Below are 226,056 nucleotides of genomic sequence, written 5' to 3' on the forward strand. Positions count from 1 at the left end.
TTGTGGAGCTAAGGGGAATTGAACCCCTGACCTCATCATTGCGAACGATGCGCTCTACCAACTGAGCTATAGCCCCCGACGCCCCATAAACCGCATGATTACGCGGGATATGGGGCGTCTCGCATTAAGTGCTTGACAAGCAAGCAACCACATGCAGGTACATCAAAACACTATACACCCAGCTACACGTGGACATTATTTGGACACCCTAATAGGTGCGTCTACGCTGCCGGAGCCAGTTCAAAACATCCGCTTCGTCATAGCGAACAGTACGATCACCAAGCTGGTAGTACGGTGGGCCATCGGCACGATTCTCTTCGAGCCAACGCACACTCACACCTAACATTTCGGCGACCTGTTTCCGCGTCAACAGACTAGTCATGACATGTCACTGCTAGTCGGCAAGAACGACTGCAAGCAGCTTATCGAAGCGATCCTTCGACATGTTGTAGGTGCGTTCGTTCTCGTCGTGCTTCCAAGAGTACGAGACGTTCGAGGGGGAGTACTCCTTGATGATGCCGGTTGCATCGGTGGAGTGGAACTGGAACTTAGTGCCCTTGGTGATCTTAGCCAAAGTGTATGGTTTCCTTTCGGGAAATGAATGGGGTTGTGGGTTGGTGTGGCCTTAGACGGCCACGGGAGCCTTGATGGCTGGGTGAGACTCGTAGCCGGTGAGCTTGAAGTGCTCAGGCTTGTAGTCGTCGATGGATTCTTGAGGGGTTATCTCAAGGCGTGGGGCGCAGTCAACGAACAGGCGACCCATTAGCTCGTCCACCTGATCCATGTGGTTCTGGTAGATGTGCGCGTCACCAATCTGAATGTGAAGCCATCCAGGTTTGTAGCCGGTCTGCTGCGCGATGATGCGCTGAAGTACTGCGTACTGGGTGATGTTGAACGGCAGGCCCAAGAACATGTCAGAACTACGCTGGTAGAGCTGAAGGTCAAGGTAGCCGTGCTTGGTCACATAGCACTGGAAGAACGTGTGGCACGGCGGGAGGGCCATTTGGTCGATCTGTCCGACGTTCCACGAGTTGACGATGTGTCGTCGTGAGAACGGGTCGGCCCTGATGCCGTCGATGAGGTTCTGCATCTGGTCGATCTTTCGAACACTCACTGGCGAATAAGGGTTGACCGGCGCTTCAGTCCACCATGCGCGTCGCCACTGTGCGCCATAGCCGGGGCCGATGGTTCCGTCCCAGCCCTGCCATTCATCCCAGATCGTGACGCCGTACTTGTCGCGCAGATCGCCCACGTGCGTCGAGCCACTGAGCATCCATAGGAGCTCTCCAATGACGCTCTTGAAGTGAACGTTCTTCGTGGTGATGATTGGCAGCGTGTCGGTGTTGTCGAACTCTAGGTTCACTCCAAAAGCCGACTTGGTTCCAACACCTGTGCGGTCTTCGCGCTCTTCACCGATGCTCAGCACGAGGCTTAGGGCTTTATGGTATGCGAAGTCAGCCTCCACTAATTACCTCCGCGCATGTGGATGAGGTCTTCGCCGACAAGGCAGAAGTCTCGGGTGTCCAGGTTGCGTACCGCGTCGGCTGACGGGTAACCCTGAGGGCCGACCAGCCCCGCCTTGAACACGTTGTCGAGGGCGTTGCCGTACTCTGCCTGAATCTTGCGGAACGTGGCCTTGTAAGCCATCGCAGGGTCTTCAACGATGGTTGACGAGCGGTCGTTCTTTGCGGTGGTGATTGCGTTGCAGGCGTTGTTTGCTGCTGCGATCATCGAGTTGTAGTGGTCAATGACGACCTCGTACTGCTCGGTGACGTGCGGGGCGCTGACAACCTTTTTGCCTTCACCAACCCATGAGCTGACGACACTGCATCCGCTCAAAAGAAAAGCACCCGCTGTTGCGAGTGCTGCGTACTTCAAGGCTGGTTTAGTCTTCATCGTCCTCTTCTTCTGGTTCTGCCGGCCATTCGACTGGCGGCATCCCTTCGTTCTTTGCGTGCCGGTCAATCGACTGACGAAGCCAATCATTCTCAATGCTGGCCGGGTCTTGGATGGCCTCAAGGTATTTCTTGCGAGCCTCATCCCATGACTTCTGTTCAGCCTCTAGCATTCGCGTGAGCTCTAGTGGTGACTTGGCGCGGGTTGCCTTTAGGCCTGCCCCGGACATTTCGACTTTGAGCCCGCACGCTTCGAGCAGTTCGCCAAGCTCTGCAACCTTGACGTAGACGAGCGCGGTCTTTGCGCTCAGTTCAACGCTGGTGAGGTCGATGCTTGCAATGTTGTCGTCTGATCGACGCCAAGCATCTACGTCGCTAAAGCTGGATGGGCGCGCCACTACTTGCCCCCAAGAATCTTGGTGGCCTTGGCGTTGTCGCCGTCCTTCAAAGCCTGCTCAGCTTCAGCCTGAAGCTTGGAGACGTCCTTGTCGGTGTCGACACCTTCAACGAAAGTCTTCTGGCGCTGGAACTCGGTGAGCGCGGTGGTGCACATGAGTTCGAGGCTGTTGGAGAAGTCGACATACTGGCCACCTGGCGTGAAGCCGTAACGGTAGAAGCTGTCGCCGTGGTACAGGCCGTCAACGGAACGCTTAGGCAGCGTCACCATGCCCTGACCCTGAAACTCGCCACCAAATGGTTCTTGTGGGTTGAAGAACGTGGTCGACGAAGTGGTCAGCTTGCCAGCAATCGGAGTCGTCACGATTGGGGCACTGTTGCTGGACGGGAAAGCGGTGCAGAACTGGATTGCCGCAGGGTCGTCGTAGAGCTCCTGCGCCTTGTTGTAGTTGTCCAGCTCGGTGTCGTTCTTCGGGATGTAGGCGGTCTTCGATGCCGCCTTCTGTTCAACCTGCTTGTACTGCCCGGTGGGTTCCTGTGCTGGCCCACATGCGGCCAAGCTGAGGGCGGTGAGGCCCGCAACGGATGCAAGGGCGATAGTCTTCTTCAATCGCATAACGATTCCTTTCAAGGATGGGTTAGTTGTTTGGGGTTTTCTGCCCACAAGTGGGGCACTTGGGTGCGCTCTCGGCCATGAGCTCGTAGGCACGCATGGCGTCCTTCCATGGGCCACCAGACGCAATCTCTTCGCCGGGTTCCTTCGCCCACACGGGAATCCACTCGCCGTTAGGTTCCTGGGCGAACAGTTCGATGCGACCGAAGCGCGTGTACCGCGAGTGGTAGAAGAGCGCGTTGGATGCGTGAGAGGCGTTCAGGTGAACCTTCTCCATCGGCATCCTGCCAGGGATGACAGTCTTGTAGTTGATCGCCATTAGTCCTCCAAGTCGATTCGAGCCCAGTTGCCGTTGCGGAGTTCGTAAACACCGTCGACTAGCTTTGATGTGTCCGCTTGATGCTGGCCAGAATTGCCGCCACCTTGCGATACGCCAGCCTTCTCGGCGATATGCCACGCTGCTGGCCAACCATTGTGCCTGTCGTCGAGTGGCGTGAATATCGAGCCGCTAGCGCCGAACGGGAAATCACCTGTTGAGTCGATGGCGGGATGCTTCTTGCCGATGCTGATCACAGTTACGCCAACAGATTCCGCGATAGCTAGAAGCTTTTCGGTCTTGGTCTGCGCCTCAACGAGGTCAGCCTTGATGCTTTCAAGCTTGTCCAGCGCGTCCTTGGCTTCGTGTTCGATCCATTTGATCTTGCGCTCGAAGTCCATTAGGCGTTCACCAACTCGTAGGTCTTGTGGAAAATGTCTGGGTTGCAAGGGTAGAACTCGCCAGCCACGCCCCTGATGATGTAGTCACCTTCGGTAGCTGCCATCGTTCCCTCAAGGGTTTCGAGGTAGATTTGGGCTGGGCATCCTGGAATAGTGAAGCCGTCAGATTCGCCTTCCGGCTGAGCCGCCATGTAGGTCGCCATAGCGTCATTCAGCGCCATCCATTGAACAACTTCGAGGCCTCCAAGGGCCGTTCCGTCCCACTGCATCGCCTCGACCTCGACAGGCATCTTGCGGTACTTGATTGGCACTGCCACTAGTCCATGTCCTCCTCTTGGAGAAAGCTATCTTCGATGAGCTCCGAAATGTCGACACCTGCACCACCGGCCAGTTTCGTGACCGCGTACTGAAGGCGTTTGATCTTCCCTGCAACCTTCGGGTCAAGCGTGGTTCGAGCGCCGCTGACAGCGCTAAGAATCCACTTGGCCTCTTCTTCGGTCAGTTCAAGCTCGTACTCTTCTTGAATCTCGAAGATGGTCATGAAATCAAGGCCTTCGAGCAGTTCACTTGCAATGCCTTGAGCCATGTTTCGCACTTCTTGGCGCATTACTTGACCTCCAACTTCTTAGGCGGGTAGGCGCCCAGTAGCTTCTTGTTCTCCTCGTAGCGGAGGATCGTGGCATCACGTTTACGCCATTCGTTCAGTAGCAACTTGGCACTGTAGAAGATCGCTTCAGGCGTGAAGTCTTCATCGCTAACCCCGTCGACGGCGGTGCTGAGGTAGAACTCTTCACCATCGTCACGAATGCGTCGAACGACACCGCTGATGATCACTTTGGATCCGAACCGTTTGCGATGCTTGCGGATTTCCAGGCCAACGTTGTAGTGGCCTTCAAGTACATTCCAGAAGTGGCCTTCTGGCAGCTCTGGCAAGCCTGTAGTTTCGTCGATCTTGATTGCCTCGCTCAAGCTTTGGCACCCTTTCTGTGTTGGTTGATGGCGTCCATTTCGCGGCAGATTCTGCGGACTTTCTGTCGACTCATTGCAAACTTGATCCAGCGACGAAGTTCCTGAAGATCATCCCCGAAGGCACTGTTCTTTGAGTGGATAACCCACCAGCCGACCTTCTTTGAACCGATAAGCCTCTTTCGGCGAAGCTGAAGTTCCCGCCACTGCATCATGTGTGACTCACGCACGTCCCAGAACAAGCCATCAGGCAGCGGTGGGAACTCTTCGGGCGGGTAGTCGTAATCGCTCAGTGCCATTAGGCCACCACCAGGCTCTTCGGAGGGTAAGCGCCGACAAGCTTGTCAATGCGCTCCCGGTCGGCCTTTTCCTTGGCTTCGCGCTCCTGGTCTTCGATGAACTCGGCGTACACTTCCTTGGCTGTGCGCAGGATCGACTCTTCGGTGAGACTAAAGTCCATGAGCTCAATGGCGCGAGCTGGCGTGGTTGCGTAGTCGTTCCAGGAATCCTTGCTGGCATCTAGCTCATCAATGGTCAGATTGAGACGTGCGCGAAGTTCGACTTCTTCCCGCTCAGTAAGTTCGCTCAAGTCTTTGATGCGGACGACGCGCTTTCTGGCAACTCGAATTTCACGCTCAACCTCTTTAGCCTCGGTCGTGTAGAGGTATTCAGGCTCGCTGTTCCACCAATGCCAAGATGGATTCTTCGACTTCACCTCCTTGGTTTCGGTGCGAGTGGCGCGTTCCTTGATGGTGACGAGGTACGCTTCACCTTCATATTCGTAGAAACCTGCGCCGTAGTACCCACCACTTACCCAGCCGTAGTGGTGGTCGCTTCGCTCAACTTCCCAGAAGTGGTTCTCGGGAAGTTCCGGCAATCCGGTTGCTGGGTCGATAACAATCTCGGTCAATCTGATTCCTTTCTAAAAGAGTGCTCCGGGCTCTCCGGGGCCATCTGAGTATTTGCCGCCGCTCTCGTAGCCTTTACGTTCGATGGCTTCGAGCAGCATGGTGAGGTGTGCGCCAAATTTGACGCCTATCGTGTTGCCTCCAAGCTGTGCGAAGTCGAAGACGTCTTGGGCCTGGTTGGGCTTGCCCGCACGGCACTTGGTCACACGCGCGATGAGGTCGCGGGTGAACGCAATGGCCGGTACGGGCGTTGGCGTGCGTTGAAGCACGTCGTCAATCTCTTCCCACAAACCCACCTCGTCGTCCGTTGATTCGGTGAGGCGTTGCGGGTCGGCGTCGGTGAGGACTGCCAGGTCTTCAGCGCCGGAACGAATCACAAGCTCACCATTGATGAGCTGCATGGTTACGACTGTTCCGGCGCGACCAGCGCCCTCAACCTTTTTGAGGACTGAAGCGACGTCTTTCACGTCTTGGATATGGGCATGAAAAAAGCCCTCCGAATTGGAAGGCTCTATGAGAACTTCGCGGTTCTCTTTAGACGCTGTGTATCGTCCGCGACCGTAAACTGTGAGGCGCTTACTGCCCCAACAGATTTTTACGACCTCATTGAAAACAGCTTGTTTATCCAAACACAAGGCTTGAACATTGTCGAAGACTTCTGCCAAGTCTTTAGGGTGGATTGAAACCGTCAAATATGATCCTTTCTTTTATCGAGAAAAATCAGAAGCATGGGATAATTCAAAAAAACACAAGGAGATGAATTGAACCAGCGAACAGCACTAGATACCATCGCAGACTGCTTTGAGGCAATTGACGAAACGCGCATCACGGGAGAGAATCCACTAAAAGCTTTTAGGAGAGCTGCCGGAGCCGGAGCGTCACGGGATGACGTGATAGCAAAGCGACTATGCTCTAGCGCTGATATGGAACTGGGGATTTACTTCTCTCTTCCCTCTAGCCAAAGAATCATCAACAACCAACCAGATATAGAGCAGGTCATCTGGTCACTGCTGGACGTAATAAACTCGTTCCGAGGAAGTGGCGGATACGCAACTCCATCGAAAGTTGAAGTGAGCATGCTTCGCATGATTTCTCAGAGCATCACATCTGCGAGCAATGCCAGCCACACGTTGACAGACGAGTCCTTCTCCACCCTTCGAGCAGAGCTTCAACAGATAGAGCAAGAGCTCGGCGACCCAGCTAATGACTCGGACTACATAAAGGCTATTCGCGTTCAAGTCCGACACCTAAGGGCTGAACTGGATCGAATGCCCGTAGACAGTGATGCCATAATCTCCAAGGCTGCTGCACTAATTGGGATGTTGGCCATCTGTGCGAAAAACTCTCAGGGCCCAGAGCAAAAGAAGTTTATTAAGTTCCTAAAACGTACACTTGGTGCAATAGGATTCGGCGCCTTCACCGGAGCTGGTGGCGATATCCTCGGCGACGCCGTAATGGGCGCAATCGAGGGCGCGTTTACAACGGATGTTGTTGCCCCAGATGTCAATAATGTTGACGATCACGACCTACCTGTCGCCTAGCTTTCCCACCTAGTCCTCCTTGAGCGCATGCAGCTATGGTGCTCAAGGAGGACTAGAAGTTTATGCACCCATTCATGACCAGATCGTTTTCCTTTCTAGTTCTTCATGGATAGCTTCGGGCGCTATCCACTGTTCGTGAATCTTTCGCGTCTTGGCATCGTCGGCCAAACGCTTTACACGCTTGACTTGCTCCTCGGCGTGCTTGCGCTGGTCGCGCTCCATCAGGAATGAACTGTCAAGCTTTTCCAGCTCGGCAAGCAGCGCCAGGACCCGTTGAGGGTGGAACGTTTCAAGGAACTTGGCGTCGGCTTCGCTGATTTCAAGGCCGACGTCGCAGCAACCACAGCCAAGCTGGCCGATGACCTCGATGCCTTCGCTGGATTTCACTCGGTCAACGGCATACTCATCGGCTGATGCGTATTCGTGCTTCGGCGCTTTCCATTCGCCTTGAGTGGCCTCGCTGGCGATACGGCGCAGGTTCTCCATTACGGCGGTCATGCTGCTACCAGCCCCATCGCTTCGCCGTCGTCCTTTTCCTCGGTTGCCGGCAGGATTGGCGCACCATTCAGCAACGGCCATCCCGGCACCTGGTAGTGCGGAATCTCGTTGCGTTCGTACATGGCGATCACGCGTGGATCGTCGTCGTAGGCGTACACAATCTCGTAGTGCTCCTGAAGCTCAAGCAGCACCTCCTCCTTCACCACATACGCTGGGCGCTTGTCGCCGTCCATGCGGTGAATGTGATGGTCGGCGTAGAAGCCATTACGCATCAGCCACCATGTGGTTTCCCGACGCCACTTCTCCGGGCGTCCGGTCAGCACAATGCATTTGACGCCATCATTCTTCGCCTTGAGCCATTCCTCGGTAAGGAACTGGTTGGGCGGGCAGTCCATCGAGCCGCGATGAAATGCATCCAAGTCTTTCCTGGTGAAGTCCTTGTGTGTTTTGTCAACGAAGTGGACAACGCTTGAGGTGTCGCACAAAGCGCCGTCCAAGTCGTGAATCACGGCCTTAGGCTTCGACATTGATTTCCTCCAATCGGTTAGGGTTGTACGCCTCAACGAAGGCGTCTTCGAGCTCCAACGGCTCCGGGTAGTCCTCGCTAGTCAGCGAATCATCACAGCCACATGAGCCATCGGAAGGGCATACGCCATAGTTCGCATCTCCCATGTACGCCATTTAGAAGTCCCAATCTTCGTCGCGGGTGGCCTCGGCGTCACCGATCACGTACGAGCTGCCGGAGCCACTGAAGAAGTCATGGTTCTCTGAGTCGTTGGTGAGCGCTGCCATCACTGAGGGGGAGAAGTTGGTTATGGACGCGGGGAACATTGGGTCGTAGCCCAGGTTCATGAGTGCCTTGTTGGCGTTGTAGTGCAGGAACTTGATGACGTCTTCAGACCAGCCGATTTCGTCATACAAGTCGTGGGTGTACTTGACCTCGTTCTCGTACAGCTCCATGAGCAGGTCGTACGTCCACGCCTTGAGCTCTTCACGAGTCCGGTCAGGGCGTGGATCGGGGCCGAAGTCCAAGTCCTTGAGCTGCTGTTGCTGATACTTGTAGCCGATGTAATAGCCGTGAACAGCTTCATCACGCATGATCAGACGAATCATGTCAGCGGTGTTGGTCAGCTTGGACATGGTTGCCCAGCGCAGGGGAGCGTAGAAGCCCGAGTAGAACAAGAATGATTCAAGCAGCGTTGACGCCACCTTCTTCTTCAGCGGATCATAGCCCTTGTAGTAGGACTGAATGATGCTGGCCTTGTTCTGCAACTGCTGATTCTCTTCAGACCAGCGGAAGGCATCGTCAATCTCTTTCGTTGACGACAACGTGGAGAAGATGGAGCTGTAGGACTTGGCGTGCACCGACTCCATGAATGCGATGTTGGTGTACACGGCCTCTTCGTGAGGGGTCATCGCGTCGGGGATCAAAGATACTGCACCGACAGTGCCTTGCAAGGTGTCCAGCATCGTAAGGCCAGTCAACACTCGCATGGTCATAAGGCGTTCGGGGGCGGTCAGAGTTCCCCACGACTGAATGTCGTTAGATACTGGCACCTTTTCTGGCAGCCAGAAGTTGGACGTGAGGCGGTTCCAAATCTCCAGGTCCTTCTTGTCTTCGATGCGGTTCCAATTGGTGGCTCGGAAGGTCATGCCGCCACCTCGGCTTCAGAAACCTCGCGGTAGTTCTCAGTGAACATCCACTGGTTGGTCACGTGAGTGAGCGCCAGATTGCCATCGCCGTCGTCTAGGCTGGCAAGAATCCAGTCACCTTCGCGCATTTTGGGGTCGCTTGACCAGGAGCCTAGCGGTACATCAAAGATGGTGAGCTCGCCCTTGGAGCTAATGTGTGCGGTGATGTTGGGGCGGTCGAGTGCGCGCAGCTTGTTTAGCTGTTCCGCGATCCACTCGCCGCCGCCCTTGGTGCCGTCCCATTGGAAGGCCTTGTAGCTTTTAGGGATTTCTTCGACATGCTTGGTATGTTCGCGTGGCAATTCGTCCATTGGGTTCCTTTCGCTTTTTGGGTATGAAAAAACGACCACGAATAATTCATGGTCGTTTCTGGTTGAAGGCTTGTTAGTCTTCTGGGTCGGCTTCGCCGTCCTGCTGCTTGAGGTATTCGCACTCGATGAAATACAGCTTCGACAAGACGGTGGAGCGAATCATGTCGACCTGCTCTTCAGGGGTCAAAGGGAACTCTTCGCCAGCGACTACCAGGACCACTTCGTCCCCACGTTTCTTGACGCCTTCAAGAACTCCCATGACCTCAACCAGGTCTGGGTCGTCGGCTCCTTCGCCGTTCGGGTCGTAGGTGAAGCTCACGGTCTGGCCAATGTTCTTTGGCTTGAGGTTGTTGACGCTCAACTGCATTAGGTTGTTCGGTTCTTTCTAAGCGTTTCTGTTCTGATGAGGTTGCGGAGCGGTTTTCCGCTGTGAAGTGAGAGCATGGCGAGGTTCGTTGCGGATTGTAGTTCTTCGAACGTCCATTCGAATCCTCCATCGGTCATGTCCACTTGCGGTAGGTGTAGTCGTTTCACCCAGTCATCTAACGGCACGTCAAATGTGGGTTCGGGCAGCGAGTCGGCTTGGCGCTTCAACTCTAGAGGGTCAGTGTTCGAACCGTCGTGAGCGTATGTTCGAACATGGCTTCGAGTATATCCTATGCCGTTGACGGTTTGAACGACCTCAAAATACTTGCGATGCAACACCACACCAGGGCGCAATGCGCCAGATGGTTTCGAGTTGCCCATGGCAGCACGAACGAGTATCCAGCGCCCCGGATGACGCGCCGTCACAGTGTTGATGTGCTCAGCAAAAGGCACGCCGTCGCGGCCCGGCTGTCGAAGCGCGGTAATGTACGGCGTGCCTTTTTCGTGCGGTGAAAACTCGTGATTATTCCAAGATTTCATGCAAGGCCATTTCAGCTACCGGCAACCACTCGGCGATTAGCGTCTCCTTGTGGGCTGGTGCAACGTCAGACTCATTGACTTGCAGGTGTGTCAATGCAAGCTTCAGGGCAAGGTTTTCACGGCGCATCATGCCGTAGTCAGCTCCGTGGCTCATGACAGCTCCATCCTGGATAGAAGGCCTGCGCCGACTGCTAAGCCTGCAAGTACGCAAACGATTAGTAGGATCATCAGTGACCACCCCACGACGCCATAAAGCCGATGGCGACTCCAACTAGAACGCCGAGCAGTATGTAATACACCAAGTCGGGGCTCATTAGCGTTCCTCCTTGCTTCCTCTAGTCACTTTGATTTCGACCTTGTAGTCGATGTTCGGCCATTCGAACTCCACCGAACCCTCATAGTTCTGTTCGACGAACTCAGCGACCGCGCCGATGCACTGGTCAGTGACGTCCTGCTTGTTGCCGACGAACAATGTTCCGGCGTCATTCAAGAATCCGGCTTCGATGTTCTGCGCGAAGCGCTGGGCCTGGATGCCAATCTTTCTAGCCATCTTCCAGCTCCTTCTCGGCGCTCAGCAGTTCGCTTAGTCGCTCACTCATTGCATCCGCGAGTGGCTTGTCCACCTGGTAGCACGGCCTAAATGCCGGGTGCCGGCAAAGCCAATCCCATGCGGCAATCCGTTCGTCGCTGGATTCAAGGTGGTGCGCAAGCTGTTCTAGCGCCCACTTAGCACCTTCTTCAAAGCCGTAGTCCTGTGCGTCCGACTCGCTAGAGAATCCCCAGAACGCTGGCATCTCGCGGTCGTACAAGGCGTGCCGATTGTCGCGCGCTGCCTGCTCGATAACCTTTTCGTCTACCTGTAGTGCAGGCATTTCAGAACCCCATCTCTTCTGCGATTTCACAGGCTTCGGCGTAGCTAATGTCGCCATTCATCCAAGCTTCTTCTACCTCTTCGTAGGCACTCACGCTGTCACCTCTCTCGATAGGGCGTTGATACGCGTCAATAGTTCGCACACCTCTTCGTCCTCCAAGTACCCGATCACGTCGTCAGTGATGGGCGTGGAGTAAGTCAAGTCACCTAGTTCGTCGAGAACGCCGAGTTCCCACAAGCCATTTGGGCCTCCACGGCTATACATGGTGCAGATCACGGACGCGCCAAAGCCGTTAGGGAACTTGTAGATATGCTGAGCGCCCCTATGCAGGGGCTTGGACTGTACCGGGATGAAATGGGACGGTGGCGGGAACAGTGCGCCGCTCATGCTGGCACCTCTTCCAGGACCAGTCCAGCGTCCAAGCCGATCACGTCACACAGGAGCGTCAGAGCGCCCCTAGGGTCGCCAGTACGGAGCTTGTGTTTGAGTGCGTCAACATAGGTTGGCGCGATCCATCCGGCGCGCATCAGCTTGGTGAGCAGCTGGTTCCGCTGATCCAGTCCGGCCTCGTCGCTGTCGACAGACGCGGAGGTGTTCAAGTGCGCGTTGCGGTTGGTGCGCACCATGATTTGCAAGTCTTGGACGTCAGTGTCCAATGCGGCATGTACGCCCATGATTAGTTGCCCTCCAATGCTGGGGGCTTCGAGAGGTAAGCCTCGTCGCCCCTAGCCACCGCTTCAGCCCAACTGCGCCCCTCGTCCTGCTCGGACTGCACAACAGACAACCAACCCGGCTCATAGGTTAGTGGCATGGAGTTGCCGACCATCACGTATTTGGCCGACTCTCCTTCGACTTCAACTAGGTCATCGCGACTCACACCGAGTCGCGCCAGCGCCTGGCCAACGATGCACCCTTCACCTTCGTAAGACGCAAAGGTCGGGTCAATTTCCGAAGGGACATAAGCGCCAAGGTAGGAGCATTCCTTCATTCCTGGGTGCGCTTCGCGGAATGCTACGCGCTCCGGCTGGTCAGCGTACACAAAATCGGGGCGCTCTTCAGCAAGCTTGCGCACGGCTTCAACGACCTGAGCAGCTCTCAAGTCTTCAATCTTGGTAGTCATTTCTTAGGATTCCTTTCGGTTGAAAATTCGTGCCCACCATGCAGGCCATTCGGCTACTGGTGTGCATAGGATGATTGCGAAATAGCCGGCCCCAAACAGTGCTATGAGGTCGGCAGCGTTGACGTCTGGGCTGAACAGCCACGCCAGAAACTCAGGCATCGGGAACCTCAGCCCATTCGGTGACGTACTCAAGCTGCTCTCCAGGATCAAGGATTGCTATGAACGGGATCGGGGTTAGCTGGATTTCCGTGAAGCCTTCACCCGGCTTGCCCTCCATCTCGGCGTATCCCACGCGATACGGAAGGCCATTCAACAGAACGACTCGGCCCGGAGCCCACTGCTCTTTGCCGTCAACATCCGGCGGGAACGGTGCGCTCATTTCAGTTTTCGCTACGATCTTCATGGCTTAGAACTCCTCGACGGTGATCACGCAGACCGTGTTACCGGCTGCCACAACCTCAGCGAACCTGTCAGCGTCAGCCTTGCAGGCGTACCGGGTCGCATGGTTGCGGTTGCTCATGCGCACACTGCCGTAAAGGTATTGGGGGAGCGTGCCAACGATGCGCGAGTCTTGCTTGATAATCCAGGGCACGACTACAGCTTTACTTTGCCGAGGATCATCGCCTCAATTGGGTCGTACCAGACTTGCGTGTCAAGTCCCATGAGGTACATGATCAGCTCGACTTGCCCGCGAAGGTACTCGCCATTCACGTCTTCATCATTCGCGTACTCATTTAGCCCAGCGGCAACAGTGATCAGCTCTCCGAGTTCCATGCTGCTCAGTCCTTTCGATTGTGTTTGGTCTTAGAGACACATAACGCGCCATGAGTCGCGGGAATCATGGCGCATCAAGCGTTGCTATAGAGGGTTATTCGGCGTACATTTCATGGGCGGCAATCGTGCCATTCACACAATCCGACAGCGCGTCCCCTTCTGGGTAGTCGTCATAGGTTGGATCGTCAACGTCGACCGGGACCTGGTGCAACAACTCGCACACCAGAATGTCCCGCTCAAACTCGAAGGACGTTTCGAACGTTGCGGACGCGTCCAACAATTCAGTCATGGTGTCGCGGACAATCACCCGCATGTCGTACTCGGTCAGAGCTTCACGGACTTCCGGCAGCGACTCGGAAACGTCACCGACAGCAACGCTTTCGAACGGCTCAGAGGTCACGTCGCGCACCGTGTCAGCCTGCGCAGGGGCACAGCCGACCAACAATAAGGCGACTGCAGCAGACGTTGCTAGAACTTTCTTCATGGTTGTTTCTCTCTTTCAAATTGGGTTGGCTCTAGGGAGACACGGCAGGCGCTCACGCCTTGGAAGGTTTAGGAAACGTGAGCACCACCGAACCGCACTAGGTCAGTGGGTTAGATCAGGGGGAGAGGTTAGGCGGCATGGTCGACTGGCGCGCCATAGCGGAATCCTTGATGGACTTCCTTCACTGGCATCAACAACCCGGTGAACCAATCGCCGTACTGAATCGTCATCGGCTTGCGACGATCCTCGGCACCAATGACAGCCATTGGAATGTTCGACTTGCCAGGCGTCAGGTCAGTGACCTTCATGAACGTAGCCATCAGAGCGGGATTGAATACCAACAACCCAAACGCGTCATTACCGGCCGGAATGTCAGTAATCAGTTGCTTGATACGGGGGAAGTCGACGGCGCTGTTTAGCTCATTGCTAACCTGTGAGCTGCCACCATGCCATTCGAGTTTCCACGCGCTCACGTAGCGCCGATCCAGCGCCACAGCGATTGTTGCCGTGAGCGTCGCCAGCTGATGAGCGCTAACTCCCAAGTCCACCACGTCGCCAAGGTCGGAACGCTTAGCAAGCTCACGCTTCAGAGGCTTCAGCGCCTTAGTGAACTGTTCAGCAGCGGTGCGATGCAACAACAATCGCACGCCGTCCAGATCGCCAGTGACGTTCAACAATGGCAGTTCAGCGCGCGCAATCCGGTATTGATCCGTCGCCAGCGCTTCAATGGTGGCGTTACCGGGCATCAGGTTCACGAACTCAAGCGCGTGATGCGGTGAGTTCTTTGCCGTGAACGGGAACGAGTTTCCCAACAAGTTCAGCATGTCACCGCTTGCCATCGTCAGACTTACGGTGTTCAGGGTTTCGACGTTCTCAGTCATTTCGTGCAGTCCTTCCAGACTCATTCAGAATTGTGTTTAGCCATTAGCACGGCATCACCACACCCACACCATGACTTGTCAGCGACTAGTCACGTTTGGGCGTGATGAAACCCTTCTAATCGTTGTTACAGTTGCCCGTTCTTCACGTACCGGCGCACCAGCATCGAGCGGATATAAGCGGACTCGTCGCCCTTCACATCAGCCGGGAACGGTTCGCCCAGCAGATGCTCAAACGCGCCCTTGTCGAGCTCAGTAGCAGCGTGCCAGCCCATGAAACCTGGCTCAGGTGGAATCGGCTTCACAATCTCCCGCAAACGCTTACGCGCTTCAGGAATCGTCTTAGCCTTCAGCAGCACATGGTCAATCAAGCTAGCGCGCTCAATGACTTCAGCAGTTGCCATTAGAGCGACACCCCGTTCTCAGCCATGTAGGCGACGAACCCGGCGACCATTGCCTCGCGCACCTCAATGTCATTGACATATCCGGCGTGTTCACGATTCCGATAGGTCGACGACCTCGCATCACGCAACAACTCAGACGCAAGCGAGCCACCCTTCGAGCGGTACTCGTCAAGAATCGCATCAGCCATCTCCTCGTGCGAAGGGATGACAATGTTAGGGAACACCTCAGACTTGAACGCGTCCACCAGCTTCACACGGGCAGCGTCAGTCATGCCGACGATTCCACCCATAACGCCCTTGCGGTTCATACCTGCCAGGTCCAGCGTCAGAGCATCACCATTGTGACGCTTCTCAATGCGGAAGTAACCGCCGTACTCGATGCCATTGATCGTCAAGGACTCGCAAGTCACGAACTCGATTTGCACCCAGTGATCAACGTGCACCGAGCGCTTCATGGTCATTTCAGCGCCCAACAATTCCAGCGTGATCGGCTCACGCTCAAACTTTGCAGACATTTCTACACCTTCCAAGTGTTATTGATTGTGTTTGTACTTAGGCGTACACATGACGCGTCACGACTAGTCACCGTGAAGCACCATGAACGCGCCTAACCGCGTCACTAAAGATTTATTGCTTATCGCATTTGGCATATGCGCACTTGTCGCCATCAGCCCAAGCTACCGGCCCGATGATCACCACACGGCCAAGGGGCATGGAGGCAACAACCAAATCGGCGCATTCCGAGTGAGCCAAGTAATCATCCCCGTCATAGCGGAATATCGCGCCCTCAAGCTTCAATCCCAAAGACTGCATTTATGCCACCTCAAATTCTTCGATAGCGTAAGACGTGAACCGGGATACGACGTCAAGTTCGCCAACGTACCCACATAGGGCACACTTCTCAACGCCACGATTACCGCGCAAACCCTCCGCGACAACAACGCGATCATCCGGCAGCAGGGACAATGCGTCACCATTCAACATGCCAGACTCAAGAGCTTCATAGCAGAGCTCACAGCACAGACCAGTTTCCTGAGCCTGCAAATACTTTTTAGACATCACAAACACCTTCCAAGTGTTCCCAATTTGCGCATTTGTCAACGCATATCGGCCCATGACACGACAATGACTAGTCACGTCATGAGTCGACAAACGACTAACAACTACTTAGAGCTATGTCGCGGTTCAACAATGCAGTCGCCCCGCCGACCGGATACCTAAACGCCTTGAGAGTCATAACTGACTCACCAGCTCTTCAGCCTCAAGGAAGTTCCCCGTATGGTGCGAACCGCAAGCGCCACAATCCGAGCGCTTGAACTCAGGTTCAACATCCTTGACCACGATCAAACCAACCTCGCCCATCGAAGGGTTTTCGGGTATGGCCTCACCGTTTGCAAGCAATTCGGCGCAATCTTGGCATAGGTCAAGCATGACCCAGCTATCATTTTTCTCCGACAAGTCGGACACCTACCTTCATTTTTTGAATTGTTATTAGTCATTAGTATGACTAAGCAAGACACGTCGTGACGTGCCACACTTGGCTACACTAATACCCATCAATTGAGTAGATATTTTAGGTTTTTGGAAACTGACTAGAGACTCTACAAAGTGCCTAGTCAGTAACCAAAACTCTAAAAATCACACTTGAACTGTTTTTACTAGCAACAACGTTTACCGTGTACAGATAAACGGCCATTCACCTATTGGATCTGACTAGCCGGACTTTGCCTTTAGCCTACTGTTACCGTGTAGCAATAACTTGCACTTCTAGAGTGTTTGTTATCCCCGTATTTCTACGTTCAGTGTGTATTAAGTTCTCAAACAACAAGCGCCAAATCTAGTTCCCGTACCGCCCAAACCCAAGACCAAATCCTTGAATCGAAACAGTAGATCTATTTATTTAGCTACCCCCGCGAACTTTGAAACTCTGTCACCGTTTCGTTTGCGTCCTTGGCGATGAATCAATCATGGCATGAGTGGCTGGACATGTCTAGCCACTTTCTCGCAGAAACGGAGTTTTTGCATGACTGGACATGTCTAGTAGCCAGTATTTAAGCGGAAAAAACTTTTTCAAATAATCTGAATGTAGAAACTATTGGCGACCATATGCGCCCATATTAGCCACCGAATGCACATGGTCTATATGGCCACCTAAGCCACTAACGCGCCCATGATGCACCCCTAAAGACTCCATGCACCTTAGAAGCGCTCACGGTGCCCACCGAGCGCCTAAGGATGGCTACGCGCTAAAACATGGTAATCCGCAGCAGAACATTGTACCAATGATTGTATTAGCCGGCCAAACCAGAAACTGCCGCCCCGCGGATTATCCACGCGATAAGCGAACCGTCAAGTCATTGGACCTGACAAAGAATGTGACAATACGCACGCCTGCTAGGTGTTGACACGCGCCCACAGCCACCACTAACGTTCACGCGCGCCACACGTCACGCACGCAACGCGCATAGGCTTGGCCACTCAGAGGGCACAGAACGCGCTCTAAGAGCCTCGCACAGCCCATGATGCATAAACACTCACACGCGCACCGCAAGGCGCTTAGAAGTGCCATAGAAGCCCGCAGAGAGCACCTAGAAGGGTGGGGGGAGTCCCCGAAGGCCGAAACCGACTTGACCGCACGTAGTCAGCGTTCTTATTTTTGTACGGGTTTCCAAAGCCTTCAGAACGCTCTCTAAGCGACGATCAACGCACTGGACGCCCAATCACCCGCGAGAACCCTGCGGGGCTGTCAGAATGGCGCACAAGGCTTGCGGAGCTACCAACCTTCAGGCAGCCTCGCGTCCTTGAACTTGCCGGCAATGGGTTGAAACTCGGTGCAAAGATTCTGGAACGTCGCATGCATGACGAGCGTTCGGTCAACCGTGCCAAAGCCCATGTCGCGCAACAGCTGCTCGTACTCAGCCAGCCTGGACGCTGGATCATCTGAAGACCTGAGGTCGCCACAAACCCTTTGACCGAACTCAAGAGCACCCATGACGTCCTTATTCTTCTTGTACCCAAAGCCTTGGAGACGATTCACGAACGCCACATCGGCCTCAGACATGCGAGGCTCGATTGAGCAGGCCGAGACGCCCGAAAGGATGCCCAGACCAAGACCAATGGCGAGAAGCTTCTTCAAAGATTTTCCTAACGAGTGAAGCGCTGAGACGGATGCACACCCTTATCCCAATGGAGGGGGTTTGGGGGTGGCGTATAGACGTTAAAGCCTTTAACGATCTAAACGTCCTTTACAAGAATCTCTTAAGAGATTCTACTTAAACGCTTAAACGTGTTAACGACTTATAAGTACCTTAACGACTTTAACGTTCCTATACGAATCCTATAAGTAATCCTTACCTTTCCTAAAGGGTTACTTAACAACGTAAACGACCTATACGCCTTTAAGGCTGTATACGTCGCTTCTTGGTGTTTTGGATTTGGTCTAGGAATTTTTTGGTACTTGGATTTGGCCTATGTGCTCCTGAGAAGCATTCACACACTCATACCAATGGAAAAGCAAATAAGCCTTTAAAGCTTTTAGGGTTTCCTCCACATGACCTTCAGAAGGTATGGGTTGACCTGAGCTCCTTTAAGACTCCCAGTATTTCTTTTGTTCCTTTCTGGTACTGGTTGAGGCTTTGGTTGAGCGTCTAGGTCATGTGGAGGGATTGATTTGGTCGAGGGGTTGTTACGGCAGTGTGGCCGCGCAATCGTTCCTGCGGGTTCCCGGTGCGCAATCCCTTGACTGCAACTTTGTTATTCGTCATTAAAGGTCGCCGTACTTTCGGACATAAGCGTCGACTTTTTTGAGTAGCTGCTTGTTCTCGTATTTGAGCTCTTCGTAGCGTCGAAGTCGCTCCATGACTTCCATTCCGAGGTCAACGCCGTGGGCGTCGTGGAGGTCATTTCGCTTGATGGTTGGCGCTTCGCCCGACACAGCTGCCTTGAGTCGCTTGATGATCCCGTCTGGTGGCGTTGTCACCCCTGTTTCCCAGCGACTGTAGGTGCGGTACGAAACCCCCATTCGTTCGGCCATGTCTACTTGCCTGAGCTTGGCGTCGGTTCGAATCCTTTTGATTTCGTCGGCAAGGCCGTAAACATCTTTCTGCATGTCACTTATGGTGTCATGACTTGTCATCTGTTGCAAAGGAACACTTTGAATACATCTCTGCGTGTCGCGGAATTTCATGAGGCCTTCGGGCATCCGGTTCGTTTAAAACCTCAGGTCATCCCCACTTCTCAAGAGGCGTGGTTGGCTTTTCTGTTAATTGCGGAAGAGCTTCAGGAGCTGGCTGATGCGTTGTTTGATGGATCGGTCAATGTCGCGCCGCGTGTCGACTCTGACGGATTGAAGTACAACCCGGACCTGGTGGCTGTGGCTGACGCTGTTGGCGATCTTGATGTGGTCGTGAATGGTGCTGGCATCCGTCACGGTTTCCCGATGGACACGTTGGGCGCTGAGATTCATCGAAGCAACATGTCGAAGTTGGGCGCTGATGGTAAGCCGGTTTACTCGCGCGGCATGGAGCTTGATGGCAAGCCTGAGGGCAAGATCTTGAAGTCTGAGCTGTTCGTGGAGCCGGACATTGTGAAGGCGCTGGCACTTTGATCGAACACTTCCGAGTGTCGCACAGGGATGAGGGTGTGCGCCGTGAGGTGATCGTTCACATCTATGAGTCGGTCGAAGCTCTTCGCAAGGCTGCGTTGCGCCATACGGGCGAGGATCACAGTGAGGCTGACGGGCTCATGAACTCGTACGGGTATCGCTTCAGTGAGGACAAGGTTGAGGAAACTCCCGGCCCTCTGGGGCTTGTGATGCTTCATGTTGATCGTCTGACTGTTGAGGTCATTGCTCATGAGATGACTCATGCTGCGATGCACCAGTACTTCTCGGTGAATCCTTGTGACCCGCTGACGCCTGTGCTTGACCACATGGATGGTGGCAATGAGTCTGTTGCGTACTTCGTTGGCGCGTGGACGGCCAAGACGATCACTGAGTTACATAGGCGCGGTTATTCGGTGGCCACTAGTTGATTGGGATTTACATGATTTACCCGTGGTACGTCTACAAGGCGTGGCTGAACGTGAAGTGGTTCGAGGTTAGGCGCTGGTTGTGTGGCTTGGTCGACAAGTAATCGCAAAGAGTCTTTGCCGGCGAATTGGCCTGAGCTTCGCGCTGCTGTTCTTGGGCGAGCCGGTGGGCGTTGTGAAGCCCGTAAGCGTGATGGCCGTCGATGCTGGGACTCCGGCAATCAAGTAGACCACATCATTCCTCACGCTGAGGGCGGGGGAGACGAGCTCTCCAACCTGCAACTACTTTGCCAATGGCATCACAATCGCAAGTCTTCTGCCGAGGGTGGCCGTGGCTATCAGCGGAACATGGCGAAGCTTCGAGCTTCGATTAGGCGTGAGCCTGAAATGCACAAACTAATCCCTAAGTGCGAGGCTGTTCCGCGCGCTCATAAGGGTTTCTGACACCTGTTAGGAGGGTGGAACATGGGAGTTCGTGGCCCAATGCCGAAGCGTTCTGAAGAGCGTACTCGGCGTAACGCGACCGGCGAAGATGGTGTCGCCCTCAAGAAGGGTGTCGCCCTTGACTATGAGTGGCGTGCCCCTAATCCAAATTGGGACGATGCGGTTCGTAATTTGTATGAGTCGCTGAGCCAGTCGGGCATGGCGGCTTATTACCAGCAGACGGACGCTGATTATGCGTGGTTGATCTGCGATGAGTTCGATGGTTATCGGAAGAGTGATCGCAAGAGTGCGGTCATGTTCAGTGGCCTGATTAGCTCATTGGCTGGTCTTGGCATCACTGAGGGTGAGCGTCGACGGATTCATATCGAGCTTGACGCGCCTGTGGCTGAGGTCAAGTCTGCTGGCGTTGTGGCTATTGAGGATTATCGAAAGCAGCTAGGGGTCGCCTGATTGGGGTGGCTCCTTTTGCGTATCAGGGGAGGGGGTGATGATTTATTCCATCCCTAGACCTGACGAAGATTGAGCCGAGTGTTGAGAACGCTCGCAAGTATTTTCCCCCTAGTTACATTGGCCCATCGTGGGCGCGTAACGATGATGGCTCTTGGGTTCTTCCCGAGTACACGCTTGGCTGGCAGATTGCCGCTTGGTGTTCTGACTGGCTGAAGCATCCTACTGAGACTGACGAGAACGGCAATGAGCTGCCTTGGCGGTTTACGCCGGAACAGCTTCGACTCCTGTTGCACATCTACGCTGTCACGGAGACTGGTGAGTTCAAGTATCGAAAGATATTTCTCCAGCGCCTCAAGGGTTGGGGTAAGTGAATGACCCCTTAGCGGCGGTCATTACTTTGGTCGAGCTTATCGGCCCGTCGCAGTTTTCCCATTGGGACGACAACGGCTTGCCTGTTGGTAAGAATCATCCGATTGCTTATGTGCAGTTGGCTGCTGTTTCGTTGTCTCAGACTGAGAACACGCGCGACATGTACCCGGCGATTTTGCCGAAGAGTACGATCCAGCATTTCAAGTTGGACGTGCAGAAGGAAATTATTTACGCGCCTGGTGGTCGTAAGATTCGTGCCGTTGCTGCCAACCCTAAATCCAATGAGGGTGGCCGTGTGACCATGCTGGTTGCTAATGAGCCTCATCACTGGACGCCGACTAATGGTGGCCGAAAGTTCTATCAGACGGCTTCTCGTAACCTTGCCAAGACGCAAGGTCGGTTGCTGGTTATCACTAACGCTTTCGAGCCTGGTGAAGAGTCTGTTGCTGAAGTTATTCGTAACGACCAGGAGAAGTATTGGGCTGGGCAGACGCTAACGTCTGACTGGCTTTACGACTCTATTGAAGCTCCTGATAACGCCCCGTGCACGATTGATTGGGCTCCGTTCATTGTTGACCAGATCAAGGGCGATGCTCATTGGTTGGACACGAAGACGGTTGTGTCGGAGATGCAGGATTCGTCGATCCCTCTTTCTGAGCATCGGCGCTTCTGGTACAACGCGATTGTCACCGCCGAGGATTCCTTCTTCAGTGTTTCCGAGTGGGACGGCGCTAAGGCTGAGTCGACTCTTGGAACTGTTGAAGACCTGCGCAAGGGCGATGAGATTGTTCTCGGCTTCGACGGCGGTAAGACGGATGATGCTACCGCGCTGGTGGCTATTCGCATCAAGGATCGTCTGATGGTTCCGCTGCTGGTTGAGCAGAAGCCTGACGGGCCTCTCGGGGAGAACTGGGAAGTTGACCGCATCCTTGTTGACGAAGCTGTTAGGCGCGCGTTTGCGGACTACACGGTTCGGGCGTTCTTCGCGGACGTGAACTTGTGGGAGTCCTACATCATGGAATGGTCTGAAACCTACCGTGAGGTTCTGGCGGTTCGCGCCACTGATAAGTCTTCTGTCGGCTGGGATATGCGTGGTTCTCGTGAGGTTATCTCACGGGGCTGGGAGGCATTCTACGGGGCTATCAAGGATGGCTCCATCAAACATAACGGCGACAAGATTCTGAGGGTTCACGCGCTGAATGCGAAGCGTGGCCATAACGGTAAAGGTCTTATCGCTCGTAAAGAGAACCCTGAGTCGCCTCGAAAGATCGACGTGATGGTTGCTGGGTATGTCGCCTTCATGGCGCTCTCTCGCTATTTGGAGAAGGGCAAGCGCCCTCAGAAGCAATACAAGCGTCGAATGATGCAGGGCTGAGGATTCTATTTTGTTTGAAGGCAGTAACATCGTTGCGCCGAATATGACCAATACGGTTGAGAAGCGTATTGAGGAAATGACGTGGGCGATTCGCAATGATCGTGAAGCGTACAACAAGTTCAAGGATTACTTGGATGGCAATCACGCGTTGCCCCACGTTCCAGCGAGTGCTCGTGCTGAAGTTCGAGAGATTCGTGATCGTTCCACTCTGAATCTGATTCCGCTGCTTGTGGGTATTCCGTCGCAGATTAGTTTTGTCGACGGTCTTCGCCGTTCCAAGCAGTTGTTCCCCGAAGAGTGGACGTGCTGGAAACGCTCTCGTATGCAGTCGAAGCAGACAACGATCTTCCGTACCGCTCTGATTTACGGCGTCTCTTACGTGGCGTATGAAGAAGAGTCGAAGACGGATAAGAAGCGGTTCAATCTGCTGTCGACTCGTGACACTGTGGCGTTCTATGAAGACCCGGTGAATGATCGCTTTCCGGTGTATGCGTACACGATCAAGTCGCATCCTCGTGACGAGGACACTCCTGGTCGGGCCGTTTACTACGACGAAGACGTGACCATTCATTATGACTTGGACACTGAAGGAAACCTCACCAATGCTGTTGAGGTCTTTCATGGTCTGGGCGTGTGTCCGGTGGTCAGGTTCGTGTGCCAGCCTGATGATGCGGGCAATACGCGTGGCGTGATTGAGTCGATGATTCCGGTGCAGGATCGCGTGAATCAGACAAGCTTTGATTTGCTCATGACGCAGAGCTTCAGCTCTTGGAAGTTGCGTTGGGCGTCGGGCATGATGGGCGATCCAGTCTTTGACGAGAATGGCGACCCGAAGATTGATGCTGATGGCAATCAGGTCTATAAGCCAATTCCAATTTCGCAATCGACCTGGATCACTGTTGATGATCCAGCCGCCAAGGTGGGCACGCTGGACGAGACGCCACTGAATGGCTTCATTGAAGCGTTCGAGCTGGCCGTCAAGCACTTCGCTGTGGTGGGTCAGCTGCCACCTCATTCGCTGTTGGGTAACATGTCGAACCTTTCGGCAGAGACGCTGCAGGCGGCAATGTCTCAGACGCTGCGCTTCGGCCATGTGCTGAAGACTTCGTGGGGTGACGCGATGTGCGACCTGTTCGCTCTGGTGGCGAAAGATCAGGGCGTTGTTGCTGACGTTGAGGACTATGAGGCTGAGGTTCGCTGGCGTGACATGTCGGACAATACGCTTGCTGCCGTCGTGGATGCGTTGGGTAAGGCTGTGCAGATGCTTGGCGTTCCGGGTCGTGGCTTGTGGGGCAAGATTCCTGGCATGACTACGGGTGACGTTGAGATGCTGGAAGAGCTTGCTGATGAGCAGGGCTTGAACGCGATGGTCGATGATCCGTCGTTAGAGGCGGCAACGAATCGTGAAGCGTCTGGGCCGTTGGAGCTGAGAGGCTTGGATGGCGCGCAATGAGCTTGAGGCTACTGAAGAAGCTGTAAGAGCTGCGCAGGCAAGGTTGGGGCTCATTGGTGCTTACCTTGCCTTGATGCAGTTTACGTCCAGTGTGGGCGTGCTGAATCCTGCTGCTACTGGTGTGGCGTGGACGACGTTTGTTGTGAAGCTTGTTGCCGGGATGCGTATTCGCTCCCGCAAGCTTGCAAAGAGTTATTACCAGTTGGCTCGCGCTTTGGATACTGGCGCGACGTTGGGGGTTCCTGAGGGGCTTGAGCCTGGCGCTGAAGTTTCTTTGAACCGTCTTCGTCAACAGTTCCTTGATGAGCTGCTGGAAGTAAACAGTCTTGGTCGTGAGGTTGCAGACGACGCCGACGAGTTGGCGCGTTTCCTCCACGACGAGGCGTTGAAAGCTTCACCTGACGATGACATTGAGTCCAAGCGTGGACTGCCGTTGTCGCAGGTGGAGCTTGATAAATACATTCAGGCTTTCCTTGATCATGAGGGCGTGGATGGGCGTGTACGTGTTGAGCCTTTTGAGTGGCCAACCGACACGGATTTTAAGGTAATTGAATCCAGTCTGGGGGATTACCTGCGCCGAAACTTGGCAGACCTTGAGGGGTCATTGAAGGCCAAAGTTTCTGAAGAGCGCGAAGACCCTGAGCGACGCGAAGAAGAGTTGCGACAAGTGCATGAAGATGCTGGCAATAAGTTGGCCGGCATGGTACACAAGCAGGGTATCTCGGCTGGCACTGACGCTATTCGAAAAGTGTCTGGTGTTGATCAGCGTGTTCAAGCGTGGGCGAGGCAGACCGGCCCGAGGCCTTGTTCGTTCTGTGCGATGCTCGCGTCTCGCGGGTTCGTTTATAAGAACGCCAAGGTTGCAACGAAGGCCTATAAAGACCGTATCCGGTCTGATGGGACTGTTGGTTTCTCGGTGAGCGCCTACCACCCTAACTGTGCGTGCACTGCGATTCCTCGTTGGGAGTCTACGGGTAAGGCTGACCTGCCTGAGCTGAACGCGTTTCTGGAAGAAATGTGGCCGAAGGTTACTGAGGGTTATCACGGTGTTGACGCGTTGAACGCGTGGCGTCGGTGGTTGAACGCGCGGTACAAGATGCCGGATGGCCAGCAAAGTTTTGACGTGTGACGTCCCAGGAGGACAAAACAATGGCTGAAGAAGCAAACAAGGTAGAGGGCCAGGAGCCTGCACCGACTAATGATCCAACCCCGACCGAACCTGAGAAGGCGAAGGGTGATGACCTTTTCGAAGGCATCCCTGCTGATCATCCTGTTCGTAAGGTTGTGTCTGATCTGCGTGGCGAGAACGCGTCAAAGCGTCAGGCGATCCATGAGCGTGACGCTTCGCTGGCTGAGATGACTTCGAGGCTTGAAGCGGCTAAGACTCCTGAAGAGTTCAACAAGCTCGTCGAGGATCACGCGAAGGCTATCGCTGAGAAGGACCTGGAGATTACTCGTAAGGATGTTGCGCGAGAGTTTGGCCTCCCTGCGAAGGTAGAGTCCGCTCTTTCTGGCAAAGACCTTGAGTCTCTACGAACCGAGGCGCAGGAATGGCAGGAGCTTTTTGGAAAGCGTAAGCCTGCCCCTCTAGCTCCGTCTGGTGGCCGCACCCCGGCTGAGCCCGTTGGTGATGCGCAGGCGATGGCTGATGACATTCGGGCTCGACGCCGCTAACAAACACTTTTTCTTTAGACACCTTTCGGGGTGTCTTTTGTTTTTAACGAACGAAGGAGAGCCTTTTGGCTTACGTTCCACATGAGCCCCTAAAGGATCAGCTCATTGTTGACACTGGTCTGAACATTCTTGGTGAGAAGGTTGAAGTCCTCAACACCATGACCAAGTTCTCGCCTGAGCAGTATCTCGGCGCTCAGGGCGACACCATCAGTGTTCGCGTGAAGGGCACTCTGCCTGTACGCCATTACGGCATTCGTAATGATCGCAGTCAGCCGATTCAGACTGATGTGTACAAGGAAACTAAGGTCGACATGACCGTCCAGATTGAGGATGCCTACAGCTCGGTCGCACTGACTGAAGAGCAGAAGGCGTTCGATCTGAAGGGCGGCTTTGGTGATCTGACCGACGCTCAGACTGACACCATTGCTGAGGATACTCAGCGTCAGGCGCTTGAGCATCTGCTAGGTGCGACCTTTGAAGCGCAGGTCAACATTGACCCGTCGGATGCAAATATCAAGGCGGCAATGGATGTTGGTCGTGACTACATCTACAACCGTCTTGATACTGCGCGCATGGTACTGAATAAGCTTCGCGCCCCGGCTGACGAGCGTTATGTTCGCGCCGGTTCCGAGGTTGCTTCGATTCTGCGTCAGAATCAGCGGCTGACTCGCACCTATGGTGACGCTGGTGCTCAGGCGCTGTCGATGTACGACGTTGGCAATATTGCTGGTTTCCAGATCACTGAAGACCCATACATGCCTGCCGATGAAGCCATCGTCTACGTGAAGTCGGCGTACCAGTTCTGGAACTATGCGCCGGGCGTGCCTCAGGGTGCTGCTCATGGTGCTATCGGTAACAAGAACGGTATCGCTATGACCTGGATCGTGGACTACGATTCCAGCTACCAGGTTGACCGTTCGACTTGGAAGACTTGGCGTGCATGGGGTTACGCCCAGGACATGCTCAAGCAGATCAACACTGATAAGACTCAGACTCTTATTGGTACTGAGCAGTACTTCTTGCGTGGCTTGAAGATCAAGATTGGTGCTGAGGCTGACGGCTTCTTGCCGGGTGATGGCAAGGCTGGCGTGGGCGGTGCGCGCAAGGGCGCTTCTGCTACTTCCGAGCTTGGTCTCGTGTTCACCGGCAAGCCGTTCGCTGGTACTCTGCCTGCCGGCAATTCGCACGACTACTCTCGCGTGGCTGACGCTACCCCTCCTGTCACTCCGTAGTTTGGTGGCGCGTCATGATTAACGAACTGTTAGTTGAGGTGGCGCGCCTAGCCGCTCGTGTGCAAGAACCTATTGAGACGCCGGAGGATATTAGCGCTGCTGAAGAGCTGATTCTTTCGGCGTCCGATGAGGCCCGTTTTCATGGGTCGGATTCTTGGACTGCGGATACCGTGCCACCTATCGTGAAGAACGTCATCCTTGGTGCTTGCCAGAGGGCGTTCCAGAATCCTGGTTTCTTGGAGTCGGAGCGTGCTGACGCTGTGAACCTCAAGCGTAGCGACGAGGGGATGCTCACCGTTGACTTCACTCCTGAAGAGGTGAAGCGTATTGAGGCTGCTGCGGGTAAGCGTCGTGGCTTTGGGGCGATGCCTGTCGCTCGCGCTGACCGTTTCGTGCCTCGTTCTGCTGGGCATTGCGACAAAACTGTTTACGTTCCCATTATCGCTTATGCGCCGGGTGCTAAACCGTTTCCTTGGGAGTGACTTTGGTTCGCTCAAAACTTTTGGATCGCGGCGCACAGTGGATGGACATTTACCCTGAAGTGGTTGTGATCAACAAGCGTGGCGCGAAGGTGCGCCAGCCTGCTGATAAGCCCGTAAGGGTGCGCGTGACGACCGCCGTTGACCGCTCGCAGACCGCTGACGTTCAGGGTCAGTTGGACATGGACATTATGCGGGTGATCGCCCGTAACGCTCCTGTAGGGCCGTGGGCGCGCGTTGTGATGAACGGCATCGAGTACGACGTTACAGCGCCTCCACGGCATTCTCCGGGCGTCTCCAAGGCGTCTAGGCATACCGAGTTCACTATCCGTGATCGCTCATCGTTGGGGGCGAAGAAGACTGGCTAGGTGGATTCAATGGTACGGGCATGGACGCGAGGGTCAGCCGGATATCAAGTCTGGGTCTGGCTCGGTTGAAGACATTGTGTCGCACCATGCTGACGTTCATGCCGCCTTAAGTCGGCATCAGGCGATCATCGCTGCTAGGGCTCGGGCTGAGCTTTCCATGTACCGCAAGACTGGCTCCATGTCGATTGGGACTAAGGGGCCGCCTGCCACGAAGCTTGACCGCTACGTCTATCTGACGGACGCGAACGAGGGTAACTGGTGGAACTCTGCGGTTGGTTTCGAGTTTGGGCACATGGCAAAGATTCCTAAGACCGACAAAGAAGTGTGGGTTCCTGGCAAATGGATCATTCATAAGGCTGCTGGGTTGCCACATGGCTAATGAAGGGTTTCCTTGGCTGATCCTATAACGATCTCAAACTTTGGTGACCCGGTTGATTTGCTCCTGCACATTCTTGAGCCGTTGAAGGCTAAGGGCGTGCACGTGTATCCGGGGTTCGAGGATGACATGGAGCTGCCTGCGGTTGTTCCGCTTATCTCGCGTCGTAGCGGTGAGGCGGCGTTTCTTGGTCACGACATTGGTGAGATGCGTGTTGCTTTGTTGGAGCTGAACACGATCACTGAGGGGCCGGATGCTGACTCTGATTGTCACGACCTTCAGGAGGCTTGTCGAAAGCTGATTGTTGAGGCGTGGCTGAACCAGACTGAGGTTCCCGGCGTTGGTGTCATCAATCGCATCACGAACACAATCATCGGTTCTGCTGTCTCTGACTGGCAGACGTCCACTGGTGTTGTCCAGTACGCGAACCTGCCTGCTGGCGCTCAACGTTTTGAAGCGGTTTATCGTCTGCTGATTCGCCCACCGCGTTCTTCTAAACCGGTCAACCGGTTCATCTAATTCTTTTCTGGCTCACACGCCATGTGTGGGCCTTTCCTATTTAAGGGAGTTTCCTTTGGCTCGTAATGACGAAGCAACTCTGAAGCTTGGTACTGGCCGGTTCTATACTGCGCCGGTCGGCACTGCGCTTCCAGCTAACCTCCTGGCTCCTGAGCCTGCATGGACTGAGATGGGCCACTCGTCCATTGACGACATTCTTTCTGCCGCTTCTGAGGGTGGCGAGCGCCAGGTCCTTTCGACCCTTCAGGTGAAGAACCATCGTGTCTTCACTACCGCCCGCACCGATTCGTTTGGTATCAAGCTTCACCAGTTCGATACTGACACTCTGAAGCTTTACTACGGCTCCAATGCGATTGTGACCGCTAAGGGTGTTGTTCAGGTTCCGAACGACCCGAAGCCTACTGAGGTCGCGTGGCTGTTCATCTTTGAGGATGGCGATGCTGTGGGTGGCGTGTACGCGGAGAAGGCGTCGATCTTCCGCTCGGATGACATTGCCATTTCTGATACTGAATCGCTGGCTGTTCTGCCTCTGAGCGTGACCCCGCTTCAGCTTGATAACAACAAGCATTCGCTGTCGTGGATTCCACCGAAGGTTCCTACTACTACTCCGTAAGGCTGGCTGAATGTCGAACGTACCTACTTTCGTATCTGGTGAACCTGGTTTCACCGTGAAGCTCAATGATCTTGGTGACGTGGTTCGCCAGCTTGTTGAGGACAAGAAGGCCTTGGAAATGCTAGTCGAAGTTCTTCGAACTGAGCTTGCTCAACTCAAGTCTGAAGCGCCTGCCGAGAAGGCTAAGGCTCCTGCGCGTTCTGCGCGAAAGACTGCCGCCACTTCCTAGTGTGCGTGCGCCCCGCCATCAATCTTTACCGGGCATTGGTGGCGGGGCTTTTCTTTACCCATTGCCCGGTTCCAAAGGTTTTAGGAGTGCCCGGTAATGGCTAAGTTCACTGTTGCTCAGATCGCTGAGTCCGCTAACAAGAAGTTTGAAACCGTCGAAGTCGACGTGCCTGTTGACGGCGAGGTCGAAACCATTGTTCTTCAGAACGCGCTGATCGTTCCGCGTGCGAAGCGTAAGGCTTTCGGTGAGGCGTTGGAGCTTGAGAAGCGTGTCGAAGAAATCGCCAAGATGGACGACGACGAGCGTCCTGACTCTGATCTGATTTCGGTGCTTGTGGCCGCGATCAAGGAGGCGTTGTCTTCGGTGACTGTTGGTGGTGCTGAGCGATTCAAGCTGCTTGATGATGCGTTCACCAGTTTTGATCCTGAGGATTCTGAGGCTGTTGGCTTGTGGCGTGATCTGTTCGCTACTTACCAGGAGCAGATTGACGTGGAAAAAGCTTAGCCCTCGCGGAGCTTCTGGATGAGTACGGCTCAGAGATTATTGCTGACCTCTTAGAGCTGTACTCGTTCGATTTGTTGGCTTGGATTCGCGGTGATGCGTTCGGCTCTGTCGGGTATGTGTTGTCGCTGATTAGCAAGCTCCCCGAGGGTTCACGTTTCACTGTGCGCGTCCATTTCGACCGTCGCGAAAAAGGCGTCAAGGGCGACCCTGACCCTGAGACTGAGGCGTTCATGGATGCCCAGTACTGGGATGGCGACCGCCTGCTGTTCGCACAGTTTATCAATGCCATACGCGAGCTCACGATGGTCACTGGTGCCGGCAAGTGGAAGAAGGGCAAAGAGCCCAAGTATTCGATTGTTGGCCCCCGTGAATGGCGTGAAGACTCCGAAAAGCCTGAGTCCAAAGCAAGCGTTTCTGAACGTTTGCACGCATTCTTTTTTGGTGGGTGAGTAATTGGCTGAGACACGCATCATTGGTGCTGTCGCTGTAAAGGTTCGCCCTGAGGTTGGTGGCTTCAGGCGCAAAACAAAGGCTGGGATTCTTCGCCAGCTTAAAGATGTTGACGCGAAGGTTGAGGTCGACGTTGATGTTGATCTGGACAAGTTTCGACGTCAGCTTGGTCGGCTTGAGGATGAAGCAAAAAATTCCAAGGTTCATATTGGTGTTGAGCTTGACGGGCTGAAAGAAGCTTTCCGAGAGCTTCGTAACGAGGTGGCACGTAACAGTGATGCGACTGTTGAGCTGACTGCGAAGCTGGGCGAGAAGGGCAAGCGTCATGTCCGCAAACAGATCGACGACATTATTGATGACAACAGTGGCAAGGAAATAGACCTTGACGCTGTTGCTCAGACGGCTGGTGCTGCCACTCATTTGAAGTGGTTGACGCGTGACCGGTTCGTCAATGTTTTCGCTCGGGTCAACAAGCGTTCGGTTGCTATCGCTGAGGGCGTCCTACAGTCTCTGGCTGGTTGGGGCGTCCTTTCGTCTGCTGGGCGCGGCGTCGAATCATTGATCACCAACTTTGACACGTTGACCGTGAAGGCTGGCGCGTGGGGGACGGCGCTGGGTGGCCTCACTGACTCGCTGTCGTACATGTTGACGTCGGCGCTGAGCGTGGCCGACGGGCTGGTTGAGCTAATGGGCTTGACTGCTATGGCTCCGGCTCTGATTGCTGCTCTTGGTGCGACTGTTGCGATCAACATTGCTGCTTGGAAGAACTTTGGTGACGCAGTAAACGGTGACGCTGAAGCGTTGGCGAAGCTGCCGCCGAATGCGCAGGCTGCTGCGAAGTCTTTGCAGGGCGCGTGGACTGCTATTCAGAAGCCGGTGCAGAAGCGCTTCTGGGAGGGCATGGGCACTGAGCTTGCTGACCTGGCAAAGGTTATCGTCCCGCAGTTCGCTAAGGGTCTTGCCGATTCGGCTGAAGGCGTTGGCGAGTTTGGTGCAGGTGTCGCTAAGGCGATGAAGACGATTGCCTTGAACGGTGATCTGAAGAAGATGTTCAAGGGTCTTGACGGGTTCTTTGAGAATCTTGCCAAGGGTGCTGAGCCTCTGATTGATGCGCTCAACACTTTGGGTCTGCGTGGCTCCGAGTATCTTCCAAAGTTTGGTACTTGGCTGGCTGATGCTGCCAAGAAGTTCGACAAGTTCATCACTGCTGCCGACGAGGCAGGTGACATCAACCGTTGGATTGAAGACGGCGTTACCGCCTTGCAGGATCTAGGGCGTGTCACCCTTGGCGTCAAAGACATGTTTATGGGCCTTGTTGAGGCCGCTCAGATGGCGACTGGCTATGACGGTCTGACCAAGTTCGCTGACACGCTTCAGCGTATTGGCGGCATGATGCGGTCTGAGCCTTTCCGCTCCCGCATGGCTGAGATTTTCTCCGGCGCTAACGAGGGCGCTACGGCCTTGAATGAGGGCGTGAAGCAACTCGGTCGAACCCTTGGCGAATCGTCTGGGTTCCTGTCTGAGCTGTTGACTGGCCTTGGTGAGCTGGGCGGTAACGTCCTCAAGAACGTGTCGCGTGCTATCGCGCAGGCTGACTTCCAGTCTGGCTTGTTGGATGCCGTGGATGGTTTGAACAAGGGCGTGAAAGACCTTGAACCGACGTTCGAGAATCTTGGCAAGCTGATTGGCTCGCTAGGTTCAATCGCTGGTTCAGTCTTCCAGAATGTTGCGCCATTGTTGAACGACTTGTCGTCGCTTCTGGTGGATGTGGTTCAGAAGATTGGCCCCGGCCTTTCTGGGCTGGCTGGCACTGTTGCTGATGTGCTTGGTGGCGCGCTAAGCGCTGTGACGCCCCTGATTAGTGGTATCGCTACGGGACTTGGTTTCCTGCTGGATAAATTCAACGCTCTTCCTGCTCCTATCAAGAATGTTGCTACTGCTCTTGCCGTGATTGCTTCGTTGAAGTTCACTGGCGTGTTCTCATCTCTGACGTCTGGCGTGACCAGTGCGGTCGACAAGGCGAAAGCGAAGCTTGATCAGCTCCCTAAGGGCGCGTCCAAGGCTACTGCTGGCGTGAAGGCTGCCTTTGGTGGCTTGTCTGGCGCTTTGGGTGGCCCGTGGGGTATCGCTATTGGTGCTCTTGTGGGCGTGATTTCTGCTGTGGGTGCCGAGTCCGCTAAGCAGGCGGCTCATGTGGATGCGCTCGCCGACTCGCTAGATGGGCTGAAGGCTTCTGCTGAGACGGCGAAGATCATTGGCGAGGCGTTCAGTGGTGACAAGTGGAACTTCTCGAAGTCTGCTGGTTCGACCGCTGATGCTGCTAGTCGCCTTGGTGTTTCCCTTGAGGATTTGCAGGACGCTGCGCTGGGCTCTGACGATGCTATGGGTCGAATCAATGACAAGCTGGGTGGTGGTCTTTCGTGGGCTGGCCGGGTTGTCAAGGATGCTCGTGACACTGCTGAGGGCATGAAGAAGATCGACATTGCCGGTCAAGAGGTTGACGCCACGTACGGTGGCACGTCGCCTTTTGCTGGCTGGTTGGCTGGCTTCGCCCAGACTGATAGTGATCGTGTGTTGAACTCGATTGAGGCTCAGCGTGACGCTATGGAGGCAGCGCGCGAGAAGGCTGTACAGCTTGCCGAGATGAAGGGTATCGACGCCTCATGGGCGTTGGAGTACTCGGATGCTGTGGACAAGCTGGGCGATTCTGCGTCGAACAGTCTTGAACGTTTGAAGGCTCTCATGGATGCTTCGCGCATAAAGGCTGGCGTTGAGGTTGACCTTGGCGATTACGAGCAGGCATTCAATGATACGAAGCGGACGATCACTTCGAAACTGAATGAGATTCGTAATGAGCTGAAGGAGTCCGGCAAAGAGCTGGATATCTCGAAGTACCTGAACAAGGACGGCACGGTCGACACGGCTTCGCGGATTGGTTCGGAGATTCGTTCCATGATGAAGTCGTTCAGCACTGACGGCGTTACTGCTGCTGCATTGTTTGCGGATTCTATGAACAGTCCAGCCGAGAAGGTTGAAGACTTCAAGAAGCGCATGGCTACCCTGCGTGAAGAGTTCAACAAGAAGTTCGACCTGGACTTGAACACGGACGAGTTCAACGCGGTACTCAAGGGGCTTGGCATTGACCCTGTGGAGATTGAGACTCAGCTCAATGAGGGCAACCTCAAGGGCGAAGTGAAGTCTGCTGCTGACGGCGCTAAGTCTGAGACGACCGTGACGATCAAGGCGAAGGTTCAAGACGCCCTCGGGGAAATTCGTGTTCTCAAGGGTGAGATGGAGAGGGTTTCCTTCCATCAGTACTTGGCGAGCATTGGTATCGACTCCACACAGTTTGACGCCCAGACGCTTGATGTTCTGGCTCAGTTGATGGGCTTCGATGTTATGAGCGTTGCACCGACCATTGATGCTGACGATGCTGGCTTCGAGTACACGGAGCAGGGTGTTCGTGATGCGCTAAGGATCATTGACGAGACTCGCGCTGAAGCTCAAGTGGATGCTAAGGATGATGCGTCAGGCAAGGTTGATTCCGCGTCTGGCAAGATCAAGTCCTTTGGCGACCTGAGTAGCACCGCGCACGTGAAGGCTAAAGACTCCGCGACTGCTGTCGTAGTTGCCGCTAAGGCTGTCGTGAAGTCGTTCGTTGGTAAAACGGTTACTGTGCTGGCCAAGTTCGTTGAGACGGCTTACACGGCCATTCGCACCAAGATCAACGATATTAAAGCCAAGACGGTTCAGGTTTTGGCGAGGTTTATTGAGAGCGCTTACAGCTCAGTTCGCAGCAAGATCAACGACATTAAAGCCAAGACTGTTCGAATTCTCGGCAACTTCATCGCAAGTGGGTACACCGGCCTGAGAAGTGCCATCTCGAACATCAAGGGCAAGACTGTCACGGTTACGGCGGTCTTCAAATCTATCGGCAAGGCTGTTGGCGCTGCTACTGGCCTATGGGCGAATGGTGGCCTTGTCGGGGCTAACGGCCTGGGCATGTCCGGGCCGGGGTTCAACGCTTTCAAGGCTCCGCGCATCAAGGCGTTCGCTGACGGTGGCGTTGAGTCTCATGTGGCGCAGATTAGCCGCTCGACCGCTTCGACTCCAATCCGTATTTGGGCTGAGCCCGAGACTGGTGGCGAGGCGTACATTCCTTTGTCGCCGTCTAAGCGTCAGCGTTCGTTGGCGATCTGGAAGGAGACTGGCCGTCGGCTTGGTGCTGACTTCTATGAGGATGGCGGCGTGAGTGGTGGCGGGGCCGGCAAGGCTGGGCCTACGTTCAACATCACCAACCATTACCCGGTCGCGGAGAAGACTTCGACGACCGTGAATCGGGCTTTGCAGTACGCGAGCATTCCCGGACTTTCAAACGACTAACACTTTCTAGGAGCGTGCGTGGCGGTTTATCCAACCTATAAGGTTGCCGGGGTTGATATGGATGACCCTTCAGGGCGTTGGGAGCTGGTGGATGGCACTCGGGTGCTCCCCAGTTTTCCGGGACGCAAGGTGGTCAACTGGGATCTACCCGGCATGGTTGGCAATCAGTCTGCTGCGTACGCTCCTGGCGAGTCGGCCACTGTGGCGATCAAGTTACGCATCAACGCTGTTGGTGCTGTAGCGAACACGATCGTGAGCGGTGGCTCATACGAGCGCTTGAAGGCGTTACGCGACAACATTGACTTGTTGTTCTATTCGATTGGGTTGGCGCGTCAAGGCTATGAGGGCTTGGTGGCGATACGCCATTACGCGTCTGGTCTTGATTATCGTCAGGCGAATGGGCGCATGGTGTCGTCGACTGAGCCCGAGTTTGATGCGTTCAGCGACCATGCCTATTTGACGCTCATGTTTGATATCCCTGCCGGCGTGTGGGGTTCGCCGTCCTTTGACGTGACCAAGGCGACCCTGCCGGTGGCTAATAAGGGTTACAAGATCAAGATTCCCACTGGCACTGCGCCATCGGTTGAGAACTGGGTGTCGTTCACTGGCGGCCCTAACGCCCTTGACTCTAAGTGGGGTCAGCGCATGGGCGTTAAGAACCAGGCTGGTGTCGGCTTCAAGCTGGGCGTGCAAGGCAAGTCGGCGGTTGTTCCCGCTGGCAAGTGGGCGATGGTGAACACGTTGCAATGGAAGTACGGCATAGGAACGAACGGCACAGCGTGGGGGACACCTAAACCTTTCACCGGGCTGATCGAACCTGAGGGTCGCCCTACTGGTTCAGCGCTCACGATCCTTCCCGGCACTGAACGCGGTTACGGCTATGTGTGGGCGTGGGCTCCAACAGCGAACGCCCAGATCATTATTCGTTCTCGAAAGATGTGGTACTAAATGGCGCTTGGCGTCTTGCAGGACTATGACATTGGCCTTGTGGCATACGATGCCGCTGGTGGCCCCATTGGCTGGCTACCGCATCCTCAGAGCTTGCAGGTAGCCTTCCCGCTTTCTGACATGCCGTCGCTGGTGTTCGAGTACCACAAGGATTCTCCGGGCGCTCAGTGGCTTGTGACGAAGACTCGTGGCATTGAGATTGGCGTGAAGATTTGGATCAAATCTAAAGACCAGTGGATCGAGCCGCCTAATGGTCGCTTCTTGCTTTTGCAGTGGGAAGACGACGTGACGGATGCAGGCAACATTATCCGCTTCACCTGCCCTGGCATAGCGTGGCTGCTGTCGAAGCAGGTCATCATGAAGGGCAAGCGGGATGATGCGCTGAATCATGCTGAAGAAGCAGCAAAGGACGCGTATGAATCTCTGAAGAATACGCACCGTACCCGGCAGTCGAATATGAACTCGGTCATGTCGAACGTGAAATCGGCCATGAGGTATAAGGGCGGCACGTACGTGCTCCCTTACTTCCCTAAGACGGTGAAGTCTGGTGGGAAGAATGTGAAGCCGAAGAACAAGTCGATTCTCTACCATGTGAACCGTCAAAAGTTCTACTGGTACAAGTCGTCTACTTCAAAGTGGTATCGCATCTCAAAGAATGAAGCGAACAACTACCTCGGCTCTGCGCGTACCGCATACTTGGCCATGCAAACCGCTGAGGCGAATATGATCCAAGCGAAGCTGAAGATGGATCGTGCGATCTTCAACGCGCGCGAAGCCACTAAGGGCGGTAAGCGCCCCATGCTTAAGACCACTGCTGGCTGGGCTATGAAGCGCCACTGGGACGAAGCTAAGGCTCGTGGCGGTGAACGCCTCAAAGGCTTGTACCGTGGCTTCAACGGCACGTACAGCACTGGCCGCGATGGCGTGATGGGCAAGAAGAAGTGGGGCACCACGTTCGACATTGACTTGACCATCGGCATGAGCCTACTGGATTTGCTTCAACAGCTCACCGAGATGGGCGTGTGCGAGTGGCAGTTTCGAGGACGCAAGCTGGACTTGATGAAGCCGGGTGTCTACAACCACGACTCGTCTAGCCGTGTGGGCTTGCACCTTGGCAAGGACTTGACTGAAGCGCCTGACAAGGCGACCCGCTTCGACTACGCCGACTACCTTGTGGTTCGTGGCGAAGACAACCTGTCTTTTGGCATGCGCCCTAGCAATCCTGATCGCAGGACTGGGTGGGGGACCTGGGAGAAGTCGGTGTCCGCGTCTGGCGCAAAGAAGGTTGCCGACGCTAAAAAGATTGTTCTGCGTGAAGCGAAGGATTCTTTACGTGCAATCCGGTTGGAGTCGACTCGTGGTCTGATGGTTCGTCAGGATGGCCCACGCCCAATGTACGACTACCTTCCCGGCCATTACATTCGCGTATACGGCACGGACGGGGCCATGCAGAAGGTTCGCGTCATGCAGGTGACGTTGACCCGTGAGCAGGGCGGTCACGTCTCCGGCAACCTCGTACTGGGCGACCGGTTCTTGAAGGCCGCGTTGGACTTCCGTAAAAGCATGTCGACGACTGTTGGCGGGTACGAGAAGACCATTGGCGGCGGCACTGTTCCCGCGTTGCCTGCACCGACTCCTGGTGTTCCTGAGCGCGCCAAGTGGGCTCCACCATCGTTGAGTATCAGCGCTCGTGTCGGCATCAACGAGGCAAACGGCAGGTCTGAAACGATCCTATCGCTGGGCTGGACGCCACCGGGCGAGGACGTCTTTGAACCAATGGCTCCTGATGATGAGCCGGGGGACGAGACAGACCCGGACGAAAACAACCCCGAATATTAGGGGCAAACAACTTAATCGAATCTCAAGCAACCACCACGACGGGGGTTGCTTTTCTGTTTAAAGAGGGGCGTCACTTTGGCGATTGATCTGTTACCTGATGAAGAGTCCACGTACGTCCCAGACCCGAACGAAGAGATGGGAGGTGAAGTAGATGGTGCAGTTGACGAAGAAAGCAAACCTGATTCGTCGCCAGACATTGCGCTCCCTGATGAAGGGGTCGTTGACGAAGTTCCTGTTGAAGGTGAACCGGAAGAACTAGAAGGACTGCAACCGACTGACTCGTCCATTGAGGATAGTCAGTCGGTTGACCCTCTGTTCGCGGAAGACAACCCAAACTATATTCCGCTTGAGCAGGACGAAGCGACCGCTGAGGTCGACGACGATGAAGGCGACGTTTACAGTGCGTCCACTGGCGCACCAACCGACGACGCTTGGGACGCGGTGGAGGATGGTGACGCTGTTGTCGCCCCGGCAGCGTTTGCGCTCGCCGTCGCTGAGGACGTTACTGACGACACTCTCGATCCTGGGTCTTTGACTGAAGCTGACTTTGCTCTTGACGACGTGTCTTCGGATGAGCTTATTGACCCCGACCTTGTGGTTCCTGTCCAGTACGAGATTCAGGGTAAGCCTCCGCAGGGGGAGTGGACGACTCTTGCAACTTGTCCAGCTTCGCAGGTTGATGCTGAGGTGGCTGGTCTGCCGACAGAGCAGGCGTGGTTGTTCCGTGTGCGTGCACTGTTTTCGAACGGTGAGGTGACTGAGTGGTCTGCTGAGACTTCGGTTGATCTGCCTCGGGACATGCTTGCTCCACCAACCCCGTCGACCCCTACGGCTTCCGCGAAGCGTGGCGTGTACACGATCAAGTGGGATGGTCTGGGTGTTGGCGGCGTGGCTCAGCCGTCTGATTACAAGTTCTCGATCATTTGGGTTTCGACGTCCGGCAATGCTGGTACGTGGAATGCGATTGGCACGGTGAATGATGCGTGCGAGTTCATGTGGTCTGGTGGCGAGTACTACACAAACATGTACTTCTCGTTGTCCTCGTTGGATCGCGCGGGTAACTCGTCGGCAAGGTCTGCTGCTGCTGTTGCGATGATGAAGCCTCTGGTTGAAGAGCCGGATATTCAGGCTGAGTTGGATCGTATTGATGCCGAGTATGGTGGTGTGATCACTGAGGCTGGTCAGCTTGGTACACGGTTGACTGAAGCTGAGGCTGAGCTTGAGGCAGCTAAGGACAGCATTGACAATTTGGTGACTGTTGAGTTGCCGGGGTTGGATCAGCGTCTTGCGGATGCTTCTGCGAAGGTCAACACGATTGAGACGGTGACGATCCCTGACGTCCGCTCATTGGCTGCTAGCGCCCTGTCTGAGGCTCAATCGTTAGGCCCGCGACTGTCTCAGGCCGAGTCGGATTTGGCAGCTTCTAAGGGCCGCCTGGACACTGCTGAAGGCTCCATCCGTGACCTGAATGACGTGAAACTCCCGGCCCTCGCAAACGATCTGAGCACCGCCAAGTCAGACCTAGGGACTTTGAAGAACACCACCCTCCCTGCCATGCAGGCTGAAGTGGATCAGGCCCAGTCCGACCTTACAACTGCTTTCGGTCAGATCAGCGCAGCGGACGGTAAGGCTTCGTCGGCTGTTACTGCTGCTGCGACCGCACAGTCCAAGGCTGATCAGGCGTTCACTGACGCTGCTACCGCTGCTGGCATTGCCAATGGCAAAGGCAAGGTTCTAGTCCAGTCGACGGCTCCCGGCGCTGCTGATCGCAACGCACAGACCCTGTGGATTGATACGACCGGCGGGGCGAACACTCCGAAGCGTTGGACTAGTGGCACAACTTGGCAGGCTGTCACTGACAAGACGGCTACGGACGCTGCTGCTGCTGCGGTTGCTGCCGACACTAAGGCTCAGCAAGCTTTGACCGCTGCGGGCTCCGCGCAGTCGACGGCTGATGGTGCAATGACCATGGCCGGTAGCAAGTCGAAGGTTTTCTATTCGACCTCTGCGCCGTCTGGCACTGGCACTGCTGTTGGCGATTTGTGGCGTCGGCAGGATGCGTCAAAGAACATCATTGGTGAATGGTATTGGACTGGTACTGCTTGGCAGGCCACCCAGATCACTACCGACGTCATCTCGAATCTTGATGTTGGAAAGCTTACTGCTGGTTCGGCGATTATCAACACGGCTGTGATCAATAAGATTTCCGCTCAGGCGGCAACGATCATCGAGTTGAACGCTGATCGAATTGTGGCTGGAACGATTTCGGCAGACCGGCTAAACGTCAACGACCTTTCGGCCCGCATCGCAACGGTAATTCAGTTGAACGCTGACAAGATTGTTGCCGGCACGATTGCTACCGCACGCTTGGACGTGAACGACATTGCCGCTAAGACGGCAGCATTCCAGCGCGTCGACGTGAAGAATCTTTTCGCCACCAACGCGACTATGGACTCTGCTGTGATCGACAAGCTGTGGACGGACGTTGTTCACTCCCGGCGCATCACCGCAGAAATGCTGGCTATCGGTTCCTCTGACAACTTCATCGTTGACAGCGAGTTCCTTGACCCTATCTTGAATGCTCAGCGTGTTAGCGCTGGCACGAATGTGTCTGGCCCGTTCACTTCGTCGGTGGATGGTCGCAGGTATTTCCAGCTTGCCGCTTCGGACACGATTGGCCGTCTGCGTTTGTTCGCTGAAGCGTCTGACCGTTCCATGATTGTCATTCCTGGCATGACGTATCGGATGCGCTACCAGGCGTCGACGAACGTGAGCGCCACTGAGCGTGCATCGACTCGCGTCTACATGGCGTGCACGAACGCTGCTGGCACTGTCACGAACATCCTGGTTCCAGATTCTACATTCACGGTCGGCACTCAGTGGACTTGGTGCGAATCGACGTTCACTGTTCCGAACGACATTATCGGCGTCTCTCCGTACATTCAGCGTCTTGCTGGCGGCACTGCCATCTTGAATGTGAAGGCTCCTGAGCTGACACGCATGTATGGTGGCGAGCTGATTGTTGACGGTTCGATCACTGGCAATGAGATTGCTGCGAACACTATTGGCGCGGACAAGATCAAGGTCAATGAGTTGTCGGCGTCCGTGGCGAACGTGATCGAGCTGAACGCTGATCGCATCACTACTGGCACGGTGAACACTGATCGTCTCAACACTAATGAGATTGCTGCTAAGAATGCGACGATCCAGAAGGTTCAGGTCGAGAACCTGACTGCGACTGGTACTGGAACGTTCAGTAACGCGGTGATTGACAAGCTGTGGGCTGACGTCTTGCACGCGAAGAAGATCACCGCAGACATGGTGGCAGTTGGCAGTTTCGACAACATGGTGGCTGACCAGAACTTTGAGGATGCGACGATCAATGCTGCTCGCATTGCCATTAGTACCAACGCTCGTGGCCCGTACACTAGCGCGTACAACGGCTTCAAGTACTTTATCGTTGATCCGTCGACGGCCACCGGCCGTCTGCGTTTGGTGGCTTCGGCTGAGAACGCCCGCCTGCCGGTGGTGTCTGGCGCGAAGTACCGAGTCCGCTACCTGACCAGCTCGTCGAGCGCTGGCGACGCGAACACTTATGCACTCGCGTCGGTGCTGCTGTCGGATGGCACCGTCCAGAATATCTTCGATGACAGGGGTGCGTCGGGTTCGTCCATTGTGTCGACGTCGGCTTGGTCTTGGTATGACGGTGTGATCACCATGCCGGCGAATGCTAAGTCGGCTTACATTTACATTGTGCGCTCAGCCGATGGTGCGACTGCTGGTGGCGCACTGTATGTCCAGCAGCCAATCGTGACCCGCATGAGCGGTGGCGAGCTGATCGTTGATGGGGCTGTCACCGCCGATAAGATTGCTGCGAAGGCTGTTGAGGCGGGCAAGATTGCTGCTAACGCTGTCACGGCTGACACGATTGCTGCCGGCGCTATTACGGCTGTCAAGCTGGACGCTGACGCTATCACTGGTAAGACGATTACTGGTGGTGCCATCAATGGCGCGACGATTACTGGTGGTACGTTCCGCACTGAGGCAAGTAGTAGCACTGGTGTGAACATCACGTCGGCTAATGGATTCCAGTCCATGACAAGCGCGGGTGTTTCTACGCAGATCAACAACGGCGAAGTGATCATGAGGAACACTCCCGAGAACTACTCGGTGCGCGTTGGTGTTGGTAGTAGCGATTCGCCGTCCAACATTCAGTTCCAAGTGCCAGGCGCATCCGGCGCAAACAATGGTTATATTGGGCCGTCAAAGTCGCTGGCCACCCTACTTCCGAGTGGTGGTTATGACGGAACAATGATGGTCGCCGCGCCGTCCGTTGGTAGTGCTAAGCGCGCTGGGCTTGGCCTTGCTAGTCGCCCCAATGGTGCGTTCGCGTACGTCTACGCGTCGCAGGTCAACTTCAATCCGTCTACCACCGAATCGTCGGGTGACGTGCTGTTCAACGGCAGCAATGGGATGAATTTCAGGGCTGACAGTTTCGAGCTGTCCAACGGCCCTTTGAAGCCTGTTAAAACGGACTTCAGCATCAACACTGATGGTTCGGGCGGTTACCTGCGCTCGTTGCACACTTACAACCGAACCTATTCGTCTCAGCCAACCATGTGCATCACCGACCTTGGCACGATGGGTAGGCTCACCTCAGCGCTCAAGTACAAGCAGGACGTTGAAACCGTCGACACCGCCTCGTACGAGGATGCCCTTCTGGGTATCGAACATAAGTCGTGGGTTGATAAGGCTGAGGCGCAAAGCTATCAGGACTACCTTGCATGGCAGGCTGAGCGCCCGCTTCAGCCTTTACCGCAGGACATGGCTGAGACTCCGACTAAGGAGCCTAAGCGCCATTACGGCGCTATTGCTGACGAGTTTGAAGAAGCTGGTCTGAGCCAGTTCGTCTACTACGACGCTAATGGCGAAGTGGATGGTCTGGCCTATGACCGTGTTGGTGTTGCGTTGCTACCGATTGTGCGTAAACAGCGTGACAAGATTGCGTCGCTTGAGGCGAAGCTCGAAGCTCTCATGGCTCGTGTTGACGCTCTTGAGGCGGCCTAAACAAACCGGAAGGTTGAAAAGGTTGGAAGAAGATTTCAACTGGGAACAGCTCGCATGGACGTCGCCAATTATTGTGGCAGTCATGACCGGGCTATTCCTTCTTTTGAAGGCGTTCGCTGACAAGCGCGTCGACCCCCTTGACCGCATGGAGAAGGTGCTGAACACGTATGAGTCCTCGTTGGAGGATGCGTTGGCTAGCCTTGGCCGTTCGCGTGAGCGTGAGAAGAAAGCGTTCAAGGGGTACTTGGAGCATCGGGACTGGGGGCTGGCGTGGGAGGACTATGAGGCTTCTGGCTTTGCTGATCCACCGGGTCGGCCTAAGCGTCCTGAGAGTGTGGAGCTAAATACTGGGCCTGTGGAGGTCGTCTAGACTCCACGCTCTTACTGGCGCGCACACGGTCGCAAATGGCTGTGTGCGCGCCGTAAACAATCATTACTGCCCTGACATTGTTGGGGCTTTTCTTATGCCCTCAGATGGGCTTACAACGATTCTTGGGGGTTGCTGGTGAGCGTTGAGAACACGCTACAGACTGGACTTGTGACAGGCCGTTTCGGTGTCGGGGTCGCTGACGGGCCTGACGTGGGAGATGACCCTGACGTCATTCCGGCGCAGGGGCGCATCATCTTCACCCAAACTATTGGGCATCAACCGAACGCTAACGCCTCACCGCCGGTCACTGTCCTGCGCGTACCTATCACTGGCATCCTTGATGATGAGGGGTACTTGTGCACGCCTGACCCGTCCGATCCGTTGAAAGCTGGCCAGCGTGGAATGCGACTGTTCGCCACTGACGACCCTAACGGTGGTGTGACGAACTGGACGTATAAGGTTTCGTATGCGTTCAAGCCGACTAACTATGGCCAGCCAGCACTCAACGAGCATGATATGTTCCTGCCTGCGGGGAGTACGCAGGACTTGACGAAGGTTGCGCCCGTGCCATCCTCGCCGGGTTACGGGCTCCCACAAGCTGAAGCGGCAGCTAATCGCGCTGAAGCATCCGCTCAGGCGTCAGCAGAGTCCTCGGCCCAGTCGGCGCAGTCTGCCGCTGACGCTGAAGCGCTTGCCCAGTCCGTCCGTGATGACGCGGCCGCCGGAGCGTTCGATGGGCTGTCGGCCTACCAAATTTGGCTGCGGCTGGGGAATACGGGCACCGAGGCGGACTTCATCACTTGGCTCAAGGGAGCGAAGGGTGACCCTGGTGGGTGGACTACGGGAACTGCTCTTGGTAGTACACACCTGGACACCGTCATCGCGCCAGGTCTGTACTACCAAAACACGTCAGCCAACATCACCCCAGCTAACGGGTATCCACCGATTGCCGCAGCACAGGTAACTGCTTCTGGTGCACGGTGCGAGATTGAGGTGGCGAACTGGGGCGGTTCCTCCTCGGTGATGCAGACAATGAAGATCCTCGGCCGGTCGATCACCGGGCAGATTCCGAAGATGATTCTTATTCGACATCGAGAAGGAACAACTTTTACTCAGTGGGAGCAATTTAGCTCAACGAGGTTCAATAACGCTGTCGGCTGGGCCGCATACCAATATGACGCATTCGCTGGCGCTGAGCGTCTTATTGCTGGCTCAACTGGTGATATCAGCCTTGCCGGGCTTTTGCTTCCGGGGGTAACTGCCACGACGATTACCGTCAGCCGACAGAGTGACCTGGTAACGCTGAGTGTTCGGGGGCTCACCGTTGCCACTTCAGGATCGCAGAACATCTTCACCTCGTTCCCGGTCGGGTTTCGCCCGGCGGCCACGCAGGAGCTACGTGTGCCAGTCGGAGTTGGGGCTGGACCGATTGTGCGATTGATTCAGGTGAATGGCCCGAACACGTGGTATTCAGGAGCGAACACAGCCGATTTGCTGAGCTTCCAAGTGACGTATCGAACCAATGATGCATGGCCGTCTGCCACCCCCCCCCCAATAGCCTGACCTTCCGTACCGGTTGGACAGGCGAGGCTACGGTGACGAAGCTCAGCGATAACTTCGTGATCCTTGAAATTACTGCACTCGATACGACTGGCGGTGACGCGGGCGGTTCTCCATTTGCTGTACCGGTGGGATGGCGGCCGCAGGCCAATGCTCCGATCACCTACGAGTGGACAGACGGAACGAGCGAGAGCAGGACTATTTCGGCATCGACGGGGCAGACGTACCCAGCCATTGGCAAGGTGCTGAAAACGCCGATACGCATCATGTATCAATCAACGCCTTAATTATTCGCATAGCCCTTGACCATCTGGTCGGGGCTTTTCTTATGCCCGAAAGGGGTTCAAATGCAAATGTCTTTTCATCTAGCAAAGTCTCTTGACGACCTGCGCTCTGAAACCAACACCAAATGGCCTGCGCGCGACAAGGGTTCTGACGGCTGGGTCGGGGATACTTCCCATGTGTAGGGCATAGAAAAAGCCGAGCGTCACGGGGATTTAGTGACGCTCGGCGGGATGGTTAGTGGCGAGTCTGAGCTTTGCGCTCCCGGTTGCGCTTGCGAATGCATGACCTGCACTCTCGGCTTCGTGAACCGTTAGGCCTCACTCGAACGTAAGTGTTGTCTTCACTGTATTCGTGACCAGCGGGGCAATGGCTTTCAGTGCCATGTCGGGTTCCGGTGCGCCGCTTGGCTTGCCAGTCAGACAAGCATTTGGCGCATGTGAACGAGTTGGCCCCGTTTCGCACCTTGCCAACAATTGCGAACAAGTGGCCATTCCGACATTCGATAGTTCTGTCGCGTTTTGCTGGCGGTTCTGGCTTTGACGGAATCTCCGGCAGTGGTCGAATCGTTCGGTCGCATTCAAGCGGATGCCCCAGGTCGCGCCTACGTCTATTCTCAGCAACCGTCACGGCCTCTAAGTGATCAGGTCGGACGCAACTTCGAACCTTGCATAGGTGGTCAACCTCCCAGCCGGAGGGAATTTCGTTACCGCATGATGCGTACGCCCAGCGGTGCGAGGTGGTTTGAGTCCATCTACCTTCACTGGTCTTGATGGCGAACTGCCCGTAGCCGTTGCCACGCTTGCCGCCCACCCATATCCAGCATCCGTTCGGGCCTTGCTCTACGCGAGTCCAGAAGCGGCGTTTCTCGTCGTCTCCAAAAGAAAACATTAGGTTAATCATACCACGAAAGGTGGGATTCATTGTGCCCAACTGGTACACTGCCCCCTCGCTAGTCGATCTTCGCAACGAAACAAACGCTAAATGGCCAAACAGGGACAAGGCATCCGATGGTTCCGTGGGCGATGTATCCCATGCCGCCAGGGTGTCTGACCACAACCCCGATTGGAAGTCCGGTGGTGTGGTTCGCGCGATTGACGTCGACAAGGACGGCATCAACGTTGACACTTTCCTGAACGCGGTCATCTATGACCCGCGCGTTTCGTATGTGATTTGGAATCGTCGCATCTGGGGTGGCACTCGATGGCGCCCCTATGAGGGTGCTAACGCCCACACCAAGCACATTCACGTGTCCATCAAGCACACTGATGCTGCTGAGCGTGGAGGCTCGTGGGGGCTGGGCAAGGTCGCACCGTCTGGCAAGCCTTCTGACGCCAAGGTGAAGCCAGTCAAAGATCAGTCGCCTTCCAACACCCCGAACGGCTCCACCGTCTTCCCGACCGACTACGTGGACTTGAAGATCAATGGCAACTTCAAGGCGTGGGAGCAGGGTGCAATCCAGATTCTCATGCACCAGTTGGGCTACCGCGAGAACAAGCAGTGGGACGGCAAGATCGGCCGTCTCGGCTACACCGACCTCATGAACTGGTTGCAGGACGTCGGCTACTACAAGCAGACCCCAAAGGGCTTGAAGCTCTACGTGGACGGCAAGCCTGGCTACTGGTTCTGGTACGAGTTCCAGCGCTACCTCAAGGATCGCAAGCACTACAAGGGCATCTTGGACGGCAAGCCAGACGTCATGACTTACGAAGCGATTCAGCGCTGGTTGAACGCTAACAACGGACAGTAGGAGGAAACAGTATGGAGAAGTTCATCAAGAGCGAGAAGGGTCGCAAGTACCTTTACCGCGTCATCTTGGCAGGCATCGCACTTGCGGCAGCGTACGGCTGGATCGACGGCGAAACCACCCAGTTGTGGATTGCCCTCGCGGGCGCAGGGCTTGGCCTTGTGGTTGCTGAAGGTAACGTAACCAATGCTGGCGCTGAGCATGGCGCGCATGTAGCCGAATAGTACTTAAACACGAAAAGACCCCCTCGGTCGCAAAGACATTTACGTCAATGCGACCGAGGGGGTCTTTTCTACATTAAAGGGTGTTTACTTCTTGTCGCTGAACTGGGCTTCAATCATGTCAGCAAACGCCTCAGTAAACTCTTCAAACTTCTTACGACGATTCGCACGCTTCTGCTTCAAGTGAGCCGTGTACAAGTCGTTCACGAACTTGCGCTTGCCAACAGTCGGCAGCATGGTCACAATCGTGAAAGCCCAGAAGCAGATGCCAACCGCAAAGTACACCGAGTACCCTACGCCAGCGAACCAACCGAACCATCCAGCAACAATGAAGGCGAACCACGCCCCACCAGCAATGATGAGTGCCTGCACCGCAAGGAATCCTGCGATGGCCAGCAATGCCAGGACGGTTACTGCAAGGATGGTGAGGGTCGTCTTGAGAATCTTCAAGGGGTTGTTAGTCCTTTCCGTTGAGGAAGTTGGTTGCTTGGTTGGCGCGACGTTCGCGCCTAATCTCGGGAGTGTCAGACTCGACTCCAAGCTCATCCGACAGGGAGTTCTCGTAGCTGTACGAGTAGAACTTGGCTGCCATGTTCAGCCTGTCCGTGATCTGGTCGATGCCACGATAGAAAGCCATCTGCTCACTCCGCGTTAGTTCGAAGCTGTCAAAGCCGTGACCGTACCGCTTGTAGATGGCCAGCCGTCTCGCTTCAACGAGCTTGTCAAACTCTCGTCGGACGTCGACGCGCCCTTCAATGTCTGGGGCTTTCTCGGCTTCGCACCAGACGGACTCGGACAAGATTCGACGCACATCTTTCGGCGTGTACATGTAAGAGCCGCTGAAGTGCATGTAGTCGACACGCTCTTTAGTGGCTAGACGTTCGGCTTGCTTCTTCAGGACACCGGGGATGCTCTTCTCATAGTCGAGAATCTTCTTCCAGTGATCCTTCTCCTGCATGGAAACCCAGACGTCTTGCTCAAGGTCTTCCGCTTCGACGGTTGCGCTAGTGCGTCCGATCTTCTTGCAGACGTTGTGAACGACTTCCCAGTATTTGTGCTGGAACTCTTCGAAGGTTGTCGGCTTGTCGTCTACTGGTTCAAGGTAGGAGGCCATGCGTTCTTCGAAGGTGGTTCGTCGTGGGGTTTCGCTCATACGAAGTTAATGTCTCCAATGCTGCCGTCGATGAGGGTGAAGGTGAGGCCTGACGGGTTGCCCGTCTCGCCGGTAGTTTGCCGCCACCATGCCGACTCGGACTCCAAGGCTGGGAGGCCAATCATGAGCCGGTCGCCCTTAGCCTCTGAGTGCCAGTGGTGGTAGTGGCCGTGGATAAGAATGTCCGCGTCACCCGATGCGTGCTTGCCGAACGTCTGCCCCTTCCACCAGTCCCAGAGCTTCGCTTGTGAGCGGGTCTGGTGGCCGTGAATGTGGGTTAGGGTGCGACCGCCAACACTGAGGGTTACGGCCTCTTCGTCAACGCCTGGCACGTAGCACTCAACGTGGTTGTAGTTGCCTGACAGTTCAAGTGCATCGCGCACCGCTTCAAGGGCTTCGATGGCCCATGAGTCGTCTGAACGTGTCTTGTGAGTATCAGGCATGGCTCGGTCATGGTTGCCTGGAACGCTGACGACTGTGAGTCGATCAGCGTGCGGAGCCAATTGAGTGACTGCATGAAGCATGAGTCGGCGTAGTACACGCACCTGCTCGGTGATGGTAAGTTCAGTCCTCCAAGCGTTTGTGCCCTTCTGACTGTTGAAACCTTCCACGCAGTCACCGGCAAACACGAGGTGTACATGGCCCAGCTTGCCAACACGCATGTCCGCGATTGCCGCTCTCGCCCGTTCGACAGACTGATTGAAACGGCGCAGGGTTCCCTCAGTTCCATCACCATCCACCTTTCCCAACTGAAGGTCGCCGAACGCTACAACGTAGGAGCGGTCACTACCGTCTCGATGGGCATACTGGCGCACTGGGAGCTCCACTACGCGGTCAAGGACTTCCAGCAGTTCGTCAACGTTTACGCGTCCCTGAGGGCGTTCTACGGCGTTGAAGCGGAAAGCATAGAACTTGTCCTTCCACTCGCCGTCCTCGCCCTGTGCGCCTTTAGGAATGTAGACGTCCCACGAGGTGGAGCGGACGCCACCAGTGATCATCCACAGTTCTGGATCGAACCCGTGCGCGGTCAGCAGTTCCCGCTCGTCAGGGGTAACGCCAGACTCGTAAGGCTTCGATACAACTGTTGCTGTCCCGTCGTCTGTGCGGACGCTTGGACGCCACCCAGCAGGTGTGGCCTTCTCGATGGCACGCTCTTCAGCAACCTGCCGTGTCTTCGTCAGTTCCTCCAACAGGCTCAAAGGGACACCTTTCCTTCACGAAGCTTTCTACGAAAATGAACGACCTGCGCAGACGACAACTCATGCCCAGCACTGTTCAACGAACGAGCAATGTCTGTCGCCGTGAACATGGGGGAGTGGAGTGCTTCAGCTAGCGCCTTCTGCTCTTCGGGGGTGCAGGCCTTGTAGGCTGCTTCAACCTTGTCGACGCGTGCGCCGGAAGGGTTTAGATTCGCCAGAATGGCTGACAAGCTAGTTGGACTCCTTGAAGTCGACAGTGATCGTAAACTTGCGTAAGTTGGTACGCCCATGAACCTTTGTCCACTGGATGCTGACGAGGCCGTCTTCGGGGAACGCGTCACGGTCAACGCCTGCCGCTTCTTTCGCGTAGTGGAGAGTGTCACCGATGGGGTCAACAGCGTCCATGACTTCTACCTGCGTAACGAGTGTGGTGCGTGGCTCAGCCTTGGGCTCTTCAGGGAGCTTTAGACCACCACCGGCAATGGCTCGGTTGATGCTCTCCTGCACCTTCTCGGGATTAACCTTGCCGCCAAGGGCGAGTCGGGCACCTGGGATGCCATAGGCGTCCTCAGTCTGAGCGCGTCGACCCGCCTCGGTCGATGCCAACCCAACGGCCGGAACTGCGAGAATGTTGCCACAAGGTGAAGAGCAATCAGCAGGATCGTCCGCTACTTCCTTGAGCCAATCATTCGCGTCAGGTGTTGAGTAAGTGCTGATGCGACCAGTGCCATTCTCTCGGATTGCCTTGGCAGCTTCCGTCCTGCCCCTCACGACCCATACGATGTTGGCACTTCCTGAATCACCGCATCGCCTAACCGCATAGTTGGGCGAGCACCAAGTCGCACCAGGTGGCAGGCTAACGCCATCGAGACGAGGCGTCGTGTTGTCGCTTTCGACTACGTAAATAACTCGCAAATTGCTCAAGCTAGTTCCCTTCATTCAAGTATGGTGCGACCACGGCGTCCACCAGGTCGTGAAGTTCTTCGATGGTTCCCGCATTCTTCAAGTGGCGTTCTTCGCCAAGCCTGCCCACGTAGGCTTCGGAGGCGTGGGTGTCGTCGGGGATGCCAGCGCCGGGGCGCGTCACCTGCCAGAGGGACGCATTGATTCCCTCGTCCTTGCCGGCGTGGAAGTACTCGCCCTCGTTAGGGAATCGAGCATCGTCAATGACGACACGACTTACGCCAGCCTTGTAGAGCGATCCAAGTTCCGCGTCCAGCAATTTGATCCAGAACAGATCATCAATCTCGCGCAACCCCTCAGTGCCGAGACGCTGCAGGAACAGCCGGTAAAGCGGGTAAGCCTCTTTCAGCTCGCCCTCATTCGGGTGGAGCTCGCGCGCCACGTCCAAGTGGATTGGCTCAGCCACAAACTCGTCACCATCCTGGTAGGCGTGAATGCCCACCACTGGGTTGATGCGGTCAGCCATCGCCTTCAATGGGCCAGCGAAGCTAAGGCGAGTGAAGCTGTGCTTCTTGACTAGATGGTCTGCAACGCTTGATTTGCCGTGCTGCTTGTAGCCGGTCAGGCCGATTAGGGTTAGTTTTCCTGCCATACGATTGTTCCTTTCTCAACAGCGAACAAGCCGCTGATTTCGTTCGGGTTGGGTCTATGGGCGCGAATGCCCTCAAGCACTGTTAGCGCGTGCTCAGCGCTCTCAAGGTTCCGGTAGGGGCCATGCGTTCGCTCACGCGCCACAACTTGCATGACCCCTCCACGGTTGCGGTGCACGCCGTAGGTTTCTACGACGCGCCACCACGCCTCTGACTCGGGTACGTCTTCGCTCAAACTGTTGCGGGGAGCGCCAAACTCATTGGGACTTTCACCGGCAGCTGACGAACCTTCAGCTCAGAATGGTTGAACACTAGGTAGGGGAATCCGGGGAACTTCACCCACACGTTGAAGTCGTCGTCTTCCGGGTCAACCTCAGTGACTTCGCCCATGAGCTTCTGGCCACCGAAGTAGTTGGTGTCTCGAACCTCCACGAGCGATCCAACAGTCATGCCGTAGGCTTCGAAGTTGCGGTGATCAAACGCCTTCAACGCCCACTGCTCAACATGAAGGCGCAACTGTTCGAAACCGCGTGTGCCCTTCTTATGGCCGGCATTCTTACCGCCTGCGAGGATTTCAATCACGGACGCTTCGACCAGATGATGCTTGTCGGTCGACCAGTACTCTGTGATGTGCACGCCGTCGCACTCAATCGAATGCAACCAGTACGGCTTGCCAGTCAAGTAACGTGCCAGACGGAACTTACGGGACTGCACAATGCTCTTGGGCTTGAGCCAGCCTGAACGCACGTCGTCCATGGCAAGCTTCGATGCTGCTCGTCGAATGTCAGTAGTCATTAGTCCTTTCAAGGAACGGGTTAGGGGTTTACGAGTGGGTTGAAAGTGCCCGACGCATCAGGTCATTCACGGCGTCAGCACTCTCCGCGACGAAGAGGCTGTTGATGTCGTGACCTTCAGGGGCTTTCACGTGGATAACTTCGTGGTCTTCCATCTCAGCGGACACATGGTTGGCGAACTCCACACCAGCGCCACCATCGTCGTTGTCCACGGTCACAACGATTCGGCTGTAACCGTCCAACATGCGCTTGAAGTGTGGCTGCCATGCTTGCGTTCCTGCGATGCCAACAGCCGGGTATCCGAGCTGTGTCAGCGTGATCGCTTCAACTTCGCCCTCAGTGATGTAGATGGTTCGCCCACCACGCGTGAGCGCTTGAGTGTTGAACATGCGTGGCGACCCGCCAGCAACGTCCAGGTACTTGGCGTTACCCTCATAGGGTGGAACGGCCCTGAACCGTAGCTTCATGACGTCGCCGTTGGGCACTAGGTAGGGGATGCAGATGCGCCCCCGGTAGTTACTGTGCCCCGATGCGGGGTCGGCGACGACGCCCAGTTTGAACGCTCGTATGGTTGCTTCGGACAACCCTCGGTCTTCCGTTAGGTAACGGTGAGCTGATTGTCCGCTCTCGCTGAAGAGCTGCTGATGATACGACTCCACCGCTGAACCATTCATGTTCCTGCGCGAATCGCTGAGCGTCGCCAAAGTCGATATTCTCTTCCTCCATGATCAGTTGGTACGAGTCGCCACGCCTTGGGCAGGCGAAGCAGTGGAAAGTGTTTTTGTCAGTGTTGTAAACGGCGCTGGGATTCTTGTCCTCGCCGTGGAAGGGGCACCGAACCTTTTGGCCCGATGCCCTTCCCGGTTCGATGACCGCGCCGTAGTATTCGAGAACTAACTCAATGGACGGCTTAGGTGCATCTGACAACGGTTACTCGCAGTCGTTCTCCGGCTGCCATGACTCGTAGAGGTCCTGGGCTTCGCCGTACCATTCCCAGTTGTCTACACCGGCCTGCTCTAGAGCGCGCAACCAATCGCTGTCGCGCTGAAGCTGGTCGTATTCAGCCCGGCTGATCGTTATGTTCTCGGTTTCTACAGCTGCCATGTGATTCCTTCAGGCTCCTTCACCTTGTTGAGGGTTGATGTGTCTGCGAGGTGATGCTCTTGCCCGGTCAGCGCTAAGCCGACCTGACGTAGCCAGAAGGCGTCTACCTGGTTGTCGTCCTTGTTCACGAGGCTGGTGGCCTGCGTGTAATGGGCGAGCATCTTCTTCTTGTCGGCCCTGCCGTCGCCCGTTGCCGCCTTCTTCAAGGTGGACGGGACGACGAGGGCGTAGGGGATGCAATGCCGTTGAAGCTTTTCCCTAATGACGCCCTGAACCATGCCGGTGATTCCTGCGTGCATGGCGTTCCTTGGCAAGTCCTCCATGACCACCAGGTCTGGGCTCTGGTGGATGAATCCGTTGTCGGAGGTGTCGGCAATCTCAACTAGCCGCCAGTCTTTATCGGCTGGCTTGGTCTTGATCGTCTCCAACGAACCGTCTGGCCATGCCATGCCTGTTGCGCTCAAGGACGGGTCAATCCCCGCCACGGCGAGAGTGCTACTTATACTCGCCTCAAGTCTGCTAGCGAGCGAGTCAAGTCCATTGAGGCTCTGCGCACCGCGCCAGTGTCTTTAGGCGACACGTCCGTCCACTCCGACCAATGAAGGTCGTCGTTCGCCACGTCCTTCTCGTGCTGCTTCTGCTTGGCGCAAAGATGCTGCGCCTTGGCCACGAAGCGTTGAGCTTCAGCAATGGTCTCTTCTAGTTGGTTTGCGCTCATGCTCATAGCGACCGCACCTCTTCCGCAATGGTCGTCATGCCGTGAAAGAACTCTTTGATCGAAACAAGCTGGTCGGGATCATGTGGCTCATGCTCTAACGCGTTCACCAATAGATGGAGGCCGTGCGCAACAAGAATCATCTGATTAGCCTCAAGCCCAACGAGCGCAAGCTTCTTCTCGCCGTCCAGCTCGTAGGGGACGCGTACGGCGTCTTCGATGATTTCGCCTTCGAGAACTTCCGGCATTTAGCCCACCAATCGCAGGTCGGGGCGCATCGCTTCGGCAACACTCTTCGGAATGTCATCGTGTTCAGCAAGCACCTTGTAGACCTGCTTCGAGGCCGAGTGGAAGACGATCACACCCTCGGGTGCGGTCTTGCCTCCGTCTACGTGCGAGCCGGTGTCCAGGAGATGCTGAAGAGTGTCTTCAATGAAGCACGAGTCGAAGCGACCATAGACGCCCAACTGGGGGATGACCTCAAGACGATCCACCTCTTTGACCTCTTCAGTCCAACGCGGGTTGAACAAGAAGAACGTGCGTTCTTCCAGGTCGTAGCCACGCTGGATTCCCTTGCCAGCCCATTCACCAAAGTGGCGTCCGACGCCGAGAACGTCGCGCAGGACGCCAGCGTTCTGATGAACCCAGGAGGCGAAGCCGTAGTTGTCGGTCGCCTTGCCGGGAGTGATGAGGCGGTTGCGCGACTGCGCTGCTACCCGGCCATCTGGGGTGATGATGATTGCGCCGTTAGTGCCGTCAACCTTCTCCGAGATGTGGATGGTCTTGTTCAGTCGTGGAGTCTTTGGCCACGCTTCGAAGGTTGGTGCGTACTTGTCCTCGTGGACAATGCTGATTACTTCTGCGGTCAAAATGTTCCTTTCTAACCTTCGAACTTGCCCCGTTCAAGGTCGGCATGAATTGGTAGCCACCACTTACCGGACTGGTCTGCGCGACCGTTGCGGTTTTTGACGACGCTGGCTTTCATGTCCGACCCTGAGCGGGCGAGAGTGAGTATCACTGCTGGCGTCTTCGAGACTTTGCCTCGCACACCAGACAGCGGGATGATCGCCGTGCCATCCTCAAAAGCACCTCCAGCGTGATGGAGCGCGAGGACTGCGCTGCCTGTCAGCTTGGCTAGGTTCTTCAGGAAGATGCACGCTTCTTCGAGCGAGCGGAACTCGTCAGCCTCCATACCTTCGATGTAAAGGTCTTTGAGGTTGTCCATGACGATCACTTCAGGGAAGTGGCCGTAGGTTCCCTCGTAGGCTTTGAGCTCGTCGATGACGTACTGTTCGCTCGGGTTGGGTGTGAAGTTCCATGTGATGTGGGATTCGGTTTGGTGAATCGCCTGATCAATGGACTCCGTATTATGGTTGGCCATCATGTCTTCTACAGCCGACGACGTGTAGCCGGTAGCTAGGCACGCTGCTCGTTTGTAGATGACGTCTGGGCCGGTGTCGGCGCTGAAGTAGAGGCAGGAGTTGACTGCTCTTCCTCGGTCGCCGTGGTGGAGGATTGCTTGGATGAGGTACGACTTGCCACTGCCAGGTCCGGCGACGATCATGCTGAGCTGGCCTTTGCGGAAGTGGACGCCGTTCTCGTTGAACGCTTGCACGGGCGACATGATTGGTTCACCGCTGGCAGCGTTCCTTCGTAACGCCTGAGTAAGCGACTGCAACTAGGCGACCCCTACTGCGCCCACTTGGGCAACGGTGGGAGGCTACTGTCGCCACCCTGAGGGGCTGGCGGGGCGCTTGACGCTGGCAGGTTCGGCGCGGACTGTTCGTCGCTCCAAGGGTTGCTTGACGGCTTCTCGGCGGGTGAGGCTGACTCAGCCTGACTGGTCGGTGGCGTGTCCATTGGCGCGTCGTCTGGTCGACCCTCCAACCGTTCGCCAATGGTTCGCTGAGCTTCAGCTTCGTCACGCATGGCCGAAACAGCAGCGCCAATCAACGAGAAGCTAGCGGCATCTACGGTGGCAACAAGACGATCATGTAGCGCCTGAACCGTGTCAGCCTTCACGACCAGCTTCGCCTTGATCAACGGGTCATGAGACTCGATAGTGACCTCAAAAGCGTCACTCATAGGCTTGTCCTTTCAAAAGCTTGAGGGGGTTGGAACGCTTGGCCGTGACATGTCAGTGACGCGTCACGGCCAAGCAAATGAAGGGTTGGGTTAGGGGCTAGTTGTCGCCACCCCATGCACCAGCTGCCGCCTGAGCTGGCCAGTACTCAGCGGTGAAGTCCTTCGGAGGGTTCGACGGGTTCTTGCCAACACCGTAGCCACTGAAGGTGACTTTGATGGTGCCGTTGACCTGAGGCTCCCCAACGTTCTTCTCGATCAGAGCCTTGCCGATTGCTGCGCGCATGGTCTTCTTGTCCACGCACAGGACGGTTGGGGCTTCTTCTTCCGAAGGGGCGTTCAAGTCAAGACCTGGAATCAACTGCTCCATGATCGGATCACCCGACGGGAAGGTCTTTGGCTCGTTGGTGCCGTACTCGCGCTGCTGACGCTCAGTGACCTTGCCGGTAATCTTGAGGGTGATGCTGTCGCCAACAGTCTTGAACTTGGCGTACTTGCCAGAAGGGGTTGCTGCTGCGACAAATGCGTTGGTCAAAGTTATTTGACTCTCTTTCGTGTGTAACGGTGGTTTCGTTCTTGGACGGCTTTGGCGGGGCGTCCGGCCCGTAAAACTGTGTGTGGCTACTTGGCCGGGTAGTCGATGCCGTGGGCTTCGACGTACTTGACTGCGGTGACACCCAGAGCGTCGAGAAGCTTCTTGGACTTGTCCAGCTCTTGTGGGAATGACCAGTCATACCGGCGCTTCACTTCATTTAGATCCCCGCCGACAAATGACCAGCCCTTGTCATCAGCGAGGGACTTGTAGGCAATGGCGTCCAGTGCGTAATCTTCAACATCCTTGGCGACCTCTTCGGCCTTCAAAACTTCGAGGCGAATAGTGGCGGTGGTGCCAGCATCGTTCAACTCACTCAGGATGACAGCTCGATAGTTCGCATATACGCCTGAGTAGCGACTTTCTAGAACGCCCGCTGACTCAGCCTCGCCAATCTTTGCGGTGTCGTTTTCGTAGACTTCAAGCATTCGGCGGTAAACGAGCTCATGCAGCGCCTTGGCCTCATCCGTGTCCTGCTGGCGAGCCTTCCACGCCTCATGCTCCTTCTCCCACTCGGCAACTTCGGCCTCATGCTTGCGCTGCTCAAGCACTGAGTGGAGCTGGAAGATTGCAGAGCCGATAGCCTTTCCTCCTGAGCGATCGGCATCGTCTTCTGCCTTGAACCGGACGCCAGTCTCATCAGGGAGACGAATGCTATAAGGCTCAACGGAAAGAAGTCGGATTGCCAGCTTGAGGCGTTCATCTTCGCTCAAATGCAAGCGACCATCGCCAATAAGGCTGAAGATCGTTACGCCCGAGTTGATGTTCTCAATCTCGTAGCCATCAGCACCACCAGGGACGTCATCCTCAATGTCGAAGCCCTGCCCGATGTAGACCTCGTTGGCGTCGACGTAAGGATTGACGCCTGCTTTTAGGGGCACACGCTGGCGCACCGGCTCCACCGGCTCTGGATCGTCGTCCACGGCTACCTCAGCGCTCACGTTCCCTTCGCCCTCCAAGCGCTGCTTGAGGTCGTCAGAGTTGCGCAGGAACAAGGTCTGGTTCGGCTGGCCAACGACCTCAACGGTCTTCGCGGTGCCCTCAGTCACCAAGACCTGGCCGTTGTCCTTGTCGACCTCGATACGGTAACGGGCGTCAACACCGTTGTCGTTCAAAATAACTGGCATGTTTCTATGCTTTCCTTTCGTACTGTTCAGCGGACGGGACATGGCCTTTGACCATGCAATACTGGGCCAAGCCACAAGTGCGTTCGCAGTCCGCTGTCGGGTTAGGGAGGTACAGACCTAGACGTTCTGCCGTGTCCATCTGGGCGTATAAAGCGCCGAGACGTTCAGGCGTCCAGTGGGTTAGGTCGTACGAGTGATCCTTTGAAGGCTTCTCTTTGCCATGTGCGGTGGCTGGCCTTCCAAGGTGAAGGATGATTCCTTCGGTTGGGCGGGGGATGCCCATAAGCTGCTCGACCGCTAGAGCGTAAGTGCCTAGCTGGATCTGAGCGTTACCCGGTAGCTTCGAGCCGGACTTCAAGTCGACCGGAATGACTCGGCCATCACGGTACTTTCTTAGCTGGTCGATGAAGCCGTAGACTTCAACACCGCCAAGGGTGATGGTGAACTCAAGCTCGGTAGCGATTACACGCCACTCGTCTTCGTGCTCTTTGGCTAGTCGCTGGTAGTCATTGACTTGCCAGATGGCTTGTCCGAGTCGGTCTTCGATATCTTTCCAGCCGGACTTCCGACCTCCGACCATCCAAGCCGCCTCGTCGGGCCACTGCTCTCGGGTTTTACCAATCTCTTCCGTGTAGTAGGACTCCACGATGGACTGGATTTCTTTACTGCTTTGGGTTCGTCGGTTCTTTTCGAACTCTTCAATCCCGTGGTGAGCTGCCTTTCCGTGTGTGAACCAGGCAGCTGGTCTTTGTGGCGCTCTCGCCACTCTCTGTAGCCGGTAAGCTTCACCGCACGAGGCGTAGGAGCTTAGCTGGCTAACACTGCGCCGTTTTGGCGTCGTCAATTCAAGGGCTATTTTGTTCCTTTCCTCTTGAACAATCTCAACAATACGTGACTAGTCATGACATGTCAAATGACCTACCATTTAGGTTATGGCAGTAACAAAGACATCATCAAAGTCCAAGCCGTGGCGGGTCGATTACCGTGTCAACGGCGTACGCAAACGCCAGTCCTTTGCGACTAAGCGGCAGGCTGAAGCTTTCCAGCGCGACCAGCTTACTAAGCGTGACGCTGGCACGTGGGTTGACCCTAAGACGGCTGAGCGCACAACAGTTTCGGACGTGTGGAAAGACTTCCAGATGCTCATGCGTACGTCTGGGCCGAATGGTCGTGGCCCTACGGCTGACCGTGCGCGCATCCGATACGAACGCCACTGGCGCGCCTACATCGAACCCGTTTGGGGTTCAACACCTGTCGGGTTCATCAAGCATGAAGACGTGTCCGCATGGGTTGCAGGGATGAAGCGTCGGAGTGGTGGCAGCAAGGCTGACGGGTTCGTTGACGCTGGCGCACACCTGATCGCTGGCAACAAGCTCAAGCACGGGCTCGCTGAAGACGACGAGCGAACCATCCCACTAGGGGAGTCGGGTCGCAAGAGTGTTGCTGTCACGTTCAAGACGCTGATGAAGCACGCAACTCGCATGGGCGTAGTAGTGAACAACCCTGCACTCAACTCGGCTGGCGAATCAACCTACACGCCTGTCGCCAAGGTGAAGAAGCCACACATCTACCTGACAGCCGACCAACTGTTCACACTTCATGACGCAATGCCAGAACCTTACCGGCTCGGCATTCTCCTGAGCGGACTGTGCGGTCTGCGTTGGGGTGAGATGAACGGGCTTCGGGCCTCCGACGTAAACCTGAGCGAGCGAATCATCACTGTCCAACGATCACTATCAGAGCTTGATGGCTACCACATCGAGACGCCGCCTAAGAGTGGTGCGACTCGGCGCGTGCCAATCCCCGCTGTGATCGTTGAAGACCTGCGAGCGGTCATGAAGGAACGCCCGAGTGGCCTACTGTTCTCGTTCAAGAAGGGTGGGCCACCACTGCGAAACAACAATTACAACACCAGGACGCTGCGCCCAACCATCCAACGCCTACGCGCCAATGGCGTAGACATACCAGTCATGACGTTCCACGACCTCAGGCATACAGCGGTGTCGCTGATGATCAAGTCTGGTGCGAACATCAAGGTGGTTCAGGCGATTGCTGGGCACGCTACGGCAACCATGACACTGGATACCTATGCTGGCCTGTTCATGGATGACCTGATGGACAGTGTGGGAAGGCTCGATAACGTGCTTGAAAGTGGTGGACACTTTAAGGTCACTAGTAAGGCTTGATGCCTTGTGTTGACGCGGAAAGAACTATTCTTGCGAACGATGCGCTCTACCAACTGAGCTATAGCCCCTCCATGAATCACAGTACTCCGATCCGCGAGAATCGCAATTCGAGTACTTAAAGAGCAATGCTCCAGTCCCGAGGGGGCTGGAGCATTGCCGGGTGAAGAACTAGGAAACTTCCTGGAACTCCACGACCTCAGGCACGTTGCGCAGTGCAATCTTGGAGACGATCCAAATGACTGCGGTCAGGCTTGCGGTCAGCAGCAGCTGGGTGCGGGCCGCGGTGTCGGTCATGGAGACCGCCACGATGCCTGCCAAGACCACCAGAGTGGCGATCGACAGGTACGGGAAGCCCCACAGGCGGACCGGAAGGTGCTCGCCGTTCTTGTCTGCGCGGCGGCGCAGGATCAGCTGGGTCACCGCAATGAAGGTCCAGATCACGATGATGGTCGAGCCCACCACGTTCAGCAGGATCGGCATGACCTGGTCAGGCCAGATCCAGTTCAGGCCCACTGCCAGGAAGGAGAAGGCTACCGAGCTGAGCACGGCCTTGGCCGGTACGCCCTTTCCGGTCACGTGGGTGACTGCCACCGGGGCCAGCTTGCGCTTGCCCAGCGAGAAGAGCATGCGCGAGGAGCCGTAGATGTTGGCGTTCATTGCCGAAAGCAGTGCGATGACCACGACGGCGTTCATGACGGTGCCGACGCCTGGGACGTTCAGGACGTCCAGGGCTGCGGCGAACGGGCCGACGAGGATGGATGGATCGTTCCAAGGAACGATGGCAACGATCACCAGGATGGAGCCCAGGTAGAACACCAGGATACGTGCCATCACGGAGCGGACCACGCGCTTGATGTTGCCGGCCGGATCGTCGGATTCTGCAGCGGCGATGGCCACCACTTCGGTGCCGCCAAAGGAGAAGATCACGATGAGCACAGCCGCCGCGATGCCGGACATGCCGCCCGGTGCGAAGCCGCCGTGGGCAGCGAGGTTGCCCAGGCCCACCGGTGCATCGGTGGGAACGATGTAGCTGAGCACCAGGGCGCCGAAGACCAGGAAGATGATGATGGCCGCGACCTTGATGACAGCGAACCAGTATTCAAAGCGTCCGTAGTTGCGCACGCCAAGCAGGTTGGCGCCGGTCAGGGCGACCACGAAGAGCAGAACCCAGCCCCACTGCGGGACGTTCGGGAACCATTCGGCGACGATCGCCGCCGCGCCGGTGGCTTCTGCTGCCACCACGACAACCAGCTGGATCCAGTACAGCCAGCCCAGGGTGCTGCCAGCGCTGCGTCCCATGGCCTTGTGGGCAAAGGTGCTGAACGCGCCCGAGGACGGGTTCGCCGCGACCATTTCCGCCAGCATCGCCATGACCACGATGATCACGGTGCCCGCCAGCAGGTAGGAGATCAGCACCGCAGGACCTGCAATGGAGATCGCCTGGCCGGAGCCGACGAACAGGCCGGCGCCGATCGCGCCGCCCAGGCCCATCATGGAAATCTGGCGCTGGGTCAGCCCGGCATGCAGCTGGGTATCGGTGGACTCGCTCATGCCTGGGCTCCTTCGCGGACGGAGGCAAGGGCTGCGATGACGCGGTCCACGTCCAGCTCCGAGCCGGAGGAGATGCGCAGGCCGTCGCCCGGGAAGGCGCGGACTACGACGCCGCCGTCTGCCAGCTTGGCTTCGATGTCTAGGGTGTCATCGCCTGCGTTGATCCACACGAAGTTCGCCTGGGACTTCACTACCGGGTAGCCGGCGACTTCCAATGCTTCGTACATGCGCTCGCGCTGGGCGACGACCTCGTTGATGCGTACAGACAGTTCGTCGGCTGCGTGCAGCGATGCCACCGCTGCGCGCTGGGCCAGATCGGAGACGCCGAACGGGATCGCCACCTTGCGCAGGTTCTCTGCCACTTCCAGCGGGCTGATGGCGTAGCCGATGCGCAGGCCTGCCAGGCCGTAGGCCTTGGAGAAGGTGTGCAGCACAGCCACGTTCGGGTTGTTCTTGAAAAGCTCCACTCCGTCGGCGCGCACTGCCGAGCGGTCGAAGTGCACGTAGGCCTCGTCGATGACGATCAGCACGTCGCGCGGAACGGCGGCGATGAAGTCTTCCAGGGCCTTGGCCTCGACCACGGTGCCGGTCGGGTTGTTCGGGTTGCAGATGAAGATCAGGCGGGTCTTCTCGGTGACTGCCGCGAGCATTGCCGGCAGGTCGTGCTTGGAGTCGGCATCCAGCGGCACCTCGACAGGGGTTGCCCCGGCAATGCGCACCAGCGATGGGTACGCCTCGAAGGAGCGCCATGCGTACATGACCTCGTCGCCTTCGGCTGCTACCGCGTGGATCAGCTGTGCTGCGACCTCTACGGAACCTGCGCCCAGGGTGATGTGCTGCGGGTCCACCTGGTGCAGGGCTGCCAGCTCAGCGGTCAGCTGCGGGGCGGCGATGCTCGGGTAGCGGTGGATGGTGCCTAGGCCTTCGCTGATGGCGTCGAGAACCGATGGCAGTGGGCTGTGTGGAGACTCGTTCGATGAGAGTTTCGAGGCTCCAGCGGCCGCAGGCTTTCCCTGCTTGTATGCGGGAACAGACTGCAAAGATGGGCGCTGGTGAAGGGTCATGGGTTCCTCTCTGAAGACCATGGGCGCAAAATCGGGGTGCGGGTAACCCCGCTCATATGCTCGCGTGGCGCGACTCACAGACTATGACTTTAGATGGCGTTAATCTGTGGTTTCAATCGCTTTCGCCAGTACTGTGCAGGCTGTATAGCGATTGCGGGTCAGGCGGCCGATTTACTGGTCATTCTGTATAGCTGTTGTTGATTCTTTGGCGCAGGCTGCCACCAGGGGCAGCGTCCGGCCTTGGAAGTGCTCATGCAGCGCGAAGGCTGAGGACGTGCGGGCGACACCGGGAACCGTATTGATGCGGTTGAAGATGTCCTGGAGATCTTCCGGGGTGCGGGCCACCACGCGCAGCTGCAGATCCGAGCTGCCGGTGACCGTATACATGTCGATGATCTCCGGGATCGCCGCTTCCAACGCGTTGGCCACCGGGTCGTGCCCGTATTTCTGCACGATCTCCACCGCGCAGAAGGCGACCAGCGTGTAGCCGAAGCCTGCCGGCTGGATGCGAGGGACGATTCCCTGGATGACTCCCGCATCATGGAGCCTTGCCAGCCGACTGGTGACGGTTCCGCGGGCTACGCCCAGGCGGCGGGCGCACTCCATCACCGGCAGCATGGGGGACTCGGTCAGCAGATCAATCAGGTCTGCGTCCAATTGGTCGATGCGCATGGCCTTGCTCCTTAGCCTCTGCCGCTACTTGTTGCAGGACACACGCCATTGTGCGCCCTGTCTCTAAGGCTAACTCGCGTTAAAGGCGGTGGTGGCCCATGTCATGGAGAAAGATGGGATAGCTCACAGCAAACTGGTCTCGGCGGAGCGCAGACAACAAGGATTTAACTGCGGCTGAAAAGTTGATGAAGCCTATTCCGCGCCGGGCAATGCTGACGTAGCGTAGTGCTCGGCAAGCCGTGCAGCATACACATCAAGGGGATAAGGCCATGCAGCAGCTCACAGTTAATCTTTGGATGAATGGCACCGCCGAGGAAGCCGGGCAGTTCTATGCGTCAGCGCTTCCGCAGACCACCATGGAAGTTGAATCGCGCTACCCGGAAGAAGGGCTTGCCGATTTCCAGCAACCGCTGGCAGGCCAGGCATTGACCGTCTCGGTGTGGGTGGGCGGCACCAAGCTGACCTTGATCAATGCGGGTCCCGAATTTTCGCCGAATCCTTCCATCTCGCTGATCTTGAATTTTGATCCTTCTGCCATGGAAGACGCCGCCGTGCAGCTAGATGCCGCGTGGGAGGCCCTGCTGGACGGCGGGACGGTGCTGATGCCGCTGGGCGAGTATCCTTTCAGCCCGCGCTACGGCTGGGTGTCCGACCGCTACGGGGTCAGCTGGCAGCTGATGCTCACCAACCCTGCAGGAGAACCTGCACCGCTGATGATTCCGAACCTGATGTTTGCCGGGGCAGCGCAGAACAAGGCGGCTGAAGCCATCGACTTCTACACGGGGCTGCTGGGCGGCGAGATCAAGGCGAAGTTCAACTACGAGCAGGCTAATGACGTGGTGAACACGCAATCGGTCATGTTCAGCGATTTCACCTTAGGCCCGGACATTGTTTCTGCGATGGACTCGGGCGTGGCCCAGGACCTGAACTTCACCCCTGGCGTCTCCCTGCAGTGGGACTGCGACGGGCAGGAGGAAATCGACAGGGTGTGGGACGCGCTTTCGGCGGTGCCCGAGGCGGAGCAGTGCGGCTGGCTGACCGATAAATTCGGCGTCAGCTGGCAAATTGTCCCTTCCAATATGGGGGAACTGATGAGTCGCCCCAACGCGTTCGAGCACATGATGGGAATGAAGAAGCTCGTCATCGACGAATTCTAGGCGGCGGGTTGCGCACCGGCGCTGTCGGGGGCACTGGGTAGGCTGGCTGGTAGTTGATCGCCAGCATTTTCAGAACTGCACACGGGAGCGCCATGCCTGCACCAAAAATCCGCCATTTCGTCCTGCCGGAGCTTGCCGCTGGCCTGCCCGGGGACCTGCTGGATGCCGGCTATATCGACGCCTTGGAGTTCAGCTCCCTGAGCCAGGAATTCGAGGCCGATGGTGCCCGCTTCGAGGACTGCGCCTTCACGTCCTTGAACGCCCTGACCCTCTCGCTGCGCGCTGCGCGCTTGATCCAGTGCGAGCTCAACCAGGTCAATGCACCGGTGTTCCAGGGCACCGGGGTGCACCTGAACGATGTGCGCATCAGCCACAGCCGCTTTGGTTCGGCCGACGCTGCGGATTCGACCTGGGATTCGGTCATTGTGCAGAACTGCAAGTTCGGCTGGCTGAACCTGCGCGGTGCCAAGCTGCGAGATGTCGAATTCCGCAACTGCCAGTTCGACGAGCTGGATTTAGGCGAAGCGACGCGCGTGCGGTTCACCGACTGCCGCACCGCGGTGCTGGCCGCGCATCAGGCAAAGCTCAATTCCGTTGAGCTGCAGGGGCTGGACTTTGCATCGGTGGACGGGATTCCAGGGCTGCGCGGTGCCAGCATCAATTCTTTGCAGCTTTCGGGGCTGGCCGAGCAGCTAGCGGTCCACGTCGGGCTCAAGATAACGTACTGATCTGCGCAAACCGCCCTGCCAGCTCGCTGGCGGTGGAAATGATCATTGCCTGCATTTCCGCTGCGGCCCGAGTGAGCGTGACATCGCGGCGGTGCGCCAAGCCGATGGTGCGCTGCAGCTGAGGATCTTCCAGCTGCACCGCACGCAACGCCGTGCTCTGGGTCAACACGGTGGCTGGGACAACAGCCACGCCCAACCCTGCCTGGACGAAGCGCAGGACCGCGTCCATCTCTCCGCCGTCGATCACCACGTTCGGCGCCAGGCCGCGTTCGCGGTAGGCGGCCATGGTGGCGGCGCGCAGGTCATAGCCGTGGGAGAAGGCGATCTGCGGGATCGCGGAGAGCGATTTGAGGTCTATTGCCTGCCTTGGCCCAAGTACGCCGTCCGGCGAGTCGGCCACCACCAGGCGTTCGCGCAGCAGCGGGGTGTGCTCCAAGGTGGCCTCGTTCACCGCATGTTCGCTGGTGACGATCAGCGCCAAGTCAAGCTGTCCGCCAGACAGCTGTTCGAGCAGCACCCGGGAGCCTGCCTCGGCGATGTGAAGCTCAATACCGGGATACCTGCCGCGGAACTCGGAGAGGACTTCAGCAACCAGCGAGACGCACAGCGTCGGGGGAGCGCCGAGCCTGACGCGTCCGCGGCGAAGCCCTGCCAGCTCCGCCATTTCCACCCTGATCGACTCCTCGTCGGCCAGCATCCTTGACGCCAGCGGCAGCAATGCCTGGCCGGCGGCGGTCAGGGTGATGTTGCCGCGAGCACGGTGGAAGAGCTCCGATCCCAGATCGTGTTCAAGGGTGGCGATCTGGCGGCTGAGCGAAGGCTGCGTGAGGTGCAATTCTTCGGCTGCGCGTGTGAAGTGGCCCACGCGGGCGATCGTGGCAAAGCCCCGCAATTGCTCTAGATTCATACTGCATAGCATATCGCTATGGAAATCATGATGATTATTCATTGGACGTATTGTTCTTGCGGCGTGAAGCTGGACAACATGAGAAAACAACGTCAGATTTCCACATCAGTCCTCGTCATCGGCACCGGCGGATCCGGCCTGCGCGCAGCCATCGAACTGGCCGAAGCCGGCGTCGACGTCCTGGCAGTAGGCAAGCGCCCGCGCAGCGACGCCCATACCTCGCTGGCTGCCGGCGGCATCAATGCGGCGCTGGGCACCATGGATGAAGAAGACTCCTGGCAGCAGCATGCCGCCGACACCCTGAAGGAAAGCTACCTGCTGGCGGATCCGCGCACCGTCCAAGTGGTGGCCCAGGGCGCGCAGCGCGGCATCGAGGACCTCGAACGCTACGGCATGAACTTCGCCCGCGAAGAAGACGGCCGCATTTCGCAGCGGTTCTTCGGCGCGCACAAGTTCCGCCGCACTGCCTTCGCCGGCGACTATACCGGGCTTGAAATCCAGCGGACCCTGATTCGCAGGGCCGAGCAGCTGGACGTACGGATCCTGGACACCATGTATGTGACCCGGCTACTGGTCGAGGACGGGAAGATCTTCGGCGCCTACGGATTCGACGTCAACGACGGCACCGGCTACCTGATCTACGCCGACGCCGTGATCCTCGCGGCTGGCGGCCATACGCGCATCTGGCGCCGCACCTCTTCGCGGCGCGACGAGAACACCGGCGACTCATGGCGCCTGGCCGTCGAGGCAGGAGCCCGGCTGCGCGACCCGGAGCTGGTGCAGTTCCATCCATCAGGCATTATCGAACCGGAGAATGCTGCGGGAACGCTGATCTCCGAGGCGGCCCGCGGCGAGGGGGGCATCCTGACCAACGCGGCCGGTGAACGCTTCATGCAGCGCTATGATCCGCAGCGCATGGAGCTGTCCACCAGGGACCGCGTCGCACTGGCTGCCTACACTGAAATCCAGCAGGGGCGCGGCACCGAAAAGGGTGGAGTCTGGCTGGATGTTTCGCACCTGCCGCGCAAGGTGATCATGGAGCGCCTGCCGCGCGTCTACCAGACGGTGATGGAATTGCAGATGCGGGACATTACCGAGCAGAAGATCGAAATTGCGCCCACCGCTCACTATTCAATGGGCGGCGTCTGGGTGGACCCGCTGACCCATGCCACCGAGGTGCCGGGCTTGTTTGCCATTGGCGAGGCTTCCTCCGGTCTGCACGGAGCCAACAGGCTGGGCGGCAATTCACTGATCGAGCTGCTGGTCTTCGGCCGGATTGTCGGTCAGGAAGCGGCGGCCTACTCCCGTTCGCTGGTCAGCCAGCCTCGTTCGGCCGCCGCGGTCGCGGCCGCCCGCGATGAGGTCGACGGGCTGCAGGCAGCCCAGGGGCACGAAAACGTCCGTGCCCTGCAGCGCGCCATCCGCGACGTGATGACCGAACACGCCGGGGTGCTGCGCGATGAAGCAGGGCTGTTGGCGGGGCTGGCCAAGCTGGAGCAGATCGAGGAGCGGATCAAGAATATCGGCATCCATCCTGACATTGCAGGTTTCCAAGACCTCAGCCACGCCTTCGACCTGAAGTCCTCGGCACTGGCAGCGCGGGCCACCTTGGAAGCCGCGCTGGAGCGCCGCGAAACCCGCGGCTGCCACAACCGCAGCGACTACCCGCTGACCGATCCGCAGCTGCAGGTGAACCTGGTGTGGTCAGCGCAGGGCGGCGTCGTGCGCGAAGCGATCCCTCAGATCCCTGAAGAGATTGCACAATTGATGACCGAAGTATCCCAGGAGGGCAAGCTGGTGGAGTAGCCGCCACCAGCGAGCGTGCTGAAAAATCTTGAGATCAAGGAGGGCCGAGCCCCGCCAACTGTGGCGGGGCTCGGCTCTCCTTATACTCCGGGTTGTTACGCCGACCGATTTTCTGTATGACCCGAACGAAAATCTGCACGGGCATCCTGAAAAATCCGCGTGATTCCGGGGCAGAAAGAGCTTTTGGTGCGGGAGCAATTCGCCACTTGACTGAAGAACTGGATTGGAGGTTGACATCTTAGACCACCCCTGGGCTGTTTGGGCAAATATCAGCTGTGACGTCTGCTATTCTTGCCTTAGCCACAGGCTTCCCGGCACCTTCTGGCCGGTTGTAAAGATCGATGTGGACACCCAAAAAGCTCTGTTAATCAAGGGGACTCTCGATGTATTTAACTCCGCGTGAGCATGAAAAACTCATGATCGTTGTGGCCGCCGATCTAGCGCGCCGCCGCCAAGAACGTGGACTAAAGCTGAACTTTCCTGAATCGGTAGCCATCATCACCTACGAAATCATCGAAGGCGCCCGCGACGGACGAACCGTTGCCGAAATGATGAGCTACGGAACCACCATTCTCAAGCGCGAAGATGTCATGGACGGCATCCCGGAAATGATTGACCAGGTTCAGGTAGAAGCAACCTTCCGTGATGGCACGAAGCTCGTGACCATCCACAATCCGATCCGTTAAAACGTCTGAATCAAGCACCCAGGAGACCCGATGATTCCCGGTGAATACATCCTTCGCGATGAACCGATTCTGTGCAACGAACAACAGCAGACTCGCATCTTGAACCTCGTCAACCGCGGCGACCGCCCCATCCAGGTCGGTTCGCACTACCACTTCGCAGAAGTGAACAACGACCTGGAGTTCGACCGCGTCGCCGCCCGCGGCTTCCGGCTGGACATTCCCGCCGGCACCGCCGTGCGCTTCGAGCCGGGCGATGCACGCACCGTGCACCTGGTCGAATACGCCGGCTCCCGCGAGGTCTACGGCTTCCAGAACCGCGTCAACGGCCCGCTGGGCAAGCCGGTTCCCGTCGTGGAAACCGAAGCCATTGGCGGCACCGCAGGCATCGACTTGGACCGCGAACCAGAAGTCGTGCAGGACTACGACATCGACCTGCCCAACGAGGCGGAAGACGATTCGATCGGCTTCAGTACCAGCTTCGGCGTGGACCCGGTGGACGAGACGCTGCCGCCGCAGCCCCACGAGGCACGCCTGGCCGCAGAGGCAGAAGAAGCAGCCGAGGCGCAGGCCGACGGCGGCCAGAAGAATGAGCAGGAGCACTAAGCATGGGTTTTGAACTCACCCGCAAGCAGTATGCCGAGCTGTACGGCCCGACCACCGGAGATGCGATCCGCCTCGCTGACACCGAGCTGCTGCTTGAAATCGAGAAGGACTACACGCTCTACGGCGAAGAAGTAGTCTTCGGCGGCGGCAAGGTCACCCGCGAGGGCATGGGGCAGAACGGCCGGCTCACCCGCGACCAGGACGTCCCGGACACTGTCATCACCAACGTGGTGGTGCTCGACCATTCGGGCATTTTCAAGGCCGATGTGGCGCTGCGCGATGGGCACATCTTCAAGATCGGCAAGGCCGGCAACCCGGACATCTCCGACGGCGTGGACATCGTCATCGGCGCGGCCACCGACATCATCGCCGGCGAGCACAAGATCCTCACCGCAGGGGCCATCGACACCCACATCCACTTCGTCTCCCCGGACCAGGTGCCGGTGGCGCTGGCCAACGGCACCACCACGCTGATCGGCGGCGGCTCGGGCCCCTCGGAGTCTTCCAAGGCGACCAGCCTCACCCCGGGCCCATGGCACATCAGCCGCATGCTGCAGGCAGTGGAAGGCCTGCCGATCAACATCGGCTTCCTGGGCAAGGGCCATGCCAGCGACCGTGCGCCGCTGGCCGAGCAGATCCGCGCCGGCGCCATCGGCTTGAAGATCCACGAAGACTGGGGATCCACCCACTCGTCGATCGACAATTCGCTGAAGGTCGCCGACGAGTTCGACGTGCAGATCGCCATCCACTCCGACACCCTGAACGAGTGCGGCTTCGTGGAGGACACCATCGAGGCCATTGCGGGCCGCGTCATCCACACCTTCCACACCGAAGGTGCCGGCGGCGGGCACGCACCGGACATCATCCGCATGGCCGCGCTGCCGAATGTGATGCCGGCCTCCACCAACCCCACCCTGCCGTACACCACGAACACCATCGAGGAACACCTCGACATGCTTATGGTGGCCCACCACCTGAATGCCGACATCCCGGAGGACGTCGCCTTCGCCGACTCGCGCATCCGCGCGGAAACCATCGCCGCCGAAGACGTGCTGCACGATATGGGCGTCTTCTCCATCACCTCCTCCGATTCCCAGGCCATGGGCCGCGTGGGCGAGGTAGTGCTGCGCACCTGGCAGGTGGCCGACGCGATGAAGCGCCAGCGCGGCAAGCTGGCCGGGGACGAGCACTCGGTGGGGGACAACGCCCGGTTGAAGCGCTATGTCGCCAAGTACACCATCAACCCGGCCATCGCCCACGGCATCGCGGACTCGATCGGCAGCGTGGAAGAGGGCAAGTTCGCCGACCTGGTCCTGTGGGACCCTGCGTTCTTCGGCGTCAAGCCGGAGATGGTGATCAAGGGCGGACTGATCGTGCAGTCGCTGATGGGCGATTCCAACGGGTCGATCCCCACCCCGCAGCCGCAGACCCTGCGCTACAACTTCGGCGCGCTGGGCACCGCGGTGCACAACTCCTCGATCACCTTCCTGTCCCAGGCGGCCATCGACGAGGGAGTACCCGAGCGCCTGCGCCTGCGCAAGGTCATCCGCGCCTGCCACGGCATCCGCACCTTGACCAAGGCGGACTTGAAGCACAACGGGGAAACACCCGACATTCAGGTAGACCCGCAGACCTACCAGGTCATGGTCGACGGCGAGCTCGCCACCTGCGAGCCTTCGGAAGAGCTTCCGATGGCGCAGCGCTATTTCCTGTTCTAAACCTGTAATTCAAAGGAAGACAATGATCATCGAAGAGCTCGTGGGCAACCTCCACGAGATGCCAGAAGAAGCCTACGCCGGAAGGCACCACGAAAAAGTGGTGCTTCCCAGCTCTGCCTTGGTCAAGCGCATCCAGCGGCTGACCAGCGACCACGACCGCGAGCTGGGCCTGCGCCTGGCTCCGGGCCCGGACCTGCGCGACGGGGACATCCTGTACCTGTCGGACACCGAATTGATCACCGTCGCGGTGCTGCCCACCGATGTGCTGGTCATTGCCCCGCGCAGCATCTACGAGATGGGCACGGTGGCCCATGCGCTGGGCAACCGCCACCTGCAGGCCCAGTTCTTCGACGCCGATTCCGAATACCAGGCCGAAGTGATGGTGGTGCAATACGACCACACCGTCGAGGACTTCCTGATCCACCACCAGGCGCCGTACAACCGCCAAGAGCGCGTCATGCCGGTGCCGTTCCGCCATGCCGAACACACCCACTAGTTCGGCCCACCTGCTCACGCTGTTGCAGCTTGCCGATTCGGCGCTGCCCACGGGAGCTTTCAGCCATTCCTTCGGGCTTGAAAGCTACCTGGAAGCGGGGCAGGTGAGCGACGAGGAGAGCTTTCAGCAGTGGCTGAAGCATTTCCTGGCCCAATCGCTGGTATTCACCGACGGGCTGGTGGTCCGCCTGGCCTATGAAGCCGTAGAGATGGAAGAGGTCTTCTATCTGGACCAGCTGTCCAACGCGTCGGCGCTGCCGCGGGAACTGCGCGAGGCAGCGGTGAAGATCGGCGCCCGGATGCTTTCGGTGGCGCAGATGGTCTTTTCCAATCCTGAACTGGAACAGTACAGCCAGGCCGTTGCCTCGGGGCGCTGCTTCGGCCACCCGGGCATCGGCTTTGCACTGGCTGCCAAGTCCGCCGGGGCGACGCTGGCCGATGTGCTTGGCAGCTACCTGTTCTCCACGCTGACCAGCCTGACCCAGAACGCCATCCGCGCCATCCCGCTGGGGCAGAACGCCGGACAGCGGGTGCTCGCTGCCATGCATGGGCCGGTGGCACAGGCGGTGGAGACGATCTTCACCCTGGACCTCAAGGATGTCGGGGCCGCGGCGCCGGGGCTTGAAATCGCCCAGATGCGCCACGAACACCAGCGCGCCCGCATGTTCATGTCCTAGAACCGGACGGACGCGCACACTTTCAAGAATTTTAGGGAGTAAAACATGGAACCAATTCGCATTGGCATCGGCGGACCAGTAGGCGCCGGCAAGACCCAGCTCGTGGAGCGCATCACCCGCGCTCTGGACGGCGAAATCTCGATGGCCGCGATTACCAACGACATCTACACCATCGAGGACGCCAAGATCCTTGCAGCCAACGGCGTGCTGCCGCTGGACCGCATCGTCGGCATCGAGACCGGCGGCTGCCCGCACACCGCCATCCGCGAGGACACCTCGATGAACTCGGCAGCCATTGAAGAGCTGAAAGCCAAGCACCCGGACCTGCAGATCATCTTCGTCGAATCCGGCGGAGATAACCTCTCTGCCACCTTCTCGCCTGAACTCGTCGACTTCTCCATCTACATTATCGACGTGGCCCAGGGCGAGAAGATCCCGCGCAAGGCAGGCCAGGGCATGATCAAGTCTGACCTGTTCATCATCAACAAGACCGACCTTGCACCCTATGTTGGCGCCAACTTGTCGATCATGGAGTCGGATTCCAAGGAATTCCGCGGGGACAAGCCGTTCTGCTTCACCAACCTGAAGACCGATGAAGGCCTGGAGAAGGTCATCGAGTGGCTCAAGCACGACGTGCTGATGACGGACCTGGGCTAGTGGCAGCCCAATCCACCTACATTGAACCGGCCGGCAGCGCCTTCACCAGCGAGCTGGTGGGGGAGCTGCGGCTGGATATCGGCCGGCGGGCCGGCAGGGACATCGCGGTGTCGCAGTACAGCCGCGGCGCCCTGCGGGTCTTCCGCCCGCATTACCTGGATGCCAGCGGGCAGGTCTGCTACACCGTCATCAACCCGGGCGGCGCCTACCTCGGGGCTGACCGCTATGGGATTCAGATCACCGTGCGCTCGGGCAGCAGCCTGCTGCTGACCACGCAGTCCGCGACGAAGATCTACAAGACCCCGCAGGGCCCTGCCGAGCAGCATATGGTGATCGACCTGGAAGACGATGCGGTCTTGGAATACATCCCGGACCAGCTCATCGCCTACCGCGATGCCACCTATGAGCAGGACACCGTGGTCAGGATGGGTAAGCGCGCATCATTTGTCATGTGCGAAGTGCTCACCCCCGGGTGGAGTCCCGACGGCCGGCAGTTCAGCTACGACAAGCTGCGCCTGCGCACCGAAGTGCTGGTTGACGGCAAGCTGGCGGCTCTGGACAACCTTTGGATCGAACCTGCCGAACAGGCCATCGACTCTTCGCTGTACTTCAACGAGGCCACCCACGTGGGCATGCTCCTGGCGGTGGATGCGCGCATCGACGCCGCCATGGTCGCCGAGCTGCGCGAGCTGAGCTACCAGGCGGCTGCCGAGCAGCGCGACCCGGTGCAGGTGGGCATTTCGCTCACCGCCCTGCACGGGGTGGCGGTGCGCACCCTGGGCACCTCGACCGAGTCGGCCAATGCAGTGCTGATGTCGGTGGTGGACTACCTGCGCGCCCGGCTGCGCGGCCAGGAGCCGATGAACCTGCGCAAGAACTAGGGTTTTTCGCCGCGAAGCATACTTGGCCCGGCCGCGTTCAACGCGGCCGGGCCAGTGCCTTAACTGGCCGGCGCCTTAGCTGCCGCCCAGCTGGTCCAAGCCCACCACGCTGGTGCAGTATTCCTGCAGGGTGTCCACATCATGCGAGGCAACCAGCACCGCAGCCCCCTGCTCGGCGCGGCGACAGAGGGTGGAGAAGATCATCTTGGTGGTTTCGTAGTCCAACTGGGCGGTGGGCTCGTCGGCGATGACCACCAGCGGATCGGTGATCAGCGTCCGTGCCATCAGCGCACGCTGCAGCTGGCCGTCGGACACCTCGTCCGGTTTTCGGCCCAGCAGCCGCGGATCCAGCTCGGCCTGTGCGCAGGCGGTCGCCAGCTGGCGGCTGAAGCGCTTCGGCCGCGGACGCAGGCTGCCCTGGGCGAAGGACAGCGGCGCGGTGATGGTCGCAGCCAAGGTCAACCGGGGATCCGCGTAGGCCCTGGGGCTCTGGGGCAGGTAGCCGATGGTCAAGGCGCCGCGCTCAGCGGCCGCATCAACCTGCACCTCGCCGCTCACTGGGATGGTCAATCCTGCGGCAATGGACAGCAGGGTTGATTTGCCTGCTCCCGAGGGGGCGGCCAGTCCCAGCATCTGGCCCGAGAGGACTTCCAGGCTGACGTTGTGCAGGACGTTGCCTGCAGCATCGCCATAGTTGTGGGTGATATTCCGCAGTGCTAGGCCCATGACTCAGCCTCCTGGAACAGTTCTTTCTCCACCGCTGGGACTTCCATGCCGCCGCCTGCAACGAGTTTGCCGTCCTTGAGGCAAACCGCCTCGGCGGCAAACCGGGCGCCGAGCTGCGGATCATGGGTGGTCATCACGATGGTGCGGCCGTCCGCTGCCAGATCCTGAAGTATTCCGATCACCAGGTCCCTGGTCTCATGGTCCAGGGCGCTGGTCGGTTCATCAAGCAGAATCGCCGGCGCCTGCGAGATGAGCGCCAGGGCCAGTACCACGCGTTGGGCCTGACCACCGGAGAGCTCATGCGGGTAGCTTCCGAGCAGCTGCGCATCCAGGCCGACCTGGTTCAAGGCCTCGGCCAAGACCTGGAAGCTGCGCTCCCGGCGATTCCGGCGCAGCTCCTGCTTGAGCATGCTGTTCACCGTCTTCACCGGGTTCAGCGCGGTAGCGGCCGAGCTGGGCACGAACACCAGGTTGCGGCCGCGCAGTCGGGCAAGCTGTCGTGGGGGCACCGGCTTGCCGTCTACAAATATATTGCCGTTACTGTGCAGGGTGTCGGGAAGCAGGCCCGCCAGCGATTTGAGCAGCAGGCTCTTGCCTGCCCCTGATTCGCCCATGACCACGGTGATCTTCCCCGGGGCCGCGCTGAAATGCAGGTCGTGCAGCAGCTGCACTGTATTTCCTGAGGCGTCGAGCTTGCAGACGTTCAGCCCTTGGGCTGCCAACGCGGCCTCGGGGTGATCTTTGGTGATCGAGTCAGGGCCTGCCATAGTGCTGGATTTCGAACGCCCAAGCTTCCCGGCCCTTCGGGACTTTGGCGGCTGGCTGTGAGCGAAGACCGCCACCGACCAGCTGACCAACACCAGTAGCGCCGCCGGGAAGACCAGCAGCCACCAAGCGCCCAGCAGGATTCCTGCGCGGGCATCTTCCAGCAGCAGCCCCAGGGAAGCCGACTGTGGAGGCAGGCCCACGCCCAGGAAGGACAGCGCCGATTCATGCCAGATGGCATGCGGCAGCTGCAGGACCAGGGCGATGCCAGCCTGCGGGATGACCGCTGGAATCAAATGAGTAAACCAGATCGAGGGGGCCGAGGCGCCGGAGGCCTTGGCGAGCTTGACGTAGCCGCCTTCACGTTCGGCGACCAGCCGGGAGCGGATGATGCGGGCCACCTGCGTCCAGTGCGTGAGCGCGATCGAAAGCACGATGGCCCAGCCCATGCCCGGCCACAGCGCCAGCACCACCACACCGAGCAGCAGGTGCGGCACCGCGTTCAGGGCGTCCACCGAGCGCATGATGATCCTGTCCACCAGACCGCCGAAGCTTGCCGCCAGCATGCCGCCTGCCACGCCGAGCACGGTGGAGAAGAACGTGGCTGCAGCCGCCAGCAGCAGCGACATCCGCAGCGCCTGGGCGCCGCGGGTGAACACGTCGCGGCCCAGCTGGTCGGTGCCGAAGAAATGCTCGGCCGAGGGCGGCTGGTAGACGGAGCCCAGGTCCACCTGGTGCACCCCGGCAGGGTTCAGCGCCGGGACGAACAGCGCGTAGGCGGCGGCCAGCAGCAGAAGCAGCACCGGCAGGGTGCGGCGCGAATCGAGTTTCTTAAACATCTTTCACCCGGGGATCGATCAGCAGGTAGCAGGCATCGGCCAGCGCATTGCCGGCGAACACGGCCAGGCAGGAGGCCATGGTGACAGCCGCCAGCAGCGGGAAATCTCCCGCCTTGGCGGCCTCTACCGTGGCGGAGGCAATCCCGGGCCAGGAGAACACCGACTCGATCAGCAGCGCACCGGTCACCAGCTCGCCCAGGCGGGAGCCGATGACCGTGACAAAGGGAAGCAGAGCCAGCGGCAGCACCTCGCGGACCATGATCTGTGCCTCGCCGGCGCCGCGGCCGCGGGCTGCCAGCACCGCGTCGGATTCCAAGGCCTCGAAGATCGATGCCCGCAGGTTCAGCACCAGCCAGGGGATCAGGGTGAATGCCAGCACGCAGGCAGGCAGCACCAGATGCCAGGCGATGGAGGCGGCGGTGGGGCTGTGCCCGGGCGCGGCAACACCGGAGGCCGGCATGCCAAGGCGCAGGGCGAACACCGCCACGGCAACCAGTGCCAGCACAAAGGGCGGCAGTGACTGGGCCAGTTGGGCCAGCAGCGTGGTCGCCTTGTCCGCCAGGCCGCCGGGCCTCCTGCCGGAGGCGATGGCCAGGGCGATGGACAGGAGAATGGCGATGGCCAGCCCGCACCCTGCCAGCAGCAGGGTGTAGGGAAGCCGTTCGGCCATCACCTGCGTGACGGGCCGCGCGTAGAGGATAGAGGTGCCCCAGTCGCCCTGCAGCGCCCCGGTCAGCCAGTGCGTCCAGGTGGCGAACCAGCCCTGGTCCAGCCCCAGCTGGCCTGCGAGCTCGGCCCGCTGCTCCAGGCTCAGCTGCTGGTAGCGCGAGCCGACGTAGGCGGCCAGCGGGTTGAAGGGAGCAATGGAGGCCAGCGCGAAGACCACCGCGGTGATGGCGAGGGTGACAGGCACGCCCAGCAGCATGCGCCGCCCGAGCAGCCTGCCGGCGGCCTTCCAGCGCGGTGCCCTGCGCACGGCGTCCGGGGCGGTCAGGCTCACTGGACCTTGGTCCAGTCGCCGATCTTGACCCATGGGCCCCAGGCAGTGCCGTGGTCATGCGGTTCAAGCAGCATGCCGCTGGTGTTCCAGTGCTCGTGCACGCTGCTTGACTGGACATAGGTATGGTCGATGAACGCGATCAGCAGCATCGAGGGCTGCTGGATGTACAGGTCCTGGACCTTTTGGTAGGCCTTGTTGCGTTCTGCCTGATCGGTGCTGACCCGTCCGGCGTGCAGCGCCTGGTCCATCTGGGTGCTGGCGTACTGGCTCGGGTTGTCCCAGTAGGAACCGGCCCCCGGGTAAGAGGAGTGCAGCATCTTGTACAGCTGGGTGTCCACATCGTACGGGGTGTCACCGCCGCCGAGCATGATCGCATCAGTGTCGACGCGCGGCTCAGCCTGGTCGAAGGTCGCCGCCTCCACCGTGGTTTTCACGCCCAGGGCTTCAAGCTGGGCCGAGAGCGCCACCGACAGGTCGCGGCGCAGCGTGTCCCCGGGGTTGTACATGATCGCGAAGCTTGCGCTCTTGCCGTCCTTGGTCCGCTGGCCGCTGCCATCCAGCTTCCAGCCGGCCTCGTCCAGCAGCGCCTTGGCCTGCTCGACGTCGTAGTCGAACGCCGCCGCCGGCTGGTACGCATCGCCGTACTGCGGCGGCACAAAGCTATAGGCGGGGCGTCCGGAACCTGCCAGCACGGCGTCGATCATCGCCTGCCGGTCGATACCCAGGTTCAGCGCCAGCCGCACCTTCGGGTCGCTGGTGAAGGGGTTGTCCGCCGGCAGGGAGATGCCGCGCCAGTCGGCCGAGGTGGCTTTCAGCACCTCAAAGCCCGGCTTGTCGCCAAAGCTGTCGGCCAGCTTGGGCGGCAGCACGGTGCCGGTGTAGCCGCCGCCTGCCAGGGCCTGGGCGCGGGCGTTGTCATCGGCCGACTGCTCGTAGACCACCCGGGCGACATCGGGGGCGCCGCCGGCGTAGTGTTCATTGGCTGCCAGCACCAGCTGCGTCGGTTCGTAGCTCTGGACGGTGTACGGCCCGGTGCCCACCGGATGCTGGTTGAGCACCGAGTCACTGACCTTTTGGCCGGGCACAATCAGTTCGGAGGGAGCGATGCCGATCAGCAGCAGGGTTTTGAAGGATGTCTGCGGCTCCGTAAGCTCGAACTTCACCGTGTGCTCATCAATCTGGGATACCGACTTCAGATTTTCCAGGGTCGCGGCGATGGGGGAGACGGTCTTTGGATCCATGATTGCCCGGTAGCTGGCCACCACGTCCGCGGCGTCGAAGCTGCTGCCGTCGGTGAAGGTAATGTCCTTGCGTAGCGAGACCGTCCAGGTGCGCCCGTCCTTCGAAATCTGCGGTTCGGCGGCGGCCAGCAGCGGCGTAATTTCAGGCAGGTCCTGCGCGTCGCCGGAAAGGGTGAACAGCGACTCGTTGATCTTTCCTGTGCCGTTCATATCGAAACCAGCCAGAGGGTTTAGGGTTTCCGGCAATGCCGGGGTTAATAGCACCACATCGTCTTGTGCTTGGCCGTTCACATTTGCTTGGCAGGCCGAGGTTGCAAGTACGATGGGAAGCACGACGAATGTTGCAGTGCGTCGTACTATTTTGTTCATTAATGGTCCTTCAATTGGGGTTTGAGCTGTGAGAGGCGTCATCCCAACAGTACATCTGTCTGACCAGACAGATGAAATTGATGAAGAGCTGTTGACAAGAGTGACCGTGCCCTGATTCTGGAGGCTGACATGGCGGAGGCTGAACGCCAAGAGATCGCTGCCAATGCGGTTTCTGCTGTGCGCAAGAAGATTCCCGAGTGGATCGACGTGTTCTCGTTGTGCGCCGATGAAACACGGATGAAGATCCTTGTGGCCCTCCACGCCGCGCCGAATTCTTCGGTGAGCCAGATCGCGCAGGCCACCGGCCTCGCGCCAAATACCGTCTCCCAGGCATTGGCCACGCTGCACAAGTCCGACGTGGTCCAGGTGGAACAAGACGGGCGGTTCCGCCGCTGGCGCTTGGAGCACCCGGAAGTGCACCGCTTATTGCATCAAGTTGATGCGCCTCACTCTGCACTGCACCCGGACCACCACTAGCATTCAATTTCGTCGAGATGAAGCTCGGCGGGCCGGATGGGATAACTGTCCGAAGCAGGGGATATATTCTCCAGCATGAGCAACAACCAGTCATCGCGGCCGGTCGAAGCAGCAAATTTTGAGGACCGATACACACCAACTTTGTGGGACTACCTCAAAGCGAACTACAAGCTGGTGCTAATAGGGCTCGGCCTGCTGATTGCCGGGGCTGTTATTGGACGCATGTTTCCTCCATTTGTGCTCGATTCTGACTTCTGGCGAGACTTTTTCACCGGGCCACCCATCGCGGGTCTTTTTGCGGTCATCGCGGCTTTCGTTGCTTTTTCCACCGCACGGTCAGGTAATAGGACAGCGCGAAAACATGCCGAAGAGGAAGAATGGTGGAATCGAGCCGAATGGGGCATCGGCCTAGCCTTATCGAAAGAAGAACAAGAAAAATTGGTCGGGCTCAAAGCGATTTCAGTGTTGCTGGATGGCGCTGATAAGCGCGAGGATGCATTGATTCGTGAAGTCGCCGAGGAAATTCTCCTGCACAACACGGCCGTGGACAACTCGACGCAAAAAGACGAGAATTTACTTAATCGACCACAGGACGGTGAAGACCATGGCCAAGAGCACTGAGAACGCATCGGGTGCCTCCCCGTTTGCCGTCAAGTCCGTCAAGGTTCAACGCGCTGCTGAAAGCGTACTGCGTAAATACGAAGCAAAGTACGATCGGCCCAAAAGCTTCAAGGACAAAAACCTCAGCTGGGTAAAGACACCAAGAGCTGGCAGAAAGTCTGCATAGGATCACGAAAGCCCTCCTCACAATGGGAAGAGGGCTTTCTTTCATTCGAACTATGGATCAGCACACGAGCAGTGCACTTTATTGCTTGCAGGCACCCAAAGCGGCGTTTTCCTCTCGAAGAGAATCTGGCACCAATCAGGGAAGTGTGCGGGCCTGCTCGACGAGTTATTCAAAGATGCCTTGTCGTCTTGCCGGATCCAGTTGCTACAGCGCTCCGCCACTCTGCTTTAACCTCGTGCACCATTCGGCATAGCCACTAGTATGCCTGCCGTTGGCATAATCGACTATTGCTTTTAGCGTTCGCGCACCACGCGGCTTTCATCCCAGACTGGTTCGGCCGACTCGTAGACCTTGCCATCCGAGCCGAAGACTAGGAAGCGGTCAAAGCCGCGGGCAAACCAGCGGTCGTGCGTGACAGCCAGGACGGTTCCTTCGAATGCATCGATGGCACGCTCCAGCGCCTCGCCCGAATGCAGATCGAGGTTATCGGTCGGCTCGTCAAGCAGCAGTAGTGTGGCGCCGGAGAGCTGCAGCAGCAGGATCTGGAAGCGCGCCTGCTGGCCGCCGGAGAGCGAGTCAAATTTCTGCTCGGATTGTGCCGCCAGTCCGTAGCTGTCCAGCGCACCGGCCGCGGCCTCGCGGGGAAGGCCCGAACGGTGTTCGTCGCCTCGGTGCAGGATGTCAAGCAGCGTACGGCCAAACAGATCCGGGCGCGAATGAGTCTGCGCAAAGTAGCCTGGGCGGATGCGTGCGCCGAGCTTGACGCTGCCTTCATGTGGCACCGGCTCTATCACTACATCGGAAACCGGCAGATGCTCCTTGTCCGGGTCGCTGCCGCCGGAAGCGAGCAGGCGCAGGAAGTGCGACTTGCCCGAGCCGTTGGAACCCAGCACGCCGACGCGGTCGCCGAACCATACTTCTGTTGAGAACGGCTTCATGAGACCGGTGAGCTCAAGCTTTTCAGCAACGATGGCTCGCTTGGCGGTGCGCCCGCCTTTCAGGCGCATGGTCACGTTCTGCTCCAGCGGGATGGCCTGGGGAGGGCCGGCTTCCAGGAACTTTTCAAGGCGCGTCGTCGCCGCCTGGTAGCGGTTGGCCATATCGGAGCGGAACGCCGCCTTGGTCTTGTACATGTTCACCAGCTCTTTGAGCTTTGCATGTTCTTCGTCCCAGCGCTTGCGCAGCTCTTCGAAGCGCTCATTGCGCTCCTTGCGCGCCTCGACATAGGAACCGAATGCGCCGCCGTGCACCCAAGCGGTAGCTCCGCCGTGGCCCGGTTCAAGCGTCACGATGCGGGTTGCGGCATTGTTCAGCAACTCGCGGTCGTGGCTGATGAACAGCACGGTCTTGGACGAGCGCGTCATGGTTTCCTCAAGCCAGCGCTTGCCCGGAACATCCAAGTAGTTATCCGGCTCGTCGAGCAGCAGCAGTTCGTCGTTGCCCTCGAACAATGCCTCCAGCACCAGGCGCTTCTGCTCGCCGCCGGAGAGCGTGCGGGCCAGGCGGTCGCCAGCCTTGTCGAACTCCACGCCAAGAGCCGCCATGCAGACCTTGTCCCAGGTGGTTTCCAGCTCGTAGCCTCCTGCGTCGCCCCATTCGATGATGGCTTCCGCATAGCGCATGTGGACCTTCTCATCCTCGCTGGTCAGCATCTGCGCTTCGTACTTCGCCACCTTGGCCGCGGCGGCCGCAAGCTGGGGCGCGGCGGTGGACAGCAAGAGATCCTTCACCGTCGAATCATCGCGCACCTGGCCGACGAACTGGCGCATGATGCCCATGGTGCCGGTGCGGTTGATCGAGCCTTCGTCGGCCTTCAGATCTCCGGCGATGATCTTGAACAGGGTTGTCTTGCCAGTGCCGTTTGGTCCGATCAATGCAGTCTTGGACCCGGCGGTGACCTTGAAGGTCACTCCGCCAAGCAGCTGCGTGCCGTCGGAAAGGAAATATTGGATGTCGGTAACGTCAATGTGTGCCACCACGTCATCCTATCGGTGCGGTGCAAATCCGCGCAGTTCTCTGCTGGCTGGCAACGGTGCCCGACGAAGAACTGCTCATCTCCTTGTTGCTTCAAGTTCACCAGCCGGCAGGAATAGTTTGTGACAGTTGCTAGGTCGTCTCAAGCACATTGCACGCTACTTCTAGGGGACCAATATCGTGTTACACACCGCGAAGAAATCAGCGGGAATCCTGGCCGCGGCCATCATGGCAGGCTCGGCCGGGTTGATTCCGGCGGCCGCTGCGCCGCCGGCGAGCACCGAGTCCGGCCAGTACTTCGAACGCACCGCAACCTATCCGGTGTATCAAAACCATCCGCAGGGCGAGTCTGCGGTGAGCGCCGCCGAAATCTCCACCGTCTCCGCCGACGGCAAGACCTTGGTTTATACCGATGCGCTGGCCCGCCAGGTCGGGTTTGTGGATATTTCCGATGCTGCGCACCCAAAAGGTCTTGGCAGCCTGCCGCTGCACCAGCTGGGCAGCGCCGAGGATGAGCCGACCAGCGTGGTCGCCTTCGGCGAGTATGTTTTCGTGGTGGTCAATACCTCGGAAAGCTATTCCAATCCTTCGGGGCGCGTGGATGTGGTGCGCATTGCCGACCGCAGCCTGGTGCGCAGCATCAAGCTGTCGGGACAGCCCGATTCCATTGCGCTGTCGCCGGATGGAAAGTACGCGGCGATAGCCATCGAAAACGAACGCGACGAGGATGCAGGAGACGGCGGCCTGCCGCAGGCTCCTGCCGGTGCGGTGGCAATTCTGGATCTGATCGGCAAGACCCCCGCCGATTGGTCCCTGCGCGAGGTGCCGCTGACCGGCGGCACGGCGGCCAAGCCTGTGGCGCTTGATGTATTGAAGAAGGCTGGACTCGACACCCCCGAAGATCCAGAGCCTGAGTATGTTGCGATCAACGCAAAAAACCAAGTGGCGGTAACCCTCCAGGAGAATAATGGCGTCGTGGTCATCGACCTGCCTTCGGGCAGGATCAAGAAGGCCTTCAGCACCGGCAGCGTCGACCTTGACGGCGTTGATACGAAGGACGACGGGAAGCTGAACCCCACAGGGTCGCTGCGCGGCGTGCCGCGCGAGCCGGATGCCATCGCATGGATCCAGGACAAGTACCTTGCCACCGCCAATGAGGGGGACTGGAAGGGCGGCAGCCGCGGCTTCACGGTCTTCAACGCCAACTCCGGCAAGCCGGTATGGGATGCGGGAAGCAGCCTGGAGCAGATGGCGCTGTCCCAGGGGTTGTTCCCTGAAAAGCGCGCCGGCAAGAAGGGTATTGAGCCTGAAGGCCTGGCGGTGGCGAAGTTCAACGGGGTCGACTATGCGTTTGTCGCCGCCGAACGCGGCAACTTCGTCGCGGTGTACGACATGGGCAACCCCAAGCAGCCCAAGTATCTCCAGACGCTGCCGACCACCAATGGGCCGGAGGGTGTGCTCCCGATCCCGCAGCGCAACCTGCTGGCGGTCTCCTCGGAGACCGACGAGGCGGAGAACGGCGTGCGCTCCTCGATCAACCTGTTCGCCTTCGGTGCGGACAATCCGCAGTTCCCTACGCTGTCCGCGCGTGGCGACAAGCTGGTTCCGTTTGGGGCCTTGAGCGGGCTGAGCCCGGATCTGGATCATCCGGAGAAGCTCTTCGCCGTCAGCGACAGCGCCTATGAGCCAATGATCTACTCCATCGATGCGGCCAGCGGAACTGTTGAGCAGTCCATGCCCGTCACCGACCAGGGCAAGGCCGCAGAGCTTGACCTTGAGGGGATCTCGCATCGCGAGGACGGCGGCTTCTGGGCTGTGAGCGAAGGCAAGAAGGGCCCGGAGAACAAGTTGGTACGGATCGACGGCGCTGGCGCCGTGCAGCAGGAAGTAGCGCTGCCTGCTGAGATCGCCGGCAAGCTGGGCAAGCAGGGGCTTGAAGGAGTGGCCAGCTACGGCAGCTGCGCGTCGGAAGAAGTGGTGTTCACCCTGCAGCGCGAAGCCGAGTGCGAGGACTTCGTGCGCATCGGCAAATACCTGCCGGCCAGCGGTGAATTCAACTGGTACGGCTACCGGCTTGAAGCTCCTGCCAATGAGCAGACATGGAATGGGCTGTCGGAGATCACCAGGTTGTCGGACGGCTCCTTCGCGGTGATTGAACGCGACAATGCGGTGGGCGAGCACGCGCAGCTCAAGGCGGTCTACCAGTTCCGGCTTCCCGAGGCGTCCTCGAAGCGGGTGCAGATGCTTGAGAAGACGCTGGCCGCAGATGTGCTGCCGGTGCTTGAGCAGGGCCATGGCCGCACGCAGGAGAAGCTGGAGGGGCTTGCCGTGGCCGGCAACTCGCAGGTCTATGTGGTCACCGACAATGACGGCGTCGACGATGCCACCGGAGAGACGGTCTTCTCCGCGCTCGGTGCAGAGTCCGAGGTCTTCACCCTCGGCGGCCAGAACGCCGTGCCCACCGATGAAGCTGAGGAATCCAGCGCATCGGCGTCGCCGAAGGCTGAGGCGTCCTTCTCTGCCGAGCCGGCCGCCCAGATACGGCCGCAGCGGTCGGGCGAGTCGGATCCAGCTGCCCAGGCAGAAAGCGCAACCGAGGCTGTCGGCCTTGCCGATACCGGCGTGAACAGCCTGTGGCTGCTGCCGGTGGGTCTGCTGGTCGCGGCGCTTGGCGCAGCCGCCGCGGTCAAATCCAAGCGCGCCAGCAAGGGCTGACCCGAAGAGGCAGATTCAACTCAACTTCAACTCAACGGCGGCAGCTGGTCTTTGGACTGGCTGCCGCCAGCTCTTGCTAGGATCGCGACTATGAAGATCAACGTGCACATTGCTGCGTGGGAATACGGCTGCTGCGGCGAAGACCTATGGCTCGGAAAACGGGTTTCTTGGCCGATAGCGCTGGTGCGCGAAGATGAATCCCAGATACTCATCCAAGACAATCATGACCAGTGTTCCGAGCACGGGGCAGACGTCGTTGCGATGACGGGAACGGTGGAAAAGATCCGTGTGCTGCACAAGCAGCACGGAGCCGAAGTGTGGACTGAGCTGGATCAGCTGAAGCAGAGCATGGACTTTGACGGCGACGAATTGGACGTTGAGTTGCAGGTGCCCGACGGGCAGCGGATTCCCGCGTCGTTCAGCTGGTCTGAGGTTGACTATGAGGCCCGCGCTCAAGAGTCCCAACGAATTGACGATGCCTACCGCAAGGCTGAGGAAGCATTCATCGGCACCGAGCTGCACGGACGGCTCATGGCGCTGGGACGAGATGCCTCCGACCTTCTAGGTCCCCAGATGCAGGCCCGCGCAGATCATCTGGGAGGGCTGTCCATTTCCGGGCCGGGAAGCAATGGAACCTGTTGGCGGATCGGGGTTGCCGGCGGAATCGACCAAGATGTTGAAGACATTGTGCTGTTGGAGGTCGGCAGCCAGGAGTGGGAGCTGAAGCTCAGTGGCGCAGCCGTTGACCAGCTGGCGGGAGTGGTGGACGCCCTGGCCGCGCAGCGAACCCGCCGCCGAACGCAGGACACTCCGCCGGATCAAATTCTTGATGACGACGGAGTGCTCTGGGTCTAGGTAATAGCTAGTTGTACTTGTAGAAGCCCTCGCCGGTGGCCTGTCCCAGTTTGCCCTTGTCGATGTATTCGGTCTTCAGCAGCTGCGCGAACTTCTTGTTCGTCTCGTCTCCCATGGAAGAGATGTTGTAGGCGGTGTTCAGGCCCACGATGTCATAGATTTCGAAGGGGCCCTTCGGTGCGCCGGTGGCGATTTTCCAGGTCTTGTCGATGGTCGGGGCATCTGCCACGCCGTTGACCAGCAAGCCGCTGGCCGCCTGCAGGAAGGGCACCAGCAGGGAATTCAGCACGTAGCCGGGCTGTTCCTTGAGCACGCGGATTGCCACCAGTCCGGTGCGCTCGGCGAAATCCACCACCGCTTCATAAGCTTCCTCGCCGGTCTGGGCGGTGCCCATGACTTCGCCGGTGTTGTTCTTCCACACCTCGTTGGCATAGTGCAGGGCCAAGAACTTGTCCGGACGTCCGGTATGCGGGGCGATCATCGAAGGCAGTAGCGTCGAAGAATTCGTCGCAAACACCGAGTGTGCAGGTGCCACCTTGGCCAGCCGCTCGTAGGTGTCCTGCTTGATGGCCAGCGCTTCGGGAACTGCTTCGATGACCAGATCGGCGTCTTTGACAGCGTCGGCCAAATCGGAGGAGAGGCGGATGGAATCGCGGGCCGCCTGTGCCTTGGTGCGGTCCCCGCCGTCGAAGAAGTCTGCATAGCGTTGGACCAGCAGGTCAAGGCGCTGCGCGGCCGCGGCCAGCGCTTCGTCGCTGATGTCATAGCCGACCACTGGCAGCCCGTGATACGCGGTTTGGAAGATGATCTGCGAGCCCAGGATGCCGGTGCCGAGGACTGTGGTGTTGTTCAAGTTCATGATGTCGCTCTTTCCTGCCGGCACATGTCGGCATATCCCGAAGGCCGCGGCCGCGCCGCGGACCATGCTTGTTACTATCTAGTAATAAGAGTCTGCTCCTGGTTGCTCGCGGATGCAATGAACTGTGAGCAGGGGAACTTTGTCCTCCGCTTTTGCCCGACCCGTTAAGCAGGAGGAGGGAACACCATGGCGGTGTTCCCTCCTCGAGCTGATTCAGCTGCCGCTGTAGAACTTAGGCGCTCTTCTTCTTGGCTACCGCTGCGGCGACTGCGGCAGCGATCAGGGAGAAGATCACGAAGTTGCGGAACTTGTGCGACTTCTTAGGCGCCAGGGACTTCTGCGCATTCTTCACTGCGCTCTGCACCGATGAACGGGTGCGCTTGGCCGCCTTGGACTTGCCGGTGACGCCCTCGATCAGGCTGGCTCCAGCGTTGCCGATGGCCTCGGCATTCACGCCGGAAATTGCGGAGTTCCAACCTTCGCGAAGCTCTGCAGGCAGCTCTTCCTTGGCAGACTTGGCCAGCTTGGCTAGTGACTTCTCAACTTCTTTGAAGCTCTTGCTAGTCTTCGACATTTCTTCCTCTCGGTTTCCCGCATCCATGATTAGAACGCTGTGGGGTCACAATTCCACCCTATCCACCATGATGACCGCGCTCAAGCACGACTCGGGAGGCTCGGAGCGAACTTTCAGCACTTGCTGGGCAGGAGCTTAGCCCTCAGCGTCCGGCTAGCCAGCGCAGCCGGGTGCGCAGCGCGCTGACCAGGCACAGCAGCAACAGCAGGGTGGCGATCGTGGCGACCGAGGCGAACAGGGGAGAAGCAACCTGCCAGGTGATGCGGTCAATGGTGATCCAGAAAACCACCCACAGTGCGCCGGCGTTGATATAGATCCCCATTGCCTGCTTGAACGTGGCCACGCACAGCACCAGGCAGGCGATCAGCAGAATGAATGCGGTGACGCCCTTGAACATGAGCCGGTGCGGGTCAAAGCCCAGCACGGCAATCCAGGTCACCGCCTCGGCCAGCACAATGATCCCCAGCCAGCCGGTGAACAGCCCGAAGCTGGCCCGGGTAATCCAGCGGTCCATGTTGTTGTGCAGCGTGGCCCTGCCGATCATCACGTCGATCAGGACCAGCACCGCAAGGAGCAGCAGAGCACACACGAGGCTCGGGCCGATGCGGTCGCGCTGCAGCAGCTGCAGCCAGAGGGCATTGAGCACCACGACGAGCAGCACCCAAGGCCGCAGCCTGCCGTGCACGTCGGTATGCCTTGCGGTGGGCGTGCATTGCCACAGCGCATAGAGCGCCAGGCCCAGCATGAGCCCGAACCACGGCAGCTGGCCGGCCACCGGGATGGACATGACCGTCGCATCGCGTTCCAGCAGCCCCTGGGCGGTGGGGCCCAGATGCGAACCGCGCATGATTCCAGTGCCGAAAACAGCCCATCCGAGGCCCGCGAAAACCACCAAGGCATAGAGAATCGACACTAGTGGCGTCACATTTTGATGCGCCTTGGCCATGAGATCCCTTTACGTGAGCGGTGCTGACGATTCTGAACCTACCACGCGCTGTGAGCTAAAGCTTGTCGGCGCGTCGCAGGCGATAAGCTGGATGGATGAAGCAAACAGCACATTGGGTCCGCAACGCCATCTCTCTACTGGACGCGGATGCCAACCGCAGCGCCGACACCCACCTGCACCGCTTCGAACTGCCCAAGAGCTGGGGGATCGAACTGTACCTGAAGGACGAGTCGGTGCATCCCACCGGTTCGCTCAAGCACCGGCTGGCGCGTTCGCTGATTCTCTACGGCCTGGTCAATGGAAAGATCGTCGAGGGCACCACGCTGGTCGAGGCGTCCAGCGGCTCCACCGCGGTGTCGGAAGCCTACTTTGCCCGCATGCTGGGACTTGAATTCATTGCCGTCGTTCCAAAGTCGACCAGCACCGAGAAGATCGAGCTCATCGAGTTCTATGGCGGACACTGCCACCTGGTCGACGAGGCCGGACAGGTCAACCAGGCGGCGCGAAACCTGGCCGCGGAGCGCAACGGCTACTACCTCGACCAGTTCACCTTTGCCGAACGCGCCACCGACTGGCGCGGGAACAACAACATCGCCGAATCCGTGTTCGCCCAGATGAGCGCCGAACGCTACCCGATCCCCAGCTGGATCGTCGTGGGCGCCGGTACCGGCGGCACCAGCGCCACCTTCGGACGCTTCGTGCGCTACAAGCAGCACGACACCCAGGTAGCAATCGCCGATCCGGAAGGATCCTCCTTCTATGAAGGATGGCGCACCGGCAACATGGACTACGCCACCGGCAAGGGTTCGCGCATCGAGGGCATCGGCCGCCCCACGGTGGAGCCCTCCTTCGTGCCTGGCGTGATCGACCACATGATCCAGGTCCCGGACGCCGGATCGCTGGCGGCCATGAGGCTGCTGCGCGCCAAGACCCGCTACTATGCCGGCGGCTCCACCGGCACCAACCTCTATGCGGCCTTTGAAATCATCGCCGGCATGCTGGCCCGCGGCGAGAAGGGCAGCATCGTCACTCTGATCTGCGACTCCGGCGAGCGCTACGCCAACACCTATTACAACGACGCGTGGCTTGAGGCCCAAGGTCTGGATCTCGCCCCGCATACCGCGGCGCTGGAAAAGTTCCTGGCCGAGGGCGTCTGGGTGCCCGCTGCCAAGTAGGGGCCCGGATTTCCCAAGCAGGGACTTTGACGGCTGGTTGCAGTGCCGTGCCGAGGCTGGATGACAGCCCGGCGCGGCACATGCATTTAATCGGACCGCTAGGATCTGTGCAGCGTGGGCATCAGGCCTGTGGTCTTCTTGCGCTGGTGGACCGAGAAGTAGGAGAGCCCCTGTTCCCCAGCGGTGAAGCGGCGGCGCGAGCGCGCCGGCAGGTAGATGATGTCGCCCGGTTCCAGAAGGATCTGCCCTTCTTCGGTGTGCAGGGTGCCTGCGCCGGCGAAGACGTGCAGCAGCACGTCGAGGTCTGCTCCGACGTGTTCGCCAATCTCACTGCCGGCCGCCAAATGGATCACATTGGCGTCCAGGTCCCGCTGCTCGGGTTCAAGGCGCCACTGCGCGCCGTTGCCGGTGGCGGCGGCCAGCACTCCGGTGTTCGCCATTTTTGCTGGATACTGCTGCGGCTGGTTCAATGTTCCTCCTGGAATCGGAATGCTGCCTGATCATCTACGAATTTATCCCAGTGCCGGGCGCCGGGCCGCGTCGTAGGATGGATTTATGACCGATCAGCATCCTTCCGCAGCACTGCACGCCCAAACCCAGGCGGACTTCGCCGCCAACCTTGCCTCCGTCCGCGCCCGCATCGCCGCGGCGGAAGCCGCCGCCGGCCGCGAGCCGGGAAGCGTGCGCCTGCTGCCGGTAACCAAGACGGTGCCTTCGGAAAGACTGCGCCTTGCCATTGCCGCCGGCGTGGACTGGCTGGGGGAGAACAAGGTCCAGGAGGCCGCACAGAAGTCCGAGGAGCTGGCTGACATTCCGGGGCTGAAATATTCGGTGATCGGCCACCTGCAGACCAACAAGGCCAAGTACGTGGCCCGCTTCGCCGACGAGTTCCAGGCGCTGGATAATCTGCGCCAGGCCGAGGCGCTGCAGCGCCGGCTGGAGATCGAGGACCGCACGCTGGATGTCTTCGTGCAGGTCAACACCTCGGGGGAAGAATCGAAGTTCGGCATGCCGCCGGAAGCCGCCGCCCAGTTCGCAGCCCAGCTGCCCGCCTACGACCGGCTGAACGTGAAGGGGCTGATGACCCTTGCGATCTTCTCCAGCGACCACGATGCGGTGCGCCGCTGCTTCCGCAAGCTGCGCATGGTGCGCGATGCGGTGCGCGAACAGGACGAACGCATCGCAGAATTGTCCATGGGCATGAGCGGGGACTTCGAGCTGGCCATTGCAGAAGGCGCCACCGTGGTGCGCGTGGGCCAGGGGATCTTCGGCGCCCGCGCCCTGCCGGACTCGCACTACTGGCCCGGGTTCGCGCAGTGAGCCAAGCGGTGCAAAGTGAGAATTCCGCCACGCTGGTTGATCTGATAGAACACGTAGCCAGCGGAGAATAAGCCAAGTAGTCTGACAAGTGTTACAGCCACCGTTATTTCAGGAGACGCCTTGCCTAACGTTGCAGAACACATTATTGACCAGCTCGATGTCCAAGGAGTCCGCCGCATCTACGGCGTCCCGGGCGACTCGCTCAACGGCTTGACCGACGCGCTGCGTGAAAACGGAAACATCGAATGGGTGCACCACCGGCATGAGGAGGGCGCGGCCTTCGCGGCCGCGGCCGAGGCGGAGATCACCGGAGAGCTTGCCGTGTGCGTGGGCTCCTGCGGCCCGGGCAACCTGCACCTGATCAACGGGCTCTACGACGCCAACCGCTCGCGCGTCCCAGTCCTTGCCATCGCCGCGCACATCCCCACCGAGGAAATCGGCTCGAACTACTTCCAGGAGACCCACCCGGTAGAGGTCTTCCGCGGCTGCTCGGTCTACGCCGAGCAGGTCTCGGACCCCAAGCAGATGCCGCGCCTGCTGCGCATTGCGATGCGCGAAGCCATTGAGAAGCGCGGCGTCGCGGTGCTGGTCATCTCCGGCGACGTGGCCCTGGCGGACATGGCGCGGACGCAGGCTCAGGCCATCGTCAAGGCAAACCCGCGGATCCTGCCCAGCGAGGCGGAGCTGGACCGGGTCGCCGAGGTCCTCGAAGGCTCCAGCAAGGTCACCATCCTCGCTGGCGCCGGCGTGGCAGGGGCCCACGACGAGGTCGTTGCGCTGGCCGACAAGCTGGCGGCCCCGATCGTGCACGCCCTGCGCGGCAAGGAGCACATCGAGTACGACAACCCCTTCGACGTGGGCATGACCGGCCTGCTGGGCTTCGCCTCCGGCGCCAAGGCCATCGACGAATGCGAAGTCCTGCTGATGCTGGGCACTGACTTCCCCTACCAGCAGTTCTACCCGCAGCAGGCGACCATCATCCAGGTGGACATCCGCGGCGAGCAGATCGGCAAGCGCACCAGGGTGGACATCCCGCTGGTGGGCACCGTCAAGGACACCGCCGCCGCGCTGGTCGAGATGCTGCCCACCCAGACCAAGCGCAAGCACCTTGAGAACGCGCTGGAGCACTACCGCAAGACCCGCACCAAGCTCGACGAGCTGGCCACACCGTCCCGCGACGGTGCAGCCATCCACCCGCAGTACCTGGCGCGGCTGATCGACGAGGCCGCCGATGAGGACACCATCTTCACCGCAGATGTGGGCTCCCCGGTGATCTGGGCCGCCCGCTATCTGACCATGACCGGCAAGCGGCGGGTGCTGGGGTCCTTCAACCACGGCTCCATGGCCAACGCCCTGTGCCACGCGCTGGGCGCCCAGGCTGTCGACCGCAAGCGCCAGGTCGTGGCCTTCGCCGGCGACGGCGGGTTGACCATGATGCTCGGCGAGCTGCTGACCGCCACCCAGAACAAGCTGCCGGTCAAGGTGGTGGTCTTCAACAACTCCTCGCTGAACTTCGTTGAGCTGGAAATGAAGGCCGCCGGCTTCGTCACCTACGCCACGGACCTGCAGAACCCTGACTTCGGCGCGGTGGCCACCGCCTCCGGGCTCAAGGGCTACCGTGTGACCAATGCATCACAGCTGCCGGACACCATCAAGGAGTTCCTGGCCCACGACGGACCAGCGGTCCTGGACGTCGTCACCGACCGCCAGGAGCTGTCCATGCCGCCGGCCATCAAGCTGGAGCAGGCCAAGGGCTTTGCGCTCTACGCCATCCGCACCGTACTCTCCGGGCGCGGCGACGAGCTGCTGGATCTGGCCAAAACCAACTGGCGCCAGATGTTCTAGGGATAAATTGCCTATGCTTAATGCTGGCGCCGTGCCAACGGCGCCAGCATTGGCTTTTAACTTTCAGAAAGAGGCGTAGAGGCTTTGACTTCGCAAGCTGCCGCGGCACACGCGGCGACCACCGAAGATTTCTCCCATAATCTGGCTGCTGTGCGTCAGCGAATCAATGCTGCCGCGGCTTCGGTGGGCCGCGATCCGTCGACCGTGCGCCTGCTTCCGGTGACCAAGACCATTCCTGCAGAACGCCTGCGCCTGGCGATTGCCGCGGGAGTCGACACGCTGGGGGAGAACAAGGTCCAAGAAGCCCTGGCCAAGCACGAAGAGTTCAAGGCCGACTACCCGCACCTTCGCTACGCCGTGATCGGCCCGCTGCAGACCAACAAGGCCAAGTTCGTTGCCCAGTTCGCCGACGAGTTCCACGCGCTGGACTCGCTGAAGCTGGCCGAAACCCTGCAGCGCCGACTCGAAGCAGAAGACCGCCGATTGGAAGTCTTCATCCAGGTCAATACCTCGGGGGAGGAATCCAAATCGGGCATCCAGGCCTCAGAAGCCGCCGCGCTGCTTGAAGCCATTGAGCCGCTGGACCGGCTGATTCCGGTCGGGCTGATGACCATGGCTGCCAACACCACCGACGAGGCGAGCATCCGCGCAAGCTTCCGCCTGCTGCGCGGCACACTGGAGGAGCTGCAGGCCGCGGGAGCGCCGGCGCAGTTCACCCAGCTGTCGATGGGCATGAGCGGCGACTTCGAGCTTGCCATTCAGGAAGGCGCCACGGTGGTGCGTGTGGGCCAGGGTATCTTCGGCGCGCGGCAATACCCAACTACCGCCTAGAAGCCGCTCGGCGGGGCTCTCCGTGCCCTGGGCGCGCCTTCGCAGCTCAGAGGGACCGGTACCAGATAGGCGCCAAGCCCCAAGTTCCGCTTGTACACAGTTTGCGCAGGACGAGCCCTAAATGTCGGTTGCTCGGCGGACACTACCTGTAGGCACAGGTAGTGTCCGCGGCACAAGTTGAAGGGCGCAAAACACACCGACGAACATCTCACAAAACTATTTTTAAACCCGGTGCACAATCGGCAAAGCTGTGGACAAACACGGCTCCTCCGCGAGAAATCGCGGTTTAAACGAGGTCGAATATCCACAGTTCCTGTGGACTGGCCGGTGCATGAATGAGATACTGGTAATACATCATGTAGTGGTTGCTTGACCGGGCAAGCACAAGATGTAGTATTGAACCCGACGGCGCGACCAACGCCGAAAACACCTCAAGAAGCATTTTTGAGGCATCCGAAAGGACGGTTCTCCCCGCGGCGAAAGCTGCGGGTCGATGAACTGAAACAAGGACTTTTTAAAGGGGATCAGGGACTATGTCCATCACGGTTTACACGAAGCCTTCCTGCGTACAGTGCAACGCAACCTACCGCGCGTTGGACAAGAAGGGTGTCGAGTACAACAAGGTCGACATCTCGCAGGATGCAGCTGCGCTGGAGCACGTGCGTGGCCTGGGCTACATGCAGGCACCCGTTGTGGTCACCGACAATGATCACTGGTCGGGATTCCGCCCAGACAAGATCGCACTGCTGGCCCCAGCCAACTAATCAAGCGTTAAAAAATAGATTCAATTCCCTCGCTTTGTAGTGGAGGCGAAGACAATGCCACCAACAGCTCTTGCCGACAGGCAATATGCTGAGGCACATGAACCGCTGGTGTTCACCGATTCGAAGTTGGTTTTCTTCTCATCGGTATCGGAGAACACCGCGCGGTTCGTAGAAAAACTTCAGATGGACTCGGCTCGAATCCCGCTTCACGCGCACGAGCCGAAGCTCATCACTACTGCTCCGTACATCCTGCTGATTCCGACCTACGGGGGAGAACGCGGGAAGCGTTCGATCCTGCCCCAGATTATGAAATTTCTGGGGTATGAAGAAAACCGCAAGAACCTACGCGGCGTCATCGGAGCGGGCAACACCAACTTCGGCGAGTTCTACTGCATCGCGGCCAAGCGCATTGCAGAGAAATGTAATGTGCCGGTACTTTATACATTCGAACTTATGGGGACGCCTGAAGATGTCCTCCGAGTTAGGGAAGGGCTAGAAACCTTTTGGACACCAGCGTCGCAGAAGCAGCAGAAACCATGACGGACTCAAAAGAGCTCCCAGCCCAGTTCCAGGGCCTGAGCTATAACGACCTGAACGCCATGCTGAACCTGTATGGCCCAGACGGCAAGATCCAGTTCGAGGTGGACCGCTACGCGGCTCGCCAGTACTTCCTGGATCACGTGAACAATAACACCGTCTTCTTCCATGATCTCGATGAGAAGCTGGAATACCTGGTCAAGCACGACTACTACGAGCGTGAAACCCTCGACCAGTACTCCATGAACTTCATTCGCGATCTGTTCAAGCATGCCTTCTCGAAGAAGTTCCGCTTTGAGACCTTCCTTGGCGCCTTCAAGTTCTACACCTCGTACACGCTGAAGACCTTCGACGGCAAGCGTTACCTGGAGCGCTACGAAGACCGCGTCTGCATGGTTGCCCTGCACCTAGCCCGCGGCGACGAGAACCTGGCCAAGAACCTTGTTGACGAGATCATCGAAGGACGCTTCCAGCCGGCAACTCCAACCTTCCTCAACGCCGGCAAGGCCCAGCGCGGCGAATTGGTTTCCTGCTTCCTGCTTCGCATCGAAGACAACATGGAATCCATCGCCCGTGCAGTGAACTCCTCTCTGCAGCTGTCCAAGCGCGGTGGCGGCGTGGCATTGGCCTTGACCAACCTGCGTGAGCACGGCGCTCCGATCAAGCAGATCGAGAACCAGTCCTCCGGCGTCATCCCAGTCATGAAGTTGCTGGAAGATTCCTTCTCCTACGCCAACCAGCTGGGTGCACGCCAGGGCGCCGGTGCTGTGTACCTGAACGCACACCACCCGGACATCTACCGCTTCTTGGACACCAAGCGCGAGAACGCCGACGAGAAGATCCGCATCAAGACCCTCTCGCTGGGCGTTGTCATTCCAGACATCACCTTCGAACTGGCTCGCAAGAATGAGGACATGTACCTCTTCAGCCCGTACGACGTGCAGCGCGTCTACGGCAAGCCATTCAGCGACATCTCGGTCACCGAGAAGTACTACGAGATGGTCGACGACTCGCGCATCAAGAAGTCGAAGATCAACGCCCGCGAGTTCTTCCAAACTCTGGCAGAGATCCAGTTCGAGTCCGGCTACCCGTACATCATGTTCGAAGACACCGTGAACAAGGCCAACCCAATTGAAGGCCGCGTCACCATGTCGAACCTGTGCTCGGAAATCCTCCAGGTTTCCTCGGCCTCCGAATACAACGACGACCTGACCTACAAGACCGTGGGCAAGGACATCTCCTGCAACCTCGGTTCGATGAACATTGCCAAGGCAATGGACGGCAAGAACCTCGCCCAGTCGGTGGAGATCGCTATCCGCTCGCTCAGCGCAGTGTCGGACATGTCCTACATCGCTTCGGTTCCATCGATCGCTGATGGCAACCGTAAGTCCCACGCCATTGGCCTGGGCCAGATGAACTTGCACGGATACCTCGCCCGCGAGCACGTCCGCTACGGTTCTGAAGAAGGCATCGACTTCACGAACATCTACTTCTACACGATCCTGTTCCATGCATTGACCGCATCGAACAAGATTGCCATCGAACGCAACGAAACCTTCGTGAACTTCGAGAACTCGAAGTACGCATCCGGCGAGTTCTTCGACAAGTACACCGAACAGGAATGGGCTCCAGCTACCGAGCGCGTCCGCGAGCTGTTCGACGGCATCGAGATCCCTACCCAGGCTGACTGGCTGGCTCTGAAGGCTTCGGTCATGGAGCACGGCCTGTACAACCAGAACCTGCAGGCAATTCCGCCAACCGGTTCGATCTCGTACATCAACAACTCCACTTCGTCGATCCACCCAGTGGCCGCCAAGATCGAAATCCGCAAGGAAGGCAAGATCGGCCGCGTCTACTACCCGGCTCCATACATGAACAATGAGAACATCGAGTTCTACGAGGATGCCTACGAGATCGGCTACGAGAAGATCATCGACACCTACGCAGCTGCTACTCAGCACGTTGACCAGGGCCTGTCGCTGACCCTCTTCTTCAAGGACACCGTCACTACCCGTGACATCAACAAGGCTCAGATCTACGCATGGAAGAAGGGCATCAAGACCCTTTACTACATCCGACTGCGCCAGTTGGCTCTTGAAGGCACCGAGGTTGAGGGTTGCGTTTCCTGCATGCTTTAATGCCAAAGAAATGGAGCTGACTAGAACCTTAGTCAGCCTGAGCAACTAGCCGCCGAACCCCTCGTGGGATTGGCGGCTAGTTGTATTTAAATGCCTAGTCAGATATGGTTTGTGATCTTCCTCTTTGTGGTGTTCCGACACGTCTTGACGGTAGGTTAAGCACGTTTTTAGGGGTAGAGTTGATTGCGAAGATAGGGCTGCAGGCGGTGTTGCTATGCGGCTGAGTAAGTTGCTAAATAAGGGAACGCATGTCGGAGAAGATTCAGCTGACCAACAAGGTTGAAGCTATCAACTGGAACCGCATCCAGGATGAAAAAGACGTTGAGGTGTGGAACCGCCTCGTCAACAACTTCTGGCTTCCGGAAAAGGTGCCGCTGTCTAACGACATCCAGTCATGGGCTACCCTAACCGAAGACGAGAAGCTGCTGACTATGCGCGTCTTCACCGGGCTGACCCTGCTTGACACCCTGCAGGGCACTGTCGGCGCAGTTTCTCTGATCCCGGATGCGATCACCCCCCATGAAGAAGCCGTGTACACCAACATTGCTTTCATGGAGTCGGTGCACGCCAAGAGCTACTCCTCGATCTTCTCCACCCTGGCTTCGACCAAGGAAATTGACGAGGCATTCCGCTGGTCGACCGAGAACGTGAACCTTCAGAAGAAGGCTCAGATCATCGAGAGCTACTACCACGGTGAAGATCCGCTCAAGCGCAAGATCGCTTCGACCTTGCTTGAGTCTTTCCTGTTCTACTCAGGCTTCTACCTGCCGATGCACTGGTCCTCGCACGCAAAGCTGACCAACACCGCCGACTTGATCCGCCTGATCATCCGTGATGAAGCCGTCCACGGCTACTACATTGGCTACAAGTTCCAGAAGGGCTTGGAAGGCCTGAGCGAAGAACGCAAGCAGGAGCTCAAGGACTACACCTTCGAGCTCATGTTCGAGCTGTACGAAAACGAAGTTCAGTACACCCACGATCTTTATGATCCGGTAGGCCTGAGCGAGGACGTCAAGAAGTTCTTGCACTACAACGCCAACAAGGCGCTGATGAATCTCGGCTATGAAGCCATGTTCCCAGCAACTGTGACCGACGTGTCGCCGGCAATCCTCTCGGCTCTGAGCCCGAACGCCGACGAGAACCATGACTTCTTCTCCGGCTCCGGCTCGTCTTACGTTATCGGCAAGGCAGTAAACACCGAAGACGAGGATTGGGACTTCTAATCCGGTTGTCTAGATAGAGGCTTTGGCCCGGTTCTGCGAAATTTCGCAGAACCGGGCCATTGTTTTCATATGAGTGCGAGCCGCAGCAGTCTGCTAGGCATTCACGTTCGACAGAGGGCGCTTAGCCTCAGGGGCCGGAACAATCTCCCGCAGATCCTCAATTGGCAGATTGGCACCGAACGCAGGGGTTCCAGGCTGGAGGCTGGATCCAGCCGACAAATTTCCGATCACCAGCGGATCAAAACCTAAGGCATCGACAAAAGCGGAAACCTGGGCAACGTCGTCCCTGCTGTCACCAGCAATGGCAATGGCTTTGCGCCCGGTAGTTCCTGCAGGACGTGCTTCATCTTCAAGGTCGTGATAGCCCATGTGGTTCAATGCTTTGACGAGGCGTGGGTTGCCTATGAAGTCTTGCACTAGTTCACTGGTGGATGTTGGCGGGTCGCTTAGATCCTCGCGGAAGCCATCGGTTTCCCACCAGTAGTTCATGGTGTCGATGACGAGCTTATCTTTCAAAAGTGCAGCGGGAATTGTCTGGTATTTGCCGAGGGGCAACGCGAGAATGACTAAATCTGCTTCTCGGGCTGCTTCGTCCGGGTGTACGGCAATGGCGCCCGGGGTGAGGATTTCAATGGTGAGCGCGATCTTTTCAGGGTCGCCTGAACCTGCAATAAGCACACGGAAGCCAGCTGAAACTGCCAGGCGAGCAAGTGCTGTACCGACTTTTCCTGCTCCCAAGATTCCAATGGTGCGGATGCTCTGGTTCATTTTTCGGCTCTCATTTCAATAGATACCCAGTTGACGCAGCCTCGTGGCTGAGCCTTCAGTGCTGGTCAGCAGTGCGGCTTTGCTCTATATTCCTGCTAGGAGCCACGCCGCACTAATTGACGTGTCATCTACTGCAACAACTTCAATGGGATTTCAATTCCCTGAGCGGTTTTCGGGAAAAGGGGAGTCGTGAGCAACGAGCAGAACATGCCAACGGGTGCGAATGAAAACAAGAGCAAAATTCGCGAATATGCGGCGTCGGAGGTCGTCATTACCTGGGAAGCTTCACGCTGTCAGCATGCTAAAGAATGCGTCAATGGACTTCCTAGAGTCTTCAAGTTTGGAGAACGGCCGTGGATTGATCCGGCCGCCGCCTCTGTGGATGAAATTGTTGAGGTAATTGACCGATGCCCGAGTTTTGCCTTGGGCTACCGTACCGAAGACGGCCTGAATCGCGTCGCGCCAGCCGACTAGAGCTATGAGATAGAGGCGGCGCAATCTGCGCCTCTCTAAAAGTTATGCGGCCTCTCGGGACGGCTGTTAGACCTAAGCGGCCTGCCTGCTGCTTGTTTGCAACAGGCAGGCTTGCATGACCCCAAACGCCGCGCCCAAGGTATGAGTTGCGACATTGGGCCAGCTGCAAGCCTAGAGGTTTTGAAGCCTGTCGAAACGGTAACCCAACTCTGAACTAATCTCTCCATTGAGTACTTGATCCACATCCTCGCGGCTCGGCGGAAGCGAGATGGAATCGTCGTTGGCAATGGCCCACAAGGAGGTGAAAAGCGTCGATTCACCAATTGCGTCCTTCAGCTCGCGGGCAACTTCTCTCGTGCGATCTAGTACAGCTTCATTGGCGGCACGCGAAGCGCTGGGAAACCCGTCACTGTCGTAGGGGTCGATGCCGTTGCGCTCGACATACCTGCCAAGTGCAAATTCAGACAGCTGGACTTTCGGCATCAAGATATCGCATGAAGCTTCGAAATCTGACAGGTCGTCGTCGTAGTCAAACCATTCGGCAAGCGTTGACAGTGCAGCCATGGTGATGATGTGGTCGACGTAGTCGTCTTCGTCCGGGTCATACAGGTCTGTCGGAACCTTGCCTGCGGCTGCCAGAGCGAACCACGCGTATTCGCCCCACTTTTTGGACTGCCCGCTGAAAAGGTGGCTGATGAGTTCTTGGGTCTCGGGGTGCTCGCTTAATGTCATGGCTCTTGTCTAGCAGTGGGCCCCGACACTTTGCTGATGCATCATCCTTGGGTGGATTCAAAATCCAGAAAATTTCCTTCGAGAAAATAGTGTACGAACCGTACACTATTGCGCTACTGTGAACTTATGATTCTTCCAGATGTGGTTGCACTTTCTTCTGCAGAGGCGGGCAGCCTCGCGGCAGTCGGCGGCAAAGCCTTCGGGCTGAACAAGCTCATCAAGCTTGGGGAGAACGTGCCCCAAGGGTTCGTTGTCACCACCCAGGCCTACAGATCTGCCCTGCAGCAGGGAGCGCATCGTGCAGTGGTGGGGGAAGAACTGGGCCGCGAATTGCGCGAAGCCTACCGAAAGTTGGAGAGCTCATTGGTCGCGGTGCGTTCCAGTGCGACGGCTGAAGACTTGCCAGGCGCTGCTTTTGCAGGGCAGCAGGAAACTTACCTCGGTATCTCCAGCGAAGATGAGCTGATCCAAGCCGTCGAAGATTGCTGGGCCTCCCTGTATAGTGAACGAGCTCAAAGCTACCGGCAGGAACGCCGCATTGACGAGGCTGATGTCTCCATTGCCGTAGTCGTCCAAACCATGGTGGACGCCGAGTTTGCAGGGGTGATGTTCACCGCTGACCCGATAGCCGGGTATCGGGACCGCTCAGTGGTTGAATCAAACCTTGGACTCGGCGAAGCTGTCGTCTCCGGCATGGTCACCACCGATCGTGCGGTGATCGGTGAGGACGGGCGCATCATTGAGCGGCGTACAGGGCAGGCAGGTGCAGTAATTCGGCTGAAGTCCGATGGCGGGACCGTGACGGAGCAGGGGGACGGCACGCTGCAGCTGCCAGAATCCATGCTGTTGGAAATTGCGCGTGCCGGCAGGAGAATTCAAGACGGATTCGGCGTGCCTATGGACATTGAATGGGCAGTGTGCGGGGAGCAGCTGTCAATACTGCAGGCCCGCCCCATGACTGCGCTGCCTCCAGCCCCGCGCAAGCTCAATGTATTGGAACGCAAAACTGCTCCGATGCTCTTTGAGCTGATGCCGCTACGCCCCACGATCCTGGAGGCCGAAGCATGGATCGATTCTGGCATCAATCCTCTGGTCCGCGGAATGCTTGCGGGAATCACCGGTGTCCAGGTGGACTATTCGGCATCATTGCAACGAGTCGACGGAGTGATCACCGAATTCATTCCGGCAAGCCCCCGCCCGAGCCTCCAAACTCCGGGCAGACTGCTGTCAACTTTGATCTGGAAGGCACCGGAAGGAACGTGGAATGAAGACCCGCTCTACAAGCAGTACCTTCAGCAATGCGCAGAGCTGGATAACGAAGACCTGCGACAGCTGCCCTTCGCCCGCTTGGTGAGCATTCCGGCTCGGGCCTGCGAAGCAATGCAGCTGGTGACGCAGCTGCGGGTCAAGTACCTGAGGCCAATGATTCCCGCTGCGGCTAAGATGCTGGCGGCTTTGGCCTTGAGTGGGCAGCTTTCGAAATTCTCCGCGCTGAGCATTACCAATGACACCGTCACCCATCGAATCAATCGAGAACTGCAGTCAATAGCCTCGGCGTTCAACCTCGTCCCGGGTGCTGTTGATTTGATTGGGAATAGTTCAGGGCAACAAGCTCTCGAACTTCTGCATGCCACGGAGGGCATGGAAGAGCTCGCCCGACTAGTCGATGAATTTCTATCCGAATATGGCCACAGGGAAACTGCCAGCCTGCTGCTTCCCAAGGCGCCAACATGGCGGGCGGACCCGACCCCGGTCTTTGACGTCATCAAGCTTTTGGCGGCGGGCCATGCGCCCGGCGAGCAGGAAAACCACGTGCTGGAGCAGATCCTCGAATCTCCAGTGCTCCGGCTGCCATTCATTGCCCCGAGGGTGCGCCGCTGGGCGCAGTTGGTTCAGAAGTTCACCTCTGTCAGGGAAGATACGCACTTCGAAATCACCCGCACCATGCCTGTGTTCCGTTCGGCAATCGTTGAAATCGGCCGAAGGCTGCATGAGGCCGGAGGGTTAGAAGATCCGGAAGACGTTTGGTTCCTGAACTACCGGCAGCTATTGGACGCCACAAGTCTTGAATCATTGAGCACAGCAGTGGTGGCAGCGACGGCCGCTGGACGCCGGCGGCGCAATCAGGAACTGGCTGCGGCTCCGATGATCTCTCCGGCCACGCTGTACGACCTTTCTCCGGTACCCGGCGCCTTGCTTCACGGAACCGGATCAGGCGGAGGCCAAGCGGTTGGCACAGTAAGAATCATCAACAGCCCGGCAGAATTCGACAAGCTTCTGCCAGGTGAAATTCTCGTGTGCCCGGCGACCAACCCTTCGTGGACGCCCCTGTTCGCCCGGGCCAGTGCAGTGGTGGTAGATCACGGGTCTGCTGCCTCGCACGCCGCCATCGTTGCCCGCGAGTACCGCATTCCAGCGGTGATGGGCTGCGCGAACGCCACAACCACTTTGCGCGACGGACAGAAAATCCGCGTTGACGGCGACCGCGGCCTAGTCTTCGAGGCATCCGATGCCAGCGACGCCTGAACACAAGCCCGCCACCCGCCGACGAGGACAGGAACTTGTTGATGCTATTCTTCAAGCCGCCAGTGTCGAACTGCTGGAATCCGGGTACACAGGATTGAGCGTTGAAGCTGTTGCCCGGCGTTCGGGCGCTTCCAAGGTATCGATCTACCGGCGGTGGCCTACCAAAGAAGACTTGGTTCGCGCCGCGGCAGCACAGAAAGCAGACATCCCTGAGCTGCCAGCCGAGCCTTCGTCATTGCGTGAAGATTTCTTGGTGATCTTCCAATCGATGGCGGCGCAGATTCACCAGCCGCCCGGACAGCTGGTCCGCAGCCTGCTGGCTGCCTCCCTGGCCCAGCAGGCACCCAGCATGGCTGAACTGTCGTGGGGGATGGGGTCAAACATGATGCAGGCTGTCGCCTCCCGGGCCGTATCCCGCGGAGAACTACAAGCCGCACCCGCACCGCTGGCCCTGCGTGCGCCGGTGGACCTTTTCAAGCAGCGGTTTATCAGCCATGGGCAGGTGGAGGACGAATTCATCAGGCAGCTGGTTGATCAAATTGCGGTGCCCTTGTGGACGGCTGCCACGAGGAAGGAATGACACAGAGCATCCAGGAATCTGTTTAGTTGAAGTTCTGCAATAACCTTGGGCGTAGTAGTTTTGCCTCGAGGAAGCGAGCTTGTCATGGCTGAAGTACCAGCAAGTCCCTATACCGATGAGCAGGTGCAGTCGTTTCGGCGGCGCTCCATTTCGGTGCTGGCACTGGGGCAGATTCTCGGAGGGCTCGGCGGTGGCGCGACCCTGACGCTGGGTTCGCTGCTGATCGTCAAGCTGTCAGGACTTGATTCCCTGGCAGGCATGCCAGCGACCATGAATACGCTCGGCGCCGCGGCCATGGCCATTCCGCTGGCAATGCTTGCCCACAAATACGGGCGTAGGGTGTCCTTGTCGACCGGTGCGCTGATCGCGGCCCTTGGCTCGGCGGTCATCGTGACCGCGGCGGTCGTGGAATCTGTTCCCCTGCTCTTTGTGGGCATGCTCGTGCTCGGCACCGCCTCTGCCATGAACCTGCAATCGCGCTTTGCCGCCACCGACCTGTCAAGCGATGCCACCCGGGGCAGGGATCTTTCCCTCGTTGTTTGGACAACCACCATAGGTGCTGTGATTGGCCCTAATCTCTTTGCCCCTGGCGAAGTGATTTCGCGGGCATTCGGCCTCCCTGAATACACCGGCGGGTTCCTGATCGCGATGACCGCTCAATGCGCAGGCATGATCATCTACTTCACTGGATTGCGTCCGGATCCAATGAAGGTTGCATTGGGGCGGTCGAAGCTTCCCGCACATAAGCCCAGGCGCGGCGGAGGGTTTAGGCTCTTGAAGGAAATCCCTGCAGCCCGCAGGGCGGTGATCACCGTGGCGTTGAGTCATGCATACATGGTGTCGCTGATGTCCATGACGCCGGTCCACATGCAGCATGGTGGTGCGACATTAACCTTGATCGGCCTGACCATTTCGCTTCATGTTTTGGGCATGTATGCCTTGTCGCCGGTCTTTGGCTGGCTGACCGATAAATTCGGCGGCCGAATGGTTGTGCTGTCCGGCCAGGCTTTGCTGATCGCAGCGAGTATCAGTGTCTGGTCGAGCCCGGAAAGCCACGTAGTGGTGACTATCGCCCTGAGCCTCTTGGGCCTGGGCTGGTCTGCTTCTACCGTTGCCGGTTCCACGATGGTTTCTGGTGCGGTGCCAGTTCAAGAACGCACCAGCCTGCAGGGAGCCAGCGACCTTCTGATGAACTTGGCTGGAGCCGCAGGGGGACTGAGCGCTGGTCCCGTGCTGGCGGCCTTTGGCTTCCACGGGCTGGCGCTTGGACTGCTAATATTGGCAGCCATCGTAATCTATGTAAACCGTTCTTCGCAGGCCAAGACACCCCTGGAACCGGCCTTGGGATAGTTCGGCCGCCGTCGAGCTCTACGCCAGTGGATGCCTAGAATGGTCAGAATTCACAGTTAGTGGAACAACACCGACGGAGCGGATAGTCGATCGGTGGGTTGGGGCTATCGAGAGCGACTGCTCAAAGTTGCTGCCGTACTGTTCTTGCTGCGAGTACGACAATGGCGTGTTTCGCATCCACGATGGATGCGAAACACGCCATTATTTCAGACTACTTAGCCTGGATGTTGGTAGCCTGTGGGCCCTTTGGACCTGCTTCCAGGGTGTACTCAACAGTCTGGCCTTCTTCCAGCGAACGGTAGCCGAAGCTCTGGATTGCGCTGTAGTGTGCGAACACGTCAGCGGAGCCGTCCGAAGGTGCGATGAAGCCGAAGCCCTTTTCCGAGTTGAACCACTTTACGGTGCCAGTTGCCATTATGATATTTCCTTATTATTGGTCGGCCACGACAGTGGCCTAGGTACCGATCCGTAGTTTCGCATCGGAAAATTTGGGGTTACCTCAGGCAGTATTCTCAAAAGGATTCGCCTGCCGTCGATACGGTCAATCGATTACTGATTTTGCCGGTATCGGCCAAAACGGATGTCGCTGCACTAGCTGAAGTGTCTAAGAAATCCGAGGGACCAGCCGGTAATGAGCCATGGCTAGTGGAGTAGAGCAAGGAATCAGGTGCTGATGCGTTGAGCGGCATCGAGCGAGACGTGCTGAGTGAAGAAGAGAAGATGAAGAATTCGTTTCGATTGAAGCAAGCCTTGTCGGTGACTGGGCCTGCCGATTTGTGTTCTACAGACGATTTGCTGACTGTTTTACAAATCCGACTGCTCGCGTTCTCGGTGATATCAAAACGCCGGAGAACTCTGAGGTAACCATTCAATCCTAGCATTGACGATCACTGAATTGCGCGTGATGTTGATTACTGACGGCAAAAAGCACTCTTTATTAAGGGCTGCCACCGGAGCAGCCGAGGTCTCAATCGGCAGAAAAAAGACAACTCGGCGAGCGCATCGCCATGATTTAGACGTTCAATATCCAGCTGCTGAAATTTGGTGTTACGGCTCACACGTTGGATACGCTGGGGACTACTACGTGTCACAAATAGTGCCAGGAGGGCAGCAATGACGCACCAGCTCACAGAAGACCTGGACAAGATCCTTGCCAGCGGAGACTTCTATTTTGAATCTTTGGGTGACGGCAAGTACCGCTCATCGTGGCATACCCAAGGTGCATGGAATGCCCATGAGCAGCATATGGCTCCCGCTTCAGGAATCTTGACCTATGAGTTGGAGAAGTTCCAGCCCCGCGACGATATGCGAATTGCCCGGTTGAGCTTCGAAATTCATGGGTTGATCCATGCGGGCGAGTTTGAAGTAACCACGCGCATGATCCGCCCAGGGCGCACCATTGAGCTCATTGAAGCGGAGATGACGGCTAAGGGAAGAACCAGCATTGTTGCCCGGGCCTGGCGAGTGATCACTGGTGATTCTTCCTCGGTGCACGGGATTGAAGATGCAAGGGTGCCAGGTCCGGACGAGTGCGCGCCGGAGGACATCACCCGTTTCTGGCCAGGGGGATACATCAGGTCCATCGAGATGCGCGTTGCCCCCGGCCATCGTCCAGGCAGGGGCATCGCATGGCTGCGTACGCCGTATTCGCTGGTTGACCTCAAGGATGCTTCGAGGCTTGCCAGTTTGATCGGCTTGGTGGATACGGCCAATGGCGTAGCACCGCGTGTTCAGCCGGGGGACGGAACATGGATGTTCCCCAACCTAGATCTGCAGATTCACATGTACCGGATTCCCAGCGGGGAGTGGCTCGGCCTGGATGTTCAGCAAAGCTACGGTGATGACGGCATTGGCCTGACTTCCTCCGTGCTGCACGATGAGCACGGGCCGTTCGGCCGCGCCGAACAGATTCTAACGGTCCGTTCCCGCTAGCTAGGCTTGCCGGTTGAGCGAAGCGAGCAGTTGTTTGAGCTCTGGCTTTGGCATGATGGTGAAGCCCTTGCCACGGTAGTTTTCGCGCCCTGCACTGTGCGCTCGGAACAGTGCGTAGCCTCGTTTGATCAGGAATAGCAGCGGCTTGCGGCGTTCTGAAACATCTCGGATGAACCGGCGGATGGTGGTGACCAACGCCGGTTCATCGACGTAGTAGGCCTGAACGTTGATGCCTCTGGCTCGCAGCGGCTCGAGGATTTCCGAGAGGAAGATGCCCTCGGCGATGATCGGCCCGTTCTCGCAGCGCACTTCACGGTGCCCGCTGTAGCTGGACGTAGAGATCGAATAGTTGGGGACCATCGTGTGTCCCTGGGATAACAGCTCTTCGATTGCTTGCAGCGCTGCGTCCATGTTCCAGGTGCCGGGGTGGTCCCAGTCGATTTCGCCGTAGTCGGTACGCGGAAAGTCGTCAGGGTTGCCGTCTTCGCTGATCTGCCGGTAGAACTCGTCGAGCGGCAAATGAGGGTTGCCGAAGCGGGCAGCAAGGTAGGACTTTCCCGAACCTGAAGGTCCGCCGATAAGAATGACAGGTGTGGATGAAGAAGGCACGCTTTTCATTATCGCCCATATTCTGCTGCCGGAAGCACCTGGCAGAGGCCTCCCTGAACCCAGCTGTCCTTTGCTTTGGGCTCCTTTGCCTAGCAGTAGCTTGTGGACCTTTGATGCGGGAAGAGGGCACGCCTTTGATAGTGTCTGACATTTTTGCTTGAAGAAGCCAAGTGCGTACTCATAGCTGTCGCGTGGATCGCCGACATATTCGTCGCGAAGATTCACCTGTTTTAGACTCATTACTATGAGCTTGTGGAATCCCCAATCAGATGCGCCTCTTTCATTCCTTTGGGAGGAGCCCAGCGGGGATCCCGGCGCTGACCTCGACCGCGGCATCTCGCTGCTGCGTGAAGTGCAGTCCGGTTCGCGCGGGCCGCTGTTGAGGTTCTACCGTCCCGACCCAACGCTTGCCTTTGGCCAGCGTGATGTGCGCCTGCCTGGGTTTGAGGCGGCCAGCAAGACGGCGGTAGACAATGGGTTTGCTCCCTTAGTCCGCAAAGCCGGCGGCAGGGCAGCGGCCTACCACCGGGGGACCTTGATTGTGGACCATATCGAGGCGCAGAGCGAGGCGGTCATGGGACACCAAACCCGCTTTGAAGTCTTCGCCAAGCTTTATGCCGATGCCTTCCGCCGCCTCGGAGTGCAGGCCGAAGTCGGCCCGATTCCCGGTGAATACTGCCCAGGAGACCACTCTGTGCACGGCGTCCCGACGGCGGCCTCGCCGATTTCCCACCCGGTGAAACTTGTAGGCACAGCGCAGCGCGTCATAGCCGGCGCGTGGCTGTTCTCCAGCGTCTTCGTCGTCGAGGACTCCGCACCGCTGCGCAAGGTGCTCGACGAGGTGTACCAGGCCATGGAAGTGCCGATGGACCCCTCCACGGTGGGCGCCGGCGACGACCTGGTCCCGGGACTGGACACCGAATCCTTTATCGATGCACTGCTCGAGGAGTACCAGCAGCACATCCCGATCTCCGGGCTTCCAGTGCGCTAGAACCAAAAAATGCCTGGCACCAAAGGTGCCAGGCATTTTTTGCGAGGTCTTACGCGCCGACGCGCTCCACGACTTCCTCGATCCGCGGGTTGGTTGCCGCGGTGCCATCAGGGAAGATCAAGGTTGGAACGGTCTGGTTTCCGTTGTTGAACGACTCGACGATTTCCGCGGTGCCCTCAACTTCTTCGATGTTGACCTCGGTGTATGCCACACCCTTCTGATCCATCAGGCGCTTGAGGTTGCGGCAGTAGCCGCACCAGCTGGTGGTGAACATGGTGACCCCGCCGGCAGCAGGAACATACTTTTCAAGGTTTAGCTCAGTACTCATACTTCATATAACCATGCGACCTGTACCTTTGTTCCCATCGAGGCGGCAATGAGTCGCTGAATTCCACATGCCCCCGGGCTACACTGGTACAAAAATCCCACCGACGTTCTAGGGGCGAGAGTATGTGCGGGCGATACGTTATGGCCAAGGCCATCGGAGACCTTGTGGCCGAGGCAGAAGCCGAAGCCGACGCAAACCTCGAGCTGCGCCAATCATGGAATGTCGCCCCGACCACCGATGTGCCGATCGTGCTCGAGCGCCTGATCGACGGCCAGCTGCACCGCCAAGTCCATGTGGCCCGCTGGGGCCTGGTGCCGGGCTGGGCCAAGGACCTGTCGGTCGGGGTTCGCGCATTCAACGCCCGCAGCGAAACCGCGGCGGGAAAGCCAACGTTCCGTTCAGCAGTGAAGAAGCGCCGCGCAGCGGTCCCGGTAGAAGGCTACTACGAGTGGAAGAAGGAAGGCAGCAAGAAGCGTCCGTTCTTCGTCCATCGCGAGGACGGCCAGCTGATCTTCTTCGCAGGCCTCTACGAATGGTGGAAGGACGAGGACGGCAGCTGGATCCTGTCCACCTCGATCATGACCATGGATTCGCCCTCTGCCGAGGAACCGGGCGTGCTTGGAGAACTTGCCGGGCTGCATGACCGCCTGCCCATTCCCTTGGACCGCGACACCATGGCGCAGTGGCTGGACCCCGAGAACGAGGACGCGCCGGAGCTCATCGAGCAGGTGCGCGCCGAAGCCTTCGACGTGGCATCCACCTGGAGCATGTACGAGGTGGACCCGGCAGTGGGCAACGTCCGCAATAACGGCCCAGAACTGCTCGAGCCGCACCAGTCGCTGTTCTAGCCCTCGGCCCGCGCCTTCAATTCCCACTTCAGCCCGCCGCTGAAGCCCAGGGCGCCCAAGCCGGCGCCGATCAGCAATTTTCCGGCGATCAGCGCAAAGGTCGCCGGGGGAGGAGCCGGCGCGTCGCCAATCCACCCGAAGGTGTGCACCTGGGTTGAATCCCAAACCGCCAGCCCGACACCGGCGGCCAGCAGCAGGATGCTGAACGCCAAGGAACCGATGAAGACCAGCTGGCCCTGGGCCATTTGGCGTATTCTCCGCCCCAGGATCAAACCCAAGCGTGCGCACAGCGCGGCAATTCCCAGTGCCAGCAGAACTTCTCCCACCATCTGGGTCGCCGAAGGGCCGAAGTAGAACGTGTCCTGCTCCAACAGTTCAGAGGACCCGGTGGAGATGACAAATTCATTCATGCTGTCGATCCAGAGCAGGACCGCCCCGGCCACGATGAACAAAGCGCTGAACAATCCTGCAAGCCGCGGTGCAAGGGGACGCTGAGGCAAATCTGACATGGGAACATTCTTCCACAGGCGCCGCTTAAAAAGCTGCGCCGGGAAACCCCGTGGGGCCTCCCGGCGCATGCTGGCGGCGGTGCCTAGTGACCTCGGTCGATCCACTCCTGCAGATGCGGCGCCTCGGCGCCAATGCTGGTGGAATCCCCGTGCCCGGTGTTCACCACGGTGTCGGCAGGCAGCGTCAGCAGCTTGGTGCGGATCGATTCGATGATCGTCTCAAAGCTGGAGTAGCTGCGGCCGGTGGCTCCCGGCCCGCCGTTGAACAGGGTGTCCCCGCTGAACAGCACGCCGAGGTCTTCTGCATAGAAGCAGGTGGAACCCGGCGAATGCCCAGGGGTGTGCAGCGCGGTGAAGCTGGTGCCTGCCACGGTGAAGCTGTCGCCCTCGTGGATCTCGGCGTCGATCTCGCGCTCCGGATACACCGCATCCCACAGCATCTGGTCTTCAGGATTCAAGAACAGCGGCGCGTCCACCTCGTCGGAGAACTGCGCGGCGGCCCGGATATGGTCGTCGTGTCCATGGGTGAGCAGCACTGCCATCACCTCGCGCTCGCCGACCGCCTCGCGGATCTTTGCCACATCGTGGGCCGGGTCGATCACCATGACCTCGTTCTCGTCGCCGATGATCCAGACATTGTTATCCACCTCCCAGGTGCCGCCGTCGAGGCTGAAGGTGCCGGAGGTGACGACGTTTTCTACGCTCACGCTCATGCGATCTCAACCACCGAACGCAGCACGGTACCCTCGTGCATCTTGTGGAAGGCTTCCTCGATCTGGTCGAGCTTGATGCGCTCGGTGACGAACGCGTCGAGGTCCAGGCGGCCGAGCTTGTACTGGGAGACGAGCATCGGGAAGTCGCGGCTTGGCAGGCAGTCGCCGTACCAGGAGCTCTTCAGCGATCCGCCGCGGCCGAAGACATCCAGCAGCGGCAGCTCGAGCTTCATCTCGGGGGTCGGTACGCCCACCAGTACCACGCGTCCGGCAAGGTCGCGGGCGTAGAAGGCCTGCTTGTAGGTTTCGGGGCGGCCCACGGCGTCGATGACGACGTCTGCGCCGAAGCCTCCGGTCAGCTCCTGGATCGCCGCCACCGCGTCGACCTCGGCCGAGTTTACGGTGTGGGTGGCTCCCAGTTCCTTGGCCTTTTCAAGCTTGGCTGGGTTCACGTCTACCGCGATGATGGTGGTGGCACCGGCCAGCTGAGCGCCGGCGATGGAGGCGGCGCCTACGCCGCCGCAGCCGATTACTGCCACGGATTCACCGCGCTTGATCTCGCCGGTGTTCATGGCCGCTCCAATGCCTGCCATGATGCCGCAGCCCAGCAGGCCTACGGCGGCTGCGTCGGCGTCCTCGTCCACCTTGGTGCACTGCCCGGCGGCCACCAGGGTCTTCTCGGCGAAGGACCCGATGCCCAGTGCAGGGGAGAGCTCGGTGCCGTCCTCGAGGGTCATCTTCTGGGTGGCGTTCGCGGTGTTGAAGCAGTACTGCGGCTGGCCCTTTTCGCAGGCGCGGCACTGGCCGCACACGGCGCGCCAGTTCAGGATCACGCGGTCGCCGACCTTGACGTTGGTGACGTTCTCGCCGATCTGGCTGACTACCGCTGTGGACTCGTGGCCCAGCAGGTAGGGGTAGTCGTCGCCGATGCCGCCCAGCTTGTAGTGCAGGTCGGTATGGCAGACGCCGCAGGTCAGTACGTCGACCACGACCTCTCCCGGGCCCGGATCGGGCACAATGATGTCGACGAGCTCGACGTCTGCATTCTTGGCGCGTGCAATAACTGCTTTTACCTTATGAGGCATCTGTTTCGTGTCCCCTTGCTGAAATATATGAGTTGTAGGTCATCACGATGCTATCGGGGAAGACCGCTGGAATCTAGCCTACGCGTGCAATGTTCCATATAAGGCAGGGTTGGTCAGCAGATCTCAGCGGGATCAGGCGTGCTGCGAGGTGATTTCACGTTCGGCTTTGATGATTTCCAGTCCCTCGCGGTATTTCGTGATGCTGAAATCGGGGAAGTGCGTGGTGAACTTCGTCGAGTCAAAAATGTTGTCCGCCGCATAGCGGGGCAGCAGCTCATCAAGTTCTGCGATGCGCGCAGAGATCCGACCGCCGGCTGCCAGCACCCACCGGGGCAGAATCATGGGGCGTGAATTGCTGTCGAAAACTTCGTTCGCGAGGCTGGCGAACTGGCGGTAGGTGAGCCTGTCTGGGTCAGTGGGCAGATGCCATGTCTGTCCGTAGGCGGTGGAAGTATTGGCCAAGGTTGCCAGGGCGCGGCTGGCGTCCGGGGTCCAGATCAACGAGCGCAGATACCGGTCGGCCACCGGAATGAAGGGCTTCTTGCCTTGGGCGATTCTGTCGAGGATCAAGGCATTGGTGAAGCTCTGGGTGCGCCCCGGCCCGTAGAACTCTGGCGCCCGGCCAATAAGTACGGGGATCTCGCCGCGCTGCATCTCCTCGAGCACCATCTGCGCCATGAGGGCTCGAACTGTGCCCTTCCTTCCAGCGGGGGCAAAGGCGGTTTGCTCATCCTGCACCCTGGAATCCTGCGGGTACATATAGGTGTTGTCGAAATATACGAACTTTGCTCCGGCTGATCGTGCGGCGGTCAGTGCATTGTCAAGCATGGTGGGGAACTGCCGCTCCCACAGTTCAGTATCAGCCGGCAGGCCGGCGGTGAAGTAGATAACCTCGCTGCCACTTGCCGCCGCGAGGGTCTGGTCCAGATCCAGCAGGTTGGCGGAGGCTAGCTCATCGCCCGGGTTGATGCGTTGCGGGTTTCTGCTGGCAAGGCGGATGTCTGTGGTGAAACTGCGATGCAATTCACGGGCCAGCTCGTTGGCGATCTGGCCCCCGCTTCCCAATATTGTCTGCATGATCTTTCCATTCCTTGGTTGAGCCCATCTGGGCAACCAGATGTTTACAGTGATTACATTTGAGGCTAGGCTATAAAGTAAACATCGTCAACATTGATTTGGCGGCAGCAGGAATGCCGGCAGGAGGAGTGGGCTATGAGCGAGGGACGGGAAGCCAGGTCATATCACCATGGCGATCTTCGCGAGGCGCTGGTGAGCGCCGCAACAAAGATTCTAGAAAGCGGAGAGAGCTTCTCGCTGCGCGCGGTCGCCCGCGCCGTGGGGGTCTCAGCCGCGGCGCCATATCGCCATTTCAGCGACCGCGAGCAATTGGAATCAGCCATTGCGGTATCCGGGTTTGAACAACTAGCGCGGGAGCTGGAGCCTGCGGTTGATGCGGCATGCTCTAAAAGCGACATTGCTTCATTTGCCATCATCTACGTCCGCTTTGCGCTTGCGCACCCGGCGGTTTTCGGGCTCATGTTCGGGCAGGAATGCGATGATTCCAACGATGCGCGCGTGCTGGCCGCCGCGCGACTGAGCGAACTTTTGAGCCGAGGCGTCAAGGCCGCACTAGGGCCGGGCGCCGCGGACTCCCTCTCCATAGCCCTATGGAGCATGGCCCACGGTTTGGCTTCGCTGCACATGGATGGGAAATTCTCCTACTCCACGGTGCAGGAAGTTGATGAGCGAGTCAGGAGCTCATTTAGCGCAGTACTGCAGGGCCTCTAAGAACTGACAAGGAGCAAGGTGAAAATGACAAGTGTTTTGATGGTTCTTTCCGCAGCAAGATTTTGGACGCTGAGTGACGGCGAAAAGCATCCAACAGGCTTCTGGGCCGAGGAATTTTTGGTGCCCTATCAGCAGTTCACTGCCAGCGGCTACGAGGTCACTTTGGCTACGCCACAGGCAAAGGTTCCCATAGTGGACCAGTTGAGCCTGGGAGTGGCTGGCGGTGCGCCATGGACAACGAAACGGTACCGGCGGCAGCTGCAAGCACTGGCGCACCAGCTTGAAAATCCAGTGGATCTGCACGCGGTGGATATTTTGGACTACGACTTAGTCTTCTATCCTGGCGGACATGGCCCCATGGAAGACCTCGCTGTCGACGAGATCTCCGGACAGAAGCTTAATCAGCGTCTGAAATCCGGAAAGCTGCTGGCCCTGCTGTGCCACGCGCCGGCCGCCCTGCTGGCAACCCAAAGTGAGCACTCCGTTTCAGCCTTCGCCGGCCGCAAGCTCACCGGGTTGTCGAATAGGGAGGAGCTGTTGAACTTATTTGCGCGCAAGGCTCCTTGGCTGCTGGAAGATCGACTGAAACAGCTGGGCGCGGAATACAGCAAGGGGCTTATTCCTCTGCGGCCGCACGTAGTGGTCGACGGAAATCTCTACACCGGGCAAAATCCCCAGTCATCCAAAAAGCTGGCTCAGGCACTGATTGCCGCCCTCGGGTAAATTTTCCACGCCAGCCTCCGATGCCCGGGCATGCTGTCGGCATTCCGGCGGGGTGCAGGCAATGCAGAAAAGCGGCTCCGCTTCAGTTTGCGCTGAGACGGAGCCGCCTTTTCATGCCCGGCCGCCAGCGGCAAGGCGGCCTGTCTGCAAACTGTCTGTTGCGATGACTAGTGTAACTATCGTTCGAACATAGATTCGAATAGAATGAGTTTGCAAGTAAGGAGTTCACCCATGGGCATGTTCACCGAGTCGATCGAGGTTTCCCGCGCCGCGAATGGAATGCCGCTGCGCGTGAAATGGCGGGGGCGGGAGTATCGACTCGTGGCCGAGCCTGAGCGTTGGTTCGAACGCCGCAAGTGGTGGGATGAAAACCTGAGAATCCCGCGGGGAATCGGCGCCGGAATGGCCGACTATGAGATGTGGAGGCTGCAGTTGGCCCCCGCCACGGGCGGCGGTGCCCCGCAAAGCGTGGATGTGAGTTTCGATCCGCAGTCAGAGCGCTGGCGCCTGGTGCGCATCCACGTGGAACTTGCCCGCAGCGCCTAGCGCTTCGGAAAAATGTTCGAACCCTAAAAACCGCGCAATGAAAGGTTGAAACGAACATACTTTCGAAAATCTGCCATGAGCTTCACCCACCTGAACGTCACATCATCCTTTAGCGCCCACTATGGCGTCTCGCACCCTGCGGTGCTGGCTGCGGCGGCCAAAGCGCAGGGCGCCCACATGCTTGCGCTCACCGACAGAGATGGGCTGTATGGCGCGGTCAAGCATGTGGCGGCATGCCGGGACGAGGGCATCACGCCGATCCTCGGAGTCAACCTTGCAGTGCTGGACGACAGCGGGCAGAGCACCGGGCGGATCATCCTGCTGGCGCGAGGACACAGCAACGGCGCTGGCTACGCCGCCCTGTGCCGAACCATCACCCTGGCCAACCAGGCATCACGAGGAAGCATCGGGCTGACCCAGCGGCAGATCGCCCACCGGGCGGCCGACGGAAACCTCATGGTGCTCGTCGGCGGTGAGTCGGACGCCGCCAGGGCCCTGGCCCAAGGGCGCTACGCCCAAGCCAGAGCCCTGCTGGCCAACTGGAAACACCACATCGGCAGGATGCTGCGCGTGGAAATCACCACCCACCTTTCAGCCCCCGGAGCCCGCTACAGCCTGGGCGAAGCGGGAAAAATGCTGCGCTATGCCGATGAACTGGGGCTGCGCGCTGTACTGAGCAACGCTGTACGCTATGCCGATCCCGACGGGGCAGTCACCGCAGACCTGCTCGACTCAGCCCGGGCCCTGCACCAGCTCAAAGACCTGCACTCCTTCCAGCCCAATGGACAGGGGTGGCTCAAATCCCCGCAGGAAATGCAGCAGCTCGCCGCCGCCATCTCCCGCGCCACCGAACGCTCATGGAAGCACCGACTGCTGAAGGAAACCGAAGCCACCGCACGCTTCGCAGCCCTCGACCCCCTCACCGACCTGGGCTGGAAACAGCCGGTCATCCCGGAAGCCACAGTGCTGGGCCTGCACCGTCCAGCCATGCAAGAACTCACCGAGCGCGTCTACAGCGCAGTGCCCAAACTCATCCCCAATGAAGACCCGAGCCTAGTGGAAGAACGCCTGGCGTTGGAATTGGGAACCATCAACCGGCTGGACTTCGCCGGATACTTCCTCACCGTGGCGGAAACGGTCAAAATCATCACCGGCATGGGAGTGCGCGTCGCCGCCCGAGGTTCCGGCGCCTCCTCTCTGGTCAACCACCTGCTGGGCATCAGCCAGGTCAACCCGCTGCAGCACGACCTGGTCTTTGAGCGCTTCCTCTCCGAAACCCGCACCACCCTGCCGGATATCGATATCGACGTGGAATCGGCTCGACGCCACGAAATCTACCGCAAAATCTTCACCAGCTTCGGCGAAGAACGCGTCAGCCTGATGAGCATGCAAAACGCCTACCGCGCCCGCGGAGCAGTGCGCGACGCGGGAACCGCCCTGGGCATAGAAGAGACCCAGATCGACGAGATCGCCAAACAGCTCTGGCGCTTCTCCGCCTCATCCTTCCGCGAAGCCCTCGCCGAAAAACCCGAACTCGCGGCCCTGGCCTCCAACATCACCGAGGACTCCCAGCTCGACATCCTCATCGACGCCACTGAACGCCTGGACCGGCTGCCGCGGCACATCTCCATGCACCCCTGCGGAGTCATCCTCTCCGACGCCACACTGCTGAACCGCACCCCGGTCCAGCCCTCGGGCATCGGGCTGCCCATGAGCCAATTCGACAAGCACGACATGGACCTCATGGGACTGATCAAACTTGACGTGCTCGGCGTGCGCATGCAGTCGGCCATCGCCTACACCCTGGAAGAAATCGCCCGCATCCATGGAGACAAGCCGGCCGTCGCCCGCGCAGGAGGACACCAAGAGACCGGCTACATCAACGAAGACGGACACATCGAGCTGTCCAAGGTGCCGCTGGATGACGCGGCGACCTTCGCCCTGATCCGCTCCACCCACACCCTGGGATGCTTCCAAATCGAATCCCCGGGACAGCGCGAACTGGTGGGCAAGCTGGCACCCCGCGAATTCAACGACCTGATCATTGACATCTCCCTCTTCCGCCCCGGGCCCATGCAGTCAAATATGGTCAAGCCCTACCTGGAACACCGACATGGCTTCGCTCCGGCCCGCTACCTGCACCGCGACTTCGTCCCGGCGCTCGCCGAAACCCACGGCGTCACCGTCTTCCACGAGCAGGTGCTGCGGATCATCGACACCCTCACCGACTGCGGACTGGGCATGGCAGATGTCTACCGCCGGCACCTGGGCAATCCGGAAAAAGAACCAATCGTCGAAAACATCGTGCGCACCAAAGCAGCGGAGAAGGGATACACCCAAGAAGTCATCGACAAGACCTGGGAAGTGCTCGCAGGCTTCGGCTCCTTCGGCTTCTGCAAAGCCCACGGGGCGGCCTTCGCCGTACCCACCTACCACTCAGCATGGCTCAAGGCCCATCACCCCGAAGCCTTCCTCGCCGGCATCTGGGAGCACGATCCGGGCATGTACCCCAAGCGGCTGCTGGTCTCCGAAGCCCGCCGCATGGGCGTTCCCATCCTCCCGCTGGATATCAACCGCTCCACCGGACACTACCGAGTCGAACGCATCTTCGAATACGCGCAGCCGGCGGCACCTGTGGTGCCCCGCGCCCCGGGAAGCCAGCGCCCAGGCCGCTACGGCATCCGCCTGGCCTTCCGCGACATCCACCAAATGAGCGAAAGCGAAGTAGAACGCCTTGTCGCCGGCCAACCCTACGACTCCCTCGCAGACATCCGCGACCGCGCAGGCCTGTCCCGCCGCACCTACCAAAACCTCGCGGCCCTCGGAGCCTTCGACTCCCTGCTCACCGGAACCACCAGGGCAGACACCATCGCACATACCCAATCCATGGCCCGCAGCACCCTGCCCGCCAAATACCAGCCCGGCCCCGGACAGCTCACCTTCGACCTGGGGCAGATCGAACCCATCAAAAACACCGGCAACATCCTGGAACCGGCAGAAGTAGTGCGCACAGAACTAGACCTCATGCACCTAGATGCCACCGAACACCTGATCAGCTCCTACCAAAAACTCCTCAGCCACCTGCCCATCACCCAGGCAATAGAACTGCTGCACCTGCGCAACGGCGCCGAAGTGCTTGTGGCCGGGGTGCGCGTGGCCACCCAGACCCCGCCCATGCGCGGAGGCAAGCGCGTCGTCTTCATCTCCATAGATGACGGCACCGGCTGCATCGACGCCACCTTCTTCGACGACACCCAGCAGCGCACCGGCCCGCTGCTCTTCTCCACACGCATGCTCCTCATCCACGGAGTCACCCGGCGCACCGGACCGCGCGGCATCTCGCTGCAGGCCTTGAACGCCTGGGACCTGCACCAGCCAGAAACCCTGCCGCACGCCGGCTACCTAGACAACGCCTCACGCCCGCAGCCCAGCTACCGCCCAAAACTCGGCAACGCAATACCAGGAAAAGAAAGCGTCGCAGAACTCGCCCAGCGCATGAACGCCGAAGGATTGGACCAGAGAGGTGCATGACCTAGGCTGAATGGCATGGACACAGATCCACAAAAACCGTTCCAGCGACAGCGAACCGATGTACCACTGACGCTGAACCCAGCCCTCGTAAGTGCACTGCAGCAAGCGGACCTAGGGTTGCGCAGGGAAGCGGTACACTTGGCAAAATACTCGCCGCACTGGGAACCTGCATTCAACAAAGTCCGTGCCGTGCTCAACGCCAGCAAACCCAGAAACGTGCAAGCCATCGAACATATCGGCTCCACCGCAGTGCCAGGGCTCGATGCTAAGCCGATCATGGACATCGCCATCGGCACCGCCGAAAACGCTGACCCGGACGAAATCCACACTTGGCTGACCCGCGAAGGCTTCCTCTACCGAGGCGAAACCGATGCCATCCGGCCAGACACCATGTACGGATTCGAAATCGAACCACACATCAGGCTCGTCAACGTCCATGTGATCACCTACGGGGACACGGCATGGGAACACTACCTCAGCTTCAGGAACCATTTGCGAGGCAATCCCTCAGACCGGGAAGCCTATCAAGAACTCAAGGAACTCCTCGTTCAGCAGAACGGCAGCAATCGCAGCACCTACCTGAACGGGAAAACCGACTTCATCACCCTCAGGCGAAACCGCTAGCGCTTGCTATCTTCAATACATGGCCAAGGTACTCATCACTGGAATGTCTGGGGCAGGCAAAAGCACAGTACTCGCCGCATTGCAGGCGCGAGGATACGAAACCATAGATACCGACTACGGGACCTGGACACTGGCCGACGGCACATGGGATGAACAACGCATGACCGAGCTCCTGGCTACAGAACAAAACGTCATCGTCAGCGGAACAGTAGAAAACCAAGGCAACTTCTACCAGTGCTTCGAACACATCGTCCTCTTGAGCGCGCCGCTACATGTACTCCTTGAACGCGTCAGGAACAGAACGAACAACAGCTACGGCAAAACACCAGAACAACAATCGCAAATTGCCGCATACAAACAGTCCATTGAACCCCTGCTTAGAGAAGGCGCAACCCTAGAACTCGACTCGCAAGCACCAATCGAGGAAATTGCCGACTGCATCGAAAAGCTCCTGAAATCATCAAAGTGATGCAGCGAGCAGATTAGACGGATGAAACATGTCCGTCGGCATCAATGACAAACGACGGATTATGCACAAAATCCCAACGGAACCCATCGGGATCGGCCACACAGGCGCTCATCCCACCCCACGGCTGCACCGTCGGCGCAGAAATCGACGTAGCACCAGCATCCAGCGCTCGCCGGTAGTGGTGTTCGACTTCTTCATCGTTGTGGACGTTGTGACCGAGGGAGATCGGCGGGGCCAGTGTTCCATGGCCGACATTGCCGTACTCGCTGGGCATCTGCTTGACGTCCCACAGCGCTAGCATGAGGCCGTGCCCGGCGCGGACGAAGGCGATCTCGGGGTGGGCTGGCTGTATCAACTCGAATCCCAGTCCTTCGGTGTAGAACTTGGCGGCAGCGTCGACATCACGAACACCGAGGGTGATGGCGCTGATGGTTGGCGGGGCTGGCTTGTTCATGGCTTCAGCCTAAGTACCCCGAGAAGCGATTGCTAGGGTTGGAGTTCAACTCCATGCGAGCAGATAGGAAGTCATGCAGCCGCAGGCTAGGCATCGTCCAGAGCGTACCTATAAGACCGGCGCGGTCACTCGGATGCTTCGATGGTTCTCATTGGCGGTAGCGCTGACGGCTTCTGCGCTTCTGCTGGTCGGCTATCCGCAGATGCCCAATGAAGTACCAATACACTTCGACGCGGCAGGGCAACCAGATGCATATGGCGACAAGATGGTCGTTCTCGGAGTGGCGTGCGGCATCATCCTCGTTCAGCTGGCGATGTATTGGGCTTCCAAAAAGCCGCAGATCATGGATTATCCAGCAAGAGTGACAGATGAAAACGCACAGCGCCTCTATCGTGAAGGCGAACGCTTCTTCGTTTACTTGGGACTGTCGATCAGCACCATGACGGCTGGGGTCGGTGAACTCTATTCCACCGATGGCTCAACTGTCGGCAGCTATCTGGTCAGGATATCGCCGGCAGCAATGGCTGTGATTGCCATAACCGGCGTGGTTCGAATGCGCCATGCATCAAAGCCGGAAAGCGAAAGCGGTTTCCACGGGTAGGCCGGCCCAGGATTTCGCGGCAAAAGGCCACTTGAGTGAAGTGCCTTTTGCCGCGAAGGGGCCTTACAGGAAAATCCATTGTTCGTTGCGCGTCGTCGAACGCTTGCGTTCAACAAGCTTCGCCGAGCTGTCTTGAGCGTTGAATGGCAGGTGGTGCTCCCGTTGCTGTGTACTAAATTGACGACGAATTTCAGTCTGTTTGAACATGCCGGATCCTCCTTTCTGATAGGTGCCGGGAAACTAGGAGTTTTCCGAATCCCGCGTTTGCTCGACCCACTGGGCCGGAGCAGGGATGCTGCGGATATGCGGCGACAGCCACGCTGCAATCGCTGAGACCGCAACCAGCGAGCCGAAGAAGACCAGGATGGGGCCCATGGGGAAGATTTGCAGGCCGAATCCTGTCAGCAGCGGCGCCAGCGGCAGCGCTGCCAACGCCATGAAAACAATCAAGGAGTTTGCGCGGCCTGCCATCTCCCGGGGGATGACTGCCATGAAGTATCCGCCGACCCCTGCATTCAGCGCGGGCACGCTGAAGAAGGCAAGGAAAAGCATGGCCCCAAGCCAGTAGAGGCTGGTGTTCGCGCCCATGAGGATGATGGATCCGCCAAGAACGCACAGGCAGGTGCATGCCAGGACGCCGGTTCGGAACCTGTCGATCAGCGGTGTTGAAACCAATGATCCTGCGAGCATGCCAAGCCCCATGAACGTAGAGACCAGGCCGATGACCCAAGCAGGCTCACCACGCTGCTGCAGCCCGTAGGTCAGGGTGGTCATCATTCCGTTGGAGCCGACATTGATCGTTGTGACAAGTATCAGCAGGCTGCGCAGCTGTGGTTTGGTGAAGCACCAGCGCATGCCTGCCATAATTCCATGAGCCACGGGTTGGTTCTCTTGGCCGTCCGCTTTTTCGCGGCGCTGCCTGGTTTCCTCTTCTGCCGCCCGCAGTGGACGGCGCAGCGCAAGGCCGCAAGCCGCTCCCAGCACCTGCAGGCCGCTGACGACCAGCAGGGCTGCGCCAGCGCCCAACCCGAGCAGCGTTCCAGCCAGGGGAGCGGAGCCCAGCATCAGCACCGAATCCCTGCCTTGGTTCGCCGCCATGGCCCGGCCCAACTGCTGGGGATGCACAATGTCTTTCAGTGCGGCATCTGTTGTCGAGCCAAAGTAGCCGCCGCGCAGCTCCATGAGCACGTGGGCAATGCACAACAGCGTCGCGCTCAAGGAGCCGGTGAAGCTTGCCAGCGCCAGCGCGGAGGTCAAGGCGGCTCCGCACAGGCCTCCGAGCAGGATCATTCGCGCGCGGTCGGAGCGATCCACTTTGGAACCGCCTGCCAGCGTCAAACTTGCGCGGGCCGCCAGCCCGACGGCGGACAAAGTGCCCGCTTGCGCAGGGGAGCCGGTGACGGCCAGCAGGATCAGCGGCAGTGCGAAACTGTACATGCCGCCGGCCATCAATGCCGAAGAGTCGGCAAGCCACCAGATGCGGTAGTTCCGCTGGCGGCGCAGGGGAGGCAGCTTGACGTTATCAAGCTGCGCCGCCGGGGCTGGGTTCGTGGTCATGCATCAACCATAGACTCGCAAATAAAGTTGCGCAATAGAACTTGCGCAATATTTTTTGGGGGATTGTTATGCTGTGCATATGACTCAAGCCAAGTCCAACGTCACGCTGACCACCCCCATGCTCAAGGCGATGGCCAACCCGCTGCGACGCCAGATTTTCGATGCGCTCGGCGCTATGCAAACCGGCAGGGCTGCGGACATTGGAGAGCTGCTGGGCATTGCGCCGAATAAGGTGAGCTTCCACCTGCGCGAACTGGCCAAGGCGCAGATGATCGAAGAGGCACCGGAGCTGGCACGCGACAAGCGAGACCGCGTCTGGAAGCCCGCCGCCGCCGCATATACAACTGGACAGCCGGAGGAGCGGCGCGGGGACGAGTCGCCCAGCGCCATCAACGCCTACCTGGGGCAGGTAATCCATGACGAACAGCGCCGGCTTGAGGCAACCTTGCAGCACGCGCAGCGCTGGTATGAAGCGGGGGAGGCGCCCATTGACTTGGCCCAGCTGAGCACCAGCAACCTGATGATGACCGAGGACGAGCGCCAGGAGCTGCAGCGCCGCTTCGACGCGGTGATCCCTGGCTTCAGGGCCGACCAGAAAGCCGGAAAGATTCCCAGCTCGCAGCCGCTGAATGAGCGAAAGCTGTGGCACTATTCAGGACTGCTCTCCGCCGACGAACTGTTGAACGGATCACACCAGGGCGATCAATCCGCCTAAAACCCGAAGTGAACACGGCGGATGCCCGGGCGCTGAACTAAACTGGATTTTGGCTGGCTGTGGCCAAGGTATGCCACAAGCTATGAAGCCATCCCAGATTGAAAGGTAGAACCCGATCTCATGAGCGAGCAGCTGACTCTCACCATCGACGGCGAGCAGGTACAGGTTGACGCGGGAACCACCGGTCTACAGCACTACGCCGATCAGAAAGACGTGGTTGTCATGCACGTCGACGGCGTGCTGCGCGACCTGTCCCGCGCACTGGAAGCCGGAACCACCGTCACCCGTGTGACCATCAACGACCCGGAGGGGTTGGAGGTGCTGCGCCACTCGACAGCCCACGTCATGGCCCAGGCCGTGCAGCAGCTGCGCCCAGATGCCAAGCTCGGCATCGGCCCATACATCACCGACGGCTTCTACTTCGACTTTGACGTCGCCGAACCGTTCACCCCTGAAGATCTCAAGCAGCTTGAAAAGATGATGCTGAAGATCGTCAACCAGAACCAGCTCTTCGGCCGCCGCGAGGTCACCCCGGATGAGGCCAAGGCAGAGATGGCCAACGAGCCGTACAAGCTGGAACTGCTGGCCAAGGCGGACTCCGCCGACACCTCCGGCGAGGGCGTGACCGTCGAGGTCGCCGCCGGCGAAACCACCATCTACGACAATGTTGACCGCAAGTCCGGCGACATCGTCTGGAAGGACCTGTGCCGCGGCCCGCATCTGCCGAACACCAAGCTGATCAAGAACGCGTTTGCGCTGACCCGTTCGGCCGCAGCCTACTGGCTGGGCAGCGAGAAGAACAAGCAGCTGCAGCGCATCTACGGCACCGCCTGGCCGACCAAGGAAGACCTCAAGGCCTACCAGGAACGCCTAGCCGAGGCCGAGCGCCGCGACCACCGCAAGCTCGGCGCCGAGCTGGACCTCTTCTCCTTCCCTGACGAGCTGGGCTCGGGCCTGCCGGTGTTCCACCCCAAGGGCGGCATCATCAAGCGCGAGATGGAAGACTATGTGCGCGACCGCCACGTGGAAGAGGGCTTCCAGTACGTGGGCACCCCGCACATCTCCAAGGACGGGCTGTTCCACACCTCGGGCCACCTGCCGTACTATGCGGACACCATGTTCCCTGCGCTGCACATCGACGAAGAGCGCGATGAAGACGGCAACATCACCAAGCAGGGCCAGGAATACCGCCTGAAGGCCATGAACTGCCCGATGCATAACCTGATCTTCCGCGGCCGCGGACGCAGCTACCGCGAACTGCCTTTGCGCCTGTTCGAATTCGGCCACGTCTACCGCTACGAGAAGTCAGGCGTGGTGCACGGCCTGACCCGCGTGCGCGGCTTCGCCCAGGACGACTCCCACTCCTATGTCACCAAGGAGCAGGCGCCTGCGGAAGTTGAGCACCTGCTGAACTTCATGCTCTCCCTGCTCAAGGACTTCGGCATGGACGACTTCTACCTGGAGCTGTCCACCCGCGATCCAGAGTCGGACAAGTTCATCGGCACCGATGAGCAGTGGGCGGAAGCCACCGAGGTTTTGGAGCGCGTGGCCACCGAGTCCGGCGTTGAGCTGGTTGCCGACCCGGGTGGAGCTGCCTTCTACGGCCCGAAGATCTCGGTCCAGGCCAAGGACGCCATCGGCCGCACCTGGCAGATGGGCACCGTGCAGTACGACTTCAACCAGCCTGCACGCTTCGGCCTTGAATACCAGGCAGCCGACGGCTCCCGCCAGGAGCCGGTCATGATCCACGCCGCCAAGTTCGGCTCGATCGAACGCTTCCTGGGCGTGCTCACCGAGCACTACGCCGGCGCGTTCCCTGCCTGGCTTTCGCCGGTGCAGGTCCGCGCCATCCCGGTGGCCGAGGCCTTCAACGACTACCTGGCAGAGGTCGTCGCCAAGCTCAAGGCTCAGGGCGTGCGCGTGGAGCTGGACGATTCCTCGGACCGCTTCCCGAAGAAGATCCGCAATGCGTCCAAGGACAAGATTCCGTTCGTGCTCATCGCCGGCGGCGAGGATGCCGATGCGAATGCAGTGTCCTTCCGCTTCCGCGACGGCAGCCAGGACAACCAGGTTCCTGTGGACGAAGCAGTAGAGCGCATCGTCACCGCCATCAAGAACCGCGACAACAACAACTAAGCACACCGGCCCAGGGAGTCCACCAGCATGCAGTATTCACAGGACGAGAATGTCACCGACGATTTTGAACTCGCCGGCGTCCCGGACTCGTTCCAGCGCTTGTGGACTCCCTACCGGATGGCTTATATCAAGGGCGGCCAAGGCCAGGTCAAGGACGAGGCAACCTGCCCCTTCTGCGCCGGGCCGAACCGCACCGACGAAGAAGCACTGATTGTCCACCGCGGCAAGACCTGCTTCGTCATCCTGAACCTCTTCCCGTACAACCCCGGCCACCTGCTGATCTGCCCCTACCGCCACGTGCCGAACTACACGGACATCACGCTGGAGGAAACGGCGGAGATGGCGGCGCTGGCCCAGCATTCAATGCGGGTGTTGCGCAAGGTATCAAACCCCAGCGGCTTCAATCTGGGGATGAATCAGGGCGAGTCCGGGGGAGCCGGCATCGCGGCCCACCTGCACCAGCATGTGGTGCCGCGTTGGGGCGGCGACGGGAACTTCTTCCCGATCATCGCCCAGACCAAGGCCATCCCGCAGACCCTCTCCGAGGTGCGCGAGACCATCGCCGAGGTCTGGGACGAAGTTGAGTAGCCCCGCTCTTTCGCCGCTTCAGCACGGCTGACGCACAGGAGGCTCAAGCGCGCCGCCGACCGGTATCACTACCGGCCGGCGGCGCGCTTTTTGCTGCCCAAAAACCATGGGCCAGGTGATCAGCGCAGGCTGGAGGGGTGATTGCCCCGCGCCACTGGCTCCTTGCGCTGGTAAGTGCCGCGGCACCAATCAACCCGGGTTCGGCGGGTCCAGCATCTGCCTCTCAAGCCGCGTGCAACGGCTCGAATTTTTCCCGACATGCTGGGGATTCTAGGCGAGTTCAGCGCCGATGGCAGCCGCCTGCCTGGCGACGGCCGTGCCTAGCGCTGATTTCCCGGGCTGGCAAGAGTGGCTTCCGGACACGCGCTTGAACAGTGTTCAAAAATGGCCTGAGATGGGTGTACTGTCTGTAAACAACATACATTGAACACCGTTCAAGAACTTCTGGCAGCCAGATTCAACTGCGCACAGAAGGTCTTGGCAACGGCGTCCCAGTTGGAAAGGCACACCCATGACCTTGAACATCGCAGCCGCCGCCGAATCCTCCTCGGCGGCCCCCGTCAACGCCGAAGAGCTCGCCGCCAAGGTGCTGGAAGGCCACAAGCTCACCGAAGCTGAAGCACTGGGAATCCTGGCCACCCCCGACTACGCCACCCTGCCGCTGGTCGGCGCCGCCGGCACCCTGCGCCGCAAGTACTTCGGCAATAGCGTCAAGGTCAACTACCTGGTCAACCTGAAATCGGGCCTCTGCCCCGAAGACTGCACCTACTGCTCCCAGCGCCTGGGCTCCACGGCCGAGATCCTCAAGTACACCTGGCTCAAGGCAGATGAAGCTGTAGCCCAGGCCGGGTACGGCATCGCCGGGGGCGCCTCCCGAGTCTGCATGGTGGCCTCCGGCAAGGGGCCGACGGACCGCGATGTGGACCGCGTGGCCACCATGGTCGAACAGCTCAAGGAAGAGCACCCGCAGGTCGAGGTCTGCGCCTGTCTGGGCATCCTCAAGGACGGGCAGGCCGCCCGACTCAAGGACGCCGGAGCCGACGCCTACAACCACAATCTGAACACCTCCGAATCTCTCTACCCCGAAATCTGCACCTCGCACAGCTACCAGGACCGCGTCAACACCGTGCAGCAGGCCCAAGCCGCCGGGCTTTCCTCCTGCTCCGGCCTGATCGTCGGGCTTGGCGAAACCCCCGAGCAGCTGGTGGAGGCGGTCTTCGCGCTGCGCGAGCTGGGCTCGGAGTCCATCCCGGTGAACTTCCTCATGCCATTTGACGGCACCCCCATGGAAGGCACCTGGCTGCTGACCCCACTGGCCTGCCTGCGCATCCTCGCCCTAGTGCGCATGGCCTGCCCTGACAAGGAGCTGCGTATCGCCGGAGGACGCGAAATGCACCTGCGCTCGCTGCAGTCCACCGCGCTGGAAGTTGCCAATTCGATCTTCCTGGGCGACTACCTGACCAGCGAAGGCCAGGGTGCCAAGAAGGATCTGGAGATGATCGCCGACGCAGGCTTCGTGGTGCTGGGGCAGGAAGCTTCCAGCCCGGCCGAGGTGGCCCGCCGCTTGCAGGAAGCCGCCCATGCCGCAGGCCACCAGGAAGCTGCTCCCGACGCAGCGGGCGGAGGCTGCGGCACCGGCTGCTCCACCGGGTGCGGATCCGGCGCCCAGCGCGAGCCCGTGCTGCGCCGCCGCGGGGCCGGCACCAAGGAAGACCCGAACGCATGAAAACCGCAGCAGAATCCCTGCTGGACAGGGATGCGGGGCTGCTCTGGCACCCCTACGCATCGTTGGATTCGGGCGCACTGTATGCGGTGGCCCAGGCCCAGGGCGCAGAGCTGCTGCTGCAGGACGCGCACGGCGGCGAACACCGGGTCGTTGACGGCATGGCCTCGTGGTGGTCCATGGTGCACGGCTATTGCAACCCGGCATTGGACGCCGCGGCCCATGCCCAGATCGAAAAGTTCAGCCACGTCATGTTCGGCGGGCTGACCCACCAGCCGGCAGTAGAACTGGCCGAACGGCTGGTGGCCATGGCCCCGCCGAGCCTGCGGCACGTCTTCCTCGCCGATTCCGGTTCGATCAGCGTGGAGGTGGCGCTCAAGCTCGCCCTGCAGTACCAGGACGCCAAGGGCCGCCCGGAACGCCAGCGCTTCCTGGCCCTGCGCGGCGGATACCACGGAGACACCTTCGCAGCGATGAGCGTCTGCGACCCGGTGGACGGCATGCATTCGGCCTTCGCGCCGCTGTGCAGCCAGCAGGTCTTCGCCCCGCGCCCTCCCGCCGCCGAGCATACCGTCGGCGGCGATTGGCTCTATGACGAAGAGGAGCTGGAGATCTGGGAGGCCCAGACCCGGCGCCTGGCCGCCGAACATGCAGGCTCCCTGGCGGGAATCATCGCCGAGCCGGTGCTGCAGGGCGCCGGCGGCATGTTCATCTACCCGCCGCGCGTGCTGAGGGTGCTGCGCGAGATTGCCGACGAGCACGCGCTGCTGCTGATCGCCGACGAAATCGCCACCGGCTTCGGGCGCACCGGAAAGCTCTTCGCCGTGCAGCATGCAGGCATAGAGCCTGACATCATGTGCGTGGGCAAGGCGCTGACCGGCGGCTATCTCTCGCTGGCCGCCATGCTCTGCATCGCCGGCGTAGCCCAGGCGCTGCGCACCGGGACAGGGAGCGCCCCGTCGGCGCTGCTGCACGGCCCGACCTTCATGGGCAACCCGCTGGCCTGCGCCATTGCCTGCGCTTCGCTGGACCTGCTCACCGGCTCAGGCGGCGCGGGCATCGAACCTGCACAGGCCCCTTGGCAGGTGCAGGTAGCGCGGCTGGAACGCGGGCTGCGCAGCTCGCTGGCCCCGGCCCGCGCCCTTGACGCGGTGCGGGAAGTGCGGGTGCTCGGCGGCGTCGGAGTCATCGCCCTGCATGAACCGGCAGGCGTCGCCCAGCTGAGCGCCGCGGCGGTTGAACGCGGCGCATGGGTGCGGCCCTTCAGGAATCTGGTCTACGTGATGCCACCATATATCTGCACCGATGCCCAGCTCCAGCAGCTCGGCGCCGCGATGACCGGAGCCGTCAACCAGGTCTATGGAGGCTGAGATGACAACGCTTGCCACGACCAATCCAGCCTGGGAGCGCTGGCTGTCCACCCGCTCCACGGTGCGCGCCGCGCGGGACATGCAGCGCGTGGACACCTCGCGGGAAACCCTGTTCGATCTGGCCTCCAACGACTATCTGGGGCTGGGCAGCCATCCGCAGGTCCGCCACGGCGCGATCAACGCGGTGTGCAGCGCGGGGGCCGGGGCCGGAGCCAGCCGGGTGGCCGGCGGGACCTGGCAGGTCCACCGAGAGCTGGAAGCCGCGCTGGCTGGCTACACCGGGCGCAGCCAGGCGTTGGTGTTCTCCAGCGGGTACACCGCCAATCTGGGCGTGCTCGGAGCGTTGGGCGGGCCGGGCAGCCTGATGCTGCTCGATGCCCACGCCCATGCCAGTTTGATCGACGGCGCGAAGCTCTCCGGCGCCGCCGTGCAGTACTTCGAGCACAACAACCTCGACGCGCTGCGCACGCTGCTGGCGGCCAACGCTACAAGCGCCGCGCCGAAGCCCCGGGTGCTGGTGGCGGCCGAATCCATCTATTCGGTGCTCGGCGACGCCGCGCCGCTGCGCGAACTGGCGGTGCTGTGCGCGCAGTTCGACGCGCTGCTGCTGGTGGACGAGGCGCACTCGCTGGCGGCGGTGCCCGGCGGGTCTGCGCTCAAGTCCGCCGGGCTGGCCCAGGCCGGCCACGTGCTGGCCACCGCCACGCTGTCCAAGGCGCTGGGATCCCAGGGCGGTGCAGTGCTCTTGGGCGGAGCCGGTGCGCCGCTGTGGCGCGAGCACCTGCTGAACACCGCGCGCACCTTCATCTTCGACACCGCCTTGGCACCTGCCACGGCGGCCGCGGCCCATGCGGCGCTGGACCTGGCCACCGAGGCGCGCATCGGCCAGCTGGCGGCCAATGCGCAGCTGATCCGCACGGTGCTCGGCGCTCAGGATCAGCTCGCTTCCCGGATCCAGGCAGACGCCGGGGCCGTGCAATCGGTGCTCATGCAATCCGCGCAGCAGGCGGTGCAGGCGGCGGCCGAACTGCGCGAGCAGGGGATCGCTGTCAGCTGCTTCAGGCCGCCGAGCGTCCCGGACGGGATCTCGCGGCTGCGCCTGACGGCCCACGCCGGCCATGAGCAGGACGAACTTGCCTCCGCGCTGGCGGCGGTGGCCCGCACCATCAGGAAGGTTGAAGCATGAGCTGTCCCTATGCCGGCACGCTGGCTCCCGAAGAGCTTTCGGGCATCGCCGGCGCCCCCTTGGCCCAGCCGCTGGAACAGGCCTTCCCCGATGTGGTCAACCAGCGCTACAGCAGCATTGAAGCCCCGGAGATGGTCCGCGAAATCCTGCGCAGGGCCCAGGAATTCACCCCGGCCAATGCGCTGCATGCCGCGGTGGGCCTCGCACCGGCGACCCTGCGCATCCTCGCCCGCGGCCGGTTCGCCCTGCCGCCGGTGCTTGCCAGCGCCTCCGGGCCCGAGCACCTGGCGGTGCGCCGCATCGTCGCAGGGTTCTTCAGCCCTGCCAAGGTCCAGGCGCAGAGCGGATTCATTGCGCGCCGCACCAGCGAACTGTGTGAGCAGCTGCGCGAACGGCTCGCGAACGGGGAGCAGCTGGACCTCGCCGTTGAGCTGGCGGCGCCCATCCCGCCCGAGGTCATGGCCCGGATGACCAATACGCCTGCCCCGCCCACTGAGCAGCTGAAAGCCTGGAGCAGGGATTCGCTGGAGCTCTTCTGGGGCTGGCCCGACGAACAGCGCCAGCAGGTGCTGGCCCGCAGCGCGGTGCAGTACCACGCCTGGCTGCGCGGCAGCGTGGATCAGGCGCTGCAACGCGGGGACGAAAACCTCTATACGGCCCTGCACCGCGGCGGGGTGGACCGGGCAAGGATCGTGTCCCTTGCCTACTTCCTGGGCATCGCCGGGCAGGAAACCACCACCATGCTCATCCAGAGCGCGCTGCTTTCAGCCCTGCACGACGGCCGCTGGGCCGACTGCGCGGCGGCGGAAACCGGCAGGGACAGCAGCCAAGAGGTGGTGGCGCAGGTGCTGCTGAACGCCTCGTCCGTCCCGACCTGGCGGCGCATCGCCCAAGAGGACGCCAAGGTGCTTGGCCGCCGTTTCAGCCGGGGCGAAGAACTGGTGCTCCGGCTCTCCGGCGGGCAGAACGCAGAACTGGGGGACGACTCGCTGGTCTTCGGCTTCGGCCTGCACCGCTGCCTGGGCGCCAAACTCGCCCGCATGGAAACCGAGATGGTGCTGCATGCGGCGGCCGCGGCGCTGCCGGACATCGAGCTGGTCTACCGCGCCCCTGGCTGGCGGCACCTGGTTTCATTCCAAACACCGGACCGTGTACTCGTTCGGTCACAACCATCGGGAGGGAACAACTCATGATCTACGTCATTACCGGCACCGATACCGATGTCGGCAAGACCGTGGCCACCGCAGCCTTGGTGGCCCGCGAGCTGAATTCCGGCCACAGCACCGCTGTCTACAAGCCCACCCAGACGGGGGTGTCCGGCGGCGAGTTCGGCGACGCGCAGAATATCGCCGCGTGGTTGGGAGGTCCCGAAAAACTCAGCATCGCGGAAGGCGTGAGGCTGCGTGAACCGATGGCCCCGGTGGACGCGGCCCTGGCCGCCGGCGGCATGGACGCGGTCCGTGCGCTTCCAACGCTTGCACAACATCTGGCGCGCATCCGAGAATTGGCGGTGGCCCATGACACGGTCTTCGTAGAAGGCGCCGGCGGACTGCTGGTCAAGCTGACCGCTGCAGGGGAGACGATCGCAGATCTGGCGGCGGCGCTGGATGCTGCGCTGGTCGTGGTCACCCGCCCGGATCTGGGAACGCTGAACCATACCGCCCTGACCCTGGAAGCCACGGCCAGCCGGGGCTTCACCAGCGGCTCGCTTATCCTGGGCAGCTATCCGAAGAATCCCACTCTCCTGCATCGCAGCAACCTGGGAAACCTGAAAGAACTTGCAGAAGCCCAGCACTGGCACTTCGCCGGCGCGCTTCCCGCCGGCCTGGCAACCGTAAACTGTGCAGAGCGCCTGGTGAAGGCGGGGTTGTCGCTCTCGGCAGTCAACGCCGCGGCGCACGCTTAAACCGGGTTTTTGCAGCCGGCCAGGGCGGGCTGAAACTCTTCGGAAAAATCCATTGCCAACGGCTATACAGCGGAGTAGCCTCCTATACGTGAGTACAGCCGAGCAGGATTTAACAGGACGGGCCAGGTTGCGCGACGCCGCAATCGAGGCCTTCGCCGCGCAGGGATTTGATGTTTCCCTGCGGGCGATCGCCGCCCGCGCCGGCGTCACCGCGGGGCTGGTGCGCCACCACTTCGGCTCCAAAGAAGCGCTGCGCGCAGAGTGTGACGCGACGGTGCTGGAGCGCTACCGCCGCATGAAGGAAGACTCCCTGGAGGCCAGCCCCCAGCAGGTCTTCAACCACCTGCCCAGCTCCCGCGAGGGCGGAGTGCTGATCCTGTATATCCTGCGTTCGGTGCGCGACGGCGCCCAGGCAGGCACGCAATTCACCGAGCAGCTGATCGAAGAAGCGCTCAACCTATTGGACCGGTCCGTTCAACGCGGGCTGATCGTCCCGAGCCGCAATGAACCGGCCCGGGCACGCTTTCTGGTTTTGCAGTCCCTCGGCGCGCTGGTGCTGCACTTCGCGCTGAACCCGCCGCAGGACCCGGAAGACTTCGCCACCGTGATGCAGGAATACTACGCACAAGTTGCCCTGCCCACCCTGGAGCTTTTCTCCGAAGGGCTGTTCACCGACCCGGCCTATCTCAACGAGTACCTGGCCGCCGGCACAGCCGATGTCCCGCCCGCGGGATCCGCGGGAACTGCCGAATCTCGGTAAAGGAGTACGCCATGGCCACCACCATTCCGGCCATTGAAGTGAGCGGACTGCACAAGAACTTTGGGCGCACCGCCGCCCTGTCGGGTTTGGACCTGCGGGTTGAATCCGGCCAAGTCGCCGGGTTCCTCGGACCGAACGGCGCAGGAAAATCCACCACCATCCGCATCCTGCTCGGCCTGCTGAAGGCCGACGGGGGACACGCCCGGATGCTCGGCGCCGACCCCTGGGCCGATGCTGTGGCCCTGCACCGGCGCGTCGCCTACGTCCCCGGCGAGGTGAACCTCTGGCCCAACCTCACCGGCGGACAGGCCATCAGCATCCTGTCCAAGCTGCATGGCCAGGTCGACGAACAGCGCCGCAGCCAGCTGCTTGAACGCTTCGACCTCGACCCCTCCAAGAAGGCACGCAGCTACTCCAAGGGCAACCGCCAAAAGGTCGCCCTGGTCGCGGCGCTCTCCTCCCGCGCCGAATTGCTGCTGTTGGACGAGCCGACCTCCGGTTTGGACCCGCTGATGGAGCAGGTCTTCACCTCCTGCATCCGCGAGGCCGCCGACGAGGGGCGCAGCGTGCTGCTCTCCAGCCACATCTTCGCCGAGGTGGAGAAGCTGTGCGATACGGTGACCATCATTCGCGACGGGCAGACCGTTGAGGCGGGCCGCTTGACCGATCTGCGCCACCTGCAGCGCACCCAGATCACGGTAGAAGTATCGACAGACCCCTACGAGCTGTCCGCTGTTGCAGGCATCGAGGACCTGAAGGTCTCCGGCGCCGTCGCAAGCTTCAGCGTCGACCCGGCCCAGCTTCCCGCGGTGCTGGCCGCCCTGGCCAGCCATGCGCCGCGCAACCTGGTCAGCGCCCCTCCGTCGCTGGAGGACCTTTTCCTGCGCCATTACTCAGATGAGGCTCGCACCCCTGTCACTGCCCGGGGAGGCGAACTGCGATGAGCACCGGCACCACGCATGGACGGCATGTACTGGCAGAGAAGACCCTGCCCTCGGCAGCCGCAGCCGGCCGTACCGGAACGCTCACCGGCCTCGGCACCGCGGCCCGGTTCATTCTTCGCCGCAATTGGCTGAGGCTGGCCATTTGGGCCCTGGTGCTGGCCTCGATGATTCCCATCGTCTTTGATTCGCAGCAGCAGGCATTCCCTACGCAGGCAGATCGTGACGCTTATGCACAGGTGGCGAACACCCCGGCAGTGGCGGCCATGACGGGCCTGCCCTATGCCGCCGGCTCGCTGGGCGGCATCCTGGTCATCAAGATCTGGATGACGCTCGCGGTCGCCCTGGCCTTTGCCGTCGTCTTCTTGATTACGCGCAATGGGCGCGCCGATGAAGAGACCGGACGTACCGAGTTGCTGCGCTCCACTGCCTTGGGCCGCCACGCTTACTCGGCGGCGAACTACCTCGTGTCAGCTGGGCTCTGCGTGGTCACGGGACTCATGATCAGTCTGCTGTGCCTGTCGGTGAACCTGCCCAGCAACGGCAGCTGGGTCATGGGCGCCTCCATCGCTGGCACTGGCCTGGCCTTCGTCGGCCTAGCGGCTATCTGCGGGCAGCTGGCTTCTACCAGCCGCGGAGCAAATTCGCTGGGCGTGGCGCTGATCGGGCTGTTCTACTTCATCCGCGCCGGAGCCGACCTGCAGGCCGACGGCGCGAATCCCAGCGCACTGAGCTGGCTGTCGCCGATCGGCTGGGCGCTGAACATGCGAGCCTTCGGCGAGGACAACTGGTGGCCGCTGCTGGCCTTGCTCGCCTTGTCCGCCGCTGGATGCCTGTTGGCCCTGCGCCTTGAAAGCACACGTGACCTCGGCGCCGGCATGCTCCCAGAACGTCGCGGACCGGCCGCCGCAGGAAAGTTCACCGCCACAACGCTGGGGCTAACCCTGCGACTGCAGCGCTCCTCGCTAATAGGCTGGTTTGTCGGCGCCACGGTTTCCGGACTGTTCTTTGGCTCGGTGGCCCAGTCGATGAGCTCTTTGCTGGATCCGAACAATCCCTTTGCCCGAAATTTCGTCGGCACCGGACACAGCATGCTTGACGGCGTGCTGGGAATCTTCATGCTGTTCAACGCCCTGCTGGCTGGAGCCTTCGCCATCCAGTGCCTGGGCGCGGCGCGCAGCGAAGAAGAAAGCGGACGTCTGGAACAGCAGCTGGCCGGTTCGCTGTCCCGCAGTTCCTGGCTCGGTGCGCATCTGGCGGTCGCAGTGCTGGGTTCTGGGCTGATGCTGCTGCTTGCCGGCTATCTCACCGGACTGTCTTCCCAAGGATCGGCGGATCCCGGCCAGTTGGCAGGTGCATGCCTGGCCTACTGGCCGGCGGTGCTGCTGATGCTCGGCGTACAGCTGCTGGCCTTCGGCTATGTTCCGCGGTTCTCCACGGTTCTCACGTGGGCAGTGTACGGCTTGTCGATGATGGCGGCGATGTTCGGCGGGCTCTTCTCGCTCTCGGACGACGTCATCCGCGCCACCCCATTTGGCGCCATTCCCCGCGTGCCGGCGGAAGAGTTCAGTTGGACCCCATTGGCGGTTCTGCTGTTGCTCTCTCTGGTATTTGCTGCAGCCGGCATGGCGCGGTTCAGCCGGCGTGATGTGCTGGCGGACTAGGTTCACAGGTTCTCAACGACGGCTGTGGGACGGCGAAACACCGGCAAGTTTCGCCGCCCCATTGCTGTGGGCAGTTCACGGCGCAGATCCTTCGCTGCACGGTGCTGACTTCTATTGGGCTAGCGTGTTTACTTAAAGCATTGATGCGACGTTCATGGAGGACACGATGGCAACGAGATATCCGCTTCCCGGAATTTCACTCTGCGCAGTCATTGCCTTGGGCCTCTGCTCCTGCAGCAGCAGCCAGCCCACCGCCGAACCCAGCGCAACTCCAACTGTCACAGTGACCGCCACAGAAACAGTCAAGGCCACCGAGTCACCGGAAGCCCAATCCAGCCAGGCGCCAGCTGCAACTCCAAGCCTCACCTCAAAGCCGAGCAAAACCTCGGCTGAGCCGGCCTGCGGAACAGCACTGGGGGACTCGGACTTCGAGGTGCTGACGCGAAAGATGCCGCCAGCCAGGGATTCCTCAGGCACTGTCATGGGTTGGGAGTGGGATGCCGACTACGCGGACACTGCCACCTACGATCCCTGCGCGGCTCTTTCATGGGTCACCTATCCGATCGAAGGCGCCACCGGCTCCTCGCCGTTCATCATTGCACTCTTCCACGAAGGAAAGTACATCGGCGTTGCCACGCGGGTGACTTTTGGTTTCTTCCCGAAGGTGCAGCGCATCAATGACAGCACCTTGAAGGTGACCTATACGTATAACAGGGGAGCCGAGAGCAACGCGGACGCCTCAGGGCGCGCGGTGTCGACCTACAGCTGGGACTCCGGCGCAGGAAAGGTAGTTCACAAGGGGAATTTCCCTCCGGGGTACAACTACTAGCATTTGCCGTGATTACCGGATCTGATTAGGTAAAACGCTTTACAGTGAATGTTACGCAGAATTGGTCAATTAGAGGACTAATCCACTATCGCAACAATGTTACGACACACATGAGGTAACAAAGTAGGCAGATCCTACGATTATTGAGTACTACCTCGCCGCCAACCGGCACTGCATCAACGTAGGCCGGGGTTCATGGCGGCAATTATGCTGTGTCGAAAGGAAACCAGTTCTCCCATGTCTAACTCCCAGAACTCCGTCGTCGGTTCGGATCGCGTCAAGCGCGGAATGGCCGAAATGCTTAAGGGCGGCGTCATCATGGACGTGGTCACTCCTGAGCAGGCCCGCATCGCCGAAGACGCCGGCGCCGTTGCAGTGATGGCTCTGGAGCGTGTTCCTGCAGACATCCGCGCACAGGGCGGCGTTTCGCGCATGAGCGACCCAGACATGATCGACGGCATCATCAACGAGGTCTCGATCCCAGTCATGGCCAAGGCCCGCATCGGCCACTTCGTTGAGGCGCAGATCCTGCAGTCCCTGGGCGTCGACTACATCGACGAGTCCGAGGTTCTGTCCCCAGCTGACTACGAGAACCACATCGACAAGCAGCCATTCACCGTTCCATTCGTCTGCGGCGCCACCAACCTGGGCGAAGCCCTGCGCCGCATCAACGAAGGCGCCGCAATGATCCGCTCGAAGGGCGAGGCAGGCACCGGCGACGTTTCGAACGCTACCGGCCACATGCGCAAGATCCGCGCTGAAATCGCTAAGCTGTCCGCACTTCCAGAAGACGAGCTGTACGTAGCCGCCAAGGAACTGCAGGCTCCTTACGAACTAGTCAAGGAAGTTGCCGCAACCGGCAAGCTGCCAGTAGTACTGTTCACCGCCGGCGGCATCGCCACCCCAGCCGACGCTGCAATGATGATGCAGCTGGGCGCCGACGGCGTCTTCGTCGGTTCCGGCATCTTCAAGTCCGGCAACCCTGTGCAGCGCGCAGAAGCCATCGTGAAGGCAACCACCTTCTTCGACAACCCAGACGAGCTGGCCAAGATCTCCCGCGGTCTGGGCGAAGCCATGGTCGGCATCAACGTCACCGACGTTCCAGTGCCTCACCGCCTGGCAGAGCGCGGCTGGTAAGCCCTAGGCTCTAAGCAAAGCTGGCCCCACGCCACCGATTTCGGAGGCGTGGGGCCATTGCTGTCGCTAGCAAAAATAGCCAGCTAGAACTTGAATTGTTCTAGTCACTTCGTTTCGTTCGGATGGCTAGCGTGCACGTGCTCCAGGTAGATGGTGCGGTGATCTACACAGAGCCAGATCCGTGCAGTGCCAGATCGGCACCGCCAAGGCCTGCCGCAAGAGCTGAAGCGGTTTCTTTCCATGACGTCAACGCTGCGATAGATAGATGTGGCTGGTTGGTTGTAAATGATGAGCGTGCTGCATCGACAAGCTCTTCCGCGCAGGACTCACGATCGGCGGGTGATAACCCCAGCATCCAAGGATAGGTCCTGGTCATACGTTCGGCTAGCGATCATCGAGTGTTACCGTGATCAACTGCGCCGCGAATTTCAACAAGAGTGTGCGTCCCTCCGCCTCGCGCTGTGACATCAAAACCAGGGCTTCGCCACCTCGGCGGGTTTAAGTAACAGGGTGTTCTTCAGCTTCCGCAAAAACCTTGGCCGAGTGCTTGCTCAGGTCAGAGGAACGACGTATCCGCGTTTGGGGTTCAGACGTTGCAAGCATGCCTCAAATTTATTCGGAACGTATTCGGCAGTCCATCAAGTGGGCGTCGAATTATTTATGGACAACGCACTTGTTGAAGTCTGTCGTTGTGCCTATGTTGGACAAACAGCACGGATACGGTCGGCGTAAAGAGGAATGATGTGCAGATGGCTTGCCTACTTGGGTTCTCCGATCGAGATCGCAGACATTCTGGTGCGCCCGAACCATTCTTTGATTGACCAAAGCCTGCATGCACGCGAGCTCTACCTGCCGCGTGACCCAATGGCTTCGCAATTTGCCCACCATGCATTCCCTACCAATGGAGACGGGTTCGGCATGGCGTGGGCCGGAACCAAGGGAACATTGGGCCAGTATCGGCAGACCGGTCCCGCCTGGGACAGCCAAAATTTGCGCCATCTTGCCGCCCAGATTGAATCTGGCTGCATTCTCGCCCACGTTCGCGCAGCTCCAGGCGGAACTATCGCTGAGCAGAACTGCCATCCCTTCGTAGATCGAGGCTGGATGTTTCAACACAATGGAACTGTTCCGGACTTCGCGAAGATCAAAAGAGAACTGACCTTCGAAGTAGCCGAAGACCTCTATCCAAACATTCTGGGCAATGCCGACACCGAAGTCTGCTTCTACCTAGCCTTGACCTATGGACTGGCCCAAGACCCTGTCGCGGCACTATCCAAGATGGTAGCCAGGATCGAACACTCTAGGACAGAGCACCGGATCGATGCTCCATTCAGGGCAACGATCTGTGCGTCAGATGGCCACCAACTGGTGGTTTTGCGCTGGGTCAGCCCAGATGTCGAGGGTGCTGAAGCGCCCAGCCTCTACCATGCTGCCGGGCCTACAATCCTGTCTACTGTCGACGGTGAAAATGACACGCTGCCCGGCGACGCACAATTAGTGGTCTCTGAGCCCTTGGAACTTCATTGGAGCAGGCATACGTGGATCGAAATTCCGACTGGAAGCATCGGCATCATGCGCACGGGAGAGCCGCCGGTCTTCACCCCGGTCAACCTACATCTCTAAGGACACATTAGGCTGTATTCATGGGAGAGATCATTTTCGATGCGGCGGTCACGATCAACGGCTATCTGGCCGATGAAAAGCACAGCCTTGCTTGGCTATTCGAGGTTCCAGGAGCGGCTGAGCCTGATCCAGACTTGCTGCCGGCCAACGTCGGCGTCCACGTCGAGGGATCGAATACCTATCAGTGGCTTCTGGAAAATGAAGACTTGCTGGCGCACCCGGAAAAATGGCAGGAATTCTACCCAGGCATCGTCACCTATGTGTTCACCACCCGCGATTTGCCGGTTCCCGATGGGGCAGACGTGCGTTTCGTCTCTGGAGATATCTCAACGGTGCTTCCGCAGATCCGCGAAGCTGCCGGGGATAAAAATATCTGGGTCCTGGGCGGCGGGGAACTTCTTGGCCAGTTCTTAGACCATGGGGCGCTCGATACTCTGGCCCTGACCATTGCGCCGGCCGCACTGGCCGGGGGAGCAGCGCTGCTTCCGCGGAACATCGGTAGCGAGCAACTGGAATTGATCCAAGCGAAACAGGCTGGCCCCTTCGCCCGATTGGTCTATCGGGTCAAACACTGAGTTTTAACGTGCGCTGCCGGGACTGAAAGACCAGCCCCGGCAGCGCACATGTCTAGTTGTCTATGGCTTCCAGGAGCGAAGCACCATATGACGTCCGCGACCCAGCAGCTTCAAGCCGTTGGCGCTGAAGAACTCGGCGCTCGAAGGAGTCGCCGCCGCCAGAAGCTCTGGCACAACCTCTTCATCGGGAGCCAGCGGGTTCACCATCGAACGGGACAATCCGTGCAGCAACGCGGTGCCGATTCCCTGGCGGCGGTAATCACGGCCTACGGCTAGGGCATGGATCATCAACTGGCCGCCCAAACCCTGCTGGGCAAAGCCTCGGCCAACGATGTCTCCGTCGTCCGTCCGCGCTACAGCATGTTCCACCCGGCGCAGCGCAGGGTGGCCGCTGGAGAGCGGAGTATCCACTTCGCGCCACAAATTCGTCACTGCCAGCTCGGCGGCATCGGCGCCGACGGCCTCCGGCACATTGTTGCCCAAGCGGATCTTTCCATCCCAGCGGTCCATCGGAATCGCCAGCGGACCGGCGTGCCAGGATACTTGGGCGTTGTCGCTGAAGCCCACTGCCTTGAGCTCCGAGGCGTTCGCGCCCGAGTTTACCCAGGCTTCCACCCTGCGGGCGCCCAAACGCATGCCCTCAGCCAAGGCGGGCCTGAGCCCGGCAGCTTCAGCATGCTCGGGGAAGAGCAGGACTAGCCGCTTGCGCACCGGCTGCCAGGCCCACGAGCAGCCATGGGTAGTAAAGATCTTGCCGCCGGTGGCAACGGCAAGCGCCTGATGCCAGTGGCTAAGTGCTTCCTGTGCGGAGGCAATCGTCGTCATTATTCTGCGTTCACCAATCCTCGACGGCGCAGCAGAGGCTCAACCTCAGCGGTGCGGCCGCGGAATATCTTGTAGGACTCCAAAGGATCGCGCGTATTTCCGCGCGAGAGCAGCTCCTCGCGGAACCGATTACCATTTTCCCGCATGAGGCCCCCATTTTCGGCGAACCACTGCACAGTGTCGGCGTCCAGCACTTCGCTCCAGATGTAAGAGTAGTAGCCAGCGGAGTATCCGTTGGCAAAAATGTGCTGGAAATAGCCGGTGCGGTAGCGTGGCGCGATCAGCGCAGGATCGAATCCTGACTGCACCAGAACCTGCTGCTCAAAGGCCGCAGGATCATCAATCTGAGTCCCCGCGTCCAAGGTGTGCCAAGCCCAGTCCAGCACGCTGGCTGCCAGGTATTCGGTCGTCGCAAATCCCTGACCCCACAACTCGGCATCGCGGATGCTGTCGAGCACCTGGGGATCCAATGGCTCGCCCGTCAGGTGATGCTTGGCGTAGCCAGGGACGACGTCTTCATGCAGCGCCCACATTTCATTGACCTGTGAAGGGAATTCGACGAAGTCGCGGGGGACTGAGGTTCCAGCCAGAGATGCATACTTGCCGTTGGCGAACATGCCATGTAGCGCATGCCCGAATTCATGGAACACGGTGTTGGTTTCATCCAAGGTCAGCAAGACCGGCTGGCCAGGGGCAGGCGGAGCAATATTCAACGTGTTGGTCACGATCGGACGCTCGTTCAAGAAGGAAGCGCCGTCGCGCAGCGAAGTCATCCATGCGCCTCCCTTCTTGGTGGGACGCGCCAGGTAGTCGCCGGTGAACAAAGCCATCGCCGTGCCATCCGCGTCGAAGACTTCCCAAACTCGCACCTCTGGGTGGTAGGTAGGAAAATCGAAGCGTTCCTCGAAGGTGATTCCGTAGAGCTTGGTCGCCGTAGCAAAAACGCCGTTGATCAGTACGCTGTCCAGTTCAAAATATTCACGTACTGCGGCGGAGTCCACCGCGAATTTCTCCTGCAGAACTTTCTGCGAGTAGTACTGCCAATCCCAAGGATTGATAGAGGTTCCAGCAAGCTCACGCAGCGTTTCTGCTTCGGCCAGTGCATTGCGTACAGCTGGCCTCGTCAGCTCAGCTAATCGATCTGCAACCGCTTGGGTATTGGGTGCGGTGGCATCGGCAAGCACGGACTCAGCGTGGTTCGCGTACCCTAAGACCTTTGCACGCTCAGCGCGCAGCGCAGCCATTTTGGCAGCGATCTCTACGGTTGAATCCAAGCCACGGGTGACGGAAGCTTCATAGACCTTGCGGCGCGATTCACTGCGGGCCAATTGGGACAGCACCGGCTGCTGCGTTGGGGAAACCAGGGTTAACAGGAAGCCGGAGGCATGCCCCGCTTCCAAAGCTGCACGGGCGGCAGAGGCCACGGCAGATTCGTCGAGGCCTTCCAGCTCATCTGCGTTTTCGAAGTACACGGCGTGGGCATTCTGGTTTTCCAGTGCCCTGTTTGAGAACTGACTCGACAGATCCGAGAGCTCTTCATTGAGCTGGGAAAGCTTTGCCTTGGACTCGGAGTCCAGCGCCGCTCCTGCAAGTTCAAAATTGATGAGCGTCTGCTCGGCAAGACGTGCATCCTCGCCTTCCAGACCGCTGGTATCAACCTCTTGTAAACGAGAGTACAAGGTTTCATTTAGGTAGATTGCGTCTTCTTGCCGGGTCATGATCGCCGACATTTCGCTCTGGATTTCACGCAAATCTTCAGTGCCGTGTGCCGACAAGACCGAGAAATACGTCATGAGTGCTCGACGAAGCAACTGTCCTGAAGCTTCTAGAGCCAGGAAGGTGTTCTCGAATGATGCGGAATCTGCATTGCTGGCGATTACCTCGATCTCGGTCAGCTGGTCGGACGCTCCCTGGCGGGCGGCTGATAGGTAGTGCTCGGCTGTGATCTGGTCAAAGGCTGGCCATTGATAAGGCTTGGTGCTGGGGGAGAAAAGAGGGTTCGACATGTGACTAGGTTCCCATAGTCAACGTGACCTATCTTGCATTTGCTTCAATCTCTCGCCAAGGGCGAACCGCCGAGGATGGACTGTAGGCTGGTGAATATGACTCATCGCCGCATGCCGCGACTAACCGCTTTAGCTGCATCTGTACTTCTGCCTGCGACTTTTCTCGTTGGATGCAGCACCACCGACACACCAAATCCTGAGCCGTCTAAGACTACGCCTGCATCATCGGAAGCTTCAGTATCGAAATCGTCGGCATCAGCCGAGCCTTCGATTGCTGACCCGTCAGCTCAGAGCTCAGAGTTTTCACTCATGGTTAGCGGCGATGTTCTGCTGCACCCGCAGCTGCTAGATGAGGCAGCTGCCGCTGCGCAAAAATCCGGTGGCAACGGTAAAGACTTTGACTTCCAACCGCTCCTGAAGGGCTTGAAGCCTTACGTGCAGGATGCCGATGTGGCGCTGTGCAATATGGAAACACCTATTGGCAAGCCTCCGTATTCCGGGTATCCAATATTTACGGTCCCAGCGCAAATTGCCAACGACCTTGCTGTGATCGGATATGACGGCTGTACCACGGCGTCCAACCACACAATGGATGATGGTACGCAAGGGGCTGTTCGAACCCTGGACGCCCTGCAAAGCAATGACTTGTTCACCACGGGAAGTTACCGAAGCAAATCCGAACAGCAGGCTCCGCCAATTCTTGACTCCCACGGGGTGAAGCTTGGCATTATCGCCAGTACCTACTCACTCAACGGGATGAAGGCAGATGCTGATTGGCGTGTTGATACCGGTGTCAACGCGGATCGACTCATCCAAAGAGCTAAGCAGGCCAGAAATGCTGGTGCGGATATCGTCGTTGCGGCCGTGCATAATGGCTCGGAATATTCCACTCGTCCCACCGCTTCACAACGCAAGCTGGGCCGCACCTTGGCCGCATCAGGCGCCTTTGACTTCATCTATATGCACCACACCCATTCCGTCTTGCCGATTGAAAAGTACGAGGGAAAGTGGATCGTATACGGCGTCGGTAATTCCGTGGCGAAACATGCCACCCCGACAATCTTGAATCGTGAAGGTATCAGCGTCAAAGCAACGTTCAAACAAGGCGATGAGGGATGGTCCGTTTCAAAGCTGCAGTATGTTCCTCATCAGCTAAGCAAGGCGCCAGTCAAATGGTGCGAAGTTGCTACGGAACCTACCTGCGTGCCTACAAAAGATGCGAAGGCATCACTCAAGAGGACTCAAGAAACTGTCAATGCTTTTGGTGCTTTTGAAGACGGGCTCACTTCATGGCAACTTCCATAGCTCTTGCTGCTAATGCTAAATCTAGTCGGTTGCAATAAGTTCTTTCTTTGTGCGCCAGACATCCATCACACTCGGTTCACTTGGGACTGACGCTTGACCTGGAATTGGTTCCCAAGGACCTCCGTCGACACTGAATTCCCCACGGTAGAGGGTCGTCACAACGACTTGGAATTTGCCGGTTTCTTGGTACACATGACTGGTATCAGTTTTATCATGCAACGTGTGCTCGGGCGCTGGTTCTCCCGGGTAGTTCAATCGTCTGGTCGTGCCGTCACCATAGTTCCAGATCCATTGGACAGGAATGGCCCGAATGGAAACTTTCGATTCAGCGATATCTACTTTAAAGTACTGCTTGTTCGAAGAAGCCCAAAAATGCGTGAACCCGTTTCTGAGAGAGAAATTTGAAGGGTCGCTATTAACGCGCGAAGCCTTCAGAGGAAAAGACCTAAATTGCTCAGTGGTGATTCTGATTACATCTACGACTTTGGTATTATTTGGAAGCTCAGTTTTCGGATCCTCCGGGCAAACGGAGAATGAACGAAGAACTGAGTCATCTTTTGCATTGATGACCTGCCGAATAATTGGCAGCGACTGATCCTTGCAAGGCTTGATGTCGGGATTCGAGTTGCACCCTGCAACTTTCTCGAATCCTGTCCTACAGGTATCGTAGTCCCTAATTTTTACTTTTTTCGGATCATTCGTGCGTTTAACTTTTTCGTCGGAAATAAAGAACGAATCGGCTTTTGGACCTCCGTCCTTGTTGCATAGCGCCCATGCGATATCAACCGATCGATGCCCGGAACTCTTTTTCTGGAAACATACGCTTTCTGCAGCTGGTTGCAACATAACTTCATTGGTCTGCGTGCCATTGTTCACGAGCATGAGACCTACGATAAATAAGGCATGGATCGTCCTCATGACTTATTGTCCGTAACTAAAAATTCTGTCACCTTCCAACCATCATTGAACCTGACTTGGAATGTTCCATACGTTGGCGAAACTTTGGAATATTCACCAATGACCTCTTTGGGATTCTGGTAAGTCCTAAATGGTGTTGAGGTGAAAATTGTTGTTATGATTACATTTGATTTCTCGGGCTGATAGGTATCAATTATGGTGAATTTGTATTTTCCACCTACCTGCCACTCGTTGATCTTCTTACTATAATCAGCTGGATCGATGATCGAGATGGCACACTCTTTGCAGTGTCTTGATGTAACTTTCTTGATTTCCTTCGTGTCGTTGGTTTCGGACACGTAGTTGATTAAATCGACGTAGTACTTTACGAAAGCTTCAGCACCGGATGGAGAGTTCTTTTTTGCTTCATCTGGCATCTTCGGTAACGGAACGTTCTCCGCAGGGCCCTTTTCATCAGCCGGACGATATTTTGGCTTATCCTCAGTTTTCGTAGTCCCGTCTGATGATGCTGCAATCCCTGATGAAGCTGTGGGAGGCGTCGTGCTGCTTGTAGACGACGGATCTGACTCGCTCGATCCTAGAGTGCAACCTGCAAGGGCAATTGAAAAGGCTGCTACCAGTACAACATTGACAAACTTTCGGGTGTTCATTTGAACTCTCCGTCAAAGTGGGGGATGTCGTCGTTGGCGCCATCCTATGCCCGTCTTCTAGTTAATGGCAGAGGTTTATCGGAATCTGTGGATAAGTGGCAGGCCGTCCTATATGAGTTCTAGGTCCGACGACGGCATTTCATTCGATCGACCCCAAATTGAAGTCACGTGACAGCTGGCCTACGGGCCGAGTCATTACTGACGAGAACCTTGAAGCAAATGTTTGCGACACACCGGGTAATAAATCCGCGCTGAACTTCTTGGCGGGAATAACGTTATTCCGGCGCTTCATGCATAGTCAGAGCGTCTTCCTGCCGCAGACATGGACTATGTAAATCCTTCTGCGCAGGCAATTGACAACGATAGTGAAGGTAGAAGAATGTCGCTCTTTGGCGTCCTAGCCCTACAGGGGGATTTCCGCGAACACTTGGCTTCGCTCAACGAGCTTGGCAAAGTAGCGATAGCAGTGAGGACTCCAGAAGAATTAGCCCGTGTCGACGCGCTGATCATCCCCGGCGGCGAGTCGTCGGTCATCGACCGGCTCTCCCGAAACTATGGGCTGGCCGAACCCATCAAGGAGCGCATCGCTGCCGGTATGCCAACCTATGGTTCGTGTGCCGGAATGATCATGCTCGCAGATCGCCTTGAGAATCCGGCAGTTGCCCGCGATGGCGCGGTCCAGCAGACCTTCGGCGGCATCGATATGACGGTGCGCCGCAACGCATTCGGACGCCAAGTTGATTCCTTCGAGAACCACTTGGACTTCAATGGCGTGAACCTTGAAGCAGTCTTTATTCGCGCGCCTGAAGCCATTGAAGTGGGCCCGCAGGTTGAGGTGATCAGCAGGGTACCCGGCGTAGAGGGCGATGCACAAGGTAGAATTGTTGCAGTACGCCAAGGAAATTTGCTGGCAACCAGCTTTCACCCGGAAGTCTCCGGCAATGCTGCAATCCACGAATTTTTCATCAATATCACGCGAGGAGACGCTTAAAGCATGTCAGGCCACTCCAAATGGGCAACTACTAAGCACAAGAAGGCAGCCATTGACGCCAAGCGCGCCAAGGCCTTCGCGAAATTCATCAAGGGCATTGAAGTCGCAGCACGCGCAGGCGGTGCAGACCTCTCCGGCAACCCAGCACTTGAACTGGCAGTTAGCAAGGCCAAGAAGAACTCTGTGCCTGTTAACAACATCGACCGCGCCATCAAGCGCGGCGCCGGCCTGACCGGTGAAGTCGTCGACTACACCGAAATCATCTACGAAGCACGCGGCCCGCAGGGCTCGGCACTGCTGATCGAGTGCTTGACCGATAACAAGAATCGCGCCGCTTCCGAGGTCCGCGTAGGCATCACCCGCAATGGCGGCTCTGTGGCAGACCCGGGTTCGGTGAGCTACCTGTTCAACCGCCAGGGCGTTGTCCGCCTGCCAAAGGGCGAGCTGACTGAAGACGACCTGCTGATGGTCGTTCTTGATGCAGGTGCAGATGAAATCCTGGACGAGGGCGATAACTTTGCCATCGTCTGCGAGCCAACCGACCTGCGCGCTGTAGCTAGCGCGCTGGACGAAGCCGAGATCGCCTACGAGTCGGATGAAATGGAATTCCTGCCTTCGATGAAGGTGGAGCTGGACGTCGAAGGCGCCCGCAAGTTCCTCAAGCTCTTCGACGCGCTGGAAGAACTGGACGACGTGCAGAACGTCTACACCAACGCTGACCTGTCCGAAGAGGTCATGGCAGCCTTGGAAGGGGAGAACTAGGGGTTTGTCCCTTCGTGTCGTGGGCGTCGACCCCGGCCTGACCCGATGTGGTCTTGCCGTGGTCGACGTCGCTGCAAACCGCCAAGTTTCACTGGTCGACGTCACCGTCGCCGGAACCCCGCCGGGAACACCTTTGGATGCGCGGCTGCTGACCATCGCCAACGCCATTGACGCCTGGCTCGACCAACACAAGCCGGATGTCCTGGCGCTTGAACGGGTCTTCGCCCAAGTCAACGTCTCCACTGTCATCGGCACCGCCCAGGTGACTGGAATTGTCATCACCGCAGCGGCCCGCCGAGGAATCCCGGTGGCATTGCATACTCCCACCGAGGTGAAGGCGGCGGTCACCGGCTCCGGACAGGCCACCAAGAACGCCATCGGCAAGATGGTTGCCAAGATCTGCCGGCTCGATGAGCCGCCAAAGCCAGCAGACGCCGCCGACGCGGTGGCGCTGGCAATCGCCCACGCATGGCGAGGAGCCGCGGCAGGATCCAATGCTTCGGCTTCGGCAGCCACATCTGGGGGAGCAGGACAGCTCACCGCAGCGCAACAGGCCTGGATCGCAGCTGAAGCCTCAGCAAAACACCGCGCAGCCCGACGATAACGCCGCGTCTCGGTCAGGGTTCATCGAAATTCGTAGTTATCTTCGATAGACTGGGCATGATCGAACATATTTCCCAAGGAGTGGCATGATCAGCTCATTGACCGGCATCGTCCAAGCAGTGTCCCTGAATACCGCAGTCATCAACGTCAACGGATTCGGCATGCTGGTCAACGCCACGCCCGCCACGCTGTCGCATCTCTTCGAAGGGCGCGAAGCGACGGTCTACACCTCAATGGTGGTCCGTGAAGATTCGATGACGCTGTTCGGATTCGCCAGTGTCGACGAGCGGGACGTCTTCGAGGTGCTCATCGGCGTCTCGGGGATCGGACCGCGTACCGGTCTGGCGATCTTGGCCGTGCACACCCCCGAAGAGGTGCGCATTGCCGCCAACACCAAGGACACCGCGGCGTTCACCAAAGTTTCAGGCATCGGCCCGAAGGGCGCCAGCCGGATCGTGCTTGAGCTCAACGGCAAGCTGGTCCCTACCGGCGCTCCAAGTGCCAGCTCCGCCTCCAGCCCGACGTCCGTGTGGGAGCCTCAGGTCATCGAGGCGCTGACGGGCCTTGGCTGGAGCGAGAAGGACGCCACTTCAACGCTCAAGGCCCTGGAAAAGGCCGACCCGGATGTGGTGGCCACCGGCAACGTCGCGGATATCCTGCGTGCGGCCCTGCGCAGCATGTCCAGCGCCAATCGCGCCCGATAGGATTGCACCGTGTCTGATTCCACCAAACTGACCCACGCCGGCAGCGAGCCGGAAGAACGCGCGCTGGAAGCCGCGCTGCGCCCGCGAAACCTTGATGACTTCGTCGGCCAGTCGCGTGTGCGCCAGCAGCTGGGCCTAGTTCTCGAGGCCGCGAAGATCCGCGAACGCAGCGCCGACCACGTATTGCTCTCGGGCCCTCCGGGGCTGGGAAAAACTACCCTGTCGATGATCATCGCAGCGGAGATGAACGCTCCGCTGCGCATTTCCTCCGGCCCCGCGATCCAGCATGCCGGCGACCTGGCGGCCATTCTCTCATCGCTGACCGAGGGCGAGGTGCTCTTCCTCGATGAGATCCACCGCATGTCCCGGCCCGCCGAGGAAATGCTCTACATGGCCATGGAAGACTTCCGCGTGGATATCGTCGTGGGCAAGGGCGCAGGCGCGACAGCAATTCCGCTGGATCTGCCGCCCTTTACACTCGTCGGCGCCACCACTCGCGCCGGCCTGCTGCCCGGCCCGTTGCGCGACCGCTTCGGATTCACCGGCCACCTGGAGTTCTACACGGTTCAGGAACTTGAACTGGTGCTGCGGCGTTCAGCCATGATGCTGGACCTGCGCGTCACCTCCGCAGCATTCACCGAAATCGCGGGACGCTCGCGGGGCACCCCGCGTATTGCCAACCGACTGCTGCGCCGTGTGCGGGACTGGGCCTTGGTGCACAAGCTTGAAGAAATCGACGACCAGTCAGCGGCCGCCGCATTGGACATGTACGAGGTTGACGCCCGCGGCCTGGACCGCCTTGACCGTTCGGTGCTTGAAGCACTCTGTCTGAAGTTCGGTGGGGGACCGGTAGGCCTGTCAACCCTCGCCATCGCGGTGGGAGAAGAGACCGAAACCGTCGAAACCGTCGCTGAACCGTACCTGGTTCGCGAAGGACTGATGGGGCGCACCCCGCGCGGGCGAATTGCGATGCCCAGTGCTTGGCAGCACCTGGGACTGGCAATGCCCAAGGATGCGATCTTCGCCAGCGCACAAAGCTATGAAAACGATGAGGATTAGGAAAGCAATCCTTCACTTCTTGCGAAAATAGTTCGCCTGCGCACCGGTAGCCATTAGACTGAAGACGCCTGACCTCTGCCCGATATTGGGTGGAAACAGGCGTCTTTGCTGTTTTCACGCGCTTTTTGCGCGCGCAGCATCCGAATTTTTGGCAATCGCAACAAATTGTTAGCAGGTAATTACGTGAACTTCCCCGTGATCGCACAGGCCGCCGGCGGTGGCTTCAACCCTTCACTGATCTTGATGGTTGCGCTGTTCGCAGTGCTCATCCTCATGATGTTCCGCGGCCGCAAGAAGCAGGCAGCACAGCAGGAAAAGTTGAAGACCAACACCGTTCCGGGCGCCAAGGTGATGACCAACTCGGGCATCTTCGGCACCGTTGTGGGCATCGACGCTGAAGATCGCGTTCAGGTAGAGGTCGCCAACGGCGTAGTCCTCACCCTGCACCGCCAGGCAATCTCCACCTTCCTGGACAACGAAGCGAGCGCCGCGCCTGCAGCAGCCAGCGACGCAGCAGCCCCAGCAACCGAAACTCCTGCGGGCGAAACCGCTGAAGAGACTCTTCGCCGTCTGAACGACGAGGGCAAGGACGATCGCAACGCCTAAATCAGGCAGAATCGCGGCGGCCGCTACCACGGACCGCCTAGACGAGAAAGCACATTAGATGTCATCAATCAGACCTGTTAAGCAGGCACGCAAAGCGCTGCTGTGGCTGCTCGTGGTCGTCATCATCGCATCGGGCGTGTTGGTCGGCGGTGTCATGGCAAGCAAAACCAGCTTCGCACCGAAGCTGGCGCTTGACCTCGAAGGCGGCACCCAGATGATTCTGGCTCCGCGCGTTCAGGGCAACGAGTCGATCACCCAGGAACAGCTCGACCAAGCGGTGGAAATCATCCGCCAGCGCGTCGACGGCGCAGGCGTGACCGAATCCGAGATCACCACCCAGTCCGGACGCAACGTTGTGGTCTCCATGCCAGGCGTGCCGTCCCAGGAAACCCGCGACCTGATCCAGGCCTCCGCAAATATGGAATTCCGCCCGGTGCTGATCGCCGGTCCATACGACGCAGTGCCCAAGGACCAGCGCACTCCCGAGAAGGACGTTCCGAAGCCGACCGCCAAGCCGGACAACCCTTCGGACACCAACTGGATCACCCCGGAGCTGTACAAGCAGTTCGAGGCTTATGACTGCACCGCGGAGGAGAAGGACACTTCTTCTACCGACCACGACCCGGCCAAGCCGATGATCTCCTGCGACAAGCGCGTCGGTGCCAAGTACATCCTCGGCCCACGCGAAATCCCGGGCGACCAGATTTCCAACGCCTACGCCCAGCTGGCGCGAGGCGTCAACGGATCGGTCACCGGCGAATGGGTAGTCGTGATCGAGTTCGATTCCGAAGGCAGCAAGACCTTCGCGAACACCACCCAGCGCCTGATCTCGCTGCAGGGTTCGCGCAACCAGTTCGCCATCGTACTGGATGGAAAGACCATTTCCGCGCCGACCACCAACGCGGTGATCTCCGACGGCCGTCCGCAGATCTCCGGCGGCTTCACTCAGGAAAGCGCCCAGGCGCTGGCCGAACAGCTGAAGTACGGCGCACTGCCGATCAGCTTCGACATCCAGTCCGAACAGCAGGTTTCGGCAACCCTTGGCGCCGACCAGCTCAAGGCCGGCCTGATCGCAGGCCTCATCGGTCTGATCGCGGTGTTCATCTACTCGATCTTCCAGTACCGCGCACTGGGCTTTGTCACCATCGCCTCGCTGATCGCCTCCGGATTCCTGACCTACCTGGCCCTCGTGCTGCTGGGCTGGGGCATGAACTACCGATTGTCGCTGGCAGGCGTGGCAGGTCTGATTGTTTCAATTGGCCTGATCGCCGACTCCTTCATCGTGTACTTCGAACGCGTGCGCGATGAGCTGCGCGACGGCCGGCCGCTGGCCAGCGCCATCGACGTGGGCTGGAGCCGCGCCAAGCGCACCATTCTGGCGTCCAAGGCAGTGAACCTGCTGGCCGCCATCGTGCTGTACATCGTGGCTGTGGGCAACGTCCGCGGCTTCGCCTTCACCCTGGGCCTGACCGCAATCATCGACTTGATCGTCGTCTACGGCCTGACCCACCCGACCCTGGTGATGCTTTCGCGCACCCGCTTCTTCGCCGACGGCCACCGCTTCTCCGGCCTTGACCCGTCGCTGCTCGGCGCGGTGCCGCTGTACCGCGGCGCAGGACGCGTCCGCCACTTCAACGAAAACGCTGAAGTGAACCGCGGCAAGAAGAACCAGAAGGCCAGCGGCGAAGCTGCCAAGCGCATGACCATTGCCGAGCGCCGGCGCGCCGAAGCCCAGGCATCGTCGCATGCTGGATCGACTGCAGCGAAGGACTCGGCATCGAAGGAGAGCAATGAATAAGCTTGCGCAGTGGGGCAACGAGCTCTACACGGGCAAACGCTCCTACCCATTCACCGGCAAGCACCGGCTGTGGTTCACCCTGGCCGGCATCCTTGTGGTGCTCTCCATCCTGGTTCCCGTTGTCAAGGGCGGCTTCAACCTCGGCATCGACTTCCGCGGCGGATCCGAGTTCACCGTCTCCAACACCGCTCACACCGATTCCTCCACCGGCGAGCAGGCGGTCAAGGCAGTGGCGCCGGAAGCCCAGGCGACCGTCACCAACATCGCTCCGGGCACCATGCGCGTCCAGACCGAGCGCCTGTCCGATGACCAGACCCTGTCCATCGCCAAGTCCCTGGCCGAAGGCTATGGGGTCAGCAAGGACGAGGTAACCAGCAACTTCATCGGCCCCACCTGGGGCCAGGATGTTTCCCGCCAGGCACTGGTCGGCCTGCTGGTCTTCATCGTGCTGGTCGGCCTGCTGATGGCAGCCTACTTCCGCACCTGGAAGATGTCGCTGGCCGCCATCATGGGGCTGGCCGCGGTGATCGTGATTACCGCGGGCATCTACTCGCTGTCGGGCTTCGAGATCACCCCTTCGGCGATCATCGGCTTCCTGACGATTCTGAGCTACTCGCTGTATGACACGGTGGTGGTCTTCGACAAGGTCCGTGAAAACACCAAGGACTTCGCCCTGGGCCATGACCGCACCTTCGAACAGCAGGTGAACCTCGCGGTGAACCAGACTCTGGTGCGCTCGATCAACACCTCGGTGGTGGCGGTGCTCCCGGTGGCAGCGATTCTGTTCATCGGCTCCTACCTGCTGGGCGCCGGTACGCTCAAGGACCTGTCGCTGGCGTTGTTTGTCGGCATCATCGTCTCCGCGCTGTCCACCCTGTTCGTTGCAGCTCCGCTGTACAACTGGCTGCGCCGCAACGAGCCTGAAATTGTCGCACACACCAAGAAGCTGGAAATGGCATCCTCCTAGGACCCATTTCCGAACTCTCTGCGATGCCTGATCGGCGTCCGCCGCACCTGCCGGCGGGCGCCGATTTCGCTTAAGCATGACAGCGGTCAATTAGTAGACACCGCGTTCACGTGCTATAACGAATGAACTGGAGAACGTGTAAAAATTGAAGCCGCGGCAGTTTTGGCGCGGCGGCACCAATCCCGTCCGAACGCACTGACCGGCGTCGGCTCCCGGCAGAAACCCTGCCAGGTGCGACGCCGTTCTTCGTTGGATGGCGAACGTGGAAGGAGCGGGGCATGGCCAACACGCCAAACCTGAACAACTCAAAACGACGCTCGATCTCACGTTTGGTGCGCTTTGCCGGCCGCGGGAGCACGCCCAGCACGTCGCCGACGCTCGAACCGCTGCTGCGCACTGTCAAGTCCAAGCACCCCAAGGCGGATCTGGACCTGCTGGTCCATGCCTATGAGGTCGCCGAAAAATACCACGAGGGCCAGAAGCGCAAGAGCGGCGACCCGTACATCACCCACCCGGTGGCGGTGGCCACCATCCTCGCGGAAATGGGCATGACCGGTTCCATCCTGGCCGCCGCGCTGCTGCACGACACCGTGGAGGACACCGAGTATTCGCTGGAAGCGGTGACCAAGGAGTTCTCCGAAGAAATAGCCATGCTGGTTGACGGCGTCACCAAGCTGGACAAGGTCACCTACGGCGATGCGGCCCCGGCCGAAACCGTGCGCAAAATGGTTGTGGCGATGTCCCGCGATATCCGCGTGCTGCTGATCAAGCTCGCGGACCGCCTGCACAACGCCCGCACCTGGCGCTACGTCTCTCCGGAGTCCAGCTCGCGCAAGGCCAAGGAAACTCTGGAGATCTTCGCGCCGCTGGCCCACCGCCTGGGCATGAACACCGTCAAGTGGGAGCTGGAGGACCTTTCCTTCGCCGCATTGCACCCCAAGGTGTACCAGGAGATCGTGCGCATGGTGGGGGACCGCACCCCCGAGCGCGAGAAGTACCTGGCAAGCCTGCGCGAAACCCTGAACAAGGACCTGCGCGACGTGGACATCGCCGCCACGGTCTCCGGGCGCCCCAAGCACTACTATTCGATCTACCAGAAGATGATCGTGCGCGGCAAAGACTTCGACGACATCCACGACCTGATGGGCGTGCGCGTCCTGGTGGACACGGTGAAGGACTGCTACGGCGCGCTGGGCGTGGTCCATGCCCAGTGGAACCCGCTGCCCAACCGCTTCAAGGACTACATCGCGATCCCGAAGCTGAACCTCTACCAGTCCCTGCACACCACCGTGATGGGCCCCGAGGGTAAGCCGGTGGAGATCCAGATCCGCACCCATGACATGCACGTGCGCGCCGAATACGGCGTGGCAGCGCACTTCCAGTACAAGCACGGGGCGAACGCCAACTCCATGCTCTCCCCGGAGCAGAACATGGACTGGCTGCGCTCCCTGATGGAATGGCAGGCGGATGCGACGGACTCCGAGGAGTTCCTCGACGGTCTGCGCTACACCATCAGCTCCGCCGAGGTCTACGTCTTCACCCCCAAGGGCGACATCATGTCCCTGCCGGTGGGCGCCACCCCGGTGGACTTCGCCTACTCCATCCACACCGACGTCGGACACCGCACCATCGGCTCGCGCGTCAACGGCAAGCTCGTTCCGCTGCACACCGAGCTCAAGCAGGGCGACGTCGTGGAGGTGTTCACCTCCAAGGCAGAAGGCGCGGGCCCGTCCCAGGACTGGCAGAACTTCGTCAAGTCCCCGCGCGCCAAGGCAAAGATCCGCGGATACTTCTCCAAGGAGCGCCGCGAGGAGTCCATCGAGAAGGGCAAGGAGCAGCTCACCAAGGAGCTGCGCCGCAACCAGCTGCCGCTGCAGAAGCTGATGACCCACGACCTGCTGGCCGCGGTGGCCAGCGAACTGCACCACTCGGACATCTCAGCGCTCTACCAGTCGGTGGGCGACGGGCACACCAGCGCACAGAATGTCATCGAGCACCTGACGGCGCTCATCGAGCCGGAAGAGCCTGCAGCCGATGCCGAAGAGCCGGAGGTCAAGGTCAATGCGCCGACCCAACGCACCGGCAACGATGCGGGCGTCATCGTGGAGGGCATCGGTGACGTACTGGTCAAACTGGCCCGCTGCTGCACCCCGGTGCCGCCCGATGAGATCCAGGGCTTCGTCACCCGCGGCGCCGGCGTCTCGGTGCACCGCACCGACTGCCTGAACCTCGCCCAGCTGGCCGAGCAAGCTGACCGCATCGTCAACGTCTCCTGGGCCGCCAAGCACAACGGCGTGTTCCTGGTGGAAATCCAGGTGGAGGCGCTGGACCGCAAGTCCCTGCTCTCGGATGTGACCCGCATCCTCTCGGAGAACCACCTGAACATCCTCTCCGCCTCGGTGCAGACCAGCAAGGAGCGCGTTGCGCTCTCCCGTTTCTCCTTCGAGATGGGCGATCCGAAGTTCCTGAACCACGTGTTGAACCAGGTGCGCAGGATCGACGGGGTCTATGACGTGTACCGCACCACCGCGGGAAGCCGCCGCTAGGGCGCACAGGCCGGCTGGCCGCTCCAGCGTGGCTAGGCGGCGCGCGGATAGTGTTCGTCCGCCGCCTGCTGGCTGAAGGAGCCGACGAGGCGAAGCGCCCTGCTCACCTCGGGCTGCGGGGGATAGGCCTCCAGGGCCTGGGCAATCATTCCCAGCTGCAGTTCGGGGTCCCTGCGCCTCACCACTTCCGACAGCACCCCGCTTGCCGTGGGCAGCGGGTCGAAGGCCGCGCAGTCGCATACGGTGCGCAGCTCGCTGGTGACCTTGACCCGATGCCGGGTCACCACCTCGTCCTTGGACAGCTGCAGTTGCGTGAAGCTCACCTGCAGCCCGTTGCCCGGCCGGTAGGGACGCCGGTAGCCCGGGCTGGCGATGCACAGCGCCAGGGTGAAGGGCAACAGCCCGTGGACCCACGCGGCAGTCTCCCGGCAGATCACATCCTGCCGCTGCAGTTGCCTGCCTGAAACAAAGGCGGCGATCCGCGCCCGCACGGCGGCGTCGTAGCTGAAGAATGCGGGAACAAAGCAGTTGCCCATGGCCTCGCGGACCAGTCCCCGCCCGGCCATGGCGCCGAGCTCATTGCGGCTGAACATCTCGCCGGCAATCAACAAATCCTCCGGAATACGCAACGCGGCGGCGCGCCGTCCGGCAGCCTGTGTATGAATCGTGTCCATAAGGCTACTGAACCAGCATGCGCCGCCGCGTTGGCGGTGTTCTGGCGAACTGTGGATTACTCCAGTTGTTTACTCGAAGTCGGCTGCCGACTTTTCAAGGGTGCTCAGCCACATGCGGCGGGCATCCAGTGCTTCCTGCGCGGCCGCGATCTGCTTGGCGTTGCCCTTGGCTTCGGCCGCTTTCAGATCGTCTTCCAGCGCTGCAATGGTGTCCTGCAGCTGGGAGAGCATCGAGTTCGAACGGGCCTTGGTCTCCGGGTTGGAACGGCGCCACTGCTCGTCCTCGGCGCCCTTCACGGCGTCGGCCACCTGGCGCAACGCGGACTCGATGCGCTGCAGGTCCCCGCGCGGCACCTTGCCGGCGGCTTCCCAGCGGTCGCGGATGGAGTCCAGCTTGGCCTTGGCGGTGGCCAGGTCCTGGATCGGCAGCAGGGCGCGGGCTTCTTCCAGCAGCGCCTCCTTCACGACCAGGTTGGCGGCGAACTCTTCGTCGATCTTGGCGTTGGCCGCGGCGCGGGCCTGGAAGAACACGTCCTGGGCGGCGCGGAAGCGGCCCCAGAGCTGGTCGTCGTCCTTGCGCGAGGCGCGGCGGGATTTCTTCCACTCGTCCATGAGCTTGCGGTACTCGGCGGCGGTAGCTGCCCAGTCGGTAGAGGTCTGCAGTGCCTCGGCGCGGGCGATCAGCTCTTCCTTCACTGCCTTGGCGGCGGCGTTGGTGGAATCCAGCTGCGAGAAGTAGGCGCGGCGGTGGCGGTCGAAGGTGGTGCGGGCCGCGCGGAAGCGCTTCCACAGGGCATCTTCGGTGGCGCGCGGCAGGCGGACCGAGGAGCGCTGGGTGCTCTTCCAGTTCTCGAACAGCTCGTTCATCGCAGCGGAAGCTGTCTTCCACTGGATCTGCTCCGGGCGCTTGGCGGCCATGGCTTCGGCCTGCTCGACGATCGACTCGCGCAGCGCCAGCTGCTCGGCGCGGGCGGCCTCGTTGGCCTTGCGCTGGTCGGCGGCCAGGTTCTGCGCGGCGGCGCGCACGGTCTCTAGGCGGGACTCGAGCAGCGCAATGTCGCCGACCATGTGGCGTTCGGTGACCAGGGCGGCCAACGCGTCGATGTTCTTCCCCATCTCGCCGGCCGGGGCCTTGGCGGCGACGCGCTGTTCAAGCAGCAGCAGCTGGGAGAAGGCGTCGTCATACTTGCGCACAAAGTAGGCCAGGGCCTCTTCCTGGCTGGCATCCGGGTACTGGCCGACTGGGTGCTCGGCGCCGTCGATGATCACGAAGACGTGGCCGTCCTCGGTGACGCGGGCGAACTTCGCCGCTTCTTCCAGGGGAGTGGTGTGTGCGACGGTCTGCGCCGCGACCGGCTTGGCGGCAGGCTTTACGGCCTGCGGCGAAGGGGTCTTCTGGCTGTCGTCGGATTGCTGACTGGTGGTCACCGCTGAAACTCTTTCACTTAACGCTTCACTTGCTAAGAGGTAACTCTACCTTTGAGCTCGGCTTCTTTGTAAGCCGACGTGCGCAGGTTTCTTTCGCACAGCGCTATAAGATGGATGGGCGGCGTGTTTTTCCGCCGCCAAAAGCACCGAAGTTTTTCCGCGTTCAAGGAGTTTCATGGCACGCAAGGCCTCCCTTTCAGGTTTCCCCGAATGGCTTCCCGCCGAGCGGGTGGTCGAGCAGCATGTGCTTGACACCTTGCGCCGCACCTTTGAACTGCACGGCTTCGCGAATATTGAGACCCGCGCCGTGGAAACCCGGGCGCAGCTGCTGCGCAAGGGCGAGATTGACAAGGAAGTCTACGGCCTGTCCCGTCTGTCCGCCGAGGATGACAAGAACGATCCCAACGCCCTGGCCCTGCACTTCGATCTGACCGTGCCCTTCGCCCGCTATGTGGTGGAGAACGCCGGGCACCTTGCCTTCCCGTTCCGCCGCTACCAGATGCAGAAGGTCTGGCGTGGCGAACGCCCGCAGGACGGCCGCTTCCGCGAGTTCACCCAGGCCGACATCGACGTGGTGGGCGACGGCACCCTGCCGTTCAGCTACGACGTGGAGCTGGCGCTGACCATCGCCGACGCCCTTTCCGCACTGCCCATCGGGGACTTCTGCCTGCGCGTGAACAACCGCAAGCTGGCCGAGGGCTTCTACCGCGGCCTGGGCCTCGAGGACCCGGATGCGGTGCTGCGCGCCATCGACAAGCTGGAGAAGATCGGCGACGAGGCCGTCGCCAAGATCCTGGTTGAGGAGGTCGGCGCTACTGCTGACCAGGCGGCCGCCGCCCTGGCGCTGGCAAAGATCCGCACCCTTGACACCAGCTTCGTCGAAGAAGTCCGTGCGCTGGGCGTTGAGCACGAACTGCTGGACACCGGCCTGGACGAGCTCTCGCAGGTCATCGCCGCCGCTTCCAAGCGCGCCCCAGGCAAGGTCATGGCAGACCTGTCCATCGCCCGCGGCCTGGACTACTACACCGGAACCGTCTACGAGACCGTGCTGGTGGGTCACGAGTCGCTGGGCTCCATCTGCTCGGGCGGGCGCTACGAGTCGCTGGCTTCCAAGGGCAAGAAGAACTACCCGGGCGTGGGCTTGTCCATCGGCGTGACCCGCCTGGTCTCCCGCATCTTGGCCGAGGAGCTGGTCACTGCGGCGCGCAGCGTGCCGTCGGTGGTTTATGTCACCCTGGCGCACGATGATTCCTGGCACGAGGCGCAGGATGTTGCCTCCGCTTTGCGCGAGCGCGGCATCGCCTGCGAGGTGGCATCCAGCGCAGAGAAGTTCGGCAAGCAGATTAAGTACGCAGATCGCCGCGGAATTCCGTTCGTTTGGTTCACCCACGACGACGGCACCCACGAGGTTAAGGACATCCGCTCCGGCGAGCAGGTTTCCGCGGATCCTGCCAGCTGGGCACCGCCTGCATCGGACCTGCACAACACAGTCGCTTAAAACAGCACCGGCTTTGGTGCACTAAACTTTGTGGGTAGATCAACCCATATTTTTTCGATCGACCGAAAGGATCGTAGTGCTACGCACTCATCAGCTGGGCGTGCTAAACGCCGAGCACATTGGACAGCAGGTCACCCTCACCGGTTGGGTAGCCCGTCGCCGCGACCACGGAGGCGTTGCCTTCCTCGACCTGCGCGATGCCTCCGGCGTTGCCCAGGTTGTTGTCCGCGATGAAGAGGACTTCCACCCGCTGCGCAATGAGTTCGTGCTGCAGATCAAGGGCACCGTTGAGCGCCGCCCGGAAGGCAACGAGAACCCGAACCTGCCTACCGGCGAGATTGAGGTGATCGCCGATGAGGTCATCGTGCTGAACACCGCAGCCCCGCTGCCTTTCCAGGTCGATGAGCACGTCGAGGTCGGCGAGGAGGCGCGCCTGCGCCACCGCTACCTGGACCTGCGCCGCCCGACCCCTGCGCGCAACATCCGCCTGCGCTCCGAGGCCAACCGCGTGGCACGCAACCTGCTGCACGATCAGGGCTACATCGAGATCGAGACTCCGACGCTGACCCGCTCCACCCCGGAAGGCGCCCGCGACTTCGTCGTGCCTGCACGCCTGACCCCGGGCAGCTGGTACGCGCTGCCGCAGTCCCCGCAGCTGTTCAAGCAGCTGCTGCAGGTCGGCGGCTTCGAGAAGTACTACCAGATCGCCCGCTGCTACCGCGATGAGGACTTCCGCGCCGACCGCCAGCCTGAGTTCACCCAGCTGGACATCGAGGCGTCGTTCGTTGAGGAAGACGACATCATCGAGCTCGGCGAAAAGCTGGTCAAGGAACTCTGGGCGCTGATCGACGTCCAGGTCCCGACCCCGATCCGCCGCATGTCCTACGCAGAGGCCATGTCCAAGTACGGTTCGGACAAGCCGGACCTGCGCTTCGGCCTCGAGCTGACCGAGATGACCGAGTACTTCGCCAACACCTCCTTCAAGGTGTTCCAGGCCGAATACGTCGGGGCAGTGGTCATGCCCGGCGGCGCGTCGCAGCCTCGCCGCACCCTGGATGCCTGGCAGGAATTCGCCAAGCAGCGCGGCGCCAAGGGCCTTGCCTACGTGCTGATCAAGGAAGACGGCGAGCTGGCCGGCCCAGTCGCCAAGAACCTCTCCGACGAGGAGAAGGCAGGCCTTGCCGCCGCCACCGGCGCCCAGGCTGGGGACTGCATCTTCTTCTCCGCCGGCGCTAAGGGCGAGTCCCGTGCACTGCTCGGCTCGGTCCGCGTGGAAATCGGCCACCGCACCGGCTTGATCAAGGAAGGCGACTGGGCCTTCGTCTGGGTTGTCGATGCACCGATGTTCGAGGCCGCCTCGGCCGCCGTTGCCTCCGGCGACGTGGCAGTGGGCGCCGGCGCATGGACCGCAGTGCACCACGCATTCACCAGCCCGAAGCCTGAGTTCATGGACACCTTCGACACTGATCCTGCCTCGGCGCTGTCCTACGCCTATGACATCGTCTGCAACGGCAATGAGATCGGCGGCGGTTCGATCCGTATCCACCAGCGCGATGTACAGGAACGCGTCTTCAAGGTCATGGGCGTGACCCAGGAGCAGGCCGACACCCAGTTCGGCTTCCTGCTCGAGGGCTTCAAGTACGGCGCACCTCCTCACGGCGGCATCGCCCTGGGCTGGGACCGCGTGCTTCAGCTGCTGACCGGTTCCGAGTCTATCCGCGACGTCATCGCCTTCCCGAAGACCGGCGGCGGCTTCGACCCGCTGACCCAGGCTCCTGCACCGATCACCCCGCAGCAGCGCAAGGAAGCCGGCATCGACTTCAAGCCTGAAAAGAAGAAGGCCGAAGAGAACGACAAGGCCGAGGCAGAAGCCAAGTAGCATCTGACCCATCCTTCGCCAGAGGGCCGGGAACACTCCCATCACGGAGAGTTCCCGGCCCTTTCGCATCCCTTGGCTCGCCTCCGCCAATCTGCTGGCCCAGCACACAGGATTGGATATGCCGGGTTTCCGGCGTGTTCGTGCCCTGCCAGTATGCAACAACGAGCTTGAACCACATTTTGAGTTCGCTAAGCGGTATCAACTTGCTGCGTATCCAATATTCCACGCCGGGCCCGGTGTTTTATTGCATTGCCTCAAAAAATAAACTAGGTTGAAAACTGACCTAGTAACGCAATGCGAGGGAACACCCAATGAGCGCACATCAGGACACCAGCGCATCAGCTCGGATCATCAACGCCTATTCACCCGACGATCGTGACTGGGCGGAGCAGTTTCATGCAGCGCTCATATTGGCCAATGCCTCCGAGGAACAGTGCGCTCGAGAATTGTCTACGCAGCTCGAAACCATTCAGGCCAGCGGGCAGGGTGCCGAGGAGCTGCTGGGCAGCGGCTGGCTCTTTGGCAAGCAGCGAGTGCGTGAAATCAAAAGTCCAGAGCAGCTTGCGCTTGATGAATTGCCGGTAGACAGCTTCCGCACCCTGGTTCAAGGCTTCGGGCTCCTCATGGGCGCCATGGCGCTCGGTTTCGGCCTCTGGATTGCCATCAGGGATGGGTGGATGCATCAGAGCTGGTTGTACTGGCAGCTGGCCTGCTTCATCGCCGGCGGGTCCATTGCCCTGATTGGCACGGGTTTCGTCTACCTGCGCATGGCATCTCGCTTCAGCCACGCGTGGCGGTTGTTGTTGATCGGCCTTCCTGTCACGGCGTTCGTTGTGGCGCCGATCCTCATGGTGGCAGGGGAAGATGAAGTAATCCCCATGTGGAACTTCGTGGCTCCGCTGCTGGGCCTTGTCCTTGCTGTCGGCGTGTTTTTTCTGCCCGAAACGGGAAATGCGTCGGCCGCCAAAGGAGGTAATGCAGCTGAGTACCGAGATCCACTGCAGTGGTTTGCTCAAGCGCGAAGAATTCTGCGCGGCCGCTATGGGTTCAGTCGGAGAGAGGCAGACAGTGCGCTTGCAGATGCCAAGGGGGACTGGCAGGCCGCTGAAGCCGCCGGGCAATCGATGGGCATCACCTCAGAACTTGGAACCCCCAATGAATTTTCCATCCAGCTAGCCCCGACTAATACCGCGGCCATGCGGCGGCGGAGAATCATGGTGAACGGCGCCTTCATAGTGCTTTTCGGTTTCTACCTGGTCGGACGCGTCGAACTGCTGCTGACCGACGGGTTCTCCTGGTGGGACACCGGCCTGGGCATCCTGTGCCTGCTGCTGATCGTTTACTATGCGACCAGGCTTCTTCCGTCGAAACTTGACGCGCAAGTCCAGGAAAAGCAGTTGGTCCTGCAGCAATCCGCGGACGCAGTAGCATCAATGCAGGACAATATCTAATGCTTGTAGAACGTTTTACAAGCTTTGACTTTACAAGGCTGGAAAGCTGAGCATGACTGAAAAACCACGGTTTCCGGCCAGCTGGCAGCGCGCTGTGCTGCCGTTGTTGCTGCTTGACCAACTCGCAGCCGGCCCCGCCCATGGATATGCCATTGCCAAGGCACTTGAGAGCAGGGGATTTGACCCGTTCAAGGGAGCGACGCTGTACCCGGCCCTGGCCAAGCTCGAGTCGTCGGGGGCGGTGAGCACGACCTGGGAGGAGGGCCAGGGCGGGCCCGGACGCAAGGTCTATGAGTTGACCAGCTCTGGACGCGCAGAACTTGCCGACCACAAGCGGCTTTTCAGTGACTTCGCGAAACTGGCCGGTAGCTAAGTCCTGCGCCCGTTCCGGCTATGCCAAGTCTGCTGAATCCACGATCAACGTCATCGGTCCGGAGTTGACCAAGTGGACCTCCATCATCGCGCCGAAGCGCCCGGTTTCAACATGCGCTCCAAGCTCGCGCAGGTAGGAGACGAAGTACTCGTAGAGCGGTTCGCTCACCGGACCCGGCGCGGCATTGGACCAGGACGGGCGCCGGCCCTTGCGCACGGAGCCATAGAGGGTGAACTGGCTGATCACCAGCAGGGGAGAAGCGGTGGATTCGGCACTGGCTTCATCCTCCAGAATCCGCAGGCGCCAGATCTTCTCAGCCACCTTGCGCGCGGCCGCTTCATCGTCGTCATGGGTGACGCCCAGCAGGATCACCAGGCCCGGCGAGGGCAGCTCGCCGACGATGTGCTCCTCGACCTCGACGTGGGCGGTGGACGCAACCTGAACTACTGCGCGCATGGGATCCTTCAACTAAGCCTGTGACGAACGGGACGCGCAGAACGCGCCCGGCATCCAGACTATCGCTAGGCTGGATGGGTGAGCGATTTGTTCGATGCCCTGGATGACGATGACTTTGCCTCCGCGCGCAGCGGAGGTTCCATCAACCGCCCGCGCCCTCCGCTGGCCGTGCGTATGCGTCCGCGCACCCTGGACGAGCTGGTGGGCCAGCAGCACCTGCTCGGGCCGGGATCCCCGCTGCGCCAGCTGGCCGAACACCCGGAGACCGGGCCCGCCGGTCCTGCCAGCGTGATCCTCTACGGTCCGCCGGGCATCGGCAAAACCACCATCGCGCATGTCATCGCCCGGGCCACCGACCGCAAATTCGTGGAGCTCTCCGCCATCACCGCCGGCGTCAAGGACGTTCGCCGAGTCATTGAGCAGGCCAAGGACGACCGCGATCTGCGCGGGGTGACCACGGTGCTGTTCCTCGACGAGATCCACCGCTTCAACAAGGCCCAGCAGGACGCGCTGCTGCCCGGGGTGGAGAACCGCGTGGTGGTGCTCGTGGCGGCCACCACCGAAAATCCGTCCTTCTCCGTGATCTCGCCGCTGCTTTCGCGCTCCCTGCTGCTCACCCTGCGCCCGCTCACCGACGGGGACCTGGCGCAGCTGCTGGACCGTGCGGTGGACGACGAGCGCGGCTTTAATGCCCAAGTCCAGCTCGACGCCGAGCAGCGCGACGCCATCGTCCGCCTGGCGCAGGGCGATGCCCGCCGTTCGCTGACCGTCCTGGAGGCCGCCGGCGCGGTGGCCTGGAACGCCGCTGGAAAAGACGTCGAACCGCCGGTGAAAATCACTGCCGAGCACGTCCAGCTGGCCATGGACCAGGCGGTGCAGCGCTATGACAAGGACGGCGACCAGCACTACGACATCATCTCCGCGTTCATCAAATCCATCCGCGGCTCCGACGTGGACGCGGCCCTGCACTACCTGGCCCGCATGCTCGCGGCAGGGGAGGACCCGCGCTTCATCGCCCGCCGGCTGATGATCAGCGCGAGCGAAGACGTGGGCATGGCTGATCCCACCGCACTGCCGCTGGCGGTCGCCGCCGCCCAGTCCGTCGCACTGACCGGGATGCCGGAGGCACGGATCATGCTCGGACAGGCCACCGTGCATCTTGCCACCGCGCCCAAATCCAACGCCTCCTATATGGCCATCAACGCGGCCTTGGCCGACGTCGCCGAAGGCAAGGGATCCCTGGTTCCCGACCACCTGCGCGATGCCCACTACCCGGGCGCCAAACAGCTAGGCCACGGCATCGGCTATATCTACGCCCACGATGCGCCACATTCCATCGCCGCCCAGCAGTACCTGCCCGACGACCTGGTCGGCACCAACTACTACACGCCCACCGCCAACGGGGCGGAGAAGACCATCGGCTCCCGGCTGGCGCGGCTGCGCGAAATCATCCGCGCCAAGGATCCGCGGCGCAAACGCTAGAGCATGTGGGCTAAACCTCACACAGCATGGCGGCTGATTCGTGTAAACTTGAAACTTGGCTGGCAAGCCGTGCTCGTTCACGGTTGCAGTGATTAGCGGGACGCGACGCCCACACACTCTCCGACCTGGAGGCCAGTAGATACCCGTCGCTAAACGAAAAGGACACATCAATGGCTAACGCCCGTGCCCGCCGTACCGTACGCCTTTCGCGTGCCCTCGGCCTTGCCCTGACTCCAAAAGCTGAAAAGTACATGGAGCGCCGCCCATACGGTCCAGGCCAGCATGGCCGCGCCCGCAAGAAGCAGGACAGCGACTACGCTGTGCGTCTGCGCGAAAAGCAGCGTCTGCGCGCCCAGTACGGCATCCGCGAAGTTCAGATGCTGAACGCTTTCAAGGAAGCCAAGCGCCTTGGCGGCCAGACCGGTGACAACCTGCTGGCTCTGCTCGAGTCCCGCCTGGATGCACTTGTTCTGCGCGCCGGCTTCGCCCGCACCATCCAGCAGGCTCGCCAGCTGGTTGTGCACCGTCACATCCTGGTCAACGGCCAGCGTGTTGACCGCCCATCGTTCCGCGTGAAGCCGGGTCAGCTGATCCACGTTCACGAGAAGAGCGAGAAGATGGTTCCATTCCAGATGGCAGCAGCCGGCGAGCACGCACAGGTGCTGCCAGCCGTTCCAGCCTACCTGGACGTGAAGCTGGAATCCCTGCAGGCAACCTTCCTGCGTGCACCAGAGCGTGCTGAGATCCCAGTGACCTGCGAAGAGAACCTCGTGGTCGAGTACTACGCACGCTAAACCGTGCGCTAGCAAAGGCCCGCAACCGGCACACGGTTGCGGGCCTTTGGCTTAACTACCTGTCGGAGCGAAGATTTCGATAAGGTGGACTGGCACCAAAAACCCAAGCAGAAGAGGAAGCACATGTCGGGTTCGGATATCGCAGGGCTTATCGCCGCAGGAGCATTTGTCATCTTGGTGGCATTCCTCGCGGTGCCCATCATCAAGCTGGGCAAGGTGTTCGACGAGCTGCGCGGCTCCATCAAGGACCTGGCCGACGGCACCACCCCGTTGATCGGCGAGGTGACCAACACCGTGGCCACCACCAACGACCAGCTCAAGAAGGTGGATGCCATCACCACCAACGTCTCCGACGCCACCGCCAATGTCTCGGCGCTGTCCTCTCTTGTCGCCGCCACTGTCGGCAAGCCGCTGATCAAGGTCGCCGCCTTCACCGAAGGCGTGAAGTCGGCGATGAACTCCAAGCCATCGGGCAAGGCGCGCCGCAGCCGCTGATCCAAGCGGGCTGTGCGGAAACTGGCACCAAACTGCCATGTTGGCCAACGGCTAATTAGTTCATGAACTTAGGGCGAGGAGACTAGAATGAAAAAGCTCTTGTGGGTATCGATCGGCGTCGGCATTGGCGTGCTGGCATCCAAGAAGTACACCGAAGTTTCATCCGGGGCGGCGCTGAACCGCCAGGTCGGTAAATATGCCGACCGCGCCGCGGAAATTGCGGACGCATTCCGAACCGGAATGCGCACCCGCGAAGAAGAATTGCGTTCCGCCCTCGGCGTGAACGACACCAAGTGAAGGGATCATCCGTAACACGATGAAAACGCAGGAAATTGCCCGTCGGTGGGTCGACTTTTTCGTCTCTAAGGGCCACACGGCGGTGCCCAGCGCCTCGCTGGTCTCGTCCGATCCGTCGCTGCTGTTCACGGTGGCCGGCATGGTCCCCTTCATCCCATACCTCACCGCGCGTGAAGAACCGCCATACACCCGCGCCACCTCGGTGCAGAAGTGCATCCGCACCGGCGACATCGAAGAAGTCGGCAAGACCGTGCGCCACGGCACCTTCTTCCAGATGTGCGGCAACTTCTCCTTCGGCGACTACTTCAAGAAAGACGCCATCCATTTCGCCTGGGAGCTGCTGACCAGCAGCCTCGAAGACGGCGGCTACGGCCTGGACAAGGACCGCCTCTGGGTCACCGTCTACGAGGACGGCGATGAAAAGGACGTCGAAGCCCGCCGCATCTGGGAAGAAGAGATCGGCATGCCGCGCGAACGCGTGGTCGGCACCGGCAAGGAAGACAACTACTGGAACACCGGCCAGCCGGGTCCCGGCGGCCCCTGCTCGGAGATCTACTACGACCGCGGCCCGCAGTACGGCATCGAGGGCGGCCCGGCCGTCGATGAGACCCGCTACATCGAGATCTGGAACCTCGTGTTCATGCAGTACCGCCTCTCGGCTGTACGCTCCAAGACCGACTTCGACGTCGCCGGCGAACTGCCAAAGCGCAACATCGACACCGGCCTGGGCCTGGAGCGCCTGGCGATGATCCTGCAGGGCGTGGAAAACATGTACGAGACCGACCAGGTCCGTCCCGTCCTGGACAAGGCAGCGGAGCTTGCTTCGGTGACCTACACCTCCACCGAGGATCCCGAGGATCCAAACCACGCCAACGATGTGCGCCTGCGCATGATCGCCGACCACATCCGCTCTTCGCTGATGCTGATCTCCGACGGCGTCACCCCGGGCAATGAGGGCCGCGGCTACGTGCTGCGCCGCCTGATCCGCCGCGCGGTGCGCGCCATGCGCCTGATGGGCGTTGACACCGAGGTGCTCCCGGAGCTGCTTCCGGTCTCCCGCGACGCGATGAAGGGCGTCTACCCGCAGGTGGAGGCCGACTTCGAGCGCATCGCCCGCATCGCCTACGCCGAAGAGCGCGCCTTCCGCCGCACCATCGCCTCGGGCACCACCCGCCTGGAAGAGGCGCTGGGCCACGCCAAGGAAGAGGGCAAGAACCTCTCCGGCGACGACGCCTTCACCCTGCACGACACCTTTGGCTTCCCGATCGACCTCACCCTGGAGATCGCCGCCGAGGCAGGCCTGAGCGTCGACGAGTCCCGCTTCCGCGAGCTGATGAACGAGCAGCGCACCCGCGCCCAGAAGGACGCCAAGGCCAAGAAGTCGGGCCACGCCGACCTGTCGCTGTACACCAAGCTGGCCGAGGCCGGCAGCGTGCACTTCACCGGCTACGACACCCTTGAGGGCGAGTCGAAGATCCGCGGCATCATCCGCGACGGTGCAGTGGTGCCGTTCGCCGAGCAGGGCCAGGAAATCGACCTGGTGCTCGACGAGACTCCGTTCTACGCCGAGTCCGGCGGCCAGGCAGGCGACGTCGGCTTGATCACCGGCGACGGCTTCGTCCTGGAGGTCACCGACGTGCAGGCGCCGGTCAAAGGCCTGAACGTGCACAAGGTCATCGTGCGCGAGGGCGAGCTGCCTGCCGAGGCGCTGGTACGCACCCAGGTCGACGCGGTGCGCCGCCACTCCGGCGAGCAGGCCCACTCCGCCACCCACCTGGTGCACGCGGCCCTGCGCGAACTGCTCGGCGACACCGCCACCCAGGCAGGCTCCTTCAACAAGGCAGGCTACCTGCGCTTTGACTTCTCCTGGGCTGAGGCGCTCTCCGCCGCCGCCCGCAGCGAAGTGGAAGAGGTGGTCAACCTGGCCATCGCCGCCAACCACCAGGTCATCACCAATGAGATGGCCCTGGCAGAGGCGAAGAAGCTGGGCGCGATGAGCCTGTTCGGCGAGAAGTACTCCAACGACGTGCGCGTAGTGGAGATGAACGGCGCCTGGTCGCGCGAGCTGTGCGGCGGCACCCACGTGGACTCCACCGCCCGCATCGGCCAGCTGACCCTGCTCTCCGAGGCTTCGGTGGGCTCGGGCAACCGCCGCGTCGAGGCTCTGGTGGGCATGGAAGCCTTCCGCCATGGCGCTGCCGAGCGTGCACTGGTTTCCGAGCTTTCGGGCCTGTTCCGCGTGCCGTCCTCCCAGGTCTCCGAGCGCGTGAACGACACCGTCGCCAAGCTCAAGGCCGCCGAAAAGCAGATCGCGGAGCTGAAGGCCGCGGCCATGCTGGCCCAGTCCGCGGCCCTGCTGGAAAAGGTTCAGATCATCGGCGCAACCCGACTGCTGGCGCACAACGCCGGCCAGGTCGATTCTGCCGATGCGCTGCGCACCATGGCCCTTGACCTGCGCGGCAAGCTCGGCTCCGAGGCGGCAGTGGTTGTACTGATCGGCGTCTCCGGCGGCCGTCCGCTGGTACTCGCGGTGACCAACGAGGAAGCCCGCGCCAACGGCTTCAAGGCCGGCGCCCTGGTGCGCACCGCCACCGGCGTGCTCGGCGGCGGCGGCGGCGGCAAGGACGACATGGCCCAGGGCGGCGGCCAGGATGCGACCCGCATCGACGAGGCACTGTCCGCAATCCGCGCGGCGCTGGCCAATGCCTAGTATCGCCTTCGGCGTCGACGTGGGCCTGGCCCGCGTCGGCGTCGCCGTGTCCGACCCTTCAGGCATCCTCGCCACCCCGGTCATGACCCTGCGGCGGGATGCCAAAAAGAATTCGGACCGCCGCATGCTGCTGCGCATGATCAGCGACCGCGGCGTCGAAGAAGTGTATATCGGCGAGCCTAAATCCCTGGCCGGCAACACCACCGATTCCACCAGGATGGCCCGCGACTACGCGATCGCCCTGGCAGAGGAAGCCGGCGCCGCCGGCATCGAGGTGGAGATCTTCCTCGTCGACGAGCGGCTGAGCACGGTCCACGCCCACCGTGCGCTGCACGCCTCCGGCAGAAAGATGCAGGACCACCGGCAGGTGGTCGACCAGGTGGCCGCCACCGAAATCCTGCAGCAGGTCCTGGAAATGCGCCGCAACAATGTGCGCATCCAGGCTCAACGCGTGGTGCTGAAGTAACCACTGACGCACCGCCGGCAAGTACCCGAGAAATGAGTGTTAATGCGAGATGAAGACCGCGCCGACAAGCAGCGCGCCAGGCGCCAGGCGCTCTACGAACGGTTCGCCGCTCGCCAGGGCGGCCCTGCCGTCGAGCCTTCATCCCCTGAAATTTCAGGTCTCGGGTACTACCAGCTGCAGCCGCAGGACGCCGATCCCGCCGGCGGCGACGCCCACACCCAGTTCCTTCCGCAGATCCAGCACGAACAGCCTGGTGGCCAGGCTTCCGTCCCGGCGGCTACCGCGCAGGCAGCCGATGCGGCACATCCAGCAGCACCTGAGCAGGAGCAGCCCGGCGAGGACGCCGCCGCGTTCCCCTCGGCCACCGCAGCCGTCGACTCGGCGGCGCTGTTTGAGCCTGAGGACCTGGCCGACGATGTCGTGAACAAAAAGCAGCGCCGCAAACGCAGCAAGCGCAGGCGGAACTGGGTCATGCTCGCCGTGGTCTTGGTCTTCGCCCTGGTCGTTGGCGGCTCGGTGCTCACCGTGCAGTCCCTGCTCAAGCAGTTCAGCCCCGACGACTACCCGGGCCCCGGCGGGGCCACCGTCGAGTTCACCGTGGAGGACGGCTGGGGCGTTAAGGTCATCTCGCGCAAGCTCGAAGAGGCAGACATCGTCTCCGACGACAAGCTCTTCTCGAAGGCGGTGGAGGATTCTACCTCCGCCAGCAAGGTCATCCACCCCGGCACCTACCTGCTGCGCCAGCAGATGCCAGCGGCCGACGCCGCGGACGAGCTCATGAACAACCGCCCCGACAAGGTGTTCTACGTGGCACTGAAGGCGAATCTGCGCATCGACGCGGCGCTGAAGGAAATTTCCAACGGCTCCGGGCTCAAGCTCGAGGAGCTGACCAAGCTGGCCAACGACCCGAAGAAGTTCGGCCTGCCCAGCGAGGTCAAGAACCTTGAAGGCTGGCTGCACCCGGGCGAATACCGCTTCGCGCTGAACACCAGCGCCCAAGAAGTGCTCAAGACCCTGGTCGACGCCACCAAGAAGTCGCTCAAGGATGCAGGCCAGAGCGATTTGAAGCAGGGCTACCGCGCGCTGAAGATCGCCTCGATCATGCAGGCGGAAGCTACCCCGAACGACTACGCCACCGTGGCCGGCGCCATTGAGAACCGCCTGCACCCGAGCAACAAGGAAACCGGCGGCCGCCTAGAGGTCGACTCCTCGGTGATCTACGGCCTTGAGCGCTACACCCTGCAGTTCAGCTCCGCCGAGCGCAAGGACAAGTCCAATGCGTACAACACCTACGTGCATGCCGGCCTGCCGCCCACCCCGATCGGCTCGCCCAGCGACGACGCCGTCAAGGCCGCGGTGAACCCGGAGTCGAACAACTACTACTACTGGGTCACCGTCAATACCCAGACCGGCGAGACGAAGTTCGCTTCCACCTACGCCGAGCACCAGAAGAACCAGGCGCAGTTCCGCTCGTGGTGCGAGCAGAACGCCGATGTGTGCAAGTAACCACGTCAATCACGCGCAGGCTGCCAGCGGCGCCGCGCAGTAGGGAAAGCTAGATCACCATGTTGCAGGCGGCAGTACTGGGCAAGCCCATCGGCCACTCAAAATCCCCGGTGCTGCACCGCGCCGCCTACCAGCTGCTCGACGCGCCGATCAGCTACCAGGCCATTGAGCTCGACCCTTCCCAGGCTCCCGAGCATGCCCAGCGGCTGCGCGACGGATCCTGGGCCGGGTGCTCGGTGACCATGCCGCTCAAGGACGTCTTCGTCCCGTTGATGGATCAGGTCTCCGAGCGGGTGCAGCGCCTGGGCGCGCTGAACACCATCGTGGTGCGCCAGGACGGAAGCCTGTTCGGGGAGAACACCGACGTCGCCGGCCTGGTGGGCGCGCTGCATGACTTTTCAGTGCGGCAGGTCCTGGAACCCACAGTGCTCGGCTCGGGCAATACCGCGCTGGCCGCCATCGAAGCCTGTGCAGCCCTGGGCGCACGCGGGGTGAAGCTGATTGTGCGCGACGCCTCCCGCAGCGCCCGCGCCGTACAGCTCGCCGCCGCGCTGGGCCTTGAAGCCAGCGTCGTGCAGATCGACCAGCTTTTGGCCGAACGCGATCCGCTGGCCGGTCAGCAGTTGGTCTTCTCCACCCTGCCGCCGCGCGCCGCCGACTCCTGGGTCCAAGCGCTCGGCCCCTGCGAAGGCGTGCTGCTGGACGTGGCCTACGACCCTTGGCCCTCGGCCTTGGCCGCCGCATGGCAGGGCCCGGTCGTCTCCGGGCTGCACATGCTGGTGCACCAGGCGGTGGAGCAGGCCCGCCTGTTCACCGGGATCGACTTCGATGCCGACACGCGCGAAAACGTCACAAATGCGATGTATAACTCCTTGGGGCTTCATCGACACGGTTAATGCGTGCAGGTCATGGCAAAATGGGGGACATGTTGCGTTGGTTGACCGCGGGCGAATCACATGGCCCGGCTCTCGTTGGAATTCTTGAAGGACTACCCGCCGGTGTTTCGGTGGATAGCGAAGCAGTGCGCGATGCGCTGGCACGGCGCCGCCTGGGCTATGGCCGCGGCGCGCGAATGAAGTTTGAAAAGGACCAGGTCACCTTCCTGGGCGGCGTCCGCCACGGCAAGACCCAGGGCGGTCCTGTCGCCATTGAAATCGGGAACACCGAATGGCCCAAGTGGGAGCGCGTCATGAACGCCGACCCGGTGGACCTCGACGAGCTCGCCTCGCTGGCGCGCAATGCGCCGCTGACCCGGCCGCGCCCCGGACACGCAGACTTCACCGGCATGCAGAAGTACGGCTTCGACGACGCCCGTCCGGTGCTCGAGCGCGCCAGCGCCCGCGAAACCGCGGCCCGCGTTGCGCTGGGTGCGGTGGCCTCCCGCTTCCTGAATGACCTGGGCATCACCTTGGTCTCCCACACCACCGCCGTCGGCGCCGTGGCGGCACCCGCCGACGCGCCGCTGCCCACCGCTGAGGATGTTCAGGCGCTGGACGCCGACCCGCTGCGCTGCTTCCACAAGGAAACGTCCGAGGCCATGGTTGCGGAGGTCGACGACGCGCACAAGGCAGGGGAGACGCTGGGCGGCGTGGTCGAGGTCCTCGCCTACAACCTGCCTCCGGGCATCGGCTCCTACGTGCACTGGGACCGCCGCCTCGACGCACGCCTAGCCGCCGCCCTGATGGGCATCCAGGCCATCAAGGGCGTGGAAGTCGGCGACGGCTTCGCCACCGCCGCCCGCCGCGGCTCGGCGGCCCACGATGAGATCGTCCATGCTGAGGACGGCACCATTAAGCGCTCCTCGAACCGCGCCGGCGGCATCGAAGGCGGCATGAGCATCGGCGAGGTGCTGCGCGTGCGCGCCGCGATGAAGCCGATCGCCACCGTCCCGCGCGCCCTGCGCACCGTGGACACCGCCACCGGCGAGGACACCACCGCGCACCACCAGCGCTCGGATGTCTGTGCCGTGCCGGCCGCCGGCGTGGTCGCAGAAGCCATGGTCGCCCTGGTGCTGGCACAGTCGCTGCTGGAGAAGTTCGGCGGCGATTCGGTCGCCGAGACCAAGCGCAACATCGAAACCTACCTGGCTAACATCCCTGCCAGCCTGGAATCAACCGGCGTCTAGGCACCGGGGGAAAGAACACCACCTCAATGATTTATCTCATTGGCCCGATGGCCAGTGGCAAGTCCACCGTGGGCAAGTCACTGGCCACTGTGCTGTCCATGAACTTTTACGACACCGACGCGCTGGTTGTGGCCGAACACGGCTCCATCGCCTCGATCTTCGCCGCCCATGGCGAAGCGCGCTTCCGCGATCTGGAGCAGCAGACCCTGGCCTCGGTGCCGCAGGGAGTCATCGCCACCGGCGGCGGTGCGGTGCTGCGCGAGGAGAACTGCAAGGTGCTGCGCACCGGCACCGTCGTCTATCTGGAAATGAGCGAGGCCACTGCCGCATCGCGGCTCAAGGGGGACAACAGCCGCCCGCTGCTGGCAGGTGACGCAGCCCTCACTTCCTGGATCTCGCTGTACCGGAAGCGGCGTGCCATCTACGAATCCCTTGCTGACGTGCGCATTTCGGTGGACCAAAAGAGCGTTCTACAAATTGTCGAAGAAATCCTGCCACAGCTGCCGGCAATGTGATTAGTGCCACGAGATAAGGTTTCTGGGCTAACTCACAGCTACGCTGGAAAAATCAGCACCATCAGGAGGAATCAATCTGATGCCCTTGGCACCAACCACACTTCAGGTCACTGGAAACACTCCGGAACAGTCCTACCCGGTCTTGGTAGGCAACGGACTGCTCGGCCAACTTCCCGAACTGCTCTCAGCGACTGTCAAGAAGGTTCTGGTCATCCATCCGCGTGCACTGCGCGCCACCGGCGATCTGGTCCGCGACGACCTGGCCGGTGCAGGGTTCGAGGCGCTCACCGCCGAAATCCCCGACGCTGAAGAAGGCAAGCACATCCAGGTGGCATCCTTCTGCTGGGAGGTGCTGGGCAAGAACGACTTCACCCGCACCGACGCCATCGTCGCTGTGGGCGGCGGAGCCGTCACCGACCTTGCAGGCTTCGTCGCCGCCACCTGGCTGCGCGGCGTGAAGGTTATCCACATTCCCACTTCGCTGCTGGCCATGGTCGACGCCGCAGTGGGCGGTAAGACCGGCATCAACACCGCCGAAGGCAAGAACCTGGTCGGCGCCTTCCACCCGCCGGCAGCAGTGCTGGTGGATCTGGACGCGCTGGCCACCCTGCCGAAGAACGAGCTGATCAACGGCATGGCAGAGGTCGTCAAGACCGGCTTCATCGCCGACGAGCGCATCCTTGAGCTGATCGAAGAGGATCCGGCCGACGCGATCGACCCGTCCGGCGCACGCCTGCGCGAGCTGGTCGAGCGCACCATCGCCGTCAAGGTCGGGGTGGTATCCCGCGACCTGAAGGAATCGGGCGAACGCGAATTCCTGAATTACGGCCACACCCTGGCCCATGCAATCGAACTGGCGGAGCGCTACCAGATGCGCCACGGGGCCGCGGTGGCCATCGGCCTGAGCTTCGCAGCTGAGCTGGGACGCTCGGTGGGCTACACCTCGGATGAGGTGGCCGAACGCCACCAGAGCATCCTGAAGTCCCTGGGCCTGCCCACCACCTACCGCAACGACCGCTGGGCGGCCCTGCTGGATGGCATGAAGCGCGACAAGAAGTCCCGTGGCGGCCAGCTGCGCTTCGTGGTGCTGGAAGAAATCGGCAAGCCGCGCATCTACGAGGTGCCTGACAACTCGCTGCTCTTCGCCGCCTACCAGGAGATCGGGGAGTAGGCATGAGCAATTACACCACCTACGCCATCGATGTCGCCTCGGTCAACCGCGAAGGCGTCGGCACCTCCATCCAGGGCGTGCTGATCGACCCGACCACGCTCAAGCCATATATCGCCGACGATGCTGCCGCCAGCCACCAGATGCAGGTGGGCTCGCCCACCGACCAGGTGGCGATCCTGCTGGCCCGCGGCGAACTGGCCCAGGCCGGCGAGCTGATCGCCGAGTCGCGCTTCACCGACCCGACCAATGCCTACCTGCGCGTACTGGACACCGAGCTGACCCGCATGCAGGGCGACTTCGACCAGGCAATCAACCGCCTGCGCAAGCTTGCCGAAGAGTTCGCAGGCACCGAGTTCGAACCGCTGATGCACCACCACCTGGGCTTCAGCTTCTTCGCCAAGGGCGACTTCAAGGCGGCGGCAACCCGCTTCCGCAAGGCCATGGAACAGCGCATCGCGATGGACGACGACGCCTACCTGATCAACGCCTCGAGCGTCTGCCTGCAGATTGCCGAAGAACGCGCCAACGCCTGAAGCACCACCCCGGCAGCCGGCACGTAACGCGCGCCACCTGCAAAACCCTGCCGCCGCATGGCGGCCATAGGGTAAACTGATAGATGGATTTTTGATAATGCCCGCATTAAGCGCGGGCGAAAATAGAGGATTGAGGAACCGTGGCGGATACAACCGACATTAAAAACGGCCAGGTCATCAAGATCGACGGCCAGCTGTGGACCATCATCGAATTCCAGCACGTGAAGCCAGGCAAGGGCGGCGCCTTCGTCCGCACCAAGATGCGCAACGTGATCAGCGGCAAGGTGCTTGACAAGACCTACAACGCCGGCACCAAGATCGAGCTGGCCACCGTCGACCGCCGCGACTACCAGTACCTCTACCAGGACGGCGAAGACTACGTCTTCATGAACCTGGACGACTACGACCAGATCACCGTTTCCGGCACCACCGTCGGCGATGCAGCCGGCTACATGCTGGAAAACCAGGAGCTGACCATCGCCATGTACGACGGCAGCCCGCTGTACCTGGAACTGCCTGCATCCGTGGTTCTGGAAATCACCTACACCGAGCCGGGCCTGCAGGGCGACCGCTCCTCGGCCGGCACCAAGCCGGCAACCCTGGAGACCGGCAAGGAAATCCAGGTGCCGCTGTTCGTTGAGCAGAACACCAAGGTCAAGGTCGACACCCGCACCGGCGACTACCTGGGTCGTGTCAACTAGTGCGAGCCCGAGCCAAAGCCCGTCGTCGCGCCCTCGAATTCCTCTTCGAGGCTGAGGCCCGCGATGTCAATCCGGTAAAAGTTGCCATTGCACGCCGAGAGAACTCGGACATCGTGCTCAATGAGTATTCGATGACCCTCATCGAAGGCGTCATGGCGCATCTGGATCGCATCGACGAGGTCCTGGAAAGCTATGTGAAGGACTGGACCATCGACCGCATGCCGGCCGTTGACCGTGCAGCCTTGCGCATCGGCGTATGGGAACTGCTCTACAACGACGATGTGCCGGATGCTGTTGCAGTCTCCGAAGCAGTCATCAACGTTCGCGAGCTGTCCACCGATGAATCACCTGAATTCGTCAACGGCGTTCTGGGCCGCATCCAGAGCGTGAAGGACACCCTAGTCGACTAGCCTCGATTCGCAGCTAAGCCGCAGCTTGGAACCACCCGGTTCTGATCTGCGGCTTTTTTGCCGCCCTCGATCCACCTGCTGCAATCCCCGCCGGCCGCCAGCAGGGCGGGGGAGCATGCATAAATACACGCAGGGGCCCATGGTTCCTCGGGCACGCTCATACCACCGCTACCTGCCCGCAGCGCTCAAAAGAGGATGTGGCAAAGCCAACAGGACGCAGAAACTGCAAGCCCTGCGGCGATTTATCGCGGGTTCATGCGGAAATTCCCCGCGGCCGGCAGCGACGCCGCGGCAGCCAGTGAGCTAAAACACTCAGTATTCATGGTGATGCATAGGTTCTCGCTAGGAATCCTGTCAGGCCCGTGATAATTTGAAGTAGCAATATTCCTTTAATTCCCGTCCAGTGAGGCGGAGAAGGGACTGGTGTGCATCATGAGTGAAACTTCTGTGCCCGATGGCGCCCGCACGGTTCTGACCGGCGAGGACATCGAGCGCGTACTGACTCGCATAGCCTTCGAAATTATTGAAGCCAACAAGGGCGTTGACGACCTTGTTCTCCTTGGCATTCCGCGCCGCGGCTTCCCACTGGCGCAGCGTCTGGCGGCCCGCATCGCCGCAGCCGCAGACGCCCCCATCGACCCGACCGCTCTGGTTGGCCAGCTCGATATCACCATGTACCGCGACGACCTGCGGCATTCAACCACCCGGACACCTGAGCCGACCAAGCTGCCAGCAGGCGGCATCGACGGCAAGGTCGTGGTGCTCGTGGACGACGTCCTGTACTCGGGCCGCACCATCCGCGCCGCATTGGACGCCCTGTCCGACTGGGGCCGCCCGCGCATCGTGCGCCTGGCGGTGCTGGTAGACCGCGGCCACCGCGAACTGCCGATCCGCGCAGACCACGTAGGAAAGAACCTGCCCACCGCCAAGAGCGAGAAAGTGCGCGTGCACGTGGCAGAGATCGATGGAATCAACGAAGTAAAAATCGAGGCAGGTGAATGAAACACCTGTTGTCCACTGCCGACCTGAGCCGCGAAGAAGCGATCCAGATCCTGGATATCGCCGGGGAAATGCGCGAAACCGGCACCCGCGTGGTCAAGAAGCTTCCGGCGCTGCGCGGCCGCACCGTGGTGAACCTGTTCTTTGAGGACTCCACCCGCACCCGCATCTCCTTCGAAGCGGCAGCCAAGCGCCTGAGCGCGGATGTCATCAACTTCTCCGCCAAGGGCTCCTCGGTGTCCAAGGGCGAGTCGCTGAAGGACACCGCCCAGACCCTGCTGGCCATCGGCGCCGACGCCGTAGTCATCCGCCACCCGGACTCCGGCGCGCCGGCCCGCCTGGCGGCCACCGACTGGATCGACCTGCCGATCATCAACGCCGGCGACGGCACCCACGAGCACCCCACCCAGGCGCTGCTCGATGCCTTCACCCTGCGCCGCCAGCTGGCGCTGCGCAACGGCACCGCACCGACCGGACTGGGCCTGGACGGGCTGAAGGTCGCCATCGTCGGCGACATCCTGCACAGCCGCGTGGCGCGCTCAAACCTCTGGCTGCTGAACACCCTGGGCGCCGAGGTCACCATGGTGGCCCCACCGACCCTGCTGCCGGTAGGCGCAGGCTCCTGGCCGTGCAAGATCAGCTACGACCTGGACGCGGTCATCGAAGAAGGCGTCGACGCGCTGATGATGCTGCGCGTGCAGGGCGAACGCATGAAGGCCGCCTACTTCCCGAACCCGCGCGAATACTCACGCTACTGGGGACTGGACGACGCACGCCTGGGCGCGCTGGATGCCGCCGGGGCCGAAACCCTGATCATGCACCCGGGCCCGATGAACCGCGGCCTGGAAATCTCCTCGGCCGCCGCGGACTCGCCGCGCTCCACCGTGCTGGACCAGGTCACCAATGGCGTGGCAGTGCGAATGGCCAGCTTGTACATGCTCCTGTCCGGCGACCTGATCTAAGGAAGAACCCTTCATGAACTACCTCATCAAACAGGCCTCCATCCTGGGCGGCGACAAGCAGGACGTGCTGATCAAAGACGGCGTCATCGCCCAGATCGGCGCCGTTGAAGCCGCCGAGGGCGTGCAGGTCATCGACGCGGCGAACCTGGTGCTGCTGCCAGGCCTGGTCGACACCCACACCCACCTGCGCGAACCGGGCCGCGAAGACGCCGAGACCGTGGAGACCGGCACCCGCGCCGCCGCCAAGGGCGGCTACACCGCGGTGCACGCAATGGCCAACTCCACCCCGGTGGCAGACACCGCCGGCGTGGTGGAGCAGGTCTACGAGCTGGGCCGCCAGGCTGGCTGGGTGGACGTCCGCCCGGTGGGCGCGGTCACCGTGGGCCTGGCCGGCAAGCAGCTGAGCGAAATCGGCGCCATGGCAGACTCCCGCGCAGCGGTGAAGATGTTCTCCGACGACGGCATCTGCGTCTTCGACCCGCTGCTGATGCGCCGCGCGCTGGAGTACGTGAAGGCCTTCGACGGCGTCATCGCCCAGCACGCGCAGGAGCCGCGCCTGACCGAGGGCGCCCAGATGAACGAGGGCGAAGTCTCCTCGATCCTGGGCCTGCCGGGCTGGCCGGCTGTGGCCGAAGAATCGATCATCGCCCGCGACGTGCTGCTGGCAGAACACGTCGGCGCCCGCCTGCACGTGTGCCACGTATCCACCGCGGGCTCGGTGGAGATCATCCGCTGGGCCAAGGCCCGCGGCATCCAGGTCACCGCCGAGGTCACCCCGCACCACCTGCTGCTCACCGATGAAAAGGTGCGCACCTTCGACCCTGTCTTCAAGGTCAACCCGCCGCTGCGCCGCGAGGAAGACGTCATGGCGCTGCGCGCCGGCGTAGCCGACGGCACCATCGACGTGATCGGCACCGACCACGCGCCGCACCCTTCCGAGGCGAAGGAGTGCGAATGGGGCGCGGCGGCCATGGGCATGACCGGCCTCGAAACCGCGCTGTCCATCGTGCAGCACACCCTGGTCGACACCGGCCTGCTGGGTTGGGAGGACGTCGCCCGCATCACCTCCACCGTGCCGGCGCAGATTGGCCGCGTGGCCGATCAGGGCCGCCCGATCGCCGTGGGAGAGCCTGCCAACCTGACCCTTCTCGACCCGGCCGCGCGCTGGATTGTGGACCCGTCGGCGATGGCCACCAAGGGCCGCAACTCGCCGTTCGCCGGCATGGAGCTGCCGGGCTCGGTGCGCGCCACCTTCTTCCACGGCCACCCCACGGTGCTCGACGGCGAACTTGCCACTCCGAGGCGCGTGGATGCCTAGGGAAGCCATCCTCCCGGTGATCATCACGATTCTCGTGGTCATCGCCGGGTGTGCAGCAATATTCATCGGCTGGCGCAACCTCAAAGCACGGCAGTCGGACATCCCGGAGCCTTTCGAACCCTTCGAGGATTCGATCGGGCCCAGCTATCCGGGCATGTACGTGGCCACCACAAAGTTCGAAGACTGGCTGGACCGGATCGCCGTGCACGACCTGGGCGTCCGCAGCAATGCCAGTTTGGAAGTAGGGGAGCAGGGGCTGCATATTCTGCGCCCAGGCACCCGGGATGTGCACATCCCCTGGACCGCGTTTGAGCGCGTGGTCCGCTCCAGCGGCATGATCGGCAAGTTCGTGGAAAAGAACGGCCTGATCGTCGTCAGCTGGGAGAAGGACGGCTTCACCTTCGACACCGGATTCCGTCCGCGCTTCGCAGCGGACACACCCAAGATCTATGAGTTGCTCGCGTCGCATCAGGGCGGCGCGGCTGAGCAGGAGACAAACAAGTGAATTCCTTGAGCAACCTTCCGGCCGTATTGGTCCTCGAAGATGGCCGCATCTTCCGAGGCCGCAGCTACGGCAAGGTCGGCACCACCCTGGGCGAGGCAGTATTCACCACCGGCATGACCGGCTACCAGGAAACCCTCTCCGACCCCTCCTACGCCCACCAGATCATCACCCAGACCTTCCCGCATGTGGGCAACACCGGCGTGAACGACGAGGATGCCGAGTCCACCCGCATGTGGGCCGCCGGCTACGTCGTGCGCGACGCCAGCCGCCGCCCCAGCAACTGGCGCAGCCAGCGCACGCTGGAAGACGACCTGATCTCCAACGACATCGTCGGCATCCGCGGGGTCGACACCCGTGCGCTGACCCGCCACCTGCGCGACGCAGGCGCCATGAAGGCAGGCATCTTCTCCGGCGACGACGCCGCGGCCTCCGACGAGCAGCTCATCGCCGCCGTCAATGCCCAGCCGTCCATGGAAGGCCGCAACATCTCCGCCGAGGTTTCGGTGGACGAGGCCTACATCGTCGAGCCTGCAGAGCACGGCTACGAGGGCGAAATCAAGTACACCGTGGCCGCCATCGACCTAGGCATGAAGTCGATGACCCCGCACCGCTTGGCCGAACGCGGCCTGCGCGTGCACGTGCTGCCGTACAACGCCACCCTGGCGGACATCAAGGCCACCGGCGCCGACGGCGTGTTCTTCTCCAACGGCCCGGGCGATCCTGCCACCGCCACCACCCAGGTGGAACTGGTGCGCTCGGTGCTGGACGCCGGCATCCCATACTTCGGCATCTGCTTCGGCAACCAGATCCTGGGCCGCGCCCTGGGCCTGGACACCTACAAGCTGCGCTTCGGCCACCGCGGCATCAACCAGCCGGTGTTGGATAAGGCCACCGGCAAGGTGGAAATCACCAGCCAGAACCACGGCTTCGCCGTCGACGCCCCGCTGGATGGAACCTTCACCGCGCCTGAGGCGCGCTTCGGTTCCGTCGAGGTCTCGCACTTCTCGCTGAACGACAAGGTGGTCGAGGGCCTTTCCTGCCTGGACATCCCGGCCTTCTCCGTCCAGTACCACCCTGAGGCAGCCTCCGGCCCGCACGATGCCGCCTACCTCTTCGACCGTTTCGTCACCGCCATGGACAACGCCGCCCAGTCCGCAGAAAAGGATGCCAAGTAATGCCTAAGCGCACCGATCTCAACTCAGTTCTCGTCATCGGTTCGGGCCCGATCGTCATCGGCCAGGCCGCTGAATTCGACTACTCCGGCACCCAGGCGCTGCGCGTGCTGAAGGAGGAGGGCCTGCGGGTCATCCTGGTCAACTCCAACCCTGCCACCATCATGACCGACCCGGAGTTCGCCGACGCTACCTACGTGGAGCCGATCACCCCCGAGGTGGTCGAAAAGATCATCGCCAAAGAGCGCCCTGATGCGATCCTGCCGACCCTGGGCGGCCAGACCGCGCTGAACACCGCCATCGCGCTGGACAAGAACGGCGTGCTGGAGAAGTACAACGTCGAGCTGATCGGCGCGAACATCGAAGCCATCGAGCTGGGCGAGGACCGCGAAAAGTTCAAGGGCGTGGTGGAGCGCTGCGGCGCCGAATCCGCCCGCTCGGTCATCGTGCACACCCTGGACGAGGCCTTCGCCGCCGTCGAACAGCTGAACTACCCTGTCGTGGTGCGCCCGTCCTTCACCATGGGCGGCCTGGGTTCGGGCATGGCGTACAACGCCGAGGACCTGACCCGCATTGCCGGCGCCGGCCTGCAGTACTCGCCGACCACCGAGGTGCTCCTGGAGGAGTCGATCCTAGGCTGGAAGGAGTACGAACTGGAGATGATGCGCGACAAGAACGACAACGTCGTCGTGGTCTGCTCCATCGAGAACTTCGATCCGGTCGGCGTGCACACCGGCGACTCGATCACCGTGGCCCCTGCCATGACCCTGACCGACCGCGAATACCAGAAGCTGCGCGACATCTCCATCGCAGTGATCCGCGAGGTCGGCGTGGACACCGGCGGCTGCAACATCCAGTTCGCGATCGACCCTGCCACCGGCCGTGTCGTTGTGATCGAAATGAACCCGCGCGTTTCGCGCTCCTCCGCGCTGGCTTCCAAGGCCACCGGCTTCGCCATCGCGAAGATCGCCACCAAGCTGGCCGTGGGCTACACCCTGGACGAGATCCCGAACGACATCACCCAGAAGACCCCTGCTTCCTTCGAGCCGGCGCTGGACTACGTGGTAGTGAAGGTTCCGCGCTTCGCCTTTGAGAAGTTCCCGGCCGCCGACGCGACCTTGACCACCACCATGAAGTCCGTGGGCGAGGCCATGAGCCTGGGCCGCAACTTCACCGAGGCGCTGCAGAAGGCCCTGCGCTCCCTGGAGCAGAAGGGCTCGGAGCTTTCCTTCGACCCGATCCCGGCTGAGGAGCTCGACGCCGTGATGACGAAGATCGAGAAGGGCTCCACCGACCGCCTGGGCCTGGTGCAGCGCGCGTTGCTGTCCGGCAAGAGCGTGGAGGACCTGTTCGCGGCCACCAAGATCGACCCATGGTTCCTAGACCAGCTTGAGCTGATCAACGAAACCGCCGCGATGATCGCCGCCAACAAGGACCTGGACGAGGAAACCCTGCGCGAGGCCAAGCGCCACGGCTTCTCCGACGCCCAGATCGCCAAGCTGACCGGCAAGTCCGAGGCTGTGGTGCGCGGCGTGCGCCACGCGCTGAACGTCCGCCCTGTCTACAAGACCGTTGACACCTGCGCTGCCGAGTTCGAGGCCTTCACCCCGTACATGTACTCCTCGTACGACGAAGAGACCGAGCTGACCGCACATGAGAAGAAGTCGGTCATCATCCTGGGCTCCGGTCCGAACCGCATCGGCCAGGGCATCGAGTTCGACTACTCCTGCGTCCACGCGGTCATGGCGCTGCGCAACGCAGGCTACGAGACCGTGATGATCAACTGCAACCCGGAGACCGTGTCCACCGACTACGACATCTCCGACCGCCTCTACTTCGAGCCGCTGACTTTGGAAGACGTGCTTGAAATCATCCACGCCGAAGAGGAGACCGGCGGCGTGCTGGGCGTGTTCGTCCAGCTCGGCGGCCAGACCCCGCTCAAGCTCGCAGCAGAGCTGAAGGCGGCCGGCGTGAACATCCTGGGCACCAGCCCGGAGGCCATCGACCTGGCCGAGCACCGCGGCGCTTTCCAGCGCGTGCTGGACAACGCAGGGCTGATCGCACCGAAGAACGGCACCGCCGTCTCCTTCCCGGAGGCCAAGGAAATCGCTGACTCCATCGGCTACCCGGTCCTGGTGCGCCCAAGCTACGTGCTGGGCGGCCGCGGCATGGAAATCGTCTACGACGAGGCCTCCCTGGAGCGCTACATCACCAACGCCACCGAAATCACCGTGGACCACCCGGTCCTGGTCGACCGCTTCCTCGAAGACGCGATCGAGATCGACGTGGACGCCCTGTTCGACGGCACCGACCTGTACGTTGGCGGCATCATGGAGCACATCGAGGAAGCCGGCATCCACTCCGGCGACTCGGCCTGCACCCTTCCTCCGATCACTCTGGGCCCGGACGTGCGCGCTCGGGTCAAGGAAGCCACCCGCGCCATCGCCGAGGGCGTGGGCGTGCGAGGCCTGATCAACATCCAGTTCGCGCTGGCCTCCGACGTGCTCTACGTCATCGAGGCGAACCCGCGTGCTTCGCGCACCGTGCCGTTCACCTCCAAGGCCACCGGCGTGCAGCTGGCAAAGATCGCTGCCCTGATCGGCGTGGGCGCGAAGCTGGCCGACCTGCGCGGCAGCTACCTTCCGGCCACCGGCGACGGCGCAAACCTGCCTGACTCGGCACCGATCGCTGTCAAGGAAGCAGTCATGCCATTCGCCCGCTTCCGCACCCCGGAGGGCAAGGTCGTCGACTCGCTGCTCGGCCCAGAAATGCGCTCCACCGGCGAAGTCATGGGCATCGACAAGTACTTCGATACCGCCTTCGCCAAGTCGCAGGCCGCCGCGAACAACCCGCTGCCAACCGGCGGCAAGATCTTCGTTTCGGTCACCAACCGCGACAAGCGCTCGATCGTGATGCCTGTCAAGCACCTGGCTGACAACGGCTTCGAGATCATCTCCACCGGCGGTACCGCCGAGGTCCTGCGCCGCAACGGCATCAAGACCCAGGTGGTCGGCAAGCTGCACGAGGGTGGCGAGTCCATCGTCGACCTGATCAACGCCGGCCAGATCGGCCTGATCCTGAACACCCCATCGGGCTCCGACGCCCGCGGCGACGGCTACGAGATCCGCGCTGCGGCCACCTCGGTGGGCACCCCGGTGATCACCACCGTGGCCGAGTTCGGCGCTTCGGTCCAGGCCATCGACGCCCTGCGCGAATACGCATGGGATGTCACCAGCCTGCAGGAACACGAGGCACACCTTGAAGGGGCCCGCGCTAATGGCTAAGCCTGTGGACTTCGGCACCCGACTGCGCTCCGCGATGGATGCTTCCGGCCCGCTGTGCGTGGGAATCGACCCCCACCCGGCCCTGCTGGAAGCCTGGGGCCTGCCAAATTCGGCCGATGGCGTGCGATCTTTCTCACTGACCGTGGTGGAAGCCATGACTGGCGCCGCAGCAATCCTCAAGCCCCAGGTGGCGCTGTTTGAGCGCTTCGGCTCGGCAGGATTCGCGGCGTTGGAGGAAACCCTGGCTGCGGCCAGGGCCGCCGGCCTGCTCACCCTGGCCGACGCGAAGCGCGGCGACATCGGCTCGACGATGGCCGCCTACGCCACCGCCTGGCTCGACGACTCCTCGCCGCTGGCGTCCGACGCTGTGACCCTGAGCCCATACCTGGGCTACGAGTCGCTGCGCCCTGCCATCGACCTTGCAGCGTCTACCGGCAGGGGAGTGTTCGTCCTCGGGCTGACTTCCAACCCGGAAGGTCCCTCGGTACAGCATGTCGGCGGAAGTAATTCAGTTGCCAAATCAATCATTGACCAGGTCACAGCGGATAATGTAGCTGCCATAGATTTGGGTCATGTTGGTTTGGTCGTCGGCGCAACCATCGGCGACGCCCCGGAGAAACTCGGGATTGACCTGACCGCTTCCAAGGCTCCGCTGCTGACTCCGGGCCTCGGTGCCCAGGGCGCGACCGCACAGGACATCGCTGAATCCTTCGCATCGAGCTACGGCCAGGTGCTTGGAACCAGCAGCCGCGATATCCTGCGCGCCGGACCGAGCGTACAGGCGCTGCGTGACAAGGCCCTGAGCGTTCGCGATGAATTGCTCGCAGCCAAGCAGTAGCAACTAAATTAGTGACAGAATCGCGTTGTGGCTATTAGTGTTTCTAGTAGCCACAACGCGATTAGTCTTGCCAAACGCGCGTTAGATGGTTATGTTCTGTTCATAGCCTTAGTCCACTACACATGAAGGATGGCTGAACGATGGTTCTGCGAGAACTCTCTGACGAAGACCGCATCCGGGCACGCGCCAAGGCACTTGCCGCCCGCACCCGTCGTGCTGAAATCAAGGCCCAGTTCAGTGCCGGCAAAATTACTATCACCGAAGTACTAGACTTGGTATACGAAGACGAAGCCGTGGGACGCATGCGTGTCATGGATCTTCTGGAATCGGTGCCGGGCGTCGGTGAAGTACGTGCGGCAAACTTGCTCGAACGCCTTGGAATTTCCCCATCCCGCCGCTTGCGCGGACTTGGGCGCAAACAGCGTACGGCAATCACCGAACACTTCAAGCAAAGCCCGCCCAAAACGAAAGTGTAGTCAATGACCGTTGCGTCGGTAACTGTTCTAGCCGGCCCCACGGCTGTAGGTAAAGGCACTGTCTCCACCTACATCCGCGACAATTATCCAGATGTTTGGCTCTCTGTTTCGGCCACCACTCGCGACCCTCGGCCAGGGGAACAAGACGGCGTCCACTATTTCTTTGTGGGCTCCGAAAAGTTCCATCAGCTGGTCGAGGCAGGCCAAATGCTTGAATGGGCAGTGGTTCACGGCCAGAACAGCTACGGAACGATCCGTTCAACGGTTGAGGACGCTGTAGCCAACGGCAAAGAGGTTCTTCTGGAAATCGACCTGCAAGGTGCACGACAGGTCAAGGAGTCGATGCCTGACGCAAAGTTCGTCTTCTTGGCTCCGCCATCGTGGGACGAATTGGTGCGCAGGCTGATCGGCCGCGGCACCGAATCGCCGGAAGAACAGCAGCGCCGCCTGGAAACCGCTAAACTAGAACTTGCGGCGGAATCAGAATTCGACGTGACCATCGTTAATGACGATGTGGCACGTGCCGCCGAAGAGCTTGTGGCCCTCATGGGGCTGAAAAATGACTAAAGGGAGTCTTGTGTCCAACCTAGAGGGAATCATTAACCCATCGATCGACTCGTTGCTTGAGACGAACGACTCGAAGTACGCCATCGTACTGAATTCGGCCAAGCGTGCCCGCCAGATCAACGCCTACTACGCACAGCTGAACGAAGGCCTGTTCGAGTACGTTGGCCCGCTGGTGGAAACCAAGCTGAACGAGAAGCCGCTGACCATCGCACTGCGCGAACTGGACGAAGGTCTCTTGAAGGTCACCCCAGCAGAGGTCACCGAGGACTAGTTGAAGAAGACGGCGCCCCATCTGCGGGCGCCTTCTTTTTCTTTAAACACCCAAATCCGCCGATTTCGGGCCTCGTATCGGCCGATGCGGTGAACATCACTTTGCCGGATCAAGCACACTAAAGGAACCACCGCGTGAAGCGTATCGTCTTGGGCGTCTCAGCTGGGATCGCCGCCTACAAATCAGTTCTCCTTCTGCGGCTCTTGCGCGAGGCAGGACACCACGTTGATGTCATCCCCACGGGCAACGTCGTAAACTTCGTAGGCAACGCCACCTGGGAAGCGCTCTCCGGAAACCCGGTGACATCCAATGTCTTCGACGCAGTAGACACCGTCAACCACGTGCGCCTGGGACAACAGGCAGATTTGGTGCTTGTCGTGCCCGCCACCGCCGATATCCTGGCGCGCGCGGCTGCAGGGCTGGCCAATGACCTGCTGACCGGAACGCTGCTGGCGACGCGCGCGCCAGTGGTGATGGCACCGGCAATGCACACCGAAATGTGGCAGCACCCTTCAACTGCTGCCAACGTCGCGACCTTGCGGAACCGCGGAGTTCGCGTGATCGAGCCGGCATCGGGACGATTGACCGGCAAGGATTCGGGCCCAGGCCGCCTGCCGGAACCGGAAGAGATCTTCGCCGCCATCCAAGACCTGCTGGGCGAACCCGTTCTCGCCGGCCGCAAGGTGGTCATTACCGCCGGTGGCACCCGTGAGCCCTTGGACCCGGTGCGGTTCCTCGGAAACCGGTCCTCGGGACGCCAGGGCGTGGCACTGGCCCAGGCCGCCAGGGATGCAGGAGCCGAAGTCACGTTGATCGCCACCCACTTGGAAGTTCCTGTGCCCCACGGCGTCAATGTCATCCATGCATCCAGCGCCTTGGAACTGCGCGACGCAGTATTCGAGCATGCGCCGGGCCACGATGCGCTGATCATGAACGCGGCCGTTGCCGACTTCCGGCCGGCCTCCGTCGAAAACTCAAAGATCAAGAAGCGCGATGAGCATTCAGCGCCGGTCATCGAGCTGGTGCGAAACCCAGACATCTTGGCCGAACTGGTGCAGGCAAGGCGAAGCAATGAACAGCTGCCGGGCGTCATCGTGGGATTCGCCGCTGAAACCGGCGATGAGCAGGGAACCGTTCTTGAATACGGCCAGGCAAAGCTCGCGCGCAAGGGCTGTGAAATGCTCGTAGTGAACGAGGTAGGCGCCTCGCTGACCTTTGGCCAGGACACCAACACCATCCAGGTGCTCTTCGCAGACGGCAGGCCCAGCGCAACCGCCTCCGGAAGTAAAATTGACGTGGCGCGCGTCGTCATCCAAGAACTTGCGGCCGAAATAAACGGTCACACCACCGACGCATAGTGAGCTGCGCCACGAAGGTGCAGGTCACGAACCGTCTCAAGAACTGCCAAACGGTCGTTGCGACCAGATAGAGTACTAAGGTGACTTCAACAACCCCTGAACTACGTCTTTTCACCTCGGAATCGGTTACCGAGGGCCATCCAGACAAGATCTGCGACCAGATTTCGGACGCCATTCTCGATGCCATGCTGGAGCAGGATCCAGACTCCAAGGTGGCAGTGGAAACCCTGACCACCACCGGCCTGGTCCACGTCGCCGGCGAGGTGACCACCAACGGCTACGTGGAAATCCCCGAGATCGTGCGCCGCACCATCCTGGACATCGGCTACGATTCCTCCGCCAACGGCTTTGACGGCGCACGCTGCGGCGTCTCGGTGTCCATCGGCCAGCAGTCTCAGGAAATCCACGACGGCGTCTTCAACTCCCTGGAGTCGCGCGAAGGCACCGCGAAGGACCAGCGCGACCTGCAGGGCGCCGGCGACCAGGGCCTGATGTTCGGCTACGCCTCCAATGAGACCGCGTCGCTGATGCCGACCCCGATCTTCCTGGCGCACCGCCTCTCCGAACGCCTGACCCAGATGCGCAAGAACGGCCGCATGCCGCTGCTGCGCCCGGACGGCAAGACCCAGGTCACCATCGGCTATGACGGCGACAAGCCGGTCTCCGTCGACACCGTCGTGGTTTCCAGCCAGCACGCCGCCGAATACGAGCTGGCGACGCTGAAGGCCGACCTGCTCGAAGAGGTCGTCACCCCGATCCTTGAACGCTCCGAACTAGATACCTCGAAGACCAAGGTCATCTTGAACCCATCGGGCCCGTTCATCATCGGCGGCCCAGTTGGCGACGCCGGCCTGACCGGGCGCAAGATCATCGTCGACACCTACGGCGGCTTCGCCCGCCACGGCGGCGGCGCCTTCTCCGGCAAGGACCCATCGAAGGTGGACCGTTCGGCAGCCTACGCAATGCGCTGGGTGGCCAAGAACGTCGTCGCAGCTGGTTTGGCCAGCCGCGCCGAGGTGCAGGTTGCCTACGCCATCGGCGTCGCCCGCCCGGTGGGCCTGTATGTGGAGACCTTCGGCACCGAGACCGTTGACCCGGCCAAGATCACCGCCGCCATCAACGAGGTCTTCGACCTGCGCCCGCTGGGCATCATCGAAGACCTGGACCTCAAGCGCCCAATCTACCGCAAAACTGCGGCGCACGGGCACTTCGGCCGCGAGGACAACGACTTCACCTGGGAGAAGCTGGACCGCGTGGACGCGCTGCGCAGCTGGTTCAACGCCTAGGAACTGCTCAGCGTGCAGCAAGATGCCCTGATTTCAGCACCCGAGCCGGCCCGCCTCAAGCGGGTTGCCCGGGTGCTGATTGATTCTTCAGTCCCTCATCTGGACCGGCTCTTCGACTACGAGGTCCCCGCATCGATGATGGACGATGCCGCCGTCGGCGTGCGCGTCAAGGTGCCGTTCGGCGCCCAGCAGCTGGCAGGATTCATCATCGAGCTGCTCGACGACTACCTGCCGAGCAGAAAGCTGCGCCCGCTGGGCAAAGTCGTCAGCTCCCAGGTGGTGCTGCATCCGCCGGTATACCGGGCAGCCGAGCTGGTCGCCGCACGCTATGCCGGGACCATCTGGGACGTGGTGCGCCTGGCGGTGCCCACGCGCGCCGCCAAGGTGGAAAAGGAAGAATTGGACACCGTGCCGCCGGTGCTGCCCGAGGCGCCGAACCAGCTCTCGCACTATGAACACGGCGAACAAGTCTTGGCCGATTGGGCCGAGGGCAGGGTGCACCGCGCGGTGGCCTCCTGGGTCCCGAACTACTACGAATCCTGGCCCGGTTTCATTTCCGACGCCGCCCGGCCGGTGCTTGAACGCGGCGCAGGCGTGCTGGTGCTTGTTCCCGATGCCCGCGACCTGAACCGCCTGTGCGCGCACTTGGACGAGACATTCGGCGCTGGCAGCTATGCCAGGCTGCATGCCGAAGACGGCCCGACGCCGCGCTACCGCAACTTTCTGCGCGCCATCGGCGGACATGTGCAGCTGGTTGTTGGCACCCGCTCGGCCGCGCTGTGCCAGGTGCCGAACCTGGAATTGATGATCATCTGGCAGGATGCCGACCAGTCCCACCGCGAACAGCGCGCCCCCTACCAGCACAGCCGCGAAGTGGCGCTGCTGCGCAGCTCGAGCGAAGACTTTTCGGTGCTGTTGGCGGCCCCGTCGCGCTCCGTGGAAGCCCAGCGCCTGGTTGCCACCGGTTGGGCCACGGAGCTGAAGTTGCAGCGCTCGGCCTTGCGCGCCCACACTCCGCGGGTAGCGGCCACAACCAATGACTTCGAGCTGCAGCGCGATCCGCTCCTTGCCCGTGCCCGGATCCCGTCGCTGGCGTGGAAGGAAGCCTCCGCGGCCCTGGAAACCGGACCGGTGCTGGTCCAGGTGGCGCGCACCGGTTTCATGCCTGCGCTGGCCTGCCAGGACTGCCGGAGCCTGGCCCGCTGCGGCATCTGCCAGGGACCGCTGCAGCTGTCGGGGGCCCAAGCAGTCATCGGCTGCAAATGGTGTGGCGAGCAGTTCCACAACTACCGCTGCATGAACTGTGGATCGCCGCGCATCCGCGCTGCCAGCATCGGCGCCGAACGCACCGCCGAGGAGCTTGGCCAGGCCTTTTCCAAGGTGCCGGTGCTCTGGTCCACCGGGGCCAAACCGATCGACGAGATTCCTGCCAAACCGGCGCTTGTCGTCGCGACTCCGGGCGTGGAGCCGGCAGTCGGCGGGGGATATGCTGCGGTTCTGCTCTTGGACGCAGACAGGATGCTGGCCCATGATTCGCTGCGCAACACCGAGCAGACGCTGGCCCGGTGGTTCAATGCCGCCGCGATGGCCTCCAGTTCGGGCGTCGTGGTGCTCACCGGAAACCCGAGTGCCGCCGGGGCGGCGCTGGTGAGATGGGACCCTGCAGGCTTCGCCGAACGCGAGCTGGCCGATCGACGCGAGATTGGCTTGCCCCCGGCGGTGCGCTCTGCTGTCATTTCGGGCGCGGGAGCCGAACGCCTGATCGCCGCGCTGGATCCAGCCATCCGCAATCTGCTGCAGATCCATGGCCCGACGATCATCGACGGGCCGCCGCTCGAACACCGCTACGTCCTCTTCTTCAGCTATTCGGACGGAGCGCAGGTCACCGATGCCCTGCGGGGTGCCAGGGCGCAAATGTCGGCAGCCAAGGAACCTGTGGTCAACATCGCAGTGGATCCAGACCAGGTGCTGTAGCCTAGGGCGTTTCCTTGCACGGCGCGCCAAGGGCGGTGATTCAGGCGAATCCTGGGCCCGTGGCCAAGGCGCAGAACCCGGGCGGTGCTAGTGCTGTTCCTCTAGGAATGCGCCCAGCTGTGCGGCGACTTGTTCTGCCTTTTCGTAGTGGATCAGGTGCCCCACGTTCTCCAGCATGACCAATCGGGCCTGGGGGAAGCTGGAGCGCAGCGCCTCCTGGGTCTGCGGGCTGCCCAGCTCGTCGTCCACTCCGCCGATCAGCAGCGTGGGAATGGCGATCTGCGAGGAGAACTCGCCGACGGTATGGCTGATCGAGGCATCATAGGCCTGCACCAGCGTCGTTCGCGAATGGAATCCGCCAAAGTATGCACGATGCTGGTCGCGGACATACCGGCGCATGTCCGGGTCTTTGCTCTTGGTCATCACCATGCTCATCGCGTCGGTAAAAAGCCGCGATCGCAGCGCCGGCTCGCCCACCGGGGCGGGAAGCTTCGCGCAGAGCCAGTAGTAGCAACTAGTCAGCTTCGCCAACAGCGCCTGCGAAGATTCCAGGGCCGGTTCGGAGATCGGATTGAGCAGGCTCAACGAGGCGAATGGGCGCAGCGCGGCAAGCTTGGCCGCCACAATTGACCCGAAGGAATGCCCCAGCAGATGCGTGGAAGCGCCCAAGGACAGCTCGTCGAGCAGCATCATCAGCACCCCGGCGTAGCCGTCGACGTCATGCTCCAGCTGGGTCATCGAGCTGGAAGCGCCGAACCCCGGAAGATCCGGGACCACGATGGTGTACCCGGGAAGCTGCTCGATGATCCGCTCCAGCCCGTGGTGGTCGCCGCGGAAACCATGCACGGCGAAGACCACTCCCGAACTCTCGCCGCCGGCCGGCAGGTAGCTGAACACCTTCAGCTCTGATCCGGCAAGCACGTGGGTGGATACGACAAGTTCGCGCGCAATGCTCATGCCTTGAATCCTACCCGTCCAGCAGCCTCAATGCGGTGCCCTCATCAAGCACAAGATCGGTGATCAGCCCGCCGTTCAATGCGCCGCGCAGCGCATCGAGCTTGCCTCGCCCGGAAATGACGCAGAAGCGCTGGGGCACCTTGCGCAGCTCGTCGAGATTCGGCCCGGTGGCCCGGGCGTTGATTTCGATCTGGCTGCTGTCGCCGTGCTTGTCGAAGAATACGGTGGCAACGTCGCCGACCACGCCCATCTTCTGCAGCGCCCTAGATTCGGCGGGGGAGAGGTAGCCGCCGCGGTAGACCTGCGAGGCCACTGCGGAGCTGGCGGCCCCAAGCGAGAACACCGCCAGGTTCATCTCGTGCTGGACCTTGAGCACGCGGCGCACCGAGGTTTCCTGCCACATTGCCTCCCGTGTGCTGGCCCGGTCGAAGAATGCAGGCACCGGGAACTGCTCGGTGCGGGCGGTGAAGGCCTGGCCGAAGCGCGTGAGGATGTCGCTGGCGTAGCGCACGCCGCTGGTCACCGGGTTGGCCGCCCCGTTGAGCTGGACGATGACGGTGTCATGGGTGGGGTGCGGGCTGAGCGCGGAGGACACCGCCTGCATGGTTGAGCCCCACGCCACGCCGACGGTCATCGACGAGGAAATAATCGTACCCAGCAGGTGCGCGGCGTGGGCCGCCACGCGGGAGAGCAGTTCGGCGTCGTCCATCTGCCCGTCGGTGGGGACCACGTGGGCGGCGATGCCGTAGTTCTCCGCCAGCTGGTTGGACAGCAGGGCCGACATGTTGGCGCTGGGGGAAATGCTGATGGACACCATGCCGGTGCGCTTGGCATGACTGAGCAGGCGCGAGACAGTCGAGCGCGAGGTGCCCAGTTCCCGCGCGATGACCTCCATCTTCATGTCCTGCAGGTAGTACAGCTGCGCGGCGCGCAGGGCGTCCTTCGCCTTGGGCGTGCTCTGCACGGATGTGCCAAGTAGGGGGCGCCTGTAGGGGCCGCCGGTCGGTGGTTTCGACATCATTCAGACCATTTCTGCACGTTTGTGCAAATCATTTGACCGCATATCTGCGCTGAGACAACACTAACCGGTAGAACCACTCCAACGTTACAAAGGGGCAGAAAATCGTGACTCGGGAACAGCTGGCCAAACTGCGCGAACGACCACAGGCGCGCGTCCTCGTCGTCGGCGGAGGCATCAACGGCGTCGCAACGTTCCGCTATCTGGCAATGCAGGGGATCGACGTGGCGCTTATCGAACGCGGCGACTACTGTCAGGGCGCATCCGGTGCCAGCTCGCACATGATCCACGGCGGCATCCGCTACCTGGAAAACGGCGAATTCCGCCTGGTCCACGAGTCGGTGCAGGAGCGCAATTCCCTGCTGGATATCGCGCCGCACTACGTCAAGCCGCTGCAGACCACCATCCCGATCTTCTCCACCTTCTCCGGCATCCTCTCCGCGCCAATGCGCTTCTTGACCCACAAGTCGGGCAAGCCCACCGAGCGCGGCGCCGCGCTGATCAAAGCCGGCTTGATCATGTACGACGTGTTCGCCGGCGTCGGCGGACGCAACACCCCATGGCACAACTTCAAGGCAGGCAAGGCTGCGCGCAAGGACCTGCCAGCGCTGCGCGATGACGTGAAGTACACGGCCACCTACTTCGACGCCTCCGTGCACAACCCCGAACGCCTGACCCTGGATGTCCTGCATGAGGGGCTGAAGGCCAACACTGCTGCCCGGGCCAGCAACTACGTCGAGCTGACCGGCGTCAACGGCGGCACCGCCAAGTTGCGCGATGTCCTCACCGGCGAAAGCTTCGACTTCGACGCCGACGTGATCATCAACGCCACCGGCGCCTGGGTGGACATGACCAACAAGGAGCTGGGCCGCGACACCAAGTGGACCGGCGGTACCAAGGGCTCGCACATCGTGCTCGACCACCCGGAGCTGCTGGCCGCCACCGGCGGGCGGGAGATCTTCTTCGAACACGAGGACGGCCGCATCGTATTGATCTACCCGATGCTCGGCCGCGTGCTGGTGGGCACCACCGACCTCGAGCACGACATGCGTGAGCCTGCTGTCTGCACCGACGAAGAAGTCGACTACTTCTTCGAGCTGGTGCACCATGTCTTCCCGGGCATCCGCGTGAGCGAGGAGCAGATCGTCTACAAGTTCTCCGGCGTCCGTCCGCTGCCAAACCACGACGACACCGCTCCTGGCTTCGTCTCCCGCGACTACCAGGTCAAGGAAACCCGTCTGACCGACAAGACCACGATGCTCTCGCTGATTGGCGGCAAGTGGACCACCTTCCGCGCGCTGAGCGAGAACTTGGGCGGCAAGGCGCTGGAGTTCTTAGGCGAGCGCGAAACCGCGAGCACCGTGGGCGTAGCCATCGGTGGCGGCAAGAACTTCCCGAAGAACGAGGGCGAGCTGGCCGCCTGGTTCGCGGCCCGTGAGCACCTGGCCGGCCGTGAACGCCTGCGCGTGCTGCTTGAACGCTACGGCACCGGTGCCGACGCCGTGCTCAAGCAGCTGGGCGAGGACGACCTGCTGGCCAGCACCACCGAACTTTCGGCGCAGGAAATCGCCTATATGGCCGCCAACGAACAGGTCGGCCGGCTAATCGACGTTTTCATCCGCCGCACCAACTTGGCCTTCCGCGGCCTGGTAACCAAAGACCTGGTCGTCGAGGTGGCTGAACACCTCGCCGGTCCAATGGGCTGGGACAATTCCCAGACCCAAGCCGAGATCGACCATTCGATCCTGGTTCTCGCGGAAAGCCATGGAGTCACCCTGGCTTAATCCCCGCACTACGGCCGGCGGCAAGTCGCCGCCGGCAGATGACGAAATCATTAGGGGTCGCTATTGTCCACTCATGTGTTTCTTTCCGAACTCATCGGAACCTTTGTCCTGATCCTCATGGGCGCCGGTGTCTGCGCCAACGTCGCCATGAAAGGCACCCTCGGCAGCGCCGCCGGATGGATCTCCATCAGCTTCGGCTGGGGTCTAGCGGTATTCTGCGGCGTCTGGGTCTCTGCTCCCTCCGGTTCGCACCTGAATCCGGCGGTCACCCTCGGGCTCATGCTCAACTCTGATGCAGCCCAGCTGGCTCCCGGCGTCGACAAGACCGCTGCCAACGCGCTGCTCTACGTCCTAGCCCAATTCATCGGCGCCTTCCTGGGAGCTGCGACCGCGTGGCTGGCCTACAAAAAGCACTTCGACGACGAGCAGAACCACGGCACCGTACTTGGCGTCTTTTCTACCGGCCCCGCCATCCGCTCCTACGGCTGGAACCTCGTCTCCGAAATCATCGGCACCTTCGTGCTGGTCTTCGTGATCGGCGGCTTCGGCAGCACCCCTCATCAGCTCGGCCCGCTCGCAGTCGGCCTGCTGGTGGTAGCCATCGGTCTGTCTTTGGGCGGCGCGACGGGATACGCTATCAATCCAGCCCGTGACTTGGCTCCGCGCATCGCGCACGCAGTCCTCCCCATCCCCAACAAGGGCTCCTCTGATTGGGCCTACTCTTGGGTTCCAGTTGTTGGACCACTCATCGGCGGCGCTGTGGGCGGCGTGGCCGTCGCAGGGCTGCTGTAGTACCCATCGAAATAGAGAAAGTTGATTGACCATGAGCAAGAAGTACGTCATCGCAATTGACCAGGGAACCACCAGTTCCCGAGCCATCGTCTTCGACCACGCCGGCGAAGTTGTTTCGGTGGGCCAGAAAGAACACGAGCAGATTTTCCCCGCCGCCGGCTGGGTGGAGCACAATCCGGAGGAAATCTGGGTCAATGTGCGCGAAGTGATCGGCACTGCGCTGTCCAAGGCGAACCTGACCCGCCACGACATCGAGGCCGTTGGCATCACCAACCAGCGCGAAACCACCGTGGTCTGGGATAAGAACACCGGCGAAGCCGTCTACAACGCGATCGTCTGGCAGGATACCCGCACCCAGGACATCGTCGACGCGCTGGCTGCCGACGGCGGCATCGAGCGCTACAAGGAAAAGGTGGGCCTGCCGCTGGCCACTTACTTTGCCGGCACCAAGATCAAGTGGATCCTGGACAACGTCGACGGCGCTCGCGAACGCGCAGAAGCTGGCGACCTGCTCTTCGGCACCACCGACACCTGGGTGCTGTGGAACCTGACCGGCGGCCCCGAGAGCGGCGTGCACGTCACCGACGTGACCAATGCTTCGCGCACCCTGTTCATGGATTTGAAGACGCTGAGCTGGGACAAGCAGATCCTAGCCGACTTCGGCGTACCAGCGTCCATGCTGCCTGAAATCAAGTCCTCCTCCGAGGTCTACGGCACCGTCGCCTCCAACCAGCTGCTGCGCGAGGTGCCTGTTGCCGGCATCCTGGGCGACCAACAGGCCGCGACCTTCGGGCAGGCGGCGTTCACCGCAGGCACCGCAAAGAATACCTACGGCACCGGCTGCTTCCTGATCTTCAACACCGGCACCGAGATCGTGAACTCCACCAACGGGTTGATCACCACCATGGCGTACAAGCTGGGCGATGAGGCTCCGGTCTACGCACTGGAAGGCTCGATCGCCGTGGCCGGCTCGCTGGTGCAGTGGCTGCGCGACAACATCGGCATGATCGCCACCGCCCCCGAGATCGAAGAACTGGCGAACCAGGTCGAAGACAACGGTGGTGTCTACATCGTCCCTGCCTTCTCCGGCCTGTTCGCCCCGTATTGGCGTTCCGACGCCCGCGGCGCCATCGTCGGCCTGACCCGCTTTGCGAACAAGCACCACATTGCCCGGGCTGCGCTGGAATCCACCGCGTTCCAGACCCGCGAGGTGCTCGACGCAGTCAACGCTGACGCCGAAGTTCCGCTGACCGAACTGAAGGTGGACGGCGGCATGGTTGCCAACGAACAGCTCATGCAGTTCCAGGCAGACATCCTCGGCGTTCCAGTGGTCCGCCCGAAGGTCACAGAAACCACCGCCCTGGGTGCGGCCTATGCCGCGGGCTTGGCCGTCGGCTTCTGGAAGGACCTTGGCGAGCTGGAGGCCAACTGGTCCGAGGACAAGCGCTGGGTTCCTGCCATGGGCGAAGAGGAGCGTGAACGCAGCCTCCGTTTGTGGAAGAAAGCGGTCACCCGGACCTTCGATTGGGTGGACGAAGACACCAAGGCCTAGAAATTCTGCACGGGCAATTTGTCCAGCAACTGGTCCGGCAGCTTGATAGCTGCCGGGCCTTTGCCGTCTCCGGGCCACTTCAGGACTTTTGCATCAAGCGGGTTCATCGCCGGCGGCATCGGAATCCGGCGGAGCGTCGCCCAATTGCAGGCCGCCCCAATAGGTGTTGCGGCGCGGAATCTGTTCCGGATCGATATGCGGCGGCAGGATCACATGCGGCAGCCCGTCGATGTCGACGACCCTGATATGCCCCACATGCCTGCTGTGATGTCCGTCGGTGCACATCGCCGCCCCGGAAGCCACGCTCGTGATCCCTCCGTCGGCCCAGTCGCGCTGGTAGTGGTCGATCTCCACCTGGTCAGGCGGCGTGGTGCAGTCGGGAACAATGCAGCCGCGGTCTCTGGCCATGATCGCGGTGCGGATGGCGCCGGTGTGGAATCTCTGGGATCGACCCACATCCAATGGCTGGCTGTTACCGCCTAGGACAATGGGGATGATATTTGCTTCGGCCAGGATTCTGCGCAGTTCGCCCGGGGGAATGTCCACTGCGTTGGAGGTGATGCCGTGGGAGCTGGACAGGTGGTAGAGATCGTGCAGCCACATGTAGACGACAACCTGCGGGGTGATGCATTTTGCGGACCCCGGCCCCGCGGAGCTGGTTCCAAGCACCGCCATGAGCGCGTTGAGCTTGCGCAGCGCCGGGTCGACCTCTGCATCCGAGTCATTGGCGTCAGCGGCGCCGCTGTTCCCGCAGGATTGCGGGCCCTGGCCGTCCTCGGGGTCGGCTTGCTGATCCGCGGCGCCGCCGTCGACGTGTTCTGAGCTGTCCTGGGCTTGGGCCCATTCAGGCAGCGGCGCATCGGCTTTCAGCCAATCGGGAACCGGTACTGTATCCGGCTGCTGTTCTTTTCTTGCCTCCTTGCCGGCTTGGGTCCTGCGTGAGGCGGACTGGGCAATGATCGAGTGCAGGATCTGGGCCTGCGCGGCATTGGTGCGCAGCTTGAATTCGTGGACTCCCTGCTTCACCGGGCCAACGAAGAGCCCGCGCGGCGGCGGCAGTTCTTCGCTGTGCTTGTCGCGATAACTGGCGAGTTCAGTATTGACCTGCTTGCGGGCCGAGCGGGGCCCGAGGGTGTCCAGGAAGCGGGCGAAGCGCTCTTCGAGCAGCTCCCCGTCGTCGTTTCGGGCCTGCAGCTCGATCGGCGTGCCCTCGAATATCTGGTCTTTTGGTTCCAGCTTGGCCAGCTTGCGCGCAGTAGCGGCCAGCTGGTCGGGATCTGCGGCCCCTGAAGCGTAGAGCTCCGCCAGGTGCGGCATGCGCGCCGGGGCGCGTGTTCCCTGGGCGGTGCGCCGGCCCACCAGCAGATGCGCGTCGGAGATCCTGCCGGCGGCCGTGAAGTAGTTCAGGTTCAGCCACGAGGCGATCAGGTCTTCGGCACTGCGGTAGCAGGGCTTGCCGCTGCAGCGTTCCGCCTCGCCGTCAAAATCGCTGGTCCCAGCCTTGATCTGGTCCAATACCTCAAGACTCAAGGCATTGGCTCCAGTGATTTCCAGGTCCAGAGCGGTGGCAAGCTGTTCTCGGTGCACCCGTCGGGCGAAGTCTTCCACGAGCTGCACGAATCCGAGGCTCAAGCGGGGGTCGGCTTCGCGGTGCACCAGTTCGCCAATTGCTGTGAACAGCTGCAGGCACATGTCGGCAAGGCGCAGCAGCATGGCGCCGGTGAGCTCAGCACCCAAATGCAAGGGCGTGGCGCACAGGATGTGCAGCGCGTTGGAAAATGCCGAAATGTTCATGATCCAAGGGTGCGCCCGGCGCGCGGCACCCTGAACAGCCAGGCTGCGGGGTGTGGATAACCTAGGCTGGCAGCATGGAGGAAAAAGAGCTTGCCGGAGGAAATGCCAGCGGAATCGTGGTGCGCAAAGGCAACACCGTGCGCAAGCCGGCCACTGCCGCCACGAAGGTCGTGCGGCGCTATCTGCAGTTCTTGGGTGCTCGTGGCCTGCGGGTGCCGCGGCATTTCGGGCTTGATTCCTTCGGCCGGCAGAAGCTGGAGTTCGTCGACGGCGTTCTTGCCATGGACCGCCCGCGTCTGGCGCGGGCCGAACTGGTTCGGGTGGGGCAGGTGGTGCGCGAACTGCACGATGCCAGTGCGGGATTCGCCTGGAATGCCGGGGATGAATTCGATTCGCCAATCCCCGCGCCGGGGCAGGAGCTGATGTGCCACAACGACTTGGCACCGTGGAACCTGGTGGTCGGCGAGGCAGACTGGGTGTTCATCGACTGGGATGCCGCCGCTCCAAGCACGCGTTTGTGGGATCTGGCCTATGCGGCGCAGAGCTTTGCCGTGAACAACCCAGGGGCGCCGCCCGATGCGGCGGCTGGGGATTTGCAGGCGTTCCTGCGCGGCTTCGGCCCCGATGATGCGCTGCTCAGGGAATTGGTGCCGGCGATGATCGAACGCGTGGCGGCAATGTACCAGCTGCTGCGCAGCTCGCACGAGGCGGGCATCGAGCCGTGGGGGAGCATGTTCAGCACCGGCCATGGGGAACATTGGGCGGCAGTGCACCGCTACCTGCTCGAGCATCGCCGGCTGCTGGACGCGTCGGCTTAACCGATGCACGGGTGCTGGCAGAACTGCGGTAGAATCGGGGCATGCATCCAGCGAGCAGCCTAGTCTAAGCACGGCCGATGGCCGTACCCCCGAGTGGAAATTTGGGGGCTTTTGTTGTGTCCGGATACAAATACAAGTTTTTCCGTCAGGAAATTTTTCCGCAAGCGTGTGAGAAGAGCTCAGTGACATCATCGACGAACGAGACCAGAACCTACGACTTCACGGACATCGAGTCCAAGTGGCTATCGGTTTGGGACGAGCTAGAGGTGTTCAAGCCCGCCGACGACGGCTCGCGTGAACGCCGCTACGTCCTGGACATGTTCCCGTACCCATCAGGCGATCTGCACATGGGCCATGCCGAGGCATTTGCCATGGGCGACGTCGTCGCGCGCTACTGGCGCCTGCGCGGCTATGATGTCATGCACCCGATCGGCTGGGACTCCTTCGGCCTGCCTGCAGAGAATGCTGCGATCAAGAACAACCAGCATCCGAAGGAATGGACATACAAGAACATCGAGACCCAGGCCGGCAGCTTTAAGCGCTACGCCATCTCCGCCGACTGGTCCCGCCGCCTGCACACTTCAGATCCGGAGTACTACCGCTGGACCCAGTGGCTGTTCACCAAGTTCTACGAGAAGGGCCTTGCCTACCGCAAGGACCACCCGGTCAACTGGTGCCCGAAGGACCAGACCGTGCTGGCCAACGAGCAGGTAGTCAACGGCGTCTGCGACCGCTGCGGCACCCCGGTGACCAAGAAGTCGCTGAACCAGTGGTACTTCAAGATCACCGACTACGCCGACCGCCTGCTCGAGGACATGGAGCAGCTGAAGGGCCACTGGCCCGAGCGCGTGCTGCTGATGCAGAAGAACTGGATCGGCCGCTCCGAGGGCGCCCAGGTCACCTTCGAAATCGAGGCGCAGGATGCCTTGCCTGCGGTGAAGATCCCGGTCTTCACCACCCGCCCCGATACCCTGTACGGCGCCACCTTCATGGTGGTCGCCGCCGACGCGGACCTGGCCGGCGAGCTGGTCACCGACGAACACCGGTCCGCCCTGGAGGAATACCAGGAGCAGGTCAAGGCGCTTTCCGAGATCGAGCGCCAGTCTACCGAGCGCGAAAAGACCGGCGTGTTCACCGGCCGCTATGGCATCAACCCGCTTTCAGGCGAAAAGCTGCCGATCTGGGCAGCGGACTATGTGCTGGCCGACTACGGCACCGGAGCCATCATGGCAGTGCCAGCGCACGACCAGCGCGACCTTGACTTCGCCCGCGCCTTCGACCTGCCGGTGCGCGTGGTCGTAGACACCGGGCTGGAAGACCCGAATGAGACCGGCATCGCCACCGCCGGCGAGGGCCAGCTGGTGAACTCCGGCGAGCTGACCGGCCTGGGCAAGGCGGAGGCGATCGCCAAGGCCATCGAAATCGTTGAGGCCGCCGGCACCGGCGAGCACAAGGTGAACTTCCGCCTGCGCGACTGGCTGCTGAGCCGCCAGCGCTTCTGGGGCACCCCGATCCCAATCATCCACTGCGCCCACTGCGGCGAGGTTCCGGTGCCCGAGGACCAGCTGCCGGTGCGCCTGCCGGATAACCTGCGCGGCGAGCAGCTCGCGCCGAAGGGCACTAGCCCGCTGGCCGCCGCTGCGGACTGGGTCAACGTCGCCTGCCCGAAGTGCGGTGCGGACGCCAAGCGCGACACCGACACCATGGACACCTTCGTGGACTCCTCCTGGTACTTCCTGCGCTTCACCTCGCCGAACTACACCGAGGGCCCCTTCGACCCGAAGGCTGTGCGCGACTGGATGCCGGTGGGCCAGTACGTCGGCGGCGTGGAGCACGCGATCCTGCACCTGCTCTACGCGCGCTTCTTCACCAAGGTCGTGCATGACCTTGGCCTGATCGACGCTTCGGAGCCCTTCGGCGCGCTGCTGAACCAGGGCCAGGTGCTTAACGGCGGCAAGGCCATGAGCAAGTCGCTGGGCAACGGCGTGGACTTGGGCCAGCAGCTGGACAAGTTCGGCGTAGACGCCATCCGCCTGACCATGGTCTTCGCTTCGCCGCCGGAAGACGACGTGGACTGGGCCGATGTCTCGCCTGCCGGTTCGCAGAAGTTCCTGGCCCGCGCTTGGCGCCTGGCCCAGGACACCGACAGCGCCGCCGGCGTGGACTACGCGGCGGGGGACAAGGCGCTGCGCCAGGTCACCCACCGCACCGTGCACGAGTCGGCCCAGCTGCTTGATTCGGGCAAGTTCAACGTGGTCATCGCCAAGACCATGGAGCTGGTCAACGCGACCCGCAAGACCATCGACTCCGGCGCAGGCGCCGCGGATCCTGCGGTGTGCGAGGCCGCGACCGTCGTCGCCCAGCTGCTGAGCCTGTTCGCCCCGTACACCGCCGAGGACATGTGGGAGGCGCTGGGCTATGAGCCGAGCGTCGCGAACAGCGCGTGGCCGCAGGTGGATCAGTCGCTGCTGGTGGATGACACCATCACCGCCGTGGTGCAGATCAAGGGCAAGGTGCGCGCGCGCCTTGAGGTTTCCGTGGACATCACCGAGGACGAGCTGCGCGAGCAGGCGCTAGCCCATGAGGCAGTGGTGCGCATGCTGGACGGCAAGGCCCCGCTGAAGGTCATCGTGCGTGCCCCGAAGCTCGTGAACGTGGTTCCGGCCCCGTAGGTTTGCCGCCGCGCATCGCGCGTGCCGTAAGCTGTGCTACATGAGTGAACGTGCAAAAAGCCCACGTGGAGGGTGGCTGCCCAAGTGGCTGGCTCCGCGTGGGCTTTCGCGCGCCCGGATCGGCATCGTCTCCGACTCCGCCTCCTGCCTGCCCGAATCACTGCGCGGCAGCGAAGACTTCATCCAGTTGGGCATCCCGATCATCGTGGACAACGACGTGCAGGGCGAGGACGTCACCGCGCTGATGATGGGCCTGGCCATGGGCAAGAGCGTGAAGACCTCGCGTCCGGCCCCCGGCGAGTTCGCCCGCGCCTACGCGCAGCTGGCCGCCGCAGGCTGCGATTCGATCATCTCCATCCACCTCTCGGCCGGGCTTTCGGGCACCGCCGACGCCGCCCGGCTGGCCGCCGCCGACGCTCCGGTGCCGGTGGCCGTGGTGGATTCGAAGACCGTGGCCATGCCGCAGGGCTACGCGATCGCCGACATGCTGCAGGCCAGAGCGGCCGGCGCGCCACGCGAAATGCTGGAGCAGATTGCCGCGGCGGCCGCGGCGAACACCGTCTACTTTGCGGTGCCCAGCCTGGAGACTCTGCGCCGCGGGGGCCGGATCAGCGCCGTGTCCTCGGTGTTCGGCAACCTGCTGAACGTCAAGCCGATCCTGAGCATCGTCAACGGGGCCATCTCCCCAATCGAGAAGCCGCGCTCCTTCGCCAGGGCGCAGGCAAGGCTGGTGGCTCTGGCCCGGCGGGACGCCGAGGCGGTGCAGGGCCCGGCGCGCATCGGCGTGATGCACTTCGGGGCCGCTGAGCTGGCCGCCGAAATCGCCACTGAGCTGGGCCCCTATGCGCACGGCCCGGTGCTCATCGAGTCGCTCCCGGCGGTGCTGGCCGCCCATACCGGCATCGGCGTGCTGGGCGTCTGCGTCGCCCCGCTGTATCCACAGTCTGGACCTGAGACACCGCCAGCCTCCAAGAGCTAGCCCACACTGGTGCCCATGGGGCGCCATGACTTCTTCAGCAGATTTGCGCCACGCCCGTCGCGGCTCCGCTTTGCCGTGACCCGCGTGGCGGTCTTTGTGCTGGTGCTCATCGTCCTGGCCTGGATTGGGCTGTCCATCCTGCTCGCCCCGCCGCCGGGCAGCACCGAGCTTGAAACCGTCCCCCTGGTCTCCGAGCCATCGGCTGCGCCCCCACTTTCGCCTCCGGGGCAGTCCAGCCCTCCGGGATCAACGCCGCCGGCCTCGGCCCAGCCGGCCGCCGGAGCACTGACGGTTCATGTGGTCGGCGCTGTGAAGAAGCCGGGAGTCTATGTGCTGGCCCCCGGCTCGCGCATCATCGACGCGGTGGAAGCGGCCGGCGGAATGGCCAAGAAGGCCGCCCCGGAGCAGCTGAACCTCGCAGCCCCGCTCACCGACGGGCAGCAGGTGGTGATGCCGCGCGCCGGAAAAGCCGCCGGGGGCGACGTGGGGCAGCCGCCGTCCTCAGCGTCGCCGGGCGCAGGCTCAAAGGTCTCGCTGAACACCGCCGACGCGCAGGAACTGCAGCAGCTGCCTGGCATCGGGCCTTCGCTGGCTGCGCGGATCATCGAATTCCGCACCAAAAACGGCCCCTTTACCTCGCTGTCAGACCTTGATGCCGTCTCCGGAATCGGCCCGTCGATCCTGGCGAACCTCGAAGGCCTGGCCGAGCCATGAGGCGCCGGTAATGCGCACCGACTTTCGCGGCCTGTGGTTCCTGGCTGGGGTCTGGCTGACCGCCTACCTGCGACCGGGGTGGCCTGTCATGCTGGCGGTGCTGGTGCTCTTCGCCCTGCTTTTCGCCCTGCTGCTGCGCCACCAGCACGAGCATTCCTACGCTGCCCCGTGGTTCACCGGACCGCTCCTGCTGCTGCTCGCTTCCTTGGCCGCCGCCGGTTCCGCACTGGGCGCCACCGAATGCACCCTTCCGGACCAGGGCGAACAGCAGCGCCGGATTCAGGTGGCCTTCGACGAGCCCGCCGAGCTCGACGCCCAGGGCCAGTTCTCCGGCGCCGGCAGAATCTTGTCCTACCAGGACCCGGCGGGCTGGCACAGCTGCCAGCTAGACGCCTATATCAGCAGCCGCGAGCAGCTGCCGCCGGAGGCCTCAGGCTTCACGGCGATCGCCACCCTGCGCCCAGCCCAGGATTCGGGAAGCTTCCAATGGTGGGTGCGGCTGGATACGGCGGCACAGGCCACCGGGTGGCAGCGCCCCGGCCCGGCGCAGAACCTCAAAGCCAGGTTCAGCGCCCAGCTCGAACCATTGTCCCAGAACGCCCGCGGGCTGCTGCCGGGAATGCTCTATGGGGACCGCAGCGCGCAAAGCGAAGAACTCCAGGAGGCGATGAAGGGCAGCGGTCTGAGCCACCTGACTGCCGTGAGCGGATCGAACATTGCGCTGGTCGGCTCGATGGCGATGCTGCTGCTGCGCCTGCTGGGCATTCCGCGAGTGCTCAGCACGGTGCTGCTGCTCCTCGTGCTGGCAGGGTTCGTGGGCTTTGTCGGCACGGATCCGAGCGTGCTGCGCGCGGGGCTGATGGGCGCGGTGGCATCCATCTCGCTGCTGACCGGGCGGGGCCAGGGTTCGCTGGGGATCCTTTCCTTCTGCGCCAGCGCCCTGCTGCTCTTCGACGCCGGCCTGGCCGCGGACCCCGCCTTCGCGCTCTCGGTGCTGGCCACGGCAGGCATCATCATGCTTGCCCCGGCGCTGACCGACCTGTTCGCCAACCTGCTGCCTTCCAGCCTGGCGGAAATGACTGCGATCTGCTGCTCCGCGCAATTCACCTGCCTGCCGGTAGTAATCGCGCTGAACAGTGGCTTCAGCCTGTACTCGCTGCCGGCCAACCTGCTGGTGGCGCCGCTGCTGCCGATGATCACGCTGCTCGGAGTGGCAGCGGTGCTGCTGTGCACCGCCGCGCCGCCGGCGGCCTTCGCGATCAGCTGGTTAATCAGCTGGCCTGCCGAGCTGATCGGGCGCATCGCGCAGTGGGCGGTCCAGCTGCCAGGAGCCGCCCGCCCCTGGCCGCACGGGGCGTCCGGGGTCGCCCTGGCCGTCGGCATCAGCATGGTTTTCACGATCCTGGTGATCGCCCACCGCGAGGTGCAGGCCTTCAAGCTTCGCCGCACGGCCCAGCTCGGTCTGGGCGTCTTGGCAGTCTTCCTCGGCGCGCTGGTGGTTCCCGCCACCCTGTGGTGGCCGGCGCCTGACAGCGGCGCATGGAACATCGCGATGTGCGACGTCGGCCAGGGCGATGCGCTGGTCATCCGCACCAGCGGCGCGGATGCCTGGCTCATCGATACCGGGCCGCCCGGCGCGCCGCTGCTTCAGTGCCTGCGCCAGCTGCAAGTTGAGAGCCTGTCCAAGGTGTTCATCACCCACTCGGACAACGACCACCGCGGGGGATTGGAGGCCTTGGAAGGCTCCGGCATCCCGATCGGCCAGCGGCTGGTGTCCGCCGGCTTTCCGGCAGAGCTCTGGAAGGATCCGCAGGTGCTGAATCCCGGGGACGGCGGAGGCGATGCAGCGCTGGGCTACACGGTGATCGGTCCTGATCCGCAGGGGATCAAATACGCCGAACCCAATGACACCTCGCTGGTGCTGCGCTTCAGCTTCGCCGCAGGGGACCGGACGGTCGACTTCTTCACCGCGGGAGACATGGAGCAGCAGGCCATGCACCGGCTGCTGGCAGAACACCCGCAGGCCCCGGCGGCGATCCTGAAGGCCTCGCATCATGGCGCCCGCAACGGCGGGGTGGAACTGATCCAGAAGATACACCCGGCCGTATTTCTAGTCTCGGTGGGAGCTGACAACACCTACGGGCATCCCAATGCCGCGGTGATCGACGCGGCGCGCGGCATCGGGGCACAGGTGCTGCGCACCGACCAGCAGGGAACTGTGCTGCTTTCCATCGCCGCTGACGGCGTGCACACCTCATCGTTGGGTGCGCCGATTCGGTAGGCTAGAGGTACAGTACGCGGCACTAAGGAGTTCGATGGCACGCGCCCAAGCCAACCCCGGGATCTCTTGGCGGCAGGTCACCCCTGCGCCGTTGATTTTGCTTGTGGGGACCGAGGAATATCTTGCCTCCAGGGCTTTTGAACTGCTGCGGCACCAGGCCTCCGGGCGGGAAGACATCCAGCAGACCCGGTTGAATGCCCAGAAGTATGAGCCCGGCGAACTGCTGCTCGCCACGAGCTCTTCGCTGTTCTCCAGCGCTAATCTGGTGGAAGTCCATGACCTGGCAAGCATGAACGAATACTTCTTGAAGGATGCGCTGAACTACCTGAAGGATCCGGCCCCCGAGAATGTGCTGATCCTGCACTATTCGGGCGGAACTCGCGGCAAGAAGCTGATCGACGCGATCAAGGGCGCCGGCGCAGTCATCGTGAACTGCCAGCCCTTGAAAAAAGATGCAGAAAAGATCGAGTTCGTCACCGCAGAGTTCAAGGCGGCCAAGCGGAGGATCACCAACGACGCAGTCAAGGCATTGGTGGCCGCCGTGGGCAGTTCGCTCGCCGAACTCGGCTCAAGCTGCTCGCAGCTGATCCAGGACACTACGGGAGCCATCGACCAGGATGTCGTCGACAGGTACTACGGCGGAAGGGTTGAAGCGACGGCCTTCAAGGTGGCCGATGCGGCGATTGCCGGCAACGCCCAGCTGGCGCTTCGCACGCTGCGCCACGCATTGGGCACAGGCACCGACCCGATTCCGATTGTCGCCACGCTGGCCATGAAGGTCCGGCAGCTAGCCAAGGTGCTGGGCGTGAATGAACCGGCGGCGCAGCTGGCCTCCGAACTCGGCATGGCGCCATGGCAAGTTCAGCAGGCACAGCAGCAGGCTCGCGGGTGGAAGCGAAGCGACGTGGCTGCCTGTGTGGAGACGATCGCCCAGACCGACCACATGGTCAAGGGCGGCGGGAAGTCGCCGGGCTATGCGCTAGAACATGCGATTTTGTTCATCGCCGGCAAGGCGCCGCGCCGATAGCTCCGGCTTTCACGCTCATCGACAATATGACGATGCCCGGGATCCCAAGGTCCTGGGCATCGTCATTATGTTCTTTGCTCGGAAAATTCGCCGGGTAAAACAAAACCCCCGCACCCAATGGATGCGAGGGAATTGAAGAAGTCTAGCTGCGCTTAGAGGGCGTTAACCTTCTTGGCCAGGGCCGACTTGCGGTTAGCAGCGTTGTTCTTGTGCAGAACACCCTTGCTAACAGCCTTATCCAGCTTCTTGCCAGCCAAACGCAGAGCGTTGGTTGCCTTCTCCTTGTCACCGGCAACTACAGCGTCGTTGACGTTGCGGATGACGGTCTTAACCTCGGAGCGGACAGCTACGTTACGCAGGCGTGCCTTCTCGTTGGTGAGGATGCGCTTCTTCTGGGACTTGATGTTTGCCACTTAATAAACTCTCTCGTTTATCGTCTTATACGGTCGGTAGAGGGTTCATCCTTCAGGCCATCGACTGAGCGGTGTGGGGCACCTATGGCGACCTAAAGGGGGCGTGTCGCCCAACCTGCGCGACACACAAGAGTTAACTTTAGCAGAATCGCGAGTATCCAGCGAGCGTTTAGCCGTGGTTGTTTAGGGCGTTCACCACAGTTTTGAAACGGGCCTGGTCGAGGATCGCCCCTTCGCGGCGCACCGAACTCGGGTTCACCCGGATGATCCTGTCTAGTTTCACTTCGCTGTCGCGGCGCTCCCTGTCCCATTCTCCGGTGCCGATGTCAAGGTAGTTCGGGTTGCGATGCTCCGAATTGTTCTTGTCCTTGCTGGTTAGCATCAGACCCAGCAGCCACTGGCCATCGCGGCCGATGATCAGCACTGGACGGTCCTTGCCCTGGGAGTAGTCCTCTTCGAAAGGCACCCAGCCCCAGACGATTTCGCCTGGATCTGCATCGCCGTCTCGGCTCGGGTTGTATTCGTAGCGGACGGTTCCGCGGTAGTCGCCGGGATAGGACCCGCTGCCCGATGGGGTTTCGCGGCGAGGGCTCGGAGCGGGAGCGTGCCGCCGCGCGGATGGCGCGGGCTTCTCGGCTTGACCCCGGGAAGTAGCGCCGTCTTTGGTGTTGGAGGATGTCAGTACCTTGACTGCCTTGAAAAGGAAGTCGAAGACCTTCTGTGCGTTCAATGCCATGAACCACAAACTATCAGTGCGGGGTGTCAGAAATATGTGGTGACCCGCAAACCATGACAGAATGGAAGCTAATTCAACTCTGTTTGCTTGTCTCTAGTGAGGTCTGTTTAGGTGTCTCCATTGGCCCGCACCGCTCCGGTGCCTGCCGCGACCGATCCGTCGCTCATCCGTAACTTCTGCATCATTGCGCATATCGACCATGGCAAGTCCACCTTGGCCGACCGCATGCTGCAGCTCACCGGCGTCGTTGCTGCGCGCGATATGAAGGCGCAGTACCTGGACCGCATGGACATTGAGCGCGAACGCGGCATCACCATCAAATCCCAGGCGGTGCGCATACCGTGGGAGCAGGACGGGGTTTCCTACGCCCTGAACATGATCGACACCCCGGGCCACGTCGACTTCACCTATGAGGTCTCCCGCTCGCTGGCCGCCTGTGAAGGCGCGATTCTGCTGGTGGATGCTGCCCAGGGCATCGAGGCTCAGACCCTGGCGAACTTGTACCTCGCCATCGAAGGCGACCTGACGATCATCCCGGTGTTGAACAAGATCGATCTTCCCAACGCCCAGCCTGAGAAGTACGCCGCTGAGCTCGCGTCGCTGATCGGCTGCGAACCGGAAGACGTGCTCAAGGTTTCCGGCAAAACCGGCGAAGGCGTCGAGGCCTTGCTGGATGAGGTCATCAAGCAGCTTCCAGCGCCAGTCGGCGTTGCCGATGCGCCGGCCCGCGCCATGATCTTCGACTCCGTCTACGACACCTACCGCGGCGTAGTGACCTATGTGCGCGTGGTTGACGGCAAGCTGGAGCCCCGCGAGAAGATCCAGATGATGTCCACTGGCACCACCCACGAGCTGCTGGAGATCGGCGTCTCCTCGCCTAATCCGGTCCCGAGCAAGGGCCTGGGCGTGGGCGAGGTAGGCTACCTGATCACCGGCGTGAAGGACGTGCGCCAGTCCAAGGTCGGCGATACCGTCACCAACTCGCTGAATCCTGCCACTGACTCGCTGGGCGGCTACGAAGAGCCCAAGCCGATGGTTTTCTCCGGACTCTACCCGCTGGATGGCACCGACTACCCCGCGCTGCGTGATGCGCTGGACAAGCTGCAGCTCAACGACGCCGCGCTGATCTATGAGCCGGAAACCTCCGTGGCGCTGGGCTTCGGCTTCCGCGTGGGCTTCCTGGGCCTGCTGCATCTGGAGATCACCCGCCAGCGCCTGGAGTCCGAGTTCAACCTGGACCTGATTTCCACCGCGCCGAACGTAGTGTACGAAGTGATGGGCGAAGACAAGCAGCTGATCACCGTGACCAACCCTTCGGAATTCCCGGACGGCAAGATCCTCGAAGTCCACGAGCCGATGGTCGCGGCGACCATTCTCGCGCCGAGCGAGTTCATCGGTGCCGTCATGGAGCTGTGCCAGTCCCGCCGCGGCACCATGCGCGGCATGGACTACCTCTCCGAGGACCGCGTGGAAATGCGCTACCACCTGCCGCTGGCGGAAATCGTGTTCGACTTCTTCGACCAGCTCAAGTCCCGCACCCGCGGCTATGCTTCGCTGGACTGGAAGGCCGACGGCGAGCAGGTTGCCGACCTGGTCAAGGTCGACATCCTGCTGCAGGGCGACCAGGTGGACGCGTTCAGCGCCATCACCCACCGCGACAAGGCCTACAACTACGGCACCATGATGACCTCGAAGCTGCGCGAGCTGATCCCGCGCCAGCAGTTTGAGGTGCCGATCCAGGCCGCGATCGGCTCGCGCATCATCGCCCGCGAAAACATCCGCGCGATCCGCAAGGACGTGCTTGCCAAGTGCTACGGCGGCGACATCAGCCGCAAGCGCAAGCTGCTTGAGAAGCAGAAAGAAGGCAAGAAGCGCATGAAGATGGTCGGCCGCGTGGAGGTTCCGCAGGAAGCATTCATCGCAGCGCTGTCCACCGAAGAACCAAAGAAGAAGTAGCGTTAATGCCTTCAGTATTGCCTGACGGCGATCCGGCTCCGGCCGATGGTCTGCTGCCTGCATCGTGTGCGCACGGTGCAGGGCAGCGGACCATGTCCTTTTATGTCCATATTCCGTTCTGCACGGTGCGCTGCGGCTACTGCGATTTCAACACCTACACGGCCACCGAGCTGGGTTCGGGCTCAAGCCAAGCAACCTATGCCGCCACGGTGAGTCAGGAGGTCAGCTTCGCCCGTGGCGTGCTGGAGAAGTCCGGGGTTCCGCACCGCCAGATCGACACGGTCTTCTTCGGCGGCGGCACTCCCACGCTGCTGCCTGCCGGCGACCTGGTTGCGGTGCTGGGCCGCATCCGCGAGGAGTTCGGCATCAAGCCGGGCGCCGAGGTCACCACCGAGGCGAACCCCGATTCGGTGACCCGAGAAAGCCTGCAGGAGCTGGCCGATGGCGGTTTCACCCGCGTGTCCTTCGGCATGCAGTCGGCGGTTCCGCATGTGCTCAAGGTCCTCGAGCGCACCCACGATCCGGCACGCGTGCCGCAGGTGGTCGCCTGGGCCCGCGAAGCAGGCCTGGATGTCAGCGTGGATCTGATCTATGGAACTCCGGGGGAGTCACTTCAGGATTGGCGCACCAGCATCGAGGCGGCGCTGAGCTACGAGCCTGACCACATCTCTGCCTATGCGCTGATCATCGAGGACGGCACCAAGCTGGCCGCGCAGATCCGCCGCGGCGAGGTGCCGAATATTGACGACGACGACCATGCGGAGAAGTACCAGCTGGCCGACGAGCTCTTCGCCGCCGCCGGCTTGTCCTGGTACGAAGTGAGCAATTGGGCTCGCACCCCGGAGCATGCCTGCCGCCACAACCTCGCCTACTGGCAGGGTGGCGACTGGTGGGGAGCCGGACCCGGAGCCCACTCGCATGTCGGCGGGCTGCGCTGGTGGAACGTGAAGCATCCTGCGGCCTACCAGCAGCGCATCGACGGGGGAATCTCCCCGGGTCACGGACGTGAATTCCCGGATGCCGCAGCGGTGCAGCTTGAGCGCACAATGCTGCTGACACGCATCAATACCGGGCTGCCGATCAGCGAGCTCGACGAAACTGGTCGGAAAAAGGTTGCCGGGCTGATCGCCGATGAACTCATCGATGCCAAGCAGGCGTTCGGCGGAAAGATCGTGTTAACGCAGCGAGGCCGGCTCTTAGCCGACCTCGTAGTGCGAGAACTCTTGGATTTCTAAGCTGGATTTTTCAGCGGGGCGGATGCCCGGGCCGCTACTTCATGAGTCGAAGATTGATGAAGTAGCGGTAGGGGCGGCCCTTGTTGGCCTGGATACCGGCATACGCGCCGACAACTGTCATCGTCACCCACAGCACCACCGCGATGATCGCGAAGATCCAGCCGACGACCGGCAGCAGCGCCAAAATATTCAAGACAATCGCCAGCACCGTCAACGGGAAGGTAAAGTTGAACGCTTCCTTGGATTCCTGTGCAGTGAACGGGCCGCGGTCGCGGAACACTGCATAGATCACCGCGGCTGGAATGCAGCCGAGAATTGCACCAAAATGCGAGAGCATAGCCCATTGGCGGTCTTCCGAAGGGGAGAGCGGCAAGGCTGAGACGTTTGATCCTTCGAAACGCGAATCCTCAGAGGATGGAACTTGGTGAGATGTCACAGGATAATCCTTGTCTTGCAGTGCGGCTTAGTCCAATGATATCTAGCTTGCAACGGCGACCTATGCATCGGCGCCCAAAAAGTCCAAATCTTAGTCAATCGTTAGGAAACCGTAATCTTCCGTTGTCAAAAAGTCGATTAGTTCCTCAACTTTTCCTAAGAGCTGCGGTTCAAGCTGGCCGTAGTGCTGCACCGTAGACAGGATGCGCTGCCATCCAAGGCCGATGTCTTCAGCAGTTGCATGCGGCCATCCAAAGGCCTTGAGGATGCCGGTCTTCCAATCGGTCCCTCGGGGGATCACCGGCCACGCCTTGATCCCCAAGGTTTCTGGCTTGATGGCCTGCCAGACGTCGATATAGGGGTGGCCCAGAATCAAGACGTTTCCGGCGGCGCCGGGCACTTTCATCGCGGCATTGACGATGTGCTCTTCTTTGGTGCCGGAAATCAAGTGGTCGACGAGGATGCCAAGGCGTCGGGTGGGCGACGGGGCGAAGTCCTTGATCGCTGAGGCCAGGTCATCCACGCCGTGCAGCGGTTCGACAACAATGCCTTCGACGCGCAGGTCGTGACCCCAGACCTTCTCCACCAGCTCGGCGTCGTGCTTGCCTTCAACCCAGATGCGGCTGGCCCGCGCGGTGCGCGCCTTGTGCCCGCTGACCGCCCGCGATCCCGAGGCTGAGATCAGCGTCTGCGACTTGCTGCTCTTGGCGACCGGCTCGACGATCTCCACCGGTTCGCCTTCCAGCAGGAAGCCGAAGCCCGCCTGGAACGACTTGGTGCGATTGTGGCGGTCTTCAAGAACGATGACCCGCATGCCGCCCGATTTCTCCGTGCGCACCACTTCGCCGACCCAGCCGGAGATCGCGTCTTCAAGGATCATGCCGCGTTCTACCGGCACCTGGCGAAGTTTTTTCGCTGCCGGAGCACTGATGTCCTGCGGTCCCCAGGAGTAATTAGACACGCACTGCCTTTCGCTGTGATCGAATACGCTCGAAATCCCATGCTAGCAACAGCTCGACGTACTAGACTTGGCACTTGACAGGTTGGAGTGCCAATTTTCTGGCCGAAGGTCCCGGGAGGTGTATTCGTGAGCGAGTTGCGTCGACTCGATGTGCTGCGCGCCATCGTTGAAGACTATGTGCAATCACGGGAGCCGGTGGGTTCCAAGGCCCTGCTCGACCGCCACAATCTGGGCGTGAGCGCGGCCACGATCCGCAATGACATGGCCCTGCTGGAAGAAGAGGGCCTGATTGCCGCCCCGCATACTTCCTCCGGCCGAATTCCCACAGAGAAGGGCTACCGCCGATTCGTGGACGAAATCGGGGAGCTCAAGCCGCTTTCGCGCGCTGAACGCGATGCCATCAACAAGATCTTGGACAGCTCCCAGGACCTGGACGAAATGCTCAACAGCACCGTGCGCCTGCTGGCGCGGTTGACCAACCAGGTTGCCATGATCCAGGTTCCGCACTATGACACCGCGTCATTGAAGAACCTCGACCTGGTGGGCTTGGGCAGCAGCCAGGTGCTGATGGTGATGATCGCCTCCAACGGGACCGTCGACCAGCGCATGCTGGCCGTGGCCAGGCTCTATTCCGACGAAGAGCTCAATGCTCTCAAGCAGTGGCTGCTGGCGGCTTTCGGCGGCAAGCAGCTGGCAGATCTGGTCGGCCCGCTACAGCGCGACGGGCTGGTTCCCGAGCAGCGCGAGGATGCGCTGGTTGCCGGCGTGCTCAAGGGGCTTGAAGAGATGGCTCAGGCGGCGAACGTGCAGCGCATCGTCATGGCAGGCACCGCGAACCTGGCCCGTGTCGAGGGAGACTTCCCGTTGAGCATCACCCCGGTGCTCGAGGCGCTGGAGGAGCAGGTGGTGCTGCTCAAGCTGTTCTCCGAGCTGGAGGCCGATGCGCACGGCATGGCCGTGGCGATCGGCACCGAGCACCATTACGGGCAGCTGTCGGATGCGGCGGTCATCGCGACCACTTACAGCAACGACCAGCGCAGCAAGCTGGGGGTGCTGGGGCCGACGCGAATGAACTATCCGACCTCCATGGCCTCGGTGCGGGCGGTGGCCCGCTACCTGTCGAAAATTTTGGCGAACTAGCTTCGCAGCATGCACCAACAACTTGTGAACTGAAAAGTTTTAAGGAAAGGACACGGCGAATATCGTGAGCTCGCATTACGAGACGCTGGGCGTCGCCAAGGACGCGACCCCGCAGGAAATCAAGAGCGCCTACCGCAAGCTGGCGCGCAAGCTCCACCCGGATGTGAACCCCAGCGAGGACGCTGCCGAACAGTTCAAGCTCGTCACCCGCGCCTACGAGGTGCTCTCCGACGAGAAGAAGCGCGCGAACTACGACGCGACCGGCGATGAGAACGGCAATGGCCAGCCAGGCTTCGGCGGCGGCGGCTTTGGCGGCTTCGGCGATATCTTCGAGCAGTTCTTCGGCGGTGGCCAGGCGCAGGGGCCAATCTCCCGCACCCAGCCGGGCCGCGATGCGCTGATCACCATCACCATCGACCTGGAAGACGCCGTCAAGGGCACCGTCTACCCGCTGGAGATGGAAACCGCTGTGGTCTGCAAGACTTGCAACGGCAGCTGCGTGCGCGAAGGCACCAGCGTCGTGACCTGCACCATCTGCCATGGCGCAGGCCAGGTGCAGCGTCCGGTGCGCTCCTTCCTGGGCCAGATGATGACAGTGGAAACCTGCGCCGCCTGCCGCGGCTACGGCACCACGATTCCCGACCCATGCCTCGAATGCAACGGCGAGGGCCGCGTGCGCGAACACGTGTCCAAGTCGCTGAACGTTCCGGCAGGCGTGGATTCGGGCACCCGCATCCAGCTGCGCGGCCAGGGCGAGGCAGGACCGGGCGGTGGCCCGAACGGCAACCTGTTCGTCGAGGTCGACGTCCGCCGCCACAAGGTCTTCGAACGCGCGCAGAACGATCTGCATGCCAAGATGACCATCCCGATGACCGCCGCGGCCCTGGGCTGCGAACTGAATCTGGAGACCTTCGACGGAGAGCAGCCGCTGAACGTCGCCTCCGGCGCCCAGGACGGGGACACCATCACCCTGCCGGGCCTGGGCGTTCCGCGCCTTCGCGGCGGCAAGCGCGGGGACATCATCGTGCATCTACAGGTGGAAACCCCGACCAAGCTCGACGCCGCCCAGCGCGACCTACTGGAGCAGCTGGCCAAGCTACGCGGCGAAGAAATGACCTCCGGGCGTGTAGAGCACTCCGGCGGAATGTTCTCCCGCCTGCGCGATAAGCTGAACCAGCGCTGACCATGAGCAATCACAGCTTTGTGATCGACCCGCAGCAGGCCCAAACTGCTGCGGTGGGGGACAGCCTTGAGCTGACGGGCCCCGAAGCCCACCACGCCGTAGCGGTCAAGCGCACCCGAGCAGGCGAGCACCTGGACCTGCTGGACGGCAACGGGCTGCGGCTCGTGGTCGAGGTAGTGTCGGCGGACAGCGCCCTGTTGGCCGTGCGCGTGCTTGAAGTGCTCCAGGAGGCCCCGCCGGCCCATCCGGTCACGCTGGTCCAGGCCCTGTCTAAGGGCGATCGCGATCTGCAGGCGGTGGAGTCCGCCGTGGAGCTCGGCGTCTTTTCGGTCCGCCCCTGGCAGGCCGACCGTTCGATCGTCCGCTGGAACGCCGGCAAGGTGGATAAGGCGATGGCCAAATGGCGTTCGCTGGTCCGCGCCGCGCAGAAGCAGTCACGCCGCAGCTTTGAGCCTGCGGTCCTCGACCCGATGGGCACCAAGGCGCTGGTACAGCAGGTCAGGTCCCATGTCCAAGCCGGCGATTTGGTGCTGGTGCTCCACGAGCAGGCCGAGCAATCGGTGGCCGAGGTGTGCTCCGCATGGATCGACGGCGCGGCAGAGGGCGCCGGCGTCGTGCTGATCGTCGGTCCCGAAGGCGGGATCAGCGATGCCGAGTTAGAAGCGCTGCAGCAGGCAGGGGCCCAGGCCGGACTTTTGGGGCGCCACGTGCTGCGCGCTTCCACCGCCGGTCCTGCGGCACTGGTCCTGGTCCGCCACCTGGCCTCAGACCTGTAGCCCAGCGCTGGGCGAAGTCCCTGTTAACCGCCGATGGCGCCGCATCACTGCGGCGCCATCGGCGGTTAAACCTAGTTGCGGCGGCTATTTCACCGTGAATTCGGAGGTGGTCAAGCCGATCTTTTCCTTGCTGGCCTTGTTCTCGCCCCACAGCTGCAGTTCATAGGATCCCGGGGCCAGGCGTGTGGTCAGCTCAAAGGAGCCGTCGGACTCGATCGACTTGTCAGCCAGCTTGTTCGGCGCGGCGGCGGACTTGCTGGCCGCGGCAGAACCCTTCGCGTTCAGCTGGTAGTAGGTTCCCTTGGTGAAGTCTGAGGTGCGCCCGGTAATCTTCACCGATCCGGATTCAACAACGGAACCGAACTGCGGATCGATCACCCAGACCGGCGCCATGAACCTTGTGTCGCGTTCGTAGACATCCTGCAGCTCGTAGCCGCCGAAAACCACTTCATTGGGCTTGCCGTCCACCAGGATCCTGACCGTGGCAGGGGTATTGCCCACCAGGATTCCCGAATTGGCAGCGGCCGCGGTAGCGGTGAACACCAGCTGCTGCACCGTGCGTTCGGACAGGCCGCGGTCCAGGTGCGCGCTGAATACCTTGGCAGGCAGGTCCAGCGTGATCAGGTTCGAATTGTCGATGGACGCACCGATGTCTTCGCTGGGCTTCAGGTGCGTATACCAGCCGGGATCGGCCGCTTTGCCCGCCAGCAGATAGGCGATGGCATCGCTGATCGGCTCCTGGTGGCGGGTGTCCTGCACGTACTCGCGGTACAAATACACCCCAGAATCGGTGTTGTCCAGCCAGTAGACGGGCATCTTCTGCCCGACGCCCGCACGTTCCACGGAGTCGTTGGCCCGTGGGATATAGGAGGACGCGGCCGATGATTCGGCAGGCATTTGATAGCTGTCTTCGCCCTGGGTCAGTCCGCATCCGGCGGCCAGGCCAACGCAGACAATGGCACACGTTGCCGCGATTCGACGCGGCACGCGACGTGTAAACCAATGCTGCACTTGATACCAATCCCATTGAAACGCTGAGGCAAAAAGAACGCTGACCGAAGCAGAGAAAGTTCGGTGCGCTCATATAGCGTGACACATCAACTTGTAGATTCGGCTCGAAAACGAGCTAACTTACCAATCCGTAACCAAATCTATACCTTTGCGATCTGGACCGATAGGCTCCGATTGACGTCGCGGGCCGCATTTTCAGCGCAGGGCTAAGCGCCATGTCTCGCGCAGGCGCAAAGGCACTCGTTAGACTGGAAACCTACAGTTTTCATTTCATCAAGCTCAAAGGGGCACGAAGCACTGCATGCAGGTTGAACAACACCAGCAGCCGACCGATTCCGGTTCGGCTGAGCTAACCATTTCCTTCGAGACTCCAGAGTTGATGATCGCAACCCTGGGCCCCAACGATGAACTGCTGCGCATCCTCACCGGGGCCTATCCGGACGTGCAGTTCCGCCCCAACGGCTCCAGCCTGAGCCTGGTGGGGAATCCGGTACAGGTGCGCAAGGCCCAGCGCGTATGCGAGGAAGCCCGCGCGCTGGCCCAGCGCGGCTCGCGGATGAGCGCTGAGACCATCGAGCAGATCATCAAGATGCTCAGCGCCGGCAACCCCGACGCGCCCACCGACGTTCTGGGATTGAAGATCCTCTCCGGCCGGGGCCGCTCGATCAGGCCGAAAACCGTGAACCAGAAGTCCTATGTGGACGCCATCGAGGATTCCACGATCACCTTCGGCATCGGCCCGGCAGGCACCGGCAAGACCTTCTTGGCCATGGCCATGGCGGTCGCCGCTTTGCAGGACAAGCAGGTCAACCGCATTATCCTGACCCGGCCTGCGGTGGAGGCGGGGGAGAAGCTGGGCTTCCTGCCCGGCTCGCTGACCGAGAAGATCGACCCGTACCTGCGCCCGCTGTATGACGCGCTGCACGACATGGTGGATCCGGATTCGATCCCGCGCCTGCTGGAGGCCGGAACCATCGAGGTCGCCCCGCTGGCCTACATGCGTGGACGCACCTTGAACGATGCATTCGTGATCCTGGACGAGGCGCAGAACACCACCGGCGAGCAGATGAAGATGTTCCTCACTCGCCTAGGGTTCGGCTCGAAGATGGTGATTACCGGCGACATCACCCAGGTGGACCTGCCCGGGAACACGACCTCCGGGCTGCGCATGGCCAGCGAGGTGCTCGAAGGCATCGAGGACATCGCCATCCGCCGGCTGGATGCCGGCGACGTGGTGCGCCACCGCCTGATCGCGGACATCGTCTCCGCCTACGACCGCTGGGACGAATCCCGGCGCAAAGACCACCAACGGCCACGACGCAACAAGTGAGCAGCCAGATGAGCATTGAAGTAAACAACGAGACAGAATTCGACGTCGACCTGCAGGACGTGAACAAGCTCGCCGAATCGGTCATGAGCGCGATGTTCCTGCACCCGGAAACCGAGGTGTCCATCGTCTTCATCGACGAGGAGGCCATGAGCGCGCTGCACGTGCAGTGGATGGATCTCGAAGGACCCACCGACGTGATGAGCTTCCCGATGGACGAGCTGCGCCCGGGCACCGAAAAGGCGCCGGGGGAGAACGGCATCCTGGGCGACATCGTGATCTGCCCGACCGTTGCCGAAGCGCAGGCCAAGGCCGGCGGGCATTCGACCCATGATGAAATCCTGCTGCTGACCACCCACGGCCTGCTGCACCTGATGGGCTTCGACCACATGGAGCCTGCGGAAAAGGAAGAGATGTTCACCCTGCAGCGCAGGCTGCTGGAGTCCTACACCGGGCGCCCGGCGCCCAAGGAGACGGTGGAATAGCACGTGGGGATACTTCTGCTGATTCTCGCCGTCGTCTTCATCGCCTGCGCGGCGGTGCTCACGGCCGCAGACTCAGCCTTCTACGCACTGTCCCGCCATGCCGCCGAAAGGCTGCGCAGCGAGTCTGATTCCAAGTCGCTCAGTTCCATCCTGGACGATCCGGAATCCCACGCACAGGCCATCAAGTTCTGGCGCATCTGGTTTGAAACCGCCTCCGCGGTGGCCGTGGCGCTGCTGGTCTCGCGCTGGGTGGAAAACATCTGGCTGACCGGCCTGCTCTCCACCGTGGCCATGGCGGCCCTAGGCTTCGTGCTGGTCAGCGTCTCGCCGCGGCGCTTCGGGCGTTCCAACGCCCAGAAAGTGGTCGAATCCACTGCGCCGCTGGTGCGCGCGCTGCGCAAGGCGCTGGGGCCGCTGGCCAATTGGCTGGCATCCATCGCCGCCGCCTTGAGCCCCGGGGGCAGCGACGAGGACGGATACCTGGGCAAGGAGCGCCTGCGCGACCTGGTCGACCGGGCCAGCGAAGGCGAGGACCTGGACGAGGAATCCGCCGAGCTGATCTCTTCGGTCATCGACCTGGAGGAGACCAATGTGCGCGCCGTGATGGTGCCGCGCACCGACATGGTGGTGCTGGATGCCGATCACACCTTCCACAGCGCGCTGGATCTGTTCATGGCCTCGGGCTACTCGCGCATCCCGCTGATCGGCGAAGACTCGGATGACATCCGCGGCATCATCTACCTCAAGGACCTGATCAACGAGATCCACGGGCTGCAGCAGGCGGAGAATCTGGCAGACTTGTCCCGGCAGGTGCGCTTCGTGCCGGAATCCAAGTCCGCCGCCGAACTGCTCCAGGAACTGCAGCAGGAGTCGATCCACCTGGCCATCGTCGTCGACGAATACGGCGGCACGGCCGGGCTGGTGACCCTGGAGGACCTGATCGAGGAGATCGTCGGCGAGATCGACGATGAATACGACCGCAGCAAGACCGAGCTCGTCGAGAACAAAGACGGTTCGCTGATTGCGGTGGCCAGCGCCTCGATCGACGATGTGGCAGATCACTTCGATGTGCTCATCGACGAGGAGGACGTCGACACCGTCGGCGGCCTGCTCTCCAAAGCGCTGGAGTCCGTGCCTGTGCTCGGCTCCACCGCCGATGTGTTCGGTCTGCGCCTGACCGTCGTCGCCCTGGCAGGGCGGCGCAACCGCATCGGCAAAATCCATGTAGAGCGCTGCGAAACCGGCGCTTCCGACCATATAGAGAACGACGAGGACTCAACGGATGAGTGAGAACCAAAAACTGCTGGCAACCGGCGGATGGCCTGAAGGCTTCCGCTCAGGCTTCACCTCCTTTGTGGGCCGCCCGAATGCCGGCAAGTCCACGCTGACCAATGCGCTGGTGGGGCAGAAGGTGGCCATCACCTCCGCCAAGCCGCAAACCACCCGCCACACCATCCGCGGTATCGTGCACCGCGAGGATGCGCAGCTGGTGCTCGTGGACACCCCCGGCCTGCACCGCCCGCGCACGCTGCTGGGCCAGCGCCTGAACGACCTGGTGGCCGAAACCCTCTCCGAGGTGGACGCCATCGGCTTCTGCATCCCTGCCAACGAAAAGATCGGCCCGGGCGACCGCTTCATCGCCACCCAGCTGGCGCAGCTGCAGCGCAAGCCGATCATCGCCCTGGTCACCAAGGCGGATCTGGTGGACCGCGAGCAGCTCGCGCAGCAGCTGATCGCCGTGACCGAGCTGGGCAGCCAGAACTTCGGCCCCAATGGCTTCGCCGCGATCATTCCGGTCTCCGCGGTCAAGGAGTTCCAGGTCGAGGAGGTGGCCGACGTATTGGTCGAGCACCTGCCGGTGGGACCTCCGCTGTACCCGGACGGCGAGCTGACCGACGAGCCGGAGGCCAAGATGGTCGCCGAGCTGGTGCGCGAGGCGGCGCTGGAGGGCGTGCGCGACGAGCTGCCGCACTCGCTGGCAGTCGTCGTGGAGGAAATGCAGCAGCGCGAGGGCCGCAGCGAAAACAACCCGCTGGTGGACATCCACGTCTCGCTGTATGTCGAGCGCTCCAGCCAAAAGGCCATTGTGATCGGCCGCGGCGGATCGCGCCTGCGCGAAGTGGGCTCCAACGCCCGCAAGGGCATCGAAAAGCTGCTGGGCACCAAGGTGTACCTTGACCTGCACGTGAAGGTGGCCAAGGACTGGCAGCGCGATCCAAAGCAGCTGGGCCGACTGGGCTTCTAGCGCCTAGGCGCAGTGCCGCAAAGCCTGACGACGGGGCCGGGGCCGGGGGATGATGAGTCCCTTGGCGCCGGCCCCGCGGCGTTGGGCTGGCCGCGCCTGGGCCCGGGTGTCCACTATGTGACACAATCGCGCAACATGTTGCATGGGGCACAAAACCCGGTGTTATGCTCAACACGTGCATTTCGAGCTTCTACTACTACTTAGCCGCTGCGAGGATCCAACGGACCGCTAGTGGTCTTTCGGCCGACCCCTCGCCGCGGAGTTGCTCATGTCCGGCCCCCAATACGCACTTATTCTTGTCTAGGGGACAACCGAAATGCAGAACATGCAAAAATCTTCGAACATGCCGATCCACAAGTATGTTCCTTTCCAGGACCAGATCGAGGTCAACCTGCCCGATCGCACCTGGCCCGATAAGTACATCACCAAGGCCCCGCGCTGGTGCGCAGTGGATCTGCGCGACGGCAACCAGGCGCTGATCGATCCGATGAGCCCCGAGCGCAAGCACAAGATGTTCGACCTGCTGGTGCAGATGGGCTACAAGGAGATCGAGGTCGGCTTCCCTTCGGCCTCGCAGACCGACTTCGACTTTGTCCGCCAGCTCATCGAGCAGAACCGCATCCCTGAGGACGTCACCATCCAGGTGCTCACCCAGTCCCGCGAGCACCTGATCGAGCGCACCTACGAGGCGCTGGAAGGCGCCAAGCAGGCCATCGTCCACCTGTACAACTCCACCTCGATCCTGCAGCGCGAGGTAGTGTTCCGCCAGGACGAGGACGGCATCGTCGACATCGCGGTCAACGGCGCGCGGCTGTGCAAGAAGTACGAAGAGCAGCTGACCGGCACCAAGATCACCTATGAGTACTCGCCGGAGTCCTACACCGGCACCGAGCTGGAATTCGCCAAGCGCATCTCCGAGGCAGTGGCCGAAGTGCTGGAAGCCACCCCGGAAAACAAGATGATCCTGAACCTGCCTGCCACCGTGGAAATGGCCACCCCGAACGTGTATGCGGACTCCATCGAGTGGATGCACCGCAACCTGGCCAACCGCGACTCGATCATCCTCTCGCTGCACCCGCACAACGACCGCGGCACCGGCGTGGCCGCCGCCGAGCTGGGCTACCTGGCCGGCGCCGACCGCATCGAAGGCTGCCTGTTCGGCAACGGCGAACGCACCGGCAACGTGGATTTGATCACCCTGGGCATGAACATGTTCGGCCAGGGAGTTGACCCGCAGATCGACTTCTCTGACATGGACCACATCCGCCGCACCGTCGAGTACTGCAACCAACTGCCGGTCCCGGAGCGCAGCCCATATGGCGGCGACCTGGTCTTCACCGCCTTCTCCGGTTCCCACCAGGACGCGATCAAGAAGGGCCTGGAGGCCATGGACGCCAAGGCCGAGGCCGCCGGCAAGGACGTCAACGACCTGATCTGGGCCGTGCCGTACCTGCCGGTGGATCCAAAGGACATCGGCCGCAGCTACGAAGCGGTGATCCGCGTGAACTCGCAGTCCGGCAAGGGCGGCGTGGCCTACCTGCTGAAGAACGACTACCAGCTGGATCTGCCGCGCCGCGCGCAGATCGAGTTCTCCGGGGTCATCCAGCGCAAGACCGACACCGAGGGCGGCGAGATCTCCTCGCAGGACATCTGGAACGTGTTCCAGGACGAGTACCTGCCGGTTGAGAACGCGGGCGACGAGAACGCCTGGGGCCACTACCGGGTCGCCTCGGCCACCGCCACCTCCAACGAGGACGGCAGCTTCCGCCTGGACACCAAGCTGATCAACGACGGCGTCGCCCAGGAGCGCAGCTCCAGCGGCAACGGCCCAGTCTCCGCGCTGGTCAACCTGCTGAACGAAGACGGCGTGGACCTGCGCGTGCTCGACTACTCCGAGCACGCGATGAGCGAGGGCGGCAACGCCCGCGCCGCGGCCTTCGTCGAGTGCGCCGTCGGCGACCGCATCCTGTGGGGCGTCGGTTTGGACACCAACACCAACATCGCGGCGCTGAAGGCAGTGGTTTCGGCGGTCAACCGCGCGATCCGCGACGCCAAGTAGCATCATCCGCACAGCACAACGCCACGTCCGGCAGCATCATGCCGGACGTGGCGTTGTTCGTAGCTGTCGGTGAACAGTGGGAGAATTAACCCTGTGTCACGATCAGGTTTCGCCTCCAAGAGCTACCGCACCCGCGGGATCGTTCTGCGCACCCATAAACTTGGCGAAGCAGACCGCATCATCACCCTGCTGACCCCCAATGGGATCGTGCGCGCGGTGGCCAAGGGCGTGCGGCGCACCTCCTCGCGCCTAGGCGCGACCCTTGAGCCGTTCATGGAAGTCGACGCCCAGCTGGTGATGGGCCGCAACCTGGACATCGTGTCCCAGGCCCAGCTGCGCCATGCCTATGGCCAGCTGCTGGTCGCGGACTACCCGAGCTATACGGTGGCCAACGCCATGGTGGAGATCGCTGAAAAGCTGCTGGAGGCCGACGGGGATTCGACCATGCGCCAGTACCGGCTGCTGCATGGGGCCATCGCCCTGCTTTCGAAGCAGGCAGTGGTCCCCGGCGCGGTGCTCGATTCCTATATCCTGAGGGCCTTGGCGGTAGCCGGTTGGGCTCCATCCTTCACCGACTGCGTGCGCTGCGGCGCCGCCGGGCCGCATGCAGCCCTGAACGTGCAGCTTGGCGGCGTGGTCTGCGCCGACTGCCGGCCCTCCGGCTCGCTCGCGCCGCACCCTGTCACGATCGGCTACCTGCAGGCCCTGCTCGACGGCGACTGGGACACGGTCGCCTTGGCCGGGCCGCGCGCCCGCGAGCAGGCGGCAGGCATCGTCGCGAATTATCTGCAATGGCACCTGGAACGTGCTGTAAAGTCCCTACGTCATGTGGAGAGAATATGAAGAAGCTTCCCAAGATCACCGGCAAGGCTGGGCCGGTGGCGCCCTTTGCCCACCCGGCAAATCCGGTGATGCCGCAGATTCCTAAGGAGCTGATCCCGGAGCATGTGGCCATCGTCATGGACGGCAACGGGCGCTGGGCCAACCAGCGCGGGCTGCCGCGCACCGAGGGCCACCGCGCCGGCGAAGCTGCCCTGCTTGACGTGATGGCAGGCGCCGTGGAAATGGGCATCAAGTACGTCTCGGTCTACGCATTCTCCACCGAGAATTGGAAGCGCAGCCCCGAAGAGGTGCGCTTCCTCATGGGCTTCTCCCGCGATGTGCTGCGCCGCCAGCGAGATACCTTGAATTCCTGGGGCGTGCGCATCCGATGGTCGGGCCGCGAGCCCAAGCTGTGGAAGTCGGTCATCAACGAACTACGCGACGCCGAAGAACTGACCCGCGACAACCTGGGCTGCCAGCTGACCATGTGCGTGAACTACGGCGGACGGGCGGAGCTGGGCGACGCGATGGCTGCCATCGCCAAGGATGTTGCCTCGGGGAAGCTGCGCGCCTCGGCCGTGGGGGAGAAGACCATCGGAAAATACCTGCATGCCCCGGAGCTTCCGGACGTGGACCTGTTCCTGCGCACCAGCGGCGAGCAGCGCACCAGCAACTTCCTGCTGTGGCAGTCCGCCTACGCGGAGATGGTCTTCCTGGACCAGTTGTGGCCGGATGTCGACCGGCGCACCCTGTTCACCGCGGTTCAGCAGTATGCCCAGCGCGACCGTCGCTACGGCGGAGCCGTGGACAAGCCCAAGGCCTAGTCCCGGAGCATCTTCAGCCAGAGCCTCAGGTCCCGGTATGCGGTGGCCCGTGCCGGCTCCGCCGAGGAGAACACGTCGTGCATGGCCCCGTCGATCTGCGAAAGGGTGACGAAGCTGCCAAGCTTCAGCCCCCGCAGCCGGGTTTGGTTCACGTCGATCACCGAATCCGCGTGCTGCATGACCGCTGAGTAGGTGGTGCTCAGATGCGATTCCTTCGAGGTGAGCAGCAGGATCGGGATGCTCAGGTTCAGCCCCTTGGCCACCTGGGCGTGCCCTTCCAGGATGGTGTGCAGCCAGCCGGCAGTGCTGGGAAAGGCGTAGGCAGGGCGCCAGATCGGGTGCAGGTCCCATTGGCCCTGGGCGCTTTCGCTCAAAGACTGCCAATAGTGGTCGAACTGGGTCGCAAGGATCTTACGGCGCGGATTGCTCCGCGCCACAGCTTCCATGAGCCCGTTGATGGGTATGCGCAGGAATGCGGTGCCCTGGAACTCCAGCCACGGCGCGTTCAGAACCAGCGCCTGGATCGGGGCGTGCGTACGCTCGATCCACAAGCTGAGGATCAGCCCTCCCATGGAGTGCCCCTGCGCAACTACCGGCAGGCCCGGGTGCGCCTTTCGCACCAGTTCCATCGCCGCATCAAGTTCCATGTCGAGCGCCTTCAGGTCCTCGATGTACCCCGGCAGCTCATGCTGCGCGCGCAGGCTGCGTCCGTGGTGCCGCAGATCCAGCGCGTAGAAGCAGTAGCCCTGCGCATGCCAGAACTCCGTCAGCTGCCGGTTGTAGAAGTAGTCGCTCCAGCCGTGCACCGACAGGACGACGCCCTTGAACTTCTTGAAGTTCAGCCAGCCAAAACGCTGGCGCGGGAGGTATCGAACCACCGTTGCCACCAGCGGCCCTTCAGCATCGGCCCCGAAATCCAAGGTGGTGTATTCGAAGCCTGGGCCCAGGGGATCAGGCAGCCATTGGCCCGGAGCGCTGGACGGCAGAAACTGCGGCCACTGCTCTGTGGGAAGAATTTCATTGCCCCTCATGCAAGTAGCTTACCGATCTCAAGTTGTCTCAAAGCACCTCTTCACGGGAAGATTAACACCATGCGCATTTATCCTTTGGTCTTCAAGCACTTTTTCACGAAGATGGATCCTGAAAAGGCCCATCACTTTGCCTTCGACGCGATCAAGCTGGCGCAGAAGGTCGGTTTGACCAAAGCCACGCGCAAGTTCTTTGCCCCTGCACCAAAGCTGAAGCGCACCGTGATGGGCATCGACTTCCCGTCGCCCTTCGGCTTGGCCGCAGGCTTTGACAAGGGAGCCACCGGCATTCTTGCGCTTAGCGATATCGGCTTTGGCCATGTGGAAATCGGCACGGTCACTGGACAAGCCCAGCCAGGCAATCCGCAGCCACGCCTATTCCGTTTGGTGGAGGACCGCGCGGTCATCAACCGCATGGGGTTCAACAACGAGGGCGCTGAAGTTGTTGCAGCACGCGTCGCCCAGTCGCGCCAGCAGCTCAAGGCCGACTACTCCGGAACCCGTCCGGTGCTTGGGGTCAACATTGGCAAGACGAAGGTTGTTGAACTGGAGGACGCGGTGGGGGACTACCTCGCGTCAACCCGACAGTTGGCAATTCACGCCGACTACCTTGTCGTCAATGTCTCCAGCCCGAATACTCCTGGACTGCGCCTGCTGCAGAGCGTCGAATCCCTGCGCCCGTTGCTCAGCGAAGTCGGCGAACTAGCCGACCACACGGCAGGCCGGCACATTCCATTGTTGGTCAAGATCGCCCCGGATCTGAGCGATGAAGATATTGCAGATGTGGCTAAGCTCGCCACCGAGCTGGGGCTGGATGGAATCATTGCAACGAACACCACCATCGGTCGCGACGGCTTGACCAGCCCCGCGGCCAAGGTCGAAGAAATCGGTGCCGGCGGACTTTCCGGGGCTCCGCTGAAGCAGCGGTCCCTGGAGGTGCTGCGCCAGCTGCGCTCAATGGTGCCTGCAGACATGGCGCTAATTGCCGTCGGCGGAGTGACCACCGCGCAGGACGTCAAGGACCGCCTGGACGCCGGGGCCGACCTGGTTCAGGGATACACCGCATTCCTCTACGAGGGCCCGTTCTGGGCGCGAAGCATTAACCGCCAGCTCGAACGCATCCTCTAACCTCTCATCAGCTTCCTCATGGAAGTCGATGATCCATGGCCTCGCTTCGCCCAACTCGGGCGGATCGAGGCCATAGTTTTTTGTCCTGCGAACAAGGCATATGGGGGAGCATCCTTCGACTTAGGACTCCCCGGGTCCAGGCTTGTATTTGACCCTACAAAGAATGAGGTCGGTGAACATGCTTGTGCCGCCGGCCTCTGGCAGAGGGCCAGGTGGTGCCGACATTGCAGGCAACGGCTAAGCTCTCCGGCTTTGCCCAAGAAGCCTCACCGACACA

The 226,056-nt window shown here is 60.8% G+C and carries 242 protein-coding genes, 1 tRNA gene and 1 pseudogene; 143 read left to right on the top strand and 101 right to left on the bottom strand.

The window, feature by feature from the left end:
- Positions 1-3 precede the first annotated feature (3 nt).
- From AUR04nite_RS00005 to AUR04nite_RS00075, 15 genes are all read right to left on the bottom strand, one after another.
- Positions 4-76: transfer RNA gene (locus AUR04nite_RS00005), tRNA-Ala, on the bottom strand.
- A 132-nt stretch (positions 77-208) separates the two neighbouring features.
- On the bottom strand, positions 209-382 hold the full coding sequence (locus tag AUR04nite_RS00010; RefSeq protein WP_141360674.1) for a helix-turn-helix transcriptional regulator: 174 nt from the start codon (positions 380-382) through the stop codon (positions 209-211).
- A gap of 12 nt (positions 383-394) precedes the next feature.
- Positions 395-574: a hypothetical protein gene (locus AUR04nite_RS00015; RefSeq protein WP_141360676.1), complete on the bottom strand. Its 180-nt coding sequence runs from the start codon at positions 572-574 to the stop codon at positions 395-397.
- Between the two features lie 51 nt (positions 575-625).
- Complete coding sequence (thyA, locus tag AUR04nite_RS00020; protein ID WP_141360678.1) at positions 626-1,465, bottom strand: thymidylate synthase; 840 nt, start codon at positions 1,463-1,465, stop codon at positions 626-628.
- Positions 1,465-1,896 carry a hypothetical protein gene (locus tag AUR04nite_RS00025; protein ID WP_141360680.1) on the bottom strand — a complete coding sequence of 144 codons (432 nt, stop codon included), beginning with the start codon at positions 1,894-1,896 and terminating at the stop codon, positions 1,465-1,467. Before AUR04nite_RS00025 ends, thyA begins: the two co-directional genes overlap by 1 nt.
- On the bottom strand, positions 1,886-2,293 hold the full coding sequence (locus AUR04nite_RS00030; protein ID WP_141360682.1) for a DUF7432 family protein: 408 nt from the start codon (positions 2,291-2,293) through the stop codon (positions 1,886-1,888). The genes AUR04nite_RS00025 and AUR04nite_RS00030 overlap by 11 nt, the downstream gene beginning before the upstream one ends.
- Entirely contained in the window at positions 2,293-2,907 is a 615-nt protein-coding gene (locus tag AUR04nite_RS00035; protein WP_141360683.1) for a hypothetical protein, read from the bottom strand. The genes AUR04nite_RS00030 and AUR04nite_RS00035 overlap by 1 nt, the downstream gene beginning before the upstream one ends.
- A 22-nt stretch (positions 2,908-2,929) precedes the next feature.
- Complete coding sequence (locus AUR04nite_RS00040) at positions 2,930-3,223, bottom strand: hypothetical protein (RefSeq protein ID WP_141360685.1); 294 nt, start codon at positions 3,221-3,223, stop codon at positions 2,930-2,932.
- Positions 3,223-3,621, bottom strand: a complete 399-nt coding sequence (locus AUR04nite_RS00045) for a hypothetical protein (protein WP_141360687.1) — start codon at positions 3,619-3,621, stop codon at positions 3,223-3,225. Before AUR04nite_RS00045 ends, AUR04nite_RS00040 begins: the two co-directional genes overlap by 1 nt.
- The gene (locus AUR04nite_RS00050; RefSeq protein WP_218024604.1) at positions 3,621-3,938 is read right to left on the bottom strand and encodes a hypothetical protein; all 318 of its coding nucleotides are present in this window, start codon (positions 3,936-3,938) and stop codon (positions 3,621-3,623) included. Before AUR04nite_RS00050 ends, AUR04nite_RS00045 begins: the two co-directional genes overlap by 1 nt.
- Positions 3,938-4,228, bottom strand: a complete 291-nt coding sequence (locus AUR04nite_RS00055) for a hypothetical protein (protein ID WP_141360689.1) — start codon at positions 4,226-4,228, stop codon at positions 3,938-3,940. The genes AUR04nite_RS00050 and AUR04nite_RS00055 overlap by 1 nt, the downstream gene beginning before the upstream one ends.
- Complete coding sequence (locus AUR04nite_RS00060) at positions 4,228-4,590, bottom strand: hypothetical protein (RefSeq protein WP_141360691.1); 363 nt, start codon at positions 4,588-4,590, stop codon at positions 4,228-4,230. The genes AUR04nite_RS00055 and AUR04nite_RS00060 overlap by 1 nt, the downstream gene beginning before the upstream one ends.
- Positions 4,587-4,886 carry a hypothetical protein gene (locus tag AUR04nite_RS00065; protein WP_141360694.1) on the bottom strand — a complete coding sequence of 100 codons (300 nt, stop codon included), beginning with the start codon at positions 4,884-4,886 and terminating at the stop codon, positions 4,587-4,589. The genes AUR04nite_RS00060 and AUR04nite_RS00065 overlap by 4 nt, the downstream gene beginning before the upstream one ends.
- Complete coding sequence (locus AUR04nite_RS00070; protein WP_141360696.1) at positions 4,886-5,497, bottom strand: hypothetical protein; 612 nt, start codon at positions 5,495-5,497, stop codon at positions 4,886-4,888. Before AUR04nite_RS00070 ends, AUR04nite_RS00065 begins: the two co-directional genes overlap by 1 nt.
- Positions 5,498-5,509: 12 nt before the next feature.
- Positions 5,510-6,187, bottom strand: coding sequence for a hypothetical protein (locus tag AUR04nite_RS00075; protein ID WP_141360697.1), 678 nt, complete (start codon positions 6,185-6,187; stop codon positions 5,510-5,512).
- Between the two features lie 69 nt (positions 6,188-6,256).
- On the opposite strand from AUR04nite_RS00075, the gene AUR04nite_RS00080 reads away from it, so the two are divergent.
- Positions 6,257-7,036: a hypothetical protein gene (locus AUR04nite_RS00080; RefSeq protein ID WP_141360699.1), complete on the top strand. Its 780-nt coding sequence runs from the start codon at positions 6,257-6,259 to the stop codon at positions 7,034-7,036.
- A gap of 72 nt (positions 7,037-7,108) precedes the next feature.
- Here the strand turns inward: AUR04nite_RS00080 and AUR04nite_RS00085 are convergent, their stop codons facing one another.
- The 24 genes from AUR04nite_RS00085 to AUR04nite_RS00190 form a co-directional block, all read right to left on the bottom strand.
- Positions 7,109-7,522, bottom strand: coding sequence for a hypothetical protein (locus tag AUR04nite_RS00085; RefSeq protein ID WP_141360701.1), 414 nt, complete (start codon positions 7,520-7,522; stop codon positions 7,109-7,111).
- Positions 7,523-7,530: 8 nt separating this feature from the next.
- Positions 7,531-8,061, bottom strand: a complete 531-nt coding sequence (locus tag AUR04nite_RS00090; RefSeq protein WP_141360703.1) for a phosphatase domain-containing protein — start codon at positions 8,059-8,061, stop codon at positions 7,531-7,533.
- The gene (locus tag AUR04nite_RS17775; protein WP_170184013.1) at positions 8,048-8,215 is read right to left on the bottom strand and encodes a hypothetical protein; all 168 of its coding nucleotides are present in this window, start codon (positions 8,213-8,215) and stop codon (positions 8,048-8,050) included. The genes AUR04nite_RS00090 and AUR04nite_RS17775 overlap by 14 nt, the downstream gene beginning before the upstream one ends.
- The gene (gene nrdF, locus AUR04nite_RS00095; RefSeq protein ID WP_141360705.1) at positions 8,216-9,187 is read right to left on the bottom strand and encodes a class 1b ribonucleoside-diphosphate reductase subunit beta; all 972 of its coding nucleotides are present in this window, start codon (positions 9,185-9,187) and stop codon (positions 8,216-8,218) included.
- On the bottom strand, positions 9,184-9,537 hold the full coding sequence (locus AUR04nite_RS00100) for a hypothetical protein (RefSeq protein ID WP_141360707.1): 354 nt from the start codon (positions 9,535-9,537) through the stop codon (positions 9,184-9,186). The genes nrdF (AUR04nite_RS00095) and AUR04nite_RS00100 overlap by 4 nt, the downstream gene beginning before the upstream one ends.
- Positions 9,538-9,610: 73 nt before the next feature.
- A complete protein-coding gene (locus AUR04nite_RS00105; protein ID WP_141360709.1) occupies positions 9,611-9,904 on the bottom strand; it encodes a hypothetical protein in 294 nt (97 codons plus the stop codon).
- The gene (locus AUR04nite_RS00110; RefSeq protein ID WP_141360711.1) at positions 9,904-10,443 is read right to left on the bottom strand and encodes a hypothetical protein; all 540 of its coding nucleotides are present in this window, start codon (positions 10,441-10,443) and stop codon (positions 9,904-9,906) included. The genes AUR04nite_RS00105 and AUR04nite_RS00110 overlap by 1 nt, the downstream gene beginning before the upstream one ends.
- Entirely contained in the window at positions 10,427-10,597 is a 171-nt protein-coding gene (locus AUR04nite_RS17780) for a hypothetical protein (RefSeq protein ID WP_170184014.1), read from the bottom strand. Before AUR04nite_RS17780 ends, AUR04nite_RS00110 begins: the two co-directional genes overlap by 17 nt.
- A 159-nt stretch (positions 10,598-10,756) precedes the next feature.
- Positions 10,757-10,993 carry a DUF7446 family protein gene (locus tag AUR04nite_RS00115; protein WP_141360713.1) on the bottom strand — a complete coding sequence of 79 codons (237 nt, stop codon included), beginning with the start codon at positions 10,991-10,993 and terminating at the stop codon, positions 10,757-10,759.
- On the bottom strand, positions 10,986-11,315 hold the full coding sequence (locus tag AUR04nite_RS00120) for a hypothetical protein (protein ID WP_141360715.1): 330 nt from the start codon (positions 11,313-11,315) through the stop codon (positions 10,986-10,988). Before AUR04nite_RS00120 ends, AUR04nite_RS00115 begins: the two co-directional genes overlap by 8 nt.
- A gap of 90 nt (positions 11,316-11,405) precedes the next feature.
- Positions 11,406-11,702, bottom strand: coding sequence for a hypothetical protein (locus AUR04nite_RS00125; protein WP_141360716.1), 297 nt, complete (start codon positions 11,700-11,702; stop codon positions 11,406-11,408).
- Complete coding sequence (locus AUR04nite_RS00130) at positions 11,699-11,989, bottom strand: hypothetical protein (protein ID WP_141360718.1); 291 nt, start codon at positions 11,987-11,989, stop codon at positions 11,699-11,701. The genes AUR04nite_RS00125 and AUR04nite_RS00130 overlap by 4 nt, the downstream gene beginning before the upstream one ends.
- Before the next feature lie 2 nt (positions 11,990-11,991).
- On the bottom strand, positions 11,992-12,435 hold the full coding sequence (locus AUR04nite_RS00135) for a hypothetical protein (RefSeq protein ID WP_141360720.1): 444 nt from the start codon (positions 12,433-12,435) through the stop codon (positions 11,992-11,994).
- A 151-nt stretch (positions 12,436-12,586) separates the two neighbouring features.
- On the bottom strand, positions 12,587-12,838 hold the full coding sequence (locus tag AUR04nite_RS00140) for a hypothetical protein (protein WP_141360722.1): 252 nt from the start codon (positions 12,836-12,838) through the stop codon (positions 12,587-12,589).
- Positions 12,839-13,029: 191 nt separating this feature from the next.
- Positions 13,030-13,209, bottom strand: coding sequence for a hypothetical protein (locus tag AUR04nite_RS00145; protein ID WP_141360724.1), 180 nt, complete (start codon positions 13,207-13,209; stop codon positions 13,030-13,032).
- Between the two features lie 94 nt (positions 13,210-13,303).
- On the bottom strand, positions 13,304-13,693 hold the full coding sequence (locus AUR04nite_RS00150) for a hypothetical protein (RefSeq protein WP_141360726.1): 390 nt from the start codon (positions 13,691-13,693) through the stop codon (positions 13,304-13,306).
- 128 nt (positions 13,694-13,821) lie between these two features.
- Complete coding sequence (locus AUR04nite_RS00155) at positions 13,822-14,574, bottom strand: hypothetical protein (RefSeq protein ID WP_141360728.1); 753 nt, start codon at positions 14,572-14,574, stop codon at positions 13,822-13,824.
- A gap of 125 nt (positions 14,575-14,699) precedes the next feature.
- Entirely contained in the window at positions 14,700-14,975 is a 276-nt protein-coding gene (locus AUR04nite_RS00160) for a hypothetical protein (RefSeq protein WP_141360729.1), read from the bottom strand.
- The gene (locus AUR04nite_RS00165; protein ID WP_141360731.1) at positions 14,975-15,490 is read right to left on the bottom strand and encodes a hypothetical protein; all 516 of its coding nucleotides are present in this window, start codon (positions 15,488-15,490) and stop codon (positions 14,975-14,977) included. Before AUR04nite_RS00165 ends, AUR04nite_RS00160 begins: the two co-directional genes overlap by 1 nt.
- Positions 15,491-15,602: 112 nt before the next feature.
- Positions 15,603-15,788, bottom strand: a complete 186-nt coding sequence (locus AUR04nite_RS00170) for a hypothetical protein (RefSeq protein ID WP_141360733.1) — start codon at positions 15,786-15,788, stop codon at positions 15,603-15,605.
- Positions 15,789-16,034: a hypothetical protein gene (locus AUR04nite_RS00175; RefSeq protein WP_141360735.1), complete on the bottom strand. Its 246-nt coding sequence runs from the start codon at positions 16,032-16,034 to the stop codon at positions 15,789-15,791.
- Positions 16,035-16,208: 174 nt separating this feature from the next.
- Complete coding sequence (locus tag AUR04nite_RS00180) at positions 16,209-16,433, bottom strand: hypothetical protein (protein WP_141360737.1); 225 nt, start codon at positions 16,431-16,433, stop codon at positions 16,209-16,211.
- Between the two features lie 1,315 nt (positions 16,434-17,748).
- On the bottom strand, positions 17,749-18,111 hold the full coding sequence (locus AUR04nite_RS00185; RefSeq protein WP_141360739.1) for a DUF732 domain-containing protein: 363 nt from the start codon (positions 18,109-18,111) through the stop codon (positions 17,749-17,751).
- Between the two features lie 627 nt (positions 18,112-18,738).
- Positions 18,739-19,083 carry a helix-turn-helix transcriptional regulator gene (locus tag AUR04nite_RS00190; RefSeq protein WP_170184016.1) on the bottom strand — a complete coding sequence of 115 codons (345 nt, stop codon included), beginning with the start codon at positions 19,081-19,083 and terminating at the stop codon, positions 18,739-18,741.
- 45 nt (positions 19,084-19,128) lie between these two features.
- Between AUR04nite_RS00190 and AUR04nite_RS00195 the strand changes: the two genes are divergently transcribed.
- From AUR04nite_RS00195 to AUR04nite_RS00310, 24 genes are all read left to right on the top strand, one after another.
- Complete coding sequence (locus AUR04nite_RS00195) at positions 19,129-19,581, top strand: nucleoside triphosphate pyrophosphohydrolase family protein (protein ID WP_170184017.1); 453 nt, start codon at positions 19,129-19,131, stop codon at positions 19,579-19,581.
- Complete coding sequence (locus tag AUR04nite_RS00200; protein ID WP_141360745.1) at positions 19,578-20,006, top strand: hypothetical protein; 429 nt, start codon at positions 19,578-19,580, stop codon at positions 20,004-20,006. Before AUR04nite_RS00195 ends, AUR04nite_RS00200 begins: the two co-directional genes overlap by 4 nt.
- Positions 20,007-20,087: 81 nt before the next feature.
- Positions 20,088-20,447, top strand: coding sequence for an HNH endonuclease (locus AUR04nite_RS18490; RefSeq protein ID WP_141360747.1), 360 nt, complete (start codon positions 20,088-20,090; stop codon positions 20,445-20,447).
- A gap of 21 nt (positions 20,448-20,468) precedes the next feature.
- A complete protein-coding gene (locus tag AUR04nite_RS00210) occupies positions 20,469-20,897 on the top strand; it encodes a phage terminase small subunit (RefSeq protein ID WP_141360749.1) in 429 nt (142 codons plus the stop codon).
- A 367-nt stretch (positions 20,898-21,264) separates the two neighbouring features.
- On the top strand, positions 21,265-22,641 hold the full coding sequence (locus tag AUR04nite_RS00215; RefSeq protein WP_141360750.1) for a terminase: 1,377 nt from the start codon (positions 21,265-21,267) through the stop codon (positions 22,639-22,641).
- Positions 22,642-22,651: 10 nt separating this feature from the next.
- A complete protein-coding gene (locus AUR04nite_RS00220) occupies positions 22,652-24,094 on the top strand; it encodes a phage portal protein (RefSeq protein WP_141360752.1) in 1,443 nt (480 codons plus the stop codon).
- Positions 24,081-25,223, top strand: coding sequence for a VG15 protein (locus tag AUR04nite_RS00225; protein WP_141360754.1), 1,143 nt, complete (start codon positions 24,081-24,083; stop codon positions 25,221-25,223). Before AUR04nite_RS00220 ends, AUR04nite_RS00225 begins: the two co-directional genes overlap by 14 nt.
- A 20-nt stretch (positions 25,224-25,243) precedes the next feature.
- Entirely contained in the window at positions 25,244-25,768 is a 525-nt protein-coding gene (locus tag AUR04nite_RS00230; RefSeq protein ID WP_141360756.1) for a hypothetical protein, read from the top strand.
- Positions 25,769-25,833: 65 nt separating this feature from the next.
- Positions 25,834-27,000, top strand: coding sequence for a phage major capsid protein (locus tag AUR04nite_RS00235; protein ID WP_141360757.1), 1,167 nt, complete (start codon positions 25,834-25,836; stop codon positions 26,998-27,000).
- 14 nt (positions 27,001-27,014) lie between these two features.
- A complete protein-coding gene (locus AUR04nite_RS00240; protein ID WP_141360759.1) occupies positions 27,015-27,482 on the top strand; it encodes a hypothetical protein in 468 nt (155 codons plus the stop codon).
- A 125-nt stretch (positions 27,483-27,607) separates the two neighbouring features.
- Positions 27,608-27,847 carry a hypothetical protein gene (locus AUR04nite_RS00245; RefSeq protein WP_141360761.1) on the top strand — a complete coding sequence of 80 codons (240 nt, stop codon included), beginning with the start codon at positions 27,608-27,610 and terminating at the stop codon, positions 27,845-27,847.
- A 76-nt stretch (positions 27,848-27,923) separates the two neighbouring features.
- A complete protein-coding gene (locus tag AUR04nite_RS00250; RefSeq protein ID WP_170184019.1) occupies positions 27,924-28,226 on the top strand; it encodes a DUF5403 family protein in 303 nt (100 codons plus the stop codon).
- A 12-nt stretch (positions 28,227-28,238) separates the two neighbouring features.
- Positions 28,239-28,742, top strand: a complete 504-nt coding sequence (locus AUR04nite_RS00255; protein ID WP_141360765.1) for a hypothetical protein — start codon at positions 28,239-28,241, stop codon at positions 28,740-28,742.
- Positions 28,743-28,797: 55 nt separating this feature from the next.
- Positions 28,798-29,355: a phage tail tube protein gene (locus tag AUR04nite_RS00260; protein WP_141360767.1), complete on the top strand. Its 558-nt coding sequence runs from the start codon at positions 28,798-28,800 to the stop codon at positions 29,353-29,355.
- A 10-nt stretch (positions 29,356-29,365) separates the two neighbouring features.
- Positions 29,366-29,584 carry a hypothetical protein gene (locus AUR04nite_RS00265; protein ID WP_141360769.1) on the top strand — a complete coding sequence of 73 codons (219 nt, stop codon included), beginning with the start codon at positions 29,366-29,368 and terminating at the stop codon, positions 29,582-29,584.
- Positions 29,585-29,680: 96 nt separating this feature from the next.
- Positions 29,681-30,088, top strand: coding sequence for a phage tail assembly protein (locus AUR04nite_RS00270; protein WP_141360771.1), 408 nt, complete (start codon positions 29,681-29,683; stop codon positions 30,086-30,088).
- 74 nt (positions 30,089-30,162) lie between these two features.
- On the top strand, positions 30,163-30,537 hold the full coding sequence (locus tag AUR04nite_RS18050) for a hypothetical protein (protein ID WP_218024605.1): 375 nt from the start codon (positions 30,163-30,165) through the stop codon (positions 30,535-30,537).
- A 4-nt stretch (positions 30,538-30,541) separates the two neighbouring features.
- The gene (locus AUR04nite_RS00280) at positions 30,542-34,921 is read left to right on the top strand and encodes a hypothetical protein (RefSeq protein WP_141360775.1); all 4,380 of its coding nucleotides are present in this window, start codon (positions 30,542-30,544) and stop codon (positions 34,919-34,921) included.
- 18 nt (positions 34,922-34,939) lie between these two features.
- Entirely contained in the window at positions 34,940-35,869 is a 930-nt protein-coding gene (locus AUR04nite_RS00285) for a hypothetical protein (RefSeq protein ID WP_141360777.1), read from the top strand.
- The gene (locus AUR04nite_RS00290) at positions 35,870-37,708 is read left to right on the top strand and encodes a hypothetical protein (protein ID WP_141360779.1); all 1,839 of its coding nucleotides are present in this window, start codon (positions 35,870-35,872) and stop codon (positions 37,706-37,708) included.
- Positions 37,709-37,783: 75 nt separating this feature from the next.
- Positions 37,784-42,775, top strand: coding sequence for a hypothetical protein (locus AUR04nite_RS00295; RefSeq protein ID WP_141360781.1), 4,992 nt, complete (start codon positions 37,784-37,786; stop codon positions 42,773-42,775).
- Positions 42,776-42,797: 22 nt separating this feature from the next.
- Complete coding sequence (locus AUR04nite_RS00300; RefSeq protein WP_141360783.1) at positions 42,798-43,145, top strand: hypothetical protein; 348 nt, start codon at positions 42,798-42,800, stop codon at positions 43,143-43,145.
- Positions 43,146-43,280: 135 nt separating this feature from the next.
- On the top strand, positions 43,281-44,708 hold the full coding sequence (locus AUR04nite_RS18020; RefSeq protein WP_218024606.1) for a pyocin knob domain-containing protein: 1,428 nt from the start codon (positions 43,281-43,283) through the stop codon (positions 44,706-44,708).
- A 32-nt stretch (positions 44,709-44,740) separates the two neighbouring features.
- Positions 44,741-44,992 carry a hypothetical protein gene (locus AUR04nite_RS00310; protein ID WP_141360785.1) on the top strand — a complete coding sequence of 84 codons (252 nt, stop codon included), beginning with the start codon at positions 44,741-44,743 and terminating at the stop codon, positions 44,990-44,992.
- A gap of 232 nt (positions 44,993-45,224) precedes the next feature.
- On the opposite strand, the gene AUR04nite_RS18495 is transcribed toward AUR04nite_RS00310, so the two are convergent.
- Positions 45,225-46,103: an HNH endonuclease signature motif containing protein gene (locus AUR04nite_RS18495; protein WP_407646631.1), complete on the bottom strand. Its 879-nt coding sequence runs from the start codon at positions 46,101-46,103 to the stop codon at positions 45,225-45,227.
- On the opposite strand from AUR04nite_RS18495, the gene AUR04nite_RS00320 reads away from it, so the two are divergent.
- Both AUR04nite_RS00320 and AUR04nite_RS00325 read left to right on the top strand, forming a co-directional pair.
- The gene (locus AUR04nite_RS00320; protein ID WP_141360789.1) at positions 46,006-46,737 is read left to right on the top strand and encodes a hypothetical protein; all 732 of its coding nucleotides are present in this window, start codon (positions 46,006-46,008) and stop codon (positions 46,735-46,737) included. The genes AUR04nite_RS18495 and AUR04nite_RS00320 overlap by 98 nt on opposite strands.
- Before the next feature lie 11 nt (positions 46,738-46,748).
- On the top strand, positions 46,749-46,958 hold the full coding sequence (locus tag AUR04nite_RS00325) for a hypothetical protein (RefSeq protein ID WP_141360791.1): 210 nt from the start codon (positions 46,749-46,751) through the stop codon (positions 46,956-46,958).
- A gap of 84 nt (positions 46,959-47,042) precedes the next feature.
- Here the strand turns inward: AUR04nite_RS00325 and AUR04nite_RS00330 are convergent, their stop codons facing one another.
- The 19 genes and pseudogenes from AUR04nite_RS00330 to AUR04nite_RS00415 all read right to left on the bottom strand — a co-directional run bounded on the left by AUR04nite_RS00330 (position 47,043) and on the right by AUR04nite_RS00415 (position 58,118).
- Complete coding sequence (locus tag AUR04nite_RS00330) at positions 47,043-47,405, bottom strand: Na+/H+ antiporter NhaA (protein WP_141360793.1); 363 nt, start codon at positions 47,403-47,405, stop codon at positions 47,043-47,045.
- A gap of 7 nt (positions 47,406-47,412) precedes the next feature.
- Complete coding sequence (locus AUR04nite_RS00335; protein ID WP_141360795.1) at positions 47,413-48,108, bottom strand: hypothetical protein; 696 nt, start codon at positions 48,106-48,108, stop codon at positions 47,413-47,415.
- Positions 48,105-49,307: a metallophosphoesterase gene (locus AUR04nite_RS00340; RefSeq protein WP_141360797.1), complete on the bottom strand. Its 1,203-nt coding sequence runs from the start codon at positions 49,305-49,307 to the stop codon at positions 48,105-48,107. The genes AUR04nite_RS00335 and AUR04nite_RS00340 overlap by 4 nt, the downstream gene beginning before the upstream one ends.
- The gene (locus AUR04nite_RS00345) at positions 49,304-49,537 is read right to left on the bottom strand and encodes a hypothetical protein (protein WP_141360799.1); all 234 of its coding nucleotides are present in this window, start codon (positions 49,535-49,537) and stop codon (positions 49,304-49,306) included. Before AUR04nite_RS00345 ends, AUR04nite_RS00340 begins: the two co-directional genes overlap by 4 nt.
- Position 49,538: 1 nt before the next feature.
- On the bottom strand, positions 49,539-50,231 hold the full coding sequence (locus tag AUR04nite_RS00350) for a hypothetical protein (protein WP_141360801.1): 693 nt from the start codon (positions 50,229-50,231) through the stop codon (positions 49,539-49,541).
- 1 nt (position 50,232) lies between these two features.
- The gene (locus AUR04nite_RS00355) at positions 50,233-50,862 is read right to left on the bottom strand and encodes a deoxynucleotide monophosphate kinase family protein (protein ID WP_141360803.1); all 630 of its coding nucleotides are present in this window, start codon (positions 50,860-50,862) and stop codon (positions 50,233-50,235) included.
- A gap of 229 nt (positions 50,863-51,091) precedes the next feature.
- Positions 51,092-51,655, bottom strand: coding sequence for a hypothetical protein (locus AUR04nite_RS00360; protein WP_141360805.1), 564 nt, complete (start codon positions 51,653-51,655; stop codon positions 51,092-51,094).
- 28 nt (positions 51,656-51,683) lie between these two features.
- Positions 51,684-52,358 carry a toprim domain-containing protein gene (locus tag AUR04nite_RS18200; RefSeq protein ID WP_246055231.1) on the bottom strand — a complete coding sequence of 225 codons (675 nt, stop codon included), beginning with the start codon at positions 52,356-52,358 and terminating at the stop codon, positions 51,684-51,686.
- A gap of 43 nt (positions 52,359-52,401) precedes the next feature.
- A pseudogene (locus AUR04nite_RS18500) lies at positions 52,402-52,581 on the bottom strand (CHC2 zinc finger domain-containing protein); the annotation flags it as partial.
- Positions 52,582-52,584: 3 nt separating this feature from the next.
- A complete protein-coding gene (locus AUR04nite_RS17795; protein ID WP_170184022.1) occupies positions 52,585-52,758 on the bottom strand; it encodes a hypothetical protein in 174 nt (57 codons plus the stop codon).
- Positions 52,746-53,207: a crossover junction endodeoxyribonuclease RuvC gene (locus AUR04nite_RS00375; protein WP_141360811.1), complete on the bottom strand. Its 462-nt coding sequence runs from the start codon at positions 53,205-53,207 to the stop codon at positions 52,746-52,748. Before AUR04nite_RS00375 ends, AUR04nite_RS17795 begins: the two co-directional genes overlap by 13 nt.
- A gap of 50 nt (positions 53,208-53,257) precedes the next feature.
- Positions 53,258-53,482: a hypothetical protein gene (locus tag AUR04nite_RS00380; RefSeq protein WP_141360813.1), complete on the bottom strand. Its 225-nt coding sequence runs from the start codon at positions 53,480-53,482 to the stop codon at positions 53,258-53,260.
- Entirely contained in the window at positions 53,479-53,721 is a 243-nt protein-coding gene (locus AUR04nite_RS00385) for a hypothetical protein (RefSeq protein WP_141360815.1), read from the bottom strand. The genes AUR04nite_RS00380 and AUR04nite_RS00385 overlap by 4 nt, the downstream gene beginning before the upstream one ends.
- Positions 53,722-54,342, bottom strand: a complete 621-nt coding sequence (locus tag AUR04nite_RS00390) for an RNA ligase family protein (protein WP_218024608.1) — start codon at positions 54,340-54,342, stop codon at positions 53,722-53,724. It lies immediately after the preceding gene.
- Positions 54,343-54,353: 11 nt separating this feature from the next.
- Entirely contained in the window at positions 54,354-55,088 is a 735-nt protein-coding gene (locus tag AUR04nite_RS00395; RefSeq protein WP_170184023.1) for an AAA family ATPase, read from the bottom strand.
- Positions 55,089-55,162: 74 nt separating this feature from the next.
- Complete coding sequence (locus AUR04nite_RS00400; protein WP_141360822.1) at positions 55,163-55,558, bottom strand: hypothetical protein; 396 nt, start codon at positions 55,556-55,558, stop codon at positions 55,163-55,165.
- 97 nt (positions 55,559-55,655) lie between these two features.
- Positions 55,656-56,090, bottom strand: a complete 435-nt coding sequence (locus tag AUR04nite_RS00405) for a hypothetical protein (protein ID WP_141360824.1) — start codon at positions 56,088-56,090, stop codon at positions 55,656-55,658.
- Between the two features lie 86 nt (positions 56,091-56,176).
- Positions 56,177-57,274: a hypothetical protein gene (locus AUR04nite_RS00410; RefSeq protein WP_141360826.1), complete on the bottom strand. Its 1,098-nt coding sequence runs from the start codon at positions 57,272-57,274 to the stop codon at positions 56,177-56,179.
- Positions 57,275-57,278: 4 nt separating this feature from the next.
- Positions 57,279-58,118: a RecB family exonuclease gene (locus AUR04nite_RS00415; RefSeq protein ID WP_170184024.1), complete on the bottom strand. Its 840-nt coding sequence runs from the start codon at positions 58,116-58,118 to the stop codon at positions 57,279-57,281.
- Positions 58,119-58,206: 88 nt separating this feature from the next.
- Here AUR04nite_RS00415 and AUR04nite_RS00420 point away from each other — a divergent pair, with 88 nt between their 5' ends.
- Positions 58,207-59,460 carry a tyrosine-type recombinase/integrase gene (locus AUR04nite_RS00420; RefSeq protein WP_141360830.1) on the top strand — a complete coding sequence of 418 codons (1,254 nt, stop codon included), beginning with the start codon at positions 58,207-58,209 and terminating at the stop codon, positions 59,458-59,460.
- 168 nt (positions 59,461-59,628) lie between these two features.
- On the opposite strand, the gene AUR04nite_RS00425 is transcribed toward AUR04nite_RS00420, so the two are convergent.
- The 3 genes from AUR04nite_RS00425 to AUR04nite_RS00435 form a co-directional block, all read right to left on the bottom strand.
- Positions 59,629-61,011, bottom strand: a complete 1,383-nt coding sequence (locus tag AUR04nite_RS00425) for an amino acid permease (protein WP_141360832.1) — start codon at positions 61,009-61,011, stop codon at positions 59,629-59,631.
- Positions 61,008-62,075, bottom strand: a complete 1,068-nt coding sequence (hisC, locus tag AUR04nite_RS00430; protein ID WP_141360834.1) for a histidinol-phosphate transaminase — start codon at positions 62,073-62,075, stop codon at positions 61,008-61,010. Before hisC ends, AUR04nite_RS00425 begins: the two co-directional genes overlap by 4 nt.
- Before the next feature lie 171 nt (positions 62,076-62,246).
- Complete coding sequence (locus tag AUR04nite_RS00435; RefSeq protein WP_141360836.1) at positions 62,247-62,747, bottom strand: Lrp/AsnC family transcriptional regulator; 501 nt, start codon at positions 62,745-62,747, stop codon at positions 62,247-62,249.
- Positions 62,748-63,016: 269 nt separating this feature from the next.
- Between AUR04nite_RS00435 and AUR04nite_RS00440 the strand changes: the two genes are divergently transcribed.
- Both AUR04nite_RS00440 and AUR04nite_RS00445 read left to right on the top strand, forming a co-directional pair.
- On the top strand, positions 63,017-63,904 hold the full coding sequence (locus AUR04nite_RS00440; RefSeq protein WP_141360838.1) for a VOC family protein: 888 nt from the start codon (positions 63,017-63,019) through the stop codon (positions 63,902-63,904).
- A 92-nt stretch (positions 63,905-63,996) separates the two neighbouring features.
- Entirely contained in the window at positions 63,997-64,632 is a 636-nt protein-coding gene (locus tag AUR04nite_RS00445; RefSeq protein WP_141360840.1) for a pentapeptide repeat-containing protein, read from the top strand.
- Here the strand turns inward: AUR04nite_RS00445 and AUR04nite_RS00450 are convergent.
- On the bottom strand, positions 64,616-65,539 hold the full coding sequence (locus tag AUR04nite_RS00450; protein WP_141360842.1) for a LysR family transcriptional regulator: 924 nt from the start codon (positions 65,537-65,539) through the stop codon (positions 64,616-64,618). The two genes, AUR04nite_RS00445 and AUR04nite_RS00450, sit on opposite strands and share 17 nt — an antisense overlap.
- Positions 65,540-65,617: 78 nt before the next feature.
- Here AUR04nite_RS00450 and AUR04nite_RS00455 point away from each other — a divergent pair, with 78 nt between their 5' ends.
- The 8 genes from AUR04nite_RS00455 (at position 65,618) to AUR04nite_RS00490 (ending at position 73,062) form a co-directional block, all read left to right on the top strand.
- Complete coding sequence (locus AUR04nite_RS00455; RefSeq protein ID WP_141360844.1) at positions 65,618-67,345, top strand: L-aspartate oxidase; 1,728 nt, start codon at positions 65,618-65,620, stop codon at positions 67,343-67,345.
- 383 nt (positions 67,346-67,728) lie between these two features.
- A complete protein-coding gene (locus AUR04nite_RS00460; protein ID WP_141360846.1) occupies positions 67,729-68,031 on the top strand; it encodes an urease subunit gamma in 303 nt (100 codons plus the stop codon).
- 30 nt (positions 68,032-68,061) lie between these two features.
- Positions 68,062-68,634, top strand: coding sequence for an urease subunit beta (locus tag AUR04nite_RS18475; RefSeq protein WP_141360848.1), 573 nt, complete (start codon positions 68,062-68,064; stop codon positions 68,632-68,634).
- Positions 68,635-68,636: 2 nt separating this feature from the next.
- The gene (gene ureC, locus AUR04nite_RS00470; protein ID WP_141360850.1) at positions 68,637-70,352 is read left to right on the top strand and encodes an urease subunit alpha; all 1,716 of its coding nucleotides are present in this window, start codon (positions 68,637-68,639) and stop codon (positions 70,350-70,352) included.
- Between the two features lie 22 nt (positions 70,353-70,374).
- Positions 70,375-70,848, top strand: a complete 474-nt coding sequence (ureE, locus tag AUR04nite_RS00475; RefSeq protein WP_141360852.1) for an urease accessory protein UreE — start codon at positions 70,375-70,377, stop codon at positions 70,846-70,848.
- The gene (locus tag AUR04nite_RS00480; protein WP_141360854.1) at positions 70,829-71,524 is read left to right on the top strand and encodes an urease accessory protein UreF; all 696 of its coding nucleotides are present in this window, start codon (positions 70,829-70,831) and stop codon (positions 71,522-71,524) included. Before ureE ends, AUR04nite_RS00480 begins: the two co-directional genes overlap by 20 nt.
- 45 nt (positions 71,525-71,569) lie before the next feature.
- Positions 71,570-72,181, top strand: coding sequence for an urease accessory protein UreG (ureG, locus tag AUR04nite_RS00485; RefSeq protein ID WP_141360856.1), 612 nt, complete (start codon positions 71,570-71,572; stop codon positions 72,179-72,181).
- Positions 72,181-73,062 (top strand): urease accessory protein UreD, encoded by an 882-nt coding sequence (locus AUR04nite_RS00490; protein ID WP_246055235.1) that lies wholly within the window; start codon positions 72,181-72,183, stop codon positions 73,060-73,062. Before ureG ends, AUR04nite_RS00490 begins: the two co-directional genes overlap by 1 nt.
- Before the next feature lie 75 nt (positions 73,063-73,137).
- Here the strand turns inward: AUR04nite_RS00490 and AUR04nite_RS00495 are convergent, their stop codons facing one another.
- Genes AUR04nite_RS00495 through AUR04nite_RS00510 form a run of 4 tightly spaced genes read right to left on the bottom strand, consistent with a single transcriptional unit; the run spans position 73,138 to position 78,002 of the window.
- On the bottom strand, positions 73,138-73,788 hold the full coding sequence (locus tag AUR04nite_RS00495; RefSeq protein WP_141360858.1) for an ATP-binding cassette domain-containing protein: 651 nt from the start codon (positions 73,786-73,788) through the stop codon (positions 73,138-73,140).
- A complete protein-coding gene (locus AUR04nite_RS00500; RefSeq protein WP_141360860.1) occupies positions 73,779-75,392 on the bottom strand; it encodes an ATP-binding cassette domain-containing protein in 1,614 nt (537 codons plus the stop codon). Before AUR04nite_RS00500 ends, AUR04nite_RS00495 begins: the two co-directional genes overlap by 10 nt.
- Complete coding sequence (locus AUR04nite_RS00505) at positions 75,385-76,392, bottom strand: ABC transporter permease (protein WP_246055237.1); 1,008 nt, start codon at positions 76,390-76,392, stop codon at positions 75,385-75,387. The genes AUR04nite_RS00500 and AUR04nite_RS00505 overlap by 8 nt, the downstream gene beginning before the upstream one ends.
- Positions 76,389-78,002 carry an ABC transporter substrate-binding protein gene (locus tag AUR04nite_RS00510; protein ID WP_141360865.1) on the bottom strand — a complete coding sequence of 538 codons (1,614 nt, stop codon included), beginning with the start codon at positions 78,000-78,002 and terminating at the stop codon, positions 76,389-76,391. Before AUR04nite_RS00510 ends, AUR04nite_RS00505 begins: the two co-directional genes overlap by 4 nt.
- Before the next feature lie 129 nt (positions 78,003-78,131).
- On the opposite strand from AUR04nite_RS00510, the gene AUR04nite_RS00515 reads away from it, so the two are divergent.
- The 3 genes from AUR04nite_RS00515 (at position 78,132) to AUR04nite_RS00525 (ending at position 79,266) form a co-directional block, all read left to right on the top strand.
- Positions 78,132-78,479, top strand: a complete 348-nt coding sequence (locus AUR04nite_RS00515; RefSeq protein WP_141360867.1) for an ArsR/SmtB family transcription factor — start codon at positions 78,132-78,134, stop codon at positions 78,477-78,479.
- A gap of 75 nt (positions 78,480-78,554) precedes the next feature.
- Positions 78,555-79,100: a hypothetical protein gene (locus tag AUR04nite_RS00520; protein ID WP_141360869.1), complete on the top strand. Its 546-nt coding sequence runs from the start codon at positions 78,555-78,557 to the stop codon at positions 79,098-79,100.
- Entirely contained in the window at positions 79,084-79,266 is a 183-nt protein-coding gene (locus AUR04nite_RS00525; protein WP_141360871.1) for a hypothetical protein, read from the top strand. The genes AUR04nite_RS00520 and AUR04nite_RS00525 overlap by 17 nt, the downstream gene beginning before the upstream one ends.
- 293 nt (positions 79,267-79,559) lie before the next feature.
- Here the strand turns inward: AUR04nite_RS00525 and AUR04nite_RS00530 are convergent, their stop codons facing one another.
- Positions 79,560-81,242: an ABC-F family ATP-binding cassette domain-containing protein gene (locus AUR04nite_RS00530; protein WP_141360873.1), complete on the bottom strand. Its 1,683-nt coding sequence runs from the start codon at positions 81,240-81,242 to the stop codon at positions 79,560-79,562.
- A gap of 178 nt (positions 81,243-81,420) precedes the next feature.
- Here AUR04nite_RS00530 and AUR04nite_RS00535 point away from each other — a divergent pair, with 178 nt between their 5' ends.
- Together AUR04nite_RS00535 and AUR04nite_RS00540 are read left to right on the top strand one after the other, a co-directional pair.
- Positions 81,421-83,955, top strand: coding sequence for an esterase-like activity of phytase family protein (locus tag AUR04nite_RS00535; RefSeq protein ID WP_246055239.1), 2,535 nt, complete (start codon positions 81,421-81,423; stop codon positions 83,953-83,955).
- A gap of 90 nt (positions 83,956-84,045) precedes the next feature.
- Positions 84,046-84,810: a DUF6578 domain-containing protein gene (locus AUR04nite_RS00540; protein ID WP_141360875.1), complete on the top strand. Its 765-nt coding sequence runs from the start codon at positions 84,046-84,048 to the stop codon at positions 84,808-84,810.
- Positions 84,811-84,817: 7 nt separating this feature from the next.
- Here AUR04nite_RS00540 and AUR04nite_RS00545 read toward each other — a convergent pair whose 3' ends face one another.
- The 3 genes from AUR04nite_RS00545 to AUR04nite_RS00555 form a co-directional block, all read right to left on the bottom strand.
- Positions 84,818-85,669: a 3-hydroxyacyl-CoA dehydrogenase gene (locus AUR04nite_RS00545; protein WP_141360877.1), complete on the bottom strand. Its 852-nt coding sequence runs from the start codon at positions 85,667-85,669 to the stop codon at positions 84,818-84,820.
- Between the two features lie 232 nt (positions 85,670-85,901).
- Entirely contained in the window at positions 85,902-86,243 is a 342-nt protein-coding gene (locus AUR04nite_RS00550) for a hypothetical protein (protein ID WP_141360879.1), read from the bottom strand.
- Between the two features lie 142 nt (positions 86,244-86,385).
- On the bottom strand, positions 86,386-87,168 hold the full coding sequence (locus tag AUR04nite_RS00555; protein ID WP_141360881.1) for a hypothetical protein: 783 nt from the start codon (positions 87,166-87,168) through the stop codon (positions 86,386-86,388).
- Between the two features lie 116 nt (positions 87,169-87,284).
- Here AUR04nite_RS00555 and AUR04nite_RS00560 point away from each other — a divergent pair, with 116 nt between their 5' ends.
- Positions 87,285-88,364 carry a PLP-dependent cysteine synthase family protein gene (locus tag AUR04nite_RS00560; protein WP_141360883.1) on the top strand — a complete coding sequence of 360 codons (1,080 nt, stop codon included), beginning with the start codon at positions 87,285-87,287 and terminating at the stop codon, positions 88,362-88,364.
- Positions 88,365-88,462: 98 nt separating this feature from the next.
- On the opposite strand, the gene AUR04nite_RS00565 is transcribed toward AUR04nite_RS00560, so the two are convergent.
- Positions 88,463-88,834 (bottom strand): cupin domain-containing protein, encoded by a 372-nt coding sequence (locus AUR04nite_RS00565; protein ID WP_246055240.1) that lies wholly within the window; start codon positions 88,832-88,834, stop codon positions 88,463-88,465.
- Positions 88,835-88,919: 85 nt separating this feature from the next.
- Here AUR04nite_RS00565 and AUR04nite_RS00570 point away from each other — a divergent pair, with 85 nt between their 5' ends.
- From AUR04nite_RS00570 to nrdF (AUR04nite_RS00600), 7 genes are all read left to right on the top strand, one after another.
- Positions 88,920-89,684: a YggS family pyridoxal phosphate-dependent enzyme gene (locus AUR04nite_RS00570; RefSeq protein ID WP_141360885.1), complete on the top strand. Its 765-nt coding sequence runs from the start codon at positions 88,920-88,922 to the stop codon at positions 89,682-89,684.
- 120 nt (positions 89,685-89,804) lie between these two features.
- The gene (gene poxB / locus AUR04nite_RS00575) at positions 89,805-91,529 is read left to right on the top strand and encodes a ubiquinone-dependent pyruvate dehydrogenase (RefSeq protein ID WP_141360887.1); all 1,725 of its coding nucleotides are present in this window, start codon (positions 89,805-89,807) and stop codon (positions 91,527-91,529) included.
- An 84-nt stretch (positions 91,530-91,613) separates the two neighbouring features.
- Positions 91,614-92,360 (top strand): YggS family pyridoxal phosphate-dependent enzyme, encoded by a 747-nt coding sequence (locus AUR04nite_RS00580; protein WP_141360889.1) that lies wholly within the window; start codon positions 91,614-91,616, stop codon positions 92,358-92,360.
- Between the two features lie 533 nt (positions 92,361-92,893).
- Complete coding sequence (gene nrdH, locus AUR04nite_RS00585; RefSeq protein WP_141360891.1) at positions 92,894-93,124, top strand: glutaredoxin-like protein NrdH; 231 nt, start codon at positions 92,894-92,896, stop codon at positions 93,122-93,124.
- Positions 93,125-93,178: 54 nt separating this feature from the next.
- Positions 93,179-93,664 carry a class Ib ribonucleoside-diphosphate reductase assembly flavoprotein NrdI gene (gene nrdI / locus AUR04nite_RS00590; RefSeq protein WP_141360893.1) on the top strand — a complete coding sequence of 162 codons (486 nt, stop codon included), beginning with the start codon at positions 93,179-93,181 and terminating at the stop codon, positions 93,662-93,664.
- Positions 93,661-95,799, top strand: a complete 2,139-nt coding sequence (nrdE, locus tag AUR04nite_RS00595; protein WP_141360895.1) for a class 1b ribonucleoside-diphosphate reductase subunit alpha — start codon at positions 93,661-93,663, stop codon at positions 95,797-95,799. The genes nrdI and nrdE overlap by 4 nt, the downstream gene beginning before the upstream one ends.
- 248 nt (positions 95,800-96,047) lie before the next feature.
- Entirely contained in the window at positions 96,048-97,022 is a 975-nt protein-coding gene (nrdF, locus tag AUR04nite_RS00600; protein ID WP_141360897.1) for a class 1b ribonucleoside-diphosphate reductase subunit beta, read from the top strand.
- A 93-nt stretch (positions 97,023-97,115) separates the two neighbouring features.
- Here nrdF (AUR04nite_RS00600) and AUR04nite_RS00605 read toward each other — a convergent pair whose 3' ends face one another.
- The gene (locus AUR04nite_RS00605) at positions 97,116-97,790 is read right to left on the bottom strand and encodes an NADPH-dependent F420 reductase (protein ID WP_141360899.1); all 675 of its coding nucleotides are present in this window, start codon (positions 97,788-97,790) and stop codon (positions 97,116-97,118) included.
- Positions 97,791-97,979: 189 nt separating this feature from the next.
- Between AUR04nite_RS00605 and AUR04nite_RS00610 the strand changes: the two genes are divergently transcribed.
- A complete protein-coding gene (locus tag AUR04nite_RS00610) occupies positions 97,980-98,264 on the top strand; it encodes a (4Fe-4S)-binding protein (protein WP_218024609.1) in 285 nt (94 codons plus the stop codon).
- A 171-nt stretch (positions 98,265-98,435) separates the two neighbouring features.
- Here the strand turns inward: AUR04nite_RS00610 and AUR04nite_RS00615 are convergent, their stop codons facing one another.
- Positions 98,436-98,996: a hypothetical protein gene (locus AUR04nite_RS00615; protein ID WP_141360901.1), complete on the bottom strand. Its 561-nt coding sequence runs from the start codon at positions 98,994-98,996 to the stop codon at positions 98,436-98,438.
- Positions 98,997-99,122: 126 nt separating this feature from the next.
- Here AUR04nite_RS00615 and AUR04nite_RS00620 point away from each other — a divergent pair, with 126 nt between their 5' ends.
- The 3 genes from AUR04nite_RS00620 (at position 99,123) to AUR04nite_RS00630 (ending at position 103,452) form a co-directional block, all read left to right on the top strand.
- Positions 99,123-101,522 (top strand): PEP/pyruvate-binding domain-containing protein, encoded by a 2,400-nt coding sequence (locus tag AUR04nite_RS00620; protein WP_141360902.1) that lies wholly within the window; start codon positions 99,123-99,125, stop codon positions 101,520-101,522.
- Positions 101,506-102,102 (top strand): TetR/AcrR family transcriptional regulator, encoded by a 597-nt coding sequence (locus AUR04nite_RS00625; RefSeq protein ID WP_141360904.1) that lies wholly within the window; start codon positions 101,506-101,508, stop codon positions 102,100-102,102. The genes AUR04nite_RS00620 and AUR04nite_RS00625 overlap by 17 nt, the downstream gene beginning before the upstream one ends.
- Positions 102,103-102,186: 84 nt before the next feature.
- A complete protein-coding gene (locus tag AUR04nite_RS00630; RefSeq protein ID WP_141360906.1) occupies positions 102,187-103,452 on the top strand; it encodes an MFS transporter in 1,266 nt (421 codons plus the stop codon).
- 211 nt (positions 103,453-103,663) lie between these two features.
- On the opposite strand, the gene AUR04nite_RS00635 is transcribed toward AUR04nite_RS00630, so the two are convergent.
- Complete coding sequence (locus AUR04nite_RS00635; protein WP_141360909.1) at positions 103,664-103,867, bottom strand: cold-shock protein; 204 nt, start codon at positions 103,865-103,867, stop codon at positions 103,664-103,666.
- A gap of 698 nt (positions 103,868-104,565) precedes the next feature.
- Here AUR04nite_RS00635 and AUR04nite_RS00640 point away from each other — a divergent pair.
- Positions 104,566-105,384 carry a thioesterase family protein gene (locus AUR04nite_RS00640; RefSeq protein ID WP_141360911.1) on the top strand — a complete coding sequence of 273 codons (819 nt, stop codon included), beginning with the start codon at positions 104,566-104,568 and terminating at the stop codon, positions 105,382-105,384.
- On the opposite strand, the gene AUR04nite_RS00645 is transcribed toward AUR04nite_RS00640, so the two are convergent.
- Entirely contained in the window at positions 105,385-106,002 is a 618-nt protein-coding gene (locus AUR04nite_RS00645) for a uridine kinase family protein (protein WP_246055241.1), read from the bottom strand.
- A gap of 235 nt (positions 106,003-106,237) precedes the next feature.
- On the opposite strand from AUR04nite_RS00645, the gene AUR04nite_RS00650 reads away from it, so the two are divergent.
- Complete coding sequence (locus AUR04nite_RS00650) at positions 106,238-106,984, top strand: lipoate--protein ligase family protein (protein WP_141360915.1); 747 nt, start codon at positions 106,238-106,240, stop codon at positions 106,982-106,984.
- Positions 106,985-107,033: 49 nt separating this feature from the next.
- Here the strand turns inward: AUR04nite_RS00650 and AUR04nite_RS00655 are convergent, their stop codons facing one another.
- Positions 107,034-107,312 carry a mycoredoxin gene (locus AUR04nite_RS00655; RefSeq protein WP_141360917.1) on the bottom strand — a complete coding sequence of 93 codons (279 nt, stop codon included), beginning with the start codon at positions 107,310-107,312 and terminating at the stop codon, positions 107,034-107,036.
- Positions 107,313-107,434: 122 nt separating this feature from the next.
- Here AUR04nite_RS00655 and AUR04nite_RS00660 point away from each other — a divergent pair, with 122 nt between their 5' ends.
- A complete protein-coding gene (locus tag AUR04nite_RS00660; RefSeq protein ID WP_141360919.1) occupies positions 107,435-108,160 on the top strand; it encodes an SOS response-associated peptidase in 726 nt (241 codons plus the stop codon).
- On the opposite strand, the gene AUR04nite_RS00665 is transcribed toward AUR04nite_RS00660, so the two are convergent.
- The 4 genes from AUR04nite_RS00665 to AUR04nite_RS00680 all read right to left on the bottom strand — a co-directional run bounded on the left by AUR04nite_RS00665 (position 108,157) and on the right by AUR04nite_RS00680 (position 111,544).
- Positions 108,157-108,669: a hypothetical protein gene (locus tag AUR04nite_RS00665; protein ID WP_141360921.1), complete on the bottom strand. Its 513-nt coding sequence runs from the start codon at positions 108,667-108,669 to the stop codon at positions 108,157-108,159. The genes AUR04nite_RS00660 and AUR04nite_RS00665 overlap by 4 nt on opposite strands.
- 83 nt (positions 108,670-108,752) lie before the next feature.
- Positions 108,753-109,382: an MBL fold metallo-hydrolase gene (locus tag AUR04nite_RS00670; protein ID WP_141360923.1), complete on the bottom strand. Its 630-nt coding sequence runs from the start codon at positions 109,380-109,382 to the stop codon at positions 108,753-108,755.
- Complete coding sequence (locus AUR04nite_RS00675; protein ID WP_141360925.1) at positions 109,379-110,467, bottom strand: S-(hydroxymethyl)mycothiol dehydrogenase; 1,089 nt, start codon at positions 110,465-110,467, stop codon at positions 109,379-109,381. The genes AUR04nite_RS00670 and AUR04nite_RS00675 overlap by 4 nt, the downstream gene beginning before the upstream one ends.
- A gap of 132 nt (positions 110,468-110,599) precedes the next feature.
- Positions 110,600-111,544, bottom strand: coding sequence for an NAD-dependent epimerase/dehydratase family protein (locus tag AUR04nite_RS00680; RefSeq protein ID WP_141360927.1), 945 nt, complete (start codon positions 111,542-111,544; stop codon positions 110,600-110,602).
- 135 nt (positions 111,545-111,679) lie between these two features.
- Between AUR04nite_RS00680 and AUR04nite_RS00685 the strand changes: the two genes are divergently transcribed.
- The 6 genes from AUR04nite_RS00685 (at position 111,680) to AUR04nite_RS00710 (ending at position 118,148) form a co-directional block, all read left to right on the top strand.
- The gene (locus AUR04nite_RS00685; protein ID WP_141360929.1) at positions 111,680-112,255 is read left to right on the top strand and encodes a TetR/AcrR family transcriptional regulator; all 576 of its coding nucleotides are present in this window, start codon (positions 111,680-111,682) and stop codon (positions 112,253-112,255) included.
- Positions 112,256-112,279: 24 nt separating this feature from the next.
- Entirely contained in the window at positions 112,280-112,978 is a 699-nt protein-coding gene (locus tag AUR04nite_RS00690) for a type 1 glutamine amidotransferase domain-containing protein (RefSeq protein ID WP_141360931.1), read from the top strand.
- 204 nt (positions 112,979-113,182) lie between these two features.
- Positions 113,183-113,524: a DUF6504 family protein gene (locus AUR04nite_RS00695; RefSeq protein WP_246055245.1), complete on the top strand. Its 342-nt coding sequence runs from the start codon at positions 113,183-113,185 to the stop codon at positions 113,522-113,524.
- A gap of 75 nt (positions 113,525-113,599) precedes the next feature.
- Positions 113,600-117,055, top strand: a complete 3,456-nt coding sequence (locus AUR04nite_RS00700; RefSeq protein ID WP_141360933.1) for a DNA polymerase III subunit alpha — start codon at positions 113,600-113,602, stop codon at positions 117,053-117,055.
- A gap of 15 nt (positions 117,056-117,070) precedes the next feature.
- Positions 117,071-117,679, top strand: a complete 609-nt coding sequence (locus AUR04nite_RS00705; RefSeq protein ID WP_141360935.1) for a GrpB family protein — start codon at positions 117,071-117,073, stop codon at positions 117,677-117,679.
- A gap of 19 nt (positions 117,680-117,698) precedes the next feature.
- A complete protein-coding gene (locus tag AUR04nite_RS00710) occupies positions 117,699-118,148 on the top strand; it encodes a shikimate kinase (protein WP_141360937.1) in 450 nt (149 codons plus the stop codon).
- Between the two features lie 13 nt (positions 118,149-118,161).
- On the opposite strand, the gene AUR04nite_RS00715 is transcribed toward AUR04nite_RS00710, so the two are convergent.
- On the bottom strand, positions 118,162-118,602 hold the full coding sequence (locus AUR04nite_RS00715; protein ID WP_141360939.1) for a VOC family protein: 441 nt from the start codon (positions 118,600-118,602) through the stop codon (positions 118,162-118,164).
- 73 nt (positions 118,603-118,675) lie between these two features.
- Here AUR04nite_RS00715 and AUR04nite_RS00720 point away from each other — a divergent pair, with 73 nt between their 5' ends.
- A complete protein-coding gene (locus AUR04nite_RS00720; RefSeq protein WP_141360941.1) occupies positions 118,676-119,203 on the top strand; it encodes a DUF1648 domain-containing protein in 528 nt (175 codons plus the stop codon).
- 63 nt (positions 119,204-119,266) lie between these two features.
- Here AUR04nite_RS00720 and AUR04nite_RS17800 read toward each other — a convergent pair whose 3' ends face one another.
- Together AUR04nite_RS17800 and AUR04nite_RS00725 are read right to left on the bottom strand one after the other, a co-directional pair.
- Positions 119,267-119,410 (bottom strand): hypothetical protein, encoded by a 144-nt coding sequence (locus AUR04nite_RS17800; protein WP_170184025.1) that lies wholly within the window; start codon positions 119,408-119,410, stop codon positions 119,267-119,269.
- 33 nt (positions 119,411-119,443) lie between these two features.
- On the bottom strand, positions 119,444-120,760 hold the full coding sequence (locus AUR04nite_RS00725; protein WP_141360943.1) for an MFS transporter: 1,317 nt from the start codon (positions 120,758-120,760) through the stop codon (positions 119,444-119,446).
- Positions 120,761-120,839: 79 nt separating this feature from the next.
- Between AUR04nite_RS00725 and AUR04nite_RS00730 the strand changes: the two genes are divergently transcribed.
- From AUR04nite_RS00730 to AUR04nite_RS00780, 11 genes are all read left to right on the top strand, one after another.
- Positions 120,840-121,475, top strand: a complete 636-nt coding sequence (locus tag AUR04nite_RS00730) for a winged helix-turn-helix domain-containing protein (protein ID WP_141360945.1) — start codon at positions 120,840-120,842, stop codon at positions 121,473-121,475.
- A gap of 120 nt (positions 121,476-121,595) precedes the next feature.
- Positions 121,596-123,611, top strand: a complete 2,016-nt coding sequence (gene thrS, locus AUR04nite_RS00735; protein WP_141360947.1) for a threonine--tRNA ligase — start codon at positions 121,596-121,598, stop codon at positions 123,609-123,611.
- Between the two features lie 27 nt (positions 123,612-123,638).
- A complete protein-coding gene (locus tag AUR04nite_RS00740; RefSeq protein ID WP_141360949.1) occupies positions 123,639-124,199 on the top strand; it encodes an HIT family protein in 561 nt (186 codons plus the stop codon).
- 511 nt (positions 124,200-124,710) lie between these two features.
- A complete protein-coding gene (bioB, locus tag AUR04nite_RS00745) occupies positions 124,711-125,925 on the top strand; it encodes a biotin synthase BioB (protein WP_141360951.1) in 1,215 nt (404 codons plus the stop codon).
- Positions 125,922-127,292 (top strand): adenosylmethionine--8-amino-7-oxononanoate transaminase, encoded by a 1,371-nt coding sequence (bioA, locus tag AUR04nite_RS00750; protein ID WP_141360953.1) that lies wholly within the window; start codon positions 125,922-125,924, stop codon positions 127,290-127,292. Before bioB ends, bioA begins: the two co-directional genes overlap by 4 nt.
- 1 nt (position 127,293) lies before the next feature.
- Complete coding sequence (locus AUR04nite_RS00755) at positions 127,294-128,478, top strand: aminotransferase class I/II-fold pyridoxal phosphate-dependent enzyme (protein WP_246055247.1); 1,185 nt, start codon at positions 127,294-127,296, stop codon at positions 128,476-128,478.
- Complete coding sequence (locus tag AUR04nite_RS00760; protein ID WP_141360957.1) at positions 128,475-129,671, top strand: cytochrome P450 family protein; 1,197 nt, start codon at positions 128,475-128,477, stop codon at positions 129,669-129,671. The genes AUR04nite_RS00755 and AUR04nite_RS00760 overlap by 4 nt, the downstream gene beginning before the upstream one ends.
- A complete protein-coding gene (gene bioD / locus AUR04nite_RS00765; protein ID WP_141360959.1) occupies positions 129,668-130,384 on the top strand; it encodes a dethiobiotin synthase in 717 nt (238 codons plus the stop codon). Before AUR04nite_RS00760 ends, bioD begins: the two co-directional genes overlap by 4 nt.
- An 88-nt stretch (positions 130,385-130,472) precedes the next feature.
- Entirely contained in the window at positions 130,473-131,144 is a 672-nt protein-coding gene (locus AUR04nite_RS00770) for a TetR/AcrR family transcriptional regulator (protein ID WP_170184026.1), read from the top strand.
- An 11-nt stretch (positions 131,145-131,155) separates the two neighbouring features.
- Positions 131,156-132,088: an ABC transporter ATP-binding protein gene (locus AUR04nite_RS00775; RefSeq protein ID WP_141360963.1), complete on the top strand. Its 933-nt coding sequence runs from the start codon at positions 131,156-131,158 to the stop codon at positions 132,086-132,088.
- Positions 132,085-133,749 carry an ABC transporter permease gene (locus AUR04nite_RS00780; protein WP_141360965.1) on the top strand — a complete coding sequence of 555 codons (1,665 nt, stop codon included), beginning with the start codon at positions 132,085-132,087 and terminating at the stop codon, positions 133,747-133,749. The genes AUR04nite_RS00775 and AUR04nite_RS00780 overlap by 4 nt, the downstream gene beginning before the upstream one ends.
- Positions 133,750-133,881: 132 nt before the next feature.
- Here AUR04nite_RS00780 and AUR04nite_RS17805 read toward each other — a convergent pair whose 3' ends face one another.
- On the bottom strand, positions 133,882-134,031 hold the full coding sequence (locus AUR04nite_RS17805; RefSeq protein WP_170184027.1) for a hypothetical protein: 150 nt from the start codon (positions 134,029-134,031) through the stop codon (positions 133,882-133,884).
- Between the two features lies 1 nt (position 134,032).
- Between AUR04nite_RS17805 and AUR04nite_RS00785 the strand changes: the two genes are divergently transcribed.
- The 4 genes from AUR04nite_RS00785 to AUR04nite_RS00805 all read left to right on the top strand — a co-directional run bounded on the left by AUR04nite_RS00785 (position 134,033) and on the right by AUR04nite_RS00805 (position 137,913).
- Positions 134,033-134,578, top strand: coding sequence for an LppP/LprE family lipoprotein (locus tag AUR04nite_RS00785; RefSeq protein WP_170184028.1), 546 nt, complete (start codon positions 134,033-134,035; stop codon positions 134,576-134,578).
- 237 nt (positions 134,579-134,815) lie between these two features.
- A complete protein-coding gene (gene pdxS, locus AUR04nite_RS00790; protein WP_141360969.1) occupies positions 134,816-135,715 on the top strand; it encodes a pyridoxal 5'-phosphate synthase lyase subunit PdxS in 900 nt (299 codons plus the stop codon).
- 762 nt (positions 135,716-136,477) lie between these two features.
- Positions 136,478-137,338, top strand: coding sequence for a class II glutamine amidotransferase (locus AUR04nite_RS00800; protein ID WP_246055249.1), 861 nt, complete (start codon positions 136,478-136,480; stop codon positions 137,336-137,338).
- 20 nt (positions 137,339-137,358) lie between these two features.
- On the top strand, positions 137,359-137,913 hold the full coding sequence (locus AUR04nite_RS00805; protein WP_141360972.1) for a dihydrofolate reductase family protein: 555 nt from the start codon (positions 137,359-137,361) through the stop codon (positions 137,911-137,913).
- A gap of 60 nt (positions 137,914-137,973) precedes the next feature.
- Here the strand turns inward: AUR04nite_RS00805 and AUR04nite_RS00810 are convergent, their stop codons facing one another.
- Together AUR04nite_RS00810 and AUR04nite_RS00815 are read right to left on the bottom strand one after the other, a co-directional pair.
- The gene (locus AUR04nite_RS00810) at positions 137,974-138,738 is read right to left on the bottom strand and encodes a GNAT family N-acetyltransferase (RefSeq protein WP_141360974.1); all 765 of its coding nucleotides are present in this window, start codon (positions 138,736-138,738) and stop codon (positions 137,974-137,976) included.
- The gene (locus tag AUR04nite_RS00815; protein WP_141360976.1) at positions 138,738-140,744 is read right to left on the bottom strand and encodes a M3 family metallopeptidase; all 2,007 of its coding nucleotides are present in this window, start codon (positions 140,742-140,744) and stop codon (positions 138,738-138,740) included. The genes AUR04nite_RS00810 and AUR04nite_RS00815 overlap by 1 nt, the downstream gene beginning before the upstream one ends.
- Positions 140,745-140,840: 96 nt before the next feature.
- On the opposite strand from AUR04nite_RS00815, the gene AUR04nite_RS00820 reads away from it, so the two are divergent.
- On the top strand, positions 140,841-142,049 hold the full coding sequence (locus AUR04nite_RS00820; RefSeq protein ID WP_246055251.1) for a CapA family protein: 1,209 nt from the start codon (positions 140,841-140,843) through the stop codon (positions 142,047-142,049).
- Between the two features lie 21 nt (positions 142,050-142,070).
- Here AUR04nite_RS00820 and AUR04nite_RS00825 read toward each other — a convergent pair whose 3' ends face one another.
- Both AUR04nite_RS00825 and AUR04nite_RS00830 read right to left on the bottom strand, forming a co-directional pair.
- Positions 142,071-142,925 (bottom strand): hypothetical protein, encoded by an 855-nt coding sequence (locus tag AUR04nite_RS00825; protein WP_141360978.1) that lies wholly within the window; start codon positions 142,923-142,925, stop codon positions 142,071-142,073.
- A gap of 38 nt (positions 142,926-142,963) precedes the next feature.
- A complete protein-coding gene (locus tag AUR04nite_RS00830) occupies positions 142,964-143,617 on the bottom strand; it encodes a DUF6318 family protein (RefSeq protein ID WP_141360980.1) in 654 nt (217 codons plus the stop codon).
- A 379-nt stretch (positions 143,618-143,996) separates the two neighbouring features.
- On the opposite strand from AUR04nite_RS00830, the gene pdxT reads away from it, so the two are divergent.
- The 9 genes from pdxT to AUR04nite_RS00875 all read left to right on the top strand — a co-directional run bounded on the left by pdxT (position 143,997) and on the right by AUR04nite_RS00875 (position 153,653).
- Positions 143,997-144,608 carry a pyridoxal 5'-phosphate synthase glutaminase subunit PdxT gene (gene pdxT, locus AUR04nite_RS00835; protein WP_174787844.1) on the top strand — a complete coding sequence of 204 codons (612 nt, stop codon included), beginning with the start codon at positions 143,997-143,999 and terminating at the stop codon, positions 144,606-144,608.
- Between the two features lie 3 nt (positions 144,609-144,611).
- On the top strand, positions 144,612-145,370 hold the full coding sequence (locus AUR04nite_RS00840; RefSeq protein ID WP_141360984.1) for a YebC/PmpR family DNA-binding transcriptional regulator: 759 nt from the start codon (positions 144,612-144,614) through the stop codon (positions 145,368-145,370).
- 4 nt (positions 145,371-145,374) lie between these two features.
- Positions 145,375-145,974, top strand: coding sequence for a crossover junction endodeoxyribonuclease RuvC (gene ruvC / locus AUR04nite_RS00845; RefSeq protein ID WP_141360986.1), 600 nt, complete (start codon positions 145,375-145,377; stop codon positions 145,972-145,974).
- A gap of 85 nt (positions 145,975-146,059) precedes the next feature.
- Complete coding sequence (ruvA, locus tag AUR04nite_RS00850) at positions 146,060-146,677, top strand: Holliday junction branch migration protein RuvA (protein ID WP_141360988.1); 618 nt, start codon at positions 146,060-146,062, stop codon at positions 146,675-146,677.
- 9 nt (positions 146,678-146,686) lie between these two features.
- Entirely contained in the window at positions 146,687-147,736 is a 1,050-nt protein-coding gene (ruvB, locus tag AUR04nite_RS00855) for a Holliday junction branch migration DNA helicase RuvB (protein WP_246055253.1), read from the top strand.
- Between the two features lie 183 nt (positions 147,737-147,919).
- Positions 147,920-148,342 (top strand): preprotein translocase subunit YajC, encoded by a 423-nt coding sequence (yajC, locus tag AUR04nite_RS00860; protein ID WP_141360990.1) that lies wholly within the window; start codon positions 147,920-147,922, stop codon positions 148,340-148,342.
- Positions 148,343-148,400: 58 nt separating this feature from the next.
- Complete coding sequence (gene secD / locus AUR04nite_RS00865; RefSeq protein ID WP_141360992.1) at positions 148,401-150,140, top strand: protein translocase subunit SecD; 1,740 nt, start codon at positions 148,401-148,403, stop codon at positions 150,138-150,140.
- Positions 150,133-151,107, top strand: coding sequence for a protein translocase subunit SecF (secF, locus tag AUR04nite_RS00870; protein ID WP_141360994.1), 975 nt, complete (start codon positions 150,133-150,135; stop codon positions 151,105-151,107). Before secD ends, secF begins: the two co-directional genes overlap by 8 nt.
- 278 nt (positions 151,108-151,385) lie before the next feature.
- Positions 151,386-153,653: a RelA/SpoT family protein gene (locus tag AUR04nite_RS00875; protein ID WP_141360996.1), complete on the top strand. Its 2,268-nt coding sequence runs from the start codon at positions 151,386-151,388 to the stop codon at positions 153,651-153,653.
- 32 nt (positions 153,654-153,685) lie between these two features.
- Here the strand turns inward: AUR04nite_RS00875 and AUR04nite_RS00880 are convergent, their stop codons facing one another.
- Both AUR04nite_RS00880 and AUR04nite_RS00885 read right to left on the bottom strand, forming a co-directional pair.
- Positions 153,686-154,282, bottom strand: a complete 597-nt coding sequence (locus tag AUR04nite_RS00880) for a hypothetical protein (protein WP_141360998.1) — start codon at positions 154,280-154,282, stop codon at positions 153,686-153,688.
- A 114-nt stretch (positions 154,283-154,396) separates the two neighbouring features.
- Positions 154,397-155,755 carry a DUF349 domain-containing protein gene (locus AUR04nite_RS00885; RefSeq protein WP_141361000.1) on the bottom strand — a complete coding sequence of 453 codons (1,359 nt, stop codon included), beginning with the start codon at positions 155,753-155,755 and terminating at the stop codon, positions 154,397-154,399.
- A gap of 175 nt (positions 155,756-155,930) precedes the next feature.
- Between AUR04nite_RS00885 and hisS the strand changes: the two genes are divergently transcribed.
- The 4 genes from hisS to AUR04nite_RS00905 all read left to right on the top strand — a co-directional run bounded on the left by hisS (position 155,931) and on the right by AUR04nite_RS00905 (position 160,956).
- Positions 155,931-157,253, top strand: coding sequence for a histidine--tRNA ligase (gene hisS / locus AUR04nite_RS00890; RefSeq protein ID WP_141361002.1), 1,323 nt, complete (start codon positions 155,931-155,933; stop codon positions 157,251-157,253).
- Between the two features lie 76 nt (positions 157,254-157,329).
- A complete protein-coding gene (aspS, locus tag AUR04nite_RS00895) occupies positions 157,330-159,132 on the top strand; it encodes an aspartate--tRNA ligase (RefSeq protein ID WP_141361004.1) in 1,803 nt (600 codons plus the stop codon).
- 311 nt (positions 159,133-159,443) lie between these two features.
- A complete protein-coding gene (locus AUR04nite_RS00900) occupies positions 159,444-160,583 on the top strand; it encodes a cytochrome ubiquinol oxidase subunit I (RefSeq protein WP_141361006.1) in 1,140 nt (379 codons plus the stop codon).
- Positions 160,584-160,635: 52 nt separating this feature from the next.
- Positions 160,636-160,956, top strand: coding sequence for a PadR family transcriptional regulator (locus tag AUR04nite_RS00905; RefSeq protein WP_141361008.1), 321 nt, complete (start codon positions 160,636-160,638; stop codon positions 160,954-160,956).
- 18 nt (positions 160,957-160,974) lie between these two features.
- On the opposite strand, the gene dtd is transcribed toward AUR04nite_RS00905, so the two are convergent.
- Positions 160,975-161,412, bottom strand: a complete 438-nt coding sequence (dtd, locus tag AUR04nite_RS00910; protein ID WP_141361010.1) for a D-aminoacyl-tRNA deacylase — start codon at positions 161,410-161,412, stop codon at positions 160,975-160,977.
- A gap of 78 nt (positions 161,413-161,490) precedes the next feature.
- On the opposite strand from dtd, the gene AUR04nite_RS00915 reads away from it, so the two are divergent.
- The 27 genes from AUR04nite_RS00915 (at position 161,491) to AUR04nite_RS01045 (ending at position 189,627) form a co-directional block, all read left to right on the top strand.
- Entirely contained in the window at positions 161,491-162,894 is a 1,404-nt protein-coding gene (locus AUR04nite_RS00915) for a replication-associated recombination protein A (RefSeq protein WP_141361012.1), read from the top strand.
- 170 nt (positions 162,895-163,064) lie between these two features.
- The gene (rpsD, locus tag AUR04nite_RS00920) at positions 163,065-163,688 is read left to right on the top strand and encodes a 30S ribosomal protein S4 (RefSeq protein ID WP_047119187.1); all 624 of its coding nucleotides are present in this window, start codon (positions 163,065-163,067) and stop codon (positions 163,686-163,688) included.
- Positions 163,689-163,811: 123 nt separating this feature from the next.
- Positions 163,812-164,183, top strand: coding sequence for a DUF948 domain-containing protein (locus AUR04nite_RS00925; RefSeq protein WP_141361013.1), 372 nt, complete (start codon positions 163,812-163,814; stop codon positions 164,181-164,183).
- A gap of 87 nt (positions 164,184-164,270) precedes the next feature.
- Positions 164,271-164,480, top strand: coding sequence for a hypothetical protein (locus tag AUR04nite_RS00930; protein WP_141361015.1), 210 nt, complete (start codon positions 164,271-164,273; stop codon positions 164,478-164,480).
- Positions 164,481-164,499: 19 nt separating this feature from the next.
- Positions 164,500-167,190, top strand: a complete 2,691-nt coding sequence (alaS, locus tag AUR04nite_RS00935) for an alanine--tRNA ligase (protein WP_141361017.1) — start codon at positions 164,500-164,502, stop codon at positions 167,188-167,190.
- Positions 167,183-167,656 carry a Holliday junction resolvase RuvX gene (gene ruvX / locus AUR04nite_RS00940; protein WP_218024610.1) on the top strand — a complete coding sequence of 158 codons (474 nt, stop codon included), beginning with the start codon at positions 167,183-167,185 and terminating at the stop codon, positions 167,654-167,656. Before alaS ends, ruvX begins: the two co-directional genes overlap by 8 nt.
- 42 nt (positions 167,657-167,698) lie before the next feature.
- On the top strand, positions 167,699-169,162 hold the full coding sequence (mltG, locus tag AUR04nite_RS00945; RefSeq protein ID WP_141361021.1) for an endolytic transglycosylase MltG: 1,464 nt from the start codon (positions 167,699-167,701) through the stop codon (positions 169,160-169,162).
- 59 nt (positions 169,163-169,221) lie between these two features.
- Positions 169,222-170,058 (top strand): shikimate dehydrogenase family protein, encoded by an 837-nt coding sequence (locus AUR04nite_RS00950; RefSeq protein ID WP_141361023.1) that lies wholly within the window; start codon positions 169,222-169,224, stop codon positions 170,056-170,058.
- A 29-nt stretch (positions 170,059-170,087) separates the two neighbouring features.
- Positions 170,088-171,287, top strand: coding sequence for a chorismate synthase (gene aroC, locus AUR04nite_RS00955; RefSeq protein WP_141361025.1), 1,200 nt, complete (start codon positions 170,088-170,090; stop codon positions 171,285-171,287).
- Positions 171,288-171,313: 26 nt separating this feature from the next.
- Positions 171,314-171,802: a shikimate kinase gene (locus AUR04nite_RS00960; RefSeq protein WP_141361027.1), complete on the top strand. Its 489-nt coding sequence runs from the start codon at positions 171,314-171,316 to the stop codon at positions 171,800-171,802.
- Positions 171,803-171,881: 79 nt separating this feature from the next.
- Positions 171,882-172,973, top strand: a complete 1,092-nt coding sequence (aroB, locus tag AUR04nite_RS00965; RefSeq protein WP_141361029.1) for a 3-dehydroquinate synthase — start codon at positions 171,882-171,884, stop codon at positions 172,971-172,973.
- A 2-nt stretch (positions 172,974-172,975) separates the two neighbouring features.
- Positions 172,976-173,506 carry a tetratricopeptide repeat protein gene (locus tag AUR04nite_RS00970; protein WP_141361031.1) on the top strand — a complete coding sequence of 177 codons (531 nt, stop codon included), beginning with the start codon at positions 172,976-172,978 and terminating at the stop codon, positions 173,504-173,506.
- Positions 173,507-173,646: 140 nt separating this feature from the next.
- The gene (gene efp, locus AUR04nite_RS00975; protein ID WP_141361033.1) at positions 173,647-174,207 is read left to right on the top strand and encodes an elongation factor P; all 561 of its coding nucleotides are present in this window, start codon (positions 173,647-173,649) and stop codon (positions 174,205-174,207) included.
- The gene (gene nusB / locus AUR04nite_RS00980) at positions 174,207-174,617 is read left to right on the top strand and encodes a transcription antitermination factor NusB (RefSeq protein ID WP_141361035.1); all 411 of its coding nucleotides are present in this window, start codon (positions 174,207-174,209) and stop codon (positions 174,615-174,617) included. Before efp ends, nusB begins: the two co-directional genes overlap by 1 nt.
- Positions 174,618-175,049: 432 nt before the next feature.
- Complete coding sequence (pyrR, locus tag AUR04nite_RS00985) at positions 175,050-175,619, top strand: bifunctional pyr operon transcriptional regulator/uracil phosphoribosyltransferase PyrR (protein WP_170184029.1); 570 nt, start codon at positions 175,050-175,052, stop codon at positions 175,617-175,619.
- Positions 175,616-176,578 (top strand): aspartate carbamoyltransferase catalytic subunit, encoded by a 963-nt coding sequence (locus AUR04nite_RS00990; RefSeq protein ID WP_141361037.1) that lies wholly within the window; start codon positions 175,616-175,618, stop codon positions 176,576-176,578. Before pyrR ends, AUR04nite_RS00990 begins: the two co-directional genes overlap by 4 nt.
- 13 nt (positions 176,579-176,591) lie before the next feature.
- Positions 176,592-177,896, top strand: a complete 1,305-nt coding sequence (locus tag AUR04nite_RS00995) for a dihydroorotase (RefSeq protein WP_141361038.1) — start codon at positions 176,592-176,594, stop codon at positions 177,894-177,896.
- The gene (locus tag AUR04nite_RS01000; protein WP_246055256.1) at positions 177,889-178,401 is read left to right on the top strand and encodes a PH-like domain-containing protein; all 513 of its coding nucleotides are present in this window, start codon (positions 177,889-177,891) and stop codon (positions 178,399-178,401) included. The genes AUR04nite_RS00995 and AUR04nite_RS01000 overlap by 8 nt, the downstream gene beginning before the upstream one ends.
- Entirely contained in the window at positions 178,398-179,576 is a 1,179-nt protein-coding gene (gene carA / locus AUR04nite_RS01005; RefSeq protein ID WP_141361040.1) for a glutamine-hydrolyzing carbamoyl-phosphate synthase small subunit, read from the top strand. Before AUR04nite_RS01000 ends, carA begins: the two co-directional genes overlap by 4 nt.
- Positions 179,576-182,857, top strand: coding sequence for a carbamoyl-phosphate synthase large subunit (gene carB / locus AUR04nite_RS01010; protein ID WP_141361042.1), 3,282 nt, complete (start codon positions 179,576-179,578; stop codon positions 182,855-182,857). Before carA ends, carB begins: the two co-directional genes overlap by 1 nt.
- A complete protein-coding gene (pyrF, locus tag AUR04nite_RS01015) occupies positions 182,850-183,695 on the top strand; it encodes an orotidine-5'-phosphate decarboxylase (RefSeq protein ID WP_141361044.1) in 846 nt (281 codons plus the stop codon). Before carB ends, pyrF begins: the two co-directional genes overlap by 8 nt.
- A gap of 140 nt (positions 183,696-183,835) precedes the next feature.
- On the top strand, positions 183,836-184,171 hold the full coding sequence (mihF, locus tag AUR04nite_RS01020; protein ID WP_141361046.1) for an integration host factor, actinobacterial type: 336 nt from the start codon (positions 183,836-183,838) through the stop codon (positions 184,169-184,171).
- 3 nt (positions 184,172-184,174) lie between these two features.
- A complete protein-coding gene (gmk, locus tag AUR04nite_RS01025; protein WP_141361048.1) occupies positions 184,175-184,738 on the top strand; it encodes a guanylate kinase in 564 nt (187 codons plus the stop codon).
- Complete coding sequence (gene rpoZ / locus AUR04nite_RS01030) at positions 184,731-185,009, top strand: DNA-directed RNA polymerase subunit omega (RefSeq protein ID WP_141361050.1); 279 nt, start codon at positions 184,731-184,733, stop codon at positions 185,007-185,009. Before gmk ends, rpoZ begins: the two co-directional genes overlap by 8 nt.
- Positions 185,010-185,143: 134 nt before the next feature.
- Positions 185,144-186,367: a bifunctional phosphopantothenoylcysteine decarboxylase/phosphopantothenate--cysteine ligase CoaBC gene (gene coaBC, locus AUR04nite_RS01035; protein WP_141361052.1), complete on the top strand. Its 1,224-nt coding sequence runs from the start codon at positions 185,144-185,146 to the stop codon at positions 186,365-186,367.
- 80 nt (positions 186,368-186,447) lie between these two features.
- Complete coding sequence (gene metK / locus AUR04nite_RS01040; protein WP_141361054.1) at positions 186,448-187,653, top strand: methionine adenosyltransferase; 1,206 nt, start codon at positions 186,448-186,450, stop codon at positions 187,651-187,653.
- Positions 187,654-187,665: 12 nt separating this feature from the next.
- Positions 187,666-189,627 (top strand): primosomal protein N' family DNA-binding protein, encoded by a 1,962-nt coding sequence (locus AUR04nite_RS01045; protein ID WP_141361056.1) that lies wholly within the window; start codon positions 187,666-187,668, stop codon positions 189,625-189,627.
- An 87-nt stretch (positions 189,628-189,714) separates the two neighbouring features.
- Here the strand turns inward: AUR04nite_RS01045 and AUR04nite_RS01050 are convergent, their stop codons facing one another.
- Together AUR04nite_RS01050 and AUR04nite_RS01055 are read right to left on the bottom strand one after the other, a co-directional pair.
- Positions 189,715-190,584, bottom strand: coding sequence for an alpha/beta fold hydrolase (locus AUR04nite_RS01050; protein ID WP_141361058.1), 870 nt, complete (start codon positions 190,582-190,584; stop codon positions 189,715-189,717).
- A gap of 10 nt (positions 190,585-190,594) precedes the next feature.
- Positions 190,595-191,548: a sugar-binding transcriptional regulator gene (locus AUR04nite_RS01055; protein WP_407646635.1), complete on the bottom strand. Its 954-nt coding sequence runs from the start codon at positions 191,546-191,548 to the stop codon at positions 190,595-190,597.
- Between the two features lie 161 nt (positions 191,549-191,709).
- On the opposite strand from AUR04nite_RS01055, the gene AUR04nite_RS01060 reads away from it, so the two are divergent.
- The 3 genes from AUR04nite_RS01060 to glpK all read left to right on the top strand — a co-directional run bounded on the left by AUR04nite_RS01060 (position 191,710) and on the right by glpK (position 195,730).
- Positions 191,710-193,386: a glycerol-3-phosphate dehydrogenase/oxidase gene (locus AUR04nite_RS01060; protein ID WP_141361062.1), complete on the top strand. Its 1,677-nt coding sequence runs from the start codon at positions 191,710-191,712 to the stop codon at positions 193,384-193,386.
- A 63-nt stretch (positions 193,387-193,449) separates the two neighbouring features.
- The gene (locus AUR04nite_RS01065) at positions 193,450-194,178 is read left to right on the top strand and encodes an MIP/aquaporin family protein (protein ID WP_141361064.1); all 729 of its coding nucleotides are present in this window, start codon (positions 193,450-193,452) and stop codon (positions 194,176-194,178) included.
- Positions 194,179-194,209: 31 nt separating this feature from the next.
- Positions 194,210-195,730 carry a glycerol kinase GlpK gene (gene glpK, locus AUR04nite_RS01070; RefSeq protein ID WP_141361066.1) on the top strand — a complete coding sequence of 507 codons (1,521 nt, stop codon included), beginning with the start codon at positions 194,210-194,212 and terminating at the stop codon, positions 195,728-195,730.
- 93 nt (positions 195,731-195,823) lie between these two features.
- On the opposite strand, the gene AUR04nite_RS01075 is transcribed toward glpK, so the two are convergent.
- Positions 195,824-197,524: a DUF222 domain-containing protein gene (locus AUR04nite_RS01075; protein ID WP_141361068.1), complete on the bottom strand. Its 1,701-nt coding sequence runs from the start codon at positions 197,522-197,524 to the stop codon at positions 195,824-195,826.
- Positions 197,525-197,598: 74 nt separating this feature from the next.
- On the opposite strand from AUR04nite_RS01075, the gene AUR04nite_RS01080 reads away from it, so the two are divergent.
- The 6 genes from AUR04nite_RS01080 to holA all read left to right on the top strand — a co-directional run bounded on the left by AUR04nite_RS01080 (position 197,599) and on the right by holA (position 206,015).
- Entirely contained in the window at positions 197,599-198,342 is a 744-nt protein-coding gene (locus AUR04nite_RS01080; RefSeq protein ID WP_141361070.1) for a phosphotransferase, read from the top strand.
- A gap of 182 nt (positions 198,343-198,524) precedes the next feature.
- Positions 198,525-201,014 carry a leucine--tRNA ligase gene (gene leuS / locus AUR04nite_RS01085; RefSeq protein WP_174787845.1) on the top strand — a complete coding sequence of 830 codons (2,490 nt, stop codon included), beginning with the start codon at positions 198,525-198,527 and terminating at the stop codon, positions 201,012-201,014.
- Between the two features lie 40 nt (positions 201,015-201,054).
- Entirely contained in the window at positions 201,055-201,993 is a 939-nt protein-coding gene (locus AUR04nite_RS01090; protein WP_141361072.1) for a DegV family protein, read from the top strand.
- A gap of 15 nt (positions 201,994-202,008) precedes the next feature.
- Entirely contained in the window at positions 202,009-202,707 is a 699-nt protein-coding gene (locus AUR04nite_RS01095) for a ComEA family DNA-binding protein (protein ID WP_141361074.1), read from the top strand.
- Between the two features lie 10 nt (positions 202,708-202,717).
- Complete coding sequence (locus AUR04nite_RS01100) at positions 202,718-204,988, top strand: ComEC/Rec2 family competence protein (protein ID WP_170184030.1); 2,271 nt, start codon at positions 202,718-202,720, stop codon at positions 204,986-204,988.
- Positions 204,989-205,022: 34 nt separating this feature from the next.
- Positions 205,023-206,015 (top strand): DNA polymerase III subunit delta, encoded by a 993-nt coding sequence (gene holA, locus AUR04nite_RS01105; RefSeq protein ID WP_141361078.1) that lies wholly within the window; start codon positions 205,023-205,025, stop codon positions 206,013-206,015.
- A gap of 152 nt (positions 206,016-206,167) precedes the next feature.
- Here holA and rpsT read toward each other — a convergent pair whose 3' ends face one another.
- Together rpsT and AUR04nite_RS01115 are read right to left on the bottom strand one after the other, a co-directional pair.
- The gene (rpsT, locus tag AUR04nite_RS01110; RefSeq protein WP_141361080.1) at positions 206,168-206,428 is read right to left on the bottom strand and encodes a 30S ribosomal protein S20; all 261 of its coding nucleotides are present in this window, start codon (positions 206,426-206,428) and stop codon (positions 206,168-206,170) included.
- Between the two features lie 169 nt (positions 206,429-206,597).
- The gene (locus AUR04nite_RS01115; RefSeq protein WP_141361082.1) at positions 206,598-207,164 is read right to left on the bottom strand and encodes a type II toxin-antitoxin system PemK/MazF family toxin; all 567 of its coding nucleotides are present in this window, start codon (positions 207,162-207,164) and stop codon (positions 206,598-206,600) included.
- A 111-nt stretch (positions 207,165-207,275) separates the two neighbouring features.
- On the opposite strand from AUR04nite_RS01115, the gene lepA reads away from it, so the two are divergent.
- Positions 207,276-209,120: a translation elongation factor 4 gene (lepA, locus tag AUR04nite_RS01120; protein WP_141361083.1), complete on the top strand. Its 1,845-nt coding sequence runs from the start codon at positions 207,276-207,278 to the stop codon at positions 209,118-209,120.
- 5 nt (positions 209,121-209,125) lie between these two features.
- The gene (gene hemW, locus AUR04nite_RS01125; RefSeq protein ID WP_141361085.1) at positions 209,126-210,355 is read left to right on the top strand and encodes a radical SAM family heme chaperone HemW; all 1,230 of its coding nucleotides are present in this window, start codon (positions 209,126-209,128) and stop codon (positions 210,353-210,355) included.
- A gap of 34 nt (positions 210,356-210,389) precedes the next feature.
- On the opposite strand, the gene AUR04nite_RS01130 is transcribed toward hemW, so the two are convergent.
- Positions 210,390-210,791 (bottom strand): DUF4870 domain-containing protein, encoded by a 402-nt coding sequence (locus AUR04nite_RS01130; protein ID WP_246055258.1) that lies wholly within the window; start codon positions 210,789-210,791, stop codon positions 210,390-210,392.
- Between the two features lie 90 nt (positions 210,792-210,881).
- On the bottom strand, positions 210,882-211,751 hold the full coding sequence (locus AUR04nite_RS01135; protein WP_141361087.1) for a DUF3097 domain-containing protein: 870 nt from the start codon (positions 211,749-211,751) through the stop codon (positions 210,882-210,884).
- 126 nt (positions 211,752-211,877) lie between these two features.
- On the opposite strand from AUR04nite_RS01135, the gene hrcA reads away from it, so the two are divergent.
- The 3 genes from hrcA to AUR04nite_RS01150 all read left to right on the top strand — a co-directional run bounded on the left by hrcA (position 211,878) and on the right by AUR04nite_RS01150 (position 214,850).
- Positions 211,878-212,891, top strand: a complete 1,014-nt coding sequence (gene hrcA, locus AUR04nite_RS01140; protein WP_141361089.1) for a heat-inducible transcriptional repressor HrcA — start codon at positions 211,878-211,880, stop codon at positions 212,889-212,891.
- Between the two features lie 64 nt (positions 212,892-212,955).
- Positions 212,956-214,074 carry a molecular chaperone DnaJ gene (gene dnaJ / locus AUR04nite_RS01145; RefSeq protein ID WP_141361092.1) on the top strand — a complete coding sequence of 373 codons (1,119 nt, stop codon included), beginning with the start codon at positions 212,956-212,958 and terminating at the stop codon, positions 214,072-214,074.
- Between the two features lie 2 nt (positions 214,075-214,076).
- Positions 214,077-214,850, top strand: coding sequence for a 16S rRNA (uracil(1498)-N(3))-methyltransferase (locus AUR04nite_RS01150; RefSeq protein WP_141361094.1), 774 nt, complete (start codon positions 214,077-214,079; stop codon positions 214,848-214,850).
- 84 nt (positions 214,851-214,934) lie between these two features.
- Here AUR04nite_RS01150 and AUR04nite_RS01155 read toward each other — a convergent pair whose 3' ends face one another.
- Positions 214,935-215,837 (bottom strand): GerMN domain-containing protein, encoded by a 903-nt coding sequence (locus tag AUR04nite_RS01155; RefSeq protein ID WP_141361096.1) that lies wholly within the window; start codon positions 215,835-215,837, stop codon positions 214,935-214,937.
- A 325-nt stretch (positions 215,838-216,162) separates the two neighbouring features.
- On the opposite strand from AUR04nite_RS01155, the gene AUR04nite_RS01160 reads away from it, so the two are divergent.
- The 7 genes from AUR04nite_RS01160 to AUR04nite_RS01190 all read left to right on the top strand — a co-directional run bounded on the left by AUR04nite_RS01160 (position 216,163) and on the right by AUR04nite_RS01190 (position 223,623).
- Positions 216,163-217,191 carry a PhoH family protein gene (locus tag AUR04nite_RS01160; protein WP_141361098.1) on the top strand — a complete coding sequence of 343 codons (1,029 nt, stop codon included), beginning with the start codon at positions 216,163-216,165 and terminating at the stop codon, positions 217,189-217,191.
- Positions 217,192-217,199: 8 nt separating this feature from the next.
- Positions 217,200-217,673, top strand: coding sequence for an rRNA maturation RNase YbeY (gene ybeY, locus AUR04nite_RS01165; protein WP_141361100.1), 474 nt, complete (start codon positions 217,200-217,202; stop codon positions 217,671-217,673).
- Between the two features lie 3 nt (positions 217,674-217,676).
- Positions 217,677-218,963: a hemolysin family protein gene (locus tag AUR04nite_RS01170; protein ID WP_141361102.1), complete on the top strand. Its 1,287-nt coding sequence runs from the start codon at positions 217,677-217,679 to the stop codon at positions 218,961-218,963.
- Positions 218,956-219,918, top strand: a complete 963-nt coding sequence (era, locus tag AUR04nite_RS01175) for a GTPase Era (protein ID WP_141361104.1) — start codon at positions 218,956-218,958, stop codon at positions 219,916-219,918. Before AUR04nite_RS01170 ends, era begins: the two co-directional genes overlap by 8 nt.
- Positions 219,919-220,234: 316 nt before the next feature.
- Positions 220,235-221,977 carry a 2-isopropylmalate synthase gene (leuA, locus tag AUR04nite_RS01180; protein WP_141361106.1) on the top strand — a complete coding sequence of 581 codons (1,743 nt, stop codon included), beginning with the start codon at positions 220,235-220,237 and terminating at the stop codon, positions 221,975-221,977.
- A 93-nt stretch (positions 221,978-222,070) separates the two neighbouring features.
- Complete coding sequence (recO, locus tag AUR04nite_RS01185) at positions 222,071-222,820, top strand: DNA repair protein RecO (protein ID WP_141361108.1); 750 nt, start codon at positions 222,071-222,073, stop codon at positions 222,818-222,820.
- Positions 222,817-223,623 (top strand): isoprenyl transferase, encoded by an 807-nt coding sequence (locus AUR04nite_RS01190; protein WP_141361110.1) that lies wholly within the window; start codon positions 222,817-222,819, stop codon positions 223,621-223,623. Before recO ends, AUR04nite_RS01190 begins: the two co-directional genes overlap by 4 nt.
- Here AUR04nite_RS01190 and AUR04nite_RS01195 read toward each other — a convergent pair.
- Complete coding sequence (locus tag AUR04nite_RS01195; RefSeq protein WP_141361112.1) at positions 223,620-224,654, bottom strand: alpha/beta hydrolase; 1,035 nt, start codon at positions 224,652-224,654, stop codon at positions 223,620-223,622. The genes AUR04nite_RS01190 and AUR04nite_RS01195 overlap by 4 nt on opposite strands.
- 60 nt (positions 224,655-224,714) lie before the next feature.
- Between AUR04nite_RS01195 and AUR04nite_RS01200 the strand changes: the two genes are divergently transcribed.
- Positions 224,715-225,779, top strand: a complete 1,065-nt coding sequence (locus AUR04nite_RS01200; protein ID WP_141361114.1) for a quinone-dependent dihydroorotate dehydrogenase — start codon at positions 224,715-224,717, stop codon at positions 225,777-225,779.
- Positions 225,780-226,056: the final 277 nt, after the last annotated feature.

It is taken from the genome of Glutamicibacter uratoxydans (assembly GCF_006539925.1).
Classification (GTDB): Bacteria; Actinomycetota; Actinomycetes; order Actinomycetales; family Micrococcaceae; genus Glutamicibacter; species Glutamicibacter uratoxydans.

Coding starts and splice junctions, on each gene's coding strand:
- AUR04nite_RS00010 (WP_141360674.1), bottom strand. CDS start 382: ATGACTAGTCTGTTGACGCGGAAACAGGTCGCCGAAATGTTAGGTGTG.
- AUR04nite_RS00025 (WP_141360680.1), bottom strand. CDS start 1,896: ATGAAGACTAAACCAGCCTTGAAGTACGCAGCACTCGCAACAGCGGGT.
- AUR04nite_RS00035 (WP_141360683.1), bottom strand. CDS start 2,907: ATGCGATTGAAGAAGACTATCGCCCTTGCATCCGTTGCGGGCCTCACC.
- AUR04nite_RS00040 (WP_141360685.1), bottom strand. CDS start 3,223: ATGGCGATCAACTACAAGACTGTCATCCCTGGCAGGATGCCGATGGAG.
- AUR04nite_RS00045 (WP_141360687.1), bottom strand. CDS start 3,621: ATGGACTTCGAGCGCAAGATCAAATGGATCGAACACGAAGCCAAGGAC.
- AUR04nite_RS00055 (WP_141360689.1), bottom strand. CDS start 4,228: ATGCGCCAAGAAGTGCGAAACATGGCTCAAGGCATTGCAAGTGAACTG.
- AUR04nite_RS00065 (WP_141360694.1), bottom strand. CDS start 4,886: ATGGCACTGAGCGATTACGACTACCCGCCCGAAGAGTTCCCACCGCTG.
- AUR04nite_RS00085 (WP_141360701.1), bottom strand. CDS start 7,522: ATGGAGAACCTGCGCCGTATCGCCAGCGAGGCCACTCAAGGCGAATGG.
- AUR04nite_RS00090 (WP_141360703.1), bottom strand. CDS start 8,061: ATGTCGAAGCCTAAGGCCGTGATTCACGACTTGGACGGCGCTTTGTGC.
- AUR04nite_RS17775 (WP_170184013.1), bottom strand. CDS start 8,215: ATGGCGTACATGGGAGATGCGAACTATGGCGTATGCCCTTCCGATGGC.
- nrdF (WP_141360705.1), bottom strand. CDS start 9,187: ATGACCTTCCGAGCCACCAATTGGAACCGCATCGAAGACAAGAAGGAC.
- AUR04nite_RS00100 (WP_141360707.1), bottom strand. CDS start 9,537: ATGGACGAATTGCCACGCGAACATACCAAGCATGTCGAAGAAATCCCT.
- AUR04nite_RS00105 (WP_141360709.1), bottom strand. CDS start 9,904: ATGCAGTTGAGCGTCAACAACCTCAAGCCAAAGAACATTGGCCAGACC.
- AUR04nite_RS00110 (WP_141360711.1), bottom strand. CDS start 10,443: ATGAAATCTTGGAATAATCACGAGTTTTCACCGCACGAAAAAGGCACG.
- AUR04nite_RS17780 (WP_170184014.1), bottom strand. CDS start 10,597: ATGAGCCACGGAGCTGACTACGGCATGATGCGCCGTGAAAACCTTGCC.
- AUR04nite_RS00115 (WP_141360713.1), bottom strand. CDS start 10,993: ATGGCTAGAAAGATTGGCATCCAGGCCCAGCGCTTCGCGCAGAACATC.
- AUR04nite_RS00120 (WP_141360715.1), bottom strand. CDS start 11,315: ATGCCTGCACTACAGGTAGACGAAAAGGTTATCGAGCAGGCAGCGCGC.
- AUR04nite_RS00125 (WP_141360716.1), bottom strand. CDS start 11,702: ATGAGCGGCGCACTGTTCCCGCCACCGTCCCATTTCATCCCGGTACAG.
- AUR04nite_RS00130 (WP_141360718.1), bottom strand. CDS start 11,989: ATGGGCGTACATGCCGCATTGGACACTGACGTCCAAGACTTGCAAATC.
- AUR04nite_RS00135 (WP_141360720.1), bottom strand. CDS start 12,435: ATGACTACCAAGATTGAAGACTTGAGAGCTGCTCAGGTCGTTGAAGCC.
- AUR04nite_RS00140 (WP_141360722.1), bottom strand. CDS start 12,838: ATGAAGATCGTAGCGAAAACTGAAATGAGCGCACCGTTCCCGCCGGAT.
- AUR04nite_RS00145 (WP_141360724.1), bottom strand. CDS start 13,209: ATGGAACTCGGAGAGCTGATCACTGTTGCCGCTGGGCTAAATGAGTAC.
- AUR04nite_RS00150 (WP_141360726.1), bottom strand. CDS start 13,693: ATGAAGAAAGTTCTAGCAACGTCTGCTGCAGTCGCCTTATTGTTGGTC.
- AUR04nite_RS00155 (WP_141360728.1), bottom strand. CDS start 14,574: ATGACTGAGAACGTCGAAACCCTGAACACCGTAAGTCTGACGATGGCA.
- AUR04nite_RS00160 (WP_141360729.1), bottom strand. CDS start 14,975: ATGGCAACTGCTGAAGTCATTGAGCGCGCTAGCTTGATTGACCATGTG.
- AUR04nite_RS00165 (WP_141360731.1), bottom strand. CDS start 15,490: ATGTCTGCAAAGTTTGAGCGTGAGCCGATCACGCTGGAATTGTTGGGC.
- AUR04nite_RS00170 (WP_141360733.1), bottom strand. CDS start 15,788: ATGCAGTCTTTGGGATTGAAGCTTGAGGGCGCGATATTCCGCTATGAC.
- AUR04nite_RS00175 (WP_141360735.1), bottom strand. CDS start 16,034: ATGTCTAAAAAGTATTTGCAGGCTCAGGAAACTGGTCTGTGCTGTGAG.
- AUR04nite_RS00190 (WP_170184016.1), bottom strand. CDS start 19,083: ATGCAGAAAGATGTTTACGGCCTTGCCGACGAAATCAAAAGGATTCGA.
- AUR04nite_RS00210 (WP_141360749.1), top strand. CDS start 20,469: ATGGGAGTTCGTGGCCCAATGCCGAAGCGTTCTGAAGAGCGTACTCGG.
- AUR04nite_RS00225 (WP_141360754.1), top strand. CDS start 24,081: ATGGCGCGCAATGAGCTTGAGGCTACTGAAGAAGCTGTAAGAGCTGCG.
- AUR04nite_RS00230 (WP_141360756.1), top strand. CDS start 25,244: ATGGCTGAAGAAGCAAACAAGGTAGAGGGCCAGGAGCCTGCACCGACT.
- AUR04nite_RS00240 (WP_141360759.1), top strand. CDS start 27,015: ATGATTAACGAACTGTTAGTTGAGGTGGCGCGCCTAGCCGCTCGTGTG.
- AUR04nite_RS00265 (WP_141360769.1), top strand. CDS start 29,366: ATGTCGAACGTACCTACTTTCGTATCTGGTGAACCTGGTTTCACCGTG.
- AUR04nite_RS00270 (WP_141360771.1), top strand. CDS start 29,681: ATGGCTAAGTTCACTGTTGCTCAGATCGCTGAGTCCGCTAACAAGAAG.
- AUR04nite_RS00290 (WP_141360779.1), top strand. CDS start 35,870: ATGGCGCTTGGCGTCTTGCAGGACTATGACATTGGCCTTGTGGCATAC.
- AUR04nite_RS18495 (WP_407646631.1), bottom strand. CDS start 46,103: ATGCCGTCCTTGTCGACGTCAATCGCGCGAACCACACCACCGGACTTC.
- AUR04nite_RS00325 (WP_141360791.1), top strand. CDS start 46,749: ATGGAGAAGTTCATCAAGAGCGAGAAGGGTCGCAAGTACCTTTACCGC.
- AUR04nite_RS00335 (WP_141360795.1), bottom strand. CDS start 48,108: ATGAGCGAAACCCCACGACGAACCACCTTCGAAGAACGCATGGCCTCC.
- AUR04nite_RS00355 (WP_141360803.1), bottom strand. CDS start 50,862: ATGGCAGGAAAACTAACCCTAATCGGCCTGACCGGCTACAAGCAGCAC.
- AUR04nite_RS00360 (WP_141360805.1), bottom strand. CDS start 51,655: ATGACTACTGACATTCGACGAGCAGCATCGAAGCTTGCCATGGACGAC.
- AUR04nite_RS17795 (WP_170184022.1), bottom strand. CDS start 52,758: ATGGCAGCTGTAGAAACCGAGAACATAACGATCAGCCGGGCTGAATAC.
- AUR04nite_RS00375 (WP_141360811.1), bottom strand. CDS start 53,207: ATGGCATGGCCAGACGGTTCGTTGGAGACGATCAAGACCAAGCCAGCC.
- AUR04nite_RS00380 (WP_141360813.1), bottom strand. CDS start 53,482: ATGAGCATGAGCGCAAACCAACTAGAAGAGACCATTGCTGAAGCTCAA.
- AUR04nite_RS00385 (WP_141360815.1), bottom strand. CDS start 53,721: ATGCCGGAAGTTCTCGAAGGCGAAATCATCGAAGACGCCGTACGCGTC.
- AUR04nite_RS00400 (WP_141360822.1), bottom strand. CDS start 55,558: ATGAGTGACGCTTTTGAGGTCACTATCGAGTCTCATGACCCGTTGATC.
- AUR04nite_RS00410 (WP_141360826.1), bottom strand. CDS start 57,274: ATGCCAGTTATTTTGAACGACAACGGTGTTGACGCCCGTTACCGTATC.
- AUR04nite_RS00420 (WP_141360830.1), top strand. CDS start 58,207: ATGGCAGTAACAAAGACATCATCAAAGTCCAAGCCGTGGCGGGTCGAT.
- AUR04nite_RS00425 (WP_141360832.1), bottom strand. CDS start 61,011: ATGAGCGAGTCCACCGATACCCAGCTGCATGCCGGGCTGACCCAGCGC.
- hisC (WP_141360834.1), bottom strand. CDS start 62,075: ATGACCCTTCACCAGCGCCCATCTTTGCAGTCTGTTCCCGCATACAAG.
- AUR04nite_RS00435 (WP_141360836.1), bottom strand. CDS start 62,747: ATGCGCATCGACCAATTGGACGCAGACCTGATTGATCTGCTGACCGAG.
- AUR04nite_RS00440 (WP_141360838.1), top strand. CDS start 63,017: ATGCAGCAGCTCACAGTTAATCTTTGGATGAATGGCACCGCCGAGGAA.
- AUR04nite_RS00445 (WP_141360840.1), top strand. CDS start 63,997: ATGCCTGCACCAAAAATCCGCCATTTCGTCCTGCCGGAGCTTGCCGCT.
- AUR04nite_RS00450 (WP_141360842.1), bottom strand. CDS start 65,539: ATGAATCTAGAGCAATTGCGGGGCTTTGCCACGATCGCCCGCGTGGGC.
- AUR04nite_RS00455 (WP_141360844.1), top strand. CDS start 65,618: ATGAGAAAACAACGTCAGATTTCCACATCAGTCCTCGTCATCGGCACC.
- AUR04nite_RS00460 (WP_141360846.1), top strand. CDS start 67,729: ATGTATTTAACTCCGCGTGAGCATGAAAAACTCATGATCGTTGTGGCC.
- AUR04nite_RS18475 (WP_141360848.1), top strand. CDS start 68,062: ATGATTCCCGGTGAATACATCCTTCGCGATGAACCGATTCTGTGCAAC.
- ureC (WP_141360850.1), top strand. CDS start 68,637: ATGGGTTTTGAACTCACCCGCAAGCAGTATGCCGAGCTGTACGGCCCG.
- ureE (WP_141360852.1), top strand. CDS start 70,375: ATGATCATCGAAGAGCTCGTGGGCAACCTCCACGAGATGCCAGAAGAA.
- AUR04nite_RS00480 (WP_141360854.1), top strand. CDS start 70,829: ATGCCGAACACACCCACTAGTTCGGCCCACCTGCTCACGCTGTTGCAG.
- ureG (WP_141360856.1), top strand. CDS start 71,570: ATGGAACCAATTCGCATTGGCATCGGCGGACCAGTAGGCGCCGGCAAG.
- AUR04nite_RS00495 (WP_141360858.1), bottom strand. CDS start 73,788: ATGGGCCTAGCACTGCGGAATATCACCCACAACTATGGCGATGCTGCA.
- AUR04nite_RS00500 (WP_141360860.1), bottom strand. CDS start 75,392: ATGTTTAAGAAACTCGATTCGCGCCGCACCCTGCCGGTGCTGCTTCTG.
- AUR04nite_RS00510 (WP_141360865.1), bottom strand. CDS start 78,002: ATGAACAAAATAGTACGACGCACTGCAACATTCGTCGTGCTTCCCATC.
- AUR04nite_RS00515 (WP_141360867.1), top strand. CDS start 78,132: ATGGCGGAGGCTGAACGCCAAGAGATCGCTGCCAATGCGGTTTCTGCT.
- AUR04nite_RS00520 (WP_141360869.1), top strand. CDS start 78,555: ATGAGCAACAACCAGTCATCGCGGCCGGTCGAAGCAGCAAATTTTGAG.
- AUR04nite_RS00525 (WP_141360871.1), top strand. CDS start 79,084: ATGGCCAAGAGCACTGAGAACGCATCGGGTGCCTCCCCGTTTGCCGTC.
- AUR04nite_RS00540 (WP_141360875.1), top strand. CDS start 84,046: ATGAAGATCAACGTGCACATTGCTGCGTGGGAATACGGCTGCTGCGGC.
- AUR04nite_RS00545 (WP_141360877.1), bottom strand. CDS start 85,669: ATGAACTTGAACAACACCACAGTCCTCGGCACCGGCATCCTGGGCTCG.
- AUR04nite_RS00550 (WP_141360879.1), bottom strand. CDS start 86,243: ATGTCGAAGACTAGCAAGAGCTTCAAAGAAGTTGAGAAGTCACTAGCC.
- AUR04nite_RS00560 (WP_141360883.1), top strand. CDS start 87,285: ATGAAGCAAACAGCACATTGGGTCCGCAACGCCATCTCTCTACTGGAC.
- AUR04nite_RS00570 (WP_141360885.1), top strand. CDS start 88,920: ATGACCGATCAGCATCCTTCCGCAGCACTGCACGCCCAAACCCAGGCG.
- nrdH (WP_141360891.1), top strand. CDS start 92,894: ATGTCCATCACGGTTTACACGAAGCCTTCCTGCGTACAGTGCAACGCA.
- nrdI (WP_141360893.1), top strand. CDS start 93,179: ATGCCACCAACAGCTCTTGCCGACAGGCAATATGCTGAGGCACATGAA.
- nrdE (WP_141360895.1), top strand. CDS start 93,661: ATGACGGACTCAAAAGAGCTCCCAGCCCAGTTCCAGGGCCTGAGCTAT.
- nrdF (WP_141360897.1), top strand. CDS start 96,048: ATGTCGGAGAAGATTCAGCTGACCAACAAGGTTGAAGCTATCAACTGG.
- AUR04nite_RS00605 (WP_141360899.1), bottom strand. CDS start 97,790: ATGAACCAGAGCATCCGCACCATTGGAATCTTGGGAGCAGGAAAAGTC.
- AUR04nite_RS00615 (WP_141360901.1), bottom strand. CDS start 98,996: ATGACATTAAGCGAGCACCCCGAGACCCAAGAACTCATCAGCCACCTT.
- AUR04nite_RS00620 (WP_141360902.1), top strand. CDS start 99,123: ATGATTCTTCCAGATGTGGTTGCACTTTCTTCTGCAGAGGCGGGCAGC.
- AUR04nite_RS00625 (WP_141360904.1), top strand. CDS start 101,506: ATGCCAGCGACGCCTGAACACAAGCCCGCCACCCGCCGACGAGGACAG.
- AUR04nite_RS00630 (WP_141360906.1), top strand. CDS start 102,187: ATGGCTGAAGTACCAGCAAGTCCCTATACCGATGAGCAGGTGCAGTCG.
- AUR04nite_RS00635 (WP_141360909.1), bottom strand. CDS start 103,867: ATGGCAACTGGCACCGTAAAGTGGTTCAACTCGGAAAAGGGCTTCGGC.
- AUR04nite_RS00640 (WP_141360911.1), top strand. CDS start 104,566: ATGACGCACCAGCTCACAGAAGACCTGGACAAGATCCTTGCCAGCGGA.
- AUR04nite_RS00645 (WP_246055241.1), bottom strand. CDS start 106,002: ATGAAAAGCGTGCCTTCTTCATCCACACCTGTCATTCTTATCGGCGGA.
- AUR04nite_RS00650 (WP_141360915.1), top strand. CDS start 106,238: ATGAGCTTGTGGAATCCCCAATCAGATGCGCCTCTTTCATTCCTTTGG.
- AUR04nite_RS00655 (WP_141360917.1), bottom strand. CDS start 107,312: ATGAGTACTGAGCTAAACCTTGAAAAGTATGTTCCTGCTGCCGGCGGG.
- AUR04nite_RS00660 (WP_141360919.1), top strand. CDS start 107,435: ATGTGCGGGCGATACGTTATGGCCAAGGCCATCGGAGACCTTGTGGCC.
- AUR04nite_RS00665 (WP_141360921.1), bottom strand. CDS start 108,669: ATGTCAGATTTGCCTCAGCGTCCCCTTGCACCGCGGCTTGCAGGATTG.
- AUR04nite_RS00670 (WP_141360923.1), bottom strand. CDS start 109,382: ATGAGCGTGAGCGTAGAAAACGTCGTCACCTCCGGCACCTTCAGCCTC.
- AUR04nite_RS00675 (WP_141360925.1), bottom strand. CDS start 110,467: ATGCCTCATAAGGTAAAAGCAGTTATTGCACGCGCCAAGAATGCAGAC.
- AUR04nite_RS00680 (WP_141360927.1), bottom strand. CDS start 111,544: ATGCAGACAATATTGGGAAGCGGGGGCCAGATCGCCAACGAGCTGGCC.
- AUR04nite_RS00685 (WP_141360929.1), top strand. CDS start 111,680: ATGAGCGAGGGACGGGAAGCCAGGTCATATCACCATGGCGATCTTCGC.
- AUR04nite_RS00690 (WP_141360931.1), top strand. CDS start 112,280: ATGACAAGTGTTTTGATGGTTCTTTCCGCAGCAAGATTTTGGACGCTG.
- AUR04nite_RS00695 (WP_246055245.1), top strand. CDS start 113,183: ATGAGTTTGCAAGTAAGGAGTTCACCCATGGGCATGTTCACCGAGTCG.
- AUR04nite_RS00700 (WP_141360933.1), top strand. CDS start 113,600: ATGAGCTTCACCCACCTGAACGTCACATCATCCTTTAGCGCCCACTAT.
- AUR04nite_RS00705 (WP_141360935.1), top strand. CDS start 117,071: ATGGACACAGATCCACAAAAACCGTTCCAGCGACAGCGAACCGATGTA.
- AUR04nite_RS00710 (WP_141360937.1), top strand. CDS start 117,699: ATGGCCAAGGTACTCATCACTGGAATGTCTGGGGCAGGCAAAAGCACA.
- AUR04nite_RS00715 (WP_141360939.1), bottom strand. CDS start 118,602: ATGAACAAGCCAGCCCCGCCAACCATCAGCGCCATCACCCTCGGTGTT.
- AUR04nite_RS00720 (WP_141360941.1), top strand. CDS start 118,676: ATGCAGCCGCAGGCTAGGCATCGTCCAGAGCGTACCTATAAGACCGGC.
- AUR04nite_RS17800 (WP_170184025.1), bottom strand. CDS start 119,410: ATGTTCAAACAGACTGAAATTCGTCGTCAATTTAGTACACAGCAACGG.
- AUR04nite_RS00725 (WP_141360943.1), bottom strand. CDS start 120,760: ATGACCACGAACCCAGCCCCGGCGGCGCAGCTTGATAACGTCAAGCTG.
- AUR04nite_RS00730 (WP_141360945.1), top strand. CDS start 120,840: ATGACTCAAGCCAAGTCCAACGTCACGCTGACCACCCCCATGCTCAAG.
- thrS (WP_141360947.1), top strand. CDS start 121,596: ATGAGCGAGCAGCTGACTCTCACCATCGACGGCGAGCAGGTACAGGTT.
- AUR04nite_RS00740 (WP_141360949.1), top strand. CDS start 123,639: ATGCAGTATTCACAGGACGAGAATGTCACCGACGATTTTGAACTCGCC.
- bioB (WP_141360951.1), top strand. CDS start 124,711: ATGACCTTGAACATCGCAGCCGCCGCCGAATCCTCCTCGGCGGCCCCC.
- bioA (WP_141360953.1), top strand. CDS start 125,922: ATGAAAACCGCAGCAGAATCCCTGCTGGACAGGGATGCGGGGCTGCTC.
- AUR04nite_RS00755 (WP_246055247.1), top strand. CDS start 127,294: ATGACAACGCTTGCCACGACCAATCCAGCCTGGGAGCGCTGGCTGTCC.
- AUR04nite_RS00760 (WP_141360957.1), top strand. CDS start 128,475: ATGAGCTGTCCCTATGCCGGCACGCTGGCTCCCGAAGAGCTTTCGGGC.
- bioD (WP_141360959.1), top strand. CDS start 129,668: ATGATCTACGTCATTACCGGCACCGATACCGATGTCGGCAAGACCGTG.
- AUR04nite_RS00775 (WP_141360963.1), top strand. CDS start 131,156: ATGGCCACCACCATTCCGGCCATTGAAGTGAGCGGACTGCACAAGAAC.
- AUR04nite_RS00780 (WP_141360965.1), top strand. CDS start 132,085: ATGAGCACCGGCACCACGCATGGACGGCATGTACTGGCAGAGAAGACC.
- pdxS (WP_141360969.1), top strand. CDS start 134,816: ATGTCTAACTCCCAGAACTCCGTCGTCGGTTCGGATCGCGTCAAGCGC.
- AUR04nite_RS00805 (WP_141360972.1), top strand. CDS start 137,359: ATGGGAGAGATCATTTTCGATGCGGCGGTCACGATCAACGGCTATCTG.
- AUR04nite_RS00810 (WP_141360974.1), bottom strand. CDS start 138,738: ATGACGACGATTGCCTCCGCACAGGAAGCACTTAGCCACTGGCATCAG.
- AUR04nite_RS00815 (WP_141360976.1), bottom strand. CDS start 140,744: ATGTCGAACCCTCTTTTCTCCCCCAGCACCAAGCCTTATCAATGGCCA.
- AUR04nite_RS00820 (WP_246055251.1), top strand. CDS start 140,841: ATGACTCATCGCCGCATGCCGCGACTAACCGCTTTAGCTGCATCTGTA.
- AUR04nite_RS00830 (WP_141360980.1), bottom strand. CDS start 143,617: ATGAACACCCGAAAGTTTGTCAATGTTGTACTGGTAGCAGCCTTTTCA.
- pdxT (WP_174787844.1), top strand. CDS start 143,997: ATGTCGCTCTTTGGCGTCCTAGCCCTACAGGGGGATTTCCGCGAACAC.
- AUR04nite_RS00840 (WP_141360984.1), top strand. CDS start 144,612: ATGTCAGGCCACTCCAAATGGGCAACTACTAAGCACAAGAAGGCAGCC.
- ruvA (WP_141360988.1), top strand. CDS start 146,060: ATGATCAGCTCATTGACCGGCATCGTCCAAGCAGTGTCCCTGAATACC.
- secD (WP_141360992.1), top strand. CDS start 148,401: ATGTCATCAATCAGACCTGTTAAGCAGGCACGCAAAGCGCTGCTGTGG.
- secF (WP_141360994.1), top strand. CDS start 150,133: ATGAATAAGCTTGCGCAGTGGGGCAACGAGCTCTACACGGGCAAACGC.
- AUR04nite_RS00875 (WP_141360996.1), top strand. CDS start 151,386: ATGGCCAACACGCCAAACCTGAACAACTCAAAACGACGCTCGATCTCA.
- hisS (WP_141361002.1), top strand. CDS start 155,931: ATGGCACGCAAGGCCTCCCTTTCAGGTTTCCCCGAATGGCTTCCCGCC.
- AUR04nite_RS00900 (WP_141361006.1), top strand. CDS start 159,444: ATGAGCGCACATCAGGACACCAGCGCATCAGCTCGGATCATCAACGCC.
- AUR04nite_RS00905 (WP_141361008.1), top strand. CDS start 160,636: ATGACTGAAAAACCACGGTTTCCGGCCAGCTGGCAGCGCGCTGTGCTG.
- dtd (WP_141361010.1), bottom strand. CDS start 161,412: ATGCGCGCAGTAGTTCAGGTTGCGTCCACCGCCCACGTCGAGGTCGAG.
- rpsD (WP_047119187.1), top strand. CDS start 163,065: ATGGCTAACGCCCGTGCCCGCCGTACCGTACGCCTTTCGCGTGCCCTC.
- AUR04nite_RS00925 (WP_141361013.1), top strand. CDS start 163,812: ATGTCGGGTTCGGATATCGCAGGGCTTATCGCCGCAGGAGCATTTGTC.
- AUR04nite_RS00930 (WP_141361015.1), top strand. CDS start 164,271: ATGAAAAAGCTCTTGTGGGTATCGATCGGCGTCGGCATTGGCGTGCTG.
- alaS (WP_141361017.1), top strand. CDS start 164,500: ATGAAAACGCAGGAAATTGCCCGTCGGTGGGTCGACTTTTTCGTCTCT.
- ruvX (WP_218024610.1), top strand. CDS start 167,183: ATGCCTAGTATCGCCTTCGGCGTCGACGTGGGCCTGGCCCGCGTCGGC.
- mltG (WP_141361021.1), top strand. CDS start 167,699: ATGCGAGATGAAGACCGCGCCGACAAGCAGCGCGCCAGGCGCCAGGCG.
- AUR04nite_RS00950 (WP_141361023.1), top strand. CDS start 169,222: ATGTTGCAGGCGGCAGTACTGGGCAAGCCCATCGGCCACTCAAAATCC.
- aroC (WP_141361025.1), top strand. CDS start 170,088: ATGTTGCGTTGGTTGACCGCGGGCGAATCACATGGCCCGGCTCTCGTT.
- AUR04nite_RS00960 (WP_141361027.1), top strand. CDS start 171,314: ATGATTTATCTCATTGGCCCGATGGCCAGTGGCAAGTCCACCGTGGGC.
- aroB (WP_141361029.1), top strand. CDS start 171,882: ATGCCCTTGGCACCAACCACACTTCAGGTCACTGGAAACACTCCGGAA.
- AUR04nite_RS00970 (WP_141361031.1), top strand. CDS start 172,976: ATGAGCAATTACACCACCTACGCCATCGATGTCGCCTCGGTCAACCGC.
- pyrR (WP_170184029.1), top strand. CDS start 175,050: ATGAGTGAAACTTCTGTGCCCGATGGCGCCCGCACGGTTCTGACCGGC.
- AUR04nite_RS00990 (WP_141361037.1), top strand. CDS start 175,616: ATGAAACACCTGTTGTCCACTGCCGACCTGAGCCGCGAAGAAGCGATC.
- AUR04nite_RS00995 (WP_141361038.1), top strand. CDS start 176,592: ATGAACTACCTCATCAAACAGGCCTCCATCCTGGGCGGCGACAAGCAG.
- AUR04nite_RS01000 (WP_246055256.1), top strand. CDS start 177,889: ATGCCTAGGGAAGCCATCCTCCCGGTGATCATCACGATTCTCGTGGTC.
- carB (WP_141361042.1), top strand. CDS start 179,576: ATGCCTAAGCGCACCGATCTCAACTCAGTTCTCGTCATCGGTTCGGGC.
- pyrF (WP_141361044.1), top strand. CDS start 182,850: ATGGCTAAGCCTGTGGACTTCGGCACCCGACTGCGCTCCGCGATGGAT.
- mihF (WP_141361046.1), top strand. CDS start 183,836: ATGGTTCTGCGAGAACTCTCTGACGAAGACCGCATCCGGGCACGCGCC.
- gmk (WP_141361048.1), top strand. CDS start 184,175: ATGACCGTTGCGTCGGTAACTGTTCTAGCCGGCCCCACGGCTGTAGGT.
- rpoZ (WP_141361050.1), top strand. CDS start 184,731: ATGACTAAAGGGAGTCTTGTGTCCAACCTAGAGGGAATCATTAACCCA.
- AUR04nite_RS01050 (WP_141361058.1), bottom strand. CDS start 190,584: ATGAGCATTGCGCGCGAACTTGTCGTATCCACCCACGTGCTTGCCGGA.
- glpK (WP_141361066.1), top strand. CDS start 194,210: ATGAGCAAGAAGTACGTCATCGCAATTGACCAGGGAACCACCAGTTCC.
- AUR04nite_RS01075 (WP_141361068.1), bottom strand. CDS start 197,524: ATGAACATTTCGGCATTTTCCAACGCGCTGCACATCCTGTGCGCCACG.
- AUR04nite_RS01080 (WP_141361070.1), top strand. CDS start 197,599: ATGGAGGAAAAAGAGCTTGCCGGAGGAAATGCCAGCGGAATCGTGGTG.
- AUR04nite_RS01090 (WP_141361072.1), top strand. CDS start 201,055: ATGAGTGAACGTGCAAAAAGCCCACGTGGAGGGTGGCTGCCCAAGTGG.
- AUR04nite_RS01095 (WP_141361074.1), top strand. CDS start 202,009: ATGGGGCGCCATGACTTCTTCAGCAGATTTGCGCCACGCCCGTCGCGG.
- AUR04nite_RS01100 (WP_170184030.1), top strand. CDS start 202,718: ATGCGCACCGACTTTCGCGGCCTGTGGTTCCTGGCTGGGGTCTGGCTG.
- holA (WP_141361078.1), top strand. CDS start 205,023: ATGGCACGCGCCCAAGCCAACCCCGGGATCTCTTGGCGGCAGGTCACC.
- AUR04nite_RS01115 (WP_141361082.1), bottom strand. CDS start 207,164: ATGGCATTGAACGCACAGAAGGTCTTCGACTTCCTTTTCAAGGCAGTC.
- hemW (WP_141361085.1), top strand. CDS start 209,126: ATGCCTTCAGTATTGCCTGACGGCGATCCGGCTCCGGCCGATGGTCTG.
- AUR04nite_RS01150 (WP_141361094.1), top strand. CDS start 214,077: ATGAGCAATCACAGCTTTGTGATCGACCCGCAGCAGGCCCAAACTGCT.
- AUR04nite_RS01160 (WP_141361098.1), top strand. CDS start 216,163: ATGCAGGTTGAACAACACCAGCAGCCGACCGATTCCGGTTCGGCTGAG.
- ybeY (WP_141361100.1), top strand. CDS start 217,200: ATGAGCATTGAAGTAAACAACGAGACAGAATTCGACGTCGACCTGCAG.
- era (WP_141361104.1), top strand. CDS start 218,956: ATGAGTGAGAACCAAAAACTGCTGGCAACCGGCGGATGGCCTGAAGGC.
- leuA (WP_141361106.1), top strand. CDS start 220,235: ATGCAGAACATGCAAAAATCTTCGAACATGCCGATCCACAAGTATGTT.
- AUR04nite_RS01190 (WP_141361110.1), top strand. CDS start 222,817: ATGAAGAAGCTTCCCAAGATCACCGGCAAGGCTGGGCCGGTGGCGCCC.
- AUR04nite_RS01195 (WP_141361112.1), bottom strand. CDS start 224,654: ATGAGGGGCAATGAAATTCTTCCCACAGAGCAGTGGCCGCAGTTTCTG.
- AUR04nite_RS01200 (WP_141361114.1), top strand. CDS start 224,715: ATGCGCATTTATCCTTTGGTCTTCAAGCACTTTTTCACGAAGATGGAT.